We start from the raw sequence: 230686 nt of genomic DNA, 5'->3' as shown, positions 1-230686 counted from the left end.
ATCTGATTTCAAACTTGCTGTCATTTAAAAATATAAAATAATAAGATTCAGTCAAATATAGAAATATAAAGTCTACCAATTTCTGCCATTAATCTACAAACAGCTTCTCAGTATTTTATTCAACCATTAAGAAAGCTTCTTGAATCTTGATGGTTCAAAATAAATACTCAATGGCAATATTCTTGAAATGTTATTGATTGATCTTTTTTAAACGAACTTCAGGAAGCATGAGATTGATAAAACTGAATATCAGTAGGACATTAAACTCGATCCCATTGGTTCCGCCACCTACTACAAACCAACCATTTCCCCAATGGATATAATAGATTCCCAATGCAAAAATTACAATGTTACATAGAGCAACTGGCTTTATAAACCGGTCTCTCCAGATAAGAAAAACAGAAACAAGGTGAGTGAATTTCACCAACCAGGCAAGGTAAAGCCCTATTGGAGAGAATCCTATGGTGTCCAGATAGTGAATGCCAAAATTGTTGACATCTCCACTAAAAATAGAGATTGCGCTATGCATAAGCAAGATGACTGATAATGCACATCTGAGGAAGTAGTTCTTTTTCATGAAACGAATATAGATATCATGGAGAAGTAATAGGTTGTATCATATATCAATTGCTTCTAACAGCATATGAAATTCTTTTTATTTTTTAGTATAAACTTCATAATCAAGTTTAATATGATCTATTTTTTTCTTAGGATAATAAATATGTTATTAAATTATTCTATAGCTATTCCTCTGCCCCATTTTTTTATTAACTAATTGTTACTTAATTCAAAGCAAAATTTAACATTTAAATTATTCCCTTTATTGTGATTTTTATAAATTTAATTCTTATTTTTACAGCATGAATGAAAGAAAATAAGAAAACCTGACTTGAAAAAAACCTTATATTTTAATCAGTAGCACCATTGTTCCCTCCAATATTCTTCTGATTAATTTGAAAAATTATATTCGGTTCCGATTCTAATACACAAATAACAATCAAATGCAAAAAGAGTGGCCATCCTGACCACTCTTTTGTATATGTATTCTTTTTGAGATTAATTGTTGTTTAGATTCTTCTTTAAAAACTCTTCCAGTTCCTTTTCGTGAAGATTTTTAGCAATGATGGTTCCTTCTCCGTTTATGATTACATTAAAAGGAAGCTCATCTATTTCATAGGCTTTCGCAACAGGGCTTTTCCAGAATTTTAAATCACTGATCTGTATCCAGTTGATATTAAATCGTTCAATTGCTTTCTGCCAGCTCTCTTTATTTTTATCCAAAGAAACCCCCAGGATTTCAAATGTATTGGCTTTCACCTGATCCGAATAGGTCTCATATAATTTTTTCAGCTCAGGCTGCTCTCCTACACACGGGGCACACCAGGTAGCCCAAAAATCAATAAGAACCAGCTTCCCTTTTAAACTTGAAAGTGAAAATGAAGAGCCGTCCGGTTTAGCCATGGTTATTTCAGGAGCCTTCTTCCCTACTTCAATTTTGTTTTGAGCGAATACAAATCCAGAAAACAGGATTAAAAACACTATGGTAAAACTCATTTTCATATTAATCATTTGTTGGATAATCCTTATCCAGCCAATCGGTTTTTATATTTTTAGGAAGATTTAAAAGCTTGCCATTTTTAAAGCCCATTTCCATCAATAAGTTAAATGCAGGACGGATATTCGGACATTTTACAAAAGGACAGCATCCACAATAGATTACAATTTCCTTATTTTTAGGAATATCTTTAAGATAATTTCTCAGTTTTTCCAGATTCTCAGGTTCATGGGTTGGACCTATGTCTACAGAACCTTTGATAATGGCCTCAGGACCTACTGAAATAATCAATACATCTTTGGTTTTGTGCTTTACAATTCTTGAGGCTAATAATGCCGGATCCATCAGCTGGCTGTCTTTCCAAGGATCCTGTGTTTGTTGTGCCTGACTGAAAATGGAGCAGACAAAACACACCATGATAAACAAATACTTCATACTTCTATTTTTCACAAATATAAATGATTTATTGAATTGTAAAGGGCTATACGCGTGTATTCTTCAGCTTTTATTAAGTGTTTTTATTCTTTTTAGGAGTAATATGGATCACATTAGCCGCTCCCGGCTCTATCATCAGTTGGGTTCCTAATCCTCTCTCCTGCTCCCGTCCCTGAATGGCTGAGCCTGTTGCCAATGTAAGTTTTCCCTGAAAAACAGGATGTGGCGGGATCACAAATATTTCAATTTCCTCTTCTTCAAGCTGAATAATAATGGAAGCAGCATCAATGTTATGGCGGGTTCCATCTTTAGCAACTGCAAATACCGGATAAGGTTTAGATTCTTTCATTATAATGATTTTTAACAAAGATAAAATTTCAAATGAATTCTCTTTTTGTATTTTAGTGGTGAAAAATGAATCACAGTCAATAATTGACAACAACTTCACTAATTTTAAAGTACTCTTTCATTCTATGGAAATCAATCTTCCTGACCATTGGTCAGATTTTATAAAAATTTTTACTAAAAAACATAAAGAAGACATTGTTTATGATGTGGTACGTGTATTCCGGACGAAAGAAGAAATAAGGGAACGTTATGATACTCACGAATTTGAAGAATTTCTTCCTGAATATATTCCTGTTGCAGATGATTCTGCTGGTCAGGTTGCGGTTATTTCAAAAAATAATAAGGATACAAAAGTCTATCTGAGCTCATATGGTGTGCTGCAGAAAGAGCTTTTAGAAGTTTTAGATCGTGATTTAATGCACTGGATGCAAAGGAAATTTCCTTTTGATAAAGTACAACATGTACTATCTGATGCTGACATTGAGAAAAGAGAAAAAGAAAACAGTTTGTTAGTGCAAAAAGTTTCTTTATTTCCTGTTATTACGGAGTTTTTGAAAGATCCGGTTTGTATTGAAGGCCTTGCATTACCTGAGAATTATGCCTCTGTAGAGCATATTTATTATTTTCAGGATGGATATCAATATAATTCGGTAGAGAATAAAGTTCTGGCAAGAGATGTTCCGGGAGAATTCAAACCAAGTTGGATTGTTTTGGCTTCCAATTATTTTGCTGATCCTTTTTTTATAGATCTGAATGAAGCTAAAGATGGGTTTCCCGTGTATTTTGCCTGGCACGGACAGGGAAATTGGAAACCTGTAAAAGTAGCTGAAAATTTGACTGAATTTCAGAACGTATTGCTTCAGATTCAAAGTGTAAGATTTGATAAAGCAGGATTAATAGATTATTTTGATGAAAATATAGATCTGGAAAATCCTTTATGGGAAGAAGTATATGCCAGTATTGAAGAGGAAGAAGAATGTGTTTCTAACTCAATAGAAGCTTATGAAGCAATGGGCTCAGAAGTAAACTTATACATTACTGATATTGGTCCCAATAAAATGAAGGTTATTGCATTACTTAAAAGAGAATTCGGACTTTCAGGATCAGAAGCTCTTGAACTCAGTAAAAAATCTAAAATATTGTTCAGGACAGGTTATACTCAATGGTTGGAATATGATCGTAAGCAACTGGAAGACCTTGGAGCAAAGGTCGGATTTGAGGCTTTAAGTTAAAAATCACTCAGAATGTTTTTGATCTTATGACTATCATCGTAATTTATTGCGATTTTTGAAAGTGTTTTATTCATTGAAGAATAAATAATTTATACATTTATATAAAGTATTGTGAATTAAAAAAACACCTTTATCATGGAAGAAACATTCCAACCCGATGCCATTATCATAGGAACCGGATTGGCAGGGCTTACTGCTGCCATGGAAATTACCAATGCCGGGAAAAAAGTACTGCTGCTGGATCAGGAAACCGAACAGAATATTGGTGGACAGGCTTTCTGGTCATTTGGCGGACTTTTCCTGATTAATTCTCCCCAACAACGAAGAGTAGGAATTAAGGATTCTTATGAATTGGCTTTACAGGACTGGAAAGGGACAGCCGGATTTGATCGTGATGAAGATTACTGGCCTCGTAAATGGGCAGAAGCTTATCTGAAATTTGCAGCAGGTGAAAAGTATGAATACATTTCCAAACTGGGAATCAAGCTGATGTTTATGGTTGGCTGGGCAGAACGAGGTGACGGATCAGCAAATGGGCACGGAAATTCTGTACCCCGTTTTCATGTAAGTTGGGGAACCGGAACAGGAGTAATAAAACCTTTTGTTGAAAAAGCCTATCAAGCAAAAGAAAAGGGTCTGTTACAGATGAAATTTCGGCACAGAGTCACAGAACTGGTTGTAGAAAACGGAAAAATAACTGGTTTGAAAGGGGATGTTCTTGAAAACGATTCTCAGGAAAGAGGTGTCGCTACCAATAGAAATATTATCTCACAATTTGAATATTCCGCAGCTCATATTATCATTGCCTCAGGCGGTATAGGAGCCAATCATGAATTGGTAAGGAAAAACTGGCCCGAAAGACTGGGAACGCCTCCGGAAAATATGGTTTGCGGAGTGCCTGCTTACGTAGATGGTAAAATGATTGGTATTGCTGAAAATGCAGGTGCCAACATCATCAATCGCGACAGAATGTGGCATTATACAGAAGGTTTACAAAACTGGAACCCTATCTGGCCTAATCATGGAATCAGAATATTGCCTGGACCTTCTTCATTATGGTTTGATGCCAAAGGAAAACGCCTACCCGCTCCTTTTCTTCCTGGATTTGATACACTTGGAACACTGAAATACATTCAGGATACGGGATATTCTTATTCCTGGTTTATTCTAACACAAAAGATTATCAAAAAAGAATTTGCCCTCTCAGGCTCAGAGCAGAATCCTGATATCACCAATAAAGACTATGCCCTTTTTCTCAAACGGATTTTTGGTAAAAAAGCACCTGGTCCTGTAGAAGCTTTCAAAGAACATGGCAAAGACTTCATTGTATCTGATAACCTGAAAGATCTGATAGAAAAAATGAATCTGCTCGCAGGCAATAATCTTTTGAATTACGACAAAATAAAATCTCAGATCGAAGCTAGAGACAGAGAACTGGATAATAAATTTTCAAAAGACACCCAGGTGAACTACATCAGAAGTACCAGAAGTTATTTAGGGGACAAACTGGGAAGAGTGGCTGCTCCCCATAAGATTCTTTCTCCTGAAAACGGACCTTTAATAGCGGTACGGCTTAATATTTTAACCCGAAAAACACTTGGCGGAATAAAAACCAATCTGAACGGACAGGTTTTAAAAGAAGATGATACCACAATTGAGGGACTTTATGCAGCAGGTGAAGCTGCAGGCTTTGGCGGTGGCGGGATGCATGGCTACAGAGCATTAGAAGGAACATTTCTCGGTGGTTGTATTTTCTCAGGAATGAAAGCCGGAAAGTATATTGCAGGATTAAAAAAGGATAATTAAAATGAATAACACTTCGAATGAGTAATTATTATAATGATAAAGTAGTCTGGATTACAGGAGCATCATCAGGAATTGGAGAAGCTTTAGTAAAAGAATTGGCTCAAAAGAGCAATGCAAAAATTATTCTTTCCTCCAGAAACGAAGAACAGCTCTATGAAGTGGCAGAAAGTGCTGGTCTTACGGTTAACCGATATGCTGTGATTCCTTTAGATCTGAAAAACTATAAAGAAATGCCCGAAATAGCAGCCAAAGCAGCGAAAGTCTTTGGAAAAATAGATATTCTGATTAATAATGCAGGATTATCCCAACGTTCTCTGGCTATGGAAACTGATATAGAAGTAGACAAACGCTTAATGGATATTGATTTTATCGGGACAGTGGCTCTAACGAAGGCTGTTGTCCCTTATATGATCCGAAATAAAGGCGGTCAGATTGCCGTTGTTTCAAGCCTTATGGGAATATTTGGGGCCCCAATGCGTAGTGGTTATGCGGCTGCAAAGCATGCTCTTCACGGTTTCTTTGATGCACTGCGGGCAGAACTATATGCTCAAAACATTTCTATAACCATTATCTGTCCGGGATTTATACAAACTAATATTTCCGTTCATGCAGTAACCGGAGACGGTTCATCGCAGGGAACGATGGATGATGCTACCCATAACGGAATGCCTGCAGATGTTTTCGCTAAAAAAATGCTTAGAGCTATTGAACAAAAGAAAAATCAAAGAGCCATTGGTGGCAAAGAAGTATTGGGAGTTTATCTGAAAAGGTTCTTCCCTGCCCTGCTGGCAAAAATAATCCGAAAAGCAAAAGTAGTCTAGAAGAAATGATAACTCCATACAGTACAATAAAACCACACTTCTTGTGTGGTTTTATTAGGATATTTTATTTTTTTATCAATTATTCTATAATGAATTTTTTGGTTGTTTTTAGTGTACCACCAAGTACATTCAAGAAATAAATTCCTTTTTCAAGACGGCTTGTATTGATCTTGGTATTTAGTCCTTCTAATTTTTGTTGATGAACTGTCTTTCCAAGCATATCCGTAATGGTTGCTTCCATAGAAGGTGTAAAGTAATCAAGTTTTAAAGTAATGTTATCTTTTGCTGGATTTGGAAAAATAGTAGCTGTAACGCTAGGATCTTTCGCAACTTCGCTAGTAGCCAGGTTCTCTGGTGCAAGCTTTACAACCCAAGCATCATAATCTCCATGATTTCCTGTCACATCACCATTGTTGGACTTAGAACTTCCCGCAATCACATATCCTCCATCTGCAGTTTGAATAACAGTGGAAGCCTCATCACTTTCTGATCCCCCTATGCACTTTTGCCATTGAATATTTCCTATTGCGCTTAGCTTTACAGCCCAATAATCAAAAGAAAGAGGCGGTTCTCCAGGGCCAGGATTTGTAGGAGCGTGATATCCTGTTCATTTGTACTATCTGAATAATATAAGATATAATTAAACTCTTTTTTATAATTTTTCATAGTTTTAATATTATATTTGAGCTCCAATTGTATGATTTTATCGTATATAGAGCCAATGATACTTTTCAAACTGAGTTCTATTATTGGGGCTTGAGCCTGACTTAAGTGCAAAGTCTGAAGATGTCACCTCAATATATTCTTTATGAGTAAAAATATCAATCTCTGTAGACCTATGAATAGTATTATTTATATTACATCTTATAATCTGCCAAAGCAATCCTACAATAGTATCGTGCAGCGGATTCGACTTAATATTTTAGTATCATTTAATGTAAAATATTATTTTTAGTCCATTAATGCCAAATTATGATACTACCATAAAATATTTTAGTTTGTAAATCACAATTGTTAATTACGGTCATATCAAATAAAAAAATCATTTTGATTAAAGTGAAAGTAATTTAAATTAAGATTTGAAATTTATGTAGAAAATACTATTGTCATTAAAAAAATTATCCAGCTCCTCAAAAGAACTAAAATTATGTACTTCATCTTTTGAATATGAAGATTCATCATATTGCAAGCCTTTTGGACATTCTTCCCAAGTTAAAATAATCTCATCATTATATAACCATACCTTTACTATGCCTGTATTTTCATTTTGTTCATTCTCATCGTAAATATAGTGGCATGCCTGGCCAGATTGAATTTTGGATATAAATTTTTCTTTATTCATTTTTAAGTAAATTATATTTTTAGGTGTTTTTATATTCTAATGCACCTGAGTTCTATCATTACTCTTTGGAGTTAAAGATTCCTGTCCTTTTATTGGAAAATCTCCCTCCATTTACCTCCGGTTTCCTGCCAAATTTAGTAAATTACCTGGGGTTAAATCCTTTTCTAATTGTGAATTCGCAATTAATTGTTTTGCTTTTTTGTTTGCTAAAATATATTTCTGAATCTTTTCCTCAATATCTTTAGAATCTTTTAACTTTTTGAGATGATTGAAAATAAAAACCGCACGATATATCGTGCGGCAGTGATACTATCTACACACACTTATTTATATAGTCATCATAAGCTTGTAAATAACTTAAAATAGATTTTGCAACAGTTTCATATGTGCCATCTTGCAATATGGGTATATACTGATCATATCCTAAATCTTCATACCATATATTTTCATCTTCTTCTCGAGTTGATACTTTATCAATCACTTCTGTTTTACCTATTACTGCTGTTCCAGCTCTAAAAAAAAGAGCCCAATTCGTTAATCCCGCTGGTCTGCATTCTTCCAGTATTCTTGGAATATTACTATTAATTACACTCAACAAAAAAACTTTTTCATTAATATTTTCTTTTACAGAGCCATTTCCATCTTCCGGAATTGTAAAACCCATTGGCAATAAATAATATCCATCAAAATTAGGATCTACTTTATTTATAGTTTCTATTGGATGTCCCAAAACATTATTTAATCCTTGAATAAATTCATCCAAATTATCTACCCCTACTGGTTCAACATTTTCTATTTTTAATATTTTTACGGATATCATATTTCTTTATTTTACAAATTTAACTTTTACTTCAATATTATAATTTATATATTACCGAGCGCTGTTGGGGTGGTCATTTCTGTTGTAGGTTCTATTTTAGATGCAGTGGCTGTAGCAAAAATATCAGCTAAGTTGGTACAGTCAGGAAACTATAAAAAATTAACTACAAATATTATGAATATAGAAAAAATGCAGCAATTACTTGAAAATGAATCAGACGGAAACAAATTATATGATTTGCTAATAGATTGCGGAAAAAAATATCCTTGGACACCTCAGGAAAAAAATCAGTTAAAAAATATCATTGTAAAAATATGTGACAATCCTAGCGAACAAGCACGCAGTGCATCCATCAGAGTTTTATGCTTTTATTGGGGAATGGAAGAATTTAGAGATAAAGCATGGGAAATGTTTTCTTACGATAAAGATGACGACGTAAGATCAGATGCCCTGATAAGTTGGGCAAACACATATCGTAAACAGAATAATGCATCAGTTATGAAAACACTTTATTCAATTCTCGAAAATAAAAACACTGAAATTAGTATTAGGGAAACAGCTTACCGATGTATATTTTATGTATCTCCTTTACTCCCTGACAGCAGACCAAACCAAATTTTAGATTGGGATCATTTTGATGAAAATGTAGATTGGAAGTTAATAGAAAAAATGATTTCAGAAGCACAATAATTTTAAATTGAAGCTTAAAGAACATATCCTTTAGTAAATTAATATATTAAATCTACACTCAAAAAAATATGATTTTCGCAACAGATTACTTTAACTATATCGCCTGAGTTTAATTTAAAGTTACTTTTAAATATAGAAGATTTAAACAATTCTATTTTTAATGAAGTGTTTACCATTCTCAAACCACATCAGCAAGAAGAGTATAATATTTTCAAACAGTCTGAAGAAGCTAAAAAATATAGAAAAGAAAGGAATGCTAAACTACCTTATGTAGATTTTAACAATTTACCAGAAATCTTTGACGATGTTTTATTGCAAAAAGTCATTCTGTATCAAAAAGAGGGAGAAATAGGAGGAGCGATATATGACTCGTTATCAGAAGATCACAAAGGACAAATTGCCCGTTTCAACTCAAAAATATTTGAAGAAGAAAAAGCCAAAAGGCGAGCTTTAATGTCTGACGAGGAAAAAAGAAAAGAAAAAGAATGGTGGGATAAGTATGAAGCAGACCCAACCCCACGTTTTATGGGTAATATGGGCGAGCCTGCCAATGCAGATGAATATGTATTAAGATACGGAAGAAACCCCTTTACCGGAAAGCCTGAAACCGTTGAAAGTTTTTATGAAAAGTATATTATTACTGAAACAGGAGAAATTGTTCCGAAAGAAAAGGATGAATAGTACTTTATAAATAAGTTCTGACGAGGCTGTCTTTACAATGAGATAACCTCATTTTGTAAGTAAAAAAATCAAAATGAATAAAAAGAAACTATTAGAAAAAAAGATTATCAGCAATTAAATGACTAAAATTATATCCACCCTTGCAGTTATATTATCCATCAACATCACTGCGCAAGAAATCGTTATTAAAGACAGCAACCTCAAAACGGCTTTATTACAACAATTCGATCAAAACCACAACGAAAAACTTGAGTTTTCGGAAATTAATACTGTAACAAAACTGAAACTGGATGAAAAGAATATTTCCGATTTAAGTGGTCTTGAGCACTTTCAGAATGTGACAGAACTTAATCTGCGAAAGAATAATATTTCAGATTTCACTCTTATAAACAAACTTACCAAACTTGAAAATCTTTATATAGGCGACAACAATAAAATTGGAACACTGGACTTAAAAGAATTGGTAAATTTGAAAAGTATTTATGCTTTCAGATTAGGATTAACCAAAATACAGTTAAACTCACAAAATATAAAACATATCTATTTGCAGGATAATCTATTTACCGACTTCGATACTAGGAAATTTCCAGCACTTCACACCCTTAATCTTGACGGGTGTAAACCACTTGTCAACCTAAATCTATCAAAAAATAAAGAGCTCGTACAATTGTATCTACTGGGAACATCAATAAAGGAACTGGATATTTCGAATAACAAAACCCTGAAAACATTCTACATAGAAGATTCCGTAAAACTTATTAAAGCGACTGATCAGGAAGCAACGAAGCGTGCACCTATTATTACCGTTAAATAAACGCAGTTACAGGCAAACCCAGCATATAGAAATCCTTTATTCATCCGGGGCTTAACCCGTTTTTACATTTTTCTAAGCATTCAGTACTTTAATCATAAAATAAGTACAGTAGTTAATCACTAAAAATAAACATTATGATTCAGTCAGTAACATTCAAAAATCTTAATTGGGACGTAGCAGCAGAACTGTACAATCAGCCAGAACCTGTAAAAATAGCATTAGATAAATTGATTCCTTTCTATAAGGAAAACCTATAGTCGATAGAAAAAAGAGAATACCGTTCAATGGAGCGGTGCTCTCTTTATATCAATAAAATCATTCTGAATAATTACATTTAAAAATTCTTAACCAATCCTATTCCTATTGTTTTATTCTGATAAAAAGGCATTACCATTGTGGAGCTGGTTACATTTTTAGTTTTGTTCTTTCCACGCAGCATAGTATCTATTTTTGGGAAGAGCCAATAGGCCAGTTCTGTGGAAAGAATACCGAAACCTGCACCTGCAACTACATCTCCCAGCCAATGCTTGTCATTCAGCATTCGGTATACTCCTGTAAAAATAGCGAATGGATATCCTGAAAGACTGAGCCAGAAATTAGTATCCTTATATTCCCTGAACATAAACTGTGCGGAGGAAAATGCAGTAGTGGAATGTCCGGATGGAAATGAAAGTGTATTCGACTGATCAGGCCTTTCCTCTTTGACAAGGTATTTTAAAGGCATTGTGAAGGCTGCCGAAATCAGTTGTGAAGAGGCATAGATAATAGTACGGTCTCTCAGATTGTGTTTTCCTTTTATTCCAATGGCATTCAATCCATATACCATCAATGCAGGAGCATATTGGGTATAGTTATCCAGATTCATCTGTGTTGGCTGGTGCTCATTGATCTCTGTTCGGGTAGAAAAATTCAGTTGTTTGAGTTTGCTTGAAGAGAGACCTACTACTCCATAGGAAATGAATGCTGCAGGAATAATAAGGCTTTTATAATTAAGCTTGGTTGGCTGGATATTGGAAATACTGTCTGATACAGATTCCCGAACAGCAACCGTATCAACACTATTCTGAGCATTCATCTTCTGAAAGAATGAGATGAAGATCAACAAATAGAGTAATGGTTTTGGAAAGTATCTTTTCATAATGATGCTGATATGTATAGTATTCCAGTTGTTAATTAAAATTTATAGCTGTATCCGAGTCTTACCACCTGAGTTTCGTAATAATCGTTGCTTGTATAAGAGAATCCCATTCCCTGAATATTTTTCTTAATGACCATGGTGTTAAGCAGATCAGAGGCATTTAAAAACAGTTCGCCTTTCCCTTTCTGAATGGCTTTTTTCAATCCTATATCCATTGAGAATCTGGATTGTATTCTTCCCTGAGGAATAATATCCGGAGCCAGATAGACAGCCGTAAGCTGTGCACTCAATCCTTTGGCGAAATGAAATATATTATTCCATTTTATATTTCCTGAAACAACAGTTTGCTGATCTGCAGAAAATACATTGGGTGTAGGGTAAAGATTTTGTACAGAAAATGCATCAATTTGATTTCGATATAGGTTTCCATTCACATTAAAGGAATATACATCCGAAATTTTTTGGTTCCATATTGCTTCCAATCCTGTATTATAACTTCTTCCTGCATTCTGAAATATGGCATAAATAAGAGTACTTCCTGGAACAATACTGGAAATTCTTGTAATGGTTCCATTGGCAAAACGATGATATAATGCAGAGTACAGATAGCCGTTGTCCCAGTTATACTTGTATCCAAGCTCAATAGAGTTGGTAAATTGAGGCCTTAATGCAGGGTTTCCTACCTTGATAATTTCTGCATCATCATATTTAGGGAAGATTCTGATATCTACCTCATTAGGGCGGTCTACCCTTCTGTTATAAAAAATAGAAAACTTATTACGGTCATTAAGCTTATAAGCCAGCCTGAAATTAGGAAATGGCTGTGTATAATTATAACCGTCACTTTTATAAGTAGGATGATTGGGATTTACATCGTATTCAATTCTTACATACTCTAATCTTAATCCCAATTCTGCTTCCCATTTTTCATTTTCAAGAACATAGTTTCCGTATACAGCCGGAATGAATTCCTTATAATCTGCCTTTCCTCCTGCAGAAACATCCAATACTGAATTTGCTCCCGGAATAAAATTCATATTGGTAGGAATGCTTCTGCTCCTAAGCTTGATCCCTGTTTCCAATCTTCCGTATCTAAGTGGTTTTATATAATCGATATTGAAATCGTAGACCTGTTCATCAGATAATAACTTAAAAGCATCCGTTCCTGTAGAAGAAGGCAGGTAATTATCATAGAAGTATTTTTCATCCTCTCTATGGAATGTGTAGTTGAATCCTACATTTAACAAGTGTCCTGCTTCCTTGAACTTATGCTGATAGGAAGCGGTTCCCATTACTGTAGTTTTCAATTCATCCTCAAGAAACTGCCATAAACGCAGGCGTTGAGATAAGTCTCCATTAAAGAAAGGCTGGTCGCCACGGTCAATAATTTTCTCACTTCCAAACATTCCTGAGATGGTTAAAGTATTCTGGGCATCAATATTCCAATCCATTCCTGCTTTTGTGGTGAAGAAATTGGTATTTCTGTTTCTTTTAAGCTGTGAATTGATAATAGTTCCATCATCATAAGTTCGCGTTACAAATTCATTTTTATTAAGTGTCTCAGTATATAAATTATCCGCCTGTAAAAACAGATTGACTTTATTCTTTCTATAGTTAACAGATAGTGACGGATTTATTTTTGGAGTGAGTGTATACTGTGGACGAATGGTTGGAAGATTTTCCTTTCTCACCCAAAGAGACCCCAATCCTGTTGTGAATCCTACCTTACCATTCCAGCCGTTCTGCTTATTCTTTTTCATGATGATATTGATGATTCCAGCATTTCCATTGGCATCATACTTCGACGAAGGATTGTTGATGATCTCAATTTTATCAATGGCTGAAGAGGGAATATTGTCCAACCCTGTCTGACTTCCAAATCCTGTAAGTGCCGTTTGTTTTCCATCAATCAGAACCGTTACTTTGTCATTTCCTCTGAGCTGTACCTTACCATCCTGTACGGTTATCCCCGGAAGATTCTGCATACTCTGTAATACCGATCCTCCACTTTGGCTGATGTTATCTGCTACGGAATAGATTTTTTTATCAAGCTGGTTATTGATTTCATTCTTTTTAGTTCCGGAGAGAATTACTTCTTCAATCTTGGTTTCCTGTTCTTTTTTTCTTTCCAGTTCAATAAGAGGAATTTCCAAAAACTCGGAAAGACTTCCTATAAATACCGGAAGAATCTGTCTATTGTACCCCGTAATAGAAGTCTCCATAAGATAATGATCCGGTTTAATTCCTGTGATAGAAAATCGCCCTTCCTCATTGGTAATAGTTCCGGCAACAAATGCACTGTCTTTTTCCTTTTTTAAAACGATACTAGCATAAGGTAATGCTGCTTTATCGTTATTGGTTGCCTTTCCGGAAACAGTAACCGAAGCAATTTGTGCGGTAATCATGGAAGAAATAGCAAACGTCGGAAAAAGTAAAAGTCTCGTTTTATTCATGATATAATTTTTACTATCTTTTAAAATATTTTTAAACTAAAAATGGTCAGGACAATTCCTTATTATGCTTTTTCTGTGAAATAATGACCATCAGAACCATCAAGACCAGAGATACGAGAGACGCATTGATGGTCCCCAAATCAAGACCACCCTTTGCAAGAGGTTTGGTTAAGAGATCTCCGAATGTAGCTCCAAATGGTCTCGTAAATACAAATGCAATCCAGAACAAGACAACATGATTGATTTTTGTGAAGTAATGAAGCATAACCACCACAAGAATAATAAGTCCGGTAATACAAGCTCCGGTCATATATCCTAATCCCAGATTATCGCTCAGAAAATCCCCGAATGCAGTCCCTAAGCTGTTGGAAAATAAAATAGCAGTCCAATAATAAAATTCTTTATTTCGCTCCATGATGGGATAGACTTCAAGGTTACCATATTTTTTGTACCATAGAAACAGAGATGTCAAAAGTCCAAAAAGAAGAATCAGACTCCCTATTAAATACCCTGCTTTCAATGTTCTGTCTATAAAATCAGAGATCTCCGTACCAAGGGTTGTGGTCCCGATAATGACCATCCAATAGACAGCCGGAATATATTTTTTAACGCCAAGCTGTATGGATAATATAAGAATGAAAAAGAATAAGGTAATGAGAATCCCTTTGGTATACCCCAAATTGAGGGTCATGGAAATAAAATCTCCTAAGGTTTCTCCTAATGTGGTGGCTACAATTTTCATGAGCCAGAAAAGGATAGTGACTGCTGCTACTTTGTTTGCCGTTCTCATTTTGTTTATTTTTTATTGAGTTAAAATCTTTGAAGGGAAATACAATATTTTGTTGTTGGAAAACGCTAAGGCACAATTTTTTTCAATGTATAGATTGTTTTAAAGGCGCAAGAAAATCAAAGATTTTCAACAGTGATACACTTTTTTACTCCTTATTCTCTTTTGCTACGAATGCACAAATGATTTTATTAGTGAATTTGTGGCGATTAAACCTGCATAATCAAAATGACTTTAAGTCTTTGCGTTTTCCAGCCTTATTTAAAATTATCAAGCTTTAAATTTGGTAAGCACATTGTCTTTATAGCAATAAAACTCATGGGATATCTTCTTTCCCAACACATACACTTTTTCAATCTGAACTTCATCATAATGTTCCATAAGTGTATGATACTTGTCCTTCAGGTGCCCGGATAGTTCTTCGGGATGTACACTTTTTTCAATCTCTATTCCCTCTTTAGCTTTGTATTCTAATGCTACACGAGTATCTCTCCAGGTCATAGTATAGACCTTTTTATGTGCCGTAGATGAAGAATTGATAACAACCTGGTCTTGTTGTATGATCTTTCCTGACGTACTTGTCATTAATGTAATCCCGGAAATAACCATAGCGCTATACCCTATCTTTTTAAACAGGTTTTCACTCAGATGCGGAAGAATATATTTCACAGTGTAAGAAGAGACAATAGCCGCGACTGCAATGGCAATTCCCAACCAAAGAGCAGTGTTGGAATATAATCCTAACGAGATATAAATGATAAGCTTAATAAGATGAAGAAATACCTCGTTGGCAGCACGGGTTGCTACAATTTCTTCTTTTTTAAGTCCGAATTTCAGATAAAAACGGTTAAAAAGCAACCCTACAGCACCTGTAATTCCTGAAATAAACCCTGCAGAAAAGCCAATAAGCGCCAATGCTGATTTTGGATATTCCTTTTCAGTTTCTTCAGCCTTATTTTTGGAAGTAAAAAGCTGTGGAAGATTGGCAATCAGAAAGAAAGCAATCATCAATTGCAGATAATTCGGGTTTACATATTTAATTAGATAAGCACCCAGCAAAACAGCAGGAATCGAAAACGGAACAAACCATAAGAAGATTTTCCAGTTGATGTGTTGCTTAAATACTGCTATACGGGAGGCTGAACTTGTAAAGGTTCCGATCGTTAAAGAAAATGGAACCAGTGAAGTAGGAAGCAAAAGATTCAGGATCGGAATCAAAATAAGACTTGCACCACCGCCACAAATAGCGCTGATCCAGAATGCAAGGATGGTTCCTGCGAATAAAAGGGCAATTTTTAAAATCATTTCTAAATAAAATTTACACTTCAGTACCTAATATTTTCAGTACAAAGTTGCCATCCGATTTAGAATTAATTTTGAATTTTTGGATTCAAGATGTTAAGAAAACTATAATCTTATAGAAAAAATATGATGTCCATTTTCAAATTGGTAGCTGATTGTCCAATGATGAAATTTACAGATTTCCTGTATGATAGACAGTCCTAGCCCGCTTCCATTACTGTCTGCAGATAATTTTGAAAATCTTTTAAATAATAATTCTCCATCCAGTTGCTGAGTTCCTGAATTGGAAACTTGAAAAACAGAACCGGTTAACTGGATTGAAATGGTACCATTAGGAGCTGTGTGGCGAATTGCATTGAGGATAAGGTTATTAATCATAATCTCTGTCAGACTACTGTTGCCATTTACCTTAATATCAGGCATGATATTTTTCTCAACTTCAATATTTTTTTGTTCAAAATGCTCCTCCAGAATATCAATACTTTGATTAAGCATCTGATCAAACGAAATGGTTTCAGAATTATCAAACTGATGATTATCTATTTTAGCAAGCAGTAAGAGATTTTTATTGATCCTTGAACTTCTCGTAAGAGCTTTATTCATATCTTCAACGATTCGGTACTGCTTTTCAGTAAGATCCCGATCCTGTAACAAAAGATCAAGTTTGTTTTTGATGATGGCTAATGGAGTCTGTAATTCATGAGAAGCATTCTCCGTAAACTCCTTTTGGGTTTTATAAACGGATATATTACGATCTATCAGTTTGCTGAGTGACTGATTGAGCTCTTCAAACTCGGCAGTATCGGATGGAGGAAAATCAATTCTGTTTTGGCTGTTCAGATTAAACGTTTTCAATTGATCTAAGGTATCCCGGAAGGGCTTCCAGATTGATTTAGAAAGTCTTCTGTTTAAATATAAAAGCCCAATAACAATCATGATGAAGAAAAATGTTGTAATCATCGCAATAAAGGCGATGGTTTCATGAGATTCTTCAATATTGGTTTGTATCGTAAAAAGATAAGGCTTCCCCTGAATATAAATTACTTTTTCAAGGGATCTGTAACGTTCTTTTTTTTGTTCAGAGATAAACGGAAGATGTTTTTCTGTAGTGTACATCTTATCTCCTTTTATACGATCTGCTGAAATTTTTTCAATACTGGTTTCAGGCTGGATATGATTCCAGAGCTCAAGACTTTTTTCAAGCTCCGAATCAGGAAGCTTTAGTTGATTGAATTCATAAGCCGTTTTCTCTACAACAATTTGATTATGCTCATCCAATTCGTTTTGCCAGATGGTATCCACTACAAGATAATATACAGGAATACTTACTGCAAGGACAATAAGTACGTAGATGATAAAAGGCTTGGTGGTTTTACTTAAAAGAGGCTTCAAATTAATTGGTGTTTTTTATATTTTACAATTTAATATTTATTTGGCTACAACCCGTATCTCGTATCTCGCACCGCCAGCTAAGCTTCCCACTTATACCCCGTTCCATACACGGTTTTAAGATAATGCTCACAACCAGCATCATACAGCTTCTTTTTAAGGTTTTTAACATGAGCATACACAAAATCATGATTATCAAGCATATCTGCGAAATCTCCGGAAAGATGTTCTGCCAGTGTACTTTTAGAAATTACCTTGTTTTTGTTTCCTATAAAGTAAATCAGAAGATCAAATTCCTTCTTGGTAAGAGAAATTGATTCGTTATTTACGGCAACGGTTTTCGCCAGAAGATCAATCTGAAGCTCATTTTGTTTTACCACATTGGAACTGCTGAATTGCTTTCTTCGGATAATAGAATACACCCTCGCCATGAGTTCAGAAAGGTGAAAAGGTTTGGTAAGATAGTCATCTGCTCCCAACTTCAGGCCTTCAATCTTGTCATCCAGGGCATTTTTAGCAGAAATGATAATAACACCATCCTGTTTGTTCTGTTTTTTTAGTTCCTCCAGAATCTTAAGACCATTTCCGTCAGGAAGCATAATGTCCAATAAAATGCAGTCATATTCGAACGTCTCTATTTTATTCATGGCTTCACTGAAAGTGGCAGCGTTCTCACACAGGTAATTTTCCTCAGATAAATATTCGGAAATACTTTTGGCAAGTTCTGCTTCGTCTTCAACAATTAGAATTTTCATGCAATAAATCTATTATTAAATTTTGAAGAAATTTTGAATATTTAGGAAATAATGTAAGAACGGAATTAAAAATTGAGGAGATAAGGTATTTTGAATTTTATAGACGCAAAGTTTTTATGAAAGATTATGCATAATTAAGGAAGCTAAGATGGAATCAATTTCATTGATTCTTTCTAAACGGATGCATATCCACAATGCTTCTTCAGCGACAAAGTCGCTTCCTTTGTTTAACTAAAATAAAGCGGTTTAAAAAAATAACTTTTGCGTCTGAAGTTTATCTGTATTCAATCATGATTTCAATGTTCAGACGTTCATTAATAAATTGACGAAAAAGAATTTTACTTTTTAAGAGATCAGAAGGCTAATTTTTAATGCCTTCTAAAGTTTTATGAAAGCTTATACAAATGGCAGTATTACAGCTGTTTTTTATGGGTAAGTATAAGATTTAATATCCAAAACATTACCTTTCCTTTGATTTCTGAAAAACCTTAAAAGGATCTTTTGGGAAAGTTTTATCATATATTTCATAAATTTACAGAGCTGTTTCAAATTGAGACCTGCATTAAAATTCTTCTCAGGTGAAAATTCACAACAAAAAAAAGTACCTAAGCTTTCTAAAATTTAAAAGAGATTTCCAGAAATACGGACTGGAAAAAGCCCGCAGTTATGAGCTTATTCTGCATTGGCTGAACAATAGATTGAGCAGAAATCAGTTTCTTGTGCTTTCCGGAATCCTTGTGGGTTGTACGGCTGGATTGGCTGGGGTAATCCTAAAAACGCTGGTACACAATATCCATTATTTCATTACCAATAAAGTCCATTTCGAATATCAGATCTTATTTTATATTGTTTTTCCTTTTTTAGGAATTGTTCTGACTACGTTGATCGTACTAACGTTATTTAAAGGACAGGATCGAAAAGGGATTGGTGCTATTTTGTATGAAATTGCCCAGAACTCAAGTATTGTGGCTTCTGTAAAAATGTATTCTCAGGTGATACAGAGTGCGGTTACCGTTGGGTTGGGAGGATCCGCAGGATTGGAAAGTCCTATTGCTGTTACAGGAGCAGCCATAGGATCAAATTTTGCACAAACATATAGGCTTAATTATAAAGAACGTACATTATTACTGGCTGCAGGAGCTACTGCCGGAATTGCATCAGCTTTCAATGCTCCTATTGCAGGAATTATGTTTGCTTTTGAAATTCTGTTAACCGGAGTGGTTTTTACAGATTTTATTCCATTGGTGGTTGCAGCGGTTTGTGGAAGTCTTCTGTCCAGAATATTGCTTCAGGAAGATGTTCTTTTCAGGTTTTACACCAGAGAAGCTTTCAACTATAAAAATGTACCTTATTACCTGATTTTAGGAGTAGTAACGGGATTATATGCCAGATATTTTGTCATTATTTCTCAAAAGGTAGAGCATTTTATAAAAGGACTCCAACTTTCAAAAATGCGTAAAGCAATGTTTGGAGGGGCCGTACTTTCCTTGCTTTGTGTTCTCTTTCCCCCTTTATTCGGAGAAGGATATGAAACCGTAAAAGCTTTCACGAACGGGAACACCCATTCTATTATTGAAAACAGCTTTTTCAGGTATTTTGAAATTGGAGATTGGACGATTATTATATTTTTAGTTCTTGTCTTATTATTAAAAGCTTTTGCGACTTCATTTACCATATTCAGTGGTGGAAACGGAGGTAATTTTGCTCCTTCTCTTTTTGCAGGCGGAACTGTAGGATATTTATTTGCCTTGGTTTGTCAGCATATCGGGTTTACAGACGTTCCGGTAACGAATCTTGTACTGGTAGGAATGGCTGGAGCAATGAGTGGCGTTATGTATGCTCCGCTAACGGCTATATTCCTGATTGCAGAATCAAGTTTTGGGTATGATCTGTTTATTCCGCTAATGATTGTTTCCATTATGTCTTACCTTATTGCCAAATGGTTCTCTCCGATCTCTCCGGAATTAAAGTCTCTTGCAGATGAAGGAAAAATATTCACCAACAAACATGATAAAAACCTTCTTTTTGCTTTAAGAACGGATGATTTTATCGATAAATATTCGCAGACTATTCAGGAAAATGCCTCTATTACAGATCTTTTTGAACTGGTAAAGAATGGGGACAAAAATATTTTTGCTGTAGTTGATGATACCAGAACATTAAAAGGAGTCCTAACCCTTGATGATATAAGACCTTATCTTTTTAACAAGGAAATTGATCCGTTGCAAACGGTAGGTCAGATTATGAAAGCTCCGCAATCCATACTTCATCCGGAAAATAAACCATTGGATATCCTTCAAACCTTCGATGATACCGGAGTGTGGAATCTTCCTGTTGTAAGTGAAAACAATGTTTTTATAGGGTTTATCTCCAAGTCTTCCATCCTGATGAGTTACAGACAGTTGTTGAAGGATTATTCAGATTAATGAGATCATATTATGACCACCCCATCAAAAATTCTTTGAATTTTCACCCCCTCTCCGGAAGAGGGGAATATCGCGTTTTTCAATTGTGATATTCCAGAAAATTGAACAACTATGATTTTCAATAGACTTAAGTGTTCTTTTCAAATAGTTAGTAGTCACTTAAAATAACTTAAGTGTTTTCAAAAAAATAAATGTAATTGTTACTAAAAAATGGACTGAGATTTCTACGGAATGACAAATAGAAATAGATATCATTTTGCATAGTCTTTGTCATTCCGTAGAATTCAAACTCTTCTTTTTTTACAAGAAGATTAAGATCAAAAAAACCGTTCAATCTAGTATTGAACGGTTTTATTAATCTAATAATGAGGATTGAAATTAATGACTTACTCTATTAAGTAAGTCAATGTCTTCCTGATCTAAAATAAGTTTAGGGGCATTGAACAATGTTTCAAGCTGTGAAGAACTTGTCGCACTCACGATCGGAGCAGTAACCAACGGATTGGATAATAACCAAGCTAAAGCAACTGTTCCCTGATTGCTATGGTGTTTTTCACTCACCTGATCTAATGCCTTTAAAACTTCCAGACCCTTAGGATTTAAATATTTTCTCACACCTTCTCCTCTTGCACTTTTGGCTAAATCAGCTTCATCACGGTATTTTCCGGTTAAAAATCCTGCTGCCAGAGACCAGTATGGAAATACACTCAGATCAAACTGTTCTACCAAAGGAGCATAGTTTTTTTCAAAACCTTCTCTTTCCAATAAATTATAATGGGGCTGTAAGGCAACATATTTAGGCAGGTTGTTCTTTTCAGAAACTTCAAGGGATTCTTTTAAACGTTCAGGAGAAAGATTGGATGCAGCAATATAACGTACTTTTCCGGCTTTAATAATCTCGTCATATGCTGATAATGTTTCCTCTACAGGAGTAGTATTATCGTCAAAATGCGTATAATAAAGGTCGATACGATCGGTCTGAAGCCTTTGCAGAGATTCATCCACTGATTTCAGAATATGTTTTTTACTGATATCATACCCATGTTCTTTTGTTTGAGAGCCTACTTTGGTTGCCAGAACAATATCCTTACGGTTATTACGGCTTTTCATCCATTTTCCGATGATCTCTTCAGATTGTCCACCTCTTCCGTTTACCCACCATGAATAGGTGTCTGCTGTATCTATAAAATTGAATCCGGCTTCTGTAAACTGATCCAGGATATCGAATGACTGCTTTTCATCCAGTGTCCATCCAAAAACATTTCCTCCGAAATTAATAGGAGCCACTTCCAAATCAGTGTTTTTGATCTTTCTTTTTTCCATAAAAATAATTTTACTAAGTGACATCTAAGGTAAGGAATATTGTGCTGTAGGGCTATTCAAAATACCCATACGTTCTATAGTTATTATAAATGAAAAAGCCGATGATTGCTCGTTTATTTACCAACAGTGTGTAAAAAATGCGATAAAATCTATTACTTTTCAACCTGAGGGATGTCAATATTGTTCAGCATTAGTTTATATTCCTGTAACTGATGATTAATCCTTTGTAATCCCTGTTTGAAAAACGAAGATGTATTAAATAACTGATGGTAATACTCTATTCCTTCCAGCATATTTTTTCTGAAGACATTCCATTTTTTTGTTTGGGAATGAGTAATCTGCCGGGTTGAGTCTGCTAATTCTTTTTTCAGATAATCAATATACATTTTCAACTCATTGATAAACATATTAGGACGGCGGTTATCCGGCAGAATGTTGGTATTGCCATAAATATGATTTACCATTTCCGAAAGGGTAACTTCCCTGTCAAAAAATGCAATATTCGGCCCTGGACAGATAACAACACCTTGTTTTTCTCCTTTGATCTCTATTCCCTGTTCCATATAAGCAGAATTGACCAATCCAACGCAAAGACAAGCTTTATCTGTAATTGCAGCTTTTTTCTTATCAAACTCTTCTGTAGAGAGTACTTCTTGTTGAGTATAAAGTTCATTCAGTTTAATGTCCTGGTATTTTCTGGAAGCTGTACAAGTTCCTTCCGGGGAATATTCTTTGCTTAATGCTAATAGTTTCTTTGGACATGAACTTCCATATCTTCCTCTGGCTTCTTTTTGATGCTTCAATAGTTCATTAGAAGTCCCTTTTATGGTATTGAAAGGCACTCCCAAAGGAGAAATCTGACTTAAATAAAAGTCTTTTTCTTTAGCTTTTAAGAGTAGATCTCGGGTATCAGCATCTACGGAAGTGGCTTCAGGCACTAATAAAAAGGGAGATCCCCATCCTACACTGTCTACATTATAAGTCTTTAATAGAAAATCATGCTCTTCAGAAGTACCTACTCCGCCCTGTACGGTAATTTTCATTTCTAATGGCTGAGACAGAACAGATTTTCCTTTCTGCTCTAAAGCATTGTTCATTAAGGCATGTGCAGACTGTATCAGATCATTCTTTTTATGTCTGAATTCTTCCATGATAGGACCTAAAAGCATTCCTTCTGTGGCAAATGCATGACCACCACAATTCAGTCCGGATTCTATTCTGTACTCTGATACCCACAACCCTTTTTTAGCCAGAAAATTCCCCTGAATCATGGCAGAACGGAAATCACTCACTTTAAGAATGATTTTCTTTTTCAGATATCCGTTTTCATCAGGAAAGAAATCATCAAATTCCTCCATATAACTGTACAGACGGGGATTCATTCCTGCCGAAAGAACCATTGAAGAGGATAGCTTACTGTTGGCAAATCCACGGAGAGAAGCGTGAGCGTCATTGTACATGGCAGGAAGCTGCTCATTATTTTTATAGTTGTCTTTATCAACTTTTGTCATGATATTGACATCAATACTTCCCGGAAGCAGGTTGGTTTCTATGAAGTTTTTAATGCTGTCACTCCAGTTATCTTTTTGAGCAATAAGATTTTGAAGGCTATTTTTCAGATCCGAAGTATTAGGCAGCATGGCCACAAAGTCTTTCAAAGCTTCTTTATTCTTACTGATTTCCTGTTTGAAAGATTCAAATTTTTCATTCACGATATCATCTACCATGTCCAGATAAGCAGTAATTCTTTTGGCTCTGTAATCCTCTGTTTTTGTTGAGATTCCTGAATAATTAAGATTAAACTTTTGGTTGTAAAAGTTTTTCATTTTTTCCAGAATCTCATCATCAATGATGGAAATCACAGAAGAAATTCCATATTGTGCTACGCGGATTGGGCTGTCTATGGTATAAGCCAATCCCATCACGGGAATATGGAAATTGTGTAACGGTTTAGTTGTCATTATGTTTCAATAAAAATTCTTTACTTAATGCAACTAAAAATTCTTTCAACTAATTCACTGCTTAAAAGTATTGCTTTTTTAATTAATTATGCATTAAATAATATCTATAATATTGAAAATATGCCAAAAATCATTTTATATATTTTTTTCAAGTTGTTGGGAATACGCAAAGGCACAAATATTTTAAAATAATACCTCGTTTTTAAGGCGCAAGAAAATATAAAAGGTTTCATTTACCATTAGTAAACAAAACCTTTCTTAAAATTTATTGGTAGAAAGCGATTACTCCGCTTTATTCTTCAACATCATCAGAAGACTATAAGCTCCTTTCTGTACAATCTTTTTACCTTTCAGGAAGTCTGCTTTCAAAACTTCGGTAAACTGATCGTCTGAAATTCCGGTTACCACAGGAATCATCTTATATTTCGATTTTCCAAGATCTTCAAAAACATAGTTTTTATTTTCAAAAGAAACTACAGCATCATTCGGAAGTCCCTGAGTGTATCGGTTGCTGATGTTCACTTCAGCGTTAACATACATTCCTTTTACAAATTCTGAATTCACAGATGATAGTTTTGCAATAGCAGTTGCAGAACCTCCTGTTTCAATGCTTGGAACTACACTTACAATTTTAGCACTAGATTTCACATCGGGTTTCTGATTGTTGTAAACCACGATTTCCTGCCCTACTTTTATATCGTTAACATCGTTTTCAAAGACTTTTAATTCTAAAAGTAATCCGGCTGGATTAATTAACTCAAATAAAGTATCTGCGGGGTTGATATATTGTCCGTTATTCACAAGAATCTTGCTTACAAAGCCACTGAATGGCGCATACACATTAATTCTGCTTCTGATATTTCCAGTGTGTAAGCCTTTAGTATTGATTCCGATGATCCGTAATTTTTCTTCAAGGCCTCTCAATGTAGCATTTAAGGTTGAATAATCTGCCTGAGCGGTCTGCATTGTTTTATCACTGCTTGCTTTGCTGGTATTAAGGTCTTTCTGACGGTTAAAGTTCAGTCTTGCGGCTTCAAGCTGTGCTTTGGTTACCAGATAATCTTGCTGCAGCTGGATGAATTGTGGGTCTTCTACCACAGCCAGTACCTGACCTTTGCTAAAGTGACTTCCATTAATCACATTGATAGATTTGATATGTCCGCCCATAATACTTGAAACAGAACTGATGTGAGATGGGGCAATCTCTGCTTTTCCATTCAGACGTACCATTTTTTCCATATTTCTGTCCTGAACAGACGTTGTGGTAATTCCTACAGACTGAATTTGCTGATTGGTAAGATGAACCATATTCTCAGCACCTTTTGCAAATTTTGTGTTCTCGTAGACTGTTTTCTCCTCTTCTTTCTTGCCTGAACATGATGATAAAACCAATGCTAAAGCCAGACTGTATATTGATATGATTTTGAATTGCATGACGCTGTTATTTTGAAATTAAGAAATTAAGTTCTGCTCCGATCTGATTCAGCCTGTCCAGACTATCGATATAATCTGCCTTGGTTTTTACAGCCTGATTGACCAATATTACCCAATTCAGATAATCAATTTCTCCTGCATCCATCTGCTTTTGAGCTGTTTTTAAGATCGTTTCAGATTTTGGAAGCTGTTTTTGTTCATAATTTTCAATGATTCTCTGTTGATTCATATAGTTGTTCAACTGTTGTCCTAATCTGTTTTTAAGTTCAATTTCTTTTCTTTGATATTGGTTTTCAGAAATAGCAATTTTAGCTTCTGCAGCCTTTGCTAATGCTCGCTGTCCCTTGGTAAACAACGGAATCCCTACTCCTACCTGAACTGAATTAAAACGGTTGTTATTAATGTTTTTCATGCTCTGATTGGTGTATCCGATAAGAAGCTCCGGAAGAAGCCTGCTTTTTTCAAGCTGTACTTCAGCTTCCCCTACTTTAATTTGCTGCTGCAGATACTGAAGTTCAGGATGTTGTTTTACCATTTCCTCTGAGACCTGAAGTCCTACATTCATGGTTGGTTTATCAGCAATAGGTTGATAGGCTGTTTCTGACTGAAGAAGCAACTGAAGCTGCAGTTTGGCAATATTCAGATCATTTTCAAGAATGTTCAGTTGTACTTTGATCTGTTCTTTTTGAATTTCGGCAGTAGATTCCTCTAAAATATTGGCTTCTCCTTTTTTCAATCTTAAACCAGCCTTATCCGCAAAGTTGGTGTACAACTGACTGATGTAGTCCAATACTTTTTTCTTTTCCTGAAACACTAAAATTCTGTAAAAAACATCTGTAACTTCTTTGGTAAGCTGTGTTTTAGTAAGGTTCTGATTGATGATACTTGCCGTCCATTCCGCATCCAGCATCTGTTTTCTCTTGGAATAAACAGTTGGAAAACTGAACCTTTGAGAAATTCCGAATGAATTATCTGTTTCTTCCCCCTGAATCTGCCCGAATGCTCCTGTAATTTCCACTTGAGGAAGGTTCAGATAGCTGGCTTTTAGTTTTTCCTGATAATCAGAGATTAATTTTGAGCCTTTAAGTGTTCCGTTTTGTTGATATGCTTTTTCAAGTGCCTGTTCAAAGGTGATGTTTTCCTGAGCCTGAAAGCTTCCGAAAGAAACCAACAGCAAGAAAACAGACAGTTTTTTATAGTTTATTTTTTTAGAGAATTTCATTTTATCTTTATTAATATGTTCAAATAAGACGTAAAGAATTGGGAGGACAAATAGGGTTAAAAGTGTGGCAAGCATCAATCCACCGATCACTACAGTGGCTAATGGTCTCTGTACTTCAGCTCCTGCGCCATTACTGATGGCCATGGGAAGGAATCCTAATGAAGCTACAAAAGCAGTCATCAGCACCGGGCGAAGTCTGATTCTTGTTCCCATCAGTACAATCCTGCTGGTATTGGTTATTCCATTCTTTTTCAATCGGTTAAATTCTGATATCAAAACAATTCCGTTAAGTACAGCCACTCCAAACAGAGCAATGAATCCAACCCCAGCACTGATGCTGAAAGGCATTCCTCTTAAAGCAAGAAAATACACACCTCCAATGGCTGATAATGGTATTGCTGTATAAATCAGTAAACTGTGTTTTACAGAACCAAAAGCAAAGAATAACAGCAAGAAAATCATCACCAAAGAAATAGGAACGGCAACCCCTAATCGGGCTTTGGCTTCGTTTAAGTTTTCAAAAGTTCCTCCGTAAGCAATGGTATATCCTGGCGAGAATTTCAGATTCTTCCCTACTTTTTGCTGAAGTTCTTCCACAACAGTCTGTACATCTCTTCCCTTTGCATTAAATCCTATAATAATCCTTCTTTTGGTATCTTCTCTTTGGATCTGATTCGGGCTGTCTTTAAGTTCAACCTTCGCCAGTTGAGATAGCGGAATTTGCTCTCCGGAAGCGGTAGGAACCAATAAATTCTGGATGCTGGTAATATCTTTTTTGTGCTCATTGTCCATACGCACAACGATATCAAACTTTTTCTCTCCTTCATATAAAGCACCTGCCGTTTGTCCTGCAAAAGCCATATTAATCACTCTATTGATCTCAGCAACAGAAATATTGTATCTGGATAATTCAGAACGGTTATAATCAATAACGACCTGTGGGGCTCCTTCTACAGGTTCTATATAAAGATCCTGAGCGCCTTTTACCGTATTGATGATACTTCCCAGCTTTTTGGCATAGGTAGTAAGACTGTCAAGGTCTTCTCCGTAAATTTTACAGACGATATCCTGTCTGGCACCGGTCATCAGTTCATTAAAACGCATCTGTACCGGGAACTGGAAGCTGGTCGTTAATCCCGGAATAACGCTTAATGCCTTGCTCATTTTTTCAGAGAGTTCAGGGAATGAATGGGCAGAAGTCCATTCTTTTTTAGGTTTTAAAACAATGATCATATCTCCGGCATCCATGGGCATGGGTTCTGTGGGGATCTCGGCACTTCCGATCTTTACAACGATCTTCTGTACCTCCGGAAACTGTTTTAATAGAATGCTGGAAGCCTGTGTGGTTACCTTTTTGGTCTCATTAATATTACTTCCCTGAAGAATTCTCATTTCAACAGCAAAATCACCTTCTTCCAGAGATGGGATAAATTCTCCACCCATTCTTGATAAAGTGAAAACCGCCCCTGCAAAAAGAATAAGAACCCCCAGAATGATTGTTTTTCTGAATTTCAGGGCTTTCATCAGGAATTTTTGATGTCCCGTTTCCACTTTGGCCATTACCCTGTCAGAAATATTGTCTTTTTCCTTTTTCTTTCGGCTTAATACCAATGAGCTCATCATAGGAATGTAAGTAAGGGAAAGAATAAATGCTCCAATTAATGCAAAAGCTACCGTCTGTGCCATCGGTTTGAACATTTTCCCCTCAATTCCCTGCAAGGCAAAGATGGGAAGATATACAATAAGAATAATGATCTGCCCGAAAACAGCACTGCTAACCATTTTTGTAGCAGAATTGGAAACCTGGTCATCCATTTCCTTCTTACTCAGCATATTGTCTTTTCCAAAATGCTTTTTGTGGGCTAATTGGTGCAGAACAGCTTCCACAATGATAACAGCACCATCTACAATAAGACCGAAATCTAAGGCTCCAAGACTCATCAGATTTCCTCCAACCCCGAAGATGTTCATCATAATTATGGCAAACAGCATGGCTAAAGGAATGACAGAAGCCACCAATAATCCGGCCCGGAAATTCCCAAGAAATACAACAAGGATGAAAACTACGATTAAAGCCCCTTCCATCAAATTGGTTTTTACCGTACTGATGGTATTGTTAACCATTTTAGCACGATCAAGGAAAGGCTCAATGACAACCCCTTCCGGTAAAGACTCCTGAATCTTTTCAAGTCTTTGCTTAATATTGCCTATTACCTCGTTGGCATTTTCACCTTTAAGCATCAATACAATAGCTCCGGATAATTCCCCAGTATCATTATAGGTCATGGCACCATATCGTGTCGCATATCCGATCTTTACAGAAGCTACATCCTTAATGTGAACCGGAATTCCTTCTTTGGTTTCCGCCACCTGAATGTTTCCTATATCCTCTTTTGTTCCCAGAAGACCTTCACTTCGAATAAAAAGAACCGTTTCTTTCTTTTCGATATAGGCTCCCCCAGTATTTTGATTATTATTTTCTAAAGCGGCAAAAACATCGTTAATATTGATATTAAAAGCCTGTAGTTTGTTAGGATTAATGGCAATTTCATACTGTTTCAGCTTTCCTCCGAAACTGCTGACATCTGCTACTCCTTTGGTTCCCAGTAATTGTCGTCTGACTACCCAATCCTGAATGGTTCTCAATTCCGTTTCATCGTACACATTTTCATAACCTTTCTTGGCTCTCACTACATATTGGAAAATTTCTCCCAATCCTGTAGAAATAGGTCCCAGTTCAGGTTTTCCAATTCCGGCAGGAATATTGTCCTGAACGAGTTGTAAACGTTCCTGAACCTGCTGGCGGGCCCAATAGACATCTGTATCATCATCAAAAACAACTGTTACCAATGACAATCCGAATCTGGAGAGGCTTCGGAGCTCGGTGATTCCGCTGATATTGCTGGTTGCCTGTTCAATGGGAAATGTTACAAGGCGCTCAATATCCGCAGCTCCATAAGACGGAGCGGTGGTGATAATCTGTACCTGATTATTGGTGATATCAGGCTGAGCATCAATGGGTAGTTTGGTGGTTTCATATACTCCGAAAAGGACTAAACCTATGGTGAACAGAGCAATGATGAGTTTATTCTTTACAGAAAACTCAATAATTTTGTTTAACATGAAAAAATTATTAATAGATAATCTGTAGTCTTTTATAAACGGCTTATAATGTATAGATGAACCATAAAAGTCACAAAGCTGGCTTAAGTTTGGAACGATACTGAATAAAAGCTTACAAAAGAATAAAAATCAAAGATTTTCAAAATATAAGTATACTTTTACTTCAAAAAATAAAGCAGAATAATGTAGTACTACAAGATTGATTGATAAACAATAAGAATAAATCACCTTAAGTAAAACTTAAAGTATTCATTTTTAATTTTAAATTAATTAAGAAAGCCGCGGAGGCTGGAAAATATTGGAAAGGTAAAGGTTTGAGAAGTCCTTTTCCTGATAGATACTGTTCTTCTGCGGAATTCTGATTTCCTTAGGTTTCTTGATTTCAAAAGTATAATCAGGAAGCTGTGCTTGTACAGTCAGTACAATGGGTGGATTAATAAACGGTAGCTTTTGATCCAGATCCCAGTCAGCATCTTTTTTATGATTGTCATAATGTTCCATGACGAATTCTGAAAGATTTCCTTCATATTCCATAAAATGTTCTACAAACATAGGCACCTTCATTACTTCCCCCGCATTGGTGGTAGCCAGCACATACATCATTGAACATATTATGGAGAACCATTTTAACATCCCTGCAAATATAAGGCTTAAATTTTTCCTGAGAAGGCTCTGTTATTAATTTTATTTTAAATTTCTAAGCTAACAGGAGATCCACAGACTATTTGTTCATTAAGAATTTTTAAAAAAAGTTCCATCGCAGGGCTGATCCATTTATTAGAATGATGGGCTGTAATCATGGTAATGGTGCGCTGAAACCCTTTAATAGTAAGTTCTGTTATTTCTCCTTTTCTGATCTCTTCTTCTACCACAAAGTGAGGCAGGCAGGCTATTCCCAGATTATTCATCACACTTTTTTTGATCGCTTCTATGCTCCACAATTCAATATTTTGACTGATGATAATGTTTTTTTTCTTAAGATATTCTTCAAAATACTGTTGATAAACACCATTCGGGTCATTATTGATTATAGAACACGCTTTTATCTGATCTTTTCTGTCGAAATTCCTTTCCTGTTGTGAAAATAAAGGCGATGTCATAACTCCTACTGTGAAAGTAGACACTTCTGTGACTTTGATCTGATCATCATAACCATATACCTGATAGTGAATCCCCAGATCAATATCATTCCGGATAATTTCTTTCTGAACTTCATAGCAGTTTCTCACTTTTAATTTGAGCTTTACATCAGGAGCTGTTTCAATGAATTCTTTAAGTACAGGTTGCAGGATATAAGTCAACAGACTGTCAGAAACTGAAATTGTAAGGCTTCCCTCTACCTTTCTGCCTTTTGAATTCAGCTGTTTAATCTGTTCTATCTCCTCTTCTATTTTTTTTATGTGGGGAATCAGCTTCAAAGACTGCTCGGTAGGAAGCATCCTTCGACCTATTTTTTCAAATAGTGGAAACTTTAGTTCATTTTCAAGCTGTTGAATCTGATAACTGATGGCAGACAGAGAGTAATTAAGCTCATTGGCAGCATCCTGAAAATTGCCTTTTTCCACTATAGTTTTAAAACTTTTGAGCTGATGAATATCCATACTTTAATATTTTCGAAGTAAAAGTATAAATAATTCCGATTGTTTGAAGTGTTTAGTCTCTTTAATTTTGTCAAAAAAATATATGTGGTTTTCGTTTTTTATTTACACTGTGCTAACGGCATTTCTTCCCGGTCCTAATAATATTCTTGCCCTTAACAGCAGTATGAAATCAGGATATCAAAAGAGCAAAACATTACTTCTGGGGATTTACTTGGGGTTCACAGTGGTCATGTTACTGGCAGCCTTTTTCACAGGGCTTCTCTTGAATTCGTATGGCTTCCTTCTCAATTATCTGAAATACGTTGGGGCTGTTTATCTCATTTATCTTGCGTGGTCTGTAATATCCGGAAAGCCAGTGGAAATTGACGCTGAACAGAAAGAGCAATCTTCTGATTCTGCAGGTGATCTTTGGAAAGGGTTTCTGTTGCAGTTAGTGAATGTTAAGATCATTATTTATGGAATAACAGCATTTAGCAGCTTTATTTTCCCTCAGTTCAAAGAGCTTTGGATTATTCTTGTTTTTGCTTTTCTGCTTTCTTTTATAGGCAATTCTGCTACATGGATATGGGCTGTTGCCGGACAAAAGTTACATCGTTTTTTGAATCGTCACTATAAAGTAGTGAATACAGTGATGGGAATTCTCCTTTTATACTGTGCCATAAGTTTATTCTTGTAAATAATCAGTAAAAAAGAGCATTGCAGGGTCTCATAAAAGGGTCAGGTACAACAGAGCCGGAATCTTAAAAAATGATCAGAGCTTGGACTTCAGTCTGCTTAAGGTTTCCTGAGAAATATTGAGGTAAGAAGCTACCATTTTATTAGAAAGCCTTCGGACAATAATTGGGTTCTCAGACAATAGCTGGCGGTATTTTTCTAGTGCATCCTGAACTAGGAAAGACATCAGCCTTTTGGTATTTGTTACATAAGCTATTTCAAGATAAATTCTGTAGAATTTCTCCCATTTTGGTATAATTTCCAGAAGATGATAAAAGTCTTTATGGGTAATATAATAAACCTCCGTCTCTTCTACAGCCTGAATGAATTCTTCAGATGGTTCGGAAGTGATGAAGCTTACCAGAGCAGTAGCAAACTGATTTTCAAAAGCAAAATAACGGGTAGACTCCTGCCCTTCCTCATTGATGAAGAATATCCTGAGACAGCCATTAGCCACAAAAAAAGTTCTTTGGCTGGATTGACCATTGGTGAGAAGCAGTTCGTTCTTTTTTAATTTGATAGGTTTAAAATAAGACAAAATAGTTTCCATCTCTTTATCAGTTACCGATATTTTATCTTGAATATATGAAACTAATTGTTCTTCCATGTAATTGAGTCAGTCATTAGCAAATGTAGTAATAATACACCTTATCAAGAAAAAAATGATTTACTACATAAGATTGGAAAAAAAATAATGAACAGCAGCACCAATCTGAGCAATAAAACAAATTATAATAAGGGTCTTATTAAAAGTATTCAGCTAGGTAACACCACCATTAAAGATAAGAATTTGGGAATTGATTTATCATCAGATAAACAGGGTGTTACTTCTTCGGATAATCTTTTAGGCATATTGGGAAGCGAAATCATTAACAGGTTTAATTTTATTCTCAATTATAAGAATAAAAACCTTTATTTAAAACCTAATTCTCTTTTTCATAAGGACTTTAAAGAAGAAGTTAGTCCTATATCTTTAAAGTATAGTGACGACAGGAACGAAATTGTAATATCAAGTGTTATAAAAGATACTGATGCGTATAAGAAAGGATTAAAGGAAGGGCAAAGTATTATATCTATTAATAATACTATCAGTAAAGATATCAATATTTACAATCAACTTTTAGCACAAAAAAATAAAAAAATTATTATAAAATATATTGATAGCAATCACCAGATTAAATCGGTAAAGCTTAAACTAAAAAATTACTATAAAATATTTAATAAATGTAAATAAGATTGGGACTGTCTTTTTAAGACAACTTATATTATACATCCCTGCTCTTCTCATTATTCCCACGTTGTACGGAATCCAATGTTTTTGTATGGTGGGTGCCATTATAGAATGGATGGTGTTTGGTGGAGTAATTCACATGATTATGGCTTAATTTCAAAATGTTAAGGAAAATCAAAATATATTAGTAAATGATAATTTTTAATTAAAATAAATAATTTTTAAAAAAAATCCACATACGATGCGTTGCATAATATAAATTTTGCTTATATTTGTGAATCGAAATAATTTTTTTTCATCATTTGTGTTTTTTTAAGGTCTCCAGTCATGGGGACCTTTTTGCTTTAATAAACTGTATAATTAGAAATTTGCTATTGATGTGATAAATGAACAAAAGGGGAATTATTTATTAAAATAAAAGTTACAAATGCCTTTATATAGATATTTGTGACGAATTTTAATTATTAATAAGTCCCTCTTACCTGACCTAAGTTAATGTTTTTCATAAAATCCGTAGGTCTGAACTGCATCACAGCCTGAAAGCTTCTGGTGTACGCCTGCACACTTTTATACCCTACTTCATAAGCAGTTTCTGAAATTGTAAAGTCTCCTGAACTCAAAAGTTCAAGGCTTTTAATGATACGAAGCATCTGTTGATATTTGCTCAATGTAAGACCTGTTTCCTTTTTAAATATTCGTTCCAGGCTTCGGGAAGAAACCAAAGCCAGTTCACCAAGGTTGTCTATTTTTATTTCCGTATTATAATAATGATGGAGGTGCTCAATCACTTTCTCCAGACGTTTATCTTTTGGAAGACAGATGTGTAGCTTCAGGGAATGTTTCACAAAATGAGGAAGCTCATTAAAAAGCGCTTTTAAAAATACAGTTTCACCGGAATCTTTTTTCATCAATTTGGACCATTTTTCGGCATATTTTATCATTTCTCTTAATACAGGAGGAACAGAAAATACATTCACCTCATCATAAAAAGAATCTTTACTGTCTCTATCAGCAAACATAATCATCAGCTTGATCTTTTCAGAATGGGAATTCGTTTTATGTATAGAGTTTGAAGGGATCCAGGCTGCATGATTCTGGGGAAGAAGATAAATCTTTTCTTCAATTGTGATGTACTGAAATCCACTTTCTACGTATACCAATTGACCCTTTTCATGCTGGTGGAGAACATTATCATGAATCCAGTTTTCTTCAAACCATACAAAATAAGGTTTATTAAGCTCATCTATTTTGATACTGTCGTTCGCATTCATGTCGTTTCAGGTTAAAACTTTGGCAAAATTAAACAAAATTACTATGCTAATTTTGTACAAAAATTTTTATATGATGAAGAATGAAGTAAAAAAGAATGCTTCTTATGTTTTAATGCTTCTGAATGTCTTGGTGGTGATATTGATTTCCAGCAATCTTAGATCACCCATTGTTGCTGTATCTCCTGTACTTGGAGATGTGAGAGACGCTCTGAAGCTGGATAATTTCCAGGTGAGTCTTTTGACCTCTATTCCACTTTTTATGTTTGCAGTCTGCTCTGTCTTGGTAAGCAGGTTTTCCAGTAAGTTCGGAATCAGTAAACTGTTAATGTATTCATTGATTATTTTAAGTTTTGGATTGTTCCTGAGAATTTCAGGTTCTCTTTGGCTGTTATTCGCAGGCTCGGTATTTATCGGTTTGGGAATTTGCATTGGAAATGTAGTAACTCCCGGATATGTTAAGAATAATTTTCCGAAGCAGATTGGTTTAATGACAGGAATTTTTGCTGTTTCTATGAACCTTACGGCTGCTTTGGCTTCCGGTTTCAGTGTAAGAATTGGAGAATGGACAGGTTTCGGATGGCGTGGATCTTTGGGAATTTGGTTGGTGATTGCTGCTTTGGGATTTGTAGTATTGATTCTTGAAATGATATTTAATAAGAAGAATCCTACACAAACTAAAATTGTCGGGGGAACTTCCGATTTTAATATGTTTAAATCTGCTCAGGCATGGAATATCAGTGTTTTTATGGGATTACAATCCTTGTTTTATTACTGTATGGTGGCTTGGCTGCCTTCATTCCTTGCCGATTACAATATGCCTGGTGAAAGTTCGGGATGGGTGCTTTTTGTTATTCAGATTACGATGATTCCGATAACATTCTGCTGTCCGATTATTGCCAGTAAAATGAAAGACCAAAGAATTTTGATCCTTTTTATATGTGCTCTGATGTTTGGAAGCACCATGATGTTTGTCTTTCTGAAATCTCAATGGATCTATGTAAATGCTGTCATTATAGGAATTTCTAATGGGTTATCTTTCAGTTTATCCATCTTATTTTTCTCTACAAGAACCAAAAGCAGTATCAATGCAGTGAAGATTTCCGGAATGGCACAGTCTGTAGGTTATCTGATTGCGGCATTTGGGCCTCCGGTATTTGGAAAGCTGCATGATTGGGATATTTCCTGGAATACCTCATTTTATTTTCTGAGCATTGCGGTACTAATAATGCTCTATTTCGGGCTAAGAGCTGCAAGGAATAAATATGTAGAAGATTAATGGCACTTAGTTTTAATTTTAAATAAAATGAGGCTTTTCTGTAGGAAGGGCCTCATTTTTTATTGAATAGATATAGGTCTATTTTAATAAAGAACTATTTCTTCCCCATCCTTTGGAATAAAACATTGATTTTCGTATCCTTTTTCATGAATCTTTTTCTGGATAAATGTTCTATCTTCTTTGCAATGGCTTACTGCTTCTAAATGGGTTACCCAGATTTTTGCCTGAGGTGCGCATTCGCAGACTTTAATAATATCTTCACTTGTCATAATAATGGGATCGCCGATAGAAAATGTGGCAGCTCCGCCTGCAACAATAATATGCTGTGGCTTATGTATATTGATTTCCCCTTCAATACCCTTATTCCAAATGCTGTCTCCCACGATATAGACCGATTGGTTATCTTTTTTAAAAACAAATCCATTGACTGTTCCCATTCTTTCTCCAATTTCTCCGGTTCCATGTTGTCCTTTTGTAATTGAAATATCAATTTCATTCCAAAGAATATGATTATCGATTGCTATAACATTCTGAAATCCTTGATTTTCAATTTGATCTGAAATAATGGCAGGACAGAGAATTGTTATCTTTTTATCAAGAAGTTCTATAGCAGCAGTATCCCAATGGTCAGGATGTAAATGGGTAATGGCCACTGCGTCTATGGTTTGCAATTTTTTTATTAATTCATGATGAGTAAAAGGTAAATCCAGTAAAGGATTCAGCAATTCATTATCTGTCATTGGAAATTGGCCCAGAGATCCCTTTTTTCCAAGCATAGGATCAATTAAAATAGAGATTTTATCAATGCTCAATAGCAATGTTGCATTGCGCCATAATTGTAATTTCATTTGCTTAAATTTGTAGAGCAAATCTATTGGTTAACTCAGGTAAAACAATCGAAGGTTACCAAAAGGTTATCCATTTACATCTAAGTACCCTATGAATTTTGAAGAGTTTAAAAACTGTGGTTTGAGAAAGAGCCTGGATATTCTTTCGGGAAAGTGGAAGCCATTAATCCTGCATAATCTTTTTGAAGAAGAGCAGGTACGTTTTGTAGAATTATGGCGGAATATGCCAAGAGTCTCTAAAAAAGTACTTGCAGAACAGCTTAAACAACTGGAGGAAGATGATATTATTCAACGGATTGAGGTCTATAATTTTCCTCCGGAAGTGTATTACAAGCTTACAGAGAAAGGACAGCAGTTGGGACCTATCCTTTCTAAACTTCATGTATGGGGAAATGAGCTGAGCTCTTAGTGCTTTTGTAGATCTTTATTTTAATCTTTAAATTGATCCAAAACCTCAAGAATATTCTGGTACACTATATCCAGTTCTTCAGAAGATATACAATACGGTGGTACCAGATAAAGAACATTTCCTAAAGGCCGCATAATGATTCCCCTCAATAAAAATTCATTATAAAGTCTTTTCCCGATCTCATTGAAATAGGAAGTCCCGTGCCCGGTTTTAAAATCAAAAGCGAGAATGGTTCCGATCTGGCGGGCATTTTCAACTTGTGGATGTGAAGCCAGTGCTTTGATAAAATCTGAATGTTGCTGAGAAATACGTTTGATACTCATTTGGGTTTCTTTTTGAAGTAATAATTCCATACTGGCCAACGCTGCAGTACAGGCTAACGGATTAGCGGTAAAGGAATGTCCATGGAATAAGGTTTTATACTTATCATCAGACCAGAAAGCGTCATAAATTGTTTTGGAACATGTTGTAATTCCCATAGGCATGGTTCCTCCTGTTAGTCCTTTTGAAAAACACATAATATCCGGCTGTTCGGTAAGATAATTAGCTGCAAAGAGTTTTCCGGTTCTTCCAAATCCTGTAAAAACCTCATCCTGAATCATTAGAATTTCCTGTTCCCTGCAGAACCTCATTAGGTTATTCAGGTCTTCAGCGTTATACATCAGCATTCCCGCTGCTCCCTGAACTAATGGTTCGTAAATAAAACACGCTACCTCATCAGCAATGTCTTTAATCTGGGACTGTAAAATTTGTAGATTTTCAGCATTGGGAGTATCGATGAAAACAACTTCAAACAGCCTGCTTTCAAAAGGTTTAGTCCAATAGCTTTTTCCACTTACAGACATAGCGCCAAAGGTGTCACCATGGTAGGCATTTTTAAAAGCAAGAATTTTTGTTTTTTCTTTCCCTTGATTGTGTGCATACTGAATACACATTTTTAAAGCTACTTCCACTGCTGTAGAGCCATTATCAGAATAGAAGACCCTTTTCTGGTTAGAGGGTAAAAGTTTAAGTAGATTCTCTGAAAGCTGTGTGGCTGGTTCATGCGTAAACCCGGCAAAAATAACCTGTTCCAGCGTGTTGAGTTGCTCAAAGATACGTTGAGCGATATAAGGATGTGAATGTCCATGAAGGGTTACCCACCATGAGGAAACCACATCCATATATTTTTTGCCTTCCTGGTCGTAAAGATAAAGCCCCTTTCCTTTTATGATGGGGATGATTTCATCAGCCGTTTTCATCTGGGTGTAAGGATGCCAGTTGACAGCTTTATCTCTTTGCTGGAGATTGGTTGGTGTTATTATATCCATGTGCTTATAAAATGTATTGATGACTTTTGAAGTCAGATTGAAATTTTTTGTTTTTAACGCAACGTTCGTTATAGGGTTTTACAATGATGCGTTATGATTTTTAAGAGCGCAAAGGCGCTTCACTCAGCTAAGGTTTGATGATTTATCTACATTATATTGTATTTTTCTCTGCTGAATGCAATGCCCTTGCGAACAGAAAATATGCAGTTTCATGATGTTTTTTTTGCGATCCTAGCGTTTAAATAAATTAAAAACTAAAGGAACTCCACAAGTAATTCGTGAATGAAATTCAAAATGCTCATTATTAAAATCCAGAAACTCATATTCTTAATTTTTAGCAGCACGTTTCTTTTTTCATCATCGGTTTTAATCCAAGAGTCTGCAGCATTTGCATATCTTCGGAAACACCAGGGTTAGGCGTTACCAGCAATGTTTCTCTTTCACCTGTAAAGATAGAGTTAGCCCCTGCCATGAAACACCATGCTTGTTCTGTTTCTGTCATTTCTATACGTCCGGCACTCAATCTTACCATAGAAGAAGGCATCACGATTCTTGCAGTGGCAATCATTCTTACCATTTCCCAAGTATCTACTTTCTCATTATCTTCCAGTGGAGTTCCCTCTACCCTAGCCAATGCATTGATAGGAACGGATTCCGGATGTTTAGGCATAGTAGCTAATGTTAGCAACATGGAAATTCTGTCTCTATGAGTTTCTCCCAGACCAATAATTCCGCCTGAGCATACTGTAATTCCTGCTTTTCTAACATTATTAATTGTATTGATTCTATTGTCAAATGTTCTGGTGGAAATAATTTCTTCATAGTATTGTTCAGAAGTATCAAGATTGTGATTATAAGCATATAATCCGGCTTCCTGCAGTCTTATGGCCTGTTCTTCGGTAAGCATTCCCAAAGTACAGCATACTTCCAGTCCAAGTTCATTTACGCCTTTTACCATATCAATAACCCTATCAAAATCGCGGTTGTTACGAACTTCACGCCAAGCAGCAGCCATACAGAAACGGGATGAACCACTGTCTTTTGCTTTTTGGGCATGTGCAATTACCGTTTCAGTAGGTAATAAAGCCTGTACTTTGATATTAGTGTGATAACGTGCTGCCTGCCCGCAATATGAGCAGTCTTCAGGGCAACCTCCGGTTTTGATGGATAACAAAGTTGAGATCTGTACTTCAGATGGATCATGCCATTCACGATGTACCGTAGCTGCTTTATAAATAAGCTCCATAAGGGGTAAATGGTAAATCTCTTCTATTTCTTCTTTCGTCCAGTTGTTTCTGATTGTTGTTCTATCCATTATCATAATTTTGTTATTGTTAATTGTTTTGCAGTAATTGTAATATGTTCTTTATCCGATCTTTCGATTTCAGGTATTTTGATAATTTTTGTTTCTTTTGTAATGAATGTAGAGATTACTCTCTCTGTGTCTTCAGGAAAATTTCCGTTGAAAATCAGGTATTCCAAACTTATATTTCTTTGCTTCAAAGCCATGATTGAAAGTAAGGTATGATTGATACAGCCTAAATAATTCCTCACGACAAGTGCAGCAGGAACCTTCAGCTTTTCAATAAGGTCAATCATAAAAGTATTGTCCGAAAGCGGTACCATAAGGCCTCCTGCTCCTTCCACAATCAGAGTGTTTTCAGTTTCGGGTAGCTGAAAATCATCAAGATGGATCTCTATATTTTCTGCTCTGGCAGATTGGTGAGGAGATGCAGCCAATTGAAGACGATGGGTTTCAGGATGGCAGAAAGTATTATCGGTCCAAGTTTCAATTTTATTGGTATCTGTATAATGAAGATCTCCCGATTGTACGGGTTTCCAGTAATCAGCTTTGAAATATTGTACTAAAATGGCGGAACAGACTGTTTTTCCAATTTCAGTTCCTATTCCTGTTATAAATAGTTTCATTCTAAGTATTGTGTTACATGATACGAGGATGTAGGCCCCCGTTTTTCCGTGGTATCTTTTCTTAAGTAAAGTCTTTAATAATTTCTGTAAGCCTGATAATTCCTGTTTCTGTATTAAAACTGTGAAGACATATCCGGAGTCTTTCGGTGTTCTCTTTTACGGTTGGACTGTAGATGGCATAAGTTAAAAATCCTTCTTCTGATAATGTTTCCTGTAAAGAGTTTAATTTCCGATTGTCTGGAATGATGATAGCCTGAACAGGGCTGGTTTCGAAAGATGGAGATTCTAATCCCTGACTTCTGAATATTTCTATATTTTTCTGAAGTTGTACGGGTAATTCTCTATGGTCTTCCAGAAAATCATACCCCGTTTTGATGCTCATCCACTGAAAATCCTGTGCAGAAGTAGTATAAATAAATGGAGATGCAAAATTGATCAGATAAGATTTTACAATATCATTACAAAGTATTGCCGCACCATGAGCGCCTAAAGCTTTACCATAAGTGATGACATTAGCTGTCACCTGATCCTGTAAACCATATTGATCTACTAAACCATTTCCAAAAACTCCGAATGCATGGGCTTCATCAACAATTAGGTCTGCTTCATATTGTTTTGCCAGTTCAGCAATTTCACGAATCGGGGCAAGATCTCCTTCCATAGAATAGAGACTTTCTATAGCAATATAGCAATATCCTTCCTGTTTCTTTAAGATGCTTTCCAAGTGTTCAATATCATTGTGCCTGAATTTTAGTTTTCTGGCATTTGACATTTTACAGGCATCATGTACGGAACGGTGGATGTGTTCATCTACAATAATCGTATCATGACGGTCCGGAAGTGTTGAAAATAAAGCTAGATTGGCATTATAGCCTGATGGAAACAACAGTGCAGAAGAAAACCGATGCTTCTCAGCAATAAAATCCTCTGTAAAGGTTACTATGTTGCTGTTTCCGCTAATCAGTCTGGAACCCGTGCTACCTGAAAGCAATTGAGGATTTTCACTGATCTTTTCAAGCATTATATTCTGAAATTCTTTGCTTTTCGCTAGTCCCAGATAATCATTGGAATAAAAATCAACACCTTCAGCTTTCGGCTTTAAAGTTCGTAATGTTCCCGTCTTCTTTCTTTTGCAGAGTGCTTCCTGAAATTGGATTATATTTTTAAGCATAGTTCAGTTGAGCCACTTCTTCGGTAATCGCATTAATCCATTGTTGGTGCAAATCCTTTTCAATTTCTAAAATTTGATCTGCGTGTAATTGCCAGTCTTCAGAGAATTCATTCAGTTGGTTAATCATCTCTTCCAGATGCCCTTCTTCTTCCAGGATAATAGATTTTACCATGATTTTAGAAGATTCCTCTGTAAGGATCTGCTGATAAACAGGATAAAGTTCATCGGCACGAACTTCAATGGCGTAGGTTACAAAAAGATAAGCTGCATATTTCAGGTCTTCTTTTGTAAGCTGAAAAGCATCCTGAAGGTACCTGCAGGCCTTAATATCTAATGAATGCAGATATTGTCTGGTTGCTATGGGAGCAAGTAGTTCTCTGCTCTCATATGTTTTACAAAGCTCTGGATCTATTTTCCCGATCTGTTTTTTAAGATAATAGGCATGGCGATGCTCTTCAGCAGCATGCTTAAGCTGGATTTGAGTAACCAGAATAGGATGTTCACACTTTGATATTTTTCTGGCACCGGCATTTTCCATAAAAGAAAGAGTGTTCAGCCATTTGGCATGAGTACTGCCGTCCTGTACTATTCTTTTGAGCAGATGATAAAATTCCATAGATTTTTATTTTGATGCCAAAAGTAGTATATTGCCGGATGGCTCTATGGTGCCAGTTTTTATATTATGGATAGTCCGGTTAAGATTCCTTATGAAAGTTTTATTAAAATAGATAGAAAATCAGAAACTTCTATCTATCTGCAAATAGCCAATCAATTGGTGAATGCTATTCAAAGAGGTGTTTTACCGTTTGGAACTAAACTTCCGGGAACCAGAGCCTTCAGTGAAATTCTGGATGTACATCGCAATACAGCAGTGGCAGTATATGATGAACTGTCTGCACAGGGTTGGGTAGAGAGTTTCCCTAATAAAGGAACTTTTGTGATCGGGAAAGATCAGGAAAAACCTGTAAAAGTAAAGGACTTTGAGGAAAATAACCTTCAGAACTATCCTAAGAATACCGGTTTTACATTTAAAACTACTAATATCTTAGATAATCCTTTTGAGCACTCGGACTGTGAATATGTCTTTAATGACGGTGTACCGGATATCAGGCTTACGCAGATCGGGCAGCATTCCCGATATTATAGTTCCATTCTTAAACGGAAGTCTAATCAGAAAGGACTTGGGCATTATAACCATGACGGAAGTGAATTTTTTAAAGAACATTTATCTCAGTATCTCAATTTATCCCGTGGATTACCGATCTCTAAGAATAACCTTTTAATCACCCGAAGTACGGAAATGAGTATTTATATTGTTTCCGAAATCTTGTTGTCTGCAGGTGATACTGTTCTGGTGGGTGACCTGAGCTATTTTTCCGTTAATATGATTTTTCAAAAGGCAGGTGTTAGTATTGTTACCCTTCCCATTGACAAGGATGGAATTATTGTAGAAAGCGTTCGTGAAGCCTGTAAAAAGCAGACAATAAGGATGCTTTATCTTACTCCACACCATCATTACCCCACAACCGTGGCTTTAAGTGCCCAGCGGAGACTCGAATTGCTGGAACTGGCCAATGAATATGGATTTGTGATTCTGGAGGATGACTATGATTATGAATTCCATTATGATAAAAGTCCAATTCTTCCTTTGGCGAGCGCTGATACGAACGGAATGGTTATTTACATCGGATCTTTCGGGAAATCATTGGCACCCGGATTCAGAACCGGCTTTATTGTGGCTCCTGAAAATTTAATGGTGGAAATGCGGAAACATCTAGGAATTATTGATCGCCAGGGAGATATTCTGATGGAAAGAACATTGGGAGAAATGATTGAAGAAGGAGAAATTAATCGCTATCTGAAAAAATCTTTAAAAGTTTATCAGGAAAGACGGGATCATTTCAGTAGTTTGCTTAAAGAAAATCTTGGAGATGTAATTACATTTGAAAAACCTTCTGGAGGGCTTGCGATCTGGATGGAATGGAATATTCCCATTAATTTAATGCAATTAAGCCGGAAATGTGCCCAGGAAAACCTTTTTATTCCTAAAACCTTGCTCTATCAGAATAAAAAACTTACTGCGATGAGATTGGGATTTGGAGATTTGGGTTTTGATGAAATGGAAAAAAGTATTGAAATTCTTTCCCAGAATATTCTGCATTTTAGATGAAAAATAGTATAAAAGAAGCTTTCAAATATCAATATTTCCAAAAATTGCAAAAATTCAAAGACTGTTTAGAATAAAAATCCTTTTTAAGACCATACTTAAAAAGGATTTTAGGGTAAGATTTGTAAGAGTCTGTACTATTTGAAATACTTATCAAATAAGGTCAGCTGTTCAGACAATGAGCGACTCCAATATTGAGTATCGTGGGCTCCTAAGGACTCTATATAAAGATGCTGTATCTTCTGTTCAGTAAGTTTTGTATGGAACTTTCTGTTTTGTCCGATCATCTGAACATCTTCTGTTCCACAATCGAAAATATAGTGCTGTCCGGCGGCAGCCATTAATTTTATATTGCTGTCTGTAAGGAAATTAGAGTTTAAAGATTCAAAAGGGCCTAATACTTTATTTACCATATACGTGTTGTACCCCTCTCCAAATGAGCTAAGGTCTAAAGCTCCACATGAACTGCCTACAATCTCGAATGTTTTGTTATAGGTAATACCAATATTTGTAGCTCCATAACCACCCATACTCCATCCCAGAATTCCACGGAACTTTTTTTCGGCTTTTACCGGATAGTTTTTATCAATGAAATCAACAAGTTCTTTTCCGATAAAGGTTTGGTATTGGGAATCTTTAGCAATCGGACTATCTATGTACCATGAACTGTAATTTCCATCAGGCAAAACATAAATGGTTTTGTATTGCTGAGCTTTCTGAACCAGATCAGGAATATCCTCCTTTATAGTTCTGTCCGGGTTACCGCTGAAACCATGAAGAATATATACGGATGGATAGGTGGTATTGGGTTGTACATTGGGAGTGATGATAATGGTTTTGATCTTTTTATTCATCTTAGGACTGAAGATTTCCTGATGAATGATCTTTTGTGCTGAAAACTGTGCAAAGGCAGTCAGAACAACAACGATGTTGATTAACTTTTTCATGCTTTAAAAATATTTAATTAATAATAGGCAGACTTTAAGCACATCTTAAATAAATTTACATTCTTTTATTTAAATAATGCTGTACTTGCAATCTTTTGACATAACAAAGTTGCCCCTGAAAAAACAGAAAAGCCTCAACAAATGTTGAAGCTTTTGTTAATTTATTTCTTAATACCATTTATGGGATTAATATTTCCATAGCATTAAGCCTGCCTGATAGCCCGCTCCCAATGTCCATATCAGAATATGTTCTCCTGCTTGGAGCGGTCTCACTTTTTTCTGATATTGATGTAACGCCAGAAAGGGACTTGAAGAACCGGTATACCCTACTTCTTTTGAATAAAAGGGAACTTTTTCCGGGGATAGATTGAAATGTTCACTAATGATATTAATGTTTTTAATTGAGAACTGGGAAAATAAAAACAGATCAATCTCTTCAATTGTTAGCCGGTTTCTTTCTAAAAATTGAGCCATATTGTTTAAAGCAAAATCTACACTACCGCTTCCGTCAAAACTGGTATCCCATATTGTCAGGTCCTTTGGACTTTGGCAAGAATATCCTTGTGGAGGGTATAATACGGTATTATGAAAGTTGCTATCTGTATGGTACAAAACATCTATTAAGCCTGAAGGAGAAGCGTCTTTTTCTACAATAAAAGCAAATGAAGAATCTGAAAAACAAAACGCAGTAACCGGATTTTCAGAATCTAATATCCCTGAAAGTCTTTCTGAACAAACCACCAATGCTTTCTGAGCCGTAGCAGATCCATTCAAATATTTTGAAATCTGATCCAGAGCAACAAAGGCACCTATACAATTGACATTGATATCGTAACAAAGTGTATTAGGCTTTCCTCCCAAAGCTTGATGAATTTTAATGGAATCACAAGGCACCTGATGCTCTGGTGTGGTGCTTACAAATACAATCATATCAATTTCCTGAATAGAAAAGTTGCTTTTACAGAGTACACCTTTAGCTGCTTCAATACCCATAGAAAGTGTTGTTTCATGGGTCTCATCTTTCAGAACAAAGCGATTGCTTCTGCCCAAAGCATTCTGAATCTTTTGCATGGATACGTTCTGTTTTTCAAAATGTTGAATGACAGCTTCATTGCTTTCCGTATATTCGGGATGGTAAAAATAAGTGTGCTGCAGTTTCATAATAGTTCAAATATTTAATGTGATTTAATTGTAATTTACAATAAGTCTCTATAATGAGATTTATTGTAAATTTAGAAAAATATACTATATTTAAAACTGTATTACGAAAAATTATTCTATTATAAATAATTATTATGTAAAGATAAATATGAAATTAAGAGAAAAAATGAGAATTGATATATTATCCATTGATCTCTTTTTTTATACGACTTAATTGTGTAGGGGTTATTCCCAGATAGGAAGCAATATGATGTTGCTTCAATCTTTCATACAGAGATTTATTTTCAAGCAATAATAAATACCGTTGTTTTGCGGTTTCAAATTTTAAAGAAACTTCTAGAGGTTCCTTCTTAACCACCCAGTTTTTCTCCAGATACCGGATATGAAAAAGAGCAAGGTCATGGTGCTTTTCCAATAGTTCACGGTAGGCCTTTACGGGATATTTAATGACTGAGCAATCTTCCAGAGCAATAATATTGAAATCACTCGGTTCATTTTTGATAATAGCCGATGTGGAAGCCACAAAGCTGTTTTCCTCAAAGAAAATTTTATAAATGCTGTTTCCTTCATCATCCATTGTGTAATACCCTACTAATCCGGATTGTATGAAGTAGTAATACCTTGCCATGCTGCCGGATTCCAGAAGAAGATCATTTCTTTTATACTGCTCTTCGCTGCAAATAGCCACCATAGCAGAAGTAGTGCCCTCTGATAATGGATAATAGCTGTTAATTTGTTTTAAAAATTCAGAACTGTTCATGGTGTTAAAGAATAACTATTAAATGATATGGAGACGCATTTCGACTTCCACGAATATACTTTTTTATTTTTTGTCACATAGGCACATAGATTTTATATGTAAATAAAAAATATTCGTGCATTCGTGGCAACAAGAAATCTGCGTAATCTCCATAATGCGAGAGAAAAAATCTTATTGATGCTGATCTTTAATCTAGAATTTTCTTCATCATCAGATCCGTCTGTTCCTCATCTCCAAGTCTGAAGATATGTTTATCAAATTCAACGAAGCCATTCTTTTTATAGAAGTTTAAAGCCCTTAGGTTTTCTTCCCAGACTCCAAGCCACAGATATGATTTTTTGAAATGTTGAGCGGTGTTTAGTGCCTGATCATAAAGTAGCTGTCCTACTTTTTGGCCATGATGGCTTTTCTTCACATAAATTCTTTCAATTTCAAGGCTGGTTTCGCCCTGTATCTCTGTCTGTGCTTTACCGGTATTGACTTTCAGATAACCAACCGGATTATCCTCTTCCCAGGCAATATAAAAAAAAGAATCAGGATTATTCAGTTCAGCGGTTATCTTTTCTGTATTGAAGCTTTCTTTCAGATATTTTTCCATGGCTACTTCAGTATTGTCTTTTGAGAAAGTTTCAGAAAAAGTCTGAATACCCAGCTTCTGGATAATATCTGTATCTTCAGCAGAGGCTTTGTTGATAATAATTGATGCCATTTTTTAAATTTTATGAAAATAATATTTTTTTGAACGCTTCAGAAGCAAGATGCACCTGTACACTCCAGTCGTCGGCAGCATCGCTTCCAGCGTCATCAGAAATGTATTTTAAACATAGAAACGGAATGCTTTCTTTTTGTGCAATCAATGCTAAAGGATAGGCTTCCATATCTACAATATTGTAATCTGTTTCCAAGTGATTCATTTCGAAACTGTCACCACTTCCACAAATTCCTTCTTTAAGACTGTCCATTTTCAATCCATATTCCAAAACAGGTGGAACTCCGGATAATGGGGTTTCATATAGCTTAAAACCTAAACCTCTCACATCCATATCTCTTTGGATAAATTTGGTACAGCAAACCACTTCTCCTTTATGAAAACCTTTGCTTCCTGCAGAGCCCAGATTAACAATTAATTTTGGTTTTCTGAGGTGAATTTCTCTAGTAAGCTCTATCGCTGCATTTACCTTACCGATTCCTGTTATCAGTTTATTCTTCCCGTCAAATACTGTTCCTGCTTCAGAATCCAGTGCAAAAACAAAAAGACTGTCTGCAATAGGAAAATGAAGTTCATTATTAATTTTTATCATTGAAAAATATAGATTTATACTGTATTACAAAGATACAAGAGTTTTGCCGGATTTCGGAAGGATTATGTAGCTTGTAATTTTTTGTTTCTTAGATTAAGAACGATGAAAATACTATATCCTATTATAAAAACAAATACAGGGATTTTAAATGCAGCATAATCAAACAATTCAATAGGAGTCTGAATCATTCTGCTAATGAGTGGGGAGAGCATGAAAAGAAAACTTAAAATGGTTATTGAAGTTTTGTTTCTCCATTTTGTAAAATTCAATATAAATCCTACAAATCCCAAAATTGCAAATATTTGGTCCATATTTCCGATATCAAACATGGTCAATAAAAGCCAACAAATAAAAGGGAGACCCATCATTTGACCCATCAAAATAATGAGTAAATAGGAAAGAATTGAGAGTAGTCTCAGAAAGTTAGTTATTTTAATAAATTGTTTTTTTCAAATATAAAAATATTCCCATTATGCTTAAAAAAGATTATTAGGCTGATATTAAAAACCCCAAACTAAAAAGCTTGGGGTTTATATGATTAAATGCTGCATCCGTCAGCATCACAGGAAGCTCCATTGCCTCCCGAAAGATCTTTAAAAGGACTTACAGTCTCTTTATAAGTCTGCTGTAAAGCATTTTCAAAAACTTCTACAGGCTGTGCCCCTGAAACTGCATATTTACCGTTCAGAACAAAGAAAGGAACACCTGAAACTCCATTGTTTCTTGCCTCCATAATATCCTGGTTTACTTCATAATCCAATTGATCAGAGGTAACAGCTTCTCTGGCTTCTTCTTGAGGAATACCCAGGTTTTCAGCAAGGGAAATTAATACTTCGGTATCCCCTACATTTTTACCATCAATAAAATGAGCAATAAATAATGCTTCTTCCATTTCATTGGATTTGTTATGTTTTTTAGCCAAATGAAGCAGTCTGTGAGCGCTGAAAGTATTGGTGATTAAAGTCTTTCCAAAATCAAAGTCAATACCCGCTCCTTTTCCCATTTGGGTAACCTGAGCCAGCATCTGACTTGCCTGAGCTTCACCTACACCTTTTTTCTCTCTGAAATATTGGATGGTATCTTGAGTTGTATTAGCATCTAACGTTGGATCAAGCTGAAAGCTTTTCCACTCTACTTCCACTTCATCTTTAAATGGCAGTTTTTCTAATGCCTGTTCAAAATTATTTTTCCCGATATAGCAAAACGGACACATTACATCCGACCAGATTTCTATTTTCATTCTATTTAATTTTAATTCGAATTTAGCATAACAAAGATACGGATTTATTTTAATGTAATAAAATTTGTTACATTTATTCCGGACAACCAGAAATAACCTCTCCTTTTTTTTCAACGATATTCCTTACTATCATCATCAGAAATGCAAGAATCCCGAAAATAAAGCCTATCCAGGGGGTGTACTCTACTCCTTTGGTAATAATAATCCAGCCACCGATCGTTGTTCCTAAAGTAACTCCCAGATTTCCGAATGAAGTGGCCAGGCTGTTTGCAAATTCCAACGCATCAGGAGCTGCCGAGATCATATACGTAGAAGCATTCAGAAAGCTCGGAGAATAAAGAAATCCCCAGATTCCTATTACAAAGATAGTGGCTAATAAGTTTCCATCTGAAACATATAATAATACAGGAATTAGGATGGTCCCGGAAAGAAAAAACGCCAGCGTTACCGTTACATTTTTATTGAGCATTTTACCAGCAATTTTGTTCGCAATAATCCCAATAATTCCGAATAGAAATAACATATAGCTTACCATTGAAGTATCCATTCCTTTGGCTTTTCCCAGATAATCAGCAAAATAACTATATGTGGAAAACCAGGCAGTAATCATAAAAAAGTTAGTAAGCGTACTCAAAATAAACGGAGGTTGCTTTAAGATTTTAATCTGGCTTCCATATGACTTTTTTTCTTTGACAGGCATTGACGGAAGAAGAAAATGAATGGTTCCCAATGCAACCAAACTCACGGCAGCCTGTATCATAAACGAATATTCCCATGAATAGAGCCCCGAAATCCAGGTAGCAAAAGGAACCGTAGTAACCATCGCTATGGCAACCCCATTGAACACAGTGCTCATCAGCTCATTTTTCTTACTGTTATCAGCTCCGGATATCGCTACAGACAGTGCTGTTGCAATATATACAGGCTGTAAAAATGCAGGAAGAATTCTTACCAGCATCAACAGCCAGAAAGGAGGCGAAAATGAAGAGATAATTCCGGTGATGAGGAACATAAGGATAGAAGCTGTCATTACCTTTTTACGATTAATCCCCGAAGTAAGTAAAGTCATAAAAGGTCCTGTAAGAGCAATAACCAAAGCAAAAGCACTTAAAAGATAACCTGCTTTGTCTATACTGATTTTATAATACTCAGCCACCTGTGGCAGGATTCCAATGATTCCGAATTCTGTTGTAATCACAGCAATAAATCCCAAACATCCGATGTAGGCATACTTTTTCATGATTATTTCTTTGGATGGGTTTATTTAAAATGTTGCTGAGCAAAATCTGCCATTTCATTAACGGCCAGCTGCGTTTCTTCCAAAATTTCGCCCATGTGCATAAAGCCATGAACCATATCTTTGTAAAAGCTTGTAGTTAGGGGAACTCCGGCATTTTGCATATTTTCAGCAAGATGTCTTGCATCATCCGCCAAAGGATCATGTTCCGCAATAATAATCAGTGTTGATGGAGTATTTTTGAAATCCTTTATTAAAACAGGAATCGCCAGTGGGTTATTGCTTTCCCCATTGGGAAGATACGAGTTCCAGGCATCTACTCCCCCTTGCTTATTGAGAACCGGCCCGTTTTCATAAATTTCCCAGGTTTTTGTGTTAAGCTGATTGTCTACAGCAGGATAAATCAGAACCTGAAATTTAAAGAGTTCTCCAATTTGGGTAGAAACAGCCGTTGATAAAGCACCCCCTGCACTATCTCCTATAATTCCGATCTGATCTTGATCAATTCCTAAGGAGTCTGCATTATCTATAATCCACTGTACAACATCAAGACAATCATTTAAACCTGCAGGAAAAGGATGTTCCGGAGCAAGGCGATAATCTATAAAAATAACGGCAGATCCTGTTGCATTGGCTATTTTACGGACTACCGCATCATGGGTTTCATAGCCACCGGCAATAAACCATCCGCCATGAAGATAAACAATGGCTGAAGATTTCTGAACGGTTTTTCCCTTTGGACGATAGATTCTGATAGGAATTTGATGGGTTTCCATTGGAATATCCAGTTCTTCAATCATAGCAACGGCTTCTTTTTTAGCACTAAGCTGTAAAGACATTACTTCAAGATATTTTCGGGCATCATCCAATGGATTTTGTGGGTTAAAAGACTGTATTTTTTCCAAATGGTTTAAAATCTGACTGATTTTAGGAGTCAACTGCATTTTATTGTAATTTTAAGTTAATATTGTTTGCAGTGAACAGTAGCGCTATTGTTATTTATCTGCTTTTATGGGGACAAAATTAGTTTTCATACCTTACATTTGCACTATATACAGACCAATGTATGGTACGAACAAATTTGTAAGTATGGGTAAGATAAAAGAGAATTCAACCAATAATATCAACAAACAATATATTCAGGAGTGTGATTTGAGCTATGCCGTATGTAAGATCGGTGGAAGATGGAAGTTGTTTATTCTGAGTAAATTAAAAGATAATAAATTACGCTTCAGTGAAATTAAAAGAGCTATTCCGGGAATCACAGAAAGAATGCTTACGCTTCAGTTGAAGGAACTTGAAAAGGAAGGATTGGTAAAAAGAACAGTATATGCGGAAGTTCCGCCAAGAGTAGATTACGAGCTTACTGATATTGCCAGAGAACTGATTCCTATATGGGATGCATTAAATACTTGGGGCGGGAAGCATAGGAAATTTATTGAAAAGCAGGAAGGATGTAATACAAAATAGCATATGTAAATCTTCTTTGCTGAAAACTTTATATAAGTGAAGTGGAAATATTTTTCACCTTAAAAATATACACAATTGTAGTAGCCTCTTGCCTCCTTTGCGTTTTCCAGCACAGTTTATGATTTATTGACTTTATTACAAAATAAGATATGAGCAATTAAAGCCAAAACGCCAAAGATAGTTCCTACAGCGCAAACGCCTGCCCATTGTGCTTTCTGCCAAGCAACAGATGCCAGCCATGTTCCTAGTGAACCTCCAATGAAATAAGATACCATATACACTGTATTCAGCCTGTTTACAGCATTGGATTTAATTAAAAAGTAATTGGTCTGGTTCATAATATGGCTGGATTGCACCCCAAGATCTACCAGGATTACTCCTACAATTAAACCCCAATAGGTTTCTCCGGCAAAATAAGTGAATCCCCAGCTTCCAATAAGAATCAGCAGTGAGTACAATATGATACGGTTGATATCTAAGTATTTTTGAAGATTTCCTACTTTTGCTGCTGCTAAAGCACCCACAGCTCCAGCAAGACCAAAACTCCCTACCACAGATGAGCCTGCGTTAAAAGGCGGTTTTTCCATATGAAAAACCAATGTTGTAAATAATGCACACATAGATCCAAAAGCCATAGCCCCACGGAAAGAAGCCAGCTGAAGAATCGGTTGTGTTTTAGCAAGATGAACTACGGAGCTCATCAATTCTTTGTAATTACCTTTGAAATTGGGAGATAGTTCCGGAAGCATTTTATACACTGCCAGCCAGACTAAAATCATTAATCCCGCAGCAATTCCAAACATGGCTCTCCAGCCCCATACTTCCCCTACAATACCGCCAATGAAACGGGAAAGAAGAATTCCTAATAAAAGTCCGGACATTACCAATCCGATATTGGCAGATTTTTCTTTATCTGAGGACAATTCAGCTGCAATGGGCACAAACAGTTGAGGGATTACAGAAGTAGCCCCTATCAATAAACTGGCAGCATATAACATCCATAATTGGTTAGCAAAGGTCATCCAAAGCAGAGATCCAAAAACAAGAAAAAGATCAATCAGGATTAATTTTTTACGGAAAAACTTATCTCCAAGCGGTACAATCAGTAATAATCCTAGAGCGTACCCGATCTGGGTAAGAACGGAAATTTTGCTGGCAGCCGCTTCAGAAACATGGAGATCTTCAGAGATCAATGCCAGTAAAGGCTGGTTGTAATAATTGTTGGCCACTACAAGTCCTGAAATAATAGCCATTAACCAGACCACTGTTCTGGAAATAGCGTTGGTAGAATTCACCTGCATCTTAAAATTTTTATTGAATAGAAATATATCCTGATGACTGAATGTTTTGGATCTATTTTTTAATGACCTCAAAGATAGTCATTTTCATAAAAAAGACAGATTTATTATAATTGATTTCACCTGTAAGTGTTATATGTCTTTTTCTTATAACCTGCTCCAACAAGGAGTTTTTTTTAAGTATTATCCAATTTTATCTTTACATTTGTAATAACACACATTTATTTTTATGGATTATATGGATTCCAGAGAACAGATCTTACAGAAATCTGCAGAAGCAAAAGAACTTTATCTTCCCCATATTTCAGTGGACCCGGTTGTTTTTGGTTTTGACCAGAATGAGCTTAAGGTATTACTGGTAAGAATGAATTATAAAAAACAGTGGCTTCTGCCGGGTGGTTATGTAAGAAGAGATGATGATCTGGATGAAGCAGTAGTAAGAGTGTTGAAAGACAGAGCAGGTGTTACTGATGTATTTCTGGAAGAATTCGGTGTTTTTGGAAGAAAAAACAGAAGTCAGCTCTATTTTGATGAGTTTGATGAAACCCTGTTCCAAAAGCAGCGGTTTATTTCCGTAGGATATTATGCGCTTTATAATTCCTCTGAAATTAATCCTGTAGCCGATGATGTAAGTGAAGCCTGTGAATGGGTGTATCTGCGTCAACTTCCTGAAATTGTTCTTGGAATGGATCACCGTGAAATTATTGAAAAAGCATTGCTTACTTTACGCGAAAAAATATCTACCAAACCCATTGGATACAATCTGATGCCGGAAAAATTCACCCTTCCGGAACTACAGAAACTATACGAGGCAATATTAGGCAAATCACTTAACCGAGGGAATTTCTACAGAAAAATTAAAAATCTGAATGTTTTAAAAAAACTTGATGAACAAAAATATGTAGGCGCTCACAGATCTCCCGATCTTTACTCCTTTGATATAGAAAATTATGAGAAAGCTTTGGAAGACGGTTTGAACAACTGGTAAGGTTCTTCCATTGTTTTTACCGATGATATCTATTGATGAAAAACCTTTTGGATGTTGAAAATATTCAGGAAATTTGCATCATGAAAATCATTCCACTCAAAGAAGGTAATTTCTCTGCAAGTAAAACCAAAGACTTTACCCTTTTAACAGAAGAAAACTTTGATACCGTTACCGGAATAAAAATGTCTGTCCAGCCTTTTCTTATCATTACTGAAAACGATTATATCCTCTTAGATGCTGGCATTGGCTGGAAAAATGAGGCTGGGAACACTGTAGTTTCAGAAATTCTTGAAAGAGAAAATATACGGCCTGAACAGATTACAAAACTCCTTCTCTCTCATCTTCATAAAGATCATATTGAGGGGGCAGTAACACTTACAGATGGTGGTTATGAAGCAACTTTTCCTAATGCTCAGATTTATATCCAAAAACGAGAGTTGGATTTCGCAATGGAAAATAAAGGAAATCCCTCTTTTGATTTTGATATTTTAGAAAAACTGATTCAACTGCCTCATATTATCTGGATGAATGATGACAAAGGGCAGATTACGGATGAAATCTCATATGAAGTGGTAGGTGGCCATACCCCATTTATGCAGGTGTTCTGGATCCGGGAAAATAAAGAAACGGTTTTCTATGGAGCAGATGACCTTCCACAAGCATCATATTTAAAATACCATTTGGCATACAAAAGTGATTTTGATGGCAGAAAAGCAATGGAATTAAGGCTTTTATGGGAAAAAGAAGCGAAAGAGAGCAATTGGAAGATCCTTCTTTATCATGACCTGAATAAAGCTATTATTGAAGCTTAAACACAGATATCACTCCGGATATTTATTAAATCTAAAATAAATATCCGGAGTGTTTTTAATTGGAAAACTCAAGCTTATTTTCTGCAAATTTTAGATGTTCTAGATAGGTATAGCAGCCTTCAAAATCAAAATATTTTTCTTTTAATAATGATGCCTGATACTGAATAGGCAAATACTTTCCCCATTTTGAAAAATCTATAACCTCAGGTTTTTTTTCCAGTAACTCTATGAGAATCTGATCCATATTTTGGTTCCTGTCAATACCTTTTAATATAATTTGCAGTTCACTACTGCTGTAGTCTTCTATCTCAAAAAGGCTTTCCTCATTATGAAGAATATTTTTGACCTTTAATGTATTTAAAATAAAATGCAAAGTCCTGTTGATTTTTGAACTGGTAAAGGAATAAAAGCTAAGAAGCTCATTACTGGTTAATAGAGGTCTTTCAGTTTTAAAATCATTAATAGTAAATAGAGAAAATTCTTTTCTTAAATCATCAATAGCTTCACGACCCATCTCATCCAAAAAATCATATTCTTCTTTTGAAATCAGTATTTCGAGCATTTTTTCCCTGATCCGGTAAGCAATATCGGCTGGATCTCCAAAGAATGTAGGTTTATTTCCATCTTTGGCAGGCATCACTTCTATTTTTTTTGTTTTAAAATCAATATCAATAATACTCCAAATCTTTGCAGACAGGTAAATATTTTCACTTTCCCTTATTTGTGGAGATAATGGCAATTCCCCAATTTTAACGCCATTGCTGGAAACTTTAAAGAAAATCTGAGTTTCAAAAAGGCTGTAAAAATCCCTGTTATTCACAACGTCTTCACCTTCCATTCCTAAAATCAGTTCATTACCCAACTTTTCTAAAAAATCAAGGGTAATAAGATGGATAATAATCTCTTCTGTTTCTTCTTTTTTGATTTTTGAAAAAACAGAGTTGCCGGTTATTTCTTCCAACAGTCTGGATGAAGATATTCCTGATGTTCCTTTAACAATAGATAAAATCTGGTGAACTAAAACATCATAAGGTTTTTCATTAATGGCAATGGGTTCTATATACTGTTCCTGATACAGCAGCCAACACGCTAATGACTGTAATAAACTCCATTTGTCCGTAGCATACAAAAACAGGTTACTTGCTTTGCCTTCACGTCTTCCGCTTCTTCCTACTCTTTGGATCAGAGAGGCAATACTATGAGTGGCATCAATCTGCACTACTTCATCTACATTACCGATATCAATGCCCAATTCTAAAGTTGAAGTACAGGAAATACAAAAATTCTGAAGTGTTGAATTTTTAGCAAAAAACTCTACATATTCCCTTACTTCTTTATCTACAGAGGAATGATGTGAAAAGTAGTTCTTATGTCCACCTACTCTTTCTGAGATCTGCTTTAATTTAACGGCAACTTCTTCTACTCTGCCTCTTGCATTAGGGAAAATAAGAACCTTACTTTCTCTTGTTCTTACATATAAGTCTTTTAATAAAGGTAATGGTAATGGTAATGCATTTACAGAACCTTCAAAATATCTGAAAACAGCATTAATCGGTTTGGGGGTGTTATCTCTGATAATTGTGGTGTCCTTCGGATCTCCAAGAAAATTCTTAAGCTCAATATATTGATTGGCATCGCTTACTGTAGCAGAAAGCCCTACAACACTGAATTTTTTAACATTTACTTTTTGGAGCCGGTTCAGCAAAGACTGCAGGTGTGTACCGCGGTCTGATCCCAGAAATGAATGGATTTCATCAATAACAATATAATCCAACATAGAGAATAAATGTTGGATATTGTAAGGTTTATTTACAAACATCGCTTCCAGAGATTCAGGAGTAATGAGAACAATGCCTGCCGGACTTTTCAGCAATCTGTCTTTAGCACCTCTAGCTGCTTCTCCATGCCATTTGGTTACCGGAACATCAAGATATTCACAAAGGCTTTCAACACGGATAAACTGATCATTAATCAGGGCAATTAAAGGAGAAATATAAAGCACTTTTACGCCTGGTTCTTTAAAATTCACTTTGGACAGAATAGGCAGAAAAGCGGCCTCAGTTTTACCTGAAGCTGTTCTTGATATTAAAACATAATTGTTATCTGTAGTAATAATTTTCGGAATAGAAGCTTCCTGTATCTTTCTCAGGCTCTCCCATTTCTTATCCCGGATGTATTTTCTGATGGGTTCAGAAAGCAGGTTGAATGCTGTCATAGTTCCTCAATACTGTCTAAAAGGATCAGATCATTTGGTCTTTCATCGGAAATTTCAATGTCTCCGAAAAGTCTTCCTTTGTCCACATCAGGATTTTGTCTGATGATATTCAGGATATTCAGAAAGTCCCTGATGACTTCTCTTGGAGTAAGAAATTCTGCAGCTCCCGGTTTATTGAACATTTCCTCCATAAAAGCAGAAATTTCCTCATCCGTAATATTCAATTCTGTTTTGTAGTTAAAATCAAAGATCAGTTTCAGTTTTTTAAGCAAAACAAAAATTTCATTATGATTCAAAGGCATCAGTTTGATGACCGGCTGGGCAAAATCACGGAACTCATACGTTTCAAACTTATTGCCTTCCAGTCTTGATTTTAATGCCTGGTAACTGAAAAGTCCTCGTCTTTCGTTTTCCAAAAACTCTTTTGTTCCTGCAAAATTGATGAAAAGATTGGATACTTTTCCCTGGAAACAGTCATTATAAATAGATAAAATCTTCTCATAGTTTTTCTCGCGTGAAGCGGAAACTGATATTTTGTAAAGATTGATGGCTTCATCCAGATTAATCATAAAGCCGCTGTAGCCCATACTTACAAAAAGCTTACAGAAGTTTTTCAGCATATCATAATAGTTGGAATCATTGATGATTTCCCTTATTCCAAGATCCCGACGGGCCTCTGTTTTGATGGTATATTCACCTTTGAGCCATTTCAAGGCATTTCGGCGCAGCAATTCATCCCCTTTGATATAACCTTCATAATATTTTACGATGGCAGAACCGAAATCAAATCCGCCTACTTCAGTAATTTCATTCATTGTTTTCATAATGGAATTCTGAATCAGCTCTAAATATTGGTCATTTCTTATTTCCATTAAAGGAATATTATTTTCCTCTGCTGTTTTTGAAATAACCTGCTCAATCCACTTTTCCAAAAGCGTTTGTAAAGCCCCACCTTCAGGTTTGGTCTGGATGGCAATATTATCCATGATAGCAGAATAAAGAATCACACTTTTCCCATCATTGGCATACAGCCTGTTATCCGGAGTGAAATCTGCATTGGCCACTACAAACTTCTGCTTTAAAGCTACCGTATTTAAAAGATGAAGCATAAAAGATTTTCCGCTTCCGAAATCCCCGATCCAGAATTTTACGAGACTGAGCCCGTTTTTAACGTCTTCAAGGGAACCGATGAAAGCATTTACTTCATCAGATCTTCCTACGGTAATATGTTGTACTCCAATTTTAGGCACCACACCACTTACCAGGGAGTTGATAATGGAAGTTGCTTCTTTGGGTTTGATATTGTCAATCATTGTTTAAAAGTTTTTTATAGTAATTGGTGTTAATAATAAAATATTCATCCTCTTCCTCAACCAGAATATCATCAAGGGTTTCATAACAGGATTCGTTAATAGAATCTATGGTAGAACCCATAAACAGGCCTTTGGTTTTGATAAACTCTTCAAAATCAGCTTGAAGTATATTAAAGCTTTGTTTTTCAAACAGGTCAAGAATTTCCTTTTGAATAGCTGATAAATTCAATTCATCAAGGTATTTTGAGCTGTGAGATTCCTGAATCTGTGGAATGGTGATTGTTACTTCCTGTTGATTGGAAACTTCTTCTGCATTTACAGAATCTTCACTCTCTTCTTCATTAAGAATCTGACCTAAAATACCAGCCGTTTCAGAATCCAGTGCCTGAATGTTTTTAATGGCTTCGGGATCAATGGTAATTCTTTTTCTTTTAGGAGCATACAACAAATTTGCCTTTTCAATAGCATTGTCTAGGTTTCTGTCAGTAATAAATTCGCTAAGAATCTTTTCAAAATCAGACAGTTGTTCTTTTGTGGAAAATAAACTTTTCTGGACGGTTTTGTTCAGTTGCCTTTGGTCGAACTTCGGAGAATTCAGATCTTTATCAAGATAATGAATGTAAAGTTTTAATGCGCAGGTCTTATCATGTTCTGCAACAAATTTTGAAGCTTCAAAAAATATAGCATCAGCAGACGGATTTTTGATATTCACTTCCGTAAGTCTGAAAATTTCTCTTTCAAATGCTAATGGATTGGAATAATCTTCTTTGATCTCATCAAATTTGGTTTTCCAGCGGTTCGTATTATTCTCATTGAGGATAATATTCGTTTTATAGTCAGCATCCAGAATCTGATGTTGATTCTCAGTAAGAAAAGCTTGCAGCTTTGAAACCACTTTTCTATTGTACTGATGAAGAATATCAGGATGATTATAATTGAAATCGGTATTGATTTTTCTTTTGATACCGTATACATCACGAACATTATTTTCACATAATTTTAGAATGTGATTGAAAATTTCAGTCTGTACAGACTCATAGGTATAATTGTAGTTTAAACTGTCTTTCCTGTAATTGTAACGAAGGCACACAATGATTTCCGAAAGCTCGTCAACAACTGTAGAGTAAGATTTATTCACAGGTATACAGTGTTCAAACAGGTATTCAACAGCTCTTATAAACTGTTTTAATATCTGAACTTTACAATATTCTATTTCATTGAAAACATTGCCGGAAAAAGACATTTTATCCAGCATTTTGGTCTGAGCTTCACTCAGGGATAACTTACGGGTATATTTTTGTCCGATTTTCCAGGAATCCGGATCATAAGTATTAGATTGAGAATCCGGAACAGAGGCTATATTTCCAAAATCAATTGGTATTTCTCTGTTTCCTGAAACATCTATAATGGAATCATCAATTGTATTATCATTCTGCATGATGGCTTCTTAGTAAAATTGAGTTTATTAGTTAATTAGTTTTTCTGAGTATTAATCAGTTCTCTAATATAACAATATTGTCTCAAATGTACTGAAGAGGAGTCAATATTCTTTACGGTTTCCCGTAATGCGGAATAGATAAGGCTTCCTTTTCTTTAAAATGCTGCGACTCTTTAATTATAAGTCCAGCTGTCTCTGAAACTCCTCAAGATATTTTGCTATGTGAATACCATCTGCCAAGCCATGGTGTGCCTCAATAGAAACGGGCATGTATTTTCTACCATCGCGGATATTGAATTTACCAAAAGATATCTTAGGTACCGATTCGTCATTGTTAAAATTGGTCGGGTGAAGAATTGCACTGAACGAATTCCAGGGAATGGTGGTGTGTCTAACGTGATCTTTCCCTAATCTCTCATTGCTTAATCTAAGTCCTGTAGAATGATGAACTCCTTTTATTTCGTCCTGTAATGCCGCATTAAATGTTTCAAAGTCTTCTGAAAAAGGAGTAAATGAAAAACCAAAAGTCCCATCCGGTCTGCCAATCGTGCTTCCGGCATGAACAAAATCAAATTGAACCACCTGACCATCAATAATTCTCAGCTTTAATTCATCAACTGTATTAACGGCAATCATCGATTTGTGGTAGTAATAAGCAAAGAAAGAATATCCACTTTCTCTAGCTTTGTCATACGCTTTTGTGCAATCTACTTCGGTAGTAAAACCAAAATAGGGGCTTGCCATTTGAGAGAAAAATTCAAAATGCTCCTTTCTGTTCCATTGCTCGAGGTCTACAATCTTCATTGATTTTTAATTTGCTGCAAATTTCTATAAATTTTCCCGGTTTTAACTAGTAAATGAGTATTAATTTTCTATAAACAAGGATCTGCAGGTTGGAGAACGCAAGAGGTTAAGGGGTTTTATAAGGCTACGTTTTTAAGGGGCAGGGATTTTATCTGCAATACAATTGAATATTGCTTATGATGGCCACGAATACACGAATATCTCTATGGGTAAATGTCATTATATTTGTCATTTCGTAGGAATCTCAATATTGCTTTTAAAATGTAGAGGATTGATTCTTATGAAAATAGAAAATTTTGCACCTAAATAATGAGGAATTGTATGCTGAGACTTGATTATATAAAGTCATAATAATAATCAGCTAAAAGTATGCGTGCATCCGTGACAGGATCTATGACTTTGATAAATAAGCTCTCCATTTCTTCTGAAAGCCGTATTTTTGAGGAAATATTTTTCGGATGTTTGAAGTATTGCTTTCCCATATTCAGAATAAAGTTGAGATTAATGATGAACAGAAAAGTCTGATTCAAACATTTTTTACAATAAAAAAGCTGAAGAAAAGGCACTACCTGTTGCAGGAAGGAGAAATCTGCAGATGTCTGTCATTTGTAAGCAAAGGGTTGTTAAAATCTTATTTCCCTGATGAAAAAGGAAATGAACACATTAATATGTTTGCATTTGAAGGTTGGTGGATCTCCGATTTCAACAGCTTTATTCATCAGGAAAAGGCAGTTTTAAATATTGATGCTGTAGAAGATACTGAAGTCTTGATGATTACATTGGAAAATTATGAAAAAATGATGTTACAGATTCCTGCAATGGATCGCTATTTCAGAATTCTGTATCAAAACAGTCTGGTCACCAAAGATTACAGACTTATTGTTTCCAACGGATATACTGCTGAAGAAAAATACCTGCAACTGGCACAGAAAAACCCGGAAATGATTAAACGTGTTCCCCATAATCTCATTGCTTCCTATCTTGGACTGGCTCCCGAAACCATCAGCAGAATCCGCAAAAAGAATTCCCTTAATAATACTTGATCCAGATCAACTCAAACCCATGATCTAAATCAAGTGTGACAAGCTGTAACCACCATAATTTTGCTGAAGAATTTTACAATACTTATGGAAAATACAGAAAATATTGCATTGGTAGTAGGTGCTACCGGAATTACAGGAAGCAATCTTGCCGAAGAACTTCTTGCACAGGGTTGGAAAACTTATGGATTATCAAGAAACCCAAATAACAGCATTCCAGGTCTTCTTCCTGTGAAAGCAGATCTACTGGATGAACAGAATCTTATGGAGGCATTGAAAGACCTCTCTCCTACTCATGTTTATTTTACGACCTGGATGCGCAATGATACAGAAGAAGAAAATATTCGGATCAACAGTATGCTGGTAAGAAATCTCCTGAATGTTTTATCTCCTAAAAAATCAGTTCAGCATGTTGCTTTAGTAACCGGTTTGAAACATTATCTGGGACCATTTGAGTCGTATGTTAAAGAAGATAAATTACCGGAAACGCCAGTTCGTGAAGAATATCCAAGACTTCCGCTTCCCAACTTTTATTATGCTCAGGAAGATGAAATCTATAAAGCTTCAGAAAGAGACGGTTTTACATGGAGTATTCACCGCCCTCATACGGTTGTAGGATATGCGGTGGGAAATCTCATGAATATAGGGGCCACTCTAGCTGTATACGCGAGTATTTGTAAGGAAACAGGCAGGAAATTCATCTGGCCAGGATCTGAAGCACAATGGAACGGTGTCTCAGACGTTACTGATGCCGGAATATTAGCCAAACAATTAGTGTGGGCTTCTACTACAGAATCTGCAAAAAATCAGGCCTTTAATATTACCAATGGAGATGTTTTCCGATGGAAATGGCTATGGAAAAGACTCGCAGATTGGTTTGGAGTAGAATTCGAAGGTTTTAGCGATACCATAAGACCATTGGAAAAAGAACTAAAAAACGATCAGGAAATTTGGAAAGCTATTGCAGAAAAAAATAATTTGAAAGAGAACAATTTAGATCGTTTGTCTTCTGCATGGCACACTGATTTAGATCTTGGAAGACCGTTAGAAGTAATGTGTGATTTGTCAAAAAGCAGAAAACTTGGCTTTACAGCCTATAAAAGCACAGAAGACTCTTTTATCGAAGTATTTAAAAGATTGCAAGCTGAAAATATAATCCCTTAATGATGGTTACTTTATAGCCACGAATACACGAATAAAAAGATATTCGTGTATTCGTGTATTTCTGGCAATTATTAAACGTATTCAATTTTATCACAGATAAAATCCTTGCGCCTTAAAGGCACGACCTTATAAAAAAACGTAGTGCCCTTGTGTTTTCCAACAATAAAACCTTAAGTTGCAATAAAATCAACAGTTTATTGTAAATTGGTTAAGTTTTTGAAGCATTTTATCCAAACGAATCACACCCTTGAAGCTAATCACATTGACTCAAAAAGGAATTTACTGTCCGCAGGGAAAGTTCTATATAGATCCCTGGAGGCCTGTAGATATGGCTGTAATCACTCACGGACATGCCGATCATGCCCGTTGGGGAATGAAGAAATACCTTTGCCATCATTTTACGAAACCTATTTTATATCAGAGAATTGGAAAAGATATAGAATGTCAAGGGGTGAAATATGGGGAAAAGATCAACATTAATGGCGTAAATGTTTCATTACATCCTGCCGGACATATTATTGGTTCAGCCCAGATACGATTAGAATACAAGGGATTTGTAACCGTTGTTTCCGGAGATTATAAAGTTCAGGATGATGGTCTCAGTACCCCTTTTGAACTGGTGAGATGTAATGAATTTGTTACAGAAAGTACTTTCGGACTTCCCATTTATAATTGGCTGGAAGTGGATGATTTAAATAAAAAGCTTCAGAATTGGGTCTTAAAAAATCAGGAGAACAGCAAAACTTCTGTGTTCATCGGATATTCACTTGGAAAAGCTCAACGGATTATGAAAGCTGTAGAAGGACTGGGAAAAATATATGTTCACGAATCTATTGGACGACTGAATAACGCTTTTGAAGCTGTAGGAGTAGATCTTCCGGAATATACCATTGCAGATTTCAGAGAGAGCCCGAAAGATATGGAACACGAAATTGTGATTGTTCCTCCCGCTTTGCTTGACAGTAATATTATTAAAAAGATTCCTGATCCCGCCACTGCAATATGTTCAGGCTGGATGCAGGTGCGTGGTGCCAGACGATGGAGAAGTGCCGATGCAGGTTTTCCCATGAGTGATCATGCCGACTGGAAAGGATTATTACAAACTGTAAAAGCAACAGAAGCAGAGATTGTACATGTTACCCATGGACAGACGGAAATTTTTTCAAAATATCTGAATGAGATTGGAATGAAAGCAGATGTTATAGAAACCCTGTTTGGCGAAGATGAAGAAGTATCAGAACAGGAAACCCTTGAAAATCCAAAGTCATGAGACATTTTGCAGGCCTTATCAATGCTTTGGAAACGACCAATAAAACCAATGCTAAAATTGATGCTATCATTGATTATCTGGAACGTGCTCCGGATGAAGATAAAGTGTGGTTTATTGCTTTATTTACAGGAAAAAGACCCAAAAGGAATGTCAATACGAACTTAATGAAGGAATGGGCATTAGAAATCACAGGACTCCCTTTCTGGCTCTTTCAGGAAAGCTATTCCTCAGTTGGAGATCTTGGAGAAACCCTCTCATTAATTCTCCCACCACCACAGGAAAATATTGAACGAAGCCTTTCCCAATGGATGAAGGATATTGTTGATTTACAAGATAAAAAAGAAACCGAAAAGAAGGATTTTGTTCTGTCTTCATGGAATGGTCTGGATTATACGGAACGTTTGATTTTCAATAAATTAATAGGTGGAAGCTTTAGAATCGGAGTATCAGATAAAACTCTGATTAATGCATTAACCAAATTCTCCGAGCAGGAAGCCAGTACATTAACTCATAGTTTAATGGGGAAATGGAAGCCTGAGGAAGTTTCCTATAAAGAATTGATCTCTGCAGAAAATATCAATCCGGATAATTCCAAACCTTATCCGTTTTGTCTTGCATATCCTTTGGAAAAAGAGCTTGAGGTGCTGGGACAGCCGGATGAATGGCTGATAGAATATAAATGGGATGGCATACGTGGACAGATCATCCGAAGAAATGATGAAGTGTTTATATGGTCGAGAGGTGAAGAACTTATTACCGAGCAATTTCCTGAGATCGCTCAGACAGTAATGGCGATGAAAGGCAATTTTGTTTTGGATGGAGAAATACTTGCAGTAAAAGAAGGTAAGGTTTTAAATTTTAATGAATTACAGAAAAGATTAAATAGGAAAACTTTAACTAAAAAAATGCTTTTTGAAATTCCTATTGAAGTATTTACCTACGACTTATTGGAACTCGAAGGCCATGATTTGAGAAACAAACCTGTTTCTGCAAGAAGAGCAATGCTTGAAGAATTATTATTGAATGAAACCACTGAAAATATAAGGCTTTCCAAGAGTATAGATTTTGAGAAATGGGAAGATCTGAATGAAATCCGGGAAAACTCAAGAAGTGTAAACAGTGAAGGGCTGATGCTGAAACAGAAAAACTCGCCTTACCATGCGGGACGTAAAAAAGGCGATTGGTGGAAATGGAAAATCAATCCTTTTACCATTGATGCCGTTCTGATTTATGCCCAAAAAGGCAGCGGCAGACGAAGTGCCTATTATACAGACTATACTTTTGCCGTGAAAAATGAAGACAAATTAGTCACTATTGCGAAAGCGTATTCAGGTTTAACAGATAAGGAAATTATGGAGGTCAGCAAATTTGTAACGAAGAATGCCATTGAGAAATTTGGTCCTGTACGAACCGTAAAAGCAGAATTAGTTTTTGAAATTGCCTTTGAAGGAATAGGATTCAGTAACCGCCATAAAAGTGGTGTTGCCCTTCGGTTTCCAAGAATTGTAAGATGGCGGAAAGATAAAACAGTAGACGAGATTGATACACTGGAAGAAATCAAAAAATTAATACAATAAACGTGGCAGCCTTTGAACATACCAACGGATTTACCATCATTCAGCAATGGATGAAGGATAAAGGCATATCCCCTTTTAAATTTCAGATGGATACATGGAAGAAATTTGGAAGTGGATATAGCGGTATGGTAGTGGCCCCCACAGGATTCGGGAAAACTTTCTCTGTCTTTTTAGCATTGATCTCAGACTTTTTAAACCATCCCGATAACTATAAAAAGGGATTAAAAATGATTTGGATTACTCCGCTCCGTTCTTTGTCTAAGGATATTGCGAAGGCAATGCAGGAAGCCATGGATGAAATTGGCCTTGATTGGGTGGTTGGGGTAAGAAACGGAGATACAGATCCTAAAGTAAGACAGCAGCAGGTAAAAAAGATGCCTGAAATCCTTGTGGTAACTCCGGAAAGTTTACACCTTTTGCTGGCTCAGAAAAATCATGAAACCTTTTTCAGGGATATGAAATGTGTTGTGGTAGATGAATGGCATGAATTATTAGGCTCAAAACGCGGTGTTATGGTAGAACTGGGTATATCACAACTCAGAAAATATGTTCCAAAACTCCAGATCTGGGGCATTACGGCTACAATTGGAAATCTGGATGAAGCCATGGATGTTTTGATTCCATATGAGATCAAAAAAACAAAAATAACAGCCAAAGAACATAAAAAGATCGACATTATTCCCGTTTTCCCGGATGAAGTTGAAATATTACCGTGGGCAGGACATCTTGGACATAAGCTTGCAGATAAAGTAGTTCCCATTATCCTTGAATCAAAATCTACCATTGTTTTTACCAATACCCGAAGCCAGAGTGAAATGTGGTATCAGTTACTCTTGGATGCCTATCCTGATTTTGCAGGACAAATTGCCATTCATCACAGTTCCATTGATGCTCATTTAAGAATCTGGATTGAAGAAAATCTAAGTTCCGGAAAATTAAAAGCAGTTGTTTCCACCTCATCATTAGATCTGGGAATTGATTTTAAACCTGTGGATACGGTCATTCAGATTGGTTCTGCAAAAGGAGTCGCAAGATTTCTTCAAAGGGCTGGCCGCAGCGGGCACTCCCCTTTTGAAACTTCTAAAATCTATTGCGTTCCTACCCATTCATTGGAATTAATAGAGGTTTCTGCTTTAAAAGAAGCGGTAAAACAGAAAGTTGTTGAACCAAGAGAACCCCAGGTTTTGTGTTTCGATGTTTTGGTACAGTTTCTAATGACTTTAGCGGTTGGAAACGGTTTTTATCCTGATGAAGTCTATGAAAGGATCAAAAAAGTGTATGCTTTCCAGGAAATGATGGATGAAGAATGGAAAAGTATTCTTGAGTTTCTGACCATTGGCGGAAGTGTTTTAAAAAACTATGAAGAATTCCATAAGATTGTGATTATGGAAGACGGTTTATATAAAGTGACTTCCCGAAAAATAGCTATGCTTCACCGCATGAATATGGGCGTTATCGTAAGCGATGCTATGCTCAAAGTCAAATTTATCTCTGGAGGTTATGTAGGCATGATTGAAGAATACTTTATTTCCAAACTGAAAAAAGAAGAAAAATTTATTCTGGCAGGAAGAACTCTGGAAGTTGCTATGATTAAAGACATGACGGTTTATGTGAGAGCTGCCAAAGGAAAAGCCCAGGTTCCGAGTTATCTCGGCGGAAGATTGCCATTGAGCTCTAACCTGGGACATTTTTTACGAGAAAAACTTTCACATGCCTTAAGTCCAAAAGCTTCGGAAAAAGAACTGAAATTCTTACATCCGCTATTGAGTAATCAGGAAGAAAACTCTCACATTCCTCAGGAAGATGAATTTCTGGTGGAAATGATTAAAAACCGTGAAGGCTATCATCTTTTTATGTATCCATTTGAAGGCCGTCTGGTACATGAAGTAATGGCTGCGTTAATCGCGTACCGGATTTCTAAACTGGCCCCTATTTCTTTCTCAATGGCGATGAATGATTATGGATTTGAATTGTTCAGTGATAAGGAAATTCCGTTGAATGAAGAAAACTTACAGCAGATATTAACCAGGGACAACCTGATGAATGATGTGATTGCCAGTATCAACTCAGCAGAAATGGCAAGACGAAAATTCAGGGATATTGCTGTGATCTCGGGAATGGTGATTCAAAATTATGCCGGACAGCAGCGTTCCAATAAATCGTTACAAAGCTCAGCCGGACTTATTTTTAAAGTTTTGGAAGATCATGATTCCAACCATTTTTTAATCAAACAGGCCTATACCGAAGTTTTTAATATGCAGCTTCAGGAACAACGTTTGGTAGAAGCCTTTAAAAGAATTGAAAAGTCTACGGTTATTTTGAAACATTCCCGTTCTTTTACCCCTTTAAGCTTTCCAATCAAGGTAGATAGCCTTAGACAAACACTTTCCAGTGAAGGCTTGGATGCGAGAATTAAAAGAATGCTGAAACTTTCCAATATATCAGATATCTGATTTGAAAAGACTTTCCAATGAATTGTGACTACAATTTAATAGTATTGTTCGCCTAATATTCTGACCGAAATTTCTTGATAAGTTTAAATAATCGCCGTAACTTAGAGTATAGCTTTCAGAAAGCTAAAATAAAAAATACATAATGGCAAAATTATTTTTAGTCCGTCACGGACAGTCACTCTGGAATCTTGAAAACAGATTCACCGGATGGCAGGATATCGATATTACAGAAACAGGAATTGAAGAAGCAAAAAATGCAGGAATTGCCTTAAAAAAAGAAAAAATAGACATTGCCTTTACTTCAGTTTTACTCAGAGCTAAACATACCCTTTCCATCATTCTTGATGAAATTGGAAAATCCAATATTCCTATTGTTATGGATAAAGCGCTGAATGAGCGTTCCTACGGAAATCTTGAAGGTCTCAATAAAGCAGAAACCGCCCTGAAATACGGAGAAGAACAGGTTCATACCTGGCGCAGGTCTTTTGATGTAGTTCCACCGGGTGGAGAAAGCCTTAAAGATACTTATAACAGAGTAATTCCTTATTTTGAAAAAGAGATCGCTCCTTTGTTGAAGAAAGGTGAAAATGTATTGATCGTTGCTCATGGAAACAGCCTTCGTGCCCTTATCATGTATCTGGAACATTTATCTCCCGAAGAAATCCTCGAAAGAGAAATTGCAACCGGTATCCCGATTACTTATATCTTTGATGAAAATTTTCATGTAAGCAGAAGAGCAGGATGATGTATTCTCAAAACAACTTTTTGTATAGAACTTTAAACTCAAAACCTTGAACTGATTTGTCCGTGTTTATTGCTACCAAAGAAATCGTTATTCAAAATGAAACTTTTATCTTAACCAATCAGCGTGCTGTGTTTTGGGAAAAGGAAAAAGCCTTACTCCTTTCCGATCTTCATATCGGAAAGACTGCTCATTTTCGAAAAAACGGTATTGCACTGGCCAACCATATCATGAAAAGTGATCTGAAAAGGCTATCTGCACTGATTGAGTATTTTCAGCCGGAAAAGTTTATTGTAGTAGGCGATTTGCTTCATGCCGGAGACAATTCTGATGTAGATGAATTCTGCCATTGGAGAAATCAATATTCTGATTTGAAATTCTATCTTATTGAGGGAAATCACGACCGTATTTCAGAGTCTTTAGAACAAAAGCTTTGTCTGGATTTTAAAGAATCCCTATTAGAACTTGGCGCGTTTACGCTGATCCATGATTTTGATAAAGAAAAATCCGGTTTTCAGATCACTGGGCATATTCATCCGGGGATTGTTTTAAATTCTGCTGTGAAAAGCATCAGGCTTCCCTGTTTTGCTCTTAGTGAAAACCAGCTGTTACTTCCGGCCTTCAGTGAATTTACAGGTTTGGATACTAAAAATCTACCTAAGAAAAGTAAGTTTTTTGTGTTTACCGATGATGGGATTTATGAGGTGTGAGTTTAGTTTAGTTAAATATAAAAAACTAAAACTTGTTATAACTGTGTATTACCACATTTATTTAAAAGAAATAAAACTGTTGTATTTGTATTTGAACACAATAAACATTAATAAAAAAAGCCCTCTCAAAGAGAAGGCTTACTCGTGTATCTTATAAATTGATATCCCGTAAAAGATGTCAATTATACAGGTCTAGTAACAGGAACACATCCACAAACACAGTCCCAAATGTCCTGTTCTGGAATACATTCATAAATAGAATTACACATGTAAATATAACCAACTCTACAATAAGTTGGACCTGCCCCTTTGATAGATTTCATACTGTCTCTTGTAATTTTCTTTAGATTTTTCATAGTTATTTATTTAGATATTAGTTTTTAGAACACTTTGTTCTTATTTCCAAATATAATTAAATAAAATTAATTACAAAATGGTGTTAAAATTTTATTATTAAGCAAGATAGCCCATGTATTATCGAGAAACTAAGTATTATCAAAGAGTTTTATATTTGAAAAAAGTACACATCATCATATCACCCGCTTCATCAAATCAACTTGTTGATTCTTCTCTTTGCTCCCTAAAATAGAGCAGCATAATAATAAAACTTTGCGTCAAATTAAAATAGAAAAGAGCAGATCATTGATCTGCCCTTTTCATAAAACCTCACTGCATATCCTTACTTCAATCTAACATTTTGGTTTTATATGTTTTTAATGTGTGCCATTGACTACCCCGTCAAATTTTTTTGAATTTTTTTGCCATCCTCCAAGGAAGGGGAATGTTCAGTCCTTCAATTGGGAGATTGGGCCAGGTTGAATATTAGTTTACTTTTTTGCTTAAACGAATACTGATGATGGTTATCAATACTGTAATCACTAAGAATAACGCACCAATCCATGGAGTACTTCCCAATCCTAATGAAGAGGTTACAATCAATCCGCCTGCATAAGATCCAATCGCAATACCGATATTAAAAGCTGCAATATTAATTCCTGATGCTACATCTTCAGTTCCTGGAAGTTCCTTTTCAGCAATCTGTACCACCAAAAGCTGAAGTCCTGGAACTGTTGCAAAAGAAAGTGCTCCTAAAAAGAACAACGTAATAATACTTAAAACCGGACTGCTCACTGTAAAATAGAAGGCCAGTAATGTTAATCCCTGAGCCGCAAACATCCATAAAAGGGCCTTCAATGGGTTTTTATTGGCTACTTTCCCCCCAATCAGGTTTCCTAGCGCAATGGCAATACCATATATTAACAGGATAAAAGTGACTGTAGATTCCTGGAATCCTGTTATTTTCTGTAAAATCGGAGACAGATACGTGAACACTACAAATGTTCCTCCATAGCCAGTTGTGGTCATCAAAAAGGCAAAAATCAAACGCTTATTCCCCAATACTTTGAACTGACTTTTGATAGATGCTGTTTTTCCGTTCTTTAAATTGTTTGGAACCAATAATAAACTGGCCAACAAGCCTATCATTCCAAGAATAGAAACACCAATGAAAGTAGCTCTCCATCCAAAATGTTGTCCTATAAAAGTTCCCAATGGGACTCCTGTTACAATGGCTAGCGTAAGTCCGGCAAACATAATGGAAATAGCCGTTGCTCTTTTCTCCTCCGGAACCAGTGATGCTGCAATAGTAGAGCCAATGGAAAAATAAACACCATGCGCAAATCCTGTTAATATTCTGGCCAGAACCAGCGTGATAAATCCCGGAGCAATAGAAGCCAATCCGTTTCCGATTACAAATAATAACATAATGGAAACCAAAAGCATTTTGCGGGGAATTTTCCCTGTGAGTGCCGTTAAAATAGGAGCTCCGATAGCAACCCCTATGGCATAAAGGCTTACCAGTAAACCTGCTGACGGAATCGTAATCCCAAGATCACCCGCAACAGTGGGAAGAAGACCTACAATCACAAATTCTGTAGTTCCGATTCCAAAGGCACTGATCGTAAGTGCCCATAATGCAGCAGGAAGTCCTTTACTTTTTACACTTCCTGATGCAGTATTAATTTGTATTTCTTTTTGATAATTCATTGCATTGTAATTTTGTTGATGTTGACAATGCAAATTTCCGATGAATAATTGTATTATAAAAATTATTTAAATTGTATCAAATTATCAGAATAATAATAGTTATTTTTCTTTCTCATTCAACCATACTACTTTTTGCATAGAGGAATGCTCTTTTCCGATAATATCTCTGTAAAGTTCCGGACGTCTTGCATTGAGATAGCGGTATCCTCCTGCCTGGGTAAGTTTTTCAGGAATGATGACAGCCGATTCAAAACTGTCTTCAAATGAATGACACTCTGCAATGATATCTCCAAAGGGATCAATAATCATAGAACATCCGTTTTTAAGCTGGTCGTCATCCATTCCAATAGGATTTGAAAAGACAATATAAGCTCCATTGTCGTAAGCCCTTGCTGGAAGCCATTTCATGAGCCAGTCCCTTCCTTTCATACCATTAAATTCCAGACGTAAAGACGTAGGATCTTCTACCCTGTTTTCCCAAAGTTGAGGATCTACAAAACCAGCACCCGGCCTTGTGGAAGGCGTACACATGGTAACATGAGGCATAAAAATAATATCTGCACCCAGAAGTTTAGTGGCTCTTACATTTTCAATAATATTGTTGTCATAGCAGATCAGAATACCACATTTCCAGCCCAGAATTTCAAAGACACAGTATTCATTCCCTGGTGTAAGATGCGGGTTAATAAAAGGATGAAGCTTTCTGTATTTGGCTTTCAATCCTGTTTCATCTACACATACATAAGCCTTGAAGAGATTGTTATTTTCATCCTTTTCAAAAAGTCCGGCCAGAATAACGATATTATATTGTTTAGCAATTTGTTGTAGTCTTTGGATACTTTCTCCATCAGGAATAAGTTCTGCAATATCAAGTAGTTGATCTTTGGAAAGGTTTCTGGCAAAAGTATATCCGGTGATTGAACATTCATGAAAGACAATTATATCAGAGCCTTCAGAAGAAGCTTTTTGAGCCAACTTTTCTATAACACCCAGGTTATATTCTTTATCTCCACTCTTGTTTTCAAATTGTGCGGTTGAAATTTTAATATTCATTATTTTTTTTAAGCAAATCTATTTCAGTCTGCCAAAGAAAAATTGTATAAAACCGACATGAGGATTACAGCTCAATGAAGTTGACTGCCATTTTATTTTCTGTTCTTATATATTGTCGCGGAGTAAGTCCTATATTCTTTTTAAATTCTCTAATCAGATGGGACTGATCAGAATACCCGGCATGATAAGAAAGAGCAGTCATATTTTCATCACTGATTTCCTGATTCATAAGGCTTAAAAAATAATGAAGACGGATAATATTAGTATATTTTTTAGGAGAAATGCCCAGATAGTCTTCAAACTTTCTTTCCAGATGCCGTTCAGAATATCCTGTAAAGTTTTCCAGATCTCTGGATGATACGGAACCTTTATGCTGTAGAATGTATTGCTGAATAGCTCCTATAAGTTGATAATCAACTCCAATCTCTTTCGATATAAATTGCGAGAAAAAAATATTCAGATCATCAATAACCGTTAATGGATTTGTTTTATAAAAAAGACTTTCCTGGAAAGTGGTGAACTTGTCCTTTACTACATCTTCCACAGAAATAATCTGATTTTTAACTTCTTTTGCAGAGGTTTTCAAAAGCATATTTAAAAAATAAGGTTGAAAAACCACTGCTATAAAGGAAAAATTACCTTTTGAATAAAAATCTTTATACCTGTTCAATGTTCCATAAAAAAATGAAGCCGGTATGTGTTCCTCCGGATGATGAGAAAACAGATTTATAGTAGCAGACAAAATCAATCCACTGCTGCCATCAGTAAATAATCTGACGTTCTTTACATCCTTTCCATTGTTTTCTAGGATGATATAATGTCGAATGAAGGGGGCCAGATGTTTTGGAGGTGAAATCTGCATAGTCAAATGTACATAAATTTTTATTTTACCACAGATGACTCTGATTTACACAGATTTTATATGTTTATTATTTGCCACGAATGCACGAATGATTTTTTATTCGTGCATCTGTGGCGATTAAAATAACCTGAGTTCAGGATAAGACATTTTTGCTTTTAGTAAGGAAAGAAGCCTGGAACTGGTAGGGGGAAGTGAGTTGAGGTTAAAAAACCACTTACAACCCTGTAATCTATTATTCCTTTAAAGACTGCTTCATCAAATTTTAGGGCAACGTCAGAAATGGTAACTCCCATAGTAACTTCCAGCTTCCAGCCTATTCTCTTAAAAATCTTAATGGTTCAAATATGCAGCATTCTATTTCATCGGAGATGAAATCCTTGCACCTTAATAAACGTCATGAATGGAAAAAGCTGTGCCTTTGCATTTTCCAACAACAATCAGTTTCTTATTTCATTAAGAATCTTTCTCAGCTCTTCAGTTTCAATTTCTGTCAATGATTTTAAAGGATTTCTCAAATAACCGCTTTCTTCTCCCAAAATATCTAACCCAGCTTTAACTGCTCTGGGTAATCCTTTGGCTACAATAAATTTCAACAATTCTACCTGTTTGTAGAAAACATTCTGGGCTTCATGCAATTGATTGTTCTGAATAGCCTGATAAAGCTTAAGATTCAGCTCAGGGATCAGATTGGCAGCCGCAGTACACCAGCCTGTTGCTCCGGCAGAAAAAGCCGCTAATGCTAATGGATTGGAACCATTATAAAAAGCTACATCTTCTCCCAATTCCTTTCTTAAGTAATGCATTCTTTGTATATCACCTGTACTTTCCTTAATCATCGTTACATTAGGAATCTCAAGTAGTCTTTTCAAAAGAGCCGGAGACATATCTACTCCACCGGTTGCTGGATTATTATAGGCCATAATCGGAATAGAAATTGTGCTGGCTACTGTATCATAATGAGCCACAATTTCATCATCAGTCAGTTTCCAGTAGCTCATGGGAATAATCATTACAGCATCAGCACCTGCCTTTTCAGCAAACTGTGCGTGGTAGACGGTTTTTTCTGTGGTCAGGTTGGAAACACCTATAAGCGTGGGAACTCTTCCTTTTACTTGTTGTAGGGTTGCTTCTGTTACTGCTTCCTTTTCTTCGTCAGATAAGTAAGGCATAACACCGGCACTTCCCAGTGACGCAATTCCGTGGCTTCCGGAGACGACCAGTTTTTCAACCATATTTTTAAAAAGCGGAAGATTGATGGTGTTGTTTTCATGAAACGGAGTAATAGGATATGCGATAATTCCTTTAAATGGAACGTTTTTCATATGTTCTTGGTTTAAAATAAAGATTGTTTTGTTGTAATGGAATTAAAAATAAACTGATAAAAAGTAGTAAGCCGGATTTTATTTTAAATTGAAAGTACGATCTTACTACTTTCTATCAGTCAAGAATTAAAGGTCTCTACCCTCTTCTTCTCTCAGGGCTACCCCTAAGTTCTGCAATTGTGGTGCATTTTCACAGGCAATATATTTGGCAGGTTCTGTATCACTCAGGTTCTGGTGCTTATGCCATGCCCACGATGGAATATAAACGGCATCTCCTGCTTCCCAATATACTCTTTCATCTTCCACTTCTGTCCAGCCCTTTCCTTCGAGCACAAACAATACGGTTTCATACGTGTGACGGTGTCTGTTGGTTTGTTGTCCGGGTAGTAATCCGCCAATGGTCATACTTACATTTTTGCTTGGAAGATCTACAAAGAAAACCGGGTGTTTCCTTTCTGTTGAAAACTGATTGTGCTCCCCTGCATTTTCTACATTTTTATGAATTAAATGAGCCGGTTTTACATACTTTGGTCTTGCATAGGTTTCGTGAAAGTCTTTTGAACTGAACTGTGTCTTGTCCATGATTTTAAAAATTTAAAGATTCTGTGCTTTATTGCATGACAAAATTATTTTATATTTGGACTGTTTAAATGATTCAGTTTTTACATAAATAGATAGTCCAGATGTTGAGACCTTGGAAATTAGAATTTGAAATTGATAAAAAGCTTGATAAAGCCGTTTATTTACAGATAGCAGACATTATTATCGCAGACATCCGTTCCGGAAGATTGAAACCCGGTGATACACTTCCTGGTAGCCGGAATCTGGCAACCATGTTGAAAATCAACAGAAATACGGTGGTTGAAGCTTATCAGGTATTAATTAATGAAGAATGGGTAATTTCCAAAGAAAGGAAAGGTATTTTTGTTTCTGAAAATCTTCCTGCTTTACATGAAAAAAAAGTTTATAGAACATCAGATATATCAGATCATTTAATGATACCTCAAGGGATGATGATTACCTTTGATGATGGCCATCCGGACAGTAAAATAGCTCCTGTAACAGAACTGGCAAGAGCCTACCGGCAGATTTTCGGAATCAAAGCAAAATGGCAGATGATGGGCTATGGAGATGAACATGGCGACATCGAATTTAGGAAAACAATCTCCCAAATGCTGAATCATCAACGAGGCATGCAGATTAATGAACTTGAAATTTCGATTACAAGAGGAAGTCAGATGGCCATGTTTCTGACCGCTCAGAGTCTTTTAACTTCAGGAGATTTTGTGATTGTTGAAGATCCAGGCTATCAACCGGCATGGCAGGCTTTTGAGTACTCTGGAGCAAAACTGCTGCCTGTATCTGTAGATGAAAATGGAATTTGTGTAGATGATATAGAAGAACTTTTGTCTCAGCATAAAACTATAAAAGCAATCTATATTACCCCTCACAGACAATATCCAACGATGGTTACTTTAAGCTTATCAAGACGGTTAAGATTGATAGAGCTTGCCAATCAGCATAATATCATAATTATTGAAGATGATTATGATAATGAGTTTCATTTCGGTTACCGCCCTATTCTGCCTATTTCAAGCTTTCCCGAACTCAATAACTATGTATATGTAGGAACCTTAAGTAAGGTGGTGGCACCGGCATTGAGGATTGGATATCTGGCCACTAAAAATCAGAATTTATTACAAAGAATCGGAAGCCTAAGAAAGATTATTGATGTACATGGAGATGTAATTATGGAGCAGGCCGTTTTGCAGTTAATTAAAGAAGGGGCTGTTAAAAAACACATCAGAAAAGCGACAGCTCATTATAAACACAAAAGAGATTTCGTATATGGTATTTTGAATAAGTACATGAAAGATGTTGCCTACTTTACCCTGCCTGAAGGAGGATTGGCGTTTTGGATTGTCCCAAAAATAATACTGGATTGGGATAAAGCCACTTCATTATTATTGGAGAAAAATATTAAGATCATTCATCCAAAGCAATACAGCAGAAATCTTGTCAACGGCTTTAGATTAAGCTATGGTTCTGTTTCAGAAGAACAATTGGAACAAAGTATACAGATTATTGCAGAAATATTTAAACAACTTTCTTAATGAAGGTTCTCGCAGATTCCGCACATAACCCAGATCTTATCTTTTATAATCTATGGCTAAAAAATCCACGAAATGTTTATAAAGTTCCCACAGATTACACAAATCCCCCAGATTTTATCTATTTTCTTTTCCAGAGTCATCTGTGTTAATCTGAGGAATCTGTGGGATGTTAAATAAGGCTCTCGCAAATAACGCAAATCTTATCAGCTTATTGAGTAACTGATAATTTTCCATCCATAATCATCTGCTCAATCAGCAAGATCCGCGAGATATTAAAAAAGTTTCCCCAGATTTTATCTGCTTCTTTTTCCATTATCATCTGTGCTATCCGTGAAGATCTGTGGTTAAAAAATCCACGAGAGATTTATAAAGTTCCCACAGATTACGCAAATCACACAGGTTTTACCTGCTTACTTTTCCAAAGTCATCTGTGTCAATCTGAGGAATCTGTGGGATGTTAAATAAGATTCTCACAGATCCCACAAATAACACAGATCTTATTTTTTGTTTTCTTTTCATTGTCAGTGGATCCGCTGTAAAAATCTATGGTTAATATAATATTGCTTTTATTTAAAACCACAGATTTACACGGATCTCCACAGATAGTTATGCTTTAAAATTTGGCTATAACCTTCTTGATTATTACGCTAAAACAGTCTATACACCCAAAATTATCTATGCTTTTAAAAAAATCCGCGCAATCAGCAAGATCTATGAGATATTAAAAGTTCCCACAGGTTTAATCTTCTTTCTTTTCCATTATCATCTGTGCTAATCCGTGAAATTTGTGGGGAAAAATCCGCGCAATCAGCAAGATCTGCGAGATATTAAAAAAAGTTCCCACAGATTTTATCTGCTTCCTTTTTCAGAGTCATCTGTGCTAATCCGTGAAGATCTGTGGTTAAAAAATCCACGAGATATTTATAAAGTTCCCACAGATTACGCAAATCACACAGGTTTTACCTGCTTACTTTTCCAAAGTCATCTGTGTTAATCTGTGAAATTTGTGGGGAAAAATCCGCGCAATCAGCATGATCTGCGAGATATTAAAAAAAGCTCCCACAGATTTTATCTGCTTCCTTTTCCATTATCATCTGTGCAAATCTGTGATATCTGTGGGAAATTATAATCTCCCCCAATGCATAAAAATAGCGCAAATAATCATCCATTTGCGCTATTAATTTATTATATATTTTCCAGTGAGATCCGTGGGAAAAATTATTCCACTTCAAAAACAGCCTGAATCTCCACCGAAGAATTCACAGGAATGGAAGAAGCCCCAAATGTTGCTCTTGCATGTTTTCCTTTCTCTCCAAAAACTTCAGCTGTAAGATCCGACGCTACGTTCATCAGATCAGCATGTTTGGTATAATCATCCTTTGTGTTGAAAATTCCAGTAAGCTGTACACATTGTTTTACTCTGCTCAAATCACCACCTACTGCTTCGTTAAGAACAGATAGAACATTCAGCATGGTAACTCTGGCAGCATCTTTTACCTGTTGTTCATTAACATCTACCCCTAACTTTCCGGCATTGAAAATTTTTCCATCCTTTAAAGCAACCTGATTGATGAAAACAAGATTCCCAGAACGTACAAATGGCTGATAATTTCCTGCAGGCTTAGGAACTTGTGGAAGAATAATATTTTTTTGTTTTAAAATTTCATTAAAATTCTGACGATTTTCAACGATGGCAGCAGTTTTTTTCTGGCGTGTATCTTTCAATGCTAACGATACTTTTGCAAAATTCTTCCCTTGAAGTTCTGCCAAAGCTCTCTCTCCTTTTGTTGGACATTCAACATCTTTCAGAGAAGCCATAGTTGTGATTCCTAATACCGAATTTCCCTGTGGAATGGCTTTGTTCAACTCTTCAGTTCCGCGAATTCCATTAGATACCAGTATCATGCCATGTACAGCAAGACTGTTCCAGAAAGCCTGAAGAGCCAGTTCTTTTCCCGCACCGCTTCCTGCAGACATAAAAACAGCTGCCGGAACTCCTTCCAAAGCATGATTGGTCCAAAGCTGGACGGTTTTAGATAAAAATTCGCTCATTCCGGTACTGATATTTCCAAAGTATACAGGTGATCCAAAAGCAATTCCGTCATAGTTGGTTAGCTCATCTACTGTTGCAACCGGTAACCCTTTCAGATTTTGATTCTGTGAGGACTTAACCAGTTTGATATAAGAAGTAGCATTATTCTCGCTCTCAATACCTTTGGCAATTTCTTTGGCCAGTTCGTAGGTGCCACCATTGTCTGAATGGATAAGAACCAATATTTTAGCTTTCTGCTGTGCCATAATCTGTGTGGTGTTAAATAGTAAAATTAAAATAAAAAAAGAACATATTTTTTTCATTCCGAATAGGATATAAATTAATGGTACAAAATTAATATTGTCGTTTTTATTAAATTTGCCAAAAAATATATACAAAACGACAGTATGAAATGTGGACTGATTGAAAAAACACAGAGCCAGTTTGTAGACACCATCGACAAAGAAGCTTATGTATGGCTTGAAAAAGACTGGAAACACGACGACTACGAGCATGTTCACAAACGTGCCCAGCTTACTTTTGTGGAGGAGGGGTACCAATATTTTCACATTGATCAGAAAATTTATCTGGTCCCACAGCATCACGTGATCTGGGTTCCGTCCGGAAAAGCACATAAAATTACTTCAGAAGCAAAAACAGTTAATCTGATGGTCTTTTTATTCAAATCTGTTTTTGAAGAAGACTTTTATCAGAATGTTCATGTATTTGCTGTTCCTTCTGTTTTGAAAGAAATGCTGCTGTATGCTTCAAAATGGAATCAATCTTTGGATGAAAACGAAGAACAGGATATTTTCTTTAAAGCAATTCTGAAAAGCCTTCCTAACTTCTGCAAAGAAAGCAATGGACTTGAGATTCCTATTCCCAAGGACAGCAGATTAATTCCTGTTTGTAATGATATCAATTCCACCTTTAAATATAATCTGGATATTGATTCCCTGGCAGCCAAGGCACAAATGTCAGTAAGAAGTCTTCAGCGAAACTTTAAAAATGAAACAGGAATTACTTTACAAAAATACCTTCAACTCACCAGAATATTAAAAAGCATTGAACTTATTGATACAAAACAATATACTTTAAGTGAAGTAGCCTACAAAGTAGGATATCAAAGTTTATCTGCCTTTACTTCATCATATTTCGCGGTGATGAAAGCTAAACCTAAAGTACTTAAAACCTAAGGACTATTCTCAATATTTAGATTCGGATCTTATTGGAAGAGAATTACTATATAGAATAGCAAAACCCGTTTTCATCGATGAAAACGGGTTTAAAATTTATAATAAATGGGTACTAACACCTATTTTGCAAATCTTTTAGTACCTACAACGCATAAAATCACTCCAACTGTAATTCCCAACATACCTATGCTTACCTGTTCGTGAAGAAGGTATGCCGCTAAAGCAAGACCGAAAAATGGCTGCAATAGCTGAAGCTGTCCTACGGTAGTAATTCCGCCCTGTGCTAATCCTTTATACCAGAATATAAACCCGATAAACATACTGAACAGGGAAATATAACCTAAGCCAAACCACCCTTTAAAGCTTATGGATTCAATATTGGAAGGGAAATAAATAAAAAATAAAGGGAGCATAATAGGTAAAGATATAACCAAAGCCCATGAAATAACCTGCCATCCGCCTAATGTTTTAGATAGTTTTGCTCCTTCTGCATAGCCCATTCCACACAGAATGATGGCCAGAAGCATCAGAATGTCTCCAATTGGAGACGCTGAAATACCCTGAGAAAAAGCATATCCAACAACTAAAAGACTGCCAATCACAGAAAAGATCCAGAATACAGGATGTGGTTTCTCTCCGCCACGGAAAACCCCGAAAATAGCAGTAGCCAAAGGTAACATTCCTAAGAATACAATAGAATGAGCAGAGGTAAGATACTGCAAGGCTAATGAAGAAAGTAAAGGAAATCCTATGACGCACCCTATAGCAACCAGTACTAAGGAAAATAACTGATGTTTTGCCGGGCGTTTTTCCTTATAAATCAATAAAACGGAAAGCGCCAGAATTCCAGCAATTACAGCACGCGCAATAGTAGCGAATATAGGGTCCATTTCCATCACTGCAAGCTTGGTGGCGGGCATGGAACCGCTGAATAGCAACACCCCTATGAAACCATTAATCCAGCCGCTTAAAGCTTGGTCTTTTGAAATTGTATTTGTCATCATTTTGATAAGCTTTTAATTATAAGGACAAAATTAAAGAGGAAAAATAAACAAACACAGTATCAGTTTTGTATATTTGCATGAGTACAGTTAAAAAATGAGTAAAGAATTTTTATACACAGAAATAGCAGATGGCATCGCCTCCCAGATCAGAACTGGAGTATTGAAGGCTGGAGATAAACTTCCGTCTGTAAGAATGCTATGCAGTGAGCATCAAGTAAGCATGAACACAGCTAAACGCGTTTTTCTTGAGCTGGAATCTCAATCTCTTGTAGAATCTAAGCCACAGTCCGGATATTTTGTAAGCCAATTCTTGTCTGTAAAACTTCCGCTGCCAGAAGTGAGCCGTCCTTCTTTGATTGCCAATAATGACGAACCTGATGAATTGATCAGTAAAGTCTATGAAAATATGGGTAAAAAGGACATCACCTTCTTTTCCATTGGAATTCCATCCGGAGATCTTCTTCCTCAGGCCAAACTGAAAAAAGAGATTGTACATGCGATAAGAGAATTAAAAGAGGGCGGAACAGAATATGAAGAACTACAGGGAAACCTGAAGCTGAGAAGAATGATTGCTGTACGCTCATTACAATGGGCTGGAAATCTTCATGAAAATGATCTGATTACTACAAATGGAGGAATGAATGCCCTATCTTTTTGTTTAATGGCTTTAGGAAAACCAGGAGATACCATTGCTATTGAAAGTCCATGTTATCCTGGGATTCTTCAGCTGGCTAACGGAATGGGATTAAAAGTTTTAGAATTACCTACCCATCCTACCACCGGAATAGAAATTGAGGCCTTTAAAAAACTGATTCCCAAAATTGATCTGTGTCTGTTGATTCCTAATTTTAATTCTCCTTTGGGAAGCTGCATGCCTGATGAGAATAAGAAAGAAATTGTAAGAATCCTTTCAGAAAATAATATTCCGTTGATTGAAGATGATGTGTATGGAGACCTTTATTTTGGTTCTACCCGTCCGAAATGCTGCAAATCTTTTGATAAAGATGGCAATGTGCTGTATTGCAGCTCTATTTCAAAAACGTTGGCCCCGGGATATCGTGTAGGGTGGATTGCCCCTGGAAAATATAAAGACAAGATCTTAAAGCTTAAACTTTTGCATTCCACATCTTCTATTTCAATTGTGAATGAGGCTGTTGCTAACTTTTTGAAGTCCGGAAGGTATGAAAAGCACCTTCAGCAGCTTAGAAAAACGTTGCAAAGTAATTATCAGAATTACGTACAAACCATCGCCGAATACTTTCCGGAAGGAACCAAAACCAGTCGCCCACAGGGAGGATTATCCTTATGGGTAGAATTTGATAAAAAAATCCGTACTACAGAGCTTTATGATCTTGCTATTAAACAGAATATAAGCATTGCTCCCGGAAGAATGTTTACGTTCCAGAAACAGTTTGAAAACTGTATGAGACTTTGTATCGGGCTTCCATGGTCAGAAGATACACAGGCAAAACTCAAACAGGTTGGCCAGCTCGCAAAAAAGATTTATTTAAGGTAAGGGAGATGGAAGTTGTTGTAGCTTTAAGAATGATTTAAGCTAATTCTTATTGATATTGGTAAACAATAGCAGCTGGAAGTTCTTTTGTGCTCAAAATAACTTCCAGCTTCCAGCTTTTACTTATTATCCGGAACAAAGTTCTTTCTTGCCAGTTCTTTCCTTACACGGCTTAAACTTTCAGGAGTAATACCTAGATAAGAAGCAATCATCCATTGAGGAACTCTAAGAAGCAAATCCGGATACATTTTAATAAATTTCATATACCTTTCCTCTGCCGTTTCTCCCAGTAAAGAATTGATCCTGTTTTGAAGACTTCTGATGTGTTTCTGAAGCAGAAAATCGCTACGCTCAATACTGTTCGGGAATTGTTCTACTAATTTATTGAAGAAATCAGGATGCAGAAACAAAACTTCAGAATCTTCTACTGCTTCTATATAATAATTGGATTTTTCATTGAAATAAAGGCTGCTTCGGTCAGAAATCAGCCAGCTTTCAGGAGCAAACTGTATAATATGCTCCTTTCCGTTTTTATCAATAGAGTACATTTTCAAGAGCCCTTTTTCTACAAAGAATATATGTCGGCATATTTCACCATACTGAAGAAGAAACTGATTTTTAGGAATCTTTTTTACTTCATAATGCAGGCTGCAAGTGTTCACATTTTGAAGAGGAACATTTAAAACTTTGGCTAAATAATTATTAATATTCTTCATTATACAATCTGGCTTAAAGAAATGTCCTGGTGCGAAGCGCTGTTAACGGGCTTTCCGTTTTCAATAACAATCAGCTGCGGACTTTCATGCCTTATCCCGAAATCCTCAGCAATTTTATTGGAAAGAGGCCGGTGAGCTAATAAATCAAGAAAATATACCTGTACCTCCTGATCAGAGTTCTCAACCTCCTTTTCAAAATTTCTCAATACAGTCTTGCTGATAAAACAGCTTGTTGAATGCTTGAATATTGCTATTTTATGCTGATAAGAACTTTCAATGGCTTTTTCCAGGTCTTCTTCAGACTTTATATTTTGCCAGAAAGATTTTTGATCAGAGGTTTCATTATTATTTCCACCGAATATTTTATCAAAAAAACTCATACATTAAATTGTTTTAAGTGATGATCTAGATGTTTATATTCTAAAAATTCCCAGTCTTTTTCAGTCATGTTTCCGAACAATCTGTGTCTATCAGGTAGTTTTCTGTTTTCACAGGCTTCCCGGAATTCCTTCAGCGTTTTCAGTAGATTGGTTTTTGATTCATCAAAATCACACTCAAAATTAACGATTAGTTTTTGAAAAGTAGGCATGTTTCTGGGAATTCCGTTATTGAAAACATACATTTCCAGTTTTGTAACGATTCCTATGGTCTCAAAGAGAAGATTAATAGGGGGAAGTTCAATTTTTCGCAGAGCGACCTGAAGAACTAGATCACAATGCGTTAGCATCTGGCAGACATCCATTTTTCCCCATTTTTTTTGGCTGTCTGCAGATAATCTGGAAATTCTGTCTGTAATTTCCTTATAATATATTGGATTATTAAGATGTTTCTTTACCAACCCTTTTCTTTCTTCAGATTTTCAATATGGGCAAAATGATGGTTACAGTGCCAGACATATAAAGCAAGATTATCCCTTAAATTATAATTTCTGTTATGCTCAGGATGATGGAAGGTTCTTTCAAACTGTTTATTGGTAAGACTTTTAAGAAGTGTTGTCCATCGTTGGTGAGTTCCTTTTAGTATTCTCATCGCTGGCTTTATCGGCATGTGAATGCTGTCTTGAAGTTCTGCCCATTTAGCTTCGTCATAAGGTTTGATGGTTGGGTTATCTTCGGTAAGCGCTAACTTAAAACGGATAAAACTGTTGCTATGGCTGTCAGCAATATGATTAACAAGCTGTCTCACTGTCCACCCTCCTTCCCTATAAGGGGTATCAAGCTGTTCATCTGTAAAATGTTCAATGAGATTCTTTAGTTTTCCGGGAAAGTCATTAATGGCTTTAATATAGGTGTCTAAAGTGGTATCACAGATATTTTCCGGTGCTTCGAACCGCCCTATTGGAAATTTTTTGTTCTCAAGATCATTCATAGTTCAGGTTTTTAACTTTTAATTATTGTTGGTTTGTCTAGTAATTCTGTTTTGGGCAAAATTTTACCCTATTCTGTAAATTTATTAAAATTCAATAAATTTGAATATGAAAAAAATGTTAATTGTAATGAATACAAAAAAGCTCCAACTGTGTGCAGTCGGAACTTTTTATTGTAATTTTATATTTTAGTAGCCATGCAGGTTAATTCCTTCCGTTCTTTCTAAAGGTACTTTCTTACCCATTTTCTTTTGAATGACTCTAAAATGCTGCAGCTCATCGTCTGTCAGAATATTAATGGCGGTTCCTTTTTCGTTGGCACGGCCTGTTCTACCAATTCGGTGAATGTAATCCAAAGGGGAACGCGGCAGTTCGTAATTGATAACACACGGCAGATAATCGATATGAATTCCACGCCCAATTAAGTCTGTAGCCACTAAAATTTGTGCTCCATTAGATTTAAATTCTTCTAAATTATTTCTTCGGGCACCCTGAGACTTCTGACTGTGAATGGCCACTGCCTTAATTTTATTCTTTTTAAGTTTTTCTACTAAATTATCAGCAGATCTGGTAGACGAAACAAATATCAAAGCTTTTTCAACTTTCTTTTCCTTAATCAGATATCGCAAAAAAGGCCCCTTATTTTCTGGAGAAACATGATAAGCAAACTGTTCAATATTATAAATCTCAACTTCTTCTTTTTTAATTTCAATAATGGTTGGATTAATAGATAAACGTTCTTTCATTTCAGCAATTTTATCATTTAAAGTTGCTGAGAATAAAGTTGTTTGTTTCACTACAGGCATCAGAGCAAAAAGCTTATTCATCTCCTCTCCAAAACCTAACTGAAACATCTTATCCGCTTCATCAACTACCAAATGCTGAATTTCTGAAATGCTCAGTGCATTATGGTCAATTAAATCCAATAAACGTCCTGGAGTCGCTATCAGGACTTCTACCCCAAACATTCCTTTCATCTGAGGGTTGATAGAAACTCCACCATAAACTGCCATGGTACGTATTTCACGTTTCAAATTTTCTGTAAATGCTCTGAAAACTTCGTCAATCTGAATAGCTAATTCACGAGTAGGAACCAATATTAAAACCTGAACATTACGATCTTTTTTAGCTTCTGTATTCTGTAACTTTTCTAAAATCGGCATTACAAAACAAGCTGTTTTTCCGGAACCTGTCTGTGCAATTCCCATAAGATCTTTTCCTTGCAGAATAACGGGTATTGCCTGTTCCTGAATTGGAAAAGGTTTCAAATACCCCAGTTTCTTAACAGACCGAATAATATTGTGTGATAATCCTAACGATTCAAATGACATAAAAACTATTTATTTGCTGCAAAGATACGCTAAAAGGCTGGAAGCTGGGTGATGGAAGAAGGAAGAAGGAAGTAATGATGATCAAAAAATAATGATACTTCTTTTAAAGATGACAGTTCGTCGTTGCATCACTAAAAGCAACTTCCATCTTCTTTCTTGCAGCTTCCCGCCTTTATTTTTTTTTGCCGATTTGTCCGATAATTCAGTTTTGGACAAATTTTTGCCAATTAGTTTTGTAAATTTATCAAAAATTCGAGAAATCAAAATATGAAAAAAGCATTAATAATAGTAGATGTACAGAATGATTTTTGTGAAGGTGGAGCATTAGCAGTACCAGGAGCCAATGAGATTATTCCTTATATCAATCTTCTGATGGAAGAAAATGAATATGACCAGATTATTTTAACTCAAGACTGGCACCCTGTAGGACATAAGAGCTTTGCAAGCAGTAACGGACGCAAGGTGGGAGAAAGCATTATCCTGAATGGTGTTCCGCAATTTATGTGGCCAGATCACTGTGTACAGGGAACTTTTGGGGCTGAATTCCATAAAGACTTAAACCAAACCAAGGTTACTCATATCATACAGAAAGGAAAGAATCTTGAAATTGATAGCTATAGCGGTTTTCAGGACAATAATCATTTCATGAAAACCGGTTTGGATGATTTCTTGAAATACCATGATATTCAGTTAGTGGAAATTGTAGGATTAGCAATGGATTATTGCGTGAAGTTCACAGCTCAGGATGCCGTAGCCAACGGATATATTACCTGTCTTCACTTCAACGGAACCAAAGCGGTAAATGTAAAACCTGATAATGGCAGAGATGCAATCTATGAAATGATTGAAAAAGGAGTAACCGTATTGGGATAAGATATTAATTGCGTACCTGAATAAATAAAAAAAACAGCACCAGTAACGGATGCTGTTTTTTTTGATATGAATATATTATTATTGATGAATGACATACTATTCACATCAATTAACAATATAAAAAGGCGCAGAAACTGATTTCTGCGCCTTTATTTTTTTATCTTAAAATGATCTATTTTAAAGCATTTTAAGGTTATTTACTTCCAGTTCTGTAAGGATTCTCCAGTGTCCTCTCTTGATGTTTTTCTTCGTTAATCCGGCAAACATTACTCTGTCTAAAGTTTCTACCTCGTATCCTAATCTTTGGAAAATTCTTCTGATAACACGGTTCCATCCGATGTGGATTTCAATTCCGATCTCATTTTTAGGCTTACCTTCAATGTATGAAATTTGGTCAACTACTGCTACCCCTTCATCAAGGCGGATTCCTTCTGCAATAAGACGTAAATCTTCAGCAGTCAGCTTCTTATCCAAGGTTACATGATAAATCTTCTTAGCATCAAAAGATGGATGCGTCAGTTTTTTAGTCATGTGCCCGTCATTAGTCAATAAGATAACCCCTGTCGTAGAACGGTCTAGTCTTCCTACTGGGAACAATCTGTAAGGAGAAGCATTTGCAACAAGATCCATTACTGTTTTTCTTGCTTTGTCATCCTTGGTAGTAGAAATATACCCTTTTGGTTTGTTAAGAAGAACATAAACTGGTTTTTCCGGTGTAATACTTTGTCCGTCAAAAACAACTCTGTCAGTTTTCTGTACCTGATATCCCATTTCATTGACTACCTTTCCGTTTACCTCTACAAGCCCTTGTGTGATAAGCTCATCAGCCTCTCTCCTGCTGCAGATTCCGGAATTAGCAATATACTTATTAAGACGAATGCTGTCTTTATGAACATCTTTTTCGATTTTATTCAATCTTCTCTTTTGTACAAAAGATCTTGTCTTATCCTCACTTCTATCATCTCCATTAGATGGTCTCCTACCATATTTTAAGCTACCTCTTTCGTATTTATCTCTGGCATCGAAGCTTTTTCCACCTCTCTTAGGTTTTCCAAAAGATTTCTTTTCGTAGCTTTCGCTTTTATTCGTGATATAGGCCCTACTTTCAGATTTTGGTTCAGAATCATCACTAGAGCTATTGAAGCTCCCGGTATTTTTCTTGAAGGGTTTCTTTTCAAATCTTGAGTTGGAGCCTGAATGCTCGGGACCTTTTCTTCCACCATCTTTAGAAAAAGGTTTTTTAAAAGGTTTTGATCCTGAAGAATTTCCAGATCTGGAAGCACGAGAATCATCAGAACTTTTCTTGGTTGAAATTCTTGGTCTCTTTGGTCTGTCTGAATTATTATTATCTCTGCTCATTCTAAAAATTTCTGCAAAGATAGTAATTTAGTTACGAGTTAAAAATTTAGAATCATAACTTTGCAGTATAGTTTACATTTTAACCTTACATATTTTCGAAAATGATAACAATATTAAACGATAATTTTTCTCAGCTCAATACCTTTCTTCACGAGAATACATTCAGTAAAATTTTTATTTTGGTGGATGAAAATACTCATGAATACTGCCTTCCTGTTCTTTTAGGCAATATGGAAACAGATCTTGGGTTTGAAATCCTGGAGATCGAAGCTGGAGAAGAAATGAAGAATATCCAGACAGCCAATCAGCTTTGGGAAATTCTTACAGAAATGCAGGCAGACAGAAAAGCATTGGTTATTAACCTGGGGGGCGGTGTCATTACAGATATGGGTGGTTTTGTAGCCTCTACCTATAAAAGAGGAATTAAGTTCATTAATATTCCTACTACCCTTTTATCTATGTGTGATGCCTCTATTGGCGGGAAAACAGGAATTGATCTGATGCATTATAAAAATATGGTGGGAACATTCGCTTTCCCGGAACAGATTTTTATTTATCCTAAATTTTTAGAAACACTCCCTTTTAAAGAATTAAGAAGTGGATTTGCTGAAATGCTGAAACACGGCCTTATTGCAGATAAAGCTCACTGGAATCAGCTGATTCAGCTTCATAAGCTTGATGTGGAAGCTGTAACCCCCTACATCCAGAATTCTATGGATATTAAACAGGACGTTGTAGAAAAGGACTTCCATGAAAGCAATATCAGAAAAACCCTGAATTTCGGACATACAATAGGCCATGCAGTGGAAAGTTTGTGTTTACAGCAGGAAAACCCTATTCTTCATGGTGAAGCTGTTGCCATGGGAATGATCTGTGAAGCCCATCTGGCATATCTTGAAAACCTTATTTCAGAGGAAGATTCAAAAACAATCATTGAAAACATCCAGAGGTATTATCCTTATTTAGATATCAGTGATTTTAAAGATGAAGATATTACAGCATTGCTTTTAAATGATAAAAAGAATGTGGACAGTAAAATTAACTTCTCTTTGCTTACCGGTATTGGTGAATGTAATTATGATTATCAATGCAGCCAAAAAAATATCATTGAATCATTATCTTTTTACAGAAAATTGAATGATGCGTAACCAATTTTAGTGAATTATTCTATTTTTCAAATGATTATTTTGACAAAATTGTCAATTTAGATCATTTCTAAACAAATGTTTAATTAGTTTATTAATCAACTGTAAATCAATATAATAAAAATAAAACCACTTGCTTTTCAGGTGGTTTTGTTATTGATTTCATCCTGAAAATTATTTTTTGGCAAGCAATTTGAAAGATCTTCAGCGTTCAACAGAAATGTGAACAAGTAGTAAAATTTAAAATTAAGAAAGAGTAAAAATTAAAAATTTAAAGTTATGAAAAAGTTAATTTTAGGATTAGCAGTAACTGCAGGAACATTAGCGTTCGCTCAACAAAAAACTTCTTCTAGCCCTGTATCATTTGGGGTAAAAGGAGGAATGAACGTTTCTTCACTTTCAAAAAATAACAGTCTGGATGATCAGAAATCTAAAATCGGATTCAATGCTGGTGTATTTGCCAACATCCCGGTAGCCTCTTCATTCAGCATTCAGCCAGAAGTATTGTACTCTCAGTATGGAGAGAAGTCTGATTATAAGTTAAACAACAGTACAACCATCTCGAATTCTACTAAGTTAGATTATATTACAGTACCGGTAATGTTCCAGTACAATGCACTTCCTAACCTTTATTTAGAAGCTGGACCTGAGTTCGGATTCATGGTAAGTGCTAAGAACAAAGTGAAAAATGAATCTACAGGTCAGTCTTCTACAACAGACAACTATAAAGATAACCTGAATACATTTAACTTTGGTGTTGGTTTAGGAGCAGGATACTACTTCACTCCAAACTTTGGGATTACAGCGAGATATGTTGCCGGTTTAACGGATATTGCAAAAGACAGACCTAGCGGATCTGATGCCATTAGAAACAACGTATTCCAGGTAGGATTAGCTTATAAATTCAATTAAGCTTCTTAACATTCAGTAACAAATTTTTATATTCAATAAAAGATCAGGTTAAATTTTAATCTGGTCTTTTTTATTATAATTCTTAAATTATGTTAATGAAATATAGTTATTTTTCTATAGAATAAATGTAAAGTTATATCTTTAATACCCTATTACAAAGATAAATAATACCATTTCGTTTTTTTGGCACACAATTTGATTATAAAGAAATTGTTAAACAAAACTTAAAAACTATTAAATAAAAACTTATGAAAAAGATTCTTTTTGGTCTTGCATTAGTAGCAGGAACTTTCTCTTTTGCACAAAAAACTTCTAATAATACAGCTAATACAGCTTCATCTTCTCCAGTGAGATTTGGATTGAAAGCAGGTCTTAATGTTTCTAGCTTTACTGATAGTGACTCAAAGTCAAAAGCTGGTTTCTATGGTGGAGTATTTGCTAACATTCCAGTAGCTCAGGATTTCTCTGTTCAGCCGGAAGTATTATACAGTGGTATGGGAGCAAAATATAAAGGAAATAGTGATCTTAAAGCTAATTTAGATTATATCGCAGTACCTGTAATGTTCCAGTACAATGCACTTCCTAACCTATATTTAGAAGCAGGACCTCAATTCGGTTTCTTAATAAGTGCAAAAGCTAAATATAATTCTAACTCTGTAGATATCAAAGACGGATTGAAAACTTTTGACTTCGGACTAGGTCTTGGTGCTGGTTATTACTTCACTCAGAACATTGGTGTTAATGTAAGATATGTAGCAGGATTGACAGATATCAATAAAGACAAAGTTAGCGGTTCAGACTCTAACAAGAATGGAGCTTTCCAAGTTGGTTTAGCTTATAAATTCTAAGCCTAACACTTAGCTTTAATAACAAACTTTTATAACCGGATTATTTATGTAATCCGGTTTTTTTATATCTAAATCTTTATTTAATTTTTTTGGCAAGAAATTTGTGTATAGAGTATTAATTATATCAGTTTTAAGAGGATCTTTAAGATACAATTTTTACTTTATGCTTTCAGGATGAAAGGGTAATTTAAAAATGATAGTACATATTGGTTTAAAACAGAGAAATAGATAACGGAAATACAAACTATATTTCCATACTAAATAGAATACATTTTGATTTCAATAGAAAAAGCCAGGTTTACTTGTTAAATCTGACTTTTTCGCTTTTATATGACTTTTATCAATTTTATCTCTTTGGCGGGAATTTTGATGCAGTGTGAAATGAAAATTTAAATTAATAATCATGAAAAAATTATTCATAGGAGTGGCTTTTGCAGGAAGCCTTTTCATTAATGCGCAGGAAAAAACTAAGTCATCTTCACCTATTACTTTCGGAGTTAAAGCAGGACTTAATGCTTCTACAATTTCCCGTAGTGATGATAGGTATTATGAGTCTGGGGATCATAACGATGAGGATAAGCTAAAAGTCGGTTTTCAAGCAGGGGTTTTTGTTAACATCCCGGTGGCAGAAAAATTCAGCATTCAGCCCGAACTTCTTTTTAGCCAACTAGGTTCAAAAGTTGAAGAAACATATAGCTATTATAGTTCTAATTACGGCTTTAAAAGTAATTTTGAATATAAGGCAAATTTAAATTACCTTACCCTTCCGGTTATGGTTCAGTACAATATCCTTCCCCAGCTTTATGTAGAAGCAGGTCCTGAATTTGGATATCTATTAGGAGGCAAAATAAAAGGGGATGATACAAGGACCACAATAAAAGGAAATTCTACCACTATTTCTAAAGAAAGCTATTCTGAAGACTTACCAATGGATCTTTACAGAAGATTCAATTTTGGTATTGGCATTGGTGCAGGATATTACTTCACTCAAAACTTTGGAGTAACAGCAAGATTTACAGCAGGAATTTCGAATATTATGAAAGAAACTGATTATAAAATGAGAAACAATGCCTTTCAGGTGGGTGTAGCATATAAATTCAAATAGATATTTATTATTTTTCGATGTAGGCCAGGTATTTTTAATGCCTGGCTTTTTGTTTTTTGGAGACAGACTATTTTTTTATCATTAGAAAATATAATTATTTACCAATTAAGATATATTTCCATATAGGATAAATTTAACATAAAATTTATCACAAATATTCCATATGTATTGAAATATTTTATATAAACAAAAGATAATACTTCTTTTTTTTAATTGCAAAACCTCTCAAAAACAGCTGTATATCTATGTTTTTTAAGTTTGGCAAGCATTTTGCAAAATAAACCGCGAATGGTTGAAAGACCATCAAGTAGTAAAAATTAAAAAATAAAAATTATGAAGAAGTTATTTTTAGGTCTGGCATTAACTGCCGGTACATTAGCCTTTGCTCAGGAATCAACAACTGTAAATACATCACCTCTTAAAAAAGACGTTCAACCAGTAAGATTCGGTATTAAAGCCGGAGGAAACTCAGCGTATTTCAGCGAGCAAAAATTCGGAATGAACAGCCAAAAATTAGGTTTCCATGCCGGAGCTTTTGTAAACATTCCTATCTCTAAACAATTCAGCTTTCAACCGGAGGTTCTATATAACCAAATGGGAGCAAGAGATGTAGCCTATTCAACAGAAACTACTACAGGAGCAACTACTGTAAAAACTAAAGGAGAAAGTAAAGTAACAATGAACTATATTTCAGTTCCTTTAATGGTTCAGATGCGACCTACGGACAAATTCTATATTGAAGCAGGTCCTGAATTCAGTTATTTTATCAACGGAAAAACTAAAGGGGAAGCTACTGTAGCAAGTACCACAGGAGGAATAACTACAACAACAAGCAGCTCTCAATCTGATGACCTTAATAAAGATGCTATCAACAGATTCAACTTTGGTCTAGGTCTAGGTTTAGGATATGATATTACCAACAATATCGGAATCAGTGCAAGATATACGAACAGCTTGACAAAGATTGAGAAAAGCAGACCAGCTGCTGAAAATAACAACAGAGTTTTCCAATTAGGTCTGAACTACAAGTTCTAATCAATAATAAACCAATTTTTTAACTCCAGATGCAGATTTCTGCATCGCATAAAATAGCCGGAAGAATTTCTTCCGGCTATTTATATTTTAGCAAAGAACCAATTATTGAAATATTCTGGGATCATCGCTAATCACCCCGTCTATTCCCATGTTTTTTAATTCCTGTAATCTTTCTTTTGTATTAACGGTCCAAGGGATTACTTTCATTCCTAATGCATGACATTCCTGTACGAGTTCCGGGGTTACTAACCTATGGTCCGGGCTATAAATGGTTGGAGTAAAGCTTAGAAATTTCATATCTCCTGCTACTCCATTTAAATGGTTGGGGTATAGTTTAAATTTCTCTAAGGGAATATTTTTAAAATAATACTGTTGTTGGGCTAATTTCTTATCGTCAACCTTTTCTACAAGTAAAGCTGTCATTATTTTAGGGTATTCTTTATGAATGATCTCAAGCGTTCTGGGATCAAAGGACTGAATAATAACTCTATCCTGAATTCCTTTTTCCATAATAATCTTCATCATCAGGTCTACAAATTCTTTAGGCTCCGGATGAAAAATATTGTCCGAGAATGGGCGAGTTTTGGTTTCTATATTATAATAAGGTAAGGGTCTTTTCAATTCACGGGAATAAGATTCACATGTATCTATGATATCTGAAAAAAGAGGTTTCTGCACCTTCATTTTCTTTTGATCCGGGTAATTGTCGAGCTTCTTTTGTCCTACGTCAAATGTCTGAATTTTAGCATAAGGCATTTCGTATATTTTGTAGTAGAAACCGGAGTCTTTCGGAATATAAGTTCCATCCGGCTTGGTGATTAATTCTGGTGAAAGAAAAGCATCATGAGAAAGAATTACTTTTTTATCCTTTGTGATGGCCAGATCCATTTCTAGGGTCGTGACATTCATTTTTAAAGCATTTTTCATAGCCGGGATTGTATTCTCCGGATATAGAGACTTCCCTCCACGATGAGCCTGATTATCGAAAGACTGTGCTGAATATAATTGTGAGGCAATAAGAAATATGCCTGATAAAAATACGTTCTTCATACTCCTGAATTTTAATCTGATAAAATTAAAGCTTACGTGTGTACTGTATAATACCGGAATATTAAGGTTATGCTACATTTAATGGTAGTTGGGTATGAATAGGGAGAAGTTTTTGAGATTACACAGAATGACATACTGTAACAAAAAAGAGTCAGGCTATAAATACCTGACTCTCTCTGTTTTTATGTAAGAAATATTAATTAAATAATACTGCTTCTTCTCCTTTTCCTACTGGATATTCTTCTGTGAAGCATCCAAAGCAATGATTAGAAGATCCTAAAATTGCTTTCAGATTGTCTATGCTTAAAAACTCTAAGGAATCTACTCCTAAGTAATTTTTAAGTTCTTCTGTAGTCATGTTCGCCGAAATCAGATCATCTTTAGACGGAGTATCAATTCCCAGATAGCATGGAGCAATAATTGGAGGAGAAACACTTCTGAAGTGAATTTCTTTTACTCCAGCATCTTTAAGAATTTTAACCAATCTCTTAGAGGTTGTTCCACGAACGATAGAGTCATCAATGATCACTACCCTCTTATCTTTCATTTCTGAAATAATCGGGTTAAGCTTAAGGTTCACTACCCTTTCTCTCATCTCCTGTGTTGGAACAATGAAACTTCTTCCAATATATCTGTTTTTAATCAAAACAGGACGGAACGGTATTCCTGAAGCTTTTGAGAATCCAATGGCAGCAGGAACTCCGGAATCCGGAACACCAATAACCAAATCAGCCTCTACAGGAGCCTGATCCCAGATCTTCTCCCCTGATTTCTCTCTGATCTCATACACATTGATGTTTTCTAAGGTAGAATCAGGTCTTGCAAAGTAGATGTATTCAAAAGAGCAGATTCTCTGTTTTCCTTTAGCTTCATCCATCATATAAGAATGAAGTTTTCCAGGCTCATTTTCATTGGTGTAAATGATCTCTCCAGGGAGAATATCACGTACATACTGAGCTCCTACAGCATCTAATGCTACAGATTCAGAGGCAACTACATAAGAATTTTCATTAATAGCTCCTAAAACTAATGGACGAATCCCATTGAAGTCTCTGAAAGCAAAGAACTTATTTCTTGTCATTCCCACTACGGAATATGCCCCTTCAATTTTCTCCATAGTAGCTTTAATGGCTCCACGAAGTCCTAAATCAAGGTTTTTCTGAATTAATCTAAGGATCACCTCAGAATCTGAAGTTGCTCTGAAAACTACGCCTTCAGCTTCTAATTCATTTTTTAATTCTCTTGCATTGGTAAGGTTACCGTTGTGCGCTATAGAAAGTATAATCTGGTCATATTCGTTTTTCGCGAAAAATGGCTGGAAGTTATATTTCTTTTTATCTCCTGCAGTGGTATAACGAGTATGCCCAATTGCAGAATTTCCCATAAAAGCTTCAGGTTCCTGAATGTCTTTATAAACGTCTAAAACCAATCCTTCATCTTTCATGTTGGTAATTTTTCCGTCTTTTAAAACGGAGATACCACAAGCTTCCTGACCTCTGTGTTGCAGCGCAAAAAGCCCAAATTGTGAAAGAGAAAATGTATCCAGATCTTCATCCGAATAGAGTCCGAAGATTCCGCATTCTTCATTAGGAGCATCTAGCCTTTCCTCTTCCTGAGTTCTGAAAAGATTTCTCCCGTAGACTTGGTTTTCAAACTGTTTTAAATATTCACTTTTATGAATGTCTAAACTTTTCATTTCTATTTTTTCTAATTGTAGATCTTAGAAGTCAGATTTCAGATCTCAGACTAAAAGCTAACTTCAAATTTTAATTTTGTTTTAACTAACAAAGTTATTTTCAGTACCAACATCTGATATCTGAAATCTGGTATCTGAAATCTTATTTCTCTAAAAGATTTTTAAGACGGTTGTAGATCTCAACATATGCCTCAGTTACTTCTCCTAAGTCTCTTCTGAATCTGTCTTTGTCAAGCTTCTTCATCGTATCTTTATCCCAAAGTCTGCAAGTATCAGGAGAAATTTCGTCAGCAAGGATAATCTCACCTGTAGACGTTTTTCCTAATTCGATTTTGAAGTCTACAAGAATAATGTTGATCTTGTCAAACAGCTCAATAAGGATATCATTAATGTCTGAAGATAGTTCATACATTTCATCAAGTTCTTCATACGTAGCAGCACCTAAGAAAACAGCATGGTGATCGTTGATAAGCGGATCTCCCAATTCGTCTTTTTTATAACAGATATCGAAGATGGTTACCGGAGACTTAATTCCTTCTTCCACTCCTAATCTTTGTGCCATACTTCCCGCAGAGTAGTTTCTTACTACCATTTCCAAAGGAATGATAGAAACTTTTTTTACCAACTGCTCTCTCTCGTCTAGTTTTTTAATGAAATGAGTTTTGATCCCTTTTTCATTTAAATATTCAAAAATAAGAGTGGTAATGGCGTTGTTCATTTCCCCTTTCAGGTCAACCTGCCCTTTCTTTTGAGCATTAAATGCTGTAGCATCGTCTTTGAAACGTACTACTACTTCATCAGGATTATCGGTAGCAAATACCTGTTTCGCTTTTCCCTCGTACAACATTTCTTTCTTTTGACTCATAATTTTACTTTCTAAATTGTAGTTAGATTTATTGATTTATTTAATTATTATTCCTGTTAAGACAGCCAGTCCAAAACTCAACAATGTACCAATTAATACATATTCTGTAAGTTTTCTCTGTTTTGCCTGTGCAAGGTCGCTGAATCTGAAAACAGATTTGGCAGCCACCATGAAACCTACGCCTTCCCAGTGATTCACCATGATAAAGGTAAATACCAGCAGACGTTCTAAAATTCCGATATATTTTCCGGCACTTGATAAAGATTCGGTTTGAATAGAGTTAGGACCATCCGGAGCAGGTGTCCAGGATGATAAAAGGAGTTTGATAAAAATAGAAGCCGGCGTTGTAAGAAACAAAGCTGCCATTAGTATTTTTAAAAATTCCTGATTTTGTAAAAAGCTGAAATTAAATTCACTGAAATAAAAAGATACTCCTGCAATTACCAATATATGCAACAGCTGATCGATGAAAAACCATCTTTTTTTCGTTTTTATAGTCTGAAAACTAAGTTTGGCGGCATCAATAATAAAATGAGTAACACCCACTAAAACAGCCACCCACCAAAGCTGCAGATCCCAAAGGAAAATGAAGCTTAAAATAGTGTGAATCAGAATGTGGAAGTATAAAAATTTACTTTTTAGTTTATAGTTCTCCTTATCAGCAACCCATGAATTTGGCTGAAGTATAAAATCTCCGAGTAGATGTGCCAATATGAGTTTGATAAAGATCATGCTTATAGTTCGGATATTTTCTTTCTGAAATACTGATTGGTTTCCACGATGAGCTCATAGTTGGCTCGTTTCAGTCTCTGGCTGATAGAAGACTGTGATATAGCAAATCTTTTGGCAAGATCTTCCTGTGTGATATCCTGATTCATGATCATTTCATGAATGATTTCGGATGTTGCCATAGTCCAATTATCAAAATCCTTAGATGACCATTTCAATAAAATATTAAGATCCCTGTCAACGGAATCGTTTGATGTTTTTATGGCAACGGTGTGCCCGTCATTCTTCAGATCATTCAAAAGTCGTCCGGAATTTACATAAGCAGTACCATTAGATTCGGTAATCTTTTCAGAAGAAAAACTTTCTTCCCCTATGCCTATGGCCATTCTTACATCCAGATTTTCCTGGCTTTTTATAAGAGATTTTATGGCTAGAAAATGCCAGAAAACAGAATCAATACTGCATTTGAACTGAAACTCATCTCCCCTGTAGATTTCCCATGTGCCGGGAGCGCTTCCCCAGATTTCGAGAAGATTTTTAAGCTTGGTAATCCAAACTTCAGTGTCTGCATGCTGTGAATTTATAATATCACCGGTAATGACCGCTATCATACTGCAAATATAAGCATAATTACTTATAAATAAAAAATATAAGCGCAAACACTTATAGATATTGATTATTAGCGAATCTACTTATATCGATTATATCGTAAACATAAGGTTTTTAAGGCTTTAAATGAAATCAGAAAATTGTAAAAAGATTAAATAAAATAAAAAACTTTCATGATACGTTGAATATTAACTCAATTTTTTTAATACTTTTTTATTCGAGGAGCTGTTTCCTGCTATCCGCTCATACTCCTCGCTCCTTCCTTTTTCCACCGCCTGCTGTGGGGTAACCGCTGCTATCAGGGCTAATGATTCTTACCAAACTCCCCTGAACGGGGTTTCAAAACCTGTTAAGGGTAAAGACTACGACCTCTTAAAAAATAAAACCTAACAGGTTTCAAAAAACTGTTAGGTTGGTATAATTTAAAAAGTAATAAATATTCTTTCTTTATTTCTTAATAAATTGCTGAGAATAATCATCCAGCCTTAAGATGTATGTTCCTGTAGGAATTCCCTGTACAGAAATCTCTTTCTTGTTTCTGAACGGATCTTTCTCTGTATAAATTACTTTTCCGGAAAGATCAATAATTTGAGCTGTTTTTATCTTTTCATTATCTCCACTCACAAAAAAGTTGTCGTATACAGGATTTGGATATATTTTCAGCGATTTATCCGTAGAAGTGATAAGTTCTTCTGAAGTTGACAAAGTTCCGCCAAGATTCTGACAGTAATCCACTGGATATACAGTCCATTCATTAATATTAAAAGTATTCGTAGGTTGACTAACCGAAGCCTTTCTATATAAAGAAACATCCTTTAAAGCTGTAGAATTATTTTGTCCTGTAACACCCAATGCATCTACTGTGGTAGACTTGTATCTTAATTCAAGATAATTGTATCCATAAAACGTCATTTGAGGAGCTGCAGTTATAAATTTCGCCTGATCTTTGGTAAAACATGAGAAAGTAGCAGAGGGGTTCAAAACTACAAATGTTTCATTATTTTGAATAGTACCTTCCATTTCAAATGGAGCTGGAAAATAAAGGCTATTATTTTGTCCCTGTAATTGAATTGATAATCTGTAATTATTCAAATCTACAGGGTGTCCTGTTTTATTGGTGATTTCAAGAGCTCTGTTCTCATTGGTTGATCCTTCCAGATATTTTGAAATAAAAAGATCCTTAGCATAATTGTCTGTAGCCAGCGTTGTTAGAGATATTTGGTTACTATCTGTAGATTGAAGGTATCCATTATCATATGCTTTTACAGTATAGTTATAGGTTGTAGAAGGTGTAAGATGATCTATACTGATAGACGTACCTTTTGTGGATGCTACTAAAGTGCCATTCTGATACACTTTATAGCCTAAAACATCAGCATCAGCACTTGGAGTCCAGCTTAAGGTTGTAAAATAGGCACTCGTTTGTGTAGAAGTAAGATTGGAAGGTGCCTGAGGAGCAATAGCATCCAGTGTTTGGCTCCAGATAGCATTTACCCATCCCGGATTATCTATAAAAGGGTTTCTGTTTTTCTGAAGAGCATACACGGCATTATTCCTATTGGTTTCTCTTGGAGAAACAGGATCCTGTTGATGCCACTGAATTAACATAGCAAGATAGGCTGGTTCAATCGCTCTTTCTTCGGTTCCGTCAAAAGGATTGGTATCTGAAGCAGGATTAGCATTAGCTGTGTATTTAAATGTTCCTAATTTTCCTTCATATCTTAAAGCAAAATATAATATGGATCTTGCTACATCACCTTTAAATTCATCAATAGGTTCATATACATATCCTGTATAAGGAAGGTTAGGAATAGCGCTCTTTCCTATTTTAGATGTATTGGTAAATGTAGCCAGAATGTTAGCAGGAACTGTGCTGGAAATCCCATAAGGATAATTACTCCTTAACTGGTTAATTTTAGCATCAGCAGGAATCACATAGAACAGATCCGAATACATTGGATAGTCACTGTAAAATGTACTTTGGGGCATCATATGCTCTCTGTTGTATCCTGAGCCTTCCGCACTTCCCCCACCTAATTGACTGCTAGTATATTCATAAGCGTCCGGTCCATCCGGTATTTCAGAATAGATATCTAAAAGAATAGTTGTGTTATTAGCTGGAGTATGGCCATCATAGTATACATCAAGGTCTGTTTGATTATAAAGATTGGGAAGATGAGTCGTATAATGCCAACTAATAGCCTTTTCAGAGATAATATCATGAAGCTTAGATTTCAGGGCATAGCCGGTTAATCCGATAGTACCGTTATAATATCCGGCAGGAGCCTGCGCAGAAATATAAGTGGAAATCAAAATAATAGGAAGTAGAATTTTTTTCATACCTTAAAAATTGGGGGACTAAATTAGTAAAATAAAATACGCAAAAGATTGAATATTTTATTAAGAATACATTAATTCTCAAAATATAAAAAATTGGAAATTAAAATATTGGCCATGATAATATTATGGATGTAATAATTTTTTTTAGCATTCCGTCAATTTGGTTATCTTTGGGAACTAACTATTATCAATATGAATACAGAGACAATTGACAACATCAAAATGATAGCGGAGACAGCTAGAGAATTTGCAGAGAAGAATATCCGACCGAATATTATGGAGTGGGATGAAAGCCAAACTTTCCCAAAAGACTTATTCCACCAACTGGGAGAAATGGGTTTTATGGGAATTGTAATTCCTGAGCAATACGGCGGTTCCGGTTTAGGGTATCACGAATATGTCACTATCCTTGATGAAATTTCTCAGGTAGACCCATCTATCGGGCTTTCTGTAGCAGCGCACAACTCTCTTTGTACAAATCATATTTATGAGTTCGGAAATGAAGAACAGAGAAATAAATGGCTTCCTCAGTTGGCTTCCGGAAAAGTAATCGGAGCTTGGGGATTAACAGAACACAATACCGGTTCAGATTCAGGGGGAATGTCTACCACTGCAGTAAAAGATGGTGATGAGTGGATCATTAGTGGAGCTAAAAACTTTATTACTCACGCTATTTCAGGAGATATTGCTGTGGTAATGACCAGAACAGGTGAAAAAGGAGCTAAAAATAACTCTACTGCTTTTGTTTTGGAAAAAGGAATGCCCGGATTTACTTCAGGAAAAAAAGAGAATAAATTAGGAATGCGTGCTTCTGAAACCGCAGAATTAATTTTCGATAACGTACGTGTACCAGACTCTCACCGTTTAGGAGAAGTGGGTGAAGGTTTCAAACAGGCTATGAAAATTCTTGACGGTGGTAGAATTTCTATCGCGGCATTAAGTTTAGGAACAGGAAGAGGAGCTTATAAAGCAGCTTTAAAATATGCTAAAGAAAGACATCAGTTTGGAAAATCAATCTCTGAATTCCAGGCAATTAATTTTATGCTTGCTGATATGGCGACAGAAATTGATGCTGCAGAATTGCTGATTCAAAGAGCAGCAACGTTGAAAAATGCTAAACAGAAAATGACAAAAGAAGGAGCAATGGCAAAATTATATGCTTCTGAAGCTTGCGTAAGAATTGCCAACAATGCAGTACAGATCTTCGGAGGGTACGGATATACAAAGGACTTCCCTGCTGAGAAATTCTATAGAGATTCTAAGCTTTGTACTATTGGTGAAGGAACTTCTGAAATCCAGAGACTGGTGATTGGAAGAGATATTACAAAATAATTTTAACCCTCATACAAATGATTAAACAGGCACTTTTAGGTGAATTTTTGCACGAAGCCGAAAACACCAGAAAAATTTTAAAAGCAATCCCCGACAGCGCTTTAGACTGGAAACCATCTGAGAAAAACTGGACAACCGGCCAGCTGGCTTCTCATATTGCAGAAGTTTATAATTGGTACGCTCCTACCTTTAACCAGGATGTCTTTGACATGGAAAAATATCAGTATGATAAAGGTGATATTTCCAAAGCTGAAAATATTGTAGCAAAATTTGAAGAAAATGTAGCTAAAGCACAGAAGGTTTTGGAAGACTCGGATGAAAGCACTTATTTTAACGAATGGAAGATGGAAATGAATGGAAACACTCTTTTTCCTGCTTCACCAAGAATTCAGGTAGTAAGAGGCTTTCTTTATAATCATTTGTACCATCACAGAGGAGAGTTGGTTGTTTATTTAAGATCAACCGGAAATAAAGTTCCCGGACTTTATGGCCCTACTGCTGATGATAAAATGTAACTGAAAATCATTTTAATTGATAATAAATGACATGTGTAATTTACGCATGTCATTTTTTCATTTTGGGACAATGTTAAATTGAGTATATTTAATGTATTGCATAATATATTAAATGAATAGTCTAAAATTTTCTTAAAAATTTTTGTTTTTCGTAATATATTTTTTATTAATTTCGATATACCATAATAAAAACAAATATTTAATATGAAAAGACAATTAACCCTGCTTGGGATGCTTCTTATTACAGGAGTTTCATTCGCACAGACTGATCGCCTTTGGTCTCAGGAATTCTCAAAAACCTCTTCAGAGACCTTTGAAAACAAATTAGGAATCAGAAATCCTAGATTATTCAGTCTGAATATTAATGGTTTGAAAAACGCTTTAGCTAAAGCTCCGAAGAGGCTGGCAGCTGGCGAAAAATCAGAAGTCATCATTTCATTCCCGAACTCCGATGGCAGAATGGAAAACTTTAAAGTAAAAGAAAATTCCAACTTCACTCCTGAATTAGCTGCAAAATACCCTGACATCAAATCTTATGTAGGTCAGGGACTTGAAGATCCAAATTCAACAGTGTATTTCAGTGTTTCCCCACTAGGACTATCATCCATGGAAATTTATGGTGATAAATCGGCAGTATTCATTGAGCCTTATGCAAAGGATCTTTCTACGTATGTTGTTTACAAAAAATCGGACAAAAATGATGATCTTAGTAAATTTGAATGTACTGTAATAGATGTTGCTAAAAAAGGAGTATCTACAAATGTTGCAGCCAGACCTAATGCTGATGATGCTAAATTGAGAACATTCAGACTGGCATTATCCTGTACAGGAGAATATACTGCTTATTTTGGAGGAACAAAAGCACTGGCATTAGCCGCAATGAACACTACAATGACCCGCGTAAATGGTGTTTTTGAAAAAGATTTTGCAGCAAGAATGGTTCTTATCGCTAACAATGATGCGGTTATTTATACCAATGCTTCTACAGATCCTTATTCTGCTGCATCAGGAATGAGCAGCTGGAATTCCCAATTACAAAGTACACTAACTTCTGTTATTGGAGAAGCTAATTATGATATCGGACACTTATTTGGAGCTTCCGGAGGTGGTGGAAACGCAGGATGCATCGGATGTATTTGTACAAACGGTTCAAAAGGTAGCGGTTACACTTCCCCTGCTGATTCCATTCCATCAGGAGATAATTTCGACATCGATTATGTAGCTCATGAAATGGGCCATCAATTTGGAGGAAACCATACTTTCTCAATGAATAATGAAGGAACCGGAGCCAATATGGAACCTGGTTCAGGATCAACCATTATGGGATATGCCGGAATTACGGGCCAGGATATTCAGCCTCATTCTGATGCGTTTTTTCATGCAATCAGTATTCAACAAATCACCAATAATATTAAAGCTAAAACTTGCTCTGTCAATACCAATACAGGCAATGCTATTCCAACAGCTAATGCAGGTTTAGACTATACAATTCCAAAAGGAACCCCATTCGTATTAACAGGAACCGGTACTGATGCAGACGGTGATTCTTTAACTTATATCTGGGAACAGATGGATAATGCATCTTCTTCTCAAACGGGAGCAAGTTCTGCAGCAAGTGCAACAAAAGCTTCAGGGCCTAATTTCAGATCATGGGCACCAACTACGGTTCCTACAAGATATTTCCCAAGAATGGCATCTGTTTTAGCAGGCTCAACTACTACTGCAGGCACTGAAATTACGGTGGAAGCACTTTCTTCAGTAGCCAGAACATTAAACTTCAGGTTTACCGTTCGGGATAATAAGGCCGGAGGTTCAGGAAACAATTCTGATGATGCTGTCATTACAGTAAACAGTACTGCGGGACCTTTTGCAGTAACTTCTCAGAATTCAGCAACTACTTATACTGGTGGAAGCTCTCAAACCGTAACATGGGATGTGGCAGGAACTACTGCGAACAACGTAAACACTGCTAATGTAGATATTCTTTGGTCTACAGACAGCGGAAATACATGGTCTACTCTACTCTCTGCAACTCCTAATGATGGTTCACAGGCCGTAACCATTCCTAATGTTACTACCACAACAGGAAGAATTATGGTTAAAGGATCCAACCACATTTTCTTTGATGTAAATAATGCCAATATTTCTGTAAATGCGGGATCTGGAACACCTGATACGGTTGCTCCTACTGCGCCTACCCTTGCTGCTTCAGGAACTACTTCTACAAGTACAAACCTGTCTTGGTCAGGAGCCACAGATAATATTGGGGTTACAGGATATGATGTATATATGGGAGCTTCATTACTAGGCTCTACAGCTTCTACTACTTATACCATAACAAGTTTAACTCCATCCACTACTTACAGCTTCTCTGTGAAAGCTAAAGATGCAGCAGGTAATGCTTCTTCTTCAAGTAATACCGTGAATGTTACAACACTTGCAGGTGGTGGAACAGTTACTTACTGTTCAGCTTCAGCATCCAATACCGCTGATGAAAGAATTGGAAACGTAAAATTCGGTACTATCAATAATACATCCACAGGAACTGCTGGTTACGAAAACTTTACTTCTGTTTCTACCAATGTAACAAGAGGAACCGCTTATACACTTTCTATCACTCCGGTTTGGACTTCTACAAAGTACAGTGAAGCTTATGCAGTTTATATTGATTATAACGGAGATGGAGACTTTACAGACAGTGGTGAATTGGTATGGTCAAAAGCTGGTTCTACAACAAGTCCGGTTACGGGATCAGTTACTATTCCATCAACAGCTGCTCTTGGTTCAACAAGAATGAGAGTAATGATGAAATACAGCTCTATTCCGACTTCATCTTGTGAGGCTTATACCTATGGACAAGTTGAGGATTATACAGTGAATATTACATCTTCAGGAAGAGGAGAACTTTCTAATACGAAAGATCTGATGGCTGATATTAAACTATACCCTAACCCGGTAAAAGACATCATGCATATCTCCAATACCACATCTGAAGATTATAAAATCTTTGATATGGGTGGAAAAGTAGTTGACTCAGGAAAACTTCAAAGAGGATCTGTAAACGTAAGCAACTTGATTAAAGGAGCTTATATGATCCAGATTGGTGAAATTTCTAAACGATTTGTTAAAAACTAGTCACCATAAAAATTGTAACCGATGTGAAACTGCTCTATTTTTAGAGCAGTTTTTTTATGGTTTATATTCAATGAGTTGAATGTTTTCTTTAATTATTATTTTAAATTATTCTAAAGAAAAATAATATTTTAATAAAATTTTTATTAGTTTTGAATGATATAAAAAATTCACGGCAACATGAAAAAACAATTATTAATGATGGGGATGCTGGTATTATCTGGCGTTTCTTCCGCACAAACAGATCGTCTATGGTCTAGAAAATCTAAAGAAAGTTTATCCTCTGTTCATGAGAATATGAAAAATATAAATGATCCAAGAATTTTTCATCTGGACATTAATGGGCTGAAAAATGTGCTGGCAAGAACGCCTAAAAGAGCAACAGAAAAATCGTCGGTTATTATTTCTCTTCCTAATTCATCGGGGAAAATGGAACGTTTCACCGTAACGGAAAACTCAAATTTTGATCCTGAATTGGCTGCTAAATATCCGGATATTAAATCCTATATCGGCCAGGGATTAAAGGATAAAACATCAACGGTTTATTTCAGTATTTCTTCATTAGGTTTATCTTCCATGGAAATTTATGGTGATAAATCTGCTGTTTTTATTGAGCCATACACCAAAGACCTTTCCACTTATGCTGTTTATAAACGCTCTGACAGAAAAAATGACTTAAATAATTTTGAATGTAAAGTACTGGAATCTGCCCAAAAAGGAGCCTCTAACGTTATTACAGCCAAAAATGCTGATGATGCTGTTTTAAGAACATTCAGACTGGCACTTTCGTGTACAGGAGAATATGCAGCCTATTTTGGAGGAACAAAAGCTGATGCCCTGGCTGCTATGAATAATACATTGACACGCGTTAATGGTATTTTTGAGAATGACTTTGCAGCAAGAATGGTTTTGATCCCCAATAACGATGCTATTGTTTACACAGATGCCAATAATGATCCCTTTTCTACATCCTCGCAAATGAATAAATGGAATTTTGAACTGATGAATGATCTGAATTCAAAAATCGGGAATGCCAATTTTGATATTGGCCACTTATTCGGTGCTACAGGGGGTGGCGGAAATGCTGGGTGCATAGGTTGTTTATGCAGTGATGATATGTCAACATATGTTTATCAGGGTACTACTTATCCTGAAAATTATAAAGGCAGTGGATATACTTCTCCTTCTAATGGTATTCCTTCAGGGGATACCTTTGATATTGATTTTGTGGCCCACGAAATGGGACATCAGTTTGGAGGAAACCATACATGGTCAAATAGTACACAAGTAGGATTACAGCCTGTAGAGCCTGGCTCCGGATCTACAATTATGGGGTATGCGGGAATTACGCTTTATGATGTGCAGAAACATTCAGATCCGTTTTTTCATGCCCGCAGCATTGAACAAATCACAAATAATATTAAAACAAAAACATGTTCTGTCAATACGCCTACAGGAAACACCGTTCCTACAGCTAATGCCGGAGCAGATTATATAATCCCTCAAGGTACACCATTTGTACTGACAGGTACCGGAACTGATTCGGATGGAGATTCACTTACCTATATCTGGGAACAGATGGATCATGGAACATCTTCCCAAACAGGAAGTAATTCTGCGGCTACAGCTACCAAAACTGCGGGACCAACATTCAGATCATGGGTGCCAACAGTTTCTCCCATAAGATATTTTCCACAAATGGCAACTATTTTAAAAGGAGCTACAGAAACAATGGGACAAGAAATTAATGTTGAAGCATTATCTTCTGTTTCAAGGGATCTGAATTTCAGATTTACCGTTAGAGATAACAGATTAGGAGGAGCCGGAAATAATTCTGATGACGCTAAAATCACAGTGAATGCTCTTGCAGGGCCTTTCCTTATCACTTCTCAGAACAATACTCTATCTTATGTGGGTGGAAGCTCTCAAACCGTAACCTGGGATGTAGCAGGAACAACGGCTAATAATATCAATGCTGCTAATGTAGATATCCTTTGGTCAACCGATAATGGAGAAACCTGGACTACTCTACTGGCTGGAACGCCTAATGATGGTTCAGAAGCTGTGATCATTCCTAATGTTCCAACCCGTTCGGGGAGAATTATGGTGAAAGGAAGCAATCATATCTTTTTTGATGTTAATAATGCTGATATTTCTGTAACCACCAGCGAGTTATCTACTGCAGAAAATCAACTGGCAGGTTCAATAGAAATTAAATTGTATCCAAATCCGGTGAAGGATATTTTAACACTTTCAAATACCAGGTCAGAAAGATTTAAAATCTATGACATGTCCGGAAAACTGGTTATTGAAGACACTCTTCAAAACGGAACAGTGAATGTAAGCAACCTGGTAAAAGGAAATTATGTGATCCATATTGAAAAATTCTCAAAAATGTTTATTAAAAAATAGGACTTTTAAAATATAAATTAGAAAGGCTGCTCATATGAGTGGTCTTTTTTATTTGGATCTTTATTGATTTTGATATTTTATCATTTAAAATATTAATATTCATGTAATTAATTTTAATAATTATATTTTGTTGAAAATAATATTATATAATGTGAGATTTTTGGCTAATTTTATCACTCAATATTATTCTTTTATTGTACCGTTACCAGTTTGTATTTAGGGGAAGCTTTCAACAGCTTTCTAATACTGATTTATCCCGTTATTTTACTTCTTTATTTCCATGTGAGAAACAACGGAGTAGAAATCAAACGTTTTTATATTAAAGAAAAAAACGGTATAGCTATAAAAGATAATCATTCTATCCATACGCATTGGCATTGATCTGCATCCCTGATAATACCTATTTAAATTTCAAATAATTTTAATTTTTTTATATGAAACATTTATTTAAGTACTTCTTTATTTTGGCTATTGCCTCTTTTTCTATGGCCTGTAGCTCTGATGACAGAGAAGAAGAAATCGTTATCAAACCTAGCCCGGTTAAAATTGTATTTTACAAAGATGCTAATGATTTTGCAGCAACGTATGATCCAGACAACAAAGTAAACCCAACAATCAGAGCTCAGGCATTTGATTTATACAAGCAGGGAAGCTGGAAGGAATTGGAAAAACTATTCCAGGCTAATAACCTGAACAGTGGATGGCCCCCGGCAAACGGCGGATATAATATTGTGGATGATGTTGCTATACAGGCCGGACAAAAATATGACAGATACAGTGGTGCTGTAGGAAGTTATAATGGAACCGGAAATCCAACGTTAGGTGGAAACTTTACCAGCCCGATCATTAATGGGTATGTGTATACATTTGCCGAAAGAGCATTAAACCAGCCTGAAAATAAATATGATTTCTATTATCAGATAGATGTCCTTAATGCATTGCCTTTTAAATCTCAAACAGCAGATATTATTCCCTGGTTTAATCAGACTGGAAACGGAAAACAAACCATGTGGAAAATTCCTATTGATATTAATACCGGATATCCAAAAACTTGGAATAAATTAGCGGAAGAAGGGTATATAAAAATTACGATTAAAAAGAGCCCGAGTGGAAAATACCCTAACCTGGAAGGAACCGTTATTCAGAATTAAATTAAACCCAGATGTATTCAATATCAAAAAAAATAAAGATTGGCAATAAAGCTTTACTTCAAAAAGACAGATTCATCAATGATGAAACCATCCCGGCTGCAGTAGCCAAATTTACCTGCTGTGAATGTGGCCATGAAAACTCAGTTGAAATATCTCCTTATCAATCTGGATTTCCGATTTTTCAAATCTACCATGAAGACAAAGTACTATCAAAATCTGAATTATTAAAGAATCAGATGGTTACTGAAACTTCACAGAGAATGCAGCATTATGGAGAATTAACCGTTAATGAGCTGCCTACCTTATACTTCGGAACAAGCTGTATATCCTGCAATACAAATTATATTTGCCTATTTAGCTATGGCGAAAAACAGCCAAGCCTAGAAATATTAAATATCTCCGGAATCTGGGAATATCAGGAAGTTGAATAATTGAATATCATCAGCATATCTTAAACCAAAACCACAGCTATAGAGCCGTGGTTTTTTTGACTCTTAAACTAACCGTTCGAAAATTATATAGATAATATGCAAAACAAGTAAATAAGAGTTGATAATATAAATTTTAAACCACAAATTTCACGGATTAACACAGAGGATTATGAATAAGAATATTTTACAGACTGTTGGTAAGGTAAACATCTGTGAAAACCTGTGTCATCTGTGGTAAAAAAAACAATAATCATTCATCTAATGATTCTTATTTTTCATCCTACATTTCACCATTAACAAATCGTTTTCTATCTTTGTCATAAATAAAAAATTTCATGGATAAAATTGATAGTTTGAACCAAGTAGCAGAATTCCATACTACTTTCAAAGCCCCTATTCTAGACACCCCACAAATTCCTTCTCCGGAAAGATGCAATCTTAGAGTAGAACTTCTACAGGAAGAACTTAATGAACTGAAGCAAGCAATTGCAGATAATAATATTGTAGAAATTGCAGATGCTCTTTGTGATTTACAGTATGTTTTAAGTGGTGCTGTATTGGAATTCGGACTTGGCAACAAATTTGTAGAGCTATTCAACGAAGTTCAGCGTTCCAACATGTCGAAAGCTTGTGATAACGAAGAACAGGCTAATGAGACTGTTGAATTCTATAAAGAAAAAGACGTAGAATCTTTTTATGAGAAATCTGGTGAAAAGTTCAATGTCTACAGAAAAGCAGATCATAAAGTATTAAAAAACAAATACTACTCTCCTGCTGATCTAAAGTCAATTATTGAGAAATAGAATATGAAAAAATTTATTACAAATATTGTTACCGCTTCAAGTTTATTGTTAGCTACTCAGCAGCTTAGTGCTCAGAAAGTAGTGGTTAACCGTGAAGTCACCACTGAAAAAGATGGTAAGATGCTTCTGGGACATCAGTTGAAAGAACAGTTTTTAAAAGCTCCTTATGCCGATTGGTATGTAAAAGAACATGATGAATATGCTTTGGATCAAAAGGCGATTAGTGAACTGAAAAAAGAAAGACTGGCCTCTTATGATATTATCGTTTTTATGGGAACCTGGTGTGAAGACAGTCACAGAGATTTCCCAAGATTAACAAAAATATTGGAAGAAACAGGTTATCCGGAAGGAAAAATGACCATTATTGCGGTTAACCGTAAAAAAGAATCTCCTACAGGAGACGAATCTCTTTACAACATTCAGAAAGTTCCTACCATCATCGTGAAAAGATATGGAAAAGAAGTAGGAAGAATTATAGAAATGCCTACCAGTGGATATATTGAAAGAGATTTAGTTGAAATTCTGAAGAAGAATGACTCATCTGTAATTAAAGAAATTTTTAAATAGATTTGAGAAATTATAAAACAATTTTATCGTTTGTAGCCGGTGCCGGTGTTATGGTACTTCTGTTTTTTGGGCTTAAATCCTGTTTGAATCTTAGTAAGAAAACGGAAAAGTCAGATTATTATATCCTGACCAACCAGATTTCTAAAATGAATAAGATGGTTGTAATAGAACAGAATAACTCTACCATGCAGAAAACCAAAATGGGTTATGAATTCATGGGTAAAGAAGTTTCAAGTAACAGCATCATTACCTTTACAAAGACCAATGCTCAGGTTTCTTATGATCTGAATAAAATGAAGATTGAAGTAGATTCCATCAACAAAAAGCTGGTGATCACCGAACTTCCTGATGCAGATATTAAAATTACGCCTAGCGTTGAAATTCAGTCTTTGGATGATTCTTTTTTTAATAGAATTTCTGAAAAGGACATTAAAAATGTAACTGTAAAAGCTAAAGAAACGGCGATAAAATCTATAGATCAAAACCAGTTAAGAACCGAAGGACGTAAACAATTAATGGAAAATCTTGATAATATTTTTGTTTTGGCAAAAGCTTTGAATTATACTATAGAAGATAAGACCGGAAAGATCGGTATTCTTGGACTCTAAAAATAATTCAAGCAATGGACTCAAAAGGAAATAACAAAAAAAAGGAATCTGCTAACTCAGCAGAAACCAAAAGACAAAATCAGGATTTCAAAAATATTCCTGCGTCATCGGAAAAGGTTAATCCCCCTGAGATTAATAAAGAAGACATTCAGAAAGCTTCCAAAAACAAATCAGGAAAAACGGATAATACAAAAGAGTAGAATGAGTTGTTGAGATCCATTTTTCTAAAAAGGATTAAAACACTTCAGAAAATAAAAATCGAAAGGTTCTGTCTTATACGAGGCAGAACCTTTCTTCTAACTATCTATCTTAAGTGAACTTTAATCTAATTATACGATGGTTGATTTTCCGATCTTTATATTCTCAAAATTATAATAGGACTTTTCAGAATACTTAATATGATCTGCAATAAAGCCTCCCACTTCACTGGTAGAATAATATTGCTTTGTATTAAGATCAATCGTAACATATTTGTTTTCAATAGCGTGTTCTACAGACTGTCTAAGCTTGTTGGCTGCAGGTTGTAATCCGAGATGATCCAGCATCATGGCCACACTTAAAATGGAAGCTATAGGATTCGCAATTCCTTTTCCTTTTGCCTGTGGATATGAACCGTGGATAGGTTCAAACAATGCATTCTTCTCTCCTACTGACGCTGACGGAAGCAACCCGATAGACCCTCCAATCACACTTGCTTCATCGGAAATAATATCTCCGAACATGTTCTCCGTTAAAATAACATCAAACTGTTTCGGATTAAGGATTAATTGCATAGCAGCATTATCTACAAACATATAATCCAACTGTACATCCGGATATTCCGAAGCGATTTCCTGACAGATTTTTCTCCATAATCTGGAAGTATCCAATACATTGGCTTTATCAATTAATGTCAGTTTTTTATTTCTTTTCTGCGCTTCCTGGAATGCCATGTGGGCAATGGGAAGAATATCTTCCCTGCTGTATTGGCATACATCGTAAGCATAAGCTCCTTCAGGGTCTGTAAATTTTTCACCAAAATATATTCCACTTACCAGTTCTCTGAAAATCTGGATATCCGCACCTTCAATAATTTCTCTTTTAAGTGGGCTTTTTTCAATCAGAGAAGCATATGTTTTTAAAGGACGGATATTGGCGAATAATCCTAGTTCCTTACGAAGCTTCAACAAACCTTGCTCAGGCCTCACTTTAGCTTCAGGATTATTGTCAAATGCCGGATCTCCTATCGCTCCAAAAAGCACAGCATCTGATTCTTTACAAATCTTTAATGTTTCTTCCGGCAATGGGTCTCCAGTTTTAAAAATAGCTTCCGCACCAATCAGTCCATAATCGAATTGAAATTTGTATTGAAAAACTTCAGCAATCACATCCAAAATCTTAATGCTTTCACTGATAATTTCCGGTCCGATTCCATCTCCTGGAAGAACTGCGATTTTAAAATAATTGTTGTTCATTTGTTTTTTGTGTCTTTAGTTCAAATTCTGTAATCGCCTGTTTTTTGCTGATTAAAAAATCAATATCGTCATAGCCGTTCATAAGGCATATTTTTTTATAAGAATCAAGCTCAAAAGTTTCGGTGGTATCTTTAAAGCTGATGGATTGTAATTCCACATCAATCGCAATTTCATTATTCGGGTTTTCATTGATTCCTTCTAAAATTTCTTTTAAAAATTCCTCAGAAACCTTTACAGGAAGGAGACCATTATTTAAAGCATTTCCTTTAAAAATATCGGCAAAATAGCTTGAAACAATAACCTTAAATCCGAAATCTGTTAATGCCCAGGCAGCATGTTCACGGCTGCTTCCACATCCGAAGTTATTTCCTGCCACTAGAATTTCACCATTGAATTTAGGATTGTTCAGAACAAAATCAGGATTAGGCTCATTCGTATGAATGTTAAACCTCCAATCTCTGAACAGATTTTCTCCAAATCCTTTTCTATCAATACTTTTTAAAAATCTTGCCGGAATAATCTGATCTGTATCTATATTTTCTGCCGGCAATGGAACTGCAGTGGATTTTATGATAACTAATTTTTGCATGTTTTGTTTTTAATTTAAACTTTCAAAAGCTGAAATTCTGCCTTCTATAGCTGCTTTGGCAGCGGTAAGCGGACTTGCAAGGATGGTTCTTGCTCCCTGTCCCTGTCTTCCTTCAAAATTCCTGTTTGAAGTGGAAACACAATATTCTCCCTCAGGAATTTTATCATCATTCATGGCTAAACAAGCTGAGCATCCGGGCTGTCGGATCTGAAATCCTGCATCATTAAAGATTTTATCCAGTCCTTCTTCATAAATTTGTTTTACCACCTGCTGAGAGCCTGGAACAATCAAAGCTTTTACGGCTTCAGATTTACTTTTCCCTTTAATATATTGAGCAGCAGATCGGAAATCTTCAATTCTTGCATTCGTACAGCTTCCTATAAATACATAATTGATTGGTATGCTTGATGGAGTTTGCCCTGCTTCCAATCCCATATATTGTAAAGCTTTCGCTTCAGATTCGTTTTGTGGCGTTGGAATTGTTTCATGAATTGAAATTCCCATTCCCGGATTGGTTCCATAAGTAATCATTGGATAAATATCGGCCGCATCAAAGAACAGTTCTTTATCAAAAACAGCTTCGTCATCAGTTTTAAGGGTATTCCAATAGGCTACTTTCTCCTCCCATTCTTCTCCTGTTGGGGCAAACTTTCTTCCCTTCACGTATTCAAAAGTGGTTTCATCCGGAGCAATCATTCCTCCTCTGGCACCCATTTCAATACTCATATTGCAAACCGTCATTCTTCCTTCCATGGACATTTCTTCAAATACATTTCCGGCATATTCACAGAAATACCCTGTTCCGCCATCGGTTCCTATTTTTGAAATGATATAAAGGATAACATCTTTAGACTGAACATTTTCGTTAAGCTTACCACTCACGGTAATTCTCATTGATTTAGGTTTGTTAAGCAGCAGACACTGACTGGCAAAAACCTGAGCTACCTGGCTGGTTCCGATACCAAAGGCAATAGACCCAAAAGCCCCATGGGTGGATGTATGGCTGTCACCACAAACAATACTCATTCCCGGTTGTGTAATCCCAAGTTCAGGAGCAATGATGTGAACAATTCCCTGATACTGATGTCCTAAACCGAATAATTCAATATTGTTTTTCTGGCAATTTTCAGTCAATTGCTGAACCTGATTTCTTGATAATTCATCACGGATGGGTTTTTCCTGATGAAGGGTTGGAACATTATGATCGGCCGTAGCTACAATTTGTTCCGGTCTGAATATTTCCAGATTTCTGGATTCTAATTCGGCAAAAGCCTGTGGGCTGGTTACTTCATGAATCAGATGTTTATCAATATAGATTACCTGTGGCCCATCCGGAACAGTATCTACAACATGAGCGTCCCAAACTTTATCAAAAAGTGTCTTTTTATCGTTGTTCATTTTTACTTTATCTTGAATTAAATCAAACCCTCTATCCTATTTTTCTGCTGCATGTTTCCATGATCATTGCCAGATCTTCATTGCCTATTTCTTTCTTAAGGTCTGCTATTTTTAAGAATTCCTGATACAGATAATCCAGCTCTTCTTTAGTGACATCATGGCCAATATGTTTAAAACGGTAAGCTAATGCTGAACGTCCGCTTCTTGCTGTAAGAATGATGGATGATGCATTAACTCCTACTTCAGCAGGATCAATGATTTCATAGGTTTCTCTGTTTTTGATAACACCATCCTGATGGATTCCTGAACTGTGAGCAAATGCATTAGCGCCTACAATGGCTTTATTTGGCTGTACAGACATTCCCATCAGATCAGAAACCATATTGCTCATTTCATTTAACATTCTGGAGTTAACATCTGTATGCAGATTCAAGTGTTTGTGCTGTTTCAGAATCATGACGACTTCTTCCAGGGCTGTATTTCCTGCTCTTTCTCCTAATCCGTTAATTGTACATTCAATTTGGCGTGCTCCGTTAATAGCTCCGGAAATTGAATTGGCTGTAGCTAAACCTAAATCATTATGGCAATGGCAAGACAAAACGGCTTTTTCAATTCCTTTTACATTTTCTCTCAGATATTTAATTTTCTGACCATATTCTTCCGGCAAACAGTATCCTGTAGTATCAGGAATGTTTAGCACTGTAGCACCTGCTTTAATGACGGCTTCACATACCTGAGCCAGATAAGCATTATCTGTTCTTCCTGCATCTTCTGCGTAAAATTCTACATCTTCAACATAGTTTTTAGCATACCTTACTGCTTCTGCAGCGCGTTCTATAATATTCTCTCTGGTTGAGTTGAATTTGTATTTGATATGTGAATCAGAAGTTCCGATTCCCGTGTGAATTCTTGGTTTCTTTGCAAATTGTAAGGCTTCCGCAGCAGTGTCAATATCCTTTTTGTTAGCTCTTGTCAATCCGCATACCTTTGCATTTCTTACGAGTTTTGAAATTTCAGCAACAGATTCAAAATCTCCAGGACTGGAAATCGGAAATCCTGCTTCAATGATATCAACTCCCAGTTCATCAAGCTTTTCAGCAATAATCAGTTTCTGTTTTGTATTCAGTTTACAACCAGGAACCTGTTCCCCATCTCGTAGTGTGGTATCAAAAATTTCAATTTTTTCGGAATTCATAAATGAAGTTTTTTACTTAATTTTGATTCAAAACTACAGCTTGCAATATTTTTTTGTTTTCAAATTTTCAGAAAATTACAATATTCAACGGTTGAAGAAATAAGCATATATTACTGATATTTAATTATTTAAATTTTAAAAATTTACAATGGCAGAATTGCAGAAAGATTTTTTGTTTGTACTGGTAAAGTCATTGACGACTTCCGAAAAGCGACAGTTTAAGCTGTATGTAAACCGCCTCGGAATTAATGTAGATGCCAAATTTTTACTTCTTTTCTCTGAAATGGATAAAATGAAGGAATACGATGAAAGCATCATTATTGAAAAGAAAATATCTACCAAGCAGCAACTCTCTAACCTGAAAGCGCATCTCTACAAACAAATATTGGTGAGCCTCCGAATGAATCCAAGCCATCAGAATTACAGGATCCAGCTTCGGGAACAATTGGATTTTGCTAATATTTTATACCAAAAAGGACTTTATAAACAGGCATTAAAAATATTGGATAAAACCAAGCAGTCTGCCTTGGAACTGGATGAAAAAAGTATTGCTTCTGAAATCATAGATTTGGAAAAGGTTATTGAATCCCAATTTATTACACGAAGTTTTGAAGGACGGGCTGAAGAACTGATCAGACAATCTCAGGAATTAAGCAAACAAAACCGATATACCACAAAACTTTCCAACCTTTCTCTGAAATTATACAGTGAGATGCTGACTCACGGCTATGTAAAAAATGATGCAGACCGAGAAGAAGTTCTGAACATTTTTAATGCTGAAATTAAAAATATCAAATTTGATAAATTGAATTTTACTGAAAAATTGTGGTATTTTAAAGCTCATGTCTGGAAGAATCAGCTGTTGCAGGATTATAAATACACTCTGAAATATGCCTATCAATGGGTAGATCTGTTTCATAAAAGACCGGAGATGATCTTCAGCCATCCGGTTTGGTATATTAAAGGGAATACTTATCTGCTTAAAATCCTGTTCTTGTATGGAAACATTGATATTCTGGAGGAGCATTTTAAGGAATTTAATATAAGGGTTAATGCTGAAAATTTTGCCCAGAATGAGAATCTTCAGTCTCTTATTTTCCTTACCCATTATAATACGCTGATGAACATTCATTTTGTGAAAGGTGAATTTTTCACAGGTACAAAACTTATTCCTGAAATTGAATTGAAAATGGAAAAGCTGCGGGAAAGAATTGATGAACACCACTTTATGATTCTTTATCTTAAAATGGCAGCCATGTTTTTCGGCAGTAAGATGTATAAAAAAGCCATTGAATATTCAATGAGAATTATAGAATCAAAGGGTAATGTACAGGAAGATTTATTATTTCATACCCGGATTCTGATTTTAATGTCTAAGTACGAATCCGGAAATGATGAAGACTATGATGAATTCGTTGCATCTACCCTGAAATTTGCTAAAAAGATGAAAAAGCCTGAAGAATTTCACTTTGAGAGTATTCAGTTTTTTAAAAATCTGAATAATCAGGTACCAGATCAAAGACAGAAAGCATTTGAAATTTTTGATGAAAAGCTTGAAGAATTTTCTACAAATGAGTACTACAGAAGGTCATTATTCTATATTGATATTCATGGGTGGATCAAATCTAAAGTTCAGAATGTTGACGTAATTGAAATCATCAAACAAAAAGTAAAGTATAAAAGAAAAAGTTAGTATGGATTTTTCTCTCACTGATTTTGCAGATTACGCAGATAATCTATAAGAACATTTAAAAATATCCGGCATTCATCTATGTGTCCTTTAGTTTCTTTTTACAAACAAAAGGACACATAGGAATTCATACAAAGTATTAATTTCCAACATGGAACATATTAAAACACCTGATTAAATCCCATTAATATCTAATTTGTAAAACTTCTACTTATAAATACTTTCTATAAAGTGTAAAGCATTTTTATGACTAATCTTTTCTACAAGTTCGGAAGAGAATCTTTTTTCAATCTCTCTATTAATAGATGGATAGACTGATGCATTAGAATGTTCTTCAAAGAAAAACGGATGGCGGGATGTATCCGGATGATCTTTCCAATAAAAATAATCGGCTCCATAGGCAATATTGTTTTCTCCGCCCAGATCAAGCCCGTACTGGATATGTTCATAAAGCCTTTCAGGATTTTCAAGATCTACATAATCTTTAATAAAGTTTAAGCCGATCAAACCATTTCTGTTAATCACTTCTTTTGCCAGTTCATCCGGAAGGTTTCGGTTGTTTTTATATACTGTTCTGTAATTGGAATGGCTTGCCAGAATAGGAATTGAATAGTTTTTCCGATCTATATAAGTAAAAATATCATAAGCCAGCTGATCGCTTGTGTGTGCCAGATCTATAGCTATTTTTCGGTCTGCAATATAATCAATCAACACTTTTCCATCTTCTTTTAGTCCGGCAGTAGCATTATTTCCGCCTCCGAAACGGTTTTCTAAATGGTGGGTAATTCCGATATAAAATACTTTTTGAGTATTTTCAATAATGGTTTCAAGGTTTTTAAAACCTGAGTCCAGGCTTTCATTTTCATCACAAAAAGCAGAAGCGTTTTCGATGGAAGCAATAACTCCTACTCGATTTTCATTCTCAGGATTCTTATAATTTTCACCTTCAAACAAGAAAAAGTTTTCATTTTTGATGAGTTCTGAGAATAATTTGCTTTGCTGAAGTCCGTAATTAGTGCTTCCTTTACCTGTTCCTGCATACATAGCCATTATCTGAAGTTTTACATTTCCTTCCTGCAAATAGGGCAACGAACATCCTAGCTCTTTGTCATCAATCGTTGAGTTTGATCTTAAAAGATGGTATAACAGGTCACAGTGTAAATCAATGTTTATCATATTCATAATGATTTGTAGTTTAATTTTTATTCAAAAATATGAACGTAGATTTTTTTCAGAAAAAAAGTGAAAACTTCAAAATCTTATACTCCTGAAAATCTGAATCATATCATGGATATTTTTTGATGATTTTAAAGTCTCAAAATACTACTATTAATGGCATTCCATCATATTTATAATGAGTTTTTATGATTTAAAATATCTATTGCTTTTCTATAACTTATCCGGAAACGCTTTTATAAAGAGTAGCACCTTGTTTAAAAGTCAATACAGCCCAAACTTTAGGCTCTTTTTTGTCCATAATATTAATTCTCATTCTAAATATAGACTAATATAGTATTTTAACTAAAAAATGCGTATTTTTGCCTCTTAAAATTTTTTAGTAAACAATGATAAAAATTACACTTCCAGACAATAGTGTCAAAGAATTCGAAGGAGCAGTAACTGCTCTAGATGTGGCAAAATCTATAAGCGAGGGATTGGCTAGAAATACCATTTCCGCAATTGTTAATGACAAACAAGTAGAAATAACCACACCTATAACCACGGATTCTACGGTACAACTGTTGACCTGGAATGATGATCTTGGAAAGAAAGCTTTCTGGCATTCTTCTGCCCACCTTTTGGCGCAGGCTATCCTTGAATTTTATCCTAATGCTAAGCTGACTATTGGTCCGGCAATTGAGAACGGTTTCTACTATGATGTAGATTTCGGGGATGAAAGTTTATCTGAAAAAGATTTTGAAAAGATTGAAAAGAAAGTTCTTGAAAATGCTAAGAAAGGTTCAACTTTCTCTTTATACCCGGTTTCTAAAGAAGACGCTTTAAAAACGTATGCAGACAATCCTTACAAAGTGGAATTGATCTCTAATCTGAATGATGGAGAAATCACTTTTGTAACGCATGATAACTTCACAGATTTATGTCGTGGAGGACACATTCCTAACACAGGAATTGTAAAGGCGGTAAAGATTTTAAACGCTGCAGGAGCATATTGGAGAGGAAACGAAAAGAATCCTCAATTAACAAGAGTATATGGTATTTCTTTCCCTAAACAGAAAGAACTTACTGAATACCTTGAAAGATTAGAGGAGGCTAAAAGAAGGGACCACAGAAAGCTTGGGAAAGAGCTTGGAATTTTCGCTTTCTCTGAGAAAGTAGGTGCCGGTTTACCACTTTGGTTACCAAAAGGAACTGCTTTAAGAAGAAAATTGGAAAATTTCCTTTCAGATGCTCAGAAAAAAGGAGGTTATGAATTCGTAATGTCTCCCCACATCGGAGCTAAAGAATTGTACGTAACGTCTGGTCACTGGGATAAATATGGAGCAGACAGCTTCCAGCCGATCAAAACTCCAAATGAAGGAGAAGAATTCTTATTGAAACCAATGAACTGCCCGCACCACTGTGAGATCTATAAGACTTCACAATGGAGCTACAGAGATTTACCAAAAAGATATGCAGAATTCGGTACTGTATACAGATATGAGCAAAGTGGAGAGCTTCACGGATTAACAAGGGTTCGTGGATTTACTCAGGATGATGCCCACTTATTCTGTACTCCGGATCAGCTTTCTGAAGAGTTTGAAAAAGTAATTGATTTAACACTTTATGTTTTCAAATCTTTAGGATTTGAAGATTTTGTAACTCAGGTTTCATTAAGAGATCCTGAAAACAGAGAAAAATATATCGGTTCCGATGAAAACTGGGAAAAAGCTGAAACTGCAATCATCAATGCTGCAGAGAAGAAAGGTCTTAAAACGGTAGTTGAATACGGTGAAGCAGCATTCTACGGTCCTAAGCTTGACTTCATGGTGAAAGATGCGTTAGGAAGAAAATGGCAGCTTGGAACGATCCAGGTAGATTATAACTTACCGGAAAGATTTGATCTGCACTATATTGGAAATGATAATGAGAAGCACAGACCGGTAATGATCCACAGAGCTCCTTTTGGTTCTATGGAGCGTTTTATCGCAATCTTATTGGAAAATACTGCGGGAGATTTCCCTCTATGGTTGAGCCCGGATCAGTTTATCATTCTTCCAATCAGTGAAAAATATGTAGATTATGCAAAAAAAGTTTCACAATTTTTGGAAAATCACGATATTAGCGGTCAGATTGATGACAGAAACGAGAAAACGGGTAAAAAAATCCGTGATGCTGAATTAAAGAAGATTCCTTTCATGCTTGTAGTAGGAGAAAATGAAGAGAACGAAGGCACAATTTCTGTAAGAAGACGTGGCGAGGGAGATCTTGGAGTAATGAATCTGGAAGATTTCGCAGCTTACTTCAAAAAAGAAGCAGCCATTTAATAAAAGAATAAAGTTAAAGTATTGAGAGGCATATGATTAAACCCTCAATACTTTAAATATAAATAAGTAGTTAACCAATAAAATTATAATACAATAGCACAAAGATTTAACAACAGGGGCCCACAAAGACGTCCTGTACAGGAGGACTTACACTTGATCAACGATAAAATTCGTGTGAGAGAGCTTCGTTTGGTGGGCGATAACGTAGAGCCGGGAATTTATCCAATTGACAAAGCAAGACAGATTGCTGCAGAACAAGAATTGGATCTAGTAGTAATTTCTGATAAGGCAGAACCTTTTATTGCAAGAGTATTGGAATATAAAAAATTCTTATACGAGCAAAAGAAAAAACAGAAGGAACTTAAAGCTAAGCAAGTAAAAGTGGTTGTAAAAGAGATCCGTTTCGGACCTCAGACTGATGACCATGATTATGAATTCAAAAAGAAGCATGCTGAGAAATTCCTTGAAGAAGGTTCTAAATTGAAGACCTACGTATTTTTTAAAGGACGTTCGATCATCTTTAAGGATCAGGGAGAAATCTTGCTTTTAAAACTTGCTCAGGAACTAGAGCATGTGGGTAAAGTAGATCAGCTTCCTAAGCTTGAAGGAAAGAGAATGATTATGATGATGAGTCCTAAAAAACCAGCAAAATAATTAAGTCATTATTTTACATATAAAAACCTCAAATTACTTTGAGGTTTTTTTATATCAAAATTTCACGGAAAAGTTTCATAAAGAAAAGAAAGAGGGACTATGTAGACATCATTTGTATTCGTTCGCCCCCCTTTCTTACAGGTTTTATTAGTTTTTATCCTTCAAAATCACCACAGTCATGTTCTTTAAAAAGCGGTAAAGCTTTTTGGGTTGTAAAATATCTGGCAATTCTATTTTTATTTAATTCAAGTTTTTTACCTTCTACAACCAGCTCATAAATGGGTGCTTTATCGATTTGTGTTAAAATATAAGTTCTGTCTGATGTTTTTAAAATGGTTGTATTTCCTTCGGCGGAGACAGAGAAATCACTAACTTCAAAGGCATCCTTCTTATCACAGATATTGGTCCATTTAATTTTATCCTTCGTAATAGATAAACTTGTCAAATCACATGAATAACAGTTTCCGGAGAATTCTATTCCATATTTTTCATAGACATTTTTGCTTTTTATCTCCAATACATCAATAGGAACCAGTTCTGAAAAATCAACCGGTATTTCTACTTTTGAAATAGTATTTTTTTCCGGAGTAAGTTTAGAAACTGTATCTTTTTTTGCAGCAGTAGAATCAACTCTGTTCACTTTTTTTTCGGTAGAAGTTGAACAGGATGCTAATAAAACTACGGCAAATGAAAAGCTGGTTATTGTTTTTTTCATCTACAATGAATACTTAGTTTTAACGGTGTAAAATTGATTAAAATATGCGATTCAATATATCCCTGTTTTCAGCCATTTATTACCGGTATTAAGGCGTTTTGTTGGCTGCTGAATTGAATACTGATACATTTGTCCGAAAAAAATAGAACAATGAGACCTTTATATCAACTCTTCATATCCTCTACAGTTGTGCTAATGGGATGTAATCCGCAGAATAAATCGTCAGAAAATCAGAAAGCAGAAACTGAAGTTGCTCAGAAGACCATCGCATTTGCTGATTTCAAAAAGATAAAAGGTGTAGATAATGTACAGGAAGTTCCTTTTCAGTTATTTACAAAAATGGATTCTGTACGGTTTTTTGTGAGTCCCAATAAAACAGCTGCTCATCTGAAAATTGCGTATAATAAACTGGATAACTATTATGGATTTGAAGAGTTTGATGACTTCTACTCTATTCATTACAGCATTAATAATACTATTTCGAACAGCATTGAAGCTTTTGTGTTGAAATCAGAATTCACAGCCTCGTTTGATTTGACTTTAAAAGGTGTGGATCTGTATGAGATCAGAAGCAGTACATTAAAAGATTCTCAGGATTTTAAAAATAAATCATTCAGTAAATATGGCACGATAACGGAGGTTTCTGAACAGGAGTTTAAAGCTGCTTCTACAAATAAAATTGACGAAGTTCTGGTAAAAAATCCACAGGTTAAATTAAAGGATAATAATTGGATCTATACTGAAAATTCAAAAGAAACGGTGATTACACAACATGAGAATGTATCTACGGAAGACGGAACATTATCCAATGAATATATAGGGCAGTCTCCTTCCCTGCATCTGGAGGTCTTCAAAGAAAATCCGGCAGAAACTACAGATGTCTACTATTCTTTTTATAATGTAAAGCCAACAGCAGGTTTTTCTTTATTTACAGGTGGATATCCCCACATTCTTCCCAGTAAAAACTGGATATCTTATATTGGTTCAAATAATGATGTAGGAAGTAATTTTGATATCAGTACTTATGCAGAACAAAGTCATACCCAGGAAAACCTTTTATATGCAAACTTCACCAACTTCAAAATTGGCGATGAAACAAAAGCTTTTTGGGCGGATGATGAAACCTTTTATGCCGAAGTTTATCCTACCAATTCAGCTTCATCAAATGGCAAAAAGCAAAAAGCAGCTTTCATAAAAATTAAGCTGAAGGCTGATCTGTTTCGAATGAAAAAAAAGTATTATAACCCCTATAGCAATTGGCCCCACTAGGAAAGAAGTAAGATAAAAACCCCTGAAACCAGCCAGTGTTTATGGAGGTAAAGTCTAATATCTTTGCAGCAGTTATTTAAAGATATACCATGAAGAAAATAAGTTTAGCGATTCTTTTTTGTTTATTAAGTTTTATGACTTTTGCACAATCATTAAAGGTAGTTATTAAACAGGACGGAAAAGTAATTGAACCTGTAAATGATGTTTATGATCTAAAAAAATCACCTTTTGTATTTGAGTTTACTGCTGCCAATCTTGAAGGGTTTTTAGTGGGAGCAACTACTAATAAAGATATTTATGCAGGAGCTATAGGGGCATTCAACCCTGAGGTTCCATGGTTTCAAAGTACAGGGATGGCAGAGGAACTGTATAACAAGGATAAAGAAATGTTTCTGATGGATTCTGCACCATCGTATTGGTATTATACAGGGGTAAAAGATCACAGATTCGATAAAAACCCTAAAGGAAACTCAAAACAATGGACGGCTGCACGTACCATCACAAGGTTTTATGACATCATGGTGGATCAGCCCGTTCATTTAAAAGATGTTGATGGCAGAGTTTACCTTTTAATGTATGAGCCTGCATACAATGAAGAATATGATTTAACAGGAAAGAAAAACCTGTTTCAAGCTACACTTAGATTTAAAGATTAATAATTGAACACCTAATTTTAAATTTATATATAGAAAAGGTCTGCTTTTACGATGTAAGCAGACCTTTTTGCTAGTATTAATATCTGGCACTGAATTTAAACGATTAAGATTTTTAAGAGGATATTTCTTTGCAAGCAGTTTCTAACCACATAGGCACATAGAGTTTGAAGTATCTATTCATAACATTTCCAATATCATCTGTGAAATCTTCGTAATCTGTGGGAACTAAAAACAAACTTATACCCTTTGTCTTTACTCACAAATATCATTCGATACTCGGTTTATAGTGGCTAAACTGAGATATTTTATAGACGCAAAGGGTTTATTTTTAGTAACGTATTATTTTAAGGAAGCAAAGCAGTGAATCGATTAGCATTGATTCTGATGAAGTGAAAACTTAACATATACTTTTATATTTATTCACAATATTTTCCAATATCATCTGTGAAATCTGCGTAATCTGTGGGAACTAAAAACAAACTCATACCCTTTGTCTTTACCCACAAATACCATTCGATACTCGGTTTATAGCGATCTGAGATATTTTATAGACGCAAAGGTTTTATTTTTAGTAATGTATTATTTTAAGGAAGCAAAGCAGTGAATCAATTAGCATTGATTCTGATGAAGCGAAAACTTAACATATACTTTTATATTTATTCATAATGTTTTCCAATATCATCTGTGAAATCTGCGTAATCTGTGGGAACTAAAAACAAACTTATACCCTTTGTCTTTACCCACAAATACCATTCGATACTCGGTTTATAGCGACCTGAGATATTTTATAGACGCAAAGGGTTTATTTTAACGTATTATTTTAAGGAAGCAAAACAGTGAATCAATTAGCATTGATTCTGATGAAGCGAAAACTTAACATATACTTTTATATTTATTCACAATATTTTCCAATATCATCTGTGAAATCTACATAATCTGTGGGAACTAAAAATAAACTTATACCCTTTGTCTTTACCCACAAATACCATTCGATACTCAGTTTATAGCGGCCAAACTGAGATATTTTATAGACGCAAAGGGTTTATTTTTAGTAACGTATTATTTTAAGGAAGCAAAGCAGTGAATCAATTAGCATTGATTCTGATGAAGCGAAAACTTAACATATACTTTTATATTTATTCACAATGTTTTCCAATATCATCTGTGAAATCTGCGTAATCTGTGGGAACTAAAAACAAACTTATACCCTTTGTCTTTACCCACAAATACCATTCGATACTCGGTTTATAGCGACCTGAGATATTTTATAGACGCAAAGGGTTTATTTTTAGTAACGTATTATTTTAAGGAAGCAAAGCAATGAATCAGTTTCGTTGATTTTTTTTAAGCGAACGTTTACCCATAAGTTTAGTTAGCAGCTTTGCTACCTTTTTAGGATATCTTATTCGATAATCAAACCGTATTCTATGGCCAGTTTAATGGCAGAACTAAGATTGGAGGTCTGAAATTTTTCAATAAGATTTTTTCGGTGGCTTTCTACGGTGTGCGGGCTGATGAACAGCTTTTCGGCCATCTGATTGGTAGTTAATCCTTTTGCAGCTTCAGCCAGAATTTCTTTTTCTCTTCGTGTCAGCTTAGGAACCTGATTCAAGCCTTCTGGTGATTTTTTTTCCAAAACAGAGCGGGTTTGTGAGCATAAAAACTGGTTACCAGCATAAACGGTATTAATTCCTTCCAGAATTTCAGAAACAGAAGCATTTTTTTGAATGTATCCCAAAGCACCTTCGGCCAAAGTACTATTGATGACAGGTAGTTCATTGTGAACACTAAGCATAATGATCTGAAGGTTCCCGTATTTTTTCTTTAAAGGCTTTATAAGCTCAATACTGTTGATATCTGCTAAATTGATATCTAATAATAAAATGTCGACAGCTTGTTTTTTCAAACCTGCATTCATTTCCGAAACATTTTTGAAACACTCTACAACGTTTATGTTATTGTTATTATCTAAAATATTTTTCAACCCTTCCAATAGAAGCGGATGATCGTCTGTTATGGCTACTTTTATCATATTTAATGAGTAGGAATTTGAAGTTCTATACTGGTACCAATATTCAATTGGGACGTGATATTCATCGTCCCTTTTAAAAACTGGACTCTTGATTCTATATTATGAAAACCTGCTGTTTTTCTAAAGTCTAAGCTGGCGAGCTCAAAACCTTTACCGTCATCCTCTACCGTAAGATGTAATACATTGTCTTCTTCACTGATCTGAATGATGATTTCAGAGGCTTTGGCGTGTTTGATGGCGTTATTCACCAATTCCTGAATGACTCTATAGATAAGCAGTTGTTTTTCTTCTGTTATGGAATTACTGTAATTGATAAATTCTGTATGGATGTTTAATGCACTGTTGGACATACGTGAAGCAAACTCCTGAATGGCCGCTACCAAGCCGTATTTCATTAATAAATCAGGCATTAAATTATGCGCTACACGACGTAATTCTTCTACAGCACCATCAATCTGGTTGATTGATTTTGAAATTCCCTCCTCTATATTTCCAGATTGATGCGGATCTAAAATAGACAGTTGGAGTTTGGTTCCTGAAAGCAATCCGCCCAATCCGTCATGAAGATCACGGGCTAAACGGCCGCGCTCCTGCTCCTGCCCTTCCAGCAATGCGGTAAGCGTAGATATTTTAGAGTTCTGCTTCTCTTTTTCCATGGCCAGGGCATGCAGTTCATCTCTCTGCTTAATCGACTTTACACGTTGTTTATACGCATACAGCAATAAGAAAATAAGAACGATGAAAATGAAAATAAAAACAATATAATAGGTATTGATCTTTTCTTTGAATGCCAGCAACTTTTTATAACTGTTGATATCGTTGTTCTTCTGTTTGGTTTCCAGTTTGGCCAAACGAAGCTGTTGTTCTTTTTTTTCAGCCTCAAGCTCTGAAAATTTCAAACGCTCACGTTGGTTTTCTTCTACCAGTTTCAAGTTATTATAGACTTGTTCGCGCTGTGCTCGAAGAATGTTGATCAATTTAATTTGCTGGGCTTTTTTATCACTTTCAAGTTGAAGTTTTATATATTTCTGTTCCTGTCGTTCTTTTTCAAACTGAGATTCCAGTCTTTTGGTGATATCCAGTTTTTCCTGATCATAAACACTTTTATATTTGTCTACATAGCTTTTATAATAGGTAAGAGCTTCTTTGTAATTGCCTTGCTGTTCGCTAATTCGGGATAAAGACTCCAGAATAGATAATTCAATATTATGATCTCTTACCGGGCTTTTTCCGATCTCCATAGCAGCTTTCAGAAAATAAGACTTGGCTAAATCATAATTTTTATCCTGTATGGCCAATTCTGCCAATATTCCAAATGAAGAAGCAATATGAATAGGATCACCGGTTTCCAGACTCACCTTATTGGCTAGTTGAGCGTATTGCATCGCTTTCTCCGGGTTAAATTCGGTATATAAATTGGCTAAATTGATTGCAGCATAAGAAAGATTGCTCTTATTGAGCATAGATTCTTTATTTTTATTGAAAGTCGCAATAGCCTGCAGATAAAACTGCTCTGCTTTATTTCTAAACTGTATATCTGATGGATTTTGAGCATATTTCTGTTCATATATATACCCCATTCGCATATACGCATCGAAGATCAAACCAGGATCATTTTGTTTGGATGCTAATAACAAAAACTGTTTCCCGTATTTTTCTTCCAGTTGATATTCATTCAGGTTAGAATAAATAGTGGATAGCTCTTTGGCTACATTCCCAAATCTTCCGTATAGTGTAGAAGTTGTTGGGGAATTTTCATAATAATTAATAGCCTTAAGGTAGGCTGTTACTGCCTCTGTTGTTTTATTATTACGAACCAGAATCCAGCCTTTTGCATATTCCAGATAGCCTTTAGCTTCGTTACTATTTGTTTTTAAACTGTAAATTGTAGCCAGATCCAGACTTTTTGAAGACTCGGCTTCTTTATTGTCCAGGCGGTAGTTCATGGCCAGAACAGCATATAAAATAGTGGCATATTTTCCATCGGTTTGCTTTGTTGCAATGGAAATGTTATGGGCTAAAATCTGATAGGATTTCGGTTTAGCCTTATGAAAAAATAAGGCAGTGGCATATTTGGGTGCCAGATTAAGTTGTTCTTCTGTTTGGTTTGAAGCATTGTTATACTCCTTCTCTAATTTGCTTAAAATATCTTGTGCCTGAGCAAAAAACGGACAAATAAGTAACGTAAATATAAATAATAGCCTGTACCTCAAACCCTTGTCTTTATTAAGTTGTATTACATTAAGGAACGTAAATATAAGTAAAATACTCCTACTCAATTTTGGACTGATGCTGTTCAGTAAAATATTTCCATTTATGAAGTTTTCTTTCATTTTTAAATGTAGGATCTTTATTTAAGCTGCAAATTTTATCATGTTTATCCTTGTCAAGGTTTGAAACCTTGACAAGGATATTTATTTAGCTATTCTCATTTTTACATTCAATAAATTCCTGTAATAACTCAGAATCTAAATTTATGTCTAATGCTGAACGTAAAGCTACATCAGGATGCTCGTCTACGCATACAATGGAATCAAAAAAACAGCTTCCTGGTCAAAATCGATAACAGACTTTACATCTATGTTTATGAATTGAGGGTTATGCATTGCTACAATTTGTTTCAGCATTTAGATTTTGGCAAAGAAATTAAAGGTTTGTTGAGCAACTAGCGTGGATTTTGTATCTGATGGATCATTAATTTGTTCTTCATACAATTCTATTCTTATGATTTTAATATCACTCGGAATTTTGTAAATTTCATCCTGTGTATAATTATATCCCTGTACATTTGCCTTTTCTTTCCCTGGCTTCTTTTTGATTTCCACATAATACTTCAGCGTAATAGTATTCCCACTTTGCTCTCCCCTTTCAAAACGAATTTTTCTCACCTGATGAATGGTATGTCCACCGGAACTGATATTTCCCTGAATACGAAACTGTAATACTTCAGCATTTTTGGAAAGCATGAAAATCATAGGACTAAGACGCTCTGTAACCGCCTTACGAGTTGTATAGGTATGTATTTTATCTGTTTCGGGAATTTCTTTTGTAACCCTTTTGGGTTCAGTATAAATGGTAGTAACCTGCAATTTCTGAGCGTTGCTTTTACAGCCCAGCAGCGCAAAAAGTGAAGTTAAAATCACAAAATGTTTCACTCTCTTATCTTTAATCAATCTTTGAGCTAAAGATAATTAAAGTCATTGGTTCAAAATATCCCTGATAATAGTGGTTTTTTGACCACTAGTTCGATATGTCAAAGCATATATCAAATAGTAACATACAAAAATAAGTGGCTGCTAAACTGACCACAATAATTCCGGGAATCAGAAATACAATGAAGTAATAAGATCTTTTTTTCTTTTCTCTTGTACTGAATTAATAATAAAAGTGATAAGCATACATAAAAATCCGGCCCCGAAAAACATCATCAAAGTAACAAGAAATAATGCTCTTTCTAAGTGTAAATCTGCAGAGAAAGCATGTTTAAATATTTAGGTTAGTATGAAAGGTTTAAAGCTGGGAGCTGGAAGAATGGAGTTATAGAAGTCATAAAGAATTGTTTGTCTTTTTTAATTTCTTTGTGTTGTGGCTGTCACTAATGGTAACTGAAAGTAAGACTTCCTGCCTCCCTCTTCCAGCTTCCAGTACACTTATATTTAATTTCTTTAACCAACTCGGTTTAATAAAAACCTTACATCATTCTTTATATTCCTTTCCGGAATAAATATCAATATAATAATACCTATTTTCACCAGAATTAATTTTAACCTTTACCCAACCATCCGAATTGATAGAATTATAAGCTTTTGATCCGATATTTTTCTTGCTCTTATTATCATACAGTGTATACAACCCTTCTTGTTCTTTCTGAAGCGCATAGATCTGTTCTTCTGTATCCAAAACTGATATATTATGATATTCAGGCTTTATTTCCCATGCTTTTTCATGACTATTCCATAAGCCCATAGTTCTCAATTGTTGTTCGTTTTCAATTTGGATAAGATATACATCATTCATTCCTGTATAATAATTTATTTTACCGAATTTCCAGTTTTTGCCAACATATTGATTGGGTAAAATCATTTTTCTATCGGGCCAAACCAGATTCCCGACCTGATCCAACACTTTAAAATCATAGGAACCAATGGAATCTGTAATATTTCCTTCAGTATCAATATAAAGCCAATCGTACGCCCAAATGTCATGGTCGTAATTAAAAACTCCTAGTAAAAAATAAGGTGAATTGGTGATGGAATACACTAAGGAAGTATTTTTAATGAAATCTATTTGCGAAGCTGTTGCCTTTGTAATTTCCTTTGGAAATACCTTTTCATATTGTGGAAAAGCATAGACATCCTTTGTTTTGCTGTCTGTTAAAAGTTTAGGAACTTCCGGTTCATAACGTTCTTTGTTAACTTCTTTCAATGTTATCTTCTCCTGCCCAAACATGATCGAAAGTGTTTCAGATCCTGTTAAATTGCTGTGAACTGCTTTTCTCTGATTTAATTCATACACAGAAAAATGGGCATTAGAGCCTTTGATAAATCGTTTGTTTTCTAACAACTTTGTAATATTATTTTCGATTTTATCTAATCGGTCTTTTTTGATTTCGTAAAGAGTACCATTCCAGAAAACATGGTTATGATCTAAAGAAATAAAATTGAGATAATAATTATCTTCTAAGTACGGAATGTCTTCATGAAGTAAGACTTGTTTATTTTCTAAAATTCCAATCTCTATTTTATGATAGGTCTGTTCTTTTTTAATGCCACTTCCCATGATATTCCAGTCCCATTTCCAGACAGGCATTTTCTTTTCATATTCAATATCCTTTTTATAAAATGTGAGCCCGTTTACAACATTTAAATTAATTTTCTCAGCAGAAAATCCCAATACTATTTTTCCACTTTCATCTATAACGGCATATTCATCTTTTTCATTCATAACAACGGCAAAACCTGTAGCAGTAAACAGAGATGCACTTTGATATTTTTGATTATTGACCGGTTTCAGACTGGTTTTATCCACATAAATAAACTCATTCTGTTGAGTTAAAAAGGGAATGCTCTTGATGGTTTTTATTTTTGAAGATGCTAATTGAGAATTATCTTTTTTTTCCTGTGTACAAGCGGTAACTGATGCCAACATAAAAAAGATACTGTATACTATTGTTTTCATACTCCGAAATATTCATCAATATTAGAGAGAAGCAAAGAGTAACACAATCCCGAATATCAGCTATATTTTAGAATATATAAGCTGCTAAAACAGATGCAGTCAACAATATCTTTTAATTATATTCAAAATAGAACATAAAAGAGAAATACGACAAGAATTTTTATTTGTAGTTTTTTTAATTTTCATTATTTTGTAGCCGTTATCCTAAAAAGTTTAGGAAACATTAGTATAAATATAAATAAACCATGAGATTAGGATATTTATCCTTTTTTTTCATAGCAGCAATTTTTTTTCTCTCGGATGCTACTATTATTACCCTTTTTTTTCAGATGATAGCTTGATTTCATTACGCTATGCACAACGTTTTATTGAAGGAAAAGGATTAACCTGGAATGATGGACACCCGGTTGAAGGGTATTCTAATTTGCTTTGGGTTTTAGCAGTATCTGTATTGTGCAAATTAGGTGTGGATCTTATTCTTGCTGCCAGAATTATTGGCATTTTGTGTTCATTAGGGATATTGGGAAGTATTCTTTATTATTTTAGAAATAAAAATATACCAAAAGAATATGTTTTTCTGGGGGTTGCATTATTAGCTACTACTCCATGCTTTGCTGTTTGGGCCATTGGTGGATTGGAACAGCCTTTATATGTATTACTTCTGACCTTAATTTTAATAGAGGTTTCAAAAATTATTAATGATAAAAATTTCAAAACAATTTATCTTTTATCATTTTGGCTGGGACTTTTAGCACTTACCAGACCGGATGGATTTTTATTTACCATACTTACCTCAGGGTTTTTATTAGCAATATATAGAAAGCAGAAAGATCAGTTCATTAAAATAGGTTTTGCCACAGCAATTATTCCATCACTGTTTTTACTGGGACAACTTGCATTCCGCTATAATTTTTACGGGGAATTGGTTCCTAATACAGCTTTGGTGAAGGTAAAAGTAACTATTCATCACATTTTACGCGGTGGCTTTTATAATTTTAAAGCTTTCCTAAGTACTTTAGTATTATCAGGATTAGGGTTAGGATCTCTTTATTATCTTTTAAGAAACAAAAATCTTTTCGGATATTATTTATTACTGTTAACGGCTTCCTGGGTTGGTTATGTGACTTTGGTTGGCGGAGATATATTTCCTGCTTTCAGGCATTATTATGTTGTACTGATACTGTTTGTTTTCTCAATTATTTTTGGATTGCATTATTTCAAAAGGATTAATTTGACTTCAAAAAAAACAAGCTTGAGTTTTATTCTACTTTTAATAATAAATGGATTTGTTCAACCTAAAATCCCTGATAATGAACGTGCCATTGATGAAAGATGGGAGTTCAGGGGAATGAAACTGGGAGAAACTTTAAAGAAAACATTTCCCAATCAAACGCTGGTTGCTGTTACTACTGCAGGCTGTATTCCTTACTCATCTGAATTACCTACTCTTGATATGCTCGGGTTAAATGATTATTATATTCCAAGACATCCGCCTAAGAATTTTGGAAATGGATCTTTGGCCCATGAACTGGGTGATGCTAATTATGTGATGAACCAAAATCCTGATATTATTATTTTCCATACTGGAGGTGAACTCAACTTTAATATTGGCGATCAACTGAGGGTTAATAAAGTTTTCAAGAATAATTACATTAAGGTAAAATCAAAAGAAAAAGAGGAAGAATATCAATTATTCTTCAATAAATACGGGAAGAATACAGGTATTAAAAACAATGGTAATCAATTAATCATTCCAGGATACTTGTTCCAGACTTCATCAGATGATGTGAGTATATTTTCCGATAATAAACTGGTTAAAACAATGAATAAAGGAAACATGTATACTCTATCTATAGACCATCTTCCATCCAGAGATTGGAAAATAGCAGGTTCAGAAGAAAAAACGGTAGATTTCAATACTGATATTCAGATGAAAAATGGACAGTTAACCATTAAAATTACCCCAAAACACCATATGTTTTTAGAAAGTCTTGTTCTGGAAAGGAAATATTGATATTTTTTTCGTACTTTTGCAAACTATTATTCCTAATGTCTTTAGGAAACCATAAACAGATATTGATAACAAAAACAATAAAAAAGCAAAACAATGCCAAAATTAAAAACGAAATCAGGTGCTAAGAAACGTTTTGCTCTTACTGGAACAGGTAAGATCAAAAGAAAAAACGCTTACAAAAGCCACATCTTAACTAAGAAAGAAACTAAGCAGAAGAGAAATCTTACTAGTACTTCTTACGTAGCTAAAGTGGACGAGAAAAGCGTTCAACGTCAATTAGCAATTAAGTAGTTTTTATAAATCTATATTCGGTTTATAAGAATTCAAAAACAAATTCAAAATTTTAACCCTGAAACGGTGCAAATAAGAGTAACATCAGTTGCCGCCCTTTTCAAAAAAACAATTTAAATTATGCCAAGATCAGTAAATGCGGTAGCTTCAAGAGCTCGCAGAAAGAAAATTTTTAAGCAAGCTAAAGGTTTCTTCGGTAGAAGAAAGAACGTTTGGACTGTAGCTAAAAACGCGGTAGAAAAAGCAATGCAATATGCTTACCGTGGTAGAAAAGAGAAGAAAAGAAACTTCAGAGCACTTTGGATCACTCGTATCAACGCGGGAACTAGAGAGCACGGAATGTCTTACTCTCAATTTATGGGAGCTCTTAAAAAGAACAACATTGAGCTTAACAGAAAAGTTTTAGCAGATTTAGCAATGAATCACCCTGAAGCTTTCAAAGCTGTTGTAGATCAAGTAAAATAATGTAGAATACTATTTTTGTTATCAATATAGTCCCGGGTTTTTATCCGGGATTTTTTTATTTATACACCATTTTATTCACAGGGGATCAATACTTTTCACCCCCACATGTAAAATATAAGCCTGAAATGATATTTAGATGAAAATAAAATTAAATTTAAGATTAAATAATATCACAGGTTATAGCATTATTAAAAAAACAGTTGAATACTGACGAATAACATTGATTATCGAAATAAAATCCACCATTAATTCTTATATTAGCAACTGAAAATTAATTCAATTGAATAAATGAAAAAAATAGCTGTTTTTTTATTTACCTCCTTAGTGTTGCAAAATATCGGAGCACAGAATCTTATTCAGGCCTATAAGACCAGAGCGGATATGGTTTCTCAAACAAATATCACGAACTATCTTACTGATTTTGAAAATCTTGGAGTAAAAACTACAGGTTCCCTTGTAAATACCAATACGCTGAACTGGCTGAAGACCAAGTATACCTCTTATGGATATACGGCCAGCCAGATTGAAGAAGACCCTTTTACTTATACAACTTTTAACGGAAATAGTATCAGTTCTAAAAATTTAGTGATTACTAAAATAGGAACTGTTTATCCAGACAAGTTTGTAATTATCTGTGGACATTATGACACCATCGTTGGACCTGGAGTTAGTGATAATGGCAGTGGTACTTCTATCCTTTTAGAAGCAGCAAGAATATTAAAAGACGTTCCTACTGAATACTCTATTAAGTTTATTCATTTCTCTGGAGAAGAACAAGGACTTAAAGGAAGTTATCATTACGCGGACAATATTGCTTATCAAGGGATTACACGTAAATTAGATATTAAGTTAGTTCTCAATATAGATCAGGTAGGCGGCCAGTTAGGAAACAATAATAATACGATTACTTGTGAAAAAGATATCAGTGGAATGTCCGGAAATAATGCGGCATCTGCTGCTGTAACTCAGGAATTGGCTGTATGTACAGGACTTTACTCTCCTCTTCAGACTTTTACTTCTAACGCATATAATTCGGATTATATCCCTTTTGAACAGAAAGGTTATACTATTACCGGTTTTTATGAATATATCAGAAGTGAAAATGAACACAGTACAAATGATACTTTTGCCAATATAGATCCTGTTTACGTTTTTAATGTAGGTAAGGCAGCTGTAGGAGCATTACAGCATTTTGCGGTTGCTTCTACTGCAAATAATACTCTGGGAGCACAGGATACTACAGGACAAAGATTATCAGAAACTGTAAATATTTATCCTAACCCGGCAAAAAATCTGTTAACGGTGGAATTGCCCCAAAACATTAAGCAGTTCAATATTGAAATTTCCGATATGACCGGAAATACAGTGCTTCGTTCTGAGAATCAACACAAAATAGATACTACCCCTTTGATTAATGGAACATATATGATCTCTATAAAAACAGCCAAAGATCATATCATTAAGAAGATGATCATTGAAAAATAACCAATATATGATAATGATGAACTTCTCAGTTCCTATAATAATGCATTATTCAGCCTTATAATACTCACACGATGAAAAAAATCACTTCTTTTTTATTAATCGTTATAGCTTCACATAGTATCAGCGCACAAAGTTTTATTCAAGCTTATCAAAACAGAGCTGATGCGGTTTCTCAAACGGATATTATCACAAATCTGCAGGCATTTGCTAGTTTGGGGTTAAAAAAAACAGGAACTCAGGCTAATGCTGACGCACTCAATTGGATTAAAAACAAATATCTCTCTTACGGATATACAGCCAGCCAAATATCGGAAGATACTTTTCCTTATTTGAATACCACTTCAAAAAATTTAATCATAACAAAAACAGGAACAGTTTACCCTAATAAATATGTAATTATCTGTGGACATTTTGATAGCATTGCCGGTTCAGGTGTTAATGATAATGGAAGTGGAACCTCTATTATTTTAGAGGCGGCAAGAATTTTAAGAACAATTCCTACAGAATATTCCATTAAGTTCATTCATTTCTCCGGAGAAGAGCAAGGGCTTTTAGGCAGTTATCATTATGTAGACAATGTTGTTTATCAAGGAAGTAATCGTATTCTGGATATTAAACTGGTTTTCAACCTGGATCAGGTAGGAGGAGTAATGGGAAATAATAATAACACCGTGTATTGTGACGAAGACATGGGAGGTCTTCCGGGTAATAATGCTGCTTCTGCTGCCATAACACAGGAGTTAAGAAATTGCACGGCATTGTATTCCACTCTTCAGACTGCTGTTGACCCTGCCGAAAATACAGATTATATTCCATTCGAAGAAAGAGGAGAGATTATCACAGGTTTTTTTGAAAGGATCAGAAGTAGCTACCCACATACCGTTAATGACACTTTTGCCAATACAGATCCGGAGTATATTTATAAGATTGGAAAGGCATCTGTAGGAGCACTACAACATTTTGCTGGTGCTTCTACACAAACATTAGGAACGCAGGAAACTATTTCAAAAAACCCTTTAGAATCTATAAAAATCTACCCTAATCCGGCAAAGGACTTCATCAGCATTGAATTTCCAGATTCTAAAATAACGAATTTCAGTTTTGAAATCACTGATTTTGAGGGACGTTCTTTATTTAAAACATATAATAAAACTAAAGTTAATATCTCAAGCCTGGAAAACGGTGCTTATGTTGGGATTATAAAGACCGGTGATAAGACTGTAGTAAGGAAGGTTATTATAGCCAAATAATTTCTATTAAAAGCATTTATTAAAATACTTAGCCCTTTGAATTTCTTCAAAGGGTTTTTATTGCTTAGTATATTAACATAAACCAGCATCAATAGTACTACTCTACTATTTTTTAAATTTTCTGATAAATTTTATGGCATCCATAAAATTTTAAACACTTCGTTGTGATTTATTTGCTACATTCGTAATACCATTTAAAAATTTAATATATGAAAAGAATTACCACTCTCTTATGCACTTCATTAATTGCGCAGAGCATTAGCGCTCAAACTTTTATTCAGGCTTATAAGGACAGGGCTGATATGGTAACCCAAACCAATATTACAACGAATCTCCAGGATTTCGGTAGTTTTGGGATTAAAAAAACTGGGTCCCAAGCCAATACCAATGCCTTAAACTGGATCAAAAACAAGTATCTTGCTTATGGTTATACGGCCAGCCAGATTACGGAAAGCCCTTTCACTTATGGATCGGTAACTTCAAAAAATTTGATTATTACTAAAACCGGAACCCTTTATCCTAATAAATACGTGATTATCTGTGGGCACTTTGACACCATTAACGGACCAGGAGTTAATGATAATGGAAGTGGTACATCTATTATTCTTGAAGCGGCCAGAATATTACAAAATGTACCTACAGAGTATTCTATTAAGTTTATTCACTTTTCCGGAGAAGAACAAGGGTTGATTGGAAGTTCCCATTACGTTAATAATGTAGCCTATCAAAACGGAATTCGTAAACTGGATATAAAGCTGGTCTTTAACCTTGATCAGGTAGGTGGTGTAAAAGGAAATAACAATAATACGGTGTACTGTGACGAAGATCAGGGAGGTCTTTCCAGTAATAATGCGGCTTCAGCTGCGGTAACACAACAGCTCAGAAACTGTACCGCCCTTTATTCTCCGCTTCAAACAGCTGTAGATCCTGCTGCAGATACTGATTATATTCCTTTTGAGCAGAAAGGTGAAATCATCACCGGTTTTTTCGAAAAAATAAGAAGTACTTTTCCACACAGTTCCAAAGATACTTTTGCCAATGTAGATCCTGTGTATGTTTATAATATTGGAAAGGCCACAGTGGGAGCTTTGCAGCATTTTGCTACAGCCTCTACAACGTTAGCTGTGAATAAGTCAGCCTCACAAAATGGATTAGAAAATGTAAAGCTCTACCCTAACCCGGCCAATAACATCCTTAATATTGAATTACCGGATAAAACAGCCAATTTCAGTTTTGAAATAACCAATGTGTCAGGAAGAACCCTACTGAAAGTGAATAATGAAACTAAAATTAATGTTTCAACTTTGGAAAGAGGTGTCTATATGGGAATTTTAAAAGTGGGAGATCAGACTCTTGTTAAAAACATTTTGATTGAGAGATAAGACAGATATTAATAAGAAACAGAGCCAGGCAGCTCTGTTTTTTATTAATGTACTTAAATTATTTTTCTCCTGCTGCTACAGATAATATATTTTGGATTTCCGAATTGAGTCTTTCAATAATCCATTTCTGATCTTCCTGTGTTAATTCTTCCAACAAATTACCATTATCTTCATTAAAATCGGTAATAATGTCCTGCAAGAACTCAGATTTAATTTCAGAAACACGGAGGGAATTATTGATATCCAAAGCTCCCACTTTAGAAATCACACTTTCCAGTCTGTTTCGTGATACGTGCTTTCTTAATTCATCAATGATAAAAGAAAGACTTTCTGCTTTTGATGAAATATTCGGAATAAACGACCACTTCTCTGCTTTATGAAACTTTTCTTCTTCATCAAATTCCGGGTTTTTCAGTTTAATGATGGGCCGGTTGGATAATAATTCTGTATTTTTCAGATTATAAGGTTTGATAACAACCCCTTCAATGAGATTTTGCTCCAGTTCAGGAAGTCCAAATTGCTGTATTGGGATAGGAGAGTTTATTCTAGTATTGAAATTCAGGGCTTCATTAAATTTTCCAATTAATAAGGGCTTTATAAAAGGAATACCAAACTGCTCAAAATAAGAAACTGCAGTTTCATAATCGAGATAATATTTTATATCCTGGTCATTTACAACTCCAATATCAAAAGCGCAAAAATGAATATCCGGAGCATAATAGACTCCTGTTTGTATCGCTTGCAAATGTTCAACTGAAGGAACATCCGGATGGGGATATCTCCCGCCAAACAACTCACCATAAACAATATACTTACTGCCAGGAATGACAGTATGCAAATGTTCAAATAGATTAATTATTTTACTTTCTAATGCATTAACAACAAGCTGAAATCCAAAAAAAATCGTCTCCCCATGCAAGATATTCTCTCCTTTTAGCATATTGAAGTGTATTATTTTCATAGGAAAAACTAAAATTAGCCCCATGGATTTTTTCAGTGACCACCCATTTTAATTTATCCAGCTTTGATAAATCACTTTCATTAAGTCTTATTTTTTTCAGAGAATCAGGCATTTTTTCATATCCGAAGAAATCACTCATCTGGTTTAAAATATTATGTTTATTTATTAATCTTGTAAATATATTAAAATACTGCCACTTTTAGAATCCTCCAACTGCTACAAGATAAAATCGGAAAAAAGCTGGAGGGCTTCTCAAACGTTATCAATAATAAAAATACCACACGAAAGGATTCGTGCGGCAGCGAGGTTCTTTTTATTTCTTGTATTAGGTTTTTGACAGCTCAAAGTCAGAAGACTTTGCGGAGCAGAGTAATTTATTTTCTGTACCTGATATTCCAATTAACCCAGAAGTAAAAGCTTTGGTATTACTTCCTATACCAAATAAAATATTAGCTGTTACCGGAAGTTTATGGTCAAGGTCACGATAAACAAAACCTTTCGAGTACACAACTTTATCTTTCTTCACGATAGCTATGATATCCTTTTTCCTGTTCTTCAAAGCTACTTTTTGAGCTCCTGCAGCATATGTACAGCATTTTGGTTGTGTGGATTGAGTTTTATTGATTTCTCGTAGTTTTCAATCGCATTATGTTTATTCCCATTTTTCATAAATGCTTCTCCAAGACTGTCGTAAGCATTTGCTGACTCCGGATTATTTTTTACATTCTCTGCGAAAATTTCGATAGCATGAACAAAATCGTTGTTATTTAGCCTTTGGTATCCACTCTCATTAACCAGATCTTCATCTGGGATAACCTCGTACCCATATAGCTTCGAAAGAGCATCAAAATGCGTTTTTATATCCAAATATGATTTCACCTTCGAAGCATCACGAGGATTTAGAAACCATTTCGAATATATAAATTTTAAACCATCATACATACTCTGATACCCCACGGAAAAATGATCCTCATTGTGATATTGTTTAAAATCCCATATCAAGTTCTTATCCGCATATTTTTTCAGGCTCTCATTCAATGTTTTAACAGGGGTAAGGCCATCAGGCTCATCACCAATGGAAAGATATAAATAACTAGTACGATCAACATTCTTTTGTAGTGCTTCGCGAAATTGTGTTAAAATTGCAGTATTTCCGTCATAAATGGCTGGGCTGATGATTATATATGATTGGAATAACTCAGGGCTCTCTTTCTTACAGTACAGTGAAAAAAGACCTCCAAGGGAATGCCCTTCCAGTGTACGATAAGGTACTGTTCTGAAATTAGATTCAATGAAAGGAATAGCCTCCTGCTTCAAGAAACTTAAAAACTTTTCTGCCCCGCCAGTGTTACGCAAACTATTGTCAAATTTTCCATGAAAGGTCATGGAGTGGACTGGAGTAAAATCACGCACCCTATCAGCATTAACTATTCCTACAACAATAGATTTAGGCATACGATATCGATCAGAAAGAAATCTTTCCATTTCGGTAACATAGGCAAAGTTCTGGTCGGGATCCAAAAGATAAATTACCGGATATAGCTTTTCTCCTCTATCATAACCTTCCGGAAGATAAATCCAAAACTGACGTTCCTCATTTAAAACTTTTGAATGGAATACTTTACTAATCTGCTTCCTAGCTGGGAGCGGTTCCTGAGAATAGCTTAGATTTATGCTTGATACCACCAGCACAATTATTAAAATAAGTTGATAAGCTAAGGTTTTTCCATTGTCTATAATCATAGGCTTTATGTTTTGTATCTTACTGATATTCAAAATATCACAAATATAAAAAAGAAAAACTTATTCACTTCTATTCTGTTCGGTCTCTTACCGTTTAAACACAACCACATATTTCGACGATCAATAAGTGATAAATTCCCAGTTCCATTTAAAAAGCAATCAGAACCAAAAAGAGATAATAAAAGAGAGTATGGCAATATGATCTTAAATTACAGTTAATATGATCGTTAAATGATTGATCTAAAAATATTTTTTGTAATATAAATGCGTATTAAATTGTTCCATGCAAACATGATATATGAACCGAAAATCAATTTTCTTTTAGTTATAGTTGTCTTTGCATAGAGCACCGAATGGACCTTACAGATAAAAAATAAGATCCTATCCAGAAACTGAAATTGTGATCACAAAAGAGAATGAAAAGCTTCCGCAATGACAGATTAAGTGGGATATTAAAATCCTCTAAAAGAAAATGAGATTATGTAATAGTTAGTATGAGTATCACTTTTTATAAACCAAAATCAGAGCTATTAAGCCAATATATTGAGGGGTTCTATTTTATTTCTGAGCTTGATACCCTAAAATCAAATCAATATTGGACATTTCCCAGTAATTTCTGCCTTGCAACAATTTGTCAGGACACAGAGTTAATTCCTGAAAAAAACAACATCACAATAAAGAGATCAACTATTAAAAGGATAGATTCATTTCTATTCTACAACATTTCCAAGCCCATTAACGTTACTTACGAAGAACCTAGAAATGAACTTACAATATATTTCAAACCCCTTGCAATTTTTCATTTTTTCCCTAAAGTGTTTTTATCATCAACTGCAGACCATTTGGAGAATTTCAAACCATACCCTGATTACCAAACTAAGATTCAAGCTCTATTGAAAATAAATAACAAAGATGAACAAGCAAATATTTTAGAAAATTATCTTATCTCCAAACTTTGTAGTCCGAAGCTCGAAACGATTCGAAACATACTGCAAAAAGTTGAAGAAGGATGGAAATTAAATGATATTGCTGAATCAATGGGTATATCCAGACAATATCTCCATAGGGTATTTTTTAAATATACGGGAAAGTCTCCATCTCTGTATAAAAGAATACATCGCTTCAGACAAGTTACCTCTTCTCTGAAAACCAATGAAAAATTCATTTCATTATCGCACGAAAATTTATTTTTTGACCAGCCTCATTTTAACAGGGAATTCAAAGCACTAACAGGTGTTGTTCCTACCGTATTTTTCAAAAATATTAATGTTTCAAAAGATATGCTCTGGCTTTTTATTTAATGGTTTACATTCATACAATGTTCAAGGTATTTGTATCTATAATTTTGTACTTATGAACAAAAGACAAGAAGACCTGTTTATGAAATTAAATTATTATTATAAACTCCCATCAATATTGTGTGGATCTAGCCTCAGCTTGTAAAGAATTTACAGCAACTGCAATTTGGCATGAACCAAAAAAATTTATAGACCCATGGATACAACAATTGGTTATCGGCAAAATTAAATGATTCCTGTTCAATAATTACTACAAAAGGAAATAATAAATAATGAATAACTGTTATAATTTTTTTATAATGATAAGATACTTTCTGGTAAGATTACTATTTATTCTTTGGGGAACATTAGCTTTCGGACAATCGGTTAACCTGTCTGTCATAAGAAAACAACTGCATATCCTTGAGAAGGAGAATTACTTTAATGGTGTAGTTTTGATTGCCAAAGGTGATAAAACAATCTATAAGAAAGCTTTCGGATATGCTAATATAGCCGACAAAATCCCCAATAAAGCAAATACCAAATTTAATTTGGCTTCTATGAATAAAATGTTTACAGGTTTAGCCATTATGCAATTGGTAGAAAAGGGAATGATTTCGCTAAATGACAGAGTTGGTAAATATTTACCCGAATTCCCCAATAAACTAGTAGCCGATTCCGTTACCATCCATCAATTATTGACACACACTTCCGGAATGGGAAACTTTTGGGCCGAACACGACAAACTAGCGAAAGAAAAATTTAAAACGGTAAGCGATTATCTGCCGCTTTACATACATCAGGAATTACTATTTTCTCCTGGGAAAGGTTTTCAATACAGCAATTCGGGATACATGGTTTTAGGACTGATCATTGAAAAAGTATCTGGATTAAGTTATTTCGATTATGTAAAAACTTACATTTTCGAACCCGCAAAAATGAAGGATACAGATTCTTATGATTTGGAAGAGGCAATCCCGAATATGGCAATAGGATATACAATGCTATTGGAAAAACCAGGGTGTTGGAAAAACAATATGTATAGCAATGTAACCAAAGGCACGCCAGCAGGCGGAGGATATTCGACAGCAGAGGACCTGTTGAGATTTTCCATGGCTCTTCAACAGAACACGTTACTGAAGAAAGAATTTACACAGCTGTATTCCACAGGTAAAGTGAAATATAAAGAAGGTTCTTACGCTTATGGTATCGTTGAGAATTTTTTAAATGGTCAAAGAATGCTTGGGCATACGGGCGGACATTTCGGAATAGCAAATGAACTGATGATTTTCCCGGAGTCTGGCTATACTGTTGTAATTTTAACAAACGGAGAAGTTGAAAATTATTGGGAAGTTTCCAATCTCATTAAAAAGCAATTAACCGGAAGTACAGATGCAACAGATAACTTTTTCTATACAAAAGATGTTATCCAAACAGTGGAAAAAAATGGTATTTCTGCCGGAATAAAAAAGTTAGAAGCTGATTCAAACAAAAAATATATTCTTAAGGAGAATTTAATAGAAAGATACGGGCAAAAGTTCCTCTTCGAAAAAAAATATATTCAGGCAATTAATCTGTTTCAAATGGGTACTACTCAGTTTCCTGATTCTGCCACACCTTATTACAACTTGAGTGAAGCTTATAGATTATCTCATCAAACGGAAAAAGCCATTGAATCTTTGAAAATTTATTTAAAGAGAGAGCCACAAGATAAAGAGGCTGAAATTAAGTATGAAAATTTAAAAACCAGTAAATAGTTACTCTAAAATAATTAAAGATAGCAAAGGAAGGAGTTTTTTATCCTGCCAGAGCCAATTTTCTAAGATTATGCGCAATAGCAATCAAGCCGGTTTCTATTTCGACTTTATTTTGTCCTCTAAGCATAAATCTTTTAAATCCTTTGTTATGTTTGATCTGAGCAAAAACAGGTTCTACATCGTGGCATCTTTGTTTTCTAAGCTTTACTCCACGTTTGGTATTAAGAAGCTGTCAAAGTTACAAACTTTGCGCAGCGGGGCTCTTGCTATATAAACCAAAGCTCCCGCCGTTGGCGGGAGCTTTGGTTTATTAAATATTTTCATTATTTTATATAATATAAACCTGTAAGGTTTTTTGCAGTATATAAGCCATTTACTCCTGGTTCTTTACATATATTAGTGTTACTATCAAATGTAAAACAGTTAACAAGCGGACTAAAACCTGTTAATGGATTTTCATTTTTAGAATAATCAGGATAGTTTACAAGTTTTAAATTATAAGATTCTCCAATCTTTATTTTTTTACATGTTTTAACCTTTTTATCATTTGCTTCTTTTGAAACAATTTTATATTTCTCTCCGTCTTTCTCGCAATATATAAGATAATAGGAGTTGAGTTTTTCTATTTTATAAATCTTATATTCTATTTGTTTTTGGTTATTCAAAGATTTACAAGACAAAAACAGAATGACCGATAGTATTAAAATTATATATTTCATTGCTCTTATTTTTGTTTAGGAACAGTATGAAAAGGGTGGTTTCCTACAGTTGTATATATTAGTTTGGTGGGAGATCCTGAAACAGTACCATCAGGTTGTCTTTGCAATTGTTGTCCTTGTGCATTGTAGAAATTTTCGTTAATATCTCCCCCTTGTTTAACAACTCTATCGTGAGACATTCTATATATACTTTTAGGATTTGAAGAATCTGCGGGAGTTGCAGGACCTACTGCATTTCCTGAAGATTGAGATAATTTCCCACCGATATAAGATTCTGTAGTTTCATGAAGTGTAGATCTTCCAGAAACATTATTAAGATTATCTAAATTTGTTAATGCATCTGCATTCAATTCTTGATGAGTAGAAACCGTAGGAAAATCAGAACTTCCACCTGTAAATTCATTTCCCATAAAAGAACCTAATAATGGCGCTGCTCCGGTTGAAACAAAATCGTTATCAGTTGCAGAAACATTTACGGTAACACCTCTATCAACTGTAGCAAGTAATAAATCACTTGCACCTTTTGACAATTTTCCATCAGACATTTGAACTGCTGTTACTTTTCCATTGCTATCCATTGATAATTCAAGTTGTCCTTTTACAGAAGCTTGTAATTGCTGAAGTGCTTCTTGAGATTTATTTCCTGTAATAATTACATCCTTATTCTGCCTTCCATCAGGGTCAATGTAACGCACTGGATTATCAAAGGCGTAAACATATGGCGACCAGCGTGTTGACTTCTCTGCTAGTGGATCAACAACTCCCCATCTCCCAATATCTGCCATATAGAATCTTGTCCCATAATCATACATCCCAGTCTCCTGCAATTCTTTACCATTATACTTGTAGCTCCTATACCCACCTATTAAACCTTTTTGTCCTCCTATATGATTCAATCCAAAAGGGTAATAATTATTGGTATCTGTAACCTCAAGAACTCCTGCGCTGTTTTTAGCAAAACTTACCCTTGTATTTCCTAAGTGATCTTTATACTAATAAATATTAATAATTGTGAATAAAGCTACCACACGAATCCCTTCGTGTGGTAGCTTTGAATAAATTACTAATTATTGTATCCTATATCCTTAAAATCTCTTCCAATTTTAATTTTATCTTTTATATCATTAAATATTTTATACGCATTATCTTTTTCTTCAGGAAGATAAAAATCTACTAACTCATTCTTATTATTAAATAGTAAGCTCCAAACATATTCTTCATCAAAAAAACTCACATTATTTATATTTGGATTTTTATTTACGTAAACTTTTGTTGTTTTTTTAATTGTTTTTATTAAAAAATTAATATCACAATTATTTTTGCCTACAAGTAAAATTTTAACATTTCCATACTTAATAATTTTTCTCTTAAAAGAATCGTTTTTCTTTAGATTTGAATCCATGTCTCCTGTACTAAGATCCAAATCTATATTTTTATTTTTTAATTCGTCTCCAATACATATTATTGTTAAAAAATTATTTTTAAGATTAACATCTTTTTTTAAAATATATTCATAAAAAGCATTTATAAAAGGATTTAGAATTTCCTTTCTTTTTGTCATGCTCTGAGAATAAACAATCATACATAATAAACAAAAACAAATTAAAAGAATTTTTTTTCTAATCATAATAGGCTGTTGTAGAATTATAGTTCATGTATTTACCTTTTAAATAGGTTCTAAATTTAACATCTTTAAAATCTGGATCTATAGTATTATGATAATCCATCTTTCCTCTAGCACCTTCTACATCTGATCTCCTTGGAATATATTTATTATCCCTCATATTAAACATATATCCACTTGGAAGATAATTACTTGGATGATTATGATCATGGCTAGTTAATTTACTAGAATAAAATGAATCACCATTAATATTAAAATTCTTCATGTATTGTTTCGGGTCAACAAATGTTTTTGAAGGTAATCCTAAAGTTGATACAACCGAAAATCCTCCTTTACTAGAAGTATATGTAGAGTTCGAAAATTCATTAGTTCCATTACTATACATATATTCTGCAACTTCTGTTGCTTTTTCTTGATTATTATAGAAACTTAATGTTGTTAGAGTATTGGAACTTTTTCCTTGACGATCTGTAAATTTTTCAGATAAAGAAATTTCTTGCCTATTTGCTTCCACATAACCCTTTTCTCCAACTTCAACACCTTTTGCATCAGTTTTTAAAGTCTTACCATCTTTCTCAAATTGATTTTCCGCATATATCACATCTGTATTTGAATCTGCAACTTTTGTCAATTTCCCTAAATTATCCCATTTAAAAATATCTTTGGCTTCTCTTCCATCCGGATCAATAAATCTCAAAGGATTATTGAATGCATAATTATAAGGACTATGTCTTGTCATCTTCTCCGCCAGCGGATCTACAACACCCCATCTTCCCAAGTCAGGCATATACACTCTCGCTCCATAATCATACATACCGGTCTCTTGAAGCTCCTTTCCGTTGTACTTGTAATTCTTATAACTACCTAACTGTCCTTTAATTCCTCCGATATGATTCAATCCAAAAGGGTAATAGTTGTTTGTATCTGTAACCTCAAGAACTCCTGCGCTGTTTTTAGCAAAACTCACCCTTGTATTCCCTAAGTGATCTTTATACTGGTAAATATAACGGTTTTCTGTGAAACTATAAAAACCTTCTGCTGTGGGTACAAAATCCAGTTTCCAGGATATAGATCCAGGTATTAAAGCATCCTGTGTACTCTTATAAGCCTGTTCTTCATAAGCAAAACTGGTTTTATCTAATAACACAGGACCTCCGATTAACCCATTGTCATAATAGCGGTACTGAAAACCATCAAGATAATCAATCATCGTTGTTTTGCCTATATCACCCTCCCTTGCATTGTACTTAGTTGTTCTAAGTTTGGTTCCGTCTGCACGATATAAGTGACTTATATTGGTATTATAAGTCCATCCCAAAAGCTTCTGACTGATGGAAAACTGATGGGATAAATTAAGATAATTATAACCAATAGAATTGATGTTTTTATCATTCATATTGGTCATATTCCCATTGGCATCATAATCAATGATATTATTTCCCCCTTCATACCCTGTATCATTCATGGCAGATTCTATCACCTGATTTAAGCGGTTTCCGGTGTATTTATATTCAAGATCATCTACCAAAGTAGAAGTGCCGCCTGATACAGGAATTAGCTTTTCTTTTCAAAGTATTGATATTCCCATTCAGATCATAGGTAAGATATTCATCAAAATTACCATTAGAAGGATTAGTGGCATTAGGCTCCGAGTAGAAGCCATTTCTTAAGCGGTTCAGAGGATCATATTCATAATTATATCTTTTCAGAACGTCTTCCGAAGAATTTCTCCAGTCTACTTCTGCAATATTACCATTAAATCGGCCTGGTGATTTGGTAGGGTTTAATGGATTGTTGTACTTTATTTCATACCCAAATAATTTCCCATTCAGGCTAGCAGGATCATTGATCTTGGTCAGCCAGCCCCGGATGTTGTATTTATAATCCATCTGCTGAAGTGGGGTTCTTATATTGGTCAATATCAAAACTGCCACACGAAAGGATTCGTGTGGCAGCTTGAGGGTTTCGTAGTTCTATATTAACATCTGCATCAATAAACGTAATATTTTTCTGAATTTTATCAGCTCAAAGTCGGGAGATTTTGCGCAACGGAGTTTCTGCACATCTCGGCATTGGCAACAGCAATTATAATAAGCTGGAAAATGGTCATAGAGAGTTATCTGTAGAGGAACTCCTGAAGCTTTCAAAGCTTTTTAATCTGACTACAGATCAGATCCTGAACTATGAAAATATTATTCCTGAAGAAATAACCATAGAGGATAAACCGGACTTTGAGAAGCTGCATTTGATTAATCAGCTTGATGAAGACGATAGATCTATGATTTTTAAAATGGGAGATAAAATGCTTACCATCAAAAAATTTAAAGACTTCTTTAATAAAAATGTAGCTGCATTATAACACAAAACCCTCGCAAAATGCGAGGATTTTATTTATCTGCCACACGATAAAATCGTGCGGGAACGAGAGTTTAACTATTTTCTTCTGTTATCTTTTTAAAAAGTTCAATTAAAAATAAAAGTTTTGTAGAATCTCCAACTGCATTAAACGTACCATTTTTTATAGAATATCCATACCATTCCGTTTCCGAACTTTCTATTAATGAATATTCAACATAAAGATTTTCAAGCGAGGTTTCTATTAAATCTATCTTAACACTCCATCCGGGATTATCTATGGTTTCTATTTTAACACCATAAGAATGTTCCCAATCTCCATCACAGTTAAGTTTATACCAATTTTCTAACCATTTAATTATTTCCATATTTTCTTTTTTTATCTTGGGATTTCATGTGGTTCTGCCGCTCTAGCTCCTCCAGGAGTATTTTTTCCTTGTACATGCGGTGTGGGTATAGATTCCCCTGTTTTTTTATTTATATGTGGAGCACCAGGAGTCCCATCAGGTTTACCTCCATCATACCTTTTACTAGGGTTAAAGTGTCCTGAACTAGTTTTCTCATAGGTTTCATATTTATGTACCTTTCCATTTGTCCCACGTTGAAATGTAGTATGAGGACCGACAGCATCACTATTAGGTTGCAATTTATTAGCTCCTCTTCCTCCTCCTCTAGGAGTTGTAACTACTATCGTAACAGCTTCAATAGTATTAGTCCTGTTTTCTACTGCGGTAGCATCTCTGCCTGTAGTTTCTAAAACTCTAGAAACCATCACTCCACTTTCTCCGTTCTTCCAGTAATTTACATCATCCGCTTGTTTTCCCGGCATCAAATCATATGTATAATCATACGAGGAATCAGGAAGCATCGTCTTTCCATCATAGCCTGGAGTTCCACCAGTATTTTTTGTATTTACAGATTGATATCGGGAACCTGACAGAAAGCCCATCAAAGCACCATCATCTTTATACCAAGTTCCATTTTGATTAACAAAATTACCATCACTATCGCTCCAAGTTTGTCCGTCGGTTCCACCTTCAGGTGGCCAAACTTGCATTCCGTCCGGATCAATAAATCTTAAAGGATTATTAACTACATAGTTATACGGCTAATGCCTTCTATATTTCTCAGCTAATGGGTCGACAACGCCCCATCTACCAATATCCGGCATATACATCCTCGCCCCGTAATCATACATTCCCGTCTCCTGCAGCTCCTTTCCGTTGTACTTGTAGTTCTTATAAGTACTCTGTCCAAAAAATGCATTACCAGATTTCAAATGATTCATTCCAAATTAGTAGATATAACTATTTTTTTAAATACTGTCATATGAAAAGATTTGTTTATTACCGAGGTGAGCAGAGAACATTAGACAATTATTATATGCCAATACTCTCAACATCAAACCTACTTTACTCTATCCATATTAGTTTTAAAAACAATTAATTTTTGTGCATGTTGTCCTTTTTCTTCAATAGGTTTATAACCATCTTTTTCTATATATATATATACATAAGCACTCTTTTTCAAAATAGTAGAATAATATCCCTTATCATCAGTCCTTAATTGTATTTTATCTTGGCCTAAATATTCATCATAATTTTTATGTCCATTATTACTTTCATATCTATCATTTACGACTGTCACTTTAACATCTCTCAAAGGTCGAGAATTACTAGAATCTAAAACGTAGCCTTCAACCTTTACATCATTTACATCTTGACTACTATAGTAATAAATGAAAAAATATACACTTGCTAAACTTACTATAACAAGGGCTATTATTAATAATTTACCTATTGTTTGCTTCATTTAATCTTTTATTTATTGCTGTTTGAATATGAGTACCTGCTTTTGTTTGGATATTCCCATGTGTTAAATTTGTCCCACTAAGTTTTATATTTGTAACTTTTGCTTTTCCTTCAGAAGTATGTCTGTATCCTCTTGAACCTGGAGAATTACTACTCCCACTATCACTCCTATTACTACTATTGCTAGATGAACCAGAAGAAGAGCCCGAAGCCCTTGATGAACTTGATGCGCCAGAGTTATTTTCTTGATAAAAAACATATGCTGAATTCACATTATCTGAAATAGAAGTATTTACAGTTGAGCCTCTCAATGGTCCATCCGAGCTATCAACAATTATCATAGTATCAATTGGAACATTAGATACTTCCTCAGCCAAACTTACGGCATTATCTCCACCATAGCTATAACCATATACTAGAACTACATCTCCCTTTTGGTAATTTTTTTCTAAAAATTCTTTTCCTGTTTCAACCCCTGCACCTTGTGTTAATGCAGGTGATATCATAGCTCCTTTAAAATCCATACCCAATGATCTAGCATAAGAAGCCGTAGCATTATATCTAGTACCAGCTCCTCCGGCATCTTTGGTATTACTTCTTATTTTACCGTCACCAGTAGGCCCTCCATGATAGAATACAGCTAAAACTCTAGGCTTAGGTCCTCCAGGAACATCTGGTTCCTTGCCATCTGGATCAATATGCATTACAGGATTATTGAATACATAATTATACGGACTATGCCTTGTCATTTTCTCCGCCAGCGGATCTACCACACCCCATCTTCCTAAATCCGGCATATACATCCTCGCTCCATAATCATACATTCCAGTCTCCTGCAATTCCTTGCCATTGTACTTGTAGCTATATAATCCTCCAAAATTGGAAGTCCCAAACATTCCTAAGATATGGTTTAATCCAAATGGGTAATAATTGTTTGTATCTGTAACTTCAAGAGCGCCTGCGCTGTCTTTGGCAAAGCTCACCCTAGCATTTCCTAAGTGATCTTTATATTGGTAAATATAACGGTTTTCTATGAAACTGTAAAAGCCTTCTGTTGTAGCTACAAAATCCAGTTTCCAGGTTGGAGTTTCTCCCAAATCAGGAAATATTTTTCCAAGATTTCCATAAGCCTGTTCTTCAAAAGCAAATTCTGTACGACATGATGGGCATATTCCACTATCCCAATATGAATACTGAAAGCCATCCAGATAATCTGTCATATTGGTACTGACTCTTCCTCTTGGAGGTGTCCTTAAATAAGTTTTTCTGAGTTTGGTTCCATCCGCACGATATAAATATTCCAAACTAGCACTGAACGGCTGGCTAATGATGGGATTAGCATGATAAATTGAGAAAATACTAGGGAGATTCTGATAATTATAACTGATACTCTGGATTCCTTTATCATTCATATTGGTCATATTCCCATTGGCATCATAATCAATGATATTATTTCCCCCTTCATACCCTGTATCATTCATGGCAGATTCTATCACCTGATTTAAGCGGTTTCCGGTGTATTTATATTCAAGATCATCTACCAAAGTAGAAGTGCCTCCTGATACAGGAATAGCTTTTCTTTTCAAAGTATTGATATTCCCATTCAGATCATAGGTAAGATATTCATCAAAATTACCATTAGAAGGATTAGTGGCATTAGGCTCCGAGTAGAAGCCATTTCTTAAGCGGTTCAGAGGATCATATTCATAATTATATCTTTTCAGAACGTCTTCCGAAGAATTTCTCCAGTCTACTTCTGCAATATTACCATTAAATCGGCCTGGTGATTTGGTTGGGTTTAATGGATTATTGTACTTTATTTCATACCCAAATAATTTCCCATTCAGGTTAGCAGGATCATTAATCTTGGTCAGCCAGCCCCGGATATTGTATTTATAATCCATTTGCTGAAGAGGAGATCCTACTGCAATCCCGCCTACTTTTTTAGTTTCCAGCAGGGAAAGTTCATTATAGGTATTCTGAGTAAGGATTTCCACAGGGTTGGTATCTACCTGGTGTTTATGTACGAGCAGTCTGTTCTGATGGTCATATTCAAAGGTTTCTGTAATAACCCTTTCAGTATCTGTTTCTAACCTTTTATGTTTGGTGATAACCGTTTGAGCTACTCCTGCAAAATCCAGCTTGGATTCTGTTTTGGTATAGCCGCCCAGGTGATTGATGGAATGGGTTCCTATCACTCTTCCTTTGGTATCGTAATAGGTATAATTCTTTGTCCAGTTATCATCTTCAATGTTCTTTATCAAACTCATCACTGGAAGCCCTTTTGTGCTTTTTCCTTCAGCAGATACTGTTTCTTTTAAAGTTTCTTCACCCTGAATAGATGATGGAAATGATGGGTTAAAGCTATACCCCGGATAGGTATCATAATAATTGACACTTAGTACTTTAAAATTGGTAGTAGGATAAGCTTTATCTGTGGAATAAAAAATATCCATCCCACTATTATTCCAACTCGAAGTATTTCTTGTTTCATTATTTGCTCCATGGCCTTCTACGGCACCCACTTGTTGAATACGTTCTGATGGACTGTCTAATATCCCTGTATAAATGGGTCTTGAAAACTGATCGTATTTGGTAAACAACCATTGGCCTTTTGCTCTCAGATTAACATCCTGAGAAAGAACCAATCTGTCTGATTTATCATATACCATTAATTCCCAGCCTTTGCCCGGGAGTTTCTTTTCTACCAGGCGATTTTTCCCATCATATTTATACTGATAACAAAGGGTATCTAATGTAGTGGTATCTATTGCCGACAAGACAGAGGCTAAAGGTGGAATTACAAAAGCCAGCTGATCGTAATTATTATAAACATAATAAGTATCAGCTTTTTCTGTTGCATTTATTTCTTTTCTTACCAGTAAAACCTGGCCTTTCCCATTTTTAAATTCAATGGTTTTGTTTCCATCTTCATCTGTAACGGTATTTTTATATAACTGACCACCTCCATAATTGCCTGATACATTAATCTCGGATTTAAAGGTTGAATAATCAAAAGTGGCAACATATTTTTTTACTTCACCATCAACATTGGCTTCATAATCAAATTTTACGGGTTTATTAGTCCAGTCATTACCTACCTGAATCTGCTGTTGAAGTCTGTTCAACGGAGAGTTTTCTAATACTTTCTCTGAATAGATCTTTTCTGAACCATAAGGGGTATTTGCTGCATTGGATAATGGGTTGGGAATTAGGGCTCCATTTAAAGTTCCTCCCTGAGGAACAGGTAGATAATCTTTAACCTGTCTTCCAAACGGGTCATATTCAATATGGGTAGCCACATCCCTACCAAGTGGAGAGGATTTTACATTAACAACTTGTTTTGGTCTTCCAAGGCCGTCAAAATACTGAACGGTTTCTGAGGTTTTGGAAGGTGTAGTTCCATTATAATCCAGATAAGTTTTGGATTGAATATAGTTTTCTCCCTGAGTAAGCTGTGCATGGGCTGAATGACTTATCAGCAATATGCCTACGGGAATGATAATCTTTTTCATCGTCTTAGTTTTTGTAATGGTAATTGAACTCTTTTAACAGTTTTCCAGTATTGTTATGTTCTCTGACTTCTTTAAGTCTGCCGGCTGTATCATAAAGGTAAACTTCCCTGATTCCGGATGGTGGAGTAATACTTCTTACTCCAATTAAAGGGTCATAACTGTACGTGGTGGTCTGATAGCCTGATAAGACTGAATTGTTTCTAAACCCTATCCAACGCATTCAGCATCCGCTCTTCGGAAGCAATTGTACCTTGCGATCCATCTGTTTGAGATGCGATAACAATACTATCTATGAATGACTGATTAATATCTGAGAGTTTGGCACCCACTATTTTGGCTATAGGAAGTATACTCTCATATCCCCAAATAATAACTGTTGGAATACCTTCTTTAGTAGTATACTGCTGTAGATTTCCTTTAGCATCATACTTATCGTAAGTAACTTCCGTGGTCGCTGCCTGAGAATTCTGGAGATCAAAGGATAATACTGAAGTTGGAAGCAGGTTAGCAGGATCATCATACTTGGTTTCTGTTTTTGAAATCGTTGTTCCAGAAGGGTCACTTACATTTCTTTTTTGGATTGAGGAGCTTTCCAGCGGAGTTGCTATTATATTAGCATTGATCAACTTTTGATTATTTTTCTCATGAGCATACTGATATGATATTTCTGAAGCCGAACCATCAAAGAAACGGGTTTCACTTTTCATCAGATTGATAGGTTTATTAATATCACTCAAAGAGTAGGAATTGACCGTCTCCGAAGTCAATATCCCATTCAGGTAATTTTTATCTGTTGATTTAGTCAATAGCCATTTACCGGATTGTATATTATAAGAATTATTAACACGTACCTTAACCTGTCTTTGCATCGTATTATTATTCAACTCATAAAAAGAAAATGATGTGGATAGGGCAAGAGCATTACCCACTCCCTGTGGCTGATCTGTAGACAACGCATTTTTCATCTGATTAAGTTCATATTCATATTTTTTTTCCTGAAGAAGTTCTCCGGTTACTGAATAAGACTTTTCGCTTTGCAGATTTTTATCCAAAAACAAATAAGGGTTCCAGCCTGCATTCACTTGGGTAATATTCAGATGGAAGTCGTGAGATGGAAACTGATATACCTTTTTCCCTTTTCCTAAAGTATTTTCCGTTACATAAGAATACGCAACAACATCCTTTCCTGATAATCCAGAACTTGCTGCCTGATCTGCAGTTAGTACATAGTTTTCACATATATCATCCACATATACACCGGATGGGTGGCCTACACTATAATGACGTTTTAAAAACTCCAGCGGGGAGGCAAGCCTTCCTGAAGTCTGATGATCCGGATCATCCGGTTTGCTATAATCAAATGTCCTTTTGGTATAGTTAGTTTGCCCATCAAAATCATCAATGGCTTTGATTCTGAGCCCTCCTACAAGGACATTACTTTTTGGCTCGGAAGTAACAGTTTTTGTAACATAAGCATTAATACTAGCCGCACAAGGACTGTTTCCACTTATTACATTGACCCTTACACGCTTTTTGTAATCCTTATTGTGCATACTGGGAGTTACAATAAATGGAGCGATCGTTTTTGCAAATAATTTTACAGTCTGCCAACCGGTAACAGGGTTATATTCTTCAAACCAGCCATGAGCGTCAGTTGTACCAATCTGTCCGGAAGCATTATCACAGCCATTTGTCCAGGCAACATGATAAGATGGATTGCTGGCATCATTCATATAAAATTCAGGGGACTCCGCATCAACACCATCTCCATATGTTTCTACTCTTCCACTTGCTTTTCCTAACGCAAATGATTCTTCTCTGGAAATCAATAGAGTTTCCCATATTGTGTTATTCTCATAGGTAAATGAGGAAGATCCCTTGGTAGGATATACGATTTTCTTCAGAATATAAGCCTGTGAAGCATTATCATTCACATCCCTGTTTCCACCTTCTGTATAATCTTTATTAACATACTTCAGGTTAGGAATAAGTTTCTGACTATTATTTCCATCAATAGGAATACCATAATAACCATTACAATATCCCCAAAGATCCTGCGAGGTACTTGATAAATAAGGCAAATATGCTTCATTGTACTCAAAAGAATGCTCTGTATTATCCAGCATATTTTTTATTTTATTGAGCTTCAGCCTATACTTTTTATAAGAGTCTTCAGTCCCTGAAGAAACAAAATAATCATGCTCCAAGGTCATTTTTTTCACTTCTTTACCCTGATAAGTTGCTGTAAGTCCACTTAAAGCAAAAGTATTTACAGTTCCATCCAAATCCTTTCTTCCCTGGATTCCCTGAATAGTGTTGGTATAATTCAAATTCACTTTCTCCCCGTCATGACTAACCTCAGTAAGTAAAGCCTCGGTATAGGTGTTTTTTGTTTTATTATTTATCTTTTTAGCCGTACCGGGGCAGGCAATAGTATTGGAAGGATCCACATAAATATCCGAAAAAGAATGCGTCATATGACTATAAGACATGCTTTTTCCATAGGTAAAAGAAACTTCTTCATTATTAGGAAACTTAATCTTTTTTAGCACAAAGGATGAAAAGTATACTTCTGAAGAGATAACGTTATAAGAAACACTTTTGTTCATATTCCCCCATCCTAATGTATAAACAATCCCTTTAGGATCTATTACCGTAAATTCGTCATTAGCATAAGATATTTTAACATCTTCATAGGGAATCGTTCTGAAATTCCCATTAGAATCTCTGATGAAAGAGCCTGAAATAGTAGGTAAGTTATAATGGTAAATATCAGGTTCTGTGTCCAGATTTCCGTTCATCACATGCGATAATTTGTCAATATCTTCTTGAGGAAACAAAGCTACCTCTTGGGTTGTATAATAATAAGGAGCCTTGGGAAACCATACATTACTGTCCAGGTCATTCTTTCCATGCATTTCTACAGAAATCGTATTGGGGATGGCCAAGGACCAGCCTAATCCGGCTATTCCTGACATCTCATCCACTTTAATTCCTCCTGTATTATAAGTTAAACCAATGGGAATAGTCACCCCATATCTTGTTTTGATTTCATATAAAGGAACGGAAACATTCAGTTTTCCAGTCCTGTAATCTACTGGAAAATCCCCAGCTTTAAACATACTGTACGTTTCAGGAGTGGCTGGAAATATCTTTTGAATATCATTGGTGGCTCCACCTCCTATAGAAGCCTGTCCCAATACCATTATACCTGACAATGCAGATGCCATAAGTATTACTTTTTTCATGATTGTTGTTTTGTTATTTCTTAATCAGCTTTGCATTCGCTGTTTTGTTATTATCCGTTTTTATGGTCACCAGATACGCTCCCTGTACCAAAACCTGGCTATTCATCTTAGTCACTCTGTTCTTGGTTTTAAAGTTCTGAAGCAGTCCCCGAAACTAATCATATTCAATATGGATAATCCAATTTTTTCCTAGTGGAGAGTTTTTTACATTAACAACTTGTTTTGGTCTTCCAAGGCCGTCAAAATACTGAACGGTTTCTGAGATTTTTTGGAAGGTGTCGTTCCATTATAATCCAGATAAGTTTTGGATTGAATATAGTTTTCTCCCTGAGTGAGCTGGGCATAGGCTGAATGACTTATCAGCAATATGCCTACGGGAATGAGTATTTTTTTCATCGTCTTAGTTTTTGTAATGGTAGTTAAATTCTTTTAATAGTTTTCCAGTATTGTTATGCTCTCTGACTTCTTTAAGCCTGCCGGCTGTATCATAAAGGTAAACTTCCCGGATGCCTGATGGTGGGGTAATACTTCTTACTCCAATTAAAGGGTCATAACTGTAGGTAGTGATCTGATAGCCGGATAGATTGTCTCTAAAAGTTTTAAAAGCATTTAACAAATTGGTTTCATCATTATTACTTTCTGCTGCGGCATCTGTATTAGAGGCATTTACAATACTGTCTATGAATGATTGTCCAATGCCTTCCAGTTTTGCATTTTCAATCTTGGCAATTGGCTGGGTCCCATTATAGCCCCAGATAATTACTGTTGAAACTCCATCTTTTGTAGTATACTGCTGAATATTTCCCTTAGGGTCATACTTATCATATTTTACTTCATTAGCCACTGTGGCAGGATTCTGGAGATCGTAAGATAATACTGACATAGGAAGTACCAAATCTCCTGTTTGAGGAGTTGGAAGTGCTGTAGGAAAAACTGTTTTGGATTTTGACAATATATTGGTTGTTCCATTGACAGTCTGTTTTGTTTCTGTCTCTAATGGCGTCGCAATCATATTTTTGTCGATTAAAAGCTGATTCCCGGTTTGATGCGCATACTGATACTCTGTTTTTACACTTTCACCGGAGGGTAAAATATTTTCAGTACTTCTTACATTAAAAGGTTTATTAATATCAGTATCCCAATAATTATTTAACACTTTGGTTACAACAGATTTATTTCCAAAAAATTCTTTTGTTGTGGTTGCTACATGCTCTACTTTTGCAGATTCTATTTTAATATAATTTTCATCAATACCAAAAGCATCAATAAAATTACCAACAGGACCTCGCTGTACTTTTGTTTTGAGCACATTCAAAACAAAGGCAAAAGCTATCTCATCATTCGTATGAGGAAGATAACCTGACAATGGATTTTTTAAAGGATTAAAAATATATTCGTTGGTCTCTTCCCGCAAAGTATCATTATTTTTTTTATAAGACTTTGAAAGTAACAGCCCTCCTTTCCAATGATCATAATTATAAAACTTTGTTTCTGTAAGGGATACATTACTGTTACTCTGCGAAAAATTATAAACCGTTTCCCCATTATCATTATATTCGGTCACTTTGGAATAAGAAACAATATCTGAACTGAAATAAGAACTGCTGGCGGAAGAAGAATTACTTATTTTCATAAACGGATCATAACTAGGCGCAAAACTTGGATTTGAAGAAGGAATCTCTCTGTAGATTTTCTTCATAAATACAAACGGCTGATTAATCACAGCATTTTCATATTTGTATTGGAAAACATTTTGTATTCCATTTCCGTCAAAGTCCTCAATTTTTTTTATTCTGAGCCCTCCAATATTGGTTATTTGTGTAGCTTCAGTCCTTATCTCAGAAAGAATATCCACGGAAAGACCACAACCGCACTCATCCACTCTATATAGACTAAGTTTTATAGGTGATGTTGAAGCATCTACTGTTTTTACAAATTGTTTTCCATTAGAGGTAAAGGTTCTATCTCCAATCTTAACTGCACCAATACAGCTTGTGGGATGTATTGTACCAACATTATCATTATTGTTGTCACACCAGTTAGTAAAAGAAAATTCGAATTTAGGGTTCGACATGTTGCTAAATACTGAAGATGGAATTGAAAATAGTTTCTCAGAAGAATTATCTCCATATACTCCTGGCTTATAAACATTATCTAACTCTTCATAATGGTCTCTTTGTATCTGAAAATCGTACTGAGTTGTTAAAGCCGTATTATTTTCATAATACAAATTTTTATAACCACCTGTAGGATAGGTTATCCTTGTCAACATTCCCAATTGAGAAAAATTAGTATTTACTTTGCGATCTCTCCCTCCTATATATTTAGGCACTGCATCATTAAAAGTTTCTTTGGGAAAATTATGATCATCATCAGTATTTATGATATTGTTTATATATCCCCAGTAATCATCATTATTAGTTGATCTTCTCGGAAAGTAGGAAGTCTCATTGTAAGAGAAGCGATGATAAGTATTCTGTACATTATCATATACATTATCAAGTTTCAACCGATAATCTTGAGGAATATCAGAAGGGGTTTGAGGATTAAAATAAGAATAATTAAAAGTATAATCTTTAATTAAAACAGATGCTTTATTATAAACCTTTATATTTCTTAATGCAATTCCATTTTTAAGGGTTGTAGTGCCAATAGTTGTCCCAATATCTTTTCTATAGGCATTGTTTTCTATAGGATAAAGAGGATTATCCGAGTATTCAAAAATAACTTCACCTTCAGGAAATATAATTTTAGAAATAAGTTTTTCAGAATAGTCCGTTTTTCCTCTTATAATATCATATTTGGATAGCATAGATGTTGATGAATCTGCCATTATTAACAAAGGGATATAAGCATTTTCCCTGATGGAGTTTTCCATATATGACTGATTTTTTGCATAAACAAACTCTACTGTTTTTCCTTCTGCTGTTTTCAGGCTGTCTATGGCGTAAGAATTCACATAATTCATTTCTCCAGGAATACCTCCATTAACAGAGTTCTTTCCTGATATCCAAAAAGTATTTCCTTTATCATCCGTAAGGGTAAAGGTATTCGTTCCGGTCTTCTGTATTTTGGTATTATCCTGAGGTATGGTATACCCCACATTATTATTCAGAATGAATCCTCCACTTACAGTAGGCAGATTATAATTGAAAATATCGGGCATAGTATCATAGGTATTCCCTTCGTATAGCTGCTCAATCGTTTCTTCTCTGGCATCTCCTGTACCATAATCAATGTAACTGTTCAAATAGTTTTGAGATTCTGCAAAACTTTTAAAACGAACAGGGTAATTATCATCATCTTTTCCCATAATCGCTTTTGAAATACTGTTGGGAATAAAGAGTCCCCATCCCAACCCTACAGTACTTGCCACTTCCCCCAGTCTTATTCCACCTGTATTATAGGAAAGAGCAATAGGAATATTAATTCCGTTAACGCTTATTGTATAAATTGGAATATTGATATTGGCTTTTCCTCGAAAGTAATCCATAGGAAGCTTTTCTACCTTATTTAAACTGTATGCATTTGCTGTAGTAGGTAAGGGTATCATATTGGTAACATGGCTTTGTCCATTATCTCCAACCACTTGAGAATAATAAAAACTAAAATATAAAAGGAGTATTGAACTTATAGTTTTCTTCATGATTAATGTTTTTTATTTCTTAATCAGCTTTGCATTCGCTGTTTTGTTATTGTCTGTTTTTATGGTTACCAGATAAGCGCCTTGTACCAAAGCCTGGGTATTCATCTTAGTCACTCTGTTCTTGGTTTTGAAGTTCTGAAGCTGTCTTCCACTCATATCATACAGCATAATATCAGCTTCTTTGAAATCAAAGCCGATTTCCACATAAGCATAATCCGATACTGGATTTGGGTAGATCTTGATGTCGTATTTTTCAATCAGATCATTGACTTGTTTATCGCCTAATTTTACAATCTTCCAGTTCTCTTTTCCAAGCTCTTTTGCACTGGTTCCGGCAAGGATAATTGAACCATCGCGGTTTAGTTTTAAATCTGAGAGCCTTTCTTCTTTTTGCCTGGATTCTCCTACTACATGTTTTCGCCACTGTTCATTTCCGTTGCCATCCAGATACAGCATCCAGAAAGTCTCATCATCTTTCTCTATTCTTCCTTCGGCCTGAGTGTAACCACCTAATAAGATTCCTTTTGAAGATTTGTCATCTGAAGAATGAATAACGCTCATTCCCATCAGAATATCACGGTTTTTGAAATTATAGGACTTTTGCCACTGCTCATCGCCTCTTTCGTTTAAAGCAACTAACCATAAATCTGTACCTTCTTCAATGCCAACCGTTTTGTTTCCTGATCTTTCGGATCTGGATTCGCCACCGATGATATAACCGTTGGAAGTTAAGGCCAGTGTTCTTACATGGTCATCTCCTTTCCCGCCAAAGTTCTTCTCCCATTCTACTTTTCCGGTTTTATCCAGTTTGATGATCCAGTAGTCACCTTCGCCAAAGTTTTCTGTAGATTTTGCGGTGCGGGATGCGGGATTCGAGGTGCGAGGTTCAGAAGATGATGCAGTTCCACGAGGGCTATCTCCGGATCCCGAAACACGGACCTCGGAACTCCTTGAGTAAATTCCCAATAAGGCTCCACCGTCTTTTGTTGGAATCATTTTCTCTACTTCATCCAACCCTTTTCCCCCTAAGATCAATTGAGAAATTTCCTTTCCGTCTTTATCCAGTCTGGTGATCCAGACATCTTTAGATCCATAGCCTTGGGAAGAACCTTGTACATTTCCGGCGACAAAAAAGCCCAAGTCTGTACTTTGAATGACTGCTCTGGCTTCTTCATCAGAGGAGGTCCCCAACGTTTTCTGCCATAATTCATCCCCAAATTCATTGATCCTGATCAGCCAGATATCTGATCCTCCTTTAGAATCGTCTTTCTTATCCAGTCCTTTTCCTGAGTAAGAGGTTCCGGCCAATAAAAATCCACCATCCTGAGTGGTTACCGTTGCGGATAAGTAATCATGGTTATTTCCTGAGAAATACTTTTCCCAGGCTTCTTCTCCCTGCTGATTCAATTTTACCAGATGGAAATCGTAGCCGTTATTTTGTCTGCTTCCTGCCACCATCTTCCCGCTTCCTGACTGAATAGAGCTTCCTGTAATGAGATACTGCTGATCGATGGTAGTGGTTACCTGGCTTAGAAAATCCTGAGTAGAGGATTTGATGTCTTTCTGCCAGAGAACTTCCTGGGCAGATAGCCCAAGAATGGTGCATACAGTACATGCACTGAGATAAATCTTTTTCATTCCCGTGTTATTTTAAGTTGAGTAATTAGCTTTTCAAATTTTTACAAATTTAACTTTTTTTAGTTCACGCAAGTCTTGTAAATGTGATTTAATATAAATTATTTCCAGGTATAAGGACATTTCATTGTACTTCTATGATCCTTCGTTGATTCTACAAATCTACTACTGTACTGCGACAGAACTTGTCGTATTATATTTTCTCCACAAAAAAAGCCTTTGAAAAAATTCAAAGGCTTCATTGATTCCTGCTTCGAAGAACTTCTTCAATTTCTTCCAGCGAAAATCCTTTTGCTTTTAACAGGATCAGTAAATGGTACAAGAGATCAGCAGCTTCATTTTTAAAGAGTAAATCGTTATTATCCTTGGCTTCAATAACCAATTCTACAGCTTCCTCTCCTACTTTTTGAGCCATTTTATTTATCCCTCTCTGATACAGTGAATAGGTATAAGAGCCATTTGCTTTACAGTCAATCCTTTGAGATATCTTTTCTTCCAGCTCATATAAAAATCCTTTGGTATCCTTTTCTCCAAAACAACTGAAACTTCCAGTATGACATACTACATGGGTAGGAATAACCTTAATCAGTATCGTATCTTGGTCACAATCGATATCAATACTTTTTACGGTTAAAAAATTACCTGATTCTTCCCCTTTTGTCCAGAGTCTGTTTTTGGAACGGCTGAAGAATGTTACTATTTTTTCTTTTTGTGTTTTCTCAAAAGCTTCTTCATTCATATAACCCAACATCAGAACCTGCAATGTCCGGTTATCCTGAATTACTACCGGAACAAGCCCGTTATCTTTACTAAAATTAATTTTCATCGTACTTCTATTTTCTGAGTTTTTAACTGTTTTTTTAAATCCTGAATTCCTATTTCGTTAAAATGGAATATACTGGCTGCCAAAGCTCCTATAGCCTTAGTCTCATTGAACACTTTAACAAAATCATCTGCAGATCCGGCACCGCCGGAAGCAATCACAGGGATTGTTACCCGTTCTGAAACCAGTTTGGTAATACTAAGATCAAACCCGTTTTTGGTTCCGTCTCCATCCATAGAGGTTAAAAGAATTTCACCGGCACCCAGAGCTTCTGCTCTTCTGGCCCATTCTATAGTTTCAAGCTCTGTGGCTTCTCTTCCGCCTTTAATATGAACCAGATTGGTTGAACCAACTTTTTTAGTGTCTATAGCAACTACAATACACTGACTTCCGAATTCACCGGCTAGCTCAGAAATGAGCTTTGGGTCTTTTACCGCAGAAGAATTGATACTGATCTTATCTGCCCCTGCTTCTAAAAGCTTTCTGACATCTTCTACTGAGGCAATGCCGCCGCCAACAGTAAATGGAATGCTCAACTCTTGAGCTATTTTTCTTACCAGCTCCACAAAGGTTTTCCTGTTTTCAATGGTAGCCGTAATATCAAGAAAAACAAGCTCATCAGCACCTTCCAATTCATACTTTTTAGCTAATTCTACAGGATCTCCAGCATTTTTCAGATCCTCAAAATTGATTCCCTTTACCGTATTTCCATCCTTAATATCCAGACATGGAATAATTCTTTTTTTAAGCATTTTCAATAAAATTTTGAAGTTGTTGCAGGCTTATTTTCCCTTCATAAATAGCCTTTCCTATAATTGTTCCTGAGCATCCTATATCTTTCATTTTATAAACATCTTTAATCCCTGAAATACCACCACTGGCCACCAGCTGCAATAATGAAGTTTTAGATAAAATTTCGATATAGAGGTCTGTAGAAGGGCCTTCCAGCATTCCATCCTTTGAAATATCCGTGCATATCGTGGTTTGAATTCCCTTTTTCTGATATTCAAGAATAAAATCAATAGTATCTTTATCGCTTTCTTCCTGCCAACCGGAGGTTTTAATCTTTCTGTTCTCACAATCTGCACCCAGAATAATTTTTTCCGGACCATATTTTTCAATGATAGTAAGACAGAATTTTGGGTCCTGCACTGCTATACTTCCTAACGTAATCTGCTGGGCGCCGGAATTAAAGGCTGTTTCAATATCCTCTGAAGTTTTTAACCCTCCCCCAAAATCGATATGTAATGAAGTTGCTTTCGCAATATCTTCCAATACTTTCTGATTCACGATATGCTTTGATTTTGCTCCATCCAGATCTACCAGGTGCAGAAACCGGATACCAAAATCTTCAAATTCTCTGGCCACTTCTACAGGATTTTCATTGTAAATTTTCTTGGTACTGTAATCTCCTTTGGATAAACGCACACATTTTCCATCAATAATATCAATAGCCGGAATAATTTTCATCATGATAAGTTTATAAAATTGTTTAATATTTTACTGCCCACATTTCCCGATTTTTCCGGGTGAAACTGAACCGCATAAAAGTTTTCTTTCTGCAGAGAGGCACTGAACGGAAGAATATAATCACAAACCGAAGTGGTATATTCTGACAATTCACAGTAATAACTGTGAACAAAATAGACATCATTTTCTGGTTTAATTCTGGAAAACAATGAAGAATCCTGTTCTGAAACTGTATTCCATCCCATATGAGGAACCAGTTCCAAAGGCGGAAATCTTTTGACATTGATATCGAAAATTCCCATACCCTCTGTATTTCCTTCTTCATTTCCTTTGCACATCAGCTGCATACCCAGACATATGCCCAAAACTGGCTGTTTCAGCGTTGGGATAAGGATATCCAAGCCTTTTTCCTTCAAGAGTCTCATTGTTGAGGAGGCTTCGCCCACACCGGGAAAAATAACCTTATCTGCTTCCAGGATAAGTTTAGGGTCATCAGTAATAATTGAGCTGATATTTAACCTGTTTAAAGCGTTCTGTACGGAGCTCACATTGCCTCCATTATATTTTATTATTGCAATCATATTATAAACTTCCTTTGGTTGAAGGTAAATTATAGTTGGCATCCGATTGATTGACCGCCATTTTCACTGCTTTTGCAAAAGCTTTAAAGATGGATTCTATCTTGTGGTGTTCATTCTCTCCCTCTGCTTTAATATTTAAATTCGTTTTTGAAGAATCGGTAAATGATTTAAAGAAGTGAAAGAACATTTCTGTAGGAACATCTCCTATTTTTTCTCTTTTGAATTCAGCATCCCAAACCAACCAAGGTCTGCCGCCGAAATCAATAGCCACTTGTGAGAGACAATCATCCATTGGAAGCAAAAAACCATATCTTTCAATTCCTTTTTTCTTTCCTAATGCTTTTAAAATAGCTTCACCTAACACAATTCCCGTATCTTCCACTGTGTGGTGTTCATCTACCTGAAGATCTCCCTTCACTTTGATGGTAAGATCCATATTTCCGTGCCTGGCGATCTGATCCAACATGTGATCAAAGAAATGAAGTCCTGTTGATATTTCAGACTGGCCTTTCCCATCGATGTTGACTTCAATTTCTATTTCCGTTTCATTGGTCTTTCTGTGCACTTTTGCCTTCCTCATTCCAGTCTTTAGGAACTGGTAAATCTCATTCCATTGTGTTGTTGTCAGCTCCGCTTCTTCATTAAAGTTTTGGTTGAGAAAAATAGATTTAGATCCCAAGTTTTTAGCAAGTTGAACATCCGTACTTCGATCACCAATTACATAGGAATTTTTCAAATCGTAGTCACCATAAATATATTTTGCCAGCATTCCTGTGCCCGGTTTCCGGGTGGGTATATTTTCACTTTCAAAGCTTTTATCAATCAAAATATCACTGAAAATAATGCCTTCCCTTTCAAAAGCTTTGAGCATTTTTTCATGAGGTTTAATAAAATCCTCAAAAGGGAAACTGTCTGTTCCTAACCCATCCTGATTGGTCACCATTACCAATTCATAATCCAGTTCATTGGCAATTTTTGAAAGGTTTTGGAAAACTCCCGGATAAAACTCCAGCTTTTCCAGTGAGTCCACCTGAAAATCAGTAGGTGGTTCGATAATCAGGGTGCCATCCCGATCAATAAACAATACTTTTTTCATCCCTATCTATTTTTTAAAAGATTAATTAGTTTTTCATTCTCCTGGCGATTCCCCACATTAATCCTGATGCATCCCGGAATTGCCGGATCTCTTCTGCTTGTCAATATTTCCTGCTCCAGCATTTGTGTATATACTTCGTTAATATCGTTTAGCTTGATTAAAAAGAAGTTAGCATCCGTTGGAAATACTTTACTAATACATTTAATGTCTTTAAACTGATCCTGCAGCCATGTGCGTTCTGCAATGATATCACGAACATTATCCTTTAGCTTGTTTTCATCTTCCAGCGCTTTCAAAATGAGTTCCTGGCTTAATGCATTCACATTGTAAGGTGCTTTCACAGTATTGATTAACTGGATAATCTCTTCAGAAGCGTACGCAACACCTACTCTGGCACCTGCAATTCCCCAAGCTTTTGAAAAGGTCTGAAGAACAATCAGATTAGGATATTGAGCCAACAGTTCCAGGCTTGATTTTTTTCCCGAGAATTCAATATAAGCCTCGTCTACCACTACAATTCCGTTAAAATTCTGAAGGTAGAATTCGATATCTTCTGTACTGTTTCCGGTTGGATTGTTAGGAGAACACAGAAAGAAAACTTTTATAGATTCTTCTTTAACCATATTTAAAAAGTCTTCTTTTACAATCTCAAAGTTCTCATCCAGATCCAGTTGCAAAACCCTGTTTTCGTTGATGGTGGCATAAAAACCATACATGGCGAAAGAAGGATTCATCATCAGGATAGCATCTTTTTTAGGCTCGCAGAAGATTTTAATGATTAAATCGATCAGTTCGTCACTTCCGTTTCCTACAGCTATTTGTCCAGAGGAAAGATTTCTAAGCTCAGCCAAGCTGTTTTTAAGTTTTTTCTGAGTAGAATCCGGATAGCGGTTCCATTCTCCAAAAGGGCTTTCATTGGCATCTAAATAGGCTGGCTCATTAAATTCATTATGATCTCTGAAACTTATATAAGGTTTTAATTTTAAAATATTTTCTCTTACTAATGTATTGATACTGATTGTGTTCATATTATCGTTTTAATCTTATTGATACTGCATTTTTGTGAGCCAGAAGTCCTTCTGCCTCTGCCATTACTTTTATTGTTTTTCCTAAACTCTGAAGACCTTTTTTCGATAAATGCTGGAAGGTGATTTTCTTTACAAAACTATCCAGAGACACACCGCTGTAATTCTTCGCATACGCATTGGTAGGAAGGGTGTGATTGGTTCCGCTGGCATAATCACCGGCACTTTCGCAGGAGTAATTTCCAAGGAATACCGAACCTGCATTCTGAATCATCGGAATATATTTTTCAAATTCATCCATCGCCAGAATAAGATGTTCCGGAGCATATAAATTGCTGAACTCAACGGCTTCTTCAAGACTGTTCAATAAAATAAAGCAGCTATTTTCAAGAGATTTTCCGGCCATTTCATTTCTTGGTAAGTCTTTGATTTGTTGTTCCACAGCACTTATTGTTTCATTAAAAACTTTAAGATCCGTCGTAAGAAAAATCACCTGACTGTCACTACCGTGTTCTGCCTGTGAAAGCAAGTCTGCAGCACAGAATTCAGGAATCGCTTGTTCATCAGCAATCACGAGAACTTCGCTTGGACCCGCCGGCATATCAATAGCCACTCCATAACGTTGAGCATATTCTTTAGCCGCAACTACAAACTGATTTCCCGGACCGAAAATTTTATATACCTGGGGAATACTCTCTGTTCCTAGAGTCATTGCTGCAATTGCTTGGGCACCTCCCGTTTTAAAGATTTTTGAAACTCCACAAAGCTTGGCTGTATATAAAATCGCCGGATTAACAGCTCCATTTTTGTCTGGTGGCGTACAAAGGATAATTTCCCCACATCCTGCAATATTAGCAGGTACAGCAAGCATGAGTACTGTTGAAAATAAAGGCGCTGTGCCTCCCGGAATATAAATTCCCACCTTTTCTATCGCTCTGTTTTCTCTCCAGCAAACAACTCCTTTTATTGTTTCAATTTTCTGAATTTCAGCATCTTGAGAAGCGTGAAATTTAAAAATATTATCTTTCGCCTGTTGAATGGCTTGCTTTAAATCATTGCCAAGCTCATTTTCTGCATTATTAATTTCTTCTTCAGTAACAGCAATACTCTTGGTTTCTGCTTTATCAAATTTTTTATTGAATCCTATTAAGGCTTTATCGCCATTGCATTCCACTTCTGCAAATATTTCGACAATCAGTCCGGAGATTTCTTCCCGTTCAAAAACAGGGCGTTGCACCAGCTCTGTCCATGTGTCTTTTGTTGGATATCGATATATTTTCATCTGTATTATTTTTTCTTAGTGTGAATAGAATTATTAATTTCTTGAACCATTAAGATTGAATTATTTTGTTCAGTATTTTTAAACTTAACTTATCTTAATTTTACTTTAGTTTTCTTTTCTTAACAGTTCATTATTTCAATGTTTTAGATTACCATTTTATCAATCGGAATAATGAGTATATCCTGGGCTCCGTTTTCCTTCAGTTCATCAATCACTTCCCAGAATCTTTCTTCATCAATTACAGAATGAATGCTGCTCCAGCCTTCTTCTGCCAATGGAATTACTGTAGGGCTCTTCAGTACGGGAAGGACATCTGCCACTTTTTGAATCTTATCATTGGGAACATTCATCAGGATGTATTTTGAGTTTTTTGCTTTTAAAACAGCTTGGATTCTGAAAAGAAACTTACCAAGAATGGCTGCTTTTTCAGGTGATAATTGGGGAGTCTGAGCCAGAACGGCTTCTGATTTCAATAAAGTCACGGTTTCTCTCAATCCATTTTTGAATAAGGTACTTCCGGAACTTACAATATCACAGATTCCGTCTGCCAGACCGATATTGGGAGCAATTTCTACGGAGCCGGAAATAACGTGAATATCTGAAGTGATACCTTTATTTTCTAAAAAATTTTTAAGGGTATTGGGGTAAGAAGTGGCAATTTTTCTGCCTTGAAAGTAAGACAGATCATCGGTTTCAATTTCTTTTGGAACAGCGATGGATACGCGGCATTTTGAAAAGCCCAGTTTCTCAACAATCTGAATCTTTTTTTGTTTTTCAATTAAAAGATTTTCGCCCACGATAGCAATATCCACCACTCCATCTTCAAGGTATTGAGGAATGTCTGAATTTCGCAGATACATAATTTCCATCGGGAAGTTATCTACCGAAACTTTAAGCTGATCTTTTCCGTTGTTGACAAAGATTCCGCAGTCTTTGAGAAGCTGCAGGGATTCTTCGTACAGCCGGCCACTTTTTTGAATCGCAATTTTTAATTTACTCATTTCGTCTTTTTTGAATCTGAGTAAATAAAAACTGATCTGTTGAAATTTCTGAAGAGAATTCAGGAAACAAAAAAACCGTCTATTTACTCAGACGGTTTTTAATTATTTTTGATCTTAGCATAAACATAATATCAATCAATTCCGCCTAACAGAGATGATGATAATAATGATGTAATGCTAAAAATATTGGTTTCATTGTATTGAATTATGATGCAAATGTAGGATTTATTTTTAAAATGCAAAGTTTTTTCAGATAATTTTTTGATAAAGATTCATCAGATTCTTGGCAATGGGTTCGTCATTAAACTTCTGAACAAACTCGAAACCCTTTTCCTCACGGCGTTTTCTTTCGGATTCATTGTCCCATAAAAATTTTATCTTGGCTCTGATATCAAGATCATTATTCGGATCAATGTATACTGAATCTTTTCCACCTGCTTCCGGCAGACAACTCGTGTTGCTTGTTACCACTACCGTTTTCGAGAAAAGCGCTTCTATAACAGGGATTCCAAAGCCTTCAAAGAAGCTTGGATACACAAAAATATCGGCCAGTTTATAGATTACTGCCAATTCATCCATAGAAACTCCTTCCAGAAACAGCACTTGTTTTTCCATCTTGTTTTTCTTCAGGAAACTTTCTATTTTCTGATAGTATTTGGTCTTTCTTCCTATCACTACCAACGGAATTCCGGTATCTTTGACAGCTTTTATCAGATTCAGAAGGTTCTTACGGTCTTCGATGGTTCCTACATTCAGAATAAACCTTTCGGGAAGTTTGAATTTATCTTTGGCAGCCTGGATCTGTTCCGGAGACTGCTGTTCTTTAAACGCATGATGACAGCCCTGATAAATGACTTCAATTTTGCTTTCAGGAACTTTTAGAAACTCTATGATGTCGCTTTTGGTCTGTTCTGAAATCGCAATGATTTTATCAGCCATTTTAGCGGCTTTTTTAAACTTCCAAAGATGTATTTTACGATCAAAAAAAGAATAATACTGTGGATATCTTACGAAGATCAGATCGTGGATGGTTACAATCTTTTTAATGGGTTTCTGATCCCATTTCAAAGGCAGTTCACCAGATAAGCCATGGAAGATATCAGCCCCCTGTTTTTGAGCATCTTTTCCCATTTTAAGCTGACGTGAAAGACTTCCTTTTGAAGTTTCCACAAACTTTACATTGGGACGGTCAAGTATATCTTTTCCGCGCTCAGATTTGTTTTTGTTGAGCAGCAGATATTCATTGTCCGGTTCATATTGAGAAAGAATTCTTACCAGATCTCTTGAATAATTGCCCAGCCCGGATGTGTTATGGAAAAAACGTTTTGCGTCAAAAGCAATTTTCATGCGTGTATCTGTTTTTGAAATTCCTGAAAGGTACCAAAGGTATGACCTTTTTCTTTAAGCCATCCTACAAAGGTATCAAATCTTTCCACCATCTCTTTTCCGGAATTTTTCACCGTAAAGCCAGGCAGTTTGAATGCTTCGTCTTTAATGGATGAGAATTCCCAAGGGTGGAAGTAAATATTCAGATACTTGTCTTTTTTCAACACATCAGCAGCCAGTTTTTTATAGATGGCTAAAGGGAAATTGTGAAAGCTTAACCAGAATAAAGGAATTCTGAAATTCGGAGATACTGATGCAGGAACCTGCATTACATTTCCTTCTTTAAAGTAAGTTCTTGATACTTTAAGGTTATTGTATCTTCCCGGTAAAAATGTAGGATTGATGGAAGAGTTGTATGAATATCCGGCTTCTTCCACTTCTTTTTCATCTACAGGCATCATTCTTGGCATTCTTAAACCGGTTACTTTTGTGGAGAATAATTCTTCCAGTCTTTCTCTTGATTCTTTCAGATGTTTATCTTCAAATTCTGAATGAAACCATGTATGAGAGGCCAACTCGTGCCCTTCATTTAATAATCTTTCAATAAGATGTTTGCTTTTTTCTGCGAAGACCACAGTAGAAAAAAAGGTAGCTTTTACTCCGTGTTTTTTAAGAATATTTAAAATATTTTCAAGTCCGTGCTGAGATATAGAGATTTGTTTATCAAAAGAGATCTCGCCTTTATATTCCAAAGGCATGTCGAACTCCTCGATATCAAAACTTAATAAAATCATTTAAAAATTTTTGTTTTTTATAATATAATTAGGTCTTTCCTTAACCTGTTTAAAGATCTTACCTAAATAAATGCCAATAATTCCCAGGATAATCAGTTGAATACCTCCAAAGAACACAATGGTCATAATTAACGATGCCCAACCTGAGATTTCAGTGCGGACAACAAATGCATAGATGACATATCCGGCGTATCCAATTACTGAAAAGAAAGAGAATAAAAAGCCCAGATAAGCTGCTAAATAAAGAGGTTTTACACTAAAAGCTGTAATGCCCGTAAAAGCAAATTTAAGCATCTTTTTAAGGTTATAGCTGCTCTCTCCTGCTAATCTTTCTCCTGCTGTAAAATCGATCCCGATTTGTTTATACCCCATCCAGCTGGTTAATCCTCTTAAGAACAGATCATCTTCTTTAAAGCTTCTCATGGCCTCTACAGCATTGGCATCCATCAATCTGAAATCAGAACCACCACCTTTGGTAAGATTCACATCGGAAAGACTGGATAAAAGCTTATAGAATACATCTGAAGTTTTTCTCTTAAAATAGGATATCTGCTTTGGATAGGTTCTTACTGTATACACAATATCATACCCTTCTTCCCATTTCTTAAGCATTTCAGGGATGAGCTCCGGCGGATGCTGAAGATCGCCATCCATTGAAATCACAGCATTTCCATCTGCGAAATCCATTCCTGCTTTCACAGCCGGCTGGTGTCCAAAGTTTCTGGAAAACTCAATAAATTTTACTTCTTTATGCTTTTGGGATAGTTCCTCTAACTTCTGTTGTGTATTATCTCTGCTTCCGTCATTAACAAAAATGATTTCAAACTCATAATTCTTCAGCCCTGAAAAAACTTCTTTTATTCTTTCATGAACTAAGGCAACATTACCTTCTTCGTTATGCGCAGGAATGACAATAGAAATTTTCTTCATACATTAATTTAAAGTGTAATCCTTTTCGAAGTCCTTGGTCATCAGTTCGTAAATAACTCTCAACCAAACGACGATACAAGGTACGGCTTTCAAAGAATATTTAATGATATAATTTTGTTTGATAAATTTCGGGAATAAATCTGATGGTGAGAAACAGGTTAAAATGATTACAAATACCAACAATCCAATAATGAAAGGTGTTCTTTCTTTTTGAAGGGTAAACCAGATCATTACCCCTGCTACCGCAATAATATATGTTGGCGATTCTGAACCTGAGCTGAACAATACCAAAAAAAGTAATGTAGAAGCCAGAATCATCAGCTGAAATGCATAGTTTTTATACTGCTTTATTCTGATATATGGTAGCGCAAATAAAGGAACTCCGAAAGCTAAAAAGGTAAGATTCGAAATAGAGGCATCTCCCAAAATTCTTCTTACAAACCCCATCAGAGAGATATCCTGCATATTTCCTAATGCCTGGTTATCATTGTTCTTTGAAATCAGGGATGTTGCCCAGTCTGAATAACTCTGAATCACAAACTGCGGGCTGGAATAGATCATTGGGATCACTAAACACAGGATGGCAATACCAATTCCTGAAAGAATAAATTTGACCTTATTTTTGATGAAGAAAAACTGTGACAGCCCTACAATTCCGTAAATTTTCACAAAAATCCCGACCACAATGGTTGTAGCCGACTGTACTTCTTTTCTTTCATAAATGAAAATGGCAGATAGCATTAAAAGCCCAACCAAGGCTATATTGAACTGCAAACTCACCGCAGCAGTGATGAATTCCTGCAAACATAGTAAGGCAAAAATTGCTTTTTTAGCATCAGAAAACGGAAGTTTGTGAATGGCATACAGGAAAACAGCTGTATTGGCAACATTCCAAAGAGCAATTCCCAACCAGTCCGGCATTACCGCAAAAGGAGCAATAAGTAAACTGAAAAAGATACCGTAATGGTTTGTATCACCATAACGTTCAGGGTATGCTAAATACAAGTTTTTCTCATCAATAGTATTGAAAAAAACACCCTTGAAAATCAAGTAATTATTAATAGCCTGATATCCTCTTGAGAATTTGGAAAGTGCAGTAGCAATGGCTACAATAATATAAACCCCAAATATATATTTAGGGTTTAATAGTATTTTAAGAAATTTTTCTTTCAAAATAAGTGGTATTAGTTTAAAAACTTAATCTTAAACAGCTACGTTATTTTCTCTCAATGCATCATTAAGAGAAGTCTTTTTATCTGTAGATTCTTTTCTCTGGCCAATGATCAGTGCACAAGGAACCTGATATTCTCCTGCCGGATATTGTTTTGTATAGCTTCCGGGGATTACTACAGAACGAGCAGGAACTCTTCCTTTAATTTCGATAGGCTCGCTTCCTGTTACGTCGATAATTTTTGTAGACGCTGTTAAAACAACATTTGCCCCTAGTACAGCTTCTCTTTCTACGTGAACTCCTTCTACTACGATACATCTTGAACCGATGAAACAGTCATCTTCAATAATTACCGGAGCTGCCTGTAATGGCTCTAATACACCACCGATTCCAACACCACCACTCAGGTGAACGTTTTTACCGATCTGTGCACAGCTTCCTACTGTTGCCCAAGTATCTACCATTGTTCCTGAATCTACATAAGCCCCAATGTTTACGTAAGATGGCATCATGATTACTCCTGAAGCTACGAAAGAGCCTTGTCTGGCAATAGCATGAGGAACCACTCTTACTCCTTTTTCCGCATAATTTTTCTTTAAAGGAATCTTGTCATGGAATTCAAATGGACCTACTTCAATAGTTTCCATTTTTTGGATCGGAAAATACATTACTACTGCTTTCTTCACCCATTCATTTACCTGCCATCCGTTTTCCGTAGGCTCAGCTACACGAAGTTCTCCGGAATCTAATAAAGAAATCACCTCTCTGATCGCTTTCTGGCTGTCTTCATTTTGTAATAAATCTCTATTATCCCAAATGTTTTCAATAGTTTGTTGTAACGACATGTTTCTTATTTAAATTAGTTTGAAAAATTATACCCGCCAAAGATACAAAAAAGTTCAGCAAAACAGTTTTTAAGTTTATGCTTTTAATAAAGGCTTAGCATACGTCCAACCCTCTTTTTATACGTAAGATAAACCGAACCATGCTGTCTCAGTAAATGTTCTTCTTCAAGGCGTATCTGAATCTGCATCAAAATACTTCCAATTATTAGCAAAAAGAAAGCAATCACAGTGGGGAAAGCAAAGAAAAAACCAGCAAGACTCAAAGTCATTCCTAAAAATATAGGGTTTCTTGAATATTGAAATAATCCGGTAGTGATAAGTTCTGTTTTCATGTGCTCATCTATACCTATCCGCCATGAATCCTTCATTTGAAGCTGAGCCATGACCACCCAGATAAAAGCAAGCAGCATCAATCCAATTCCAGTGCTGCGAAACAGATCAGAATCCAAAAGATGGATATTAAACTCCTCTTTTATATTCGGAAAAAGTAAAGGAAGTATGGTATAAATACATAAAACAGCTAAGATAAGTTTGAAATACCAGCCAACCAGCGCATAAGCAGACTCACCTTTTGGTAAAACATTCGGGTTCTTTCCTGTTTTTTTAGCTACTGCAATGCTGATCCCAAGAAAGGAGACTGCAAAAAACACAATGAAATAAATAGGGATGAAGAATCTTATAAAATCTGTCATAGTTATATTGTTTATGGCAAAATTCCGAGATTGCTGCATGCAATGCTATTGCAATAGTTTCTTTTTATCAAAACATTGGTCATTACAGCCTTCAATAATTTAAAAGAGATCGATTAAGTCTATAGCTGGTCGTCTGAACTTTTCAGAAAATTTCATTTCAATGACTAGTCCTGAAAAAGGTTGACTAGTTTAATATTTCAAATATACTTAAATCAGAGTAGGAATTTTCCTATTCTGATTTTGTTTTTTATAGGTTTTTAATTTCACATTATTTTTCATGTGCACTTGGCTTGGAATATTATAATTCAAAGAAAAATGAGGTCTTAAATTATTGTAATAATAGATTGATTGATCAAGCTGTTGTGAGAGATTTTTAAAGTCTTCAAAGGTATCGATCAATCCAAATTCATATTTCAGAATACCATTGACTCTTTCGGCTACAGCATTTTCATAAGGGTCTGAGTTCTCTGTCATACTGATGAGAATGTCATTATTCTTCAGCATTTCAGTGTATTCTTTACTACAATACTGCAGGCCTCTGTCTGAATGATGAATTAGGGGATGTTTGTAGACTCGATTCTTTATAGCCTGTTTTAATGCTTTCAACGTAGAGCTTGTCTGTAAATTATCACTCAATTCATGTCCTACAATTTTCTTTGAATAGGCATCGGTAATCAAATGAAGATAATAATTCCTCTCTTTGGTTTTCAGATAGGTAATGTCTGCAACCCAGACTTTCTCTGAACATTCCAACTCTTTTTCTTTGATAATATTGGGGTACTTCCTCATCCAATGTCTGGAATTCGTTGTTTTAAAGTAGCTGTGTCTTCTGGGGATTAAAAGATAATTTGATCTTAAAATCTTAAACAAGCGATCTCTTCCTATATGAAGTTTCTCTTTTTCAAAATCATCCTTAAGTAAGAAGTAAAGTTTTCGAGTCCCTATTTTAGGCATCTTTTTACGAATTGATAACACCAATTCTATAATCCTTTCTTGATTATTTGTAGAATCAGATTGTTTTCTTCTTTTGTAATAAGCTTGTTTACTGTGTCCAAACAATCGGCAGATATCTTCCAGTGAAAGATGCGTATACGGCCTTATTTCCTGGATTGATTGGAACCAGACTTTTTTACAATCTCAATCTTTAGCTCACGCTCTGCTATTTCTATAAACTTCCTAAATACCTTAAGCTCTTCTTCCTTTTTTAACAAAGCTGCCTCAAGTTCTTTAATCTTTTGTTGCTGTGGATCTTTCATGGGTCTACCTTTACTTAGTTTTGTTTCGTAAGTAAAGTTACCATATTTTATTAACCAGCTGGAAATACATGAATTACCACGAATATTGTATCGTGTCTGTAATTGTGATTTCGTAAATAATCCCCGTTCATATTCGGAGACAACCTGTCTTTTGAAAGCCTCGCTGTATTCCTGTACAGGGAATGCTATTTTTTTTGAATCCATAAGAGTGACTGTTTTTATGATTTTATAGTCAACTTTTTTCAGGACGAGACACAAATTGAATATCACAATCGAAAAACTGAACATTCCCCGGTAGCGATAATTCAAAGAATTTTTGATGGGTGGTTTTATACGATAACAAGCATTCTTTAGGTTTCGGCTAAAGCCAATGGAATATCAATTTTTATGTAAACGGGCTAAAGCCCGTTCCTATTGAATTTTAACTATTGTAATCAATTAATTTAAAAAACAATACAAACTTTATCTAAACTATTGATTTAGAATAAGATTTACTTTTTTTAAACTCAGTAAGGCTCATATTATGCTGCTTTTTAAAGAACTTATTCAGATGGCTTTCATCCGAAAAGCCAAATTCTGTAACAATTTCATTAATCCTCATATCACTGAAAAGAAGCCTGTGTTCAATTAACCTCAATTTATAATTCAGGATATAATGGGTAATGGTTTCTCCACATTGATTTTTAAAATAACTGCCAAGATAGGTTTCTGAAAGTCCAAACTCCTGAGCGATTACAGATACTTTTAAAAGTGCCGGATCATGGATATTTCCCTGAATATAATTAATAATCTCCACTATTCTTTTATCTGTATTGGATGCAGCATGCTCCACACGCATTTTGGATATATTCCTTGCTGCAATCACAATTAATGCATTTACATAATGCAGTGTTAATTCTTCCTGATAAAGATCCGGGTGATTCAGACCATGAAGCAGTGAGGTGACAATAGAATCTACCAGAACCACATCAGGCTTATTCTGCAAAATACAGCCGGAAAGATAAGAAGCTCCATACAATAAGCATCCTATTGAATTAATGTTATTCCATTTGTAATCTTTCACATAACGTTCACTGAACTTTACAAGTAAGAGTTCCGTTTTTTCTTCAATATCCAAATGATGTTTATCATCAGGGGTTAGTAATATCAGGCTGCCTTTGCTATAAGAAGCCATATTGTTGTTGATGGTAAAAGATCCTTTTCCGGAAATAACATAGATAATCTGAAAAAAAGAATACTGATTGCCTTTTAAAGGGCAGTTTTCGGTTACATGATACTCCACTTTCACCAATTGATCTATATTCTCTCTTTTCATGTGGTAAATGTACTTATTTATCATTAAAATATACTGATTTTTCACATTTTTTCTGTCCAAATTTGCTATATCAAAATTTTACAATCAATGAAAAGATCAATCTACGTTCTGGCGCTCGGGGCCTTCGGTATTATTACTACTGAATTTGGGGTTGTTGGGATTCTCCCTACAATCAGCAGGCAATTCGGAGTATCCATAGATATGGCAGGATGGCTACTGAGTGCTTTTGCCATTACTGTGGCTGTTTCCTCTCCTTTTATCACTTCTTTTACCTCCAAAATAAACCGGAAGTTTCTTTTATGTCTTGTGATTAGCATATTTGTACTTTCCAATCTTATATCTGCTTTCTCAACGAACTTTACCATGCTCATGATAGCGCGTATATTGCCGGCAATATTGCATCCGCTTTTCTGGAATATTTCCATCGCCATCGCGTTCAAAGAAAAGGGAGCAAAAGGAGTATCCACTGTAATGCTGGGACTGAGCCTTGCTACTGTTCTCGGTATTCCGATGACGACCTATGCGGCTGATCTTTTTCGTGATTGGAAAGCTTCCTTTTTTCTGAGCAGCGCCATCAGTTTAATTGCATTTATGGGACTGTTGCTTTTCATTCCCTCTATCCCTGCAGAAAAAGAAAAATCTGAGCAAAACCAGCTAACCATATTGAAAAACCCTCTTTTGTGGATTAACCTGATTTCTACCATTGGGACATTGGCAGCCATGTTCTCCAGCTATACGTATCTTACTGCTTATCTTGAAGAAATTACCCGAATGGATGGTGCTCAAATCAGTATTATGCTGCTTCTTTTCGGAGGCATGGGAACTCTTGGGAATTGGCTCATGGGAATCGCTTTAAACCGAAATGTAAAACTAACAACACGACTGTTTTTACTATTATTAATTACAGTACAAATTCTAGCTTATGTACTGGGGGGAGCTTTTATTCCTATGGTCATTATTGTATCTTTTTGGGGAATGATTCATACAGGTGGTTTTTTGGTATCAAATATCAGAACTACACAAAACATTCCTCATCATGCGCTGGAATTTGTAAACAGCTTGCTTACATCCTCTTTTAATATTGGAATTTCATTAGGCGCATTTCTGGGAGGAATTGTAAGTTCTTATTATGGAGTTCAGCATGTTCTTTCTGTAAGTGTCTTACTTCTTACAGCTACATTTATTCTGAGTTTCTTTTCCTTTCCCAAAAGCATCGCAGCAGAGGATGAAAATGATGATAAAAAAGAGCTTGCAGTGTCTGTTTGTGAGCACATTTAATCAATACATTATATAGAAATTATATTTTGAATGGAAAGCAACCCTTTTTAAATGGGTTGCTTTTTTATTAGGTTTTGGCTAAAGCCGTTGGAACAGGTTTTATAATATTGAATTAATATGTAGTTTTTTTCTTTATTCCACTTCTCCAATAATAAACTCCATTGTTTTTTCAACATGTTGATCTTCAATGATTCCTATTGCATATTTACGATTGTGTTCGGAATTATATTTTGTAAGATAAGTCTGGTTGATGTCGTCCGTTAGTTGATTCAAGTCTTCAGGGATTACAGCCTTTATATTATATATTGTTTTGCCACATTTAATCTGTCCTTCCGAACATTCAAGAAAGGTATTATACCAGCTTTTTTCTGCTAACCCCCATGATCTTGCAAAAACTCTGTTCTGAGCAACCACCATCCAGATTTCCAGAAATTCTGGTCTTTCTGATCCGGCTTTTATTCCGATATGATTATGGGTTCTGATGTAGTTTAGTGCTTTGTTTTTATTCATTTTTGAAAGTTTCTGTAAAACTAGGGGAAGAAGAATTGAATAAAAACTTTTTTATACGAATCGGTTAAAATCAGATGTATATGGTGTATTGATGGATGTGAATTGATTTTTAAAGCATCATTTTCCCGATGGTTTCGAGAAGACAGTCTTTATAACTTTTAGCAACGGTTATTTTTAAGTTTCCGCATAACAAATGATTATCTTCAAAAGATTCAATATTGACTAAGTTAACGATATAAGAGTTATGAACCCGCATGAATTCTTCCGGCAGGTTTTCTATCAGATCTTTAAGGGTTCTGTAATAAATGTATCTGTTCTGATCTATGGTATGTACTTCTACATAATTCCCCAGACCTTTGATAACATTGATATCCTTAAAGAAAAGTTTTATCAGTTTTTTGTCTGTTTTAATAAAAGCAAACGTTCTGTTCTCCATGGAAATTGTTATAAAACCCTCTGGGCATGAAGATAAGCTTTGTTCCAATATTTTTCGTTCAGAGATGAAATAACAACGCCTTTTGATGTGGATGCATGGATGAATTTTACTTCACCATCCGGGCCAATATCATGAACAATCCCAACATGGGAAACTCTGCTTCCTCCCGCTGTCGCAAAAAATAATAAATCACCGGGTTTCACATCCCTGATATCAATATTTTTTCCTGTTTCAGCCTGATCGGAAGATCTTCTTGGAAGATTAAAGGCATTTTCTTCAAAAACTTTCACGGTAAATCCGGAACAATCGAAACCTGAAGACGTATTCCCCCCGAACCGGTAAGGTGTCCCCAGATATTTTTCTGCATCCTTCAAAATATCGTTGATAGATCTTGATACACTTCCATCAAACTTAGAATCCAGTTTTCTTAGATTTTCAGATTTTGCCACTGTTTTGGATCCTGATTTCTTATTGGAAGAAACATTCTTTGAAGATCCGCAGGACACTACAAAAGCAGATGCAATCAGCAATACAGAAAGCTGCTTTATACTCAATTTTTTTTCAAATAATCCTGATCCCATACTCGTCTGATTTTTACTTGATTAACGATTGATGTACAAATATACATTTTATATTTTAATTATAATAGAACTATACTACAACTATATGATAAATATATGTTAAAATTTTGAATTCCGTTATTTATTGCTATATTTGAATTCAATTTTGACGATATGGCAACCTATGAAAGTCTCATCAAGATTAAAGGCTCCGTGGGAGATCTTGTTTTTTACACTCTGAATGGCAAAAATGTGGTTCGGAAGAAAAGCGGGTTCAATAAAAAGGCTTTTAAAAAAGATCCGTCTTATGAAAAGGTAAGGCAAAACAGCTCTGAATTCGGGCATTGTTCCAAAACAGGAAAGATCATCAGAAATAGTCTGGACATTTACCTTAAAGAAACGGGAGATACCCTACTCTACCAGAGGTTTGCCAAGCTGATGACTGAAATAAAGGATTTGGACATAATTTCCGGGCGGGGAAAACGGACGGTTGAAAACGGCTTAAAAACCGAAGATGGAAAAAAACTTCTTACAACCTTTCAGTTTGGTGAAATAAAAAATGTATTAACAGAAATTGAACGTCAGGATCATACCCTTTATATAAAAGGCAATCAATCCAAAAAAAAAGCAACAATAATTGCTTTAAAGCTGGATTCAGAAAATTATACGGTTGAAAAGACTGAAGAAGACTTGTCTTTGAATCAAGATCAGACATCTCTTAAAGAGTATTTTTCGGAGAGTAATATTGTTCTTTATTTTATAGTACTGAGGAATGAAAGTAATAGAATATCCCACATGGGATTTGTATAAATAAAAAAACCTGCAAATCTGCAGGTTTTTGTTTTATTTCTTGTCTCCTTTCCAGGTTCCGTATTGTGCCGGAGTTGGAAGAGTATTAGACCAGCTTCCATTTCCTTTTTTATCCAGATTAAGTTTTCCTTTAAATTCTCCTTTTGACGGAAGGCCAACTGTTCCTATCAGATCTCCGCTAGTGCTTACATTACCGGAAATATTATAATTCTCACTACTAACATCAGAATGCATGGTTCCTGATACCTTCCCTGTCTTATCAACCACAAAATTCCACACTCCTTTATCACCACCTTCATAAGTTCCAGACCATGTTCCTACATAATCATAAATGGTATCATCATCAGAGCTGCAACCGATAAATAAAAATGCCGTTAGTAAAAGTAAAAAAAGTTTCTTCATAGTTTCAGTAGTTTTATAACCTAAAATCCTGTTATCTCTTTACATTCTATTAGAAATATCCTGTTATAGAGATTGAGCTTAATATTTATTATTTTTTATTTCGTGCAAATCTACTAATTTTTTATTCAAATTATCTGAATTTTAATTAGTAGACGATATGTTTGTTAAAAAGCAACATATTTTGGCTAAAATACAATTATTTTTCAAACAAAATAAGGAACATTAATTTTTGAATTAATATTCAAAAGCTTTTATTTAAAATTTTCATTAATAAATATATATTAAAATAAAAATTTAGATATAATATATTTTAATTAGTTTTTTATTCTTAATTAATGCATATTTCTTACCTTAGTGAAAAATTTAACGTATCTAAAAAATACCATGAAAACAAAGACTTTTTTTTTGACAGCATTTGCTTTGTGTAGTTTTGCAAATGCACAAGTTGGAATTAATACAACAGCACCTACAAACACATTGGACGTTAACGGATCGGTAAGGGTAAGAGAACTTTCAAATCCTGAAAATAAAATCGTTGCTGCTAATGCCCAAGGGGTTCTAACATTAATCTCTCCTGAAGAAATTTTTGCTCCCAAAGCTTTATTAAATACTTCCATGTCTTCCACTGAACAGAGATTCACAGTATATGAAGGAAAATGCTTTCAGCCTGGAGATAATGCTTCATCCTGTACGGTTTCTTTAAATCATTATACCTCCTGTGCAGGATTTACTAATCCTGTAGACACACAAGTTATAGTGGTACAAGGTATTAATACAAATAACGGACAGTTCTTAGGTTCATGGACCGCCCGATATGTTGATAATAAAGGTTTTTCAAATACTTCTGCTATTGCTAACCAAACAGCACCAGATTATCCAAGAATTTCCTATCCAGCTCTTAATTCTGTAAATTATTTAGGAAGCGGGAATTTTAACGGGCAGTGCAATACGGACCTGGTAACCACTATTAACCAAACAACCGGCGATATAAAAATAGAATCTGTAAAGAGAAGTATGTATGCTCATCTTGTATACCTGCTCAACATTGCCCGTTCAAGAAGTTTATAATAAAGATTCAAAGTGAAATAAAAACACTTTGAAAACAAATTAAATAATAAAAAAGACTGATCGCGATCAGTCTTTTTTTTTAGATATATACTCCACAATCTTCCACATTAATTTACCATTTATACTCTTGTAAACTAACAAGTCCTGAGGTATTCAATTGATTAATAAAAGATGATGTAAAAACTGGAGGTTCCAAATAAAGTTTTTCCAGTTTGCTAAGCCCTTCCACATTAATTTTTCTTAGAGGATTACCGTTAAGATCAGCTTCTTTAAGTTTAGAATAAGGTCTGAGATCTATTTCTGTTATTAAATTCTTAGAAAGATCCAGCACTTTAATATCAAAAGAATTATCGGTTTTAAATGTGGTTAGCTGGTTTCTGAAAAGCTGTACATTTTCTAATTTAGGCTTTTTACTTAGATCTATGGATTTCAGCTTATTCACATTGATTCTAATATCCTTTAACTCTGTTAACCCGGAAAGGTCTACAGCAGATAATTCATTTTGATCCATAAAAATTACTTCCAGATTTGTACAGCCTTTTAATTTGAGCTGTGTAATCTTATTGTTAATTCCATAAAGATATTTGAGGTTTCGCATCCCTTCAAGATCTACAGTAGTGAGCTTGTTATCAAGAAAGGCAAAATCTTCAAGGTTGATAAAGTTTTTAATACCCACCACTGAAGAAATATCAGCATTCCTTATATGCAGCTTTTTAATATGGGCTGCTTCTGATTTCTGGATGTTTCCATCTCCATTTGTATCAATACCCTGAGCAATCAGGGCGGCTTTAAAATTCTCATCCGGAAAATTGATATTTTGGGCTTTTAGGCTAAAAATACCTAAATACAGATTTAAGAGGATTATTATAATTGCTTTCATTAGTTTGATTTTTAATGATTCGTTTTTATCTGAAAAATAACTGGATTTCAACAGTTCAATTATTTAGCAATATTGATAATAGTATTATTTTTTTGCACTTCAATGTATTCACCCACCTCTTCTTCATAGGCTTTTGATTCATACTGGGTTTCTGTTGAAAAAGACCCACCACCCATCTGAATTCCAAGGATATTTTTGTTGGAAGTAACCGGCCCTGACTGAACCCGATTGCTTCTTACCTTTTCCCAGGTCACTAAACTTACAACATAGTATTTTCCAGGCTTTATATTAGTGAACACAAAATGACCTTTGTCATCAATGGTCTTTGTTTCAATGCGGGCCATAGAGGCTTCTTTTGTCATTGCCGCTTGTTTCTTTCTGCTGTTATATTTCTTTTTAAGCTCAATATACTCAGCAAGATGTGGGGTTACAGGATATAATAATACTTTAGCCAAGTAGCCCGGATAATTGACATAGCCTCTTTTTTTGAATGAAAGGGTACCTTCGATGCTGCTATTTCCTTCTTCAAGCATTTTATAGGCTTCTTCTTTATTAAAAGCTGTTGTGGGAAGAACGTATTCTACATTCTTTTGCGCTTTTGTATTACTATAAAAACATAAAAGAAAAACCAAAACACAACAGTTGTAACAATTAATTTTTAACATGATTCATTATTTTAGATATTGGTGACTATATTTTTTATTTTACATTATTGCGGAATTTTTGTAAATCAAAGTAGTGTTCTTTAACCTCCCGACTCTGAAAAAACTGATTGAGGTAATTATAAAATCCTTGAATTTCTTAGATATGATCATCTCATTATATATTCTTCCCAAGAAATATCGCGGTTTAATAGATCTACTCTTATCATACCTTTCCTGCAAAATTAGGACATTCCTTATTCTATAAAATGGTCGTTTTGTATTTAAAATGGTCATTTAATTCTTATTTCGGAGGCCCGTTCAGAAGGTTTATCCTGAAAGATTTAAAGTCAATAATAGATGACCCGAAGAAAGTTAATCTTCTACCAGATTTTTAACAGAGTTATTGATTAAGAACAGCACTCTACCCTACTCAATTTTAAAAGGATGTAAATGTATTTTGAGGCTTTTACCATTCTTCCTCATTTTAAAGAGGAAATAAAAAAAATTATCTCCATCCGGAATACCTGCTGACTCATGCGAAAGACAACGTTGAAGAATCTAAAAAAATAACTACTCAGATTATTGCTAAGTATGAAGGACTATTATTTTTGTTAGCAATAAATCCAGCTACAGATATTTAAACACTTTAAAAAAAGATTAAATAAAAAAGACTGATCGGGATCAGTCTTATCTATTCATATGCAAATTATAAAAAGTTCAGTATTTTATTTGATACTTTTTGCCCAGTCATCCATATAATTTTCAAAAACAGTGAGAGGCATTGCCCCACCTTTCAGAATAGTATCATGGAAATCCCTAATATTAAATTGGGAACCTAACTGAATTTTGTATTTATCACGTAGTTCTTTTATTTTCAATTCTCCGATTTTATAAGAAAGTGCTTGTCCAGGGCTGGCCATATAACGTTCTATTTCAGCCGTAGCAAACTGTTCAGAAACAGGTTCGTTATCTAACATATACTTAATGGCATCTTCGCGTGTCATTTTTCCTGTATGTAAGCCGGAATCCACTACCAAACGGATAGCACGATGCATCTCTGTGCCTAATGCTCCCAGCTGATGGTAAGGATTGGTATAAACTCCCAAATCTTTTCCCAAAGATTCCGTATACAATGCCCAGCCTTCTACAAATGCTCCATTTGTATACTTTTGTCGGAACTCCGGAACAGAGGTATTTTCATATTGAATGCTTATCTGATAATGATGGCCGGGAATGGCTTCATGTAAAAATACACTTTCCATATCCATATTGGTGATGTTGATTTTTGCAGGGTCTAAAATAGGAGCATAAAAAATCCCTGGACGGTTACTTGGAAGATTTCCCGGAATATATTGCGGTGAAGCTGAGGCAGCTCTAAACTCTTCTGTTTTACGAATTTCAAAAGGTGTTTTAGGCGTAATCCCGAAATACTTCGATAAGTTAGGTTTTATCTTGTCATGAACATTCTGATAAGCTTCTAACACTTCTTTATCTGTTTTGAAAGGCATGAATTGTTTATCGGTTTTCATAAATTCAAATAATTCAGGGAGTGAGCCCTTAAAACCGATAGATTTCTTAATTGTTTCCATTTCTGCAGTAATTCTTGCCACTTCAGACAAACCTAGCTTGTACACTTCTTCAGGGTCCTTATCCACTGTTACCATTGAAAAAATATAGTCTTTATACATTTCTTTTCCATTGGAGAAAACATTGATTCCCGAAGATGAGCGGGCCTTTGGCAGGTATTCATTCTGGAAAAAATCTGCCAGTTTCTGCATAGAAGTGAAAATATTTTTCCCAAGAATATCTTTAAAGTCTTTCTTTAAGCGATTCTGCTCTTCTTTTGAGAAATCCTTTGGAAAATTCTTAATGGGTTCATAAAAAGATGACTGATCATTATTTTTTGCAAGTTTCTCTAACTGAGGAATGACTTTCACGACTAAAGATCTTGGCAAAACAACTCCTGCTTTGATGCCTTTTTGCATATTTTGTATGGATATATCTGTCCATCTTGAGAACGCCTGACAGCGTTTCAACCAATTATCATAGTCTTTTACTGTTTTGAAAGGCTGTGCCGAGGTACCGGAACCCAACATTGCCATATAGGTAGGAATACTTCCCAACTGGTTGATAGGCATATATTCCTCATGATACTTTTCTATTTTCAGCGCAATTTGTATATCATTTTCTAAAATTGCCAGTGAAATACGGTCTTCTTTATTCAGAGCCTGATTTTCAAAAGGCTTCAGAAGATTAGTATATTTTACATAAAAGTCATGAATCTTTTTGAGCTGATTGTCATCATCAGCGGGAAGCTGATCATTATAGCCATCAATACCGTTAAAGGTTGCATTCAATGGGCTCAATACATTTGATTCTTTATAGTATTGGTCAAAAATCTGATGTAATTGAGTATTCTTTTGCTGTGCACTCATGCAGGAGACGATAACAGTGCTGAGTAAAGCTAATTTATGTTTCATCATATCTTTATTAGTTTATTTATAAGAACTCTAAAAATACATTAATTATTCAATACATAAACTAATTGATAGTTTGATATTCTATAACTGATCATTTAAAATTTTAACAGGAACACAAATAAAATAATTATTTCCCCTTGAGTATAATACGCTGATGTGATATCCGGAATCAATATTATGATTGGGTTCTCCGTTCTCTTGTGGCCAGCCAGCAAAGTACAGAACCTGCACAAACCATAACAGCTCCCTGCCAAAAAGACAATCCTAATATTGTAGATAGAATAACGGAAGACAATGCTGATGATAAAACAGGAATAAAATAGGATGCACCTGTTAAAACAGTAACGTTTCCACCTAAGATTCCAATATTCCAGGCTGCATACCCAAATCCCATGGCACATGCAGCCAGCAAAAGATATATGACTGAAGAAAGGTTGACTTGCATATTGCCGGAATCACCAATAATTAAGTATTTGACCCATAATGCAACAGACACCATCATAAAAAATAATGTTATTCCGTTTACCCCATTGGCTATGCGAACGGTTACCACACAATAAGCCGCCCATAACAAAGCTCCGATAAAAGCTAATCCATAACTTAATGGGTTTGTTTTAATATTGGCCTGCATCTGAGAAATATCCAATCCCTGCTCTCCGCCCAATACCCAGACAATTCCTAACATGGAAAGTATAATTCCCGGAGCAATCAGCCAGTTGGCTTTTTTATGGGTAAAAAGAATAGTTGCCACCATTGTGAATGTAGGCCAGAGATAATTAACCATTCCCACTTCAATAGCCTGTCTGTTATTGGTTGAGTATCCTATGGAAAGGGCTAAACAAAGCTCATAAGATACCATAAGCGCTCCCCCAACTATCAAATATTTCTTTGGGAATTTTGACAAAGGAGTCCATTTTAAGGTAAAAAGTAAAAACACTGAAGCTACAGTGTATATTAAAGCTGCCCCTGCAGTGGCTCCAAAGGAATGACTTACTTCTTTAATAAGCCCTACAATGGAAGACCATAGGAGAATGGCACAGAATCCTATGGCCGTGGCTTTGGTTTGTTGAGACATGAAATGTTTTTGTTTTTACTTTTATCAGCTATTGAAGCAAAAGTAGGTAAAAATTATAGTCATGTGTGAAACCCAGCATGATGTTAATCCTATTCTTGATGATATCGGTGTACATTTTCTAATATACTCTCCCATATGGGATTATCATAGGCATTTATTTTTGAAAGCGTATCCTTATTGCTTATGATCATAATTTTTGTATCAATACCATCCATAGGCTGTATACTCTTCCCTTCTGCTACATTTCTAAATGCATTCAGATCAATTTTGTTTATTATATTTTTCCAATCTTCTGTCTTAATTTTATGGCTAAACTCCATCTTGTGGGACTCAGTATTGATCTTATGACTGTAATGTACAGAGTCCTGATTTATTGATATTCTTGAATACACCCCCAGCTTACCACCAAAATTGATTACTTCTAAAGATCGTATTTCTTCAGCCTGTGCAGGATTATGCTGGTTTAATTTATTATTTTCTTTTTTATGGCATCCTACAAAAATCAGCAAAGAGACAGCTATCAATTTATTCATGCTTTAATCTATCAATTTATAGTTTAAGAGACCTTTTATCTAATTATTAAATGATTTTTAAACAAAGGATGTGATTACTCCTATAAAGCTACAAAAAGTAAAATTATCTCTTAGTTTTTAGCGGTATTTTTAAGAAATCTTTGTTTCCCATTACATTTCTTCTCACTTAAGGGAAAAAAGTTATCTTTGAAAGACTTAAATTTTTAATCATGAAAGAAAAAATTGTTCAGATTACCCACTCTACAGGAAAATACACGTTGGATGTAGCTCCTGGAAAACTTAATGAAATGCAGGAACAAATTGACAGATGCTTAAACAATGAGCAGGCAGCTATAGTTATCAGAAACAATAATGGAGAACAGTTCATTTATCCATCTGAGCTTTTGAAAAATAGTTTTATTGCAATAGTTGATAAAACTTCAACCGAAGTACTCTAGTAACAAGCCTCTATTATGTGGGACCATTTTATTTATAGGTAATAAAAAAGTTGAGTTTAATGTTTTTTTATAGTCCTGAGTAATTAAAAACTCCATTAACCACTAAATTTCAAAAATATTCTTACAAATATTTGTACATATCATTTAAATACTTACTTTTGTATCGCTTCAAAAATGGGGGATTGGCGCAGTTGGCTAGCGCGTTTGACTGGCAGTCAAAAGGCCACGGGTTCGAATCCCGTATTCTCCACTACTGCAAACCACGCCCAATAAAGGGTTTGCTATATATTTCAATTCTTGTAATTGTATTAATCGTGTACTCGATCGTGTACCAAATAATTAATACAATATATGTTCAAAAATCAAATGCCGAACGGATGTAGTTATTCTGATCTGTTCATTTACCCGAATCCGGAAAACATTTCAACTAAGAAAGTTCTTTCTGAAAAAGACATTTTAGCAAAAAAAATTACCATCAAAGAGGTGGAAAGATAACCTAAGTAACACATGGAATACTTTGATTAAGTTCTAAAAAATAGCCTTGGTTGATTCAGTTTCAATCAGGGCTTTATTTTTATACAACTCCCATGAATAAACAGGTATAAAAAATCTGCAACATAGTACCAATATATACCCAAATATCCATACAACTTATTCTCTAATCAAACCAACCACAATTTCAAATTGGGTAGTAAAAAAAGTTTTTTTAGTACGTCAAGTTCTGACGTTTCGCAAATGTACTTTTGCGAAAAATAATCTAAAAAAAATAAAAAATCTATACTTTGTGAAATAAAAAATATTTTTAATTTTGCCAACCTAAAAAAATTATAACAATCGATGAACAAAAAAATTATTCTACGGTTACTGTTGGTAATAACAGTATCTCTATTTTTTTTGAATTCTTGTAGAACAGATGAGACAATGCAAGAAGAAAAAAGAACTGAAAGAGAGAAAATTGAAGCCTTTGTAAGATTTGAGAACAACTTAACTACTCAAAAAAATACACAAAAAAACAACTCTGAATACACCAGTTATCATAAGCCGTTTAAAGAAATCATACAGGCGTTTATGAACAAAAATCCTGCTTTTGCTCAGAAATTCCAGAATGAAGTAGGTGACATTTATTTTGAAATAAGAAGTTTAACGTACGGAAAAACTTCAAAAGTTATTGCCTACCCTATCATGAAAGATGATAAAGTAAATGCTTTTCTAATTGGGGTGATAAATCCGCAAAGAGATTGGGTAAATTTTACAGTTGCAAAAGATGATACACCTGAAGTACAACGTATCATTTCAAAGTTTCAAAACTATTATAATTCAGCCTCTATAACATCAAGAAGCAGAGAAAAAGAGCAAGCTATAGAAGAAATTGTAATTGTTGTTGATTCTCCTGGCCAGGGCCCTATTACCTTTCCCTATGTCGACCATAATGGTTTTGGAAGCGGTATGAGTGGTGGTGGACCTTCATATGGAGGTACAGGTAGTGGTGGCGGCGGCGGTCAGGCACCTCCCGCTAGAAATCCTTGTAAAGAAGCAGAGAGTTCTATGAGTGATGCTAATACAATTCTGAAAAGCGGTGAAGTACAAAAAAAAATGGACCTCGCTTTGAAAGGAAAAATTCAAGCTTCTAATGAATGGACAGTAGCCATAGGTGAAAAACCTAATGGAGATTTCGAGGTAACAGAAGCTGTAGAACAAAATGCCGATAAAGGAACAATTCCATCTTCACAACTAAAAAACACATACATTGGGGATGGCCATTCTCATTCAGGGAGTAGAGGTAATCCTTCAGGGGGAGATTTATACAGCATGATCACTTCCCTTAATGATAGTCCTAATCTGAAATATCGTTTTGTGTATGGTAATTCTAGTGAAGGAACTGCAGAAGTATACGCTTTAGTAATTAGTGATGCTTCTTTGGCCAAGGAATTTCTTAAGCAATTTTCTAAAGATCAAAATTATGACACTCAAAGTCGCTCATTTAAAGACGAAAGTTTGTTGGGAACTGAATTTTATAAGGCAAAAAAGTATTATTCTTCGGGTACATTTACTGATACATCAGATGAAGATTATGATAGCAGAGCTGTAGCAATGGCTTATATTTTGGATAAATATAATGCAGGAATTAGTATTGCTAAAGCAGACGCTAATGGAAATCTCAAAAGAATAAATGCAGAAATCTCAGAAATAACTATTCCATATAGTGGTGGGAAAGTGAAGGAAGGAGTAAAAATATCAAAATGTCCCTAATAAATTTTAAAATATTTAATATGAAATCAACAATATTAAAAAGCTTATTTGTAATAAGTATATTTTTTACACACAGCTATAAGGCTCAATCAGTTACCGTGGGTGACTACATCGCATTTTATAATAGTGTAGTTCCCAGCCTAAACACAATCGCCTCTGATAAAACACAATTTTATGGGCATAATTTTTCCAAATTCAATACTGAACTCAACAAAAGATATATAAATATTGTAGGATTAGATTATGATAGCAAAACAGATACTGGAAAAAAATATTATATTTTAAGATTATTCTTATGTGATTCTAATATGGATAAACCAGCATTAGATAACAGGTATCAAATTCCCTGGATAACAATTACCTTTGAGGATGAGATTCCTCCTCAAATTAAAAGCATGGTACAGCAGTATCATGGAGAATGGAATAATACTTTTGTTGAATTTTTCTCAAATATGAAAATAGAAAAAATAAAATTTGTAGGACTCAACGGATATAATAATTATGATCGGTCTGCTAAATAATCTATTCTAAAAGGAAAAGATTTACTATTTTCAAAAACAGCATCTACAATGATTGGTTCTACCGCAGATAGGTAAAGCCAATCATTTTCATTTAGCCATAGTGAGATCATTACAACAACTCTAATTTAAACAAAAATTAATGAAATCTATCTTCTTAAAAAGCACATTGGTGATAAGCGTATTTTTTATGCATAACAATAAAGCCCAATCTTTATCCATAAATGACTACATTAAGTTTTACAATGAAGTTGTCCCCAAATTGAATACCATTACCACTAATAAAACACAATTCTATGGACAGGAATTTTCCAAATTCAATACTGAACTCATTAATAAAAATATAAATATTGTAAGTTTAGGATATGGAAGTAAAACAGATATCGGGATCAAGAACTATATTTTAAGATTATATTTCTGTGATTCTAATATGGATAAACCAGCATTAGATAACAGGTATCAAATTCCTGTGATTTCGATCACCTTTGAAGACGAAATTCCTCCTCAAATTAAAAGCATGGTACAGCAATATCATGGAGAGTGGAATAATGCTTTTGTTCAATTTTTCTCGAATATGAAAATAGAGAAAATAAAATTTATAGGACTCAACGGATATAACAATTATGATCGGTCTCCTAAATAATTTATCCTAAAAAGAAAAGATTTACTATTTTCAAAAAAATATTTCAAATGATTGGCTCTATCGCAGACAGGTAAAGCCAATCATTTTCATTTTAGCCATAGTGAGATCATTACAACAACTCCATTTTAAACAAAAATTAATGAAATCCATCTTCTTAAAAAGCGTATTGGTGATAAGCGTATTTTTTATGCATAACAATAAAGCTCAATCCTTATCCATAAACGACTACATTAAGTTTTACAATGAAGTAGCTCCCAAACTGAATACAATTACCACTAATAAAACACAATTCTATGGGCAGAAATTTTCCAAATTCAACACTGAACTCATTAATAAAAATATAAATATTGTAAGTTTAGGATATGGAAGCAAAACAGATATTGGGATTAAGAATTATATTTTAAGATTATATTTTTGTGATTCTAATATGGATAAACCAGCATTAGATAACAGCTATCAAATTCCCGTGATTTGGATCACCTTTGAAGATGAAATTCCTCCTCAAATTAAAAATATGGTAAAGCAATATCATGGGGAATGGAACAACAATTTTTCTCAGTTTTTCTCAAATATGAAAATAGAAAAGATTGAGTTTGGAGGACTCAATGGGTATAACAGTTATGATTGGTCTGCTAAATAATCTATTCTAAAAGGAAAAGATTTACTATTTTCAAAAAAATATTTCAAATGATTGGTTCTGCCACAGACAGGTAAAGCCAATCATTTTGATTTTAAGCTACTTTAAGGCACTTATCACTATTACACCACACTCATTAAAACTCGGTAAGACACCGCCAGAATAGCTTAAAAACAGTTTTTGCACCATAGATTCCAGAATAGGAAACCAACTCTCAGTAGTACAGAAAGAATCATGTATCTTCAATGGTGGTATAGTGTCTTAAAAAAGTATCATCATAACCTTATTCAATGTTTTCAAAAATTTCAAATTTTGTATAACAATATCCACAGATTGTCTTACCAAATAAATAGTTGATGATTACTCTGAGTGATTCCACTTCAAACTTATCAATATAATAACTAAGCCACTGGTAATTCTTTTCCGAAATGATTGCTTTGGAATATTCTGCTTTTGAGAGTACTGCAGGTTCAACAGAAAACTTTTCCTGATCTTTTACGAAAACAGGGTCTTCTTTATATTGAACAAGCCTATCATTTTCATTCCATAAAGTTAAGGATTCACCACAGCTTGGACAGGTGCATATATATTCTTCATTCTCACTGTATCGCCATAAAACAGATGATACCTCAAATATTCTATTGGAAACAGCTAAAGCAGTCAGAAAGTGCCTTTTATCATATTCGTCTTTTTTCAGGATATCCAATTCCAGCAGAACAGCTATCTGATTTAATTTACCAAAGGAATTATTAAATGTATTCTTTATTTCTACAATCTTTTCCGGATCACATTTACTATCCAAAAAAATAAAATCCATTTCTTCATCACCGCCATATTCTGAAAACATTGCCATTGTATAAAGAAAAGTCTCCAATTTAAATTCATGGTCTTCTGTTTTCTCAATCAACTCTATAAGATAAGGAAAGACTGCAAATGTTACTTCATACAAACTCATCTGATGGCTTATGTACTCAGTAGTGATTTCAATCATCAGATCGATATCAAATGTTTCAGATAGCTTTTGGAGCAATTCAGGGATCTCTTCTGAATTATTAAATGCACTGCTTAATTTCTTCCATTGTGATATCTCCGTAAGTGGTAGCATAAATATTATTTAAATTTTTGAAAAGACCTAAAAATCAGTTCACAACACCCACTATGAACCAGAGTCGGGGTCTTTACAATAAAAGTATCAAATTTTCGGAAGATTCTATCTTTTATAATATATCAATCCTCTATTGAGCTATTATAAAAACTTTACTCTTTACTATTTGAATACAGATTATGTCATATGAATTAAATATGAAATACAATAATTCTCTTTATATAGATTTAATATATAAAAAATCTATATTTTGTATAAAAATACTGATATTTCTCAATATTTTTTACAAAATAAATGTTTATATTATCATCAGAACATACTCATTTCGGTTAAAATTATTTATCTAACAAACTACAAATTAAAGTGTTAAATAAAGTTAACATATCATAAAATAACCAGCAATCATGCTCAGTCTTCGACGTTTACAAAATTGCTTAAAAAAGATTTAATACTTAATTAAAAAATAAAGTTTCATCTTTGCAGCCTTAAAATCAAACACGCTAGTTTATTTCATGAGCATTATTTTAAAAAAGCGACTTCTTATAGCGCTTGTATTACCAACGGCCGCCTTGTATTATGGGCAGAGTACGAAGGATTCTTTAGAAAAATCTAAATCTATTGATGAGGTGATGTTGGTAGGTAGAAACCTTTCCCAAACAGCCAAAGAGAGAAAAACACCTGTTGCAGTTTCCAACATTAAGGCAGCTGAAATTCAGGAGAAACTAGGAAACAGAGAATTCCCTGAAATTATGAAGTCTACCCCTTCAGTATACGTTACTAAAGTAGGTGGCGGATTTGGAGACAGTAGAATTAACATGAGAGGTTTTGATGGTGCCAATATTGCGGTAATCATCAACGGGCAGCCTGTTAATGATATGCAAGGAGGTACCGTTTACTGGTCTAACTGGACTGGACTAGCAGATATTGCAAGCTCTATTCAGATTCAGAGAGGTTTGGGAGCTTCTAAATTTGTAGTTCCTTCTGTTGGGGGAACAATCAATATTGTGACCAAAGCTACCGATTCTGAGCAGAAAGCAATGATTAAGGCTGAAGCTGGTAACGACAATTACTCAAAGCTTTCAGCGATGTACTCTTCGGGGTTGAAAAACAAATGGGCAACTACCGTATTACTTTCCCGTTGGCAAGGCGATGGTTATATCAACGGAACTAAAGGTGAAGGATATTCATGGTTTTTCTCTACAGGATTTAAGCCTAATGAAAAACACGCGTTCAATTTCATTGCAACGGGGGCACCACAGGTACACGATACAAGAAGATCTTCAGCAACCGGAGCTAATGTAGCAACTTTGCAGCAGTTCGAAACGTATGGAAGAAGATACAATCCACAAACAGGAATGCTGAATGGTTCTCAATTTAATTTAGCACCAAACTTCTACCATAAGCCAATTGCTTCATTAAACTGGGATTGGAATATTAATGACAACCTGAAATTATCCACCGTTGTTTACGGCTCTTGGGGACGTGGCGGCGGCGGTACCGGACTTAATGGCTCCATTGTAAACGGCAACAAAGATGTCATGAACTTCACAAACTCTGGCCCAGGTGGAGATGGCACCATTAATTGGGATATGATTTATCGTTACAACAGAGGAGGTGCAGTAACAGATTATAACGGAAATACTTTCCAAAAATCAGGTTTTGTTGCTCCTACCGGCTCCCCTGCTGATTATAATGGACAAAATGTAGCTACTTTAAACGGAACCAGCGGTATCGTTAGAAAGCAAAGTATTAATGCTCATGACTGGTACGGAGTAATTGCTGATCTTAATTATAAAAAGAATAACTGGACATTTAACGGAGGAATAGACCTTAAGACTTACAAAGGAGCTCTTTATGATATTACTACTGATCTGCTAGGATCTGATGCCTTATTTGTTAAAAGTACAGTAAATGCTCCAAACGGGTATTATGTTGACCGTACAGTAAAACCGGAACCATTAACGAAGACAGGTAATACTCAAAAAGTATCTATCTATAACGAAGGTCTTGTAAAATGGGCTGGTATCTATGGAATGGTTGAATATAGTTCTGAAAAACTAAGTGCATCTGTTCAGGCATCCGTTTCTGAGCAGTATTACAAGAGAAGAGACTATATGTTGTATACTCCTGGTAACCAAGAAACCAAATGGTATCACAAAACAGGTTATATTGTAAAAGGAGGAGCTAACTATAATATTGATGATCATCATAATGTATTTTTCAATGCAGGAGTTATTTCGAGACAGCCGTTATTTAATGCTCTCTTTCCTTCTAACCAGAATATCTACAATGATGCGAAGAATGAAAGAATTTTCTCTTTAGAGTTAGGATATGGCTTCAAATCCCGTTATATAGATGTTAACATCAATGCGTACAGAACGCAGTGGGATGACAGATTCATTTCAAGAACATTCAATGCAGGAGCTGCAGATGTTGCTAAATTCTCTCAATTAAAACTTGGAAACGCTTATTTCTATAATGCTCTGAACGTTGGACAACTTCACCAGGGTGTTGAATTGGAAGCGAAAGCAAGACCTTTTGCTAACCTTAGACTAAGAGGGATGGTTTCATTTGGAAACTGGAAATACAAAGGAAATGCTAACTTCAACATTCTTGATGTTCAAAGCAACCAAGAAGTGGCTGGAACAACAGGGATGATCAATATTAAAGATCTGAAAGTTGGAGATGCTGCCCAAACAACAGCAAGCTTAGGAGTTGATTATAACATTACCAAAGCATTCAGTGTTGATGCAAACTGGGAATATTATGACAAATTATATGCGCAGTTCAACCCTATCAACTTCCTTACAGAGGCTGACAGAGAAAGAGGAATTGTAAAATTACCAAGCTACAACCTATTTGATGTGGGTGCTAGTTACAAATTTGAAATCGGTCAGAAAAAATCATTAACATTAAGAGCGAACGTTTACAACTTGTTCAACAAATATTATATTTCTGAACTAAGTTCTAATATCCACGCTACTGATAAAATTGGTTCTGGTCCGGATAAAGGAAAAACATACCAGGAAGCTGGTAGAGTTTACCAGGGTATTGCAGATGCCAATACAGGTTTCTTAGGATTCGGAAGAACGTGGTCTGTGGCTGCGACTTTCAGATTCTAATGATGCCATTGAATATAAAACATGAACCCGTCACTTTTGACGGGTTCTTTTCTTTTAGATGTTGTTACACTCTCCTATTTTGTAAAGAAATAAGTGATAAATTAGACAAGACGAAAAACCATTTCTATTGTAATGGACAAAGAAACTATATATTATATTGTAACCTATTTCAGTAATCTGATGACTCATGATGAAAAATCAGCATTAAGACACCACATATACACTTATAAAACCTCTACCAATTCTCAATTAAGAAAAATATTGACAGATAAAGGCTGGTTAAATACTGATCATAAAATCATTACCTTACTCCAAAATGGTTTTGATGAATTTGAGCGCAATACAGCACAACGAATATTAGCTGAAACTCCAGAAAAAGTATTTTTCAATACCTGTCCTCAATGTAATAAACTGGCCCGAACTCCTTATGCAAAGCAATGCCGATATTGCCAATACAGTTGGCATAATCTGATGGCCAAATTTAAAATCGACAGTGTTTTCCAGCTTACCAACAGAAGTTTTTATCTGCTTGGGGAAATTGTAGAAGGAGAAATACATCCAGGCCAATTGATGGATTTAACAACTGTAGGACTTCACAAAAAAATTAAAATTGAATCTATTGAATTGGGCAACAAACCAAATAACGGAAAGCCATGGAATGGTATTGGACTTGGAACCAATGAACTCACAGAAGAAGATAAACTATATTTAAAACAACAATCTTCTCTTCATCCCATAATCAATATCATTACTGCTCAACCAATTTAACACTTAAATCCATATCAATCAGATAAGCAAGATGTTCATGCATTTTTTCTGTGAAATGAAGCTCAGCATTCATGATCTTACCGGTTGATTTTTCAAAATTGTATTTGGTTTTGACACTGAATTCAAACTGGTCAATAGAAAATTCCTTCTCATTTTCATAAAGCTTTTTGATATGACTTTTAATGAGTTCTTCCCGGTTGTTCAGCACGGAATGAAATTCTACAAGAAGGGTGTTGTTTTCTTCTTCAAGTTTCACCAGTTTTAGCTGATAGCTATACTCTACTCCCTGCATTAATCTGGAGCGAATACTCAACGAGCTGGATAGAAAGCTGTAATATTCATTAGGTGGAAATATAAGACTGTAAACCTCCGGTAACAGAAGAATATACTGTAGGTTCTTCTTCAATTCTCCTTCAAAACTTTTCAGTCCTTTTTCATAATTGGTAACAAATTTAATCTGATCTTTTTCTTCCGGGAAAACAGCTGGTAGCTTGTTTTCCTTCCATTCTTCCCAGCTTTTCCAAAGCTCATCTTTATTCTCAACAGAAAGTATCTTCCCATCGGAATTTCGTTTGATATAAAGATTACGCGAAATATCTGCAAGGGCAAGACTTTGCAGTAAAAAAGGCTTCATTGTATGATTGTCTGTATCTCCTGTGATTTGCAGAAGCTTTATCCTGTTGTAAATAAGATCTGATTCTTTCTGCTGGTCAAGAAACAGTTCAGATGAGGTTTTTAAAGAAATTGGGGGATTTTCCTTACCCATCAGAAAGGTATTCTCCACATTCAGGGTATATTCCTGCGAGAATTTTTCAAGTTGAAGAAGAGGAATATTTTCCCCAAAAAAGAAATTTGAAATACTCATTACTTTATTTTGACTCCTGTACCGTTTAATTAATGACTTGTTCTAAAGCTTTTTTGATCCAAAACTGCCGGGAGCTGATTAAAAAGATTCTGATAGTCCAATAATGACTCATAGTCTAAATAATCTTTAGGAGCATCCAACCAATGTTTGGATAAATCTGCAGTTCCGAATTGTTCGATGAGTACTGTTTTATCATTTTCTTTTACAAATTCCTTCAAAAAAACATTGTCTTTCTTTTTATTTGAATAGAATAAGAGTGTTTTTCCCAGATCACCATACCAAGAAATTTGTTTAAAAAAAATTTTATTGTTATTATATACCTCAAGATCTCCTTTAACTATCTCACCTTTAGAAAAGATTATCATTAGATTATGCTTAAGTATATTATTATCGTAAAAATTTAATTTTATACTCATAGAATCAATGGTAACTTGACAATAAGGTTTTTCATATTTATAATAGTTAATACTATATTCAAGTTCATTTTCAAAAGCATATCTAGCCCACTCATCTGGGGTATATTTTAAAAACTTCTTTGGAACATTCTGGCTAAACTCCGTTGATAAATGAACTTCTAATGTAGTTTGTTCATCCATTATCTTTTCCATAAGTCCGTTATACTTCGAAAATTCTGTTTTATACATTACGAAAAATTGGTTTTTATATATTTCGTCCACTCTTCCTCAATTACCGGATCGTTATTTTCTTCATCAACAAAATTATAGTTGCTATAAAAATTATCGAGCTTCATAATTAAAGAAACCTGATAATTAAACCATTGGTGATATTCATCAGATTCTTCCCATAATTCTCTTACTTCTGAATGCTCTTTAAAGAAAAGGATCTTTTTGGAGGCTTTTATAACCATTTGAGCTAATAGAATCGTATCTAAAGATTCCAACTGCGGCAAAATGTAGTCTGTGGAAATCAGTTTCAAACGACCACTCAGTGCTTCAAGTATTGCTAACGTAATAAAGCTCTCTTCGTCATCTATAAAATCATCTTCATCCAAAATTTTGGTGAGATAAGGAATCACTAATTCTTTATCCGGAGATTCCTTCAGTTCTGCAAACCAATCTGCAGCAGTATCATTTTCGAAGTTCTTATATCCCCAAGCCCCCATAATTATATTTTAAAATTAATGTTCATAGAATCTGGCTAAATCAAATCCCATTTCCTTAGATAATTCATAATAACTTATATTTGGATCTAAATTCAAGTCTCTATAAACTTTATCTCTTAATTCAGGAAAATTTCTTAAATCCATTTCTTTAAAACTATCGCTATAATGCTCTCCAGAAACCAAATCTTCACGTCCTTGTAAATGAACACACTCATTAGCCAATACTTCAGGATATTCTGCACTCCAGCTAATTTCAAAATCATTAATATCCTTGTATTGAGTTTTAATATGAAGTTCTCCTCTTAACAACTGAATACTTCCATAAGCATCTCCAATAATTTCAGGAAATTCAACAGATTGATAATCTATTTTTAAATGCCCTGCCTTTCCCCATTTTAATCTATTCGCTTTTGAATCAATCCTATAAATAAAAACCCCATCTATTAATGTTTCCAAATGTTCAGGAAGATCCGGTTTATCATATATTCCTTTATACATTCTTATTAACTGACATTCTTCATAGACATCAAAGTATGATTCTTCATCTTGTTCAATAGAGGGTGTAAAATATTGTTTTTCAACATCGAACAGAATTTGCCCGAAAATAAACTTATCAGACTCTTCAAGTTGTAAATAAAATAGATCTCCTTGATTTAATTTTTCTTTTTTCATATTTTTTAATTACGGACATTTAATAAACTTACTAAAATAATTAAATTTCCTTTTTGATACTGCATTTATTTTATTTCGTATTTCGGCGCCAGGTTTCAAAACTTTAGTGCCGTTTTGTAATATATGATACTGTTCCCTCGTTGCTGTTTGAAAAGCATTCCAGTTTCCTTTTTCCAATACTTTAATTCCATATCTTTTAGGGTCTAAACCTTTTTCAAGGAGATGTTGAGACAGTCTTTTGCCTTCTGTTTGTATACTTTTTCCAACATAAACAGTTTGTTTCGTTTTTTTATCAACAATACCGTAGATTTTTGTGGGTTTAGGGGTGAGATCATGAAAAACTGAATTTGGATAAGACTTTCCGTTATGCACCAGAATATCAAGTGAAGACACAAAATAATTATGTACTTCGTCAACTTCAAGATTATAGGTTTTGAAATTTCCAACAATTTTTTCGGTCTTTTCTACAATAATAGATTTTCCGGTGGCATCCATCAACAGATTTCCGCTTTCAATATCTTCTGCATTAATCCAGTCAGAATGCGTTACTGACCAGAACCTGTGGGCTGATGTACTTTCAATGATTTCATCTCCAATATACAGTCTGCAAAGACTTTCCGTATGATTTACATACACTCCGGTAACCTGTTTTAAGACTTCCGTATGTTTATCCTGATCAAAAGCTGTAACATAGTCTCCTACTGAAATTGTTTCAATAGCTGCATAACCATTATTTTCATCAATTTTCACTAAAGTTCCGGCAGGGAAACAATGTTTAAGTTTCGCGAGGTCATCCCAAGTTTTTGCAACAAGTTCAGCAGCTTCATCAGCCATTTTACTTAAGCATTTTCCACTGTTATGCACTAGAACCCCTGAATTCCCTACAAAATAATTATGCCAGTGGTCTACCTCAAAATTATAGACTTTCTGAGGGGTATAATTGAATTCTGTCTTTTGTATAATACCTTCTTGCTGGTCACGCAAAAGAATTTTATCTCCTTCTTTCAATTCTGAAGCATCCGTCCATTCACCATTGGTATAAAAAGGATGGGTAGCCGTTGTTTCAATAACTTCAGCTTCCGTATAAATACTAATCGTATGATCACTTTCATTGGTGATTAAATCAATCACCGGCTGAAGGGCTACGGTATCTGTATCTTCATCATAAGCCCAGACCATATCTCCAATGCGGATGTCTTCAATATTTTTAATTCCATGTTCAGTATGAACAGGTGTTCCAGCCGGAAAACAAGCAAAAACACAGGTTTTAAGAAGCTTTTTAGCGATATCGTCTACACTTTTCTTTAAGGCTTCTTTGCTCAGTTTTTTAAGTGCTGCTTTTCCCATCTGTTGCAATGCTTCTTTAGAGATGGCTTTTGCACCGGCTTTGATAGCGCCTTTCACTCCGGCTTTTGCACCCTGCATGGCTACCGTTCCGGTTCCAAAAGAAACCACTCCTACCGCAATGGAAGCTACATCCCAGATTAAAAATCCGGCATTCATGGCAGCTCCCCAGCCATCACCGGTCTGTATATCATTAATAAGATCACGGCCGCTCCCCCAAACGGGGATCATCCCTTCTACAAAGCCCGCTTCCCCTACACTGTCTCCATGTCCGCTGTCATCAAGTTCGCGTTGTGCCTGATCCTGCATATCTTTTACTTCCTGAGCAGCATCGTCCGGAAGAGGAACCTGTCCGCTCGTCATAAATTCTATCTTTCCACCCACAGGACATCGACAGGTACTTTTCCCTATCAAAGATCTGATTCCGTTAATTTTTACCTGCCAGGTATCCTGCCAGGTCATGGGAACGGTGGCTGGTGCACAAGGACCACCACTGACTTTGCATACCTTAAAGGATGGAATATTAATCAGAGGAGCAGCATCTTGATTGGTAGCCACAAGACAGCCATGGATCTTCACCTTTGTATTGAACGTAGGTTTAAAGAAATCCGGGGCAGCTCCCTGATCACACATCATCAGCGCATTGAGGGTTATGTATTCTAACTCATCCATGATTTCTGTTTTAGAATTACATAATATTGGTATCTCCGGAAGACATTACAGCGCTTGGCCCACCTTTAATTGTAAGTGGAGAATCTGTGCTAATATTCATCGCTCCTCCTTTACTTGAAAGTCCGAGTGCACCGGTAAGTGCAGTAATATCAATGATTCCTTTTCCTGCTGATGCCATAATTCCTGCTTCAGATATGGTAATAGAATTATCTCCTACCTTCAGAGTGATACTTGTTTTTCCATCAAGGGTAATATTTCCGCCGGCGTCCATTTTTAATAAGGATTGTGGTGGAGCATCTTTCTTACCCCCAACGTTGATTACATTGGTACTTCCTGCATTTACGGTATGATTGCTATTGGCGTTAGTGGTTGCATTTCCGGTTCCGTCAAAATTCATATTGGCACCACCCTGATCTTTAAGATTCATAGATCCGGCACCATTGTCATATTTCAATTCTGCACCGCTTCTGCCGCTGAAACTCATGATATTATTTCCTGTACCGCCACCAGCTCCAATTCCGCCATGATACATTCCGCCCATGACAAAAGGACGGTCCGGATGAAGGTGTACAAAGTTCACAATCACTTGATCTCCCACTTCGGGAATAGACATAAAGCCACGGTTCTTGCCTACTTTTTCGCTGCTGCCGGCATCTGGTGACATCACACGGATAAATTCCGTTGTATCCTGCCCACTCTGCCAATCAAGCTGGACCTGTACACGGCCTTGGTTTTCAGGATCTGTGTTGGAAATTACTTTCCCAAACTGAGGTTCTGCCACCGGAACAGTAAATTCCGGTCTTGGAATAAATCCGGTATCAGCAGCTATTGCCTGAAAAGATCCATCGTAATATCCACGGGCATCCACCTGGTGGGTTACCTCTATCAGCATAAGCTTGGTAAAATATCCGGTATCGTTAGTATCTGATTTACGCATTTCTATATCTGCAATACAGCCCGGATAAAGGAATGGTACAGTTGTATTTCCTGAAGTCACAAAAACTTCTGAAGCCTTGCTTCCCGCAGCACCTTTCTGTGAGGCATCAATATCCATAAAAGAAACAGCCTTAATGGGTGCAACGCGTAAAGACGGCGTCTGAAAAGTCTTTTCTGAGATTTCATAGGCACGCTTGGCGATATCTGAAGTATGGTTAATTTTTGAACTTCCGCCTTTAAATTTCTCATTTTTGCTGCTGTTGTATCCATAGAATGATGGATTAACATGCTGGGCTCTCATTTTAATTTTAACGTCCGTGAGATTACTTCCATAGGTCAGCATCACAGGTTTTTCCTGTGGAGGCAGCTGTCCGAAATGCAGTACTTCCCCGTCATAAAAGAATTGCTCCCCGTAAGCTTCTGCGATTCTTGCCAGATAATTATAATGAGTTTCTTCGTATTGACAACTGTAAGATACATTTCCCTGACGGGCGTCTACCCTGAAATCATATTTTCCTTGCCCCAGCCCTTCTTTAATGACTTCATTAGCAATACTGTTCAAACTCATGGGCTGTACTCCTCCAAAACTTTGAATATGAGGAGCTGCATCCAAAAGGATGGTTGGACTGAATCCTGATAATATAAGATTTCCCAGGCTTCCTTTTTCCTGACTGAATCCGACTTCTGTGATGACCCCCACAAAATTTCGTTCAGCCCCACCCTCTACATCTTTATACTTGAATACTACTGTAATCCTTTTCCCAAGAAAATTCTGTACTTCTTCAAGATTATGATTTTCTGCACTCCCCAAAGTATCATGCGCCAGAATGAGTTCAAACTCATGATGTTTGGTAGTGCTTTGGGTGAGGTTAAAGTGTTTGAAATATTTTATCGGCTTGCCTTCCACATGAATATCAAGTTTTACAACGCGATTGATTCCCGCAATGGCACTTTCCGGAATACTATCTGCATTAAATATTCTTGATGTAGGCTGCTTTGCCCATAGTTTTTCTTTAATAATGGATGGCTCATTCGGCAGCAAAGGCTGATTCAGGAATTGTTTGCCTGTATTCACCACATTCACTGCATTATTCACTTTGGAAGCAACTTTCTTTACTTCTTTCATTTTTTTTATTCTCCTGGATTTTGTTTCCAAGACCTGTCTTGTCTGAATCTATTTCCGGTTTGGGAAGATTATTCTGTTCCTGAAACATGATATCTGTTTTTGGTGTATGACTTCATTGGATATTCAACCTTTGCAGGTAAGACCCTTTCACTCTATTTACAATCTGTAGCCTGCACGGCCTCTAGAACAGGCTTACTTGACGATCGATCTGAGATGGGTTCGGTTGGAATTACTAAGAAATAATTCCACATTAAGTACCTGACAGTACTTTTTTAAAGGAGTGATTTTTAAAATTTTCCATAAGTTTTTTCGGTGATTTTGGTAATGCAATATATAACCTTAAATATTCACGTCAAAATGAATTACCTATTATTTGAAAAATTGTAGTAGAACTACGACAATGAATTTTTAAAAGTCTTTCTATTAAAGCTTTTTATGTCTTTACCAAACAAAACACCCATGTTACTTTCAGATAATCAGCAACATGGGTGTTAATTTATTTATAGTGTGATCTATTATTTATTTCACAGCTTTTTCATAGCAATTAAATATTCCTTTACGAAAACGGACTGTTCCAACCAGCTCATATCCTTTTTTAGTATACACAATATTAGCGGTATTATTCAAAGAAAAAGCATCAAAACGTATAGATTGATATTGGTTTTGAACCGCAAAATCTTCTGCATAGCGAATCATTTTGCTCGATATCCCTTTTCCTTGTGCTGTAGGCTTTACATACAAACGATGAATCACAATAAATGGTGTAGGAGTAGTCCAGTTCAGATCATTATATTCTTCATCACATAATTCATTAAGGGCCATATAAGCCAGTACTTTTCCTTGTTCTTCAAAAACAAACCCTTCTCCTTTTTCAATATCCTCTGTAAGAACCTTTATGTTAGGATATTCCTGATCCCATTGGTCAATTCCTTGATTCAACATGTCTGCTTTTACTTCTTCAAGTACCTGAGCGGCCTGAAAAACATCCTCATGAACTGCTTTTCTAATCATTGTCATTGTTTTATAGTTTTGTTTTATATTATACAAATGTCTATTTTGAATTTTTAAGCTGTAAAGCTCTTTGGTATGAAGACTGATTGGCAATCTTCTCTTCTGCTTCATTAATAGCTGCCAACAGGTTATTCTTATTATCAGAAATATCTCCTAATACCTTCGCCATGAGTTCCCATACCGGTTTCATTTTCTCAATAAGCTCTTTTCCTTTAAGGGTGAGCTTAAATAATCTTTTACGTTCATCTTGTTTGTCTTTTTCCCACTGTATCAATTCCAATTTTTCAAGCTCTTTGAGTAAGGTTATTGTGGAGGGATGAGTATACCCTATTTCATTGGCAATTTCTACTACACTTGCTCCTTCTTTTTTGTAGATCGTAAAGATTACCGGGAACCATTTCAGCTCAAAGTCAATTCCAAAAGATTTATAGATAAGAGCACCGTCTTTTCTCAGCTGTTCACTGAGACGGTGAAGTCTTGTAGATAAGGCAAGAATTCCTGCTTCGTTAATAACATTCATGTTCAGTCAATATGTAAGTGATAAAAAATATCATCAGCACTCATTAATGGAAAACCTTCCGGAAGGGTTTCTTTTTCGATTTTTGTAAAATCATTCCTTTCATAAAAACGCTGGGCTGCTCTCAATACTGTTATAGTACCCAAATATAAGTCCTCAATACCATTTTCACGACAGAAAGCAATTAAAGTATCCAATAAGATTTGAGCAATATTCAGTTCTCTGCCTCTGAATTCTTTTTTCACGAACATTTTTCTAAGCGCTCCTCTCCTTTCTCCAAACTTCACTAACGCGATAGAGCCTACCAGCTCTCCATCTATAAAAGCTCCCCAAAAATTCCCACCACCTTCGTAATAAAAACTTTCTATCTGTTTCAGATCAGGCTGATCTTCTGCAGTAATAGGGATATTAAACTCTTTTTGCTGAATGGTTAAAATCAAATCAATAAGCTGTTCCGAATAAGCATTTCCTATAGGCTGAATTTGTAATTTCATAGTGTTTTCATTTTAAAGTATAAAACTACGTAGTTAAATACATACATGCAAATTATATTTTTCAAAAAATTTTAAACACTGTTTTTAATCAGCAAATCAGCTGTTTATTTATCTAATTTTTAATCAAAAAATATAAATAAGACTTTTATTATATTGTGATATTTAAGTAATTTTCGACATCAATAAGCTAATAACCTGATCACTGAAATGAAAATAGAAAACTTAAAACCATTTAACGGACAGCATTGCGAAACCACAGCAACAGGAACTCTATTACTCCAACTAGGAATTGAACTTTCCGAGCCCATGCTTTTCGGGTTGGGTGAAGGCCTTGGCTTTATCTATTGGAATATGAAAACTATGGATTTCCCATTCATTGGCGGGCGGGTAAAACCTGATATCCTTACTCAAAATATAGTCAGAAACCTAAATTTGGAATTAATGGTTAAAGAAACTTCTTCTCCCCAAAAAGCCTGGACTTCTGTAAAAGAACTTCTTGATAAAGGACAAGCTGTTGGATTAAAGATGGATTGCTACCATCTGGAATATTTTTCAAACCCATTTCATTTTGCAGGCCATTATACTGCTATTTATGGGTATGATGATCAAAATGCTTTTCTCATAGATACAAGACAGCAAGGCGGCCAGGTACAAACGTCTTTAGAAAGCCTGGCTTTGGCCAGGGCTGAAAAAGGGCCTATGGCATCTAAAAATCTTTATTATACCATAAAGAAAACAAACCAAAAATTCAATCTGAAAAAGGCAATACTAACAGCAATCAGAAATAATACTAATGAATATCTAAATCCACCCATTACAAATATTTCTTACAAAGGGATTTTGAAAACAAGTACTGAAATTGTCAAATGGTTTCATACCAGTAAAGATATTGAAAGTGAATTTGGACTTTCAGCAATGATGATGGAAAAAGCAGGAACTGGAGGAGCCTTGTTTAGAAATCTGTATCGGGATTTTTTGAAAGAAAGCTATGAATTGCTTAATATTAATCAACTCCAAACAGGATATGAAGCATTTTCAGAAATTGCAGAAAACTGGACTGCCGTGTCTCAGTTATTTGAAAAAGTGAGCGAGACAAAGGATTTTAAATACGTCCAGGAAGCATCAGAAATTTTAAAAACAATATCGGATAAAGAAAAAAAGGCTATGAAAGTATTAGCAACACTCCACTGACAAGAGCAATCAAAAGATCTGAGATCACTTATAATAAGACTCTTTATAACTCTTTTTGCCTTTGAACTTAGCTCTTTATAATGTACAATAAATCCGTCATTTTGTAATTTTTATATTAAAATTCATAAAAAAATGAATAAAATTAATAACAACAAATAAAAACAGACTGTTTTGTATTAAAAATGCAATAAAAAAGTTAAAACAATGCCATATTCGTAAAATATATTTCTATTGTATGTGAATAATTTATATTTTTACATAACTAATTTAAAACAACATATTTATGAAAAATCTAAAACTATTCGCTATCGCATTCGGAATGCTATCTCTTTCTTCATGTAACAGAAATGAGGAGGAGCAAAATTCTCAACAGCCTAACCAGGAAAACCAAGCAAAGCATTCATTAGGAGCCGTACTGGTGGATGAGGGCACTTATAATTCGTATGCTAAAGCTGATATAGAAGCCTTAACATTGAAATTTAAAGGTAAATCAGCCAAAGCAGTAGCAGCTTCTATTCCATCAAGCTATATTATTCCAAACACACCTCAAATAGTAGATCAAGGACAGGAAGGTTCATGTGTTGCCTTTGCTACCGCTTATGCTGCTTCCAGTATTCTGGAATATAATTTTAAAGGGGTTACTAATCCAAGAAGCCCGGAATATGTATATAATCAAATAAAAATAAACGGCTGTCCTAATGGAACTTATGTATCCCTTGGATTAGATTTAATTAAAAACCAAGGGGTTTGCAGCTGGAATGAAATGCCATATACAGATGCAGAGTGCTCTACACAGCCAAATGCTACTCAAAAAAGTGCTGCAAGTACACATAAATTTACAACTTGGGCCACTGTGGACAAAACAGACATCAATAATGTAAAGACACTCTTAAGTATGAATTTACCCATAGTCATTGCAATTACGGTAGATGGGAGTTTTGATAGTTTAAGCTCTGCAAACAAGTGGATATGGAAAAGTCATTCCGGGACTGTAAGAGGAGGGCATGCCATTTGTGTGGTGGGTTATGACGATACTAAACAAGCCTTTAAGGTACAAAATTCATGGGGTAAAACATGGGGCGACAATGGATTTTTCTGGATAGACTATGCATTCTTTGCAAAGACTACAAAGGGTGCTATTAATGAATCTTATGTAGCATATGTTCAATAAAAAGGGAATGATAAAAAATTAAAATTGTGGCTGGAATAAATTCCGGCCATTTTTTTGTCTTTTAAATCCGAACACATCACTTTTTTTAGATTCATATATAGCTATTGAATTTTCCACTAAATTCTCTATTATAACTTTGGGTCTTTGTAAATAAAAAACGTGTGCCATTCCTGACACACGTTTTATAATTTGTACAAAATACCGTTTATTTCCAGCCTCCGCCCAAAGCCTGATACAACTCAACGGCAGCCTTCATTTTGTTATATCTTGCATTAGAAATATTCAGTTCCGCATTCAATGAATTAACACTGGCATTCAGAACTTCAAGATAGTTGGCCATCCCATAATTTACCAATTCCTGAGAATATTCTACAGAATTTTTGTAGGCATTCAGTTCTTTTTCCTTTAGCTGAATAAATGAATCCTGAACAGAGAACACTCTGATGGCATCAGAAACTTCTTTTCCGGCCGTAAGCACTGTCTTTCTGAAGTTCAGATAAGCCGTTTCCTGATTGGCAAGACTTACGTCATAGTTGGTTCTGATGGTTCTCTTGTTCAAAATAGGCTGAGCTAATCCCGCCACCACATTCGCAAACAATGAGTTTACATTGAACAGGTGATCGATATCTACAGACTGAAGTCCTCCGGTTCCTGTAAGCTTTAATGTTGGATAAAACTGAGCTTTTGCAGCATTAGTCAACTCAAATGCATTCATTAAGCTGTATTCTGCTCTCATTACATCCGGACGGTTAGCCAGTAACTGAGCAGGATATCCTAGTTTCAAGTCGATAGGAAGACTCTGTCCTTCCAGAGTAGATCTTTCAATCGTATGAGAAGGCTCGCCCATTAAAAGACTCATGGTATTTTCAAGCAATTGAATCTGAGTATCAATGTCAATCAATAAAGATTTTGCATTGAAAACCAGGGCTTCACTCTGTTGTACAGCAACCTCTGTAAGGGTTCCGGAGGCCTTTAATGCTTTTGTTGTTTCCAGATTCTTCTCACGAATTGCAATTGTTTCTGTAATAATCTTTTTCTGAGCATCAAAAGTCAATAATTGATAATAAGCAGAGGCAATAGAGGCAACAAGTCCGCTTTTTACAGCCTTATGAGCAGCAACAGTACCTAAATATGTTGCTAATTGCGCTTTTTCCTGCGCTTTCATTTTCCCCCATAGGTCTGCTTCCCAACCCAAACTGGCTGTTATGTCGAACTGATTGACATAACGTCTTTCTCCAATGATCTGCCCAAACTGAGTATTAAGAGACTGTGTCTGGAAAGTATAATTGGGGCCTACCGAAAGTGTTGGCGCATAGGCAGCCTTACTTTGCTTCAGATAAGCTTCTGCAGAATTAATGCTTTGCAACGCAATTCGGATGTCCAGATTGTTATCTAATGCCTTTGAAATATGTCCCTGAAGTACCGGATCTGTAAAGATTTCCTTCCAAGAGATATTGGCAACACTAGCACTGTCTGAAGGAAGCATATCTGTACGGAAAAGCTTTTCATCAACAACGTTCTTCGGCCTTTCGTATTCCTTTCTGGCCATACAGGACGTGATGGCTCCCAGCATAATCGCTGAGAAAGTTATTCCTTTTATGATGTTTATTAAACTCTTCATTGTTTAAAATTAGAAGTTAGAAATCAGAGGTTAGAAACTGAACATTAAATTTCTAAGTTCAGTTTCCAGCTTCTCTAATTAATTTTTACTCGGCTAAATTGATGTCTTCTTTCTTAAGAGGTTTGATCTTTTCCTGTATGGTTTCAAAAATTACATACAATACCGGAATTACGAATAATCCTAAGATGGTTCCTATCAACAATCCTATTGCTGCACCAGTTGCAATGGATCTGTTACCTACAGCGCCAATTCCGCTTGCTAGCACCAACGGCAATAAACCGAAGATAAAGGCGAATGATGTCATTAAAATAGGTCTCACCCTCGCTTTAGCAGCATTGATTGCAGACATTACAATCGTTTCACCATGATGCCTTCTCTGAACAGCAAATTCTACGATAAGGATGGCGTTTTTCGCCAATAGTCCCACCAGCATGATCAGGGCAATCTGGAAATAAATATTATTCTCCAATCCCATAATCTTCTGTCCGAAGTAAGCTCCCATTACCCCAAGAGGAAGAGAAATAATAACGATCAGTGGAAGGATATAACTTTCATACTGTGCAGAAAGGATAAAGTAAACGAAGATCAAACTTAGTCCGAAAATCAGAAGTGTTTGAGATCCTGAATTTAATTCTTCTCTGGTCAGACCTGTAAATTCTACCGCATAGTTTTGATTCAGAGTTTCATCAGCCACCTGCTGTACTGCAGCAATCGCATCCCCGGAGCTGTATCCGTCGGAGTTTGCTCCTGTTACCTTCACTGAAGTAAACAGGTTATAACGGCTTACAGATTGTGGCCCGTAGGCTTTTGTCAATGTTACAAACTGTGAAATCGGAGACATGATACCTGATCCTGTTCTTACATAGAGCTGGTTCAGATTTTCAATATTCTTTCTGTTCTCAGGAAGAGCCTGAACCATAACCCTGAACTGCTTTCCATACTTGGTAAAGTCAGCAGTATAAATACCACCAATATACCCCTGCATAGTCGCTAAAATATCATTTACAGAAACCCCAAGCTGTTTAGCTAACGGAACATTAATCTCCATCTGATACTGAGGATATTTGGTATTGAATGATGTTTGGGCAAATTGAATTTCTGGTCTCTGCATCAGCTTACCGATGAATTCATTGGTTTTATTATCCAAATCAGCATAGTCGCCACCAGATTTATCCAGCAATACCATTTCAAAACCTGCACTGTTACCAAATCCTGGTACACTTGGCGGTTGAAAGAATACAACTTTAGCATCAGGAACAGATCCTACTATTCCAAATAGTTTCTTCGTAATGTCTTCAGACGTTTGTCCACCTGCTTTTCTTTCTTCAAATGGCTTCAGTTTAACAAAGGCAAGACCGTTGTTACTACCGTTTCCGGATAAGAAACCTCTACCTGTAGAAATAGTAACATTTTGCACTCCCGGAACTTTCATAGCTTTAGCCTGAAGAGTTTTCAAAGCATTGTAGGTTCTTTCCATAGAGGCTCCCGGAGGAAGCTGAACATCTGTAAAGATAATTCCTCTATCTTCTGTAGGTACAAACCCTTTCTTCATACTGCTGCTTGCCCAGAATAAAATAGCTCCTGTAACCGCAAAAATAATCAGCGTTACCCATTTATGTCTTAAAAGGAAAACAAATCCTCTTCCGTAACGTTCAGTAGTTGTTTTAAAAGCAATATTGAACTTATAGAAAAATTTCTGTAACAAGTTTAGGTTCTGATACTCTTCATGATGCTCTGCGTGAGGTTTTAAGAATAATGAACATAAAACCGGACTCAACGTTAATGCATTAATTGCAGAAATGATGATGGCAATGATCAGTGTAATACCAAACTGTTGATAGAATACACCTGTAGGACCGGTAATGAAGGTTACCGGGATAAATACAGCTGCCATTACCAAAGTAATAGAAATAATAGCCCCCGTAATTTCATCCATTGCTTCTACAGTAGCTTTTTTCGCATCTGAAATACCATGCTCCATCTTCGCATGGACAGCCTCGACGACCACAATGGCATCATCCACTACAATACCAATGGCAAGTACCAATGCAAATAAGGTTAAGAGGTTCAATGAATATCCGAAGAGATTCAGGAAAAAGAACGCTCCTACAATAGATACCGGTACCGCAATGGCTGGAATCAGAGTAGATCTGAAATCCTGAAGGAAAATATATACTACAATAAATACCAGAATAAAGGCTTCAATCAGGGTATGTACTACCTTTTCAATAGAAGCCTCCAGGAATTCGTTGGTATCAAAGTTAAAAGTATACTTGATTCCCTGTGGAAAAGTTCCCTCTGCAGATTTCAGATAAGTTTTGATATTTTTAATAATCTCCTGTGCGTTGGATCCCGGAGTCTGGAAGATCCCCATACTGATGGAAGGATTGTTTCCGTTTTCCCCGATACCTGTGTAAGACTGGCCTGCCAGTTCTACTTTGGCAACATCTTTCAGCATCAGGTTTTGTCCGTTAGCAAGAGCTTTAATGATGATATTATCGTACTGTTCTTTATCGTTAAATTTACCTACATATTTGATAATGTATTCAAAAGAACTTCCACTGTTTTGTCCTATGGAACCTGCTGCAGCTTCTCTACTCTGCTCGTTGATCGCATTGGTAACATCTGTAGGAGTTACTCCATAGGCAGCCATTTTTGCAGGATCCAGCCAGATTCTCATCGAGTAGTTTTTACCTCCGAAAACGTTGGCATCCCCTACACCATTTACTCTTTTTAAGTTGGGAATAATATTAATATTCAAAAAGTTCTGAAGATATACGTCATCAAGATCTTTATTTTCAGAGTAGAAAGACATATACATCAGGGCACTGGTCTGCTGCTTCTGGGTTACCACCCCTGAACGTGTTACTTCAGACGGCAGAAGCGGTGTTGCTCTGGCCACACGGTTCTGTACGTTTACTGCCGCAATATCCGGGTCTATTCCTTGTTTGAAGAAAACCTGGATCTGGGCGGAACCATCGTTCCCGGCACTGGAAGTAATATAATCCATTCCTTCTACCCCATTGATCTGTTCTTCCAAAGGTACTACTACACTTTTCATCACCGTTTCAGCATTGGCTCCCGTATAGTTGGCGGAAACACTCACTGTAGGCGGTGCAATATCCGGATACTGTGTAACCGGTAACGAGATCAGCCCTAGCACACCGAGAATCACAATCAAAATTGAAATTACGGTAGATAAAACCGGTCTGTTAATAAAGTTTTTTATCATTAGAATTTCGGTTTTATAGATTGAACAAGACTATCCATTTTGATTGGTTTCGGCTTCACGGCTGTTCCCGGCTTCAGACCTCCGATTCCGGCTGCAATAACTTTTTCACCTTTATTAACTCCTGATTTGATAAGGGCTAAATTGTCAATTCTATCAATAACATTTACGACAACATTTCTGGCAGTATCTCCTTTTTCTACTTTGTATACGTAAACAATACCTTGTTGTTCGTAAGTAGCACTTTCCGGAACTACCAATACATTGTCATACTGCTGAGGGAATCTGATGGTTCCACTGTTACCATTGCTTAACAATTTTTGAGCATTGGGGAATGCAACTCTGAACTGAATGGTTCCTGTTGTTGGATCAATCTGACCTGTGATAGCTTCAATTCTTCCTTTTTCAGGATAAAGGCTTCCGTTGGCTAACTGAAGCTCTACCATGGGTAAGTTTTTGATTTTTTCAGGCATAGAAGCACCGGGAGCTTTTTCAAGGAAATTGAAATATTCTTTTTCATTCATTGCAAAGTAGGCAAAGATCTCAGAAGTATCAGAAATCGTTGTTAACGGTGTCTGATCAGAGGGTCCTACCAAACTTCCTACCTTTAACGGTAGTCTTCCAATCACCCCTGAAATAGGAGCGCGAATGATGGAATACTCGATATTCGCTTCTACTCCTTTATAATTGGCTTCAGCTTGTCTTTTTGCAGCATGAGCCTGAGCCAACTGTGCCTGTGCCTGTGCCAATTGAGCCTGAGCTGACTGTAGCTGTACGTTACTGATAATATTTTTCTGAACCAGTGGTTTTAGTTTGTTCACTTCTACCTGTGCAGCGTTTACAGAGGCCTGTGCAGCAGCAATATTAGATTCAGCTGCTCCGATTCCAGCTTTGGAAGCGGCAGCATTTTCGGTAAGGATATTGGTTTCCAGACGGAACAAAGGCTGTCCTTTGGTAACATATTGTCCTTCATCTACCAGTAACTGGGTAATATATCCCTGTATTTTAGCACGTACATCATTGTTTACTCTACCCTGAATGGTAGCCGGAAACGTCTGATAACCTACTATATTTTTTGACTCCACAGAAACAACAGGATACGGCTTGGCACCATCCTGTTTTGGAGCTTCTTTTTTGCAGGCTGTGAGAGAAAGCGCTGCAATCGAAAGTATAACTAGCTTATTATTCATTTTATAGTTTATTAAGAGATTCCTGAATATTTTCTATATTTTTATTTAAGAGTGCTTTGTAAACTTCTATTCTTTCGTTGTATCCATCGTCTTTACTTTTTTTAAAATTGTTTAAATCATCTAATAGTTTTAATTCGTCCCGCATTTTCTGGACAATTTTTTCAAATCGAATTTTCTTGTACTCATCATTGATGAAAAAATACCGTTTCCGTTCATCCATCTTGTTATGATCTACGATAAGCTGTGCATTCAATAGTAGTGAAATACTTGTGGAAACAGAACTTTTGCTCGCAGAGAGCACTTCAACAAACTCGTCAAAAGTAATTCCTACTTTCTCATAATCGAAAAGAAGGTAGGAATAGATTTTTGAGGCTAAAGGGGGTAGGTTGAAAATGGTGCCGTAGAACTTTACGGCATCCTGAAAAATCTTTTCATCAATTTCTATACTTTGGTGCATAATATAAAAATTTGAACAAATGTAAAAATTAGTTCAGAACCAAACGAACAAAGCTGATAGAGATTATAAATACTAGGCGTTTTAAAAATTCAATGAAAGTTGATTTAACTTTTTGCTTAAATTATAATCTTCTCAAAAGCTTTCCTTAATCCGTCTGCCAAAACAACTTCTCCACAATAAGAATAACCTTTACTTTCAAGAATTTTAAGCATTGCAATATTATCGTAGTTTGTATCTACCTTAACACTCTGAATTCCATTAGCTCTGGTAAAATCTTCAATATGATCGAAAAGCTTTTTAGTCATTCCCTGTCCTGCAAACTTTTCATCAATAGCCACACGATGTACTACTACAAATTCTCCGTTGCTTAGCCATGCCCCTTCAATTTTACTGTATGCAGGTTCATCGTTAAGGATCAAAGCTGCATAAACCGCAATTTCTCCATCTACTGTAAGTACATATCCAAAACCTTTTGCAATATCGCTTTCTACTGTATCAAGATTGGGATAGCCATTCTGCCATTGTGTACTTCCGTCCTGTCTTCTTCTTTCAATGGATTGCTGGATGATTTTCCAAATAATGTCTCTGTCTTCAATTTCCGATTTTCTTAGTTTGATTTCTGGATTCATGTTGTTGATTTTGATAAAAAAAAACATAAAGTTTAAAGATTAAAAATGAGAACTATTCCCCGTTTGATCCTCTAAATTAAAGTCCGATTTTTATTAACGCAAGGGTTTATTTATATGGCTTAAAATTTTGAGGGACAAAGATTGCGACTTTGTCGTTGAATAAGCGAACGGCTATGCACTCGCTTAATGAGAATCAATTTCATTGATTCCTCCTTTGCCTCCTTAAAAACATAACATAAGGTTACTAAAACTTTGCGTCAAATTTAAATCTGCCCCATACAAACTTCTGGTTCTGATCATAGAACAATAGTTCTTCAAGTCATCTTTTAAACATTTATTTTTTTAATAATTTAACGATTGATTTAATTAAAAAACCGAAAACTAATTAGAAATTAATTTTCGGTTCGAAGTAGTAAAATTTAAAATTATGAAATTGTTTTATTAATTTTCATTTTGTTGAAGATAAGCATCAATAATTTCGAAAGCTTTCTTCTCATCATGCAGATCCACCATAACCTTTAGCGATGTTGCAGTAGGTGTTGTGGTAAATGTAAGATAGTTGTTTTCAACAGTGTTTGTAATTTGTGCGTCATCCAATTTAGACTTAACCAACTGAATTTCTGAAGGGTTATCACTTTCATAAACTGACACTCTCGTACTTCTTTCCATATTCTAATTGTTTGAGTATTTAAATGTACAATGTTTTTTTGAAAATTACAAATCTTTGTTTTTAAATTTTATTAATATTATTTTCAATTTTATCTAATGCTAATTGAATTTCTTCTTTGGTAACATTCAGATGTGGTCTGAAACGTAAAGACTGATCTCCACATGGAAGAATGATTAATCCATCATTGAATAATTCAGTCATCATCTTATTTCTGTCTGCTCCGGATGGAAGATCAATGGCACACATTAGTCCTCTTCCTCTTGCATTGGAAATTTTTGAAGGATACTTCTCTGCTAATGCTTTTAAGCTTTCCAATAAGAAATCTCCTACCACTCTTGCATTTTCTACAAGGTTTTCTTTTTCGATTACTTCCATTACCAATTGGAAACGAAGCATATCGATAAAGTTTCCTCCGAATGTAGAGTTGATTCTTGAGCTTTCTCTGAAAACGTTATTCGGAACTTCATCAAATTTTTCTTTGTTGGCTAATACTCCACAAACCTGAGCTTTTTTCCCGAAAGAAATGATATCCGGCTTAGCTGTAAAGTGTTGGAATGCCCACATTTTACCTGTAATGGCAATACCCGTCTGCACTTCGTCAAAAATGAGTAAGATTTCATTGTCATCACAGATTTTTCTTAATCCTAGTAAGAACTCATCTCTGAAGTGGTTGTCACCACCTTCTGCCTGAATAGGTTCAATGATGATACAAGCTACTTTATCAGGATTCATCAGAATGGCTTCTTCAATTTGAACTAAAGCTAATTGCTCATTCTTGATTGTTTCTGCCAAATTCTCCTCTGTAATCGGGAATGATAATTTTGGATTTAAGATTCTTGGCCACTTAAACATTGGGAAATATTGGTACTTCCTGGGATCTGAAGTGTTTGTTAAGCTTAGAGTATAACCACTTCTACCGTGGAAAGCCTGTTTGAAGTGGATACAGATTCCTGCTTCAGTATCAAGACCTTTTTCAAAGTTTTTGCGTGTTTTCCAGTCGAAGCAAGCTTTCATAGCATTTTCAACGCCTAAACTTCCTCCTTCAATAAAAAAAGCATACTGTAATTCTTCAGGAATAACTACTCTTTCGAACACTTCTAAAAAGTGAGCATATTCTTCTGAGTAAACGTCTGCCAATGTTGGTTTGTTGACAGCCATTCTTCCCAACCATTCTGATCTCTCTACAAGATACGGGTGGTTGTACCCGATGGAAGCTGATGCAAACATAGAGAACATATCCAGGTATTCTCTGTCTGTAAGTTTATCATAAAGCCATGATCCGTGAGATTTTTCAATATCCATCACGAAATCGAAACCGTCTGCCAAAACGTGTTTCCCAACTGTTTCTTTAACTTTATTTGCTTGTATATCTAATGTGTGTTCCATAATAAATTGTTGTGTGATTTAATAAGTGAATGATTAAACAATCAAAAGACTGAACATTTAATCATTCAGGTTATTAAGTTTTTTATAGTTTTTTGGATTGCTTTAAGCAAAGCTTTTATAAATCAAATTTAATTCCTTGTGCTAAAGGAAGTTGTGCGGTGTAATTTATAGTATTGGTTTGTCTTCTCATATAATACTTCCAGGCATCTGATCCTGACTCTCTTCCACCTCCGGTTTCTTTTTCGCCTCCGAAAGCTCCTCCGATTTCTGCACCAGAAGTACCAATATTGACATTCGCAATACCACAATCTGAACCTGCATGAGAAAGGAATAATTCTGCTTCTCTAAGGTTTTGAGTCATGATTGCAGAAGAAAGTCCCTGTGGAACATCATTCTGAATAGCGATGGCTTCTTCTAATGTTTTATATTTGATTAAGTATAAAATAGGGGCAAATGTTTCATGCTGAACAATCTCGTAAGAGTTTTTCACTTCAGCAACGCAAGGTTTCACATAGCATCCGGATTCGTAATCTTTTCCAGATAAAACACCACCTTCAACAACGAATTTTCCACCTTCTTTTTTACACTTTTTGATAGATTCCTGATATTGGTTTACCGCATCAACGTCAATAAGTGGTCCTACATGGTTGGTTTCGTCCAATGGATTTCCGATCTTCAATTGACCATAAGCTTTCACCAATCTTGTTTTTACTTCATCATACACGTCTTCGTGGATAATCAGCCTTCTTGTAGAAGTACATCTTTGTCCTGCAGTTCCTACCGCTCCGAAAACAGCTCCAATAATAGACATATTAAGATCTGCTTCTTTGGTAATGATGATAGCATTGTTACCTCCTAATTCAAGGATTGATTTCCCGAATCTTTCTGCTACTTTAGAAGAAACCATTCTTCCTACTCTTGTAGAACCTGTGAAAGATACCAAAGCTACTCTCTTATCATCAACTAGTTTCTGTCCAATTTCATGGTCTGCAACCAATACACTTGAAATTCCTTCTGAAAGATTGTTCTCTTTCAGAACCTCATTCATAATATTCTGGCAGGCAATGGCACAAAGCGGAGTTTTTTCTGATGGCTTCCAGATGGTAACATTACCACAAATCCATGCTAACGCGGTGTTCCAAGACCATACTGCTACCGGGAAGTTAAATGCAGTGATGATTCCCACTACCCCAAGCGGATGATATTGTTCATACATTCTGTGGCCAGGCCTTTCTGAGTGCATTGTGTATCCCTGAAGCTGTCTGGAAAGTCCTACTGCAAAATCACAGATATCAATCATTTCCTGTACTTCTCCAAGTCCTTCCTGCAAAGATTTACCCATTTCATAAGAAACCAGTTTTCCAAGATCGTCTTTATATTCTCTTAACTTTAAACCAAGCTGTCTTACGATTTCCCCTCTCTTAGGAGCCGGGATTAACCTGAATTCCTGAAATGCTTTTTGAGCTGTTTCAATAACTTTGTCATAATCACTTTCTCCGGAAGTCTTTACTTTTGCAATTAATTTTCCATCTGCAGGAGATACACTTTCTATCGTCTTTCCTGAAGCGAAATATTTACCGCCCACTGAAGTCCCTTTATTTTCTTCTTTAATACCAAGGTTTTTGAGTGTTTTTTCGATTCCGAAATCCTTTACTTTTTTTGACATAAAATCTTACTTTTCGTTCTCTCTAAAGATAAAAATATTATGCGAACCTCAAAACTTTAATTTTTTAATATGTTATTTATTTGGACTAATTATAAACATGCTTATCTTTGTACAGTAATCTTTTTGACAATCACCAATGGAAAATTCACAAGAAAATAACTCAAAGTTTAAAAAGTGGTTCAAGCGTGTGGGATGGGCAGGGTTTGCTTTCTTTACCATTAAAGGCTTGATTTGGCTCGTTATATTCTATTTTGGAGCAGACACTCTTCAAAGTTGTATAAAATAAAAAAGCAGAGAAAAAATTCTCTGCTTTCTTTTTAACATTATGGTTAATTAAATGTTTTTTTGATAAATAAAACTAAAAAAAATACAAAAACATTCATTTTTCAAAGTTCAATATCCTCCATTTTACTCTCTAACAATAGCCTTTTACAAGCTTCTCCTTTCTCCACTTTTGCTAACCAACTACTCTTTTTTCTTTCTTCCCGAACTGACAAGGCTTTGGTGCAGGAGATACTCTATCTGGCCATTCACACTTCTGAATTCATCATTGGCCCATTTTTCGAGGAGTTTATAGGTAGACTCATCTATCCTCAAGACAAAGGATTTTTTGCCTTTGTTTTCCGAAGTGTTCTGAGTTTTTTCTGATTTCATTATTCTTGTTTTTGATGCAAGATGCATGGTTATATTCCTGATTTATAATTTCAATAAATCCGGAATGCCTGATTGTTATGACTAGTTATACAGTGTTCCTGCATTCAACACTGGTGTTGCCGCTTTTTCACCACAAAGAACTACCATCAAGTTACTTACCATTGCGGCTTTTCTTTCATCATCAAGTTCAACGATATTTCCCTCAGAAAGTTTTTTCAGGGCAAGGTCTACCATTCCAACCGCTCCTTCTACTATTTTTGTTCTCGCTGCTACAATAGCAGTAGCCTGTTGTCTCTGAAGCATCGCTCCGGCAATTTCTGATGCGTACGCTAAATGTGAAATTCTGGCTTCCTGAATTACAATTCCGGCCTTTGAAAGACGATCTGTAAGTTCCTGTTCCAAAATAGAATTGATTTTATCCCCACCTTCTCTCAATGTAATAGGAGCATGATCATCTTCCAGATTATCATAAGGAAAACTCATGGCCAAATGACGTACTGCTGCTTCACTCTGCATTCTAACAAAGTCTGAATAACGTTCTACATCAAAAGCAGCTTTGTAAGTATCTCCTACTTTCCATACCATTACTACTGCAATTTCGATAGGATTCCCCATTTTATCATTTACCTTCAAAGTTTGTCCTTGCAAGTTTTCTGAACGCAATGACATTTTCTGAGATGAATATAATGGATTGATAAAGAATAATCCGTTATCTTTTACTGTTCCTACATACTTTCCGAAGAAGTTCAATACTCTTGAATGATTAGGCTGAATAATCATTAACCCTTTTAAGAAAAAGCAAGCAAGCAGAAAGCACAACATTGAAATAATAACGTATGTAATACTTTGATCTACCCCACTAATAAAAAAGTAAGCCGCAACAACAAAGAGTGCCAGACAGATCACTAATGTAATGTAACCCGACATAGGTTTTAATGTTTTTTCCATGATTGAATTTTTATTTTGATATTATTTTGATATCATAAAGTTAGCAGTAAATTTTGAATTGTGACTGATAAATTTTGTTTTTTTGACGAGAGCGGAATTCAGAATTCATGGAACAAGGTCTGTGATTGTAATTTTTCACAGTAATTATGAGCCGAGATCAAAAGATATAAACGCTATGTTCGCTAAGAATTTATGAATTACAATAAAAAAGATCGCAGAGGCGTTCCACCCAGCTAAGAGATATATCTTTGCTGAACGAAGTACTGCTGCGAAAGGAAAATGAAAAAGCCAGTATAATTAGCCTTGCTAACATAGCGTTAAATATAAATTTAACACTCCGAATTTTTTTTCAATTATATGATTGTAATGTTCAGAAAACAAAAATCAGACTTTGCTGAACAATAGGATTTATAAAACCACAGATGATACAGATTTTCACAGATGTTTGCTCTTTAATATTATTCAGAATCATTCTTCTTTTTTAAAATTATAATGCTTTTTCTATGCATAATCATCTGTGAAAATCTGTGAAAATCCGTGGTTAAAAATGTTTGATTTTTAGTTATTGATGTGCTGTTTAGCTTTAGTAAATTATAGCAATTCTCAATATGAATCTCAGAGAAAAGGAAATGTCTCATCTTTTTATTGAGGCACAAAAAAAATCCCGGAAGTGAATTCCGGGATTTTAAATTATATGTTTAAAAGATTATTTCTTTGTTAAAGCTTTAAACTTGAAATAAGATACAGCTGATAGGGTAATCATTGTAGCGATTCCGATGTATACCCAAGCTGGTACTGGTACCGGATCTCCTGCTGCATAAGAGTGAAGTCCGCTCAGGTAGTAATTCACCCCAAAATAGGTCATTACCATTGAACAGAAAGCAAACATTGTTGCAACGTGGAAAGCCCATCTGCTTCTTAATCCTGGAACTAATCTCATGTGTAAAACAAAAGCATAAACCATAATGGAAATGAAAGCCCATGTTTCTTTCGGGTCCCAGCTCCAGTATCTACCCCAAGATTCGTTGGCCCAGATCCCTCCAAGGAAGTTTCCTACTGTTAGGGCAAAAAGGCCTACGGTTAATGACATTTCAGAAACAATTACCAGTTCTTTCAATGTTGTATCGTGGTGAATTTTATAAGTGTCTTTGTTTGAGATAATATAGAATACTAAAGATAGTACAGCAATAATCATCGACAGGGCAAAGAAACCATAACTTGATGTAATAATCGCTACGTGAACAATCAACCAGTAAGATTTCAATACCGGAACAAGCGGTGTAATCTGTGGATCAAGTGCTGAACCTCCGTGCGCAAATCCCATCATGATAACTGCCACCATAAATCCTGATGCAGGAATCAAAGCATTTGAATTTCTATACAATGCAAAACCTGCAGAAATACCAACCCATGAGATGAAGATAATCGCTTCGTATCCATTACTCCAAGGTGCGTGTCCTGAAATATACCATCTTGCTACAAGACCCAGGAAGTGGCATATATATCCTATAGATCCAATACCGATGATTATTTTAATCGCTTTATTTAAACCTTTATTAGGTTTGAATAACTCAACAAAACCTAAAATCAAAAGAAGTCCTCCAATAATCGTATAGAAAATCAATAATTTGAAGTTGATATTCACGTTGTTCATAAATACTTCAAGATCTACTTTAGATTGGTCTGGAATTACTGCTTTCCCCCATTTCTTCTGATAGTCTGAAAGTTTTACCAGTTCAGCATCTGCTTGGCTCCAGTCTCCTGATTTTTGCGCCCCAATAACTGTTGAAAAATAAGGGCCCATTACCTGCTGAGATTCCATGTCCGGTTCGAATTTCTGATCCAACCATGAATGCCAAGTGTGGTTGGCATCATTTTTCACAGGAACGATTCTTAGGAACTGACCACTGAAAAACTCATTGAAGATCTGAACTCTTTCATTTAGCTTAATAACCTGCTTGTCATATTCTGACTGATCTGCCGGTTTTTTGGCGAAAGCTGCGTTGTAGTCTCTTTCCAGAATATAAGTTAGCATTCCTGTTTTCTTATCTACTGGGAATAGATTCAGTAAAGAAGTGTAACCTTCTTCATTGGCTTTTGTTTTTTCAAGAAGTGCTTTACCTCCTTTTTCATCAACCTTGATCAGAGGAACTGATGTCCAGCTTTCTGTATCTGTATTGATAGAAAGGAACCATTGGTTAGCATCCAGAGATTTTCCGTCTGTTCCTTTGAAGCTGTCATGCTTGTAAAGTTTTCTTAAAACCTCTAAAGCCTGTGTATTCATTGGAATAATTCGTCCTTCGAAGTTCTGAACCAAAAGGTAACCAAATTTCTCTGCGTGTTCTTTGCTGATTTTGTTTCTTGAAATAATTTCATCTGCAGAAATAGTTCTCATTTTCCCCATTGGAGAAGCTAATGAATTCTGTCTTATTTCACTGTCTTGATCTGATTTAGCTTCAGGAGCCGGTGCTGCGTGGGCATGCCCGTCACCTTCTACATGTACATGTTCTCTACTTCCGTCAGTAGTTCCATGGGTTTCAATTTTTTGAGCGTTAAGTCCTAAGCTTAAGAACAATAGAAGAACAACGGCTGCTTTCTTTTTATTAGCGTCTTTCAGCATTTTATTTAATTTCCAGAAGTGTGTTCCTTTCCAGAAGAAGATCACAAACATTCCTAAGAATAAAAGACCATATCCGATATAAGAAATTAGAGTTCCCCAATAATCGTGGTTTACAGACAATACCGTACCCATTCTGTCCGGATCAAAGCTTGACTGGAAGAAACGATATCCTTTATAGTTTAGAACGTGGTTCATATAGATTTTATAAGGGTTTTCTTTTCCTTCATCAACAATTTTTACGTGACTTTCATAAGCACTTGGAGAGTTACTTCCAGGATACGTTTCCATCACAAAATCATCTAATTTCAAGGCGAAAGGTGTGTTGTAAACCTTAGGTCCGAATCCAACCATGATGTTCAATCCATCCATAGTAACCTGCTTATAGGCATTTGGATTTCCTCTTTCAACAGAAAGATCAACCAATTGCTTTGTTTTTGGACCTTGAAGTTCAATCTGAAGCATATCCGGCACATTAGCATCTTTCTTTCTATCCCCTTCAATAGCCATCAGTTTTCCTTTTTTAAGACCTTCAGGAACTACTAATTTTAACTCATTGATGGTATATAAACTTCTCAATGCTAAAGGTTGGAATTCATCTTTTACAGTACTTCCGGTAGCCTGAGTTGCCATGGTCATGAAACTTGCATCTACTGGAGTTTTAATGAATAATTTACCCCCTTCGTTTTTGAATTCTACAGCACCATCAATGGCTCTATTGAAAGTTACCAAAGTTCCGTTGATTGATTTGGTATCTCCAGCTTTGATGTAAATGTTTTGTCTTCCTGTTGTTCCTGTTGAAACCAGGTGAAGATACTCAGTTCCGTTAGGTTCAGCCAATAAGCTGTCTTTTTTTCTTTGAATATATTCTTTTGCAAAGATCTTTACTTCTTTTCCGTGGAAATCATAAGTGGCGTTAAGATCTTTGTGTAGTGGAGACATCAAATAAGGAATATCCTGATAGTTAAGGACATCTCCTTTTTCCTCGATCTGGATTTTAAGGAAGTTTTTATCCGTTACAATTTCGTTGGATGTTTCCCCTTCTCTGATGTGCATCTGTCCCTCAAAACTGATGTATCTTGTGATGGCACCACCAATAAAGATGAAGATAAAGGCAAGGTGAAAAACTAAAACCGGCCATTTCTCTTTTTTCCACAGTCTGTATCTTCCGATATTTCCTATGAAGTTAATAATAAGCAGCACCATAATGAGTTCAAACCATTTGGCCTCATAAATTAATGCTTTTGCTGTAGGAGTTCCGTAGTCGTTTTCTAAGAACGTTGCATAGGCCATAGCGAATGCATAAACCAGTAACAATACAGCCATTGTCCTGGTTGAGATAATAATATCCTGGAGCTTCTTCATGTTTATATGTACTTGACATGCAAAAATAAGGATGATAAACCATAAAGAGCTGAAAAAAAGCTGTTTTTTGTCATTTTGATCCCCGTTTTCGTTATTTTGAATCGTTCTTAATAAGATTGGAGTTATTATGAAAAAATCAATTTTTAACACAGAAGAGATACGGATTAATAATACCTATAGCAACGATTGAAGACTTCTATTTCAGACTATTGCTTTTCATCTCAAAACTTCAGAAAAGAAGTTTGTTAAAAGCTCATTACTGATTTCAGGTTTATAAATAAATTCGTGTGAGCCCTTTTCTATAGTCTGAAAGATCCACCCTTTTGCCTTAGATTTATTTTGATTATAAATTTTCAGCACATCACCATAACCAAATACATAATCATCTTTTGCACTGATGGTATAGAGTGGATGATCTTTCGTAATATTTTCAAACGGAATAGCTCCAATATTTAATACAGGATTTGGAGCAAAAGCATAAAATGCTTTGAACGGAGTTTCTTTCTGAGATGCAAACCAAAATGTTGCAGTTCCGCCGTTGGAAATCCCCCCCAAATAGATTTTATTTTGATCTACGTTATATTTTTTCTCAACATCATTCAGGATTGTAAAAATATTTTCAAAAGCTTTTTGTTGATTCATCCACCCAAAATCTTTTTTAGCAAAAGGATAGACAATAATAGCATTAAAACGATCACCAACAGAAAAAATAGGTTCTTTTTTTACATCCGGATTCTGATAATAAAAATCATTAAGAGAATTTACACCTCCATGAAGAAAGAAAATAACTTTCACTGGCTTTGAAGATTTGTACCCTTTTGGAACGAAAACTATATAAGGAGCTTTAAAGCCCTCGGGTTCTGTAAAATACAAAGCAAATCCGAATGGCGCTTGATTAAAAGGAATGCTTCCCGTGATTTGGTTTTTAATAATCTCCTGATTCCACTCTTCTGTTTTCTGTTTCCTCCGTTTTTCTATTTGAGTCACCTTATTATCCAAGTCTGTTAAAAGCTGTTTAAACTCTATATTCTGACTAAGGTTTTTAAATCGTTCATTGGTTTGTAGGAAAGTTACTTCTTCTCTGTTTTTTCCAAGTCCGAGTTTAGCTCCTTTCTTAAGCCATTCAATGGCTATTTTCATATCATTACAGTTGGCGGCAGCAGAGGCAGCACTTACATAATCATAAATACCAATCTCAGATTGCAGGTTAAAAGCATCTTTAAAATTTGAAAGGGCAGTACAATATTCTTTTGCCTGTAAACTGACAGCAGCTTCTTTCATCAAATCTTCGTAAGACTGTGAAAATGCATTTGAGAAGTATAGCAGGCATGATAATAATATGGCTTTCATGATATTTTTATTTCAAAAATAAGTAATTATGTTCACAATTATTCTCATCTAACTTTACTTAAGAACAGCGAGTTATTCATTTATTTTTCCAACGAGATTCTTTTTCTGATCTTACTTAAAAACTCATGGGTAATTCCAAGATAAGAAGATACCTGCTGCTGGGTAATCTTCTGCTCAAGTCCGGGATATTTTTCCAGAAATTCAAGATAGCGTTTATCTGCTGTTTTACCGGTTAAAGAAAGAATTCTTCTTTGAAGCGCCACTGATGAACGTTGATTCATAATCCTGAAAAGCTTCTCAGTCTGAGGCATGGCTTCATAGAGTACCTCCTTATCTTTCTTTGAGATCATCAATACTTCACTATCCATAAGGGCTTCAATGTTTAAAATACTGGGAACATCATTAAGCAGACTATCAATATCCGTGATCCACCACCCTTCTACTGCAAAATATAAAGTCTGTTCAAATCCGTTTTCATTGAGATAATAGATTTTGAAACACCCATTCAGAACAAAACCTTCGAAAAGGCAATAATCTCCTTCTTTCAGAACAATCTCTTTCTTCCTAAAGCATTTCAATTGGAAAGGTGCAGAAAACTGCTTGAACTCTTCTTCAGAAAGATCAATATAGCGGCTGATATTTTTGTAAAGCAGATTGAACATGATATTATTTAACAAAAATAAAGATACCAATATTACTGATATCTTTATTCTTTAATATGCTGGTTAATTTTATTTCCCTTTTAAGAAATCCTGAGTATTTACGATATTGGTATAAAGACCACCCAATGCAGATATTCCTGCTAAAAAAGATCTTTGAATTTCGGATGCCTTTATTATCTGTCCATTGAGTTCCCTGTCTCTTGTTGCAGTAGCATCCCCAACAATAGTGTTATTGAATCCGAAATCAAAAGCTGCTCTTGTGGTAGATTCTACACAAACATCTGTCATCATTCCGGTAATCACCAAATTTTTAATGTTTTTTGATTGAAGGTAATTCAACAGTTCCGTCTCTCTGAAACTGTTAGGAAAATGTTTTTCAATCACTTTTTCATTAGGCAAAGGGGAAACCAAGGAATGGATTTCTGCTCCCAAAGTTCCCGGCAAGAAGAAAACAGCTCCTTCATTGGTTGAAATATGACGGATATGAATTACCGGAAGGTTGTTTTTCCTGAAATATTCCAAAACCTGCTGAGCATTCTTACCCGCTTGTTCTGCTCCCTCCAATGTCATTTTTCCCCCGGGGAAATAATCGTTCTGTACGTCGATAATTAATAATGCTGTATTTTCCATTTTTCTTTTTTGTTGTGCGTTAGTTGATACCAGTGATAATAAAAACAGGCATAAAGTCAAAGTGCTTTTCAAGATATTTTTCATTGCTTACATTTTATGGGACAAAATTATCAGGTCTAAAACTTCTAGCCTTTGAACTAGTTCAAAAAATACTTCCTGACTAAAAATTAAATTCCGAAGAAAAAACCTGACTTAAACATAGATTTCAAACTTAAGTTTCATGATTTTTTGGAAAAATTATAAAGAAATACAAATCAATTAATATAATTTAACGGCTCTGTATTTGGATAAACAAAAAAAATAACCCTATTTTTATTTCAGACAATATTTATAAGATAAAGTATTTTTAAATCAACTTAAAATAATCTCAGTAAAAAGTGGTATTACAAAATGTTTTTTGAAGAAAAAAGATTCTTTTTAGTATTGAAAAAACGTTAAATTTGCCTCATTGATATTTATGGATAAAAAGACACAAAAAAAACCGACTGAATCGCCTGAAAAAGGCAGAATTTTATCTAAGCCACGTATATTTTTCGGGCTTACTTTTATACTGTTCTCCGCTGTTCTTGCTTTATCGTTCATTTCCTATTTAATGAACTGGAAGGCAGACCAAAGCCAGGCAGGAACCATGCTGGACAAAAGTATAAAATCTTCAAACATTTTCGGTAAAGCCGGGGATTGGTTTGGAAACATTTTCATATTTGAAAGCATTGGTATAGCCTCATTTATTATAGCATTTTTATTTCTGGTTGTTGGAACTCTGATCCTTAAAAAGAAGACCTTCAAGCCATGGAAAACAATTGGTCATTCTCTGTTTTTCATTTGCTGGCTTCCTATTTTTATGGGAGCGCTTACCAAAGGACAAGGCGTTCTTGGAGGTGTTTACGGATACCAGGTGATGGATTACTTAAATGCAATTATCGGCTCCGTAGGATTATGGACTGTATTAGCCGCAAGTATTCTTTTATATTTCATTCTTGAATTTAATCTTCGCCCAAGCTCTATCAAGGCAAAACTAAGTAAGATCAACGAAAATACTATTGGAAAAGTAAAATCAATGATGCCTGATTCTGATGAGGACTTTGAATCTGATGAAGAATTAAAAGAAGAAATTGATGAAACAGAAATCGAAGAAAAAGCAGCTCCGAATGTTACCGTAAGTGACATCACCAACTCTACATCTAATGGCTCCATCAATAAGATTAAAGAACCGGAACCTGTAAATACTCCAAAAGGATTCCCTGAAGTTCCGGCAACAAGTACTATTGAGACAATCACTACTCCTAATCATACTTCATTTGATAATGAGCCGCAACAGGTTGCTCAACCTGTAAGCTTAAATCTTTCTACAAAACCAACAATTCCGGTTTCAAGCCCGGAAGATGCTTTTGATATGAACCCTGCTATTTCTATTCCTGTTCCTACTCCGGCTCCTGTT

At 35.4% G+C, this 230686-nt stretch carries 211 protein-coding genes, 1 tRNA gene and 2 pseudogenes (2 of these 214 only partly in view); 71 read left to right on the top strand and 143 right to left on the bottom strand.

The features are described 5' to 3' along the window. From CHSO_RS13560 to CHSO_RS13540, 5 genes are all read right to left on the bottom strand, one after another. On the bottom strand, positions 1-24 hold the 5' end (the start) of the coding sequence (locus CHSO_RS13560) for a sensor histidine kinase (RefSeq protein ID WP_232509069.1). Its footprint begins 1062 nt before the window's first position; the window shows 24 of its 1086 coding nt (coding positions 1-24); its start codon is at positions 22-24; the stop codon falls past the left edge of the window. Between the two features lie 166 nt (positions 25-190). Beyond that, positions 191-577: a DoxX family protein gene (locus CHSO_RS13555; protein ID WP_045496829.1), complete on the bottom strand. Its 387-nt coding sequence runs from the start codon at positions 575-577 to the stop codon at positions 191-193. A 479-nt stretch (positions 578-1056) separates the two neighbouring features. Continuing rightward, positions 1057-1560 carry a TlpA family protein disulfide reductase gene (locus CHSO_RS13550; RefSeq protein ID WP_232509068.1) on the bottom strand — a complete coding sequence of 168 codons (504 nt, stop codon included), beginning with the start codon at positions 1558-1560 and terminating at the stop codon, positions 1057-1059. Between the two features lies 1 nt (position 1561). After that, positions 1562-1990: a hypothetical protein gene (locus CHSO_RS13545; protein ID WP_045496824.1), complete on the bottom strand. Its 429-nt coding sequence runs from the start codon at positions 1988-1990 to the stop codon at positions 1562-1564. 73 nt (positions 1991-2063) lie between these two features. Continuing rightward, positions 2064-2339, bottom strand: a complete 276-nt coding sequence (locus tag CHSO_RS13540; RefSeq protein ID WP_045496822.1) for a hypothetical protein — start codon at positions 2337-2339, stop codon at positions 2064-2066. 124 nt (positions 2340-2463) lie between these two features. Between CHSO_RS13540 and CHSO_RS25060 the strand changes: the two genes are divergently transcribed. The 3 genes from CHSO_RS25060 to CHSO_RS13525 all read left to right on the top strand — a co-directional run bounded on the left by CHSO_RS25060 (position 2464) and on the right by CHSO_RS13525 (position 6197). Then, positions 2464-3570 carry an SMI1/KNR4 family protein gene (locus CHSO_RS25060; protein WP_144428926.1) on the top strand — a complete coding sequence of 369 codons (1107 nt, stop codon included), beginning with the start codon at positions 2464-2466 and terminating at the stop codon, positions 3568-3570. 135 nt (positions 3571-3705) lie between these two features. Then, complete coding sequence (locus CHSO_RS13530; protein WP_045496820.1) at positions 3706-5376, top strand: FAD-binding dehydrogenase; 1671 nt, start codon at positions 3706-3708, stop codon at positions 5374-5376. Positions 5377-5393: 17 nt separating this feature from the next. Continuing rightward, complete coding sequence (locus CHSO_RS13525; protein ID WP_045496818.1) at positions 5394-6197, top strand: SDR family oxidoreductase; 804 nt, start codon at positions 5394-5396, stop codon at positions 6195-6197. A 79-nt stretch (positions 6198-6276) separates the two neighbouring features. Here the strand turns inward: CHSO_RS13525 and CHSO_RS13520 are convergent, their stop codons facing one another. The 3 genes from CHSO_RS13520 to CHSO_RS13510 form a co-directional block, all read right to left on the bottom strand. Next, a complete protein-coding gene (locus CHSO_RS13520) occupies positions 6277-6636 on the bottom strand; it encodes a T9SS type A sorting domain-containing protein (protein ID WP_045496816.1) in 360 nt (119 codons plus the stop codon). Between the two features lie 633 nt (positions 6637-7269). Beyond that, on the bottom strand, positions 7270-7539 hold the full coding sequence (locus CHSO_RS13515) for a hypothetical protein (RefSeq protein WP_045496813.1): 270 nt from the start codon (positions 7537-7539) through the stop codon (positions 7270-7272). A 313-nt stretch (positions 7540-7852) separates the two neighbouring features. Continuing rightward, the gene (locus CHSO_RS13510; RefSeq protein WP_045496810.1) at positions 7853-8359 is read right to left on the bottom strand and encodes a hypothetical protein; all 507 of its coding nucleotides are present in this window, start codon (positions 8357-8359) and stop codon (positions 7853-7855) included. A gap of 69 nt (positions 8360-8428) precedes the next feature. Here CHSO_RS13510 and CHSO_RS13505 point away from each other — a divergent pair, with 69 nt between their 5' ends. The 4 genes from CHSO_RS13505 to CHSO_RS26430 all read left to right on the top strand — a co-directional run bounded on the left by CHSO_RS13505 (position 8429) and on the right by CHSO_RS26430 (position 10801). Beyond that, the gene (locus CHSO_RS13505; protein ID WP_045496807.1) at positions 8429-9049 is read left to right on the top strand and encodes a hypothetical protein; all 621 of its coding nucleotides are present in this window, start codon (positions 8429-8431) and stop codon (positions 9047-9049) included. A gap of 165 nt (positions 9050-9214) precedes the next feature. Continuing rightward, a complete protein-coding gene (locus tag CHSO_RS13500) occupies positions 9215-9730 on the top strand; it encodes a hypothetical protein (protein ID WP_045496804.1) in 516 nt (171 codons plus the stop codon). A 118-nt stretch (positions 9731-9848) separates the two neighbouring features. Then, positions 9849-10544 (top strand): leucine-rich repeat domain-containing protein, encoded by a 696-nt coding sequence (locus CHSO_RS13495; RefSeq protein WP_045496801.1) that lies wholly within the window; start codon positions 9849-9851, stop codon positions 10542-10544. A 134-nt stretch (positions 10545-10678) separates the two neighbouring features. Continuing rightward, positions 10679-10801: a hypothetical protein gene (locus CHSO_RS26430; RefSeq protein WP_262483750.1), complete on the top strand. Its 123-nt coding sequence runs from the start codon at positions 10679-10681 to the stop codon at positions 10799-10801. 77 nt (positions 10802-10878) lie between these two features. On the opposite strand, the gene CHSO_RS13490 is transcribed toward CHSO_RS26430, so the two are convergent. From CHSO_RS13490 to CHSO_RS13465, 6 genes are all read right to left on the bottom strand, one after another. Continuing rightward, complete coding sequence (locus CHSO_RS13490; RefSeq protein ID WP_045496798.1) at positions 10879-11682, bottom strand: phosphatase PAP2 family protein; 804 nt, start codon at positions 11680-11682, stop codon at positions 10879-10881. A 35-nt stretch (positions 11683-11717) separates the two neighbouring features. Further along, on the bottom strand, positions 11718-14135 hold the full coding sequence (locus CHSO_RS13485; RefSeq protein ID WP_045496795.1) for a TonB-dependent receptor domain-containing protein: 2418 nt from the start codon (positions 14133-14135) through the stop codon (positions 11718-11720). Positions 14136-14181: 46 nt separating this feature from the next. Beyond that, on the bottom strand, positions 14182-14925 hold the full coding sequence (locus CHSO_RS13480; RefSeq protein WP_045496792.1) for a membrane protein: 744 nt from the start codon (positions 14923-14925) through the stop codon (positions 14182-14184). 267 nt (positions 14926-15192) lie between these two features. Further along, a complete protein-coding gene (locus CHSO_RS13475) occupies positions 15193-16227 on the bottom strand; it encodes a sulfite exporter TauE/SafE family protein (protein ID WP_045496789.1) in 1035 nt (344 codons plus the stop codon). 102 nt (positions 16228-16329) lie between these two features. Continuing rightward, entirely contained in the window at positions 16330-17616 is a 1287-nt protein-coding gene (locus tag CHSO_RS13470; protein WP_045496785.1) for a sensor histidine kinase, read from the bottom strand. A 77-nt stretch (positions 17617-17693) separates the two neighbouring features. Further along, positions 17694-18368 (bottom strand): response regulator transcription factor, encoded by a 675-nt coding sequence (locus CHSO_RS13465; protein ID WP_045496782.1) that lies wholly within the window; start codon positions 18366-18368, stop codon positions 17694-17696. A 578-nt stretch (positions 18369-18946) separates the two neighbouring features. Between CHSO_RS13465 and CHSO_RS13460 the strand changes: the two genes are divergently transcribed. Continuing rightward, complete coding sequence (locus CHSO_RS13460; protein WP_045496779.1) at positions 18947-20794, top strand: chloride channel protein; 1848 nt, start codon at positions 18947-18949, stop codon at positions 20792-20794. A 378-nt stretch (positions 20795-21172) separates the two neighbouring features. Here CHSO_RS13460 and CHSO_RS13455 read toward each other — a convergent pair whose 3' ends face one another. From CHSO_RS13455 to CHSO_RS13430, 6 genes are all read right to left on the bottom strand, one after another. Beyond that, positions 21173-22117: an aldo/keto reductase gene (locus CHSO_RS13455; RefSeq protein ID WP_045502547.1), complete on the bottom strand. Its 945-nt coding sequence runs from the start codon at positions 22115-22117 to the stop codon at positions 21173-21175. A gap of 152 nt (positions 22118-22269) precedes the next feature. Next, positions 22270-24078 carry a hypothetical protein gene (locus tag CHSO_RS13450; RefSeq protein WP_045496777.1) on the bottom strand — a complete coding sequence of 603 codons (1809 nt, stop codon included), beginning with the start codon at positions 24076-24078 and terminating at the stop codon, positions 22270-22272. Between the two features lie 282 nt (positions 24079-24360). Next, the gene (locus CHSO_RS13445; RefSeq protein WP_045496774.1) at positions 24361-25512 is read right to left on the bottom strand and encodes an efflux RND transporter periplasmic adaptor subunit; all 1152 of its coding nucleotides are present in this window, start codon (positions 25510-25512) and stop codon (positions 24361-24363) included. 7 nt (positions 25513-25519) lie between these two features. Next, positions 25520-29857: a CusA/CzcA family heavy metal efflux RND transporter gene (locus CHSO_RS13440; protein WP_045496771.1), complete on the bottom strand. Its 4338-nt coding sequence runs from the start codon at positions 29855-29857 to the stop codon at positions 25520-25522. 270 nt (positions 29858-30127) lie between these two features. Then, on the bottom strand, positions 30128-30460 hold the full coding sequence (locus CHSO_RS13435; protein ID WP_045496768.1) for a hypothetical protein: 333 nt from the start codon (positions 30458-30460) through the stop codon (positions 30128-30130). 86 nt (positions 30461-30546) lie between these two features. Next, positions 30547-31458: a LysR family transcriptional regulator gene (locus CHSO_RS13430; RefSeq protein WP_045496766.1), complete on the bottom strand. Its 912-nt coding sequence runs from the start codon at positions 31456-31458 to the stop codon at positions 30547-30549. 82 nt (positions 31459-31540) lie between these two features. Here CHSO_RS13430 and CHSO_RS13425 point away from each other — a divergent pair, with 82 nt between their 5' ends. Next, on the top strand, positions 31541-32134 hold the full coding sequence (locus CHSO_RS13425; RefSeq protein ID WP_045496762.1) for a LysE family transporter: 594 nt from the start codon (positions 31541-31543) through the stop codon (positions 32132-32134). 75 nt (positions 32135-32209) lie between these two features. Here the strand turns inward: CHSO_RS13425 and CHSO_RS13420 are convergent, their stop codons facing one another. Next, positions 32210-32779, bottom strand: a complete 570-nt coding sequence (locus CHSO_RS13420; protein ID WP_045496760.1) for a Crp/Fnr family transcriptional regulator — start codon at positions 32777-32779, stop codon at positions 32210-32212. Here CHSO_RS13420 and CHSO_RS13415 point away from each other — a divergent pair. Next, positions 32768-33406 (top strand): PDZ domain-containing protein, encoded by a 639-nt coding sequence (locus CHSO_RS13415; protein WP_052480596.1) that lies wholly within the window; start codon positions 32768-32770, stop codon positions 33404-33406. The genes CHSO_RS13420 and CHSO_RS13415 overlap by 12 nt on opposite strands. 461 nt (positions 33407-33867) lie before the next feature. On the opposite strand, the gene CHSO_RS13410 is transcribed toward CHSO_RS13415, so the two are convergent. Next, positions 33868-34674, bottom strand: coding sequence for an AraC family transcriptional regulator (locus CHSO_RS13410; protein WP_045496757.1), 807 nt, complete (start codon positions 34672-34674; stop codon positions 33868-33870). 70 nt (positions 34675-34744) lie between these two features. Here CHSO_RS13410 and CHSO_RS13405 point away from each other — a divergent pair, with 70 nt between their 5' ends. Then, on the top strand, positions 34745-35950 hold the full coding sequence (locus CHSO_RS13405; protein ID WP_232509067.1) for a CynX/NimT family MFS transporter: 1206 nt from the start codon (positions 34745-34747) through the stop codon (positions 35948-35950). 83 nt (positions 35951-36033) lie between these two features. On the opposite strand, the gene CHSO_RS13400 is transcribed toward CHSO_RS13405, so the two are convergent. Further along, positions 36034-36798, bottom strand: a complete 765-nt coding sequence (locus CHSO_RS13400) for an MBL fold metallo-hydrolase (RefSeq protein ID WP_045496754.1) — start codon at positions 36796-36798, stop codon at positions 36034-36036. Positions 36799-36889: 91 nt separating this feature from the next. On the opposite strand from CHSO_RS13400, the gene CHSO_RS13395 reads away from it, so the two are divergent. Further along, on the top strand, positions 36890-37207 hold the full coding sequence (locus tag CHSO_RS13395) for a winged helix-turn-helix transcriptional regulator (protein ID WP_045496751.1): 318 nt from the start codon (positions 36890-36892) through the stop codon (positions 37205-37207). Positions 37208-37227: 20 nt separating this feature from the next. Here the strand turns inward: CHSO_RS13395 and bioA are convergent, their stop codons facing one another. The 5 genes from bioA to CHSO_RS13370 all read right to left on the bottom strand — a co-directional run bounded on the left by bioA (position 37228) and on the right by CHSO_RS13370 (position 42233). Beyond that, positions 37228-38517 carry an adenosylmethionine--8-amino-7-oxononanoate transaminase gene (bioA, locus tag CHSO_RS13390; protein ID WP_045496748.1) on the bottom strand — a complete coding sequence of 430 codons (1290 nt, stop codon included), beginning with the start codon at positions 38515-38517 and terminating at the stop codon, positions 37228-37230. Positions 38518-38851: 334 nt separating this feature from the next. Then, complete coding sequence (gene bioB, locus CHSO_RS13385) at positions 38852-39838, bottom strand: biotin synthase BioB (protein WP_045496745.1); 987 nt, start codon at positions 39836-39838, stop codon at positions 38852-38854. Continuing rightward, positions 39835-40446 carry a dethiobiotin synthase gene (gene bioD, locus CHSO_RS13380; RefSeq protein WP_045496742.1) on the bottom strand — a complete coding sequence of 204 codons (612 nt, stop codon included), beginning with the start codon at positions 40444-40446 and terminating at the stop codon, positions 39835-39837. Before bioD ends, bioB begins: the two co-directional genes overlap by 4 nt. Before the next feature lie 61 nt (positions 40447-40507). Next, positions 40508-41617, bottom strand: a complete 1110-nt coding sequence (locus tag CHSO_RS13375) for an aminotransferase class I/II-fold pyridoxal phosphate-dependent enzyme (protein ID WP_052480595.1) — start codon at positions 41615-41617, stop codon at positions 40508-40510. Beyond that, complete coding sequence (locus tag CHSO_RS13370; RefSeq protein WP_045496738.1) at positions 41610-42233, bottom strand: hypothetical protein; 624 nt, start codon at positions 42231-42233, stop codon at positions 41610-41612. The genes CHSO_RS13375 and CHSO_RS13370 overlap by 8 nt, the downstream gene beginning before the upstream one ends. Before the next feature lie 66 nt (positions 42234-42299). On the opposite strand from CHSO_RS13370, the gene CHSO_RS13365 reads away from it, so the two are divergent. Continuing rightward, positions 42300-43787, top strand: coding sequence for a PLP-dependent aminotransferase family protein (locus CHSO_RS13365; RefSeq protein ID WP_045496735.1), 1488 nt, complete (start codon positions 42300-42302; stop codon positions 43785-43787). 134 nt (positions 43788-43921) lie between these two features. On the opposite strand, the gene CHSO_RS13360 is transcribed toward CHSO_RS13365, so the two are convergent. The 9 genes from CHSO_RS13360 to CHSO_RS13320 all read right to left on the bottom strand — a co-directional run bounded on the left by CHSO_RS13360 (position 43922) and on the right by CHSO_RS13320 (position 51374). Then, positions 43922-44731, bottom strand: a complete 810-nt coding sequence (locus tag CHSO_RS13360; RefSeq protein ID WP_045496732.1) for an alpha/beta hydrolase — start codon at positions 44729-44731, stop codon at positions 43922-43924. Positions 44732-44917: 186 nt separating this feature from the next. Then, positions 44918-45892 (bottom strand): 3-oxoacyl-[acyl-carrier-protein] synthase III C-terminal domain-containing protein, encoded by a 975-nt coding sequence (locus CHSO_RS13355; RefSeq protein WP_045496729.1) that lies wholly within the window; start codon positions 45890-45892, stop codon positions 44918-44920. Between the two features lie 181 nt (positions 45893-46073). Continuing rightward, on the bottom strand, positions 46074-46652 hold the full coding sequence (locus CHSO_RS13350) for a Crp/Fnr family transcriptional regulator (RefSeq protein ID WP_045496726.1): 579 nt from the start codon (positions 46650-46652) through the stop codon (positions 46074-46076). A 187-nt stretch (positions 46653-46839) separates the two neighbouring features. Then, positions 46840-47361 carry a GNAT family N-acetyltransferase gene (locus CHSO_RS13345; protein ID WP_045496723.1) on the bottom strand — a complete coding sequence of 174 codons (522 nt, stop codon included), beginning with the start codon at positions 47359-47361 and terminating at the stop codon, positions 46840-46842. 10 nt (positions 47362-47371) lie between these two features. Then, on the bottom strand, positions 47372-47953 hold the full coding sequence (locus CHSO_RS13340; protein ID WP_045496720.1) for a nucleosidase: 582 nt from the start codon (positions 47951-47953) through the stop codon (positions 47372-47374). A 62-nt stretch (positions 47954-48015) separates the two neighbouring features. Continuing rightward, positions 48016-48264, bottom strand: coding sequence for a hypothetical protein (locus CHSO_RS13335; protein WP_232509066.1), 249 nt, complete (start codon positions 48262-48264; stop codon positions 48016-48018). Between the two features lie 227 nt (positions 48265-48491). Next, entirely contained in the window at positions 48492-49193 is a 702-nt protein-coding gene (locus CHSO_RS13330; RefSeq protein ID WP_045496714.1) for a DsbA family protein, read from the bottom strand. A gap of 73 nt (positions 49194-49266) precedes the next feature. After that, complete coding sequence (locus tag CHSO_RS13325) at positions 49267-50433, bottom strand: MFS transporter (RefSeq protein ID WP_045496711.1); 1167 nt, start codon at positions 50431-50433, stop codon at positions 49267-49269. A gap of 20 nt (positions 50434-50453) precedes the next feature. Next, a complete protein-coding gene (locus CHSO_RS13320; protein ID WP_045496708.1) occupies positions 50454-51374 on the bottom strand; it encodes an alpha/beta hydrolase in 921 nt (306 codons plus the stop codon). A gap of 145 nt (positions 51375-51519) precedes the next feature. On the opposite strand from CHSO_RS13320, the gene CHSO_RS13315 reads away from it, so the two are divergent. Continuing rightward, the gene (locus CHSO_RS13315; RefSeq protein WP_045502535.1) at positions 51520-51900 is read left to right on the top strand and encodes a winged helix-turn-helix transcriptional regulator; all 381 of its coding nucleotides are present in this window, start codon (positions 51520-51522) and stop codon (positions 51898-51900) included. 116 nt (positions 51901-52016) lie between these two features. Here CHSO_RS13315 and CHSO_RS13310 read toward each other — a convergent pair whose 3' ends face one another. Next, positions 52017-53201, bottom strand: coding sequence for an MFS transporter (locus CHSO_RS13310; protein WP_045496705.1), 1185 nt, complete (start codon positions 53199-53201; stop codon positions 52017-52019). 226 nt (positions 53202-53427) lie between these two features. Between CHSO_RS13310 and CHSO_RS13305 the strand changes: the two genes are divergently transcribed. Both CHSO_RS13305 and CHSO_RS13300 read left to right on the top strand, forming a co-directional pair. After that, on the top strand, positions 53428-54186 hold the full coding sequence (locus tag CHSO_RS13305; protein WP_316932445.1) for an NUDIX hydrolase: 759 nt from the start codon (positions 53428-53430) through the stop codon (positions 54184-54186). Positions 54187-54221: 35 nt separating this feature from the next. Beyond that, positions 54222-54998 carry an MBL fold metallo-hydrolase gene (locus CHSO_RS13300; protein ID WP_232509065.1) on the top strand — a complete coding sequence of 259 codons (777 nt, stop codon included), beginning with the start codon at positions 54222-54224 and terminating at the stop codon, positions 54996-54998. Between the two features lie 55 nt (positions 54999-55053). On the opposite strand, the gene CHSO_RS13295 is transcribed toward CHSO_RS13300, so the two are convergent. From CHSO_RS13295 to CHSO_RS13280, 4 genes are all read right to left on the bottom strand, one after another. Further along, positions 55054-57213 (bottom strand): DEAD/DEAH box helicase, encoded by a 2160-nt coding sequence (locus CHSO_RS13295; protein WP_045496702.1) that lies wholly within the window; start codon positions 57211-57213, stop codon positions 55054-55056. Next, positions 57210-58526 (bottom strand): ATP-binding protein, encoded by a 1317-nt coding sequence (locus CHSO_RS13290; protein ID WP_045496699.1) that lies wholly within the window; start codon positions 58524-58526, stop codon positions 57210-57212. The genes CHSO_RS13295 and CHSO_RS13290 overlap by 4 nt, the downstream gene beginning before the upstream one ends. Further along, complete coding sequence (locus CHSO_RS13285; protein ID WP_052480594.1) at positions 58519-59964, bottom strand: tellurite resistance TerB C-terminal domain-containing protein; 1446 nt, start codon at positions 59962-59964, stop codon at positions 58519-58521. Before CHSO_RS13285 ends, CHSO_RS13290 begins: the two co-directional genes overlap by 8 nt. 177 nt (positions 59965-60141) lie before the next feature. Further along, the gene (locus CHSO_RS13280; protein ID WP_045496696.1) at positions 60142-60768 is read right to left on the bottom strand and encodes a CatA-like O-acetyltransferase; all 627 of its coding nucleotides are present in this window, start codon (positions 60766-60768) and stop codon (positions 60142-60144) included. A gap of 458 nt (positions 60769-61226) precedes the next feature. Between CHSO_RS13280 and CHSO_RS13275 the strand changes: the two genes are divergently transcribed. The 7 genes from CHSO_RS13275 (at position 61227) to pdeM (ending at position 69724) form a co-directional block, all read left to right on the top strand. Next, positions 61227-61811: a Crp/Fnr family transcriptional regulator gene (locus CHSO_RS13275; protein WP_045496693.1), complete on the top strand. Its 585-nt coding sequence runs from the start codon at positions 61227-61229 to the stop codon at positions 61809-61811. 84 nt (positions 61812-61895) lie between these two features. Further along, positions 61896-62972 carry an SDR family oxidoreductase gene (locus CHSO_RS13270; protein ID WP_045496691.1) on the top strand — a complete coding sequence of 359 codons (1077 nt, stop codon included), beginning with the start codon at positions 61896-61898 and terminating at the stop codon, positions 62970-62972. A gap of 247 nt (positions 62973-63219) precedes the next feature. Next, the gene (locus CHSO_RS13265; RefSeq protein WP_045496687.1) at positions 63220-64242 is read left to right on the top strand and encodes a ligase-associated DNA damage response exonuclease; all 1023 of its coding nucleotides are present in this window, start codon (positions 63220-63222) and stop codon (positions 64240-64242) included. Continuing rightward, positions 64239-65819: an ATP-dependent DNA ligase gene (locus CHSO_RS13260; protein WP_045496684.1), complete on the top strand. Its 1581-nt coding sequence runs from the start codon at positions 64239-64241 to the stop codon at positions 65817-65819. Before CHSO_RS13265 ends, CHSO_RS13260 begins: the two co-directional genes overlap by 4 nt. 2 nt (positions 65820-65821) lie before the next feature. After that, on the top strand, positions 65822-68272 hold the full coding sequence (locus CHSO_RS13255) for a ligase-associated DNA damage response DEXH box helicase (protein WP_084220986.1): 2451 nt from the start codon (positions 65822-65824) through the stop codon (positions 68270-68272). A gap of 142 nt (positions 68273-68414) precedes the next feature. After that, positions 68415-69017, top strand: coding sequence for a 2,3-bisphosphoglycerate-dependent phosphoglycerate mutase (locus tag CHSO_RS13250; RefSeq protein WP_045496681.1), 603 nt, complete (start codon positions 68415-68417; stop codon positions 69015-69017). 62 nt (positions 69018-69079) lie between these two features. Beyond that, complete coding sequence (pdeM, locus tag CHSO_RS13245; RefSeq protein ID WP_045502519.1) at positions 69080-69724, top strand: ligase-associated DNA damage response endonuclease PdeM; 645 nt, start codon at positions 69080-69082, stop codon at positions 69722-69724. A 182-nt stretch (positions 69725-69906) separates the two neighbouring features. On the opposite strand, the gene CHSO_RS26635 is transcribed toward pdeM, so the two are convergent. From CHSO_RS26635 to CHSO_RS13220, 6 genes are all read right to left on the bottom strand, one after another. Further along, complete coding sequence (locus CHSO_RS26635; RefSeq protein WP_410493357.1) at positions 69907-70080, bottom strand: bacteriocin-like protein; 174 nt, start codon at positions 70078-70080, stop codon at positions 69907-69909. A gap of 466 nt (positions 70081-70546) precedes the next feature. Next, complete coding sequence (locus tag CHSO_RS13240) at positions 70547-71770, bottom strand: MFS transporter (protein WP_045496678.1); 1224 nt, start codon at positions 71768-71770, stop codon at positions 70547-70549. Between the two features lie 99 nt (positions 71771-71869). Beyond that, the gene (locus CHSO_RS13235; RefSeq protein WP_045496675.1) at positions 71870-72823 is read right to left on the bottom strand and encodes a nitrilase family protein; all 954 of its coding nucleotides are present in this window, start codon (positions 72821-72823) and stop codon (positions 71870-71872) included. A 64-nt stretch (positions 72824-72887) separates the two neighbouring features. Continuing rightward, positions 72888-73685 carry a helix-turn-helix domain-containing protein gene (locus CHSO_RS13230; RefSeq protein ID WP_045496672.1) on the bottom strand — a complete coding sequence of 266 codons (798 nt, stop codon included), beginning with the start codon at positions 73683-73685 and terminating at the stop codon, positions 72888-72890. Positions 73686-74122: 437 nt separating this feature from the next. Further along, positions 74123-75007 carry a dihydrodipicolinate synthase family protein gene (locus CHSO_RS13225; protein WP_045496670.1) on the bottom strand — a complete coding sequence of 295 codons (885 nt, stop codon included), beginning with the start codon at positions 75005-75007 and terminating at the stop codon, positions 74123-74125. Positions 75008-75133: 126 nt separating this feature from the next. Continuing rightward, positions 75134-75589, bottom strand: a complete 456-nt coding sequence (locus tag CHSO_RS13220) for a cupin domain-containing protein (RefSeq protein ID WP_045496667.1) — start codon at positions 75587-75589, stop codon at positions 75134-75136. 101 nt (positions 75590-75690) lie between these two features. Here CHSO_RS13220 and CHSO_RS13215 point away from each other — a divergent pair, with 101 nt between their 5' ends. Continuing rightward, entirely contained in the window at positions 75691-77121 is a 1431-nt protein-coding gene (locus tag CHSO_RS13215) for a PLP-dependent aminotransferase family protein (RefSeq protein WP_045496664.1), read from the top strand. Positions 77122-78339: 1218 nt separating this feature from the next. Here CHSO_RS13215 and CHSO_RS13210 read toward each other — a convergent pair. After that, positions 78340-79419: an Atu1372/SO_1960 family protein gene (locus tag CHSO_RS13210; protein ID WP_410493356.1), complete on the bottom strand. Its 1080-nt coding sequence runs from the start codon at positions 79417-79419 to the stop codon at positions 78340-78342. Between the two features lie 141 nt (positions 79420-79560). On the opposite strand from CHSO_RS13210, the gene CHSO_RS13205 reads away from it, so the two are divergent. Then, on the top strand, positions 79561-80349 hold the full coding sequence (locus CHSO_RS13205) for an AraC family transcriptional regulator (RefSeq protein ID WP_232509064.1): 789 nt from the start codon (positions 79561-79563) through the stop codon (positions 80347-80349). 119 nt (positions 80350-80468) lie between these two features. Here the strand turns inward: CHSO_RS13205 and CHSO_RS13200 are convergent, their stop codons facing one another. Then, positions 80469-81353 carry a DMT family transporter gene (locus CHSO_RS13200; RefSeq protein ID WP_144428924.1) on the bottom strand — a complete coding sequence of 295 codons (885 nt, stop codon included), beginning with the start codon at positions 81351-81353 and terminating at the stop codon, positions 80469-80471. Between the two features lie 94 nt (positions 81354-81447). Between CHSO_RS13200 and CHSO_RS13195 the strand changes: the two genes are divergently transcribed. Continuing rightward, positions 81448-82869: a PLP-dependent aminotransferase family protein gene (locus CHSO_RS13195; protein WP_045496655.1), complete on the top strand. Its 1422-nt coding sequence runs from the start codon at positions 81448-81450 to the stop codon at positions 82867-82869. Between the two features lie 116 nt (positions 82870-82985). Here the strand turns inward: CHSO_RS13195 and CHSO_RS13190 are convergent, their stop codons facing one another. From CHSO_RS13190 to CHSO_RS13170, 5 genes are all read right to left on the bottom strand, one after another. Further along, positions 82986-83582, bottom strand: a complete 597-nt coding sequence (locus tag CHSO_RS13190; protein WP_045496653.1) for a Crp/Fnr family transcriptional regulator — start codon at positions 83580-83582, stop codon at positions 82986-82988. Then, positions 83582-83962, bottom strand: a complete 381-nt coding sequence (gene ytxJ / locus CHSO_RS13185; RefSeq protein WP_045496650.1) for a bacillithiol system redox-active protein YtxJ — start codon at positions 83960-83962, stop codon at positions 83582-83584. The genes CHSO_RS13190 and ytxJ overlap by 1 nt, the downstream gene beginning before the upstream one ends. Then, positions 83959-84420: a DUF1569 domain-containing protein gene (locus tag CHSO_RS13180; protein WP_232509063.1), complete on the bottom strand. Its 462-nt coding sequence runs from the start codon at positions 84418-84420 to the stop codon at positions 83959-83961. The genes ytxJ and CHSO_RS13180 overlap by 4 nt, the downstream gene beginning before the upstream one ends. Next, positions 84414-84950, bottom strand: coding sequence for a YfiT family bacillithiol transferase (locus CHSO_RS13175; RefSeq protein ID WP_045496647.1), 537 nt, complete (start codon positions 84948-84950; stop codon positions 84414-84416). The genes CHSO_RS13180 and CHSO_RS13175 overlap by 7 nt, the downstream gene beginning before the upstream one ends. A 186-nt stretch (positions 84951-85136) precedes the next feature. Next, a complete protein-coding gene (locus CHSO_RS13170) occupies positions 85137-86279 on the bottom strand; it encodes a DEAD/DEAH box helicase (protein WP_045496644.1) in 1143 nt (380 codons plus the stop codon). Positions 86280-86546: 267 nt separating this feature from the next. Between CHSO_RS13170 and pncA the strand changes: the two genes are divergently transcribed. After that, positions 86547-87152, top strand: coding sequence for a bifunctional nicotinamidase/pyrazinamidase (gene pncA / locus CHSO_RS13160; RefSeq protein ID WP_045496638.1), 606 nt, complete (start codon positions 86547-86549; stop codon positions 87150-87152). A 177-nt stretch (positions 87153-87329) separates the two neighbouring features. Here pncA and CHSO_RS13155 read toward each other — a convergent pair whose 3' ends face one another. Further along, positions 87330-88511 (bottom strand): pseudouridine synthase, encoded by a 1182-nt coding sequence (locus tag CHSO_RS13155; protein WP_144428923.1) that lies wholly within the window; start codon positions 88509-88511, stop codon positions 87330-87332. Between the two features lie 101 nt (positions 88512-88612). Between CHSO_RS13155 and aroB the strand changes: the two genes are divergently transcribed. From aroB to CHSO_RS13130, 5 genes are all read left to right on the top strand, one after another. Beyond that, positions 88613-89659: a 3-dehydroquinate synthase gene (gene aroB, locus CHSO_RS13150; RefSeq protein WP_045496635.1), complete on the top strand. Its 1047-nt coding sequence runs from the start codon at positions 88613-88615 to the stop codon at positions 89657-89659. A 276-nt stretch (positions 89660-89935) separates the two neighbouring features. Continuing rightward, entirely contained in the window at positions 89936-90568 is a 633-nt protein-coding gene (locus CHSO_RS13145) for a porin family protein (protein WP_045496632.1), read from the top strand. A 248-nt stretch (positions 90569-90816) separates the two neighbouring features. Continuing rightward, positions 90817-91416 carry a porin family protein gene (locus tag CHSO_RS13140; protein ID WP_045496629.1) on the top strand — a complete coding sequence of 200 codons (600 nt, stop codon included), beginning with the start codon at positions 90817-90819 and terminating at the stop codon, positions 91414-91416. 403 nt (positions 91417-91819) lie between these two features. Continuing rightward, the gene (locus tag CHSO_RS13135) at positions 91820-92521 is read left to right on the top strand and encodes a porin family protein (RefSeq protein ID WP_045496626.1); all 702 of its coding nucleotides are present in this window, start codon (positions 91820-91822) and stop codon (positions 92519-92521) included. Positions 92522-92854: 333 nt separating this feature from the next. Then, positions 92855-93556 (top strand): porin family protein, encoded by a 702-nt coding sequence (locus CHSO_RS13130; RefSeq protein WP_045496623.1) that lies wholly within the window; start codon positions 92855-92857, stop codon positions 93554-93556. Positions 93557-93658: 102 nt separating this feature from the next. Here CHSO_RS13130 and CHSO_RS13125 read toward each other — a convergent pair whose 3' ends face one another. The 6 genes from CHSO_RS13125 to CHSO_RS13100 all read right to left on the bottom strand — a co-directional run bounded on the left by CHSO_RS13125 (position 93659) and on the right by CHSO_RS13100 (position 100845). Beyond that, on the bottom strand, positions 93659-94606 hold the full coding sequence (locus CHSO_RS13125; RefSeq protein ID WP_045496621.1) for a glycerophosphodiester phosphodiesterase family protein: 948 nt from the start codon (positions 94604-94606) through the stop codon (positions 93659-93661). Positions 94607-94802: 196 nt separating this feature from the next. Further along, a complete protein-coding gene (purF, locus tag CHSO_RS13120) occupies positions 94803-96302 on the bottom strand; it encodes an amidophosphoribosyltransferase (protein WP_045496618.1) in 1500 nt (499 codons plus the stop codon). Positions 96303-96444: 142 nt separating this feature from the next. After that, positions 96445-97167, bottom strand: coding sequence for a phosphoribosylaminoimidazolesuccinocarboxamide synthase (gene purC, locus CHSO_RS13115; RefSeq protein WP_045496615.1), 723 nt, complete (start codon positions 97165-97167; stop codon positions 96445-96447). Between the two features lie 36 nt (positions 97168-97203). After that, a complete protein-coding gene (locus tag CHSO_RS13110; protein WP_045496613.1) occupies positions 97204-97899 on the bottom strand; it encodes a DUF3307 domain-containing protein in 696 nt (231 codons plus the stop codon). Positions 97900-97901: 2 nt separating this feature from the next. Next, positions 97902-98507 carry a SatD family protein gene (locus CHSO_RS13105; protein ID WP_045496611.1) on the bottom strand — a complete coding sequence of 202 codons (606 nt, stop codon included), beginning with the start codon at positions 98505-98507 and terminating at the stop codon, positions 97902-97904. 445 nt (positions 98508-98952) lie between these two features. Further along, positions 98953-100845: an endonuclease gene (locus CHSO_RS13100; protein ID WP_045496609.1), complete on the bottom strand. Its 1893-nt coding sequence runs from the start codon at positions 100843-100845 to the stop codon at positions 98953-98955. 192 nt (positions 100846-101037) lie between these two features. Here CHSO_RS13100 and CHSO_RS13095 point away from each other — a divergent pair, with 192 nt between their 5' ends. The 10 genes from CHSO_RS13095 (at position 101038) to CHSO_RS13050 (ending at position 111996) form a co-directional block, all read left to right on the top strand. Continuing rightward, on the top strand, positions 101038-102177 hold the full coding sequence (locus CHSO_RS13095) for an acyl-CoA dehydrogenase family protein (RefSeq protein ID WP_045496607.1): 1140 nt from the start codon (positions 101038-101040) through the stop codon (positions 102175-102177). Between the two features lie 17 nt (positions 102178-102194). After that, positions 102195-102692, top strand: a complete 498-nt coding sequence (locus CHSO_RS13090) for a DinB family protein (RefSeq protein WP_045496604.1) — start codon at positions 102195-102197, stop codon at positions 102690-102692. Positions 102693-102896: 204 nt separating this feature from the next. Continuing rightward, complete coding sequence (locus CHSO_RS13085; RefSeq protein WP_045496600.1) at positions 102897-105827, top strand: reprolysin-like metallopeptidase; 2931 nt, start codon at positions 102897-102899, stop codon at positions 105825-105827. A gap of 177 nt (positions 105828-106004) precedes the next feature. Then, positions 106005-108236, top strand: a complete 2232-nt coding sequence (locus tag CHSO_RS13080; RefSeq protein ID WP_045496597.1) for a zinc-dependent metalloprotease — start codon at positions 106005-106007, stop codon at positions 108234-108236. 434 nt (positions 108237-108670) lie between these two features. Beyond that, positions 108671-109387: a glycohydrolase toxin TNT-related protein gene (locus tag CHSO_RS13075; RefSeq protein ID WP_045496594.1), complete on the top strand. Its 717-nt coding sequence runs from the start codon at positions 108671-108673 to the stop codon at positions 109385-109387. Positions 109388-109398: 11 nt separating this feature from the next. After that, positions 109399-109818 (top strand): hypothetical protein, encoded by a 420-nt coding sequence (locus CHSO_RS13070; RefSeq protein WP_045496591.1) that lies wholly within the window; start codon positions 109399-109401, stop codon positions 109816-109818. 335 nt (positions 109819-110153) lie between these two features. Beyond that, the gene (locus tag CHSO_RS13065) at positions 110154-110621 is read left to right on the top strand and encodes a nucleoside triphosphate pyrophosphohydrolase family protein (protein ID WP_045496588.1); all 468 of its coding nucleotides are present in this window, start codon (positions 110154-110156) and stop codon (positions 110619-110621) included. A 3-nt stretch (positions 110622-110624) separates the two neighbouring features. Then, positions 110625-111188, top strand: a complete 564-nt coding sequence (locus CHSO_RS13060; RefSeq protein WP_045496585.1) for a thioredoxin family protein — start codon at positions 110625-110627, stop codon at positions 111186-111188. A gap of 2 nt (positions 111189-111190) precedes the next feature. Next, on the top strand, positions 111191-111796 hold the full coding sequence (locus CHSO_RS13055) for a DUF4230 domain-containing protein (protein ID WP_045496581.1): 606 nt from the start codon (positions 111191-111193) through the stop codon (positions 111794-111796). A 14-nt stretch (positions 111797-111810) separates the two neighbouring features. Then, positions 111811-111996 (top strand): hypothetical protein, encoded by a 186-nt coding sequence (locus CHSO_RS13050; protein WP_045496578.1) that lies wholly within the window; start codon positions 111811-111813, stop codon positions 111994-111996. Positions 111997-112125: 129 nt separating this feature from the next. On the opposite strand, the gene leuB is transcribed toward CHSO_RS13050, so the two are convergent. Genes leuB through CHSO_RS13030 form a run of 4 tightly spaced genes read right to left on the bottom strand, consistent with a single transcriptional unit; the run spans position 112126 to position 116432 of the window. Continuing rightward, a complete protein-coding gene (gene leuB, locus CHSO_RS13045; RefSeq protein WP_045496574.1) occupies positions 112126-113250 on the bottom strand; it encodes a 3-isopropylmalate dehydrogenase in 1125 nt (374 codons plus the stop codon). Continuing rightward, positions 113231-113839: a 3-isopropylmalate dehydratase small subunit gene (gene leuD / locus CHSO_RS13040; protein WP_045496571.1), complete on the bottom strand. Its 609-nt coding sequence runs from the start codon at positions 113837-113839 to the stop codon at positions 113231-113233. The genes leuB and leuD overlap by 20 nt, the downstream gene beginning before the upstream one ends. A gap of 9 nt (positions 113840-113848) precedes the next feature. Further along, positions 113849-115237 (bottom strand): 3-isopropylmalate dehydratase large subunit, encoded by a 1389-nt coding sequence (gene leuC / locus CHSO_RS13035; protein WP_045496568.1) that lies wholly within the window; start codon positions 115235-115237, stop codon positions 113849-113851. Between the two features lie 31 nt (positions 115238-115268). Beyond that, positions 115269-116432: a 2-isopropylmalate synthase gene (locus CHSO_RS13030; protein ID WP_084220985.1), complete on the bottom strand. Its 1164-nt coding sequence runs from the start codon at positions 116430-116432 to the stop codon at positions 115269-115271. 148 nt (positions 116433-116580) lie between these two features. Here CHSO_RS13030 and CHSO_RS13025 point away from each other — a divergent pair, with 148 nt between their 5' ends. Next, positions 116581-118125, top strand: a complete 1545-nt coding sequence (locus tag CHSO_RS13025; protein WP_045496565.1) for a hypothetical protein — start codon at positions 116581-116583, stop codon at positions 118123-118125. Positions 118126-118329: 204 nt separating this feature from the next. On the opposite strand, the gene CHSO_RS13020 is transcribed toward CHSO_RS13025, so the two are convergent. Continuing rightward, on the bottom strand, positions 118330-119304 hold the full coding sequence (locus CHSO_RS13020) for a dipeptidase (RefSeq protein ID WP_045496562.1): 975 nt from the start codon (positions 119302-119304) through the stop codon (positions 118330-118332). A gap of 383 nt (positions 119305-119687) precedes the next feature. Between CHSO_RS13020 and thrS the strand changes: the two genes are divergently transcribed. Together thrS and infC are read left to right on the top strand one after the other, a co-directional pair. Continuing rightward, positions 119688-121607, top strand: coding sequence for a threonine--tRNA ligase (gene thrS, locus CHSO_RS13015; RefSeq protein ID WP_045496559.1), 1920 nt, complete (start codon positions 119688-119690; stop codon positions 121605-121607). Positions 121608-121760: 153 nt separating this feature from the next. Then, positions 121761-122261, top strand: coding sequence for a translation initiation factor IF-3 (infC, locus tag CHSO_RS13010; protein WP_027372223.1), 501 nt, complete (start codon positions 121761-121763; stop codon positions 122259-122261). Positions 122262-122415: 154 nt separating this feature from the next. Here infC and CHSO_RS13005 read toward each other — a convergent pair whose 3' ends face one another. Then, positions 122416-122976: a hypothetical protein gene (locus CHSO_RS13005; protein ID WP_045496556.1), complete on the bottom strand. Its 561-nt coding sequence runs from the start codon at positions 122974-122976 to the stop codon at positions 122416-122418. A 150-nt stretch (positions 122977-123126) separates the two neighbouring features. On the opposite strand from CHSO_RS13005, the gene CHSO_RS13000 reads away from it, so the two are divergent. Together CHSO_RS13000 and CHSO_RS12995 are read left to right on the top strand one after the other, a co-directional pair. Continuing rightward, a complete protein-coding gene (locus tag CHSO_RS13000) occupies positions 123127-124245 on the top strand; it encodes a hypothetical protein (protein WP_045496553.1) in 1119 nt (372 codons plus the stop codon). 89 nt (positions 124246-124334) lie between these two features. After that, positions 124335-124901 (top strand): hypothetical protein, encoded by a 567-nt coding sequence (locus CHSO_RS12995; protein WP_045496544.1) that lies wholly within the window; start codon positions 124335-124337, stop codon positions 124899-124901. 1402 nt (positions 124902-126303) lie between these two features. Here the strand turns inward: CHSO_RS12995 and CHSO_RS12990 are convergent. The 4 genes from CHSO_RS12990 to CHSO_RS12970 form a co-directional block, all read right to left on the bottom strand. Beyond that, positions 126304-126933: a response regulator transcription factor gene (locus tag CHSO_RS12990; RefSeq protein ID WP_045496541.1), complete on the bottom strand. Its 630-nt coding sequence runs from the start codon at positions 126931-126933 to the stop codon at positions 126304-126306. Between the two features lie 2 nt (positions 126934-126935). After that, positions 126936-129266 carry an ATP-binding protein gene (locus CHSO_RS12985; RefSeq protein WP_232509062.1) on the bottom strand — a complete coding sequence of 777 codons (2331 nt, stop codon included), beginning with the start codon at positions 129264-129266 and terminating at the stop codon, positions 126936-126938. Between the two features lie 294 nt (positions 129267-129560). Next, the gene (locus tag CHSO_RS12980; RefSeq protein ID WP_232509061.1) at positions 129561-130088 is read right to left on the bottom strand and encodes a hypothetical protein; all 528 of its coding nucleotides are present in this window, start codon (positions 130086-130088) and stop codon (positions 129561-129563) included. 541 nt (positions 130089-130629) lie between these two features. After that, positions 130630-132111: a hypothetical protein gene (locus tag CHSO_RS12970; protein ID WP_045496538.1), complete on the bottom strand. Its 1482-nt coding sequence runs from the start codon at positions 132109-132111 to the stop codon at positions 130630-130632. A gap of 337 nt (positions 132112-132448) precedes the next feature. On the opposite strand from CHSO_RS12970, the gene CHSO_RS12965 reads away from it, so the two are divergent. From CHSO_RS12965 to CHSO_RS12940, 6 genes are all read left to right on the top strand, one after another. After that, the gene (locus CHSO_RS12965) at positions 132449-134125 is read left to right on the top strand and encodes a hypothetical protein (protein WP_045496535.1); all 1677 of its coding nucleotides are present in this window, start codon (positions 132449-132451) and stop codon (positions 134123-134125) included. Positions 134126-134218: 93 nt separating this feature from the next. Then, positions 134219-134416: a 50S ribosomal protein L35 gene (gene rpmI / locus CHSO_RS12960; protein WP_034694453.1), complete on the top strand. Its 198-nt coding sequence runs from the start codon at positions 134219-134221 to the stop codon at positions 134414-134416. A gap of 120 nt (positions 134417-134536) precedes the next feature. Beyond that, entirely contained in the window at positions 134537-134881 is a 345-nt protein-coding gene (gene rplT / locus CHSO_RS12955; protein WP_034694451.1) for a 50S ribosomal protein L20, read from the top strand. Between the two features lie 288 nt (positions 134882-135169). Next, the gene (locus tag CHSO_RS12950) at positions 135170-136366 is read left to right on the top strand and encodes a M28 family peptidase (protein WP_045496529.1); all 1197 of its coding nucleotides are present in this window, start codon (positions 135170-135172) and stop codon (positions 136364-136366) included. 71 nt (positions 136367-136437) lie between these two features. After that, the gene (locus CHSO_RS12945) at positions 136438-137616 is read left to right on the top strand and encodes a M28 family peptidase (protein ID WP_045496526.1); all 1179 of its coding nucleotides are present in this window, start codon (positions 136438-136440) and stop codon (positions 137614-137616) included. Positions 137617-137825: 209 nt separating this feature from the next. Continuing rightward, positions 137826-138998 carry a M28 family peptidase gene (locus CHSO_RS12940; protein WP_045496523.1) on the top strand — a complete coding sequence of 391 codons (1173 nt, stop codon included), beginning with the start codon at positions 137826-137828 and terminating at the stop codon, positions 138996-138998. A gap of 58 nt (positions 138999-139056) precedes the next feature. Here the strand turns inward: CHSO_RS12940 and CHSO_RS12935 are convergent, their stop codons facing one another. The 4 genes from CHSO_RS12935 to CHSO_RS12925 all read right to left on the bottom strand — a co-directional run bounded on the left by CHSO_RS12935 (position 139057) and on the right by CHSO_RS12925 (position 141702). Continuing rightward, on the bottom strand, positions 139057-139959 hold the full coding sequence (locus CHSO_RS12935; protein WP_232509060.1) for an RNA ligase family protein: 903 nt from the start codon (positions 139957-139959) through the stop codon (positions 139057-139059). Continuing rightward, positions 139874-140071, bottom strand: a complete 198-nt coding sequence (locus CHSO_RS26630; protein ID WP_410493407.1) for an RNA ligase family protein — start codon at positions 140069-140071, stop codon at positions 139874-139876. The genes CHSO_RS12935 and CHSO_RS26630 overlap by 86 nt, the downstream gene beginning before the upstream one ends. 213 nt (positions 140072-140284) lie before the next feature. Next, the gene (locus tag CHSO_RS12930; RefSeq protein ID WP_198408383.1) at positions 140285-140518 is read right to left on the bottom strand and encodes a serine hydrolase; all 234 of its coding nucleotides are present in this window, start codon (positions 140516-140518) and stop codon (positions 140285-140287) included. Positions 140519-140520: 2 nt separating this feature from the next. Next, entirely contained in the window at positions 140521-141702 is a 1182-nt protein-coding gene (locus tag CHSO_RS12925; RefSeq protein WP_045496518.1) for an alpha/beta hydrolase-fold protein, read from the bottom strand. Between the two features lie 494 nt (positions 141703-142196). On the opposite strand from CHSO_RS12925, the gene CHSO_RS12920 reads away from it, so the two are divergent. Both CHSO_RS12920 and CHSO_RS12915 read left to right on the top strand, forming a co-directional pair. Beyond that, complete coding sequence (locus CHSO_RS12920; protein ID WP_045496516.1) at positions 142197-143003, top strand: helix-turn-helix transcriptional regulator; 807 nt, start codon at positions 142197-142199, stop codon at positions 143001-143003. Between the two features lie 296 nt (positions 143004-143299). Continuing rightward, positions 143300-144736, top strand: coding sequence for a serine hydrolase (locus tag CHSO_RS12915; protein ID WP_052480592.1), 1437 nt, complete (start codon positions 143300-143302; stop codon positions 144734-144736). A gap of 40 nt (positions 144737-144776) precedes the next feature. Here the strand turns inward: CHSO_RS12915 and CHSO_RS25620 are convergent. From CHSO_RS25620 to CHSO_RS12890, 6 genes and pseudogenes are all read right to left on the bottom strand, one after another. Beyond that, a pseudogene (locus CHSO_RS25620) lies at positions 144777-144968 on the bottom strand (transposase); the annotation flags it as partial. 91 nt (positions 144969-145059) lie between these two features. After that, a complete protein-coding gene (locus CHSO_RS12910; protein ID WP_144428921.1) occupies positions 145060-145455 on the bottom strand; it encodes a hypothetical protein in 396 nt (131 codons plus the stop codon). 5 nt (positions 145456-145460) lie between these two features. Beyond that, a pseudogene (locus tag CHSO_RS12905) lies at positions 145461-146354 on the bottom strand (RHS repeat-associated core domain-containing protein); the annotation flags it as partial. A 164-nt stretch (positions 146355-146518) separates the two neighbouring features. After that, on the bottom strand, positions 146519-147016 hold the full coding sequence (locus tag CHSO_RS12900; protein WP_144428920.1) for a hypothetical protein: 498 nt from the start codon (positions 147014-147016) through the stop codon (positions 146519-146521). Between the two features lie 58 nt (positions 147017-147074). Next, complete coding sequence (locus tag CHSO_RS12895; RefSeq protein WP_045496504.1) at positions 147075-148607, bottom strand: RHS repeat-associated core domain-containing protein; 1533 nt, start codon at positions 148605-148607, stop codon at positions 147075-147077. Beyond that, positions 148597-149013: a hypothetical protein gene (locus tag CHSO_RS12890; RefSeq protein WP_144428919.1), complete on the bottom strand. Its 417-nt coding sequence runs from the start codon at positions 149011-149013 to the stop codon at positions 148597-148599. The genes CHSO_RS12895 and CHSO_RS12890 overlap by 11 nt, the downstream gene beginning before the upstream one ends. 107 nt (positions 149014-149120) lie before the next feature. Between CHSO_RS12890 and CHSO_RS12885 the strand changes: the two genes are divergently transcribed. Continuing rightward, positions 149121-149438, top strand: coding sequence for a helix-turn-helix domain-containing protein (locus tag CHSO_RS12885; RefSeq protein WP_232509059.1), 318 nt, complete (start codon positions 149121-149123; stop codon positions 149436-149438). Between the two features lie 70 nt (positions 149439-149508). On the opposite strand, the gene CHSO_RS12880 is transcribed toward CHSO_RS12885, so the two are convergent. The 27 genes from CHSO_RS12880 to CHSO_RS12750 all read right to left on the bottom strand — a co-directional run bounded on the left by CHSO_RS12880 (position 149509) and on the right by CHSO_RS12750 (position 178896). Next, on the bottom strand, positions 149509-149802 hold the full coding sequence (locus CHSO_RS12880; protein WP_045496488.1) for an immunity 53 family protein: 294 nt from the start codon (positions 149800-149802) through the stop codon (positions 149509-149511). 11 nt (positions 149803-149813) lie between these two features. After that, a complete protein-coding gene (locus tag CHSO_RS25055) occupies positions 149814-150491 on the bottom strand; it encodes a polymorphic toxin type 24 domain-containing protein (protein WP_052480591.1) in 678 nt (225 codons plus the stop codon). A gap of 51 nt (positions 150492-150542) precedes the next feature. Continuing rightward, complete coding sequence (locus tag CHSO_RS12870) at positions 150543-150722, bottom strand: RHS repeat-associated core domain-containing protein (protein ID WP_045496486.1); 180 nt, start codon at positions 150720-150722, stop codon at positions 150543-150545. A 119-nt stretch (positions 150723-150841) separates the two neighbouring features. Next, positions 150842-151246 carry a hypothetical protein gene (locus CHSO_RS12865; protein WP_045496484.1) on the bottom strand — a complete coding sequence of 135 codons (405 nt, stop codon included), beginning with the start codon at positions 151244-151246 and terminating at the stop codon, positions 150842-150844. Further along, entirely contained in the window at positions 151227-154760 is a 3534-nt protein-coding gene (locus tag CHSO_RS12860; protein ID WP_052480590.1) for a DUF6443 domain-containing protein, read from the bottom strand. Before CHSO_RS12860 ends, CHSO_RS12865 begins: the two co-directional genes overlap by 20 nt. 4 nt (positions 154761-154764) lie before the next feature. Continuing rightward, positions 154765-154980, bottom strand: a complete 216-nt coding sequence (locus CHSO_RS12855) for a hypothetical protein (protein ID WP_045496481.1) — start codon at positions 154978-154980, stop codon at positions 154765-154767. Beyond that, positions 154961-158008 carry a hypothetical protein gene (locus CHSO_RS12850; RefSeq protein ID WP_144428918.1) on the bottom strand — a complete coding sequence of 1016 codons (3048 nt, stop codon included), beginning with the start codon at positions 158006-158008 and terminating at the stop codon, positions 154961-154963. Before CHSO_RS12850 ends, CHSO_RS12855 begins: the two co-directional genes overlap by 20 nt. A gap of 13 nt (positions 158009-158021) precedes the next feature. After that, positions 158022-158153 carry a hypothetical protein gene (locus tag CHSO_RS25615; protein WP_262483778.1) on the bottom strand — a complete coding sequence of 44 codons (132 nt, stop codon included), beginning with the start codon at positions 158151-158153 and terminating at the stop codon, positions 158022-158024. A 9-nt stretch (positions 158154-158162) separates the two neighbouring features. Beyond that, the gene (locus CHSO_RS26285) at positions 158163-158273 is read right to left on the bottom strand and encodes a DUF6443 domain-containing protein (RefSeq protein WP_232509208.1); all 111 of its coding nucleotides are present in this window, start codon (positions 158271-158273) and stop codon (positions 158163-158165) included. A 135-nt stretch (positions 158274-158408) separates the two neighbouring features. Then, positions 158409-161654, bottom strand: coding sequence for a hypothetical protein (locus tag CHSO_RS12840; protein WP_144428916.1), 3246 nt, complete (start codon positions 161652-161654; stop codon positions 158409-158411). A 12-nt stretch (positions 161655-161666) separates the two neighbouring features. Next, positions 161667-163292, bottom strand: a complete 1626-nt coding sequence (locus tag CHSO_RS12835; RefSeq protein ID WP_045496470.1) for a T9SS type A sorting domain-containing protein — start codon at positions 163290-163292, stop codon at positions 161667-161669. Between the two features lie 235 nt (positions 163293-163527). Then, positions 163528-164115 (bottom strand): bifunctional phosphoribosyl-AMP cyclohydrolase/phosphoribosyl-ATP diphosphatase HisIE, encoded by a 588-nt coding sequence (gene hisIE, locus CHSO_RS12830; protein WP_045496467.1) that lies wholly within the window; start codon positions 164113-164115, stop codon positions 163528-163530. Then, positions 164112-164864, bottom strand: coding sequence for an imidazole glycerol phosphate synthase subunit HisF (hisF, locus tag CHSO_RS12825; protein WP_045496464.1), 753 nt, complete (start codon positions 164862-164864; stop codon positions 164112-164114). The genes hisIE and hisF overlap by 4 nt, the downstream gene beginning before the upstream one ends. Next, positions 164857-165582 carry a 1-(5-phosphoribosyl)-5-[(5-phosphoribosylamino)methylideneamino]imidazole-4-carboxamide isomerase gene (hisA, locus tag CHSO_RS12820; protein ID WP_045496461.1) on the bottom strand — a complete coding sequence of 242 codons (726 nt, stop codon included), beginning with the start codon at positions 165580-165582 and terminating at the stop codon, positions 164857-164859. Before hisA ends, hisF begins: the two co-directional genes overlap by 8 nt. Beyond that, positions 165582-166163, bottom strand: coding sequence for an imidazole glycerol phosphate synthase subunit HisH (hisH, locus tag CHSO_RS12815; protein WP_045502490.1), 582 nt, complete (start codon positions 166161-166163; stop codon positions 165582-165584). The genes hisA and hisH overlap by 1 nt, the downstream gene beginning before the upstream one ends. Before the next feature lies 1 nt (position 166164). Next, positions 166165-167259 carry a bifunctional histidinol-phosphatase/imidazoleglycerol-phosphate dehydratase HisB gene (gene hisB, locus CHSO_RS12810; protein WP_045496458.1) on the bottom strand — a complete coding sequence of 365 codons (1095 nt, stop codon included), beginning with the start codon at positions 167257-167259 and terminating at the stop codon, positions 166165-166167. A gap of 2 nt (positions 167260-167261) precedes the next feature. After that, positions 167262-168287 (bottom strand): histidinol-phosphate transaminase, encoded by a 1026-nt coding sequence (gene hisC, locus CHSO_RS12805; RefSeq protein ID WP_045496455.1) that lies wholly within the window; start codon positions 168285-168287, stop codon positions 167262-167264. 1 nt (position 168288) lies between these two features. Further along, positions 168289-169566, bottom strand: coding sequence for a histidinol dehydrogenase (hisD, locus tag CHSO_RS12800; protein WP_045496453.1), 1278 nt, complete (start codon positions 169564-169566; stop codon positions 168289-168291). Between the two features lie 143 nt (positions 169567-169709). Further along, positions 169710-170567: an ATP phosphoribosyltransferase gene (hisG, locus tag CHSO_RS12795; protein ID WP_045496452.1), complete on the bottom strand. Its 858-nt coding sequence runs from the start codon at positions 170565-170567 to the stop codon at positions 169710-169712. A gap of 249 nt (positions 170568-170816) precedes the next feature. Then, positions 170817-171914, bottom strand: a complete 1098-nt coding sequence (locus CHSO_RS12790; RefSeq protein WP_045496449.1) for a glycosyltransferase family 4 protein — start codon at positions 171912-171914, stop codon at positions 170817-170819. After that, positions 171911-172687 (bottom strand): polysaccharide deacetylase family protein, encoded by a 777-nt coding sequence (locus CHSO_RS12785; protein WP_045496448.1) that lies wholly within the window; start codon positions 172685-172687, stop codon positions 171911-171913. The genes CHSO_RS12790 and CHSO_RS12785 overlap by 4 nt, the downstream gene beginning before the upstream one ends. After that, positions 172688-173617, bottom strand: a complete 930-nt coding sequence (locus CHSO_RS12780; protein ID WP_045496447.1) for a glycosyltransferase family 2 protein — start codon at positions 173615-173617, stop codon at positions 172688-172690. A gap of 3 nt (positions 173618-173620) precedes the next feature. Continuing rightward, complete coding sequence (locus CHSO_RS12775) at positions 173621-174790, bottom strand: glycosyltransferase family 87 protein (RefSeq protein WP_084220980.1); 1170 nt, start codon at positions 174788-174790, stop codon at positions 173621-173623. A gap of 30 nt (positions 174791-174820) precedes the next feature. Continuing rightward, positions 174821-175633 carry a 2,3,4,5-tetrahydropyridine-2,6-dicarboxylate N-succinyltransferase gene (locus CHSO_RS12770; protein WP_045496445.1) on the bottom strand — a complete coding sequence of 271 codons (813 nt, stop codon included), beginning with the start codon at positions 175631-175633 and terminating at the stop codon, positions 174821-174823. 83 nt (positions 175634-175716) lie between these two features. After that, entirely contained in the window at positions 175717-176325 is a 609-nt protein-coding gene (locus CHSO_RS12765) for a methyltransferase family protein (RefSeq protein WP_045496444.1), read from the bottom strand. Between the two features lie 207 nt (positions 176326-176532). Continuing rightward, positions 176533-177785, bottom strand: a protein-coding gene (locus tag CHSO_RS12760; RefSeq protein ID WP_144428915.1) for an IS3 family transposase whose coding sequence is annotated in 2 segments (ribosomal slippage) — positions 176533-177458 and positions 177458-177785 — 1254 coding nt in all. Because the reading frame shifts where the segments join, the coding sequence is not laid out codon by codon here. 262 nt (positions 177786-178047) lie between these two features. Then, positions 178048-178896, bottom strand: a complete 849-nt coding sequence (locus CHSO_RS12750; protein ID WP_045502483.1) for an AraC family transcriptional regulator — start codon at positions 178894-178896, stop codon at positions 178048-178050. Between the two features lie 87 nt (positions 178897-178983). On the opposite strand from CHSO_RS12750, the gene CHSO_RS12745 reads away from it, so the two are divergent. Next, positions 178984-180174, top strand: coding sequence for an MFS transporter (locus tag CHSO_RS12745; protein ID WP_052480588.1), 1191 nt, complete (start codon positions 178984-178986; stop codon positions 180172-180174). Between the two features lie 132 nt (positions 180175-180306). On the opposite strand, the gene CHSO_RS12740 is transcribed toward CHSO_RS12745, so the two are convergent. From CHSO_RS12740 to CHSO_RS12730, 3 genes are all read right to left on the bottom strand, one after another. After that, positions 180307-180684, bottom strand: coding sequence for a DUF2255 family protein (locus tag CHSO_RS12740; protein WP_045496442.1), 378 nt, complete (start codon positions 180682-180684; stop codon positions 180307-180309). Positions 180685-180793: 109 nt separating this feature from the next. After that, positions 180794-181120, bottom strand: a complete 327-nt coding sequence (locus CHSO_RS12735; protein ID WP_045496440.1) for a LytR/AlgR family response regulator transcription factor — start codon at positions 181118-181120, stop codon at positions 180794-180796. Positions 181121-181128: 8 nt separating this feature from the next. Next, positions 181129-181701, bottom strand: a complete 573-nt coding sequence (locus CHSO_RS12730) for a C40 family peptidase (protein ID WP_084220979.1) — start codon at positions 181699-181701, stop codon at positions 181129-181131. A gap of 153 nt (positions 181702-181854) precedes the next feature. On the opposite strand from CHSO_RS12730, the gene CHSO_RS12725 reads away from it, so the two are divergent. Continuing rightward, the gene (locus CHSO_RS12725; protein WP_045496438.1) at positions 181855-182490 is read left to right on the top strand and encodes a hypothetical protein; all 636 of its coding nucleotides are present in this window, start codon (positions 181855-181857) and stop codon (positions 182488-182490) included. A gap of 33 nt (positions 182491-182523) precedes the next feature. Here the strand turns inward: CHSO_RS12725 and CHSO_RS12720 are convergent, their stop codons facing one another. Beyond that, positions 182524-182892: a hypothetical protein gene (locus tag CHSO_RS12720; protein WP_045496436.1), complete on the bottom strand. Its 369-nt coding sequence runs from the start codon at positions 182890-182892 to the stop codon at positions 182524-182526. A 384-nt stretch (positions 182893-183276) separates the two neighbouring features. On the opposite strand from CHSO_RS12720, the gene CHSO_RS12710 reads away from it, so the two are divergent. Beyond that, positions 183277-183960: a hypothetical protein gene (locus CHSO_RS12710; RefSeq protein WP_144428914.1), complete on the top strand. Its 684-nt coding sequence runs from the start codon at positions 183277-183279 to the stop codon at positions 183958-183960. 112 nt (positions 183961-184072) lie between these two features. Here the strand turns inward: CHSO_RS12710 and CHSO_RS12705 are convergent, their stop codons facing one another. The 5 genes from CHSO_RS12705 to CHSO_RS12685 form a co-directional block, all read right to left on the bottom strand. Further along, positions 184073-184840, bottom strand: coding sequence for a hypothetical protein (locus CHSO_RS12705; RefSeq protein ID WP_045496430.1), 768 nt, complete (start codon positions 184838-184840; stop codon positions 184073-184075). 59 nt (positions 184841-184899) lie between these two features. Beyond that, on the bottom strand, positions 184900-185505 hold the full coding sequence (locus CHSO_RS25050; protein WP_052480587.1) for a hypothetical protein: 606 nt from the start codon (positions 185503-185505) through the stop codon (positions 184900-184902). Positions 185506-186209: 704 nt separating this feature from the next. After that, a complete protein-coding gene (locus CHSO_RS12695; RefSeq protein ID WP_198408382.1) occupies positions 186210-187967 on the bottom strand; it encodes a DUF885 domain-containing protein in 1758 nt (585 codons plus the stop codon). Between the two features lie 172 nt (positions 187968-188139). Further along, on the bottom strand, positions 188140-189039 hold the full coding sequence (gene yddG / locus CHSO_RS12690) for an aromatic amino acid DMT transporter YddG (protein ID WP_045496426.1): 900 nt from the start codon (positions 189037-189039) through the stop codon (positions 188140-188142). A gap of 89 nt (positions 189040-189128) precedes the next feature. Then, positions 189129-189572, bottom strand: a complete 444-nt coding sequence (locus CHSO_RS12685; RefSeq protein ID WP_045496424.1) for a hypothetical protein — start codon at positions 189570-189572, stop codon at positions 189129-189131. Between the two features lie 209 nt (positions 189573-189781). Here CHSO_RS12685 and CHSO_RS12680 point away from each other — a divergent pair, with 209 nt between their 5' ends. The 7 genes from CHSO_RS12680 (at position 189782) to CHSO_RS12655 (ending at position 194060) form a co-directional block, all read left to right on the top strand. Continuing rightward, positions 189782-190009: a hypothetical protein gene (locus CHSO_RS12680; protein WP_045496422.1), complete on the top strand. Its 228-nt coding sequence runs from the start codon at positions 189782-189784 to the stop codon at positions 190007-190009. Positions 190010-190185: 176 nt separating this feature from the next. Beyond that, positions 190186-190259: transfer RNA gene (locus tag CHSO_RS12675), tRNA-Ala, on the top strand. 101 nt (positions 190260-190360) lie between these two features. Further along, entirely contained in the window at positions 190361-190504 is a 144-nt protein-coding gene (locus tag CHSO_RS25960; RefSeq protein ID WP_171817646.1) for a hypothetical protein, read from the top strand. 426 nt (positions 190505-190930) lie between these two features. Next, positions 190931-192259 carry a hypothetical protein gene (locus CHSO_RS12670; RefSeq protein ID WP_045496420.1) on the top strand — a complete coding sequence of 443 codons (1329 nt, stop codon included), beginning with the start codon at positions 190931-190933 and terminating at the stop codon, positions 192257-192259. A gap of 20 nt (positions 192260-192279) precedes the next feature. Next, the gene (locus CHSO_RS12665) at positions 192280-192780 is read left to right on the top strand and encodes a hypothetical protein (RefSeq protein WP_045496418.1); all 501 of its coding nucleotides are present in this window, start codon (positions 192280-192282) and stop codon (positions 192778-192780) included. A 139-nt stretch (positions 192781-192919) separates the two neighbouring features. Next, positions 192920-193420: a hypothetical protein gene (locus CHSO_RS12660; RefSeq protein ID WP_045496416.1), complete on the top strand. Its 501-nt coding sequence runs from the start codon at positions 192920-192922 to the stop codon at positions 193418-193420. Positions 193421-193559: 139 nt separating this feature from the next. Then, entirely contained in the window at positions 193560-194060 is a 501-nt protein-coding gene (locus CHSO_RS12655; protein ID WP_045496414.1) for a hypothetical protein, read from the top strand. A 280-nt stretch (positions 194061-194340) separates the two neighbouring features. Here CHSO_RS12655 and CHSO_RS12650 read toward each other — a convergent pair whose 3' ends face one another. Further along, the gene (locus tag CHSO_RS12650; RefSeq protein WP_045496413.1) at positions 194341-195162 is read right to left on the bottom strand and encodes a hypothetical protein; all 822 of its coding nucleotides are present in this window, start codon (positions 195160-195162) and stop codon (positions 194341-194343) included. A gap of 512 nt (positions 195163-195674) precedes the next feature. Here CHSO_RS12650 and CHSO_RS12645 point away from each other — a divergent pair. Both CHSO_RS12645 and CHSO_RS26105 read left to right on the top strand, forming a co-directional pair. Continuing rightward, positions 195675-198284 carry a TonB-dependent receptor gene (locus CHSO_RS12645; RefSeq protein ID WP_045496411.1) on the top strand — a complete coding sequence of 870 codons (2610 nt, stop codon included), beginning with the start codon at positions 195675-195677 and terminating at the stop codon, positions 198282-198284. 132 nt (positions 198285-198416) lie between these two features. Continuing rightward, positions 198417-199052: a hypothetical protein gene (locus CHSO_RS26105; protein ID WP_185114270.1), complete on the top strand. Its 636-nt coding sequence runs from the start codon at positions 198417-198419 to the stop codon at positions 199050-199052. Here the strand turns inward: CHSO_RS26105 and CHSO_RS12635 are convergent. The 10 genes from CHSO_RS12635 to CHSO_RS12595 form a co-directional block, all read right to left on the bottom strand. After that, complete coding sequence (locus tag CHSO_RS12635) at positions 199033-199917, bottom strand: hypothetical protein (protein ID WP_045496409.1); 885 nt, start codon at positions 199915-199917, stop codon at positions 199033-199035. The two genes, CHSO_RS26105 and CHSO_RS12635, sit on opposite strands and share 20 nt — an antisense overlap. Before the next feature lie 29 nt (positions 199918-199946). Beyond that, positions 199947-200525 carry a hypothetical protein gene (locus tag CHSO_RS12630; RefSeq protein ID WP_144428913.1) on the bottom strand — a complete coding sequence of 193 codons (579 nt, stop codon included), beginning with the start codon at positions 200523-200525 and terminating at the stop codon, positions 199947-199949. 35 nt (positions 200526-200560) lie between these two features. Further along, complete coding sequence (locus CHSO_RS12625) at positions 200561-201040, bottom strand: DUF4259 domain-containing protein (protein WP_045496404.1); 480 nt, start codon at positions 201038-201040, stop codon at positions 200561-200563. Between the two features lie 15 nt (positions 201041-201055). After that, complete coding sequence (locus CHSO_RS25045; RefSeq protein ID WP_052480586.1) at positions 201056-201712, bottom strand: hypothetical protein; 657 nt, start codon at positions 201710-201712, stop codon at positions 201056-201058. Between the two features lie 9 nt (positions 201713-201721). Then, on the bottom strand, positions 201722-203728 hold the full coding sequence (locus CHSO_RS25040; RefSeq protein WP_084220978.1) for a polymorphic toxin-type HINT domain-containing protein: 2007 nt from the start codon (positions 203726-203728) through the stop codon (positions 201722-201724). 16 nt (positions 203729-203744) lie between these two features. After that, positions 203745-205790 (bottom strand): type VI secretion system Vgr family protein, encoded by a 2046-nt coding sequence (locus tag CHSO_RS12610; protein ID WP_084220977.1) that lies wholly within the window; start codon positions 205788-205790, stop codon positions 203745-203747. Next, positions 205753-205878 (bottom strand): hypothetical protein, encoded by a 126-nt coding sequence (locus tag CHSO_RS26425; RefSeq protein ID WP_262483749.1) that lies wholly within the window; start codon positions 205876-205878, stop codon positions 205753-205755. The genes CHSO_RS12610 and CHSO_RS26425 overlap by 38 nt, the downstream gene beginning before the upstream one ends. A 431-nt stretch (positions 205879-206309) precedes the next feature. Beyond that, on the bottom strand, positions 206310-206801 hold the full coding sequence (locus CHSO_RS12605) for a GNAT family N-acetyltransferase (protein WP_045502452.1): 492 nt from the start codon (positions 206799-206801) through the stop codon (positions 206310-206312). A 40-nt stretch (positions 206802-206841) separates the two neighbouring features. Then, positions 206842-207321 (bottom strand): MarR family winged helix-turn-helix transcriptional regulator, encoded by a 480-nt coding sequence (locus CHSO_RS12600; RefSeq protein ID WP_045496402.1) that lies wholly within the window; start codon positions 207319-207321, stop codon positions 206842-206844. Positions 207322-207323: 2 nt separating this feature from the next. Further along, a complete protein-coding gene (locus tag CHSO_RS12595; RefSeq protein ID WP_045496399.1) occupies positions 207324-207812 on the bottom strand; it encodes a GNAT family N-acetyltransferase in 489 nt (162 codons plus the stop codon). A 207-nt stretch (positions 207813-208019) separates the two neighbouring features. Here CHSO_RS12595 and CHSO_RS12590 point away from each other — a divergent pair, with 207 nt between their 5' ends. Together CHSO_RS12590 and CHSO_RS12585 are read left to right on the top strand one after the other, a co-directional pair. Then, on the top strand, positions 208020-209003 hold the full coding sequence (locus tag CHSO_RS12590; RefSeq protein WP_045496397.1) for a BtrH N-terminal domain-containing protein: 984 nt from the start codon (positions 208020-208022) through the stop codon (positions 209001-209003). A gap of 283 nt (positions 209004-209286) precedes the next feature. Continuing rightward, positions 209287-210174, top strand: a complete 888-nt coding sequence (locus CHSO_RS12585) for a C1 family peptidase (RefSeq protein WP_052480584.1) — start codon at positions 209287-209289, stop codon at positions 210172-210174. Between the two features lie 205 nt (positions 210175-210379). On the opposite strand, the gene CHSO_RS12580 is transcribed toward CHSO_RS12585, so the two are convergent. The 14 genes from CHSO_RS12580 to CHSO_RS12510 form a co-directional block, all read right to left on the bottom strand. Continuing rightward, the gene (locus tag CHSO_RS12580; RefSeq protein ID WP_045496395.1) at positions 210380-211795 is read right to left on the bottom strand and encodes an efflux transporter outer membrane subunit; all 1416 of its coding nucleotides are present in this window, start codon (positions 211793-211795) and stop codon (positions 210380-210382) included. A gap of 85 nt (positions 211796-211880) precedes the next feature. Beyond that, positions 211881-215027, bottom strand: a complete 3147-nt coding sequence (locus tag CHSO_RS12575; RefSeq protein ID WP_045496394.1) for an efflux RND transporter permease subunit — start codon at positions 215025-215027, stop codon at positions 211881-211883. Next, on the bottom strand, positions 215027-216214 hold the full coding sequence (locus CHSO_RS12570) for an efflux RND transporter periplasmic adaptor subunit (protein ID WP_045496391.1): 1188 nt from the start codon (positions 216212-216214) through the stop codon (positions 215027-215029). The genes CHSO_RS12575 and CHSO_RS12570 overlap by 1 nt, the downstream gene beginning before the upstream one ends. Position 216215: 1 nt before the next feature. Further along, complete coding sequence (locus tag CHSO_RS12565) at positions 216216-216671, bottom strand: transcriptional regulator (protein ID WP_045496389.1); 456 nt, start codon at positions 216669-216671, stop codon at positions 216216-216218. Positions 216672-216787: 116 nt separating this feature from the next. After that, positions 216788-217300 carry a GNAT family N-acetyltransferase gene (locus CHSO_RS12560; RefSeq protein WP_045502447.1) on the bottom strand — a complete coding sequence of 171 codons (513 nt, stop codon included), beginning with the start codon at positions 217298-217300 and terminating at the stop codon, positions 216788-216790. Between the two features lie 441 nt (positions 217301-217741). Then, positions 217742-217969, bottom strand: coding sequence for a DUF2007 domain-containing protein (locus tag CHSO_RS12555; RefSeq protein WP_045496387.1), 228 nt, complete (start codon positions 217967-217969; stop codon positions 217742-217744). 61 nt (positions 217970-218030) lie between these two features. Then, on the bottom strand, positions 218031-219356 hold the full coding sequence (lat, locus tag CHSO_RS12550; protein WP_045496385.1) for an L-lysine 6-transaminase: 1326 nt from the start codon (positions 219354-219356) through the stop codon (positions 218031-218033). A gap of 115 nt (positions 219357-219471) precedes the next feature. Further along, complete coding sequence (locus tag CHSO_RS12545) at positions 219472-221022, bottom strand: aldehyde dehydrogenase family protein (protein ID WP_045496383.1); 1551 nt, start codon at positions 221020-221022, stop codon at positions 219472-219474. A 465-nt stretch (positions 221023-221487) separates the two neighbouring features. Beyond that, positions 221488-221676 (bottom strand): hypothetical protein, encoded by a 189-nt coding sequence (locus CHSO_RS12535; RefSeq protein ID WP_045502444.1) that lies wholly within the window; start codon positions 221674-221676, stop codon positions 221488-221490. 81 nt (positions 221677-221757) lie between these two features. Then, on the bottom strand, positions 221758-222624 hold the full coding sequence (locus CHSO_RS12530; RefSeq protein ID WP_045496379.1) for an SPFH domain-containing protein: 867 nt from the start codon (positions 222622-222624) through the stop codon (positions 221758-221760). A 706-nt stretch (positions 222625-223330) separates the two neighbouring features. Continuing rightward, positions 223331-226606 carry a cytochrome c biogenesis protein CcsA gene (ccsA, locus tag CHSO_RS12525; protein ID WP_045496377.1) on the bottom strand — a complete coding sequence of 1092 codons (3276 nt, stop codon included), beginning with the start codon at positions 226604-226606 and terminating at the stop codon, positions 223331-223333. Between the two features lie 216 nt (positions 226607-226822). Next, a complete protein-coding gene (locus CHSO_RS12520; protein ID WP_084220976.1) occupies positions 226823-227956 on the bottom strand; it encodes a prolyl oligopeptidase family serine peptidase in 1134 nt (377 codons plus the stop codon). Positions 227957-228036: 80 nt separating this feature from the next. Further along, entirely contained in the window at positions 228037-228618 is a 582-nt protein-coding gene (locus CHSO_RS12515) for a Crp/Fnr family transcriptional regulator (protein WP_045496374.1), read from the bottom strand. A 69-nt stretch (positions 228619-228687) separates the two neighbouring features. Further along, on the bottom strand, positions 228688-229332 hold the full coding sequence (locus CHSO_RS12510; RefSeq protein WP_084220975.1) for a cysteine hydrolase family protein: 645 nt from the start codon (positions 229330-229332) through the stop codon (positions 228688-228690). A 373-nt stretch (positions 229333-229705) separates the two neighbouring features. Between CHSO_RS12510 and CHSO_RS12505 the strand changes: the two genes are divergently transcribed. Next, positions 229706-230686, top strand: the start of a protein-coding gene (locus tag CHSO_RS12505) for an FtsK/SpoIIIE family DNA translocase (protein ID WP_045496372.1). 1632 nt of this gene lie beyond the right edge of the window; only the first 981 of its 2613 coding nucleotides appear in the window; the start codon lies at positions 229706-229708; its stop codon lies beyond the right edge, outside the window.

It is taken from the genome of Chryseobacterium sp. StRB126, from assembly GCF_000829375.1.
Classification (GTDB): domain Bacteria; phylum Bacteroidota; class Bacteroidia; order Flavobacteriales; family Weeksellaceae; genus Chryseobacterium.
The sequence above is the reverse complement of the archived record's forward strand: the minus strand, read 5'-3'. Positions and strand labels throughout refer to the sequence as shown.

Bases quoted from the DNA above. Each gene is read 5' to 3' on its own strand.
- CHSO_RS25050 (WP_052480587.1), bottom strand. From the start codon at position 185,505: ATGTTAAAAATTAATTGTTACAACTGTTGTGTTTTGGTTTTTCTTTTA.
- CHSO_RS13105 (WP_045496611.1), bottom strand. From the start codon at position 98,507: ATGATAGCGGTCATTACCGGTGATATTATAAATTCACAGCATGCAGAC.
- CHSO_RS12515 (WP_045496374.1), bottom strand. From the start codon at position 228,618: ATGTTCAATCTGCTTTACAAAAATATCAGCCGCTATATTGATCTTTCT.
- CHSO_RS12915 (WP_052480592.1), top strand. From the start codon at position 143,300: ATGATAAGATACTTTCTGGTAAGATTACTATTTATTCTTTGGGGAACA.
- CHSO_RS12625 (WP_045496404.1), bottom strand. From the start codon at position 201,040: ATGGGGGCTTGGGGATATAAGAACTTCGAAAATGATACTGCTGCAGAT.
- CHSO_RS13125 (WP_045496621.1), bottom strand. From the start codon at position 94,606: ATGAAGAACGTATTTTTATCAGGCATATTTCTTATTGCCTCACAATTA.
- CHSO_RS13170 (WP_045496644.1), bottom strand. From the start codon at position 86,279: ATGTCATTTGAATCGTTAGGATTATCACACAATATTATTCGGTCTGTT.
- CHSO_RS13550 (WP_232509068.1), bottom strand. From the start codon at position 1,560: ATGAAAATGAGTTTTACCATAGTGTTTTTAATCCTGTTTTCTGGATTT.
- CHSO_RS12670 (WP_045496420.1), top strand. From the start codon at position 190,931: ATGCAAGAAGAAAAAAGAACTGAAAGAGAGAAAATTGAAGCCTTTGTA.
- CHSO_RS13410 (WP_045496757.1), bottom strand. From the start codon at position 34,674: ATGAATGCGAACGACAGTATCAAAATAGATGAGCTTAATAAACCTTAT.
- CHSO_RS12590 (WP_045496397.1), top strand. From the start codon at position 208,020: ATGAAAATAGAAAACTTAAAACCATTTAACGGACAGCATTGCGAAACC.
- CHSO_RS12605 (WP_045502452.1), bottom strand. From the start codon at position 206,801: ATGATTAGAAAAGCAGTTCATGAGGATGTTTTTCAGGCCGCTCAGGTA.
- CHSO_RS13355 (WP_045496729.1), bottom strand. From the start codon at position 45,892: ATGAAACTGCAGCACACTTATTTTTACCATCCCGAATATACGGAAAGC.
- CHSO_RS13100 (WP_045496609.1), bottom strand. From the start codon at position 100,845: ATGAAAAAAATTCTACTTCCTATTATTTTGATTTCCACTTATATTTCT.
- CHSO_RS13315 (WP_045502535.1), top strand. From the start codon at position 51,520: ATGGGTAAGATAAAAGAGAATTCAACCAATAATATCAACAAACAATAT.
- CHSO_RS12785 (WP_045496448.1), bottom strand. From the start codon at position 172,687: ATGATTTTATTAAGTTTTGATATCGAGGAGTTCGACATGCCTTTGGAA.
- CHSO_RS13530 (WP_045496820.1), top strand. From the start codon at position 3,706: ATGGAAGAAACATTCCAACCCGATGCCATTATCATAGGAACCGGATTG.
- CHSO_RS13220 (WP_045496667.1), bottom strand. From the start codon at position 75,589: ATGGACAAGACACAGTTCAGTTCAAAAGACTTTCACGAAACCTATGCA.
- CHSO_RS13155 (WP_144428923.1), bottom strand. From the start codon at position 88,511: ATGAGCAGAGATAATAATAATTCAGACAGACCAAAGAGACCAAGAATT.
- CHSO_RS12650 (WP_045496413.1), bottom strand. From the start codon at position 195,162: ATGCTACCACTTACGGAGATATCACAATGGAAGAAATTAAGCAGTGCA.
- CHSO_RS13070 (WP_045496591.1), top strand. From the start codon at position 109,399: ATGTATTCAATATCAAAAAAAATAAAGATTGGCAATAAAGCTTTACTT.
- CHSO_RS13335 (WP_232509066.1), bottom strand. From the start codon at position 48,264: ATGGACCAAATATTTGCAATTTTGGGATTTGTAGGATTTATATTGAAT.
- CHSO_RS13360 (WP_045496732.1), bottom strand. From the start codon at position 44,731: ATGAAAAAGTTAATCAACATCGTTGTTGTTCTGACTGCCTTTGCACAG.
- CHSO_RS12910 (WP_144428921.1), bottom strand. From the start codon at position 145,455: ATGAAATATATAATTTTAATACTATCGGTCATTCTGTTTTTGTCTTGT.
- CHSO_RS13420 (WP_045496760.1), bottom strand. From the start codon at position 32,779: ATGGAAGAACAATTAGTTTCATATATTCAAGATAAAATATCGGTAACT.
- CHSO_RS12765 (WP_045496444.1), bottom strand. From the start codon at position 176,325: ATGACAGATTTTATAAGATTCTTCATCCCTATTTATTTCATTGTGTTT.
- CHSO_RS13370 (WP_045496738.1), bottom strand. From the start codon at position 42,233: ATGGAATTTTATCATCTGCTCAAAAGAATAGTACAGGACGGCAGTACT.
- CHSO_RS12580 (WP_045496395.1), bottom strand. From the start codon at position 211,795: ATGAAGAGTTTAATAAACATCATAAAAGGAATAACTTTCTCAGCGATT.
- CHSO_RS12705 (WP_045496430.1), bottom strand. From the start codon at position 184,840: ATGAAAGCAATTATAATAATCCTCTTAAATCTGTATTTAGGTATTTTT.
- CHSO_RS12950 (WP_045496529.1), top strand. From the start codon at position 135,170: ATGAAAAAAATAGCTGTTTTTTTATTTACCTCCTTAGTGTTGCAAAAT.
- CHSO_RS13395 (WP_045496751.1), top strand. From the start codon at position 36,890: ATGAATTTTGAAGAGTTTAAAAACTGTGGTTTGAGAAAGAGCCTGGAT.
- hisC (WP_045496455.1), bottom strand. From the start codon at position 168,287: ATGAACACAATCAGTATCAATACATTAGTAAGAGAAAATATTTTAAAA.
- hisIE (WP_045496467.1), bottom strand. From the start codon at position 164,115: ATGAAAATTAATTTTAGTAAAGATAACGGGCTTGTTCCGGTAGTAATT.
- CHSO_RS13400 (WP_045496754.1), bottom strand. From the start codon at position 36,798: ATGAAATTACAATTATGGCGCAATGCAACATTGCTATTGAGCATTGAT.
- CHSO_RS12520 (WP_084220976.1), bottom strand. From the start codon at position 227,956: ATGAAAGCCATATTATTATCATGCCTGCTATACTTCTCAAATGCATTT.
- bioB (WP_045496745.1), bottom strand. From the start codon at position 39,838: ATGATAATGGATAGAACAACAATCAGAAACAACTGGACGAAAGAAGAA.
- hisA (WP_045496461.1), bottom strand. From the start codon at position 165,582: ATGAAAATTATTCCGGCTATTGATATTATTGATGGAAAATGTGTGCGT.
- CHSO_RS13135 (WP_045496626.1), top strand. From the start codon at position 91,820: ATGAAAAAATTATTCATAGGAGTGGCTTTTGCAGGAAGCCTTTTCATT.
- CHSO_RS13085 (WP_045496600.1), top strand. From the start codon at position 102,897: ATGAAAAGACAATTAACCCTGCTTGGGATGCTTCTTATTACAGGAGTT.
- hisB (WP_045496458.1), bottom strand. From the start codon at position 167,259: ATGAAAAAAGTATTGTTTATTGATCGGGATGGCACCCTGATTATCGAA.
- purF (WP_045496618.1), bottom strand. From the start codon at position 96,302: ATGAAAAGTTTAGACATTCATAAAAGTGAATATTTAAAACAGTTTGAA.
- CHSO_RS13305 (WP_316932445.1), top strand. From the start codon at position 53,428: ATGGATTATATGGATTCCAGAGAACAGATCTTACAGAAATCTGCAGAA.
- CHSO_RS13485 (WP_045496795.1), bottom strand. From the start codon at position 14,135: ATGAATAAAACGAGACTTTTACTTTTTCCGACGTTTGCTATTTCTTCC.
- CHSO_RS13375 (WP_052480595.1), bottom strand. From the start codon at position 41,617: ATGCTTAAAAATATAATCCAATTTCAGGAAGCACTCTGCAAAAGAAAG.
- CHSO_RS13405 (WP_232509067.1), top strand. From the start codon at position 34,745: ATGATGAAGAATGAAGTAAAAAAGAATGCTTCTTATGTTTTAATGCTT.
- leuC (WP_045496568.1), bottom strand. From the start codon at position 115,237: ATGAACAACGATAAAAAGACACTTTTTGATAAAGTTTGGGACGCTCAT.
- CHSO_RS12665 (WP_045496418.1), top strand. From the start codon at position 192,280: ATGAAATCAACAATATTAAAAAGCTTATTTGTAATAAGTATATTTTTT.
- CHSO_RS13430 (WP_045496766.1), bottom strand. From the start codon at position 31,458: ATGGATATTCATCAGCTCAAAAGTTTTAAAACTATAGTGGAAAAAGGC.
- CHSO_RS13445 (WP_045496774.1), bottom strand. From the start codon at position 25,512: ATGCAATTCAAAATCATATCAATATACAGTCTGGCTTTAGCATTGGTT.
- CHSO_RS13555 (WP_045496829.1), bottom strand. From the start codon at position 577: ATGAAAAAGAACTACTTCCTCAGATGTGCATTATCAGTCATCTTGCTT.
- pncA (WP_045496638.1), top strand. From the start codon at position 86,547: ATGAAAAAAGCATTAATAATAGTAGATGTACAGAATGATTTTTGTGAA.
- CHSO_RS12610 (WP_084220977.1), bottom strand. From the start codon at position 205,790: ATGAAAGAAGTAAAGAAAGTTGCTTCCAAAGTGAATAATGCAGTGAAT.
- CHSO_RS12995 (WP_045496544.1), top strand. From the start codon at position 124,335: ATGAAGAAAATAAGTTTAGCGATTCTTTTTTGTTTATTAAGTTTTATG.
- CHSO_RS13230 (WP_045496672.1), bottom strand. From the start codon at position 73,685: ATGCAGATTTCACCTCCAAAACATCTGGCCCCCTTCATTCGACATTAT.
- CHSO_RS13525 (WP_045496818.1), top strand. From the start codon at position 5,394: ATGAGTAATTATTATAATGATAAAGTAGTCTGGATTACAGGAGCATCA.
- CHSO_RS13205 (WP_232509064.1), top strand. From the start codon at position 79,561: ATGAAATGTGGACTGATTGAAAAAACACAGAGCCAGTTTGTAGACACC.
- CHSO_RS12880 (WP_045496488.1), bottom strand. From the start codon at position 149,802: ATGGAAATAATTAAATGGTTAGAAAATTGGTATAAACTTAACTGTGAT.
- CHSO_RS12725 (WP_045496438.1), top strand. From the start codon at position 181,855: ATGGCAACCTATGAAAGTCTCATCAAGATTAAAGGCTCCGTGGGAGAT.
- CHSO_RS12695 (WP_198408382.1), bottom strand. From the start codon at position 187,967: ATGATGAAACATAAATTAGCTTTACTCAGCACTGTTATCGTCTCCTGC.
- CHSO_RS13310 (WP_045496705.1), bottom strand. From the start codon at position 53,201: ATGCAGGTGAATTCTACCAACGCTATTTCCAGAACAGTGGTCTGGTTA.
- CHSO_RS12925 (WP_045496518.1), bottom strand. From the start codon at position 141,702: ATGATTATAGACAATGGAAAAACCTTAGCTTATCAACTTATTTTAATA.
- hisF (WP_045496464.1), bottom strand. From the start codon at position 164,864: ATGCTTAAAAAAAGAATTATTCCATGTCTGGATATTAAGGATGGAAAT.
- CHSO_RS13290 (WP_045496699.1), bottom strand. From the start codon at position 58,526: ATGATTGACAATATCAAACCCAAAGAAGCAACTTCCATTATCAACTCC.
- CHSO_RS12535 (WP_045502444.1), bottom strand. From the start codon at position 221,676: ATGAAATCAGAAAAAACTCAGAACACTTCGGAAAACAAAGGCAAAAAA.
- CHSO_RS12575 (WP_045496394.1), bottom strand. From the start codon at position 215,027: ATGATAAAAAACTTTATTAACAGACCGGTTTTATCTACCGTAATTTCA.
- CHSO_RS13090 (WP_045496604.1), top strand. From the start codon at position 102,195: ATGATTAAACAGGCACTTTTAGGTGAATTTTTGCACGAAGCCGAAAAC.
- CHSO_RS13465 (WP_045496782.1), bottom strand. From the start codon at position 18,368: ATGAAAATTCTAATTGTTGAAGACGAAGCAGAACTTGCCAAAAGTATT.
- CHSO_RS26105 (WP_185114270.1), top strand. From the start codon at position 198,417: ATGGACAAAGAAACTATATATTATATTGTAACCTATTTCAGTAATCTG.
- CHSO_RS13295 (WP_045496702.1), bottom strand. From the start codon at position 57,213: ATGACAGCATTCAACCTGCTTTCTGAACCCATCAGAAAATACATCCGG.
- CHSO_RS26635 (WP_410493357.1), bottom strand. From the start codon at position 70,080: ATGAAAAATCTAAAGAAAATTACAAGAGACAGTATGAAATCTATCAAA.
- CHSO_RS12850 (WP_144428918.1), bottom strand. From the start codon at position 158,008: ATGAAAAAAGTAATACTTATGGCATCTGCATTGTCAGGTATAATGGTA.
- CHSO_RS12860 (WP_052480590.1), bottom strand. From the start codon at position 154,760: ATGAAAAAGATTATCATTCCCGTAGGCATATTGCTGATAAGTCATTCA.
- CHSO_RS13080 (WP_045496597.1), top strand. From the start codon at position 106,005: ATGAAAAAACAATTATTAATGATGGGGATGCTGGTATTATCTGGCGTT.
- CHSO_RS12685 (WP_045496424.1), bottom strand. From the start codon at position 189,572: ATGAATAAATTGATAGCTGTCTCTTTGCTGATTTTTGTAGGATGCCAT.
- CHSO_RS12510 (WP_084220975.1), bottom strand. From the start codon at position 229,332: ATGAAAAATATCTTGAAAAGCACTTTGACTTTATGCCTGTTTTTATTA.
- CHSO_RS13455 (WP_045502547.1), bottom strand. From the start codon at position 22,117: ATGGAAAAAAGAAAGATCAAAAACACTGATTTGGAAGTGGCTCCTATT.
- CHSO_RS13515 (WP_045496813.1), bottom strand. From the start codon at position 7,539: ATGAATAAAGAAAAATTTATATCCAAAATTCAATCTGGCCAGGCATGC.
- CHSO_RS25960 (WP_171817646.1), top strand. From the start codon at position 190,361: ATGTTCAAAAATCAAATGCCGAACGGATGTAGTTATTCTGATCTGTTC.
- CHSO_RS25040 (WP_084220978.1), bottom strand. From the start codon at position 203,728: ATGGATGAGTTAGAATACATAACCCTCAATGCGCTGATGATGTGTGAT.
- CHSO_RS13175 (WP_045496647.1), bottom strand. From the start codon at position 84,950: ATGAATGATCTTGAGAACAAAAAATTTCCAATAGGGCGGTTCGAAGCA.
- CHSO_RS12730 (WP_084220979.1), bottom strand. From the start codon at position 181,701: ATGGGATCAGGATTATTTGAAAAAAAATTGAGTATAAAGCAGCTTTCT.
- CHSO_RS13280 (WP_045496696.1), bottom strand. From the start codon at position 60,768: ATGAAGATTGTAGACCTCGAGCAATGGAACAGAAAGGAGCATTTTGAA.
- CHSO_RS13495 (WP_045496801.1), top strand. From the start codon at position 9,849: ATGACTAAAATTATATCCACCCTTGCAGTTATATTATCCATCAACATC.
- CHSO_RS13235 (WP_045496675.1), bottom strand. From the start codon at position 72,823: ATGAATATTAAAATTTCAACCGCACAATTTGAAAACAAGAGTGGAGAT.
- CHSO_RS13345 (WP_045496723.1), bottom strand. From the start codon at position 47,361: ATGGCATCAATTATTATCAACAAAGCCTCTGCTGAAGATACAGATATT.
- CHSO_RS12935 (WP_232509060.1), bottom strand. From the start codon at position 139,959: ATGAAAATAATACACTTCAATATGCTAAAAGGAGAGAATATCTTGCAT.
- CHSO_RS12790 (WP_045496449.1), bottom strand. From the start codon at position 171,914: ATGAAAATTGCTTTTGACGCAAAACGTTTTTTCCATAACACATCCGGG.
- CHSO_RS13260 (WP_045496684.1), top strand. From the start codon at position 64,239: ATGAGACATTTTGCAGGCCTTATCAATGCTTTGGAAACGACCAATAAA.
- CHSO_RS12990 (WP_045496541.1), bottom strand. From the start codon at position 126,933: ATGATAAAAGTAGCCATAACAGACGATCATCCGCTTCTATTGGAAGGG.
- CHSO_RS13195 (WP_045496655.1), top strand. From the start codon at position 81,448: ATGAGTAAAGAATTTTTATACACAGAAATAGCAGATGGCATCGCCTCC.
- CHSO_RS13250 (WP_045496681.1), top strand. From the start codon at position 68,415: ATGGCAAAATTATTTTTAGTCCGTCACGGACAGTCACTCTGGAATCTT.
- CHSO_RS12835 (WP_045496470.1), bottom strand. From the start codon at position 163,292: ATGAAAAAGATTTATCTCAGTGCATGTACTGTATGCACCATTCTTGGG.
- CHSO_RS12530 (WP_045496379.1), bottom strand. From the start codon at position 222,624: ATGGAAAAAACATTAAAACCTATGTCGGGTTACATTACATTAGTGATC.
- CHSO_RS12920 (WP_045496516.1), top strand. From the start codon at position 142,197: ATGAGTATCACTTTTTATAAACCAAAATCAGAGCTATTAAGCCAATAT.
- CHSO_RS13330 (WP_045496714.1), bottom strand. From the start codon at position 49,193: ATGAAAATAGAAATCTGGTCGGATGTAATGTGTCCGTTTTGCTATATC.
- CHSO_RS13510 (WP_045496810.1), bottom strand. From the start codon at position 8,359: ATGATATCCGTAAAAATATTAAAAATAGAAAATGTTGAACCAGTAGGG.
- CHSO_RS13200 (WP_144428924.1), bottom strand. From the start codon at position 81,353: ATGATGACAAATACAATTTCAAAAGACCAAGCTTTAAGCGGCTGGATT.
- CHSO_RS12840 (WP_144428916.1), bottom strand. From the start codon at position 161,654: ATGAAGAAAACTATAAGTTCAATACTCCTTTTATATTTTAGTTTTTAT.
- CHSO_RS13270 (WP_045496691.1), top strand. From the start codon at position 61,896: ATGGAAAATACAGAAAATATTGCATTGGTAGTAGGTGCTACCGGAATT.
- CHSO_RS13350 (WP_045496726.1), bottom strand. From the start codon at position 46,652: ATGAACAGTTCTGAATTTTTAAAACAAATTAACAGCTATTATCCATTA.
- CHSO_RS12735 (WP_045496440.1), bottom strand. From the start codon at position 181,120: ATGGAGAACAGAACGTTTGCTTTTATTAAAACAGACAAAAAACTGATA.
- CHSO_RS12595 (WP_045496399.1), bottom strand. From the start codon at position 207,812: ATGAAATTACAAATTCAGCCTATAGGAAATGCTTATTCGGAACAGCTT.
- CHSO_RS13440 (WP_045496771.1), bottom strand. From the start codon at position 29,857: ATGTTAAACAAAATTATTGAGTTTTCTGTAAAGAATAAACTCATCATT.
- yddG (WP_045496426.1), bottom strand. From the start codon at position 189,039: ATGTCTCAACAAACCAAAGCCACGGCCATAGGATTCTGTGCCATTCTC.
- CHSO_RS12660 (WP_045496416.1), top strand. From the start codon at position 192,920: ATGAAATCTATCTTCTTAAAAAGCACATTGGTGATAAGCGTATTTTTT.
- CHSO_RS12560 (WP_045502447.1), bottom strand. From the start codon at position 217,300: ATGAATCCAGAAATCAAACTAAGAAAATCGGAAATTGAAGACAGAGAC.
- CHSO_RS13425 (WP_045496762.1), top strand. From the start codon at position 31,541: ATGTGGTTTTCGTTTTTTATTTACACTGTGCTAACGGCATTTCTTCCC.
- CHSO_RS12645 (WP_045496411.1), top strand. From the start codon at position 195,675: ATGAGCATTATTTTAAAAAAGCGACTTCTTATAGCGCTTGTATTACCA.
- CHSO_RS12630 (WP_144428913.1), bottom strand. From the start codon at position 200,525: ATGGAAAAGATAATGGATGAACAAACTACATTAGAAGTTCATTTATCA.
- CHSO_RS13285 (WP_052480594.1), bottom strand. From the start codon at position 59,964: ATGCAGAATGATAATACAATTGATGATTCCATTATAGATGTTTCAGGA.
- CHSO_RS13025 (WP_045496565.1), top strand. From the start codon at position 116,581: ATGGCAGAATTGCAGAAAGATTTTTTGTTTGTACTGGTAAAGTCATTG.
- CHSO_RS12900 (WP_144428920.1), bottom strand. From the start codon at position 147,016: ATGACAAAAAGAAAGGAAATTCTAAATCCTTTTATAAATGCTTTTTAT.
- CHSO_RS13340 (WP_045496720.1), bottom strand. From the start codon at position 47,953: ATGATAAAAATTAATAATGAACTTCATTTTCCTATTGCAGACAGTCTT.
- CHSO_RS12680 (WP_045496422.1), top strand. From the start codon at position 189,782: ATGAAAGAAAAAATTGTTCAGATTACCCACTCTACAGGAAAATACACG.
- CHSO_RS12865 (WP_045496484.1), bottom strand. From the start codon at position 151,246: ATGAAGCAAACAATAGGTAAATTATTAATAATAGCCCTTGTTATAGTA.
- purC (WP_045496615.1), bottom strand. From the start codon at position 97,167: ATGAGTCAAAAGAAAGAAATGTTGTACGAGGGAAAAGCGAAACAGGTA.
- CHSO_RS13145 (WP_045496632.1), top strand. From the start codon at position 89,936: ATGAAAAAGTTAATTTTAGGATTAGCAGTAACTGCAGGAACATTAGCG.
- hisD (WP_045496453.1), bottom strand. From the start codon at position 169,566: ATGAAAATATATCGATATCCAACAAAAGACACATGGACAGAGCTGGTG.
- CHSO_RS12600 (WP_045496402.1), bottom strand. From the start codon at position 207,321: ATGAATGTTATTAACGAAGCAGGAATTCTTGCCTTATCTACAAGACTT.
- CHSO_RS13545 (WP_045496824.1), bottom strand. From the start codon at position 1,990: ATGAAGTATTTGTTTATCATGGTGTGTTTTGTCTGCTCCATTTTCAGT.
- CHSO_RS13300 (WP_232509065.1), top strand. From the start codon at position 54,222: ATGAAAAACCTTTTGGATGTTGAAAATATTCAGGAAATTTGCATCATG.
- CHSO_RS12710 (WP_144428914.1), top strand. From the start codon at position 183,277: ATGAAAACAAAGACTTTTTTTTTGACAGCATTTGCTTTGTGTAGTTTT.
- CHSO_RS13075 (WP_045496594.1), top strand. From the start codon at position 108,671: ATGAAACATTTATTTAAGTACTTCTTTATTTTGGCTATTGCCTCTTTT.
- CHSO_RS12970 (WP_045496538.1), bottom strand. From the start codon at position 132,111: ATGAAAACAATAGTATACAGTATCTTTTTTATGTTGGCATCAGTTACC.
- CHSO_RS12740 (WP_045496442.1), bottom strand. From the start codon at position 180,684: ATGAATAAAAACAAAGCACTAAACTACATCAGAACCCATAATCATATC.
- CHSO_RS13320 (WP_045496708.1), bottom strand. From the start codon at position 51,374: ATGCAGTTGACTCCTAAAATCAGTCAGATTTTAAACCATTTGGAAAAA.
- CHSO_RS12940 (WP_045496523.1), top strand. From the start codon at position 137,826: ATGAAAAGAATTACCACTCTCTTATGCACTTCATTAATTGCGCAGAGC.
- bioA (WP_045496748.1), bottom strand. From the start codon at position 38,517: ATGGATATAATAACACCAACCAATCTCCAGCAAAGAGATAAAGCTGTC.
- CHSO_RS13490 (WP_045496798.1), bottom strand. From the start codon at position 11,682: ATGAAAAGATACTTTCCAAAACCATTACTCTATTTGTTGATCTTCATC.
- leuD (WP_045496571.1), bottom strand. From the start codon at position 113,839: ATGCAAAAATTAGTTATCATAAAATCCACTGCAGTTCCATTGCCGGCA.
- CHSO_RS13130 (WP_045496623.1), top strand. From the start codon at position 92,855: ATGAAGAAGTTATTTTTAGGTCTGGCATTAACTGCCGGTACATTAGCC.
- CHSO_RS13095 (WP_045496607.1), top strand. From the start codon at position 101,038: ATGAATACAGAGACAATTGACAACATCAAAATGATAGCGGAGACAGCT.
- CHSO_RS12945 (WP_045496526.1), top strand. From the start codon at position 136,438: ATGAAAAAAATCACTTCTTTTTTATTAATCGTTATAGCTTCACATAGT.
- leuB (WP_045496574.1), bottom strand. From the start codon at position 113,250: ATGAACAACAATTATTTTAAAATCGCAGTTCTTCCAGGAGATGGAATC.
- CHSO_RS13005 (WP_045496556.1), bottom strand. From the start codon at position 122,976: ATGAAAAAAACAATAACCAGCTTTTCATTTGCCGTAGTTTTATTAGCA.
- CHSO_RS25045 (WP_052480586.1), bottom strand. From the start codon at position 201,712: ATGAAAAAAGAAAAATTAAATCAAGGAGATCTATTTTATTTACAACTT.
- CHSO_RS13110 (WP_045496613.1), bottom strand. From the start codon at position 97,899: ATGATCTTTATCAAACTCATATTGGCACATCTACTCGGAGATTTTATA.
- CHSO_RS13210 (WP_410493356.1), bottom strand. From the start codon at position 79,419: ATGGCACAGCAGAAAGCTAAAATATTGGTTCTTATCCATTCAGACAAT.
- CHSO_RS12985 (WP_232509062.1), bottom strand. From the start codon at position 129,266: ATGAAAGAAAACTTCATAAATGGAAATATTTTACTGAACAGCATCAGT.
- CHSO_RS12720 (WP_045496436.1), bottom strand. From the start codon at position 182,892: ATGAAGAAACTTTTTTTACTTTTACTAACGGCATTTTTATTTATCGGT.
- CHSO_RS12750 (WP_045502483.1), bottom strand. From the start codon at position 178,896: ATGAAAAGAGAGAATATAGATCAATTGGTGAAAGTGGAGTATCATGTA.
- CHSO_RS12870 (WP_045496486.1), bottom strand. From the start codon at position 150,722: ATGAATCATTTGAAATCTGGTAATGCATTTTTTGGACAGAGTACTTAT.
- bioD (WP_045496742.1), bottom strand. From the start codon at position 40,446: ATGAAACTATTTATAACAGGAATAGGAACTGAAATTGGAAAAACAGTC.
- ccsA (WP_045496377.1), bottom strand. From the start codon at position 226,606: ATGAAGAAGCTCCAGGATATTATTATCTCAACCAGGACAATGGCTGTA.
- CHSO_RS12545 (WP_045496383.1), bottom strand. From the start codon at position 221,022: ATGTCAAAAAAAGTAAAGGATTTCGGAATCGAAAAAACACTCAAAAAC.
- CHSO_RS13020 (WP_045496562.1), bottom strand. From the start codon at position 119,304: ATGAATATGATAAACATTGATTTACACTGTGACCTGTTATACCATCTT.
- CHSO_RS13475 (WP_045496789.1), bottom strand. From the start codon at position 16,227: ATGATTTTAAAAATTGCCCTTTTATTCGCAGGAACCATCCTTGCATTC.
- CHSO_RS13000 (WP_045496553.1), top strand. From the start codon at position 123,127: ATGAGACCTTTATATCAACTCTTCATATCCTCTACAGTTGTGCTAATG.
- CHSO_RS13435 (WP_045496768.1), bottom strand. From the start codon at position 30,460: ATGATGTATGTGCTGGCTACCACCAATGCGGGGGAAGTAATGAAGGTG.
- CHSO_RS25055 (WP_052480591.1), bottom strand. From the start codon at position 150,491: ATGCAAGTTTGGCCACCTGAAGGTGGAACCGACGGACAAACTTGGAGC.
- CHSO_RS12655 (WP_045496414.1), top strand. From the start codon at position 193,560: ATGAAATCCATCTTCTTAAAAAGCGTATTGGTGATAAGCGTATTTTTT.
- CHSO_RS13480 (WP_045496792.1), bottom strand. From the start codon at position 14,925: ATGAGAACGGCAAACAAAGTAGCAGCAGTCACTATCCTTTTCTGGCTC.
- CHSO_RS13325 (WP_045496711.1), bottom strand. From the start codon at position 50,433: ATGAAAAAGTATGCCTACATCGGATGTTTGGGATTTATTGCTGTGATT.
- CHSO_RS13450 (WP_045496777.1), bottom strand. From the start codon at position 24,078: ATGACAACTAAACCGTTACACAATTTCCATATTCCCGTGATGGGATTG.
- CHSO_RS12585 (WP_052480584.1), top strand. From the start codon at position 209,287: ATGAAAAATCTAAAACTATTCGCTATCGCATTCGGAATGCTATCTCTT.
- CHSO_RS12555 (WP_045496387.1), bottom strand. From the start codon at position 217,969: ATGGAAAGAAGTACGAGAGTGTCAGTTTATGAAAGTGATAACCCTTCA.
- CHSO_RS12635 (WP_045496409.1), bottom strand. From the start codon at position 199,917: ATGAGTATTTCAAATTTCTTTTTTGGGGAAAATATTCCTCTTCTTCAA.
- CHSO_RS13365 (WP_045496735.1), top strand. From the start codon at position 42,300: ATGGATAGTCCGGTTAAGATTCCTTATGAAAGTTTTATTAAAATAGAT.
- aroB (WP_045496635.1), top strand. From the start codon at position 88,613: ATGATAACAATATTAAACGATAATTTTTCTCAGCTCAATACCTTTCTT.
- CHSO_RS12855 (WP_045496481.1), bottom strand. From the start codon at position 154,980: ATGCGTTGGATAGGGTTTAGAAACAATTCAGTCTTATCAGGCTATCAG.
- rpmI (WP_034694453.1), top strand. From the start codon at position 134,219: ATGCCAAAATTAAAAACGAAATCAGGTGCTAAGAAACGTTTTGCTCTT.
- CHSO_RS12780 (WP_045496447.1), bottom strand. From the start codon at position 173,617: ATGAAGAAAATTTCTATTGTCATTCCTGCGCATAACGAAGAAGGTAAT.
- thrS (WP_045496559.1), top strand. From the start codon at position 119,688: ATGATAAAAATTACACTTCCAGACAATAGTGTCAAAGAATTCGAAGGA.
- CHSO_RS13060 (WP_045496585.1), top strand. From the start codon at position 110,625: ATGAAAAAATTTATTACAAATATTGTTACCGCTTCAAGTTTATTGTTA.
- hisG (WP_045496452.1), bottom strand. From the start codon at position 170,567: ATGAGTAAATTAAAAATTGCGATTCAAAAAAGTGGCCGGCTGTACGAA.
- CHSO_RS13275 (WP_045496693.1), top strand. From the start codon at position 61,227: ATGTTTGAAGTATTGCTTTCCCATATTCAGAATAAAGTTGAGATTAAT.
- CHSO_RS13225 (WP_045496670.1), bottom strand. From the start codon at position 75,007: ATGAAAAACGTTCCATTTAAAGGAATTATCGCATATCCTATTACTCCG.
- CHSO_RS13140 (WP_045496629.1), top strand. From the start codon at position 90,817: ATGAAAAAGATTCTTTTTGGTCTTGCATTAGTAGCAGGAACTTTCTCT.
- CHSO_RS26630 (WP_410493407.1), bottom strand. From the start codon at position 140,071: ATGCCTGATTCTCTGAAAAAAATAAGACTTAATGAAAGTGATTTATCA.
- CHSO_RS12770 (WP_045496445.1), bottom strand. From the start codon at position 175,633: ATGTCGTTACAACAAACTATTGAAAACATTTGGGATAATAGAGATTTA.
- CHSO_RS13240 (WP_045496678.1), bottom strand. From the start codon at position 71,770: ATGAATTATCAAAAAGAAATACAAATTAATACTGCATCAGGAAGTGTA.
- lat (WP_045496385.1), bottom strand. From the start codon at position 219,356: ATGGAACACACATTAGATATACAAGCAAATAAAGTTAAAGAAACAGTT.
- CHSO_RS13540 (WP_045496822.1), bottom strand. From the start codon at position 2,339: ATGAAAGAATCTAAACCTTATCCGGTATTTGCAGTTGCTAAAGATGGA.
- CHSO_RS12570 (WP_045496391.1), bottom strand. From the start codon at position 216,214: ATGAATAATAAGCTAGTTATACTTTCGATTGCAGCGCTTTCTCTCACA.
- CHSO_RS26425 (WP_262483749.1), bottom strand. From the start codon at position 205,878: ATGTTTCAGGAACAGAATAATCTTCCCAAACCGGAAATAGATTCAGAC.
- ytxJ (WP_045496650.1), bottom strand. From the start codon at position 83,962: ATGAGTTTTTTTGATAAAATATTCGGTGGAAATAATAATGAAACCTCT.
- CHSO_RS26430 (WP_262483750.1), top strand. From the start codon at position 10,679: ATGATTCAGTCAGTAACATTCAAAAATCTTAATTGGGACGTAGCAGCA.
- CHSO_RS13215 (WP_045496664.1), top strand. From the start codon at position 75,691: ATGTTGAGACCTTGGAAATTAGAATTTGAAATTGATAAAAAGCTTGAT.
- CHSO_RS13065 (WP_045496588.1), top strand. From the start codon at position 110,154: ATGGATAAAATTGATAGTTTGAACCAAGTAGCAGAATTCCATACTACT.
- CHSO_RS12745 (WP_052480588.1), top strand. From the start codon at position 178,984: ATGAAAAGATCAATCTACGTTCTGGCGCTCGGGGCCTTCGGTATTATT.
- hisH (WP_045502490.1), bottom strand. From the start codon at position 166,163: ATGATTGCAATAATAAAATATAATGGAGGCAATGTGAGCTCCGTACAG.
- CHSO_RS13050 (WP_045496578.1), top strand. From the start codon at position 111,811: ATGGACTCAAAAGGAAATAACAAAAAAAAGGAATCTGCTAACTCAGCA.
- CHSO_RS12565 (WP_045496389.1), bottom strand. From the start codon at position 216,671: ATGCACCAAAGTATAGAAATTGATGAAAAGATTTTTCAGGATGCCGTA.
- rplT (WP_034694451.1), top strand. From the start codon at position 134,537: ATGCCAAGATCAGTAAATGCGGTAGCTTCAAGAGCTCGCAGAAAGAAA.
- CHSO_RS25060 (WP_144428926.1), top strand. From the start codon at position 2,464: ATGGAAATCAATCTTCCTGACCATTGGTCAGATTTTATAAAAATTTTT.
- CHSO_RS13030 (WP_084220985.1), bottom strand. From the start codon at position 116,432: ATGAATTCCGAAAAAATTGAAATTTTTGATACCACACTACGAGATGGG.
- CHSO_RS13190 (WP_045496653.1), bottom strand. From the start codon at position 83,582: ATGAAGAATATTAATAATTATTTAGCCAAAGTTTTAAATGTTCCTCTT.